The organism is uncultured Jannaschia sp. (assembly GCF_947494055.1).
Lineage (GTDB): Bacteria > Pseudomonadota > Alphaproteobacteria > Rhodobacterales > Rhodobacteraceae > Jannaschia.
Genome location: NZ_CANLTR010000002.1, coordinates 1 through 225,329, shown reverse-complemented (window position 1 = coordinate 225,329; position 225,329 = coordinate 1). Strand labels below are relative to the sequence as shown.

At 68.0% G+C, this 225,329-nt stretch carries 216 protein-coding genes, 2 tRNA genes and 1 pseudogene (1 of these 219 running past the window's edge); 141 read left to right on the top strand and 78 right to left on the bottom strand.

Annotated elements, in window-relative coordinates; genetic code table 11:
• From Q1A87_RS03085 to Q1A87_RS03070, 4 genes are all read left to right on the top strand, one after another.
• On the top strand, positions 1-584 hold the 3' end of the coding sequence (locus Q1A87_RS03085) for a capsule biosynthesis protein (RefSeq protein WP_299646925.1). 1,000 nt of this gene lie to the left of the window's left edge; only the last 584 of its 1,584 coding nucleotides appear in the window; the start codon falls outside the window, past its left edge; its stop codon occupies positions 582-584.
• 312 nt (positions 585-896) lie between these two features.
• Positions 897-2,387: a phosphomannomutase/phosphoglucomutase gene (locus tag Q1A87_RS03080; protein ID WP_299646923.1), complete on the top strand. Its 1,491-nt coding sequence runs from the start codon at positions 897-899 to the stop codon at positions 2,385-2,387.
• Between the two features lie 3 nt (positions 2,388-2,390).
• Positions 2,391-3,749, top strand: coding sequence for a mechanosensitive ion channel family protein (locus Q1A87_RS03075; protein WP_299646921.1), 1,359 nt, complete (start codon positions 2,391-2,393; stop codon positions 3,747-3,749).
• Positions 3,746-4,525, top strand: a complete 780-nt coding sequence (locus Q1A87_RS03070; protein ID WP_299646919.1) for a DUF3445 domain-containing protein — start codon at positions 3,746-3,748, stop codon at positions 4,523-4,525. Before Q1A87_RS03075 ends, Q1A87_RS03070 begins: the two co-directional genes overlap by 4 nt.
• Positions 4,526-4,529: 4 nt before the next feature.
• Here Q1A87_RS03070 and Q1A87_RS03065 read toward each other — a convergent pair whose 3' ends face one another.
• The 7 genes from Q1A87_RS03065 to rpmF form a co-directional block, all read right to left on the bottom strand.
• Complete coding sequence (locus Q1A87_RS03065) at positions 4,530-5,609, bottom strand: 2'-deoxycytidine 5'-triphosphate deaminase (RefSeq protein ID WP_299646917.1); 1,080 nt, start codon at positions 5,607-5,609, stop codon at positions 4,530-4,532.
• A gap of 54 nt (positions 5,610-5,663) precedes the next feature.
• Positions 5,664-5,740 (bottom strand) — tRNA-Pro (locus Q1A87_RS03060).
• Positions 5,741-5,787: 47 nt separating this feature from the next.
• The gene (locus Q1A87_RS03055; protein ID WP_299646915.1) at positions 5,788-6,888 is read right to left on the bottom strand and encodes a MerR family transcriptional regulator; all 1,101 of its coding nucleotides are present in this window, start codon (positions 6,886-6,888) and stop codon (positions 5,788-5,790) included.
• Positions 6,889-6,890: 2 nt separating this feature from the next.
• Complete coding sequence (gene ihfA, locus Q1A87_RS03050; protein WP_299646913.1) at positions 6,891-7,202, bottom strand: integration host factor subunit alpha; 312 nt, start codon at positions 7,200-7,202, stop codon at positions 6,891-6,893.
• A gap of 133 nt (positions 7,203-7,335) precedes the next feature.
• Positions 7,336-8,307, bottom strand: a complete 972-nt coding sequence (locus Q1A87_RS03045) for a beta-ketoacyl-ACP synthase III (RefSeq protein ID WP_299646911.1) — start codon at positions 8,305-8,307, stop codon at positions 7,336-7,338.
• Entirely contained in the window at positions 8,304-9,377 is a 1,074-nt protein-coding gene (gene plsX / locus Q1A87_RS03040; protein WP_299646909.1) for a phosphate acyltransferase PlsX, read from the bottom strand. Before plsX ends, Q1A87_RS03045 begins: the two co-directional genes overlap by 4 nt.
• Positions 9,378-9,416: 39 nt before the next feature.
• Entirely contained in the window at positions 9,417-9,620 is a 204-nt protein-coding gene (gene rpmF, locus Q1A87_RS03035; RefSeq protein ID WP_299646907.1) for a 50S ribosomal protein L32, read from the bottom strand.
• 284 nt (positions 9,621-9,904) lie between these two features.
• On the opposite strand from rpmF, the gene Q1A87_RS03030 reads away from it, so the two are divergent.
• Complete coding sequence (locus tag Q1A87_RS03030) at positions 9,905-10,048, top strand: hypothetical protein (RefSeq protein ID WP_299646905.1); 144 nt, start codon at positions 9,905-9,907, stop codon at positions 10,046-10,048.
• Between the two features lie 15 nt (positions 10,049-10,063).
• On the opposite strand, the gene Q1A87_RS03025 is transcribed toward Q1A87_RS03030, so the two are convergent.
• Positions 10,064-10,606 carry a DUF177 domain-containing protein gene (locus Q1A87_RS03025; RefSeq protein WP_299646903.1) on the bottom strand — a complete coding sequence of 181 codons (543 nt, stop codon included), beginning with the start codon at positions 10,604-10,606 and terminating at the stop codon, positions 10,064-10,066.
• A gap of 132 nt (positions 10,607-10,738) precedes the next feature.
• Here Q1A87_RS03025 and Q1A87_RS03020 point away from each other — a divergent pair, with 132 nt between their 5' ends.
• Positions 10,739-11,194 carry an outer membrane protein assembly factor BamE gene (locus Q1A87_RS03020; RefSeq protein WP_299646901.1) on the top strand — a complete coding sequence of 152 codons (456 nt, stop codon included), beginning with the start codon at positions 10,739-10,741 and terminating at the stop codon, positions 11,192-11,194.
• Complete coding sequence (locus Q1A87_RS03015) at positions 11,191-11,679, top strand: cupin domain-containing protein (protein WP_299646899.1); 489 nt, start codon at positions 11,191-11,193, stop codon at positions 11,677-11,679. Before Q1A87_RS03020 ends, Q1A87_RS03015 begins: the two co-directional genes overlap by 4 nt.
• Here Q1A87_RS03015 and msrB read toward each other — a convergent pair.
• The gene (gene msrB / locus Q1A87_RS03010; RefSeq protein WP_299646897.1) at positions 11,676-12,077 is read right to left on the bottom strand and encodes a peptide-methionine (R)-S-oxide reductase MsrB; all 402 of its coding nucleotides are present in this window, start codon (positions 12,075-12,077) and stop codon (positions 11,676-11,678) included. The two genes, Q1A87_RS03015 and msrB, sit on opposite strands and share 4 nt — an antisense overlap.
• Before the next feature lie 66 nt (positions 12,078-12,143).
• Between msrB and Q1A87_RS03005 the strand changes: the two genes are divergently transcribed.
• Positions 12,144-12,839 carry a GNAT family N-acetyltransferase gene (locus Q1A87_RS03005; RefSeq protein WP_299646895.1) on the top strand — a complete coding sequence of 232 codons (696 nt, stop codon included), beginning with the start codon at positions 12,144-12,146 and terminating at the stop codon, positions 12,837-12,839.
• 36 nt (positions 12,840-12,875) lie between these two features.
• Positions 12,876-14,690 (top strand): ATP-binding cassette domain-containing protein, encoded by a 1,815-nt coding sequence (locus tag Q1A87_RS03000; RefSeq protein WP_299646893.1) that lies wholly within the window; start codon positions 12,876-12,878, stop codon positions 14,688-14,690.
• A gap of 70 nt (positions 14,691-14,760) precedes the next feature.
• Here the strand turns inward: Q1A87_RS03000 and Q1A87_RS02995 are convergent, their stop codons facing one another.
• The 3 genes from Q1A87_RS02995 to parE form a co-directional block, all read right to left on the bottom strand.
• A complete protein-coding gene (locus Q1A87_RS02995; RefSeq protein WP_299646891.1) occupies positions 14,761-15,435 on the bottom strand; it encodes a hypothetical protein in 675 nt (224 codons plus the stop codon).
• A 237-nt stretch (positions 15,436-15,672) separates the two neighbouring features.
• Positions 15,673-16,506, bottom strand: coding sequence for a DUF1194 domain-containing protein (locus Q1A87_RS02990; RefSeq protein ID WP_299646889.1), 834 nt, complete (start codon positions 16,504-16,506; stop codon positions 15,673-15,675).
• Positions 16,507-17,730: 1,224 nt separating this feature from the next.
• A complete protein-coding gene (gene parE / locus Q1A87_RS02985; RefSeq protein ID WP_299646887.1) occupies positions 17,731-19,704 on the bottom strand; it encodes a DNA topoisomerase IV subunit B in 1,974 nt (657 codons plus the stop codon).
• A 200-nt stretch (positions 19,705-19,904) separates the two neighbouring features.
• Here parE and galE point away from each other — a divergent pair, with 200 nt between their 5' ends.
• Both galE and Q1A87_RS02975 read left to right on the top strand, forming a co-directional pair.
• On the top strand, positions 19,905-20,921 hold the full coding sequence (gene galE, locus Q1A87_RS02980) for a UDP-glucose 4-epimerase GalE (RefSeq protein ID WP_299646885.1): 1,017 nt from the start codon (positions 19,905-19,907) through the stop codon (positions 20,919-20,921).
• Between the two features lie 222 nt (positions 20,922-21,143).
• The gene (locus Q1A87_RS02975; protein WP_299646883.1) at positions 21,144-23,771 is read left to right on the top strand and encodes an ATP-binding protein; all 2,628 of its coding nucleotides are present in this window, start codon (positions 21,144-21,146) and stop codon (positions 23,769-23,771) included.
• 1 nt (position 23,772) lies between these two features.
• On the opposite strand, the gene Q1A87_RS02970 is transcribed toward Q1A87_RS02975, so the two are convergent.
• Positions 23,773-24,354: a gamma-glutamyl kinase gene (locus Q1A87_RS02970; protein WP_299646881.1), complete on the bottom strand. Its 582-nt coding sequence runs from the start codon at positions 24,352-24,354 to the stop codon at positions 23,773-23,775.
• Positions 24,355-24,525: 171 nt separating this feature from the next.
• On the opposite strand from Q1A87_RS02970, the gene recA reads away from it, so the two are divergent.
• Both recA and alaS read left to right on the top strand, forming a co-directional pair.
• Positions 24,526-25,596: a recombinase RecA gene (recA, locus tag Q1A87_RS02965; RefSeq protein ID WP_299646879.1), complete on the top strand. Its 1,071-nt coding sequence runs from the start codon at positions 24,526-24,528 to the stop codon at positions 25,594-25,596.
• A 137-nt stretch (positions 25,597-25,733) separates the two neighbouring features.
• Complete coding sequence (gene alaS, locus Q1A87_RS02960) at positions 25,734-28,382, top strand: alanine--tRNA ligase (RefSeq protein ID WP_299646877.1); 2,649 nt, start codon at positions 25,734-25,736, stop codon at positions 28,380-28,382.
• 11 nt (positions 28,383-28,393) lie between these two features.
• Here alaS and Q1A87_RS02955 read toward each other — a convergent pair whose 3' ends face one another.
• From Q1A87_RS02955 to Q1A87_RS02930, 6 genes are all read right to left on the bottom strand, one after another.
• Positions 28,394-28,723: a multidrug efflux SMR transporter gene (locus Q1A87_RS02955; protein WP_299646875.1), complete on the bottom strand. Its 330-nt coding sequence runs from the start codon at positions 28,721-28,723 to the stop codon at positions 28,394-28,396.
• A 1-nt stretch (position 28,724) separates the two neighbouring features.
• Positions 28,725-29,369 carry a YitT family protein gene (locus Q1A87_RS02950; RefSeq protein ID WP_299646873.1) on the bottom strand — a complete coding sequence of 215 codons (645 nt, stop codon included), beginning with the start codon at positions 29,367-29,369 and terminating at the stop codon, positions 28,725-28,727.
• Positions 29,370-29,414: 45 nt separating this feature from the next.
• On the bottom strand, positions 29,415-30,623 hold the full coding sequence (locus Q1A87_RS02945) for an NADP-dependent isocitrate dehydrogenase (RefSeq protein WP_299646871.1): 1,209 nt from the start codon (positions 30,621-30,623) through the stop codon (positions 29,415-29,417).
• Between the two features lie 409 nt (positions 30,624-31,032).
• Positions 31,033-31,611, bottom strand: a complete 579-nt coding sequence (locus Q1A87_RS02940; protein ID WP_363322938.1) for an HD domain-containing protein — start codon at positions 31,609-31,611, stop codon at positions 31,033-31,035.
• Positions 31,604-31,873 carry a hypothetical protein gene (locus Q1A87_RS02935; protein ID WP_299646869.1) on the bottom strand — a complete coding sequence of 90 codons (270 nt, stop codon included), beginning with the start codon at positions 31,871-31,873 and terminating at the stop codon, positions 31,604-31,606. The genes Q1A87_RS02940 and Q1A87_RS02935 overlap by 8 nt, the downstream gene beginning before the upstream one ends.
• Before the next feature lie 7 nt (positions 31,874-31,880).
• Positions 31,881-32,534 carry an alpha/beta hydrolase gene (locus Q1A87_RS02930; RefSeq protein WP_299646867.1) on the bottom strand — a complete coding sequence of 218 codons (654 nt, stop codon included), beginning with the start codon at positions 32,532-32,534 and terminating at the stop codon, positions 31,881-31,883.
• Positions 32,535-32,661: 127 nt separating this feature from the next.
• Between Q1A87_RS02930 and Q1A87_RS02925 the strand changes: the two genes are divergently transcribed.
• The 10 genes from Q1A87_RS02925 to Q1A87_RS02880 all read left to right on the top strand — a co-directional run bounded on the left by Q1A87_RS02925 (position 32,662) and on the right by Q1A87_RS02880 (position 42,983).
• Positions 32,662-33,120: an Rrf2 family transcriptional regulator gene (locus tag Q1A87_RS02925; RefSeq protein WP_299646865.1), complete on the top strand. Its 459-nt coding sequence runs from the start codon at positions 32,662-32,664 to the stop codon at positions 33,118-33,120.
• A gap of 58 nt (positions 33,121-33,178) precedes the next feature.
• A complete protein-coding gene (locus Q1A87_RS02920; RefSeq protein WP_299646863.1) occupies positions 33,179-34,213 on the top strand; it encodes a cysteine desulfurase family protein in 1,035 nt (344 codons plus the stop codon).
• Positions 34,213-35,730 (top strand): Fe-S cluster assembly protein SufB, encoded by a 1,518-nt coding sequence (gene sufB / locus Q1A87_RS02915; protein WP_299646861.1) that lies wholly within the window; start codon positions 34,213-34,215, stop codon positions 35,728-35,730. The genes Q1A87_RS02920 and sufB overlap by 1 nt, the downstream gene beginning before the upstream one ends.
• A gap of 29 nt (positions 35,731-35,759) precedes the next feature.
• The gene (locus tag Q1A87_RS02910) at positions 35,760-36,080 is read left to right on the top strand and encodes a heavy metal-binding domain-containing protein (protein ID WP_299647110.1); all 321 of its coding nucleotides are present in this window, start codon (positions 35,760-35,762) and stop codon (positions 36,078-36,080) included.
• A 34-nt stretch (positions 36,081-36,114) separates the two neighbouring features.
• The gene (sufC, locus tag Q1A87_RS02905) at positions 36,115-36,870 is read left to right on the top strand and encodes a Fe-S cluster assembly ATPase SufC (RefSeq protein ID WP_299646859.1); all 756 of its coding nucleotides are present in this window, start codon (positions 36,115-36,117) and stop codon (positions 36,868-36,870) included.
• Positions 36,867-38,123, top strand: coding sequence for a Fe-S cluster assembly protein SufD (sufD, locus tag Q1A87_RS02900; protein WP_299646857.1), 1,257 nt, complete (start codon positions 36,867-36,869; stop codon positions 38,121-38,123). Before sufC ends, sufD begins: the two co-directional genes overlap by 4 nt.
• A gap of 1 nt (position 38,124) precedes the next feature.
• A complete protein-coding gene (locus tag Q1A87_RS02895; RefSeq protein ID WP_299646855.1) occupies positions 38,125-38,676 on the top strand; it encodes a YIP1 family protein in 552 nt (183 codons plus the stop codon).
• Complete coding sequence (locus Q1A87_RS02890) at positions 38,676-39,896, top strand: cysteine desulfurase (protein ID WP_299646853.1); 1,221 nt, start codon at positions 38,676-38,678, stop codon at positions 39,894-39,896. The genes Q1A87_RS02895 and Q1A87_RS02890 overlap by 1 nt, the downstream gene beginning before the upstream one ends.
• An 87-nt stretch (positions 39,897-39,983) precedes the next feature.
• Complete coding sequence (locus tag Q1A87_RS02885; RefSeq protein WP_299646852.1) at positions 39,984-42,710, top strand: glutamine-synthetase adenylyltransferase; 2,727 nt, start codon at positions 39,984-39,986, stop codon at positions 42,708-42,710.
• 9 nt (positions 42,711-42,719) lie between these two features.
• The gene (locus Q1A87_RS02880; RefSeq protein WP_299646850.1) at positions 42,720-42,983 is read left to right on the top strand and encodes a hypothetical protein; all 264 of its coding nucleotides are present in this window, start codon (positions 42,720-42,722) and stop codon (positions 42,981-42,983) included.
• A gap of 1 nt (position 42,984) precedes the next feature.
• On the opposite strand, the gene Q1A87_RS02875 is transcribed toward Q1A87_RS02880, so the two are convergent.
• The gene (locus tag Q1A87_RS02875; RefSeq protein ID WP_299646848.1) at positions 42,985-43,986 is read right to left on the bottom strand and encodes a GlxA family transcriptional regulator; all 1,002 of its coding nucleotides are present in this window, start codon (positions 43,984-43,986) and stop codon (positions 42,985-42,987) included.
• A 143-nt stretch (positions 43,987-44,129) separates the two neighbouring features.
• Between Q1A87_RS02875 and Q1A87_RS02870 the strand changes: the two genes are divergently transcribed.
• Entirely contained in the window at positions 44,130-45,503 is a 1,374-nt protein-coding gene (locus tag Q1A87_RS02870) for a class II 3-deoxy-7-phosphoheptulonate synthase (RefSeq protein ID WP_299646846.1), read from the top strand.
• Positions 45,504-45,632: 129 nt separating this feature from the next.
• Here Q1A87_RS02870 and Q1A87_RS02865 read toward each other — a convergent pair whose 3' ends face one another.
• Positions 45,633-46,313 carry a PAS domain-containing protein gene (locus Q1A87_RS02865; RefSeq protein ID WP_299646844.1) on the bottom strand — a complete coding sequence of 227 codons (681 nt, stop codon included), beginning with the start codon at positions 46,311-46,313 and terminating at the stop codon, positions 45,633-45,635.
• A 179-nt stretch (positions 46,314-46,492) separates the two neighbouring features.
• On the opposite strand from Q1A87_RS02865, the gene Q1A87_RS02860 reads away from it, so the two are divergent.
• Genes Q1A87_RS02860 through Q1A87_RS02850 form a run of 3 tightly spaced genes read left to right on the top strand, consistent with a single transcriptional unit; the run spans position 46,493 to position 48,574 of the window.
• Positions 46,493-47,350: a DUF1732 domain-containing protein gene (locus Q1A87_RS02860; RefSeq protein ID WP_299646842.1), complete on the top strand. Its 858-nt coding sequence runs from the start codon at positions 46,493-46,495 to the stop codon at positions 47,348-47,350.
• A gap of 1 nt (position 47,351) precedes the next feature.
• Complete coding sequence (gmk, locus tag Q1A87_RS02855; protein WP_299646841.1) at positions 47,352-48,059, top strand: guanylate kinase; 708 nt, start codon at positions 47,352-47,354, stop codon at positions 48,057-48,059.
• Positions 48,056-48,574, top strand: coding sequence for a gamma carbonic anhydrase family protein (locus tag Q1A87_RS02850; protein WP_299646839.1), 519 nt, complete (start codon positions 48,056-48,058; stop codon positions 48,572-48,574). Before gmk ends, Q1A87_RS02850 begins: the two co-directional genes overlap by 4 nt.
• 4 nt (positions 48,575-48,578) lie before the next feature.
• Here the strand turns inward: Q1A87_RS02850 and Q1A87_RS02845 are convergent, their stop codons facing one another.
• Positions 48,579-49,199, bottom strand: a complete 621-nt coding sequence (locus Q1A87_RS02845) for a histidine phosphotransferase family protein (protein WP_299646837.1) — start codon at positions 49,197-49,199, stop codon at positions 48,579-48,581.
• A gap of 26 nt (positions 49,200-49,225) precedes the next feature.
• On the opposite strand from Q1A87_RS02845, the gene Q1A87_RS02840 reads away from it, so the two are divergent.
• The 3 genes from Q1A87_RS02840 to Q1A87_RS02830 all read left to right on the top strand — a co-directional run bounded on the left by Q1A87_RS02840 (position 49,226) and on the right by Q1A87_RS02830 (position 51,088).
• The gene (locus Q1A87_RS02840; RefSeq protein WP_299646835.1) at positions 49,226-49,405 is read left to right on the top strand and encodes a DUF3553 domain-containing protein; all 180 of its coding nucleotides are present in this window, start codon (positions 49,226-49,228) and stop codon (positions 49,403-49,405) included.
• A 133-nt stretch (positions 49,406-49,538) separates the two neighbouring features.
• Positions 49,539-50,237: a GNAT family N-acyltransferase gene (locus Q1A87_RS02835; RefSeq protein ID WP_299646833.1), complete on the top strand. Its 699-nt coding sequence runs from the start codon at positions 49,539-49,541 to the stop codon at positions 50,235-50,237.
• On the top strand, positions 50,237-51,088 hold the full coding sequence (locus tag Q1A87_RS02830) for a lysophospholipid acyltransferase family protein (RefSeq protein WP_299647108.1): 852 nt from the start codon (positions 50,237-50,239) through the stop codon (positions 51,086-51,088). Before Q1A87_RS02835 ends, Q1A87_RS02830 begins: the two co-directional genes overlap by 1 nt.
• On the opposite strand, the gene Q1A87_RS02825 is transcribed toward Q1A87_RS02830, so the two are convergent.
• Entirely contained in the window at positions 51,056-51,667 is a 612-nt protein-coding gene (locus Q1A87_RS02825; protein ID WP_299646831.1) for a thiamine phosphate synthase, read from the bottom strand. The genes Q1A87_RS02830 and Q1A87_RS02825 overlap by 33 nt on opposite strands.
• Positions 51,668-51,861: 194 nt before the next feature.
• Between Q1A87_RS02825 and Q1A87_RS02820 the strand changes: the two genes are divergently transcribed.
• From Q1A87_RS02820 to Q1A87_RS02810, 3 genes are read left to right on the top strand one after another with little or no spacing between them, the layout of a single operon-like run.
• On the top strand, positions 51,862-52,608 hold the full coding sequence (locus Q1A87_RS02820) for an RNA methyltransferase (RefSeq protein WP_299647106.1): 747 nt from the start codon (positions 51,862-51,864) through the stop codon (positions 52,606-52,608).
• Between the two features lie 49 nt (positions 52,609-52,657).
• Complete coding sequence (gene ctaA, locus Q1A87_RS02815) at positions 52,658-53,788, top strand: heme A synthase (RefSeq protein ID WP_299646830.1); 1,131 nt, start codon at positions 52,658-52,660, stop codon at positions 53,786-53,788.
• Position 53,789: 1 nt separating this feature from the next.
• Positions 53,790-55,256 (top strand): carboxypeptidase M32, encoded by a 1,467-nt coding sequence (locus tag Q1A87_RS02810; RefSeq protein ID WP_299646828.1) that lies wholly within the window; start codon positions 53,790-53,792, stop codon positions 55,254-55,256.
• Between the two features lie 12 nt (positions 55,257-55,268).
• On the opposite strand, the gene Q1A87_RS02805 is transcribed toward Q1A87_RS02810, so the two are convergent.
• The 8 genes from Q1A87_RS02805 to Q1A87_RS02770 all read right to left on the bottom strand — a co-directional run bounded on the left by Q1A87_RS02805 (position 55,269) and on the right by Q1A87_RS02770 (position 66,501).
• Positions 55,269-56,177, bottom strand: a complete 909-nt coding sequence (locus tag Q1A87_RS02805) for a DmsC/YnfH family molybdoenzyme membrane anchor subunit (RefSeq protein ID WP_299646826.1) — start codon at positions 56,175-56,177, stop codon at positions 55,269-55,271.
• A complete protein-coding gene (locus Q1A87_RS02800; RefSeq protein WP_299646824.1) occupies positions 56,178-56,939 on the bottom strand; it encodes a 4Fe-4S dicluster domain-containing protein in 762 nt (253 codons plus the stop codon). It abuts the gene before it with no gap.
• A gap of 82 nt (positions 56,940-57,021) precedes the next feature.
• Positions 57,022-59,850 carry a molybdopterin oxidoreductase family protein gene (locus tag Q1A87_RS02795; protein WP_299646822.1) on the bottom strand — a complete coding sequence of 943 codons (2,829 nt, stop codon included), beginning with the start codon at positions 59,848-59,850 and terminating at the stop codon, positions 57,022-57,024.
• Positions 59,847-60,833, bottom strand: coding sequence for a phosphate acetyltransferase (gene pta / locus Q1A87_RS02790; protein WP_299646820.1), 987 nt, complete (start codon positions 60,831-60,833; stop codon positions 59,847-59,849). The genes Q1A87_RS02795 and pta overlap by 4 nt, the downstream gene beginning before the upstream one ends.
• Before the next feature lie 31 nt (positions 60,834-60,864).
• Positions 60,865-62,643 (bottom strand): sulfoacetaldehyde acetyltransferase, encoded by a 1,779-nt coding sequence (gene xsc, locus Q1A87_RS02785; RefSeq protein ID WP_299646818.1) that lies wholly within the window; start codon positions 62,641-62,643, stop codon positions 60,865-60,867.
• Positions 62,644-62,782: 139 nt separating this feature from the next.
• The gene (locus Q1A87_RS02780; protein ID WP_299646816.1) at positions 62,783-64,255 is read right to left on the bottom strand and encodes a PLP-dependent aminotransferase family protein; all 1,473 of its coding nucleotides are present in this window, start codon (positions 64,253-64,255) and stop codon (positions 62,783-62,785) included.
• A 45-nt stretch (positions 64,256-64,300) separates the two neighbouring features.
• The gene (locus Q1A87_RS02775; protein WP_299646814.1) at positions 64,301-64,948 is read right to left on the bottom strand and encodes a hypothetical protein; all 648 of its coding nucleotides are present in this window, start codon (positions 64,946-64,948) and stop codon (positions 64,301-64,303) included.
• Between the two features lie 161 nt (positions 64,949-65,109).
• Positions 65,110-66,501, bottom strand: a complete 1,392-nt coding sequence (locus tag Q1A87_RS02770) for an aminotransferase class III-fold pyridoxal phosphate-dependent enzyme (protein ID WP_299647104.1) — start codon at positions 66,499-66,501, stop codon at positions 65,110-65,112.
• Between the two features lie 242 nt (positions 66,502-66,743).
• On the opposite strand from Q1A87_RS02770, the gene Q1A87_RS02765 reads away from it, so the two are divergent.
• The 3 genes from Q1A87_RS02765 (at position 66,744) to Q1A87_RS02755 (ending at position 69,922) form a co-directional block, all read left to right on the top strand.
• A complete protein-coding gene (locus tag Q1A87_RS02765; RefSeq protein ID WP_299646812.1) occupies positions 66,744-67,757 on the top strand; it encodes an ABC transporter substrate-binding protein in 1,014 nt (337 codons plus the stop codon).
• A gap of 100 nt (positions 67,758-67,857) precedes the next feature.
• Positions 67,858-68,661 carry an ABC transporter ATP-binding protein gene (locus tag Q1A87_RS02760; RefSeq protein ID WP_299647102.1) on the top strand — a complete coding sequence of 268 codons (804 nt, stop codon included), beginning with the start codon at positions 67,858-67,860 and terminating at the stop codon, positions 68,659-68,661.
• A gap of 10 nt (positions 68,662-68,671) precedes the next feature.
• Positions 68,672-69,922 (top strand): ABC transporter permease subunit, encoded by a 1,251-nt coding sequence (locus Q1A87_RS02755; protein ID WP_299647100.1) that lies wholly within the window; start codon positions 68,672-68,674, stop codon positions 69,920-69,922.
• 6 nt (positions 69,923-69,928) lie between these two features.
• Here Q1A87_RS02755 and Q1A87_RS02750 read toward each other — a convergent pair whose 3' ends face one another.
• The 3 genes from Q1A87_RS02750 to cobA are packed head-to-tail and all read right to left on the bottom strand — an operon-like array spanning position 69,929 to position 73,289.
• Complete coding sequence (locus Q1A87_RS02750; protein ID WP_299646810.1) at positions 69,929-71,155, bottom strand: MFS transporter; 1,227 nt, start codon at positions 71,153-71,155, stop codon at positions 69,929-69,931.
• A gap of 9 nt (positions 71,156-71,164) precedes the next feature.
• Entirely contained in the window at positions 71,165-72,427 is a 1,263-nt protein-coding gene (locus Q1A87_RS02745; RefSeq protein ID WP_299646808.1) for a cobyrinate a,c-diamide synthase, read from the bottom strand.
• A 7-nt stretch (positions 72,428-72,434) separates the two neighbouring features.
• Positions 72,435-73,289, bottom strand: coding sequence for a uroporphyrinogen-III C-methyltransferase (gene cobA, locus Q1A87_RS02740; RefSeq protein ID WP_299646806.1), 855 nt, complete (start codon positions 73,287-73,289; stop codon positions 72,435-72,437).
• Positions 73,290-73,374: 85 nt separating this feature from the next.
• Here cobA and Q1A87_RS02735 point away from each other — a divergent pair, with 85 nt between their 5' ends.
• The 6 genes from Q1A87_RS02735 to Q1A87_RS02710 all read left to right on the top strand — a co-directional run bounded on the left by Q1A87_RS02735 (position 73,375) and on the right by Q1A87_RS02710 (position 78,488).
• Positions 73,375-74,406, top strand: coding sequence for a cobalt-precorrin-5B (C(1))-methyltransferase (locus Q1A87_RS02735; RefSeq protein WP_299646804.1), 1,032 nt, complete (start codon positions 73,375-73,377; stop codon positions 74,404-74,406).
• Entirely contained in the window at positions 74,396-75,109 is a 714-nt protein-coding gene (locus tag Q1A87_RS02730) for a precorrin-6A/cobalt-precorrin-6A reductase (RefSeq protein WP_299646801.1), read from the top strand. Before Q1A87_RS02735 ends, Q1A87_RS02730 begins: the two co-directional genes overlap by 11 nt.
• A complete protein-coding gene (locus Q1A87_RS02725) occupies positions 75,090-75,737 on the top strand; it encodes a DNA-3-methyladenine glycosylase 2 family protein (RefSeq protein WP_299646799.1) in 648 nt (215 codons plus the stop codon). Before Q1A87_RS02730 ends, Q1A87_RS02725 begins: the two co-directional genes overlap by 20 nt.
• On the top strand, positions 75,734-76,390 hold the full coding sequence (locus Q1A87_RS02720) for a prolyl oligopeptidase family serine peptidase (protein ID WP_299646797.1): 657 nt from the start codon (positions 75,734-75,736) through the stop codon (positions 76,388-76,390). The genes Q1A87_RS02725 and Q1A87_RS02720 overlap by 4 nt, the downstream gene beginning before the upstream one ends.
• 178 nt (positions 76,391-76,568) lie before the next feature.
• A complete protein-coding gene (locus Q1A87_RS02715; protein WP_299646795.1) occupies positions 76,569-77,186 on the top strand; it encodes an HNH endonuclease in 618 nt (205 codons plus the stop codon).
• 60 nt (positions 77,187-77,246) lie between these two features.
• A complete protein-coding gene (locus Q1A87_RS02710; RefSeq protein WP_299646794.1) occupies positions 77,247-78,488 on the top strand; it encodes a Gfo/Idh/MocA family oxidoreductase in 1,242 nt (413 codons plus the stop codon).
• A gap of 19 nt (positions 78,489-78,507) precedes the next feature.
• On the opposite strand, the gene Q1A87_RS02705 is transcribed toward Q1A87_RS02710, so the two are convergent.
• The 10 genes from Q1A87_RS02705 to mazG form a co-directional block, all read right to left on the bottom strand.
• Positions 78,508-79,755, bottom strand: a complete 1,248-nt coding sequence (locus Q1A87_RS02705) for a sodium:proton antiporter (RefSeq protein WP_299646793.1) — start codon at positions 79,753-79,755, stop codon at positions 78,508-78,510.
• A gap of 1 nt (position 79,756) precedes the next feature.
• Entirely contained in the window at positions 79,757-80,185 is a 429-nt protein-coding gene (locus Q1A87_RS02700) for a cupin domain-containing protein (protein ID WP_299646792.1), read from the bottom strand.
• Complete coding sequence (locus Q1A87_RS02695; RefSeq protein ID WP_299646791.1) at positions 80,182-81,078, bottom strand: DMT family transporter; 897 nt, start codon at positions 81,076-81,078, stop codon at positions 80,182-80,184. Before Q1A87_RS02695 ends, Q1A87_RS02700 begins: the two co-directional genes overlap by 4 nt.
• Positions 81,075-82,376: an ATP-binding protein gene (locus Q1A87_RS02690; protein ID WP_299646790.1), complete on the bottom strand. Its 1,302-nt coding sequence runs from the start codon at positions 82,374-82,376 to the stop codon at positions 81,075-81,077. The genes Q1A87_RS02695 and Q1A87_RS02690 overlap by 4 nt, the downstream gene beginning before the upstream one ends.
• A gap of 87 nt (positions 82,377-82,463) precedes the next feature.
• Entirely contained in the window at positions 82,464-83,741 is a 1,278-nt protein-coding gene (gene eno / locus Q1A87_RS02685; protein ID WP_299646789.1) for a phosphopyruvate hydratase, read from the bottom strand.
• Between the two features lie 126 nt (positions 83,742-83,867).
• A complete protein-coding gene (locus tag Q1A87_RS02680; RefSeq protein WP_299646788.1) occupies positions 83,868-84,290 on the bottom strand; it encodes a Fur family transcriptional regulator in 423 nt (140 codons plus the stop codon).
• Positions 84,291-84,325: 35 nt separating this feature from the next.
• Positions 84,326-85,714, bottom strand: a complete 1,389-nt coding sequence (locus Q1A87_RS02675; RefSeq protein WP_299646787.1) for a protein adenylyltransferase SelO — start codon at positions 85,712-85,714, stop codon at positions 84,326-84,328.
• Between the two features lie 108 nt (positions 85,715-85,822).
• A complete protein-coding gene (locus Q1A87_RS02670) occupies positions 85,823-86,755 on the bottom strand; it encodes a nucleoside hydrolase (protein ID WP_299646786.1) in 933 nt (310 codons plus the stop codon).
• Positions 86,756-86,830: 75 nt separating this feature from the next.
• Positions 86,831-87,847 carry a Fe(3+) ABC transporter substrate-binding protein gene (locus Q1A87_RS02665; protein ID WP_299646785.1) on the bottom strand — a complete coding sequence of 339 codons (1,017 nt, stop codon included), beginning with the start codon at positions 87,845-87,847 and terminating at the stop codon, positions 86,831-86,833.
• A 52-nt stretch (positions 87,848-87,899) separates the two neighbouring features.
• Entirely contained in the window at positions 87,900-88,733 is an 834-nt protein-coding gene (mazG, locus tag Q1A87_RS02660) for a nucleoside triphosphate pyrophosphohydrolase (RefSeq protein ID WP_299646784.1), read from the bottom strand.
• A gap of 55 nt (positions 88,734-88,788) precedes the next feature.
• Here mazG and Q1A87_RS02655 point away from each other — a divergent pair, with 55 nt between their 5' ends.
• The 26 genes from Q1A87_RS02655 (at position 88,789) to xylA (ending at position 119,054) form a co-directional block, all read left to right on the top strand.
• Positions 88,789-89,949 carry a M20 aminoacylase family protein gene (locus tag Q1A87_RS02655; protein WP_299646783.1) on the top strand — a complete coding sequence of 387 codons (1,161 nt, stop codon included), beginning with the start codon at positions 88,789-88,791 and terminating at the stop codon, positions 89,947-89,949.
• Positions 89,950-90,024: 75 nt separating this feature from the next.
• The gene (locus Q1A87_RS02650) at positions 90,025-90,846 is read left to right on the top strand and encodes an alpha/beta hydrolase (RefSeq protein WP_299646782.1); all 822 of its coding nucleotides are present in this window, start codon (positions 90,025-90,027) and stop codon (positions 90,844-90,846) included.
• Positions 90,847-90,913: 67 nt separating this feature from the next.
• Complete coding sequence (locus Q1A87_RS02645) at positions 90,914-92,299, top strand: deoxyribodipyrimidine photo-lyase (RefSeq protein ID WP_299646781.1); 1,386 nt, start codon at positions 90,914-90,916, stop codon at positions 92,297-92,299.
• A gap of 76 nt (positions 92,300-92,375) precedes the next feature.
• Positions 92,376-93,587 carry a cyclopropane-fatty-acyl-phospholipid synthase family protein gene (locus tag Q1A87_RS02640; protein ID WP_299646780.1) on the top strand — a complete coding sequence of 404 codons (1,212 nt, stop codon included), beginning with the start codon at positions 92,376-92,378 and terminating at the stop codon, positions 93,585-93,587.
• Between the two features lie 313 nt (positions 93,588-93,900).
• Positions 93,901-95,013 (top strand): NUDIX domain-containing protein, encoded by a 1,113-nt coding sequence (locus tag Q1A87_RS02635; RefSeq protein WP_299646779.1) that lies wholly within the window; start codon positions 93,901-93,903, stop codon positions 95,011-95,013.
• A 51-nt stretch (positions 95,014-95,064) separates the two neighbouring features.
• Positions 95,065-96,093 carry a cysteine synthase A gene (locus Q1A87_RS02630; protein ID WP_299646778.1) on the top strand — a complete coding sequence of 343 codons (1,029 nt, stop codon included), beginning with the start codon at positions 95,065-95,067 and terminating at the stop codon, positions 96,091-96,093.
• Positions 96,090-98,432, top strand: coding sequence for a DUF3772 domain-containing protein (locus tag Q1A87_RS02625; RefSeq protein ID WP_299646777.1), 2,343 nt, complete (start codon positions 96,090-96,092; stop codon positions 98,430-98,432). The genes Q1A87_RS02630 and Q1A87_RS02625 overlap by 4 nt, the downstream gene beginning before the upstream one ends.
• Entirely contained in the window at positions 98,429-99,157 is a 729-nt protein-coding gene (locus Q1A87_RS02620; RefSeq protein ID WP_299646776.1) for an alanyl-tRNA editing protein, read from the top strand. The genes Q1A87_RS02625 and Q1A87_RS02620 overlap by 4 nt, the downstream gene beginning before the upstream one ends.
• A 141-nt stretch (positions 99,158-99,298) precedes the next feature.
• Positions 99,299-100,690 carry a HAMP domain-containing sensor histidine kinase gene (locus tag Q1A87_RS02615; protein ID WP_299646775.1) on the top strand — a complete coding sequence of 464 codons (1,392 nt, stop codon included), beginning with the start codon at positions 99,299-99,301 and terminating at the stop codon, positions 100,688-100,690.
• Between the two features lie 380 nt (positions 100,691-101,070).
• Positions 101,071-101,346: a hypothetical protein gene (locus tag Q1A87_RS02610; protein WP_299646774.1), complete on the top strand. Its 276-nt coding sequence runs from the start codon at positions 101,071-101,073 to the stop codon at positions 101,344-101,346.
• 3 nt (positions 101,347-101,349) lie between these two features.
• A complete protein-coding gene (locus tag Q1A87_RS02605; protein ID WP_299646773.1) occupies positions 101,350-101,715 on the top strand; it encodes a response regulator in 366 nt (121 codons plus the stop codon).
• Between the two features lie 4 nt (positions 101,716-101,719).
• Positions 101,720-103,672, top strand: coding sequence for a chemotaxis protein CheA (locus Q1A87_RS02600; RefSeq protein WP_299646772.1), 1,953 nt, complete (start codon positions 101,720-101,722; stop codon positions 103,670-103,672).
• Positions 103,673-103,689: 17 nt separating this feature from the next.
• Positions 103,690-104,172 carry a chemotaxis protein CheW gene (locus Q1A87_RS02595; protein ID WP_299646771.1) on the top strand — a complete coding sequence of 161 codons (483 nt, stop codon included), beginning with the start codon at positions 103,690-103,692 and terminating at the stop codon, positions 104,170-104,172.
• A gap of 25 nt (positions 104,173-104,197) precedes the next feature.
• Complete coding sequence (locus Q1A87_RS02590; RefSeq protein WP_299646769.1) at positions 104,198-106,384, top strand: methyl-accepting chemotaxis protein; 2,187 nt, start codon at positions 104,198-104,200, stop codon at positions 106,382-106,384.
• A gap of 3 nt (positions 106,385-106,387) precedes the next feature.
• Entirely contained in the window at positions 106,388-106,909 is a 522-nt protein-coding gene (locus Q1A87_RS02585) for a chemotaxis protein CheW (RefSeq protein ID WP_299646767.1), read from the top strand.
• A gap of 87 nt (positions 106,910-106,996) precedes the next feature.
• The gene (locus Q1A87_RS02580; protein WP_299646765.1) at positions 106,997-107,839 is read left to right on the top strand and encodes a CheR family methyltransferase; all 843 of its coding nucleotides are present in this window, start codon (positions 106,997-106,999) and stop codon (positions 107,837-107,839) included.
• A complete protein-coding gene (locus Q1A87_RS02575; protein ID WP_299646763.1) occupies positions 107,839-108,930 on the top strand; it encodes a chemotaxis response regulator protein-glutamate methylesterase in 1,092 nt (363 codons plus the stop codon). The genes Q1A87_RS02580 and Q1A87_RS02575 overlap by 1 nt, the downstream gene beginning before the upstream one ends.
• Before the next feature lie 205 nt (positions 108,931-109,135).
• Positions 109,136-110,155 (top strand): LacI family DNA-binding transcriptional regulator, encoded by a 1,020-nt coding sequence (locus Q1A87_RS02570; RefSeq protein WP_299646761.1) that lies wholly within the window; start codon positions 109,136-109,138, stop codon positions 110,153-110,155.
• Positions 110,156-110,289: 134 nt separating this feature from the next.
• Positions 110,290-111,549: an extracellular solute-binding protein gene (locus tag Q1A87_RS02565; protein ID WP_299646759.1), complete on the top strand. Its 1,260-nt coding sequence runs from the start codon at positions 110,290-110,292 to the stop codon at positions 111,547-111,549.
• Positions 111,550-111,607: 58 nt separating this feature from the next.
• A complete protein-coding gene (locus Q1A87_RS02560; RefSeq protein ID WP_299646757.1) occupies positions 111,608-112,540 on the top strand; it encodes a sugar ABC transporter permease in 933 nt (310 codons plus the stop codon).
• Complete coding sequence (locus Q1A87_RS02555) at positions 112,537-113,367, top strand: carbohydrate ABC transporter permease (protein WP_299646755.1); 831 nt, start codon at positions 112,537-112,539, stop codon at positions 113,365-113,367. The genes Q1A87_RS02560 and Q1A87_RS02555 overlap by 4 nt, the downstream gene beginning before the upstream one ends.
• A 4-nt stretch (positions 113,368-113,371) precedes the next feature.
• A complete protein-coding gene (locus tag Q1A87_RS02550) occupies positions 113,372-115,006 on the top strand; it encodes a glycoside hydrolase family 43 protein (RefSeq protein WP_299646753.1) in 1,635 nt (544 codons plus the stop codon).
• Positions 114,999-116,009, top strand: coding sequence for an ATP-binding cassette domain-containing protein (locus tag Q1A87_RS02545; protein WP_299646751.1), 1,011 nt, complete (start codon positions 114,999-115,001; stop codon positions 116,007-116,009). The genes Q1A87_RS02550 and Q1A87_RS02545 overlap by 8 nt, the downstream gene beginning before the upstream one ends.
• On the top strand, positions 116,006-117,082 hold the full coding sequence (locus Q1A87_RS02540) for a Gfo/Idh/MocA family oxidoreductase (RefSeq protein WP_299646749.1): 1,077 nt from the start codon (positions 116,006-116,008) through the stop codon (positions 117,080-117,082). The genes Q1A87_RS02545 and Q1A87_RS02540 overlap by 4 nt, the downstream gene beginning before the upstream one ends.
• The gene (locus Q1A87_RS02535) at positions 117,079-117,753 is read left to right on the top strand and encodes a ThuA domain-containing protein (protein WP_299646747.1); all 675 of its coding nucleotides are present in this window, start codon (positions 117,079-117,081) and stop codon (positions 117,751-117,753) included. Before Q1A87_RS02540 ends, Q1A87_RS02535 begins: the two co-directional genes overlap by 4 nt.
• Positions 117,750-119,054, top strand: a complete 1,305-nt coding sequence (xylA, locus tag Q1A87_RS02530) for a xylose isomerase (RefSeq protein WP_299646745.1) — start codon at positions 117,750-117,752, stop codon at positions 119,052-119,054. Before Q1A87_RS02535 ends, xylA begins: the two co-directional genes overlap by 4 nt.
• Here the strand turns inward: xylA and Q1A87_RS02525 are convergent.
• The 4 genes and pseudogenes from Q1A87_RS02525 to Q1A87_RS02510 form a co-directional block, all read right to left on the bottom strand.
• Positions 119,038-119,529 carry a response regulator gene (locus tag Q1A87_RS02525; RefSeq protein ID WP_299646743.1) on the bottom strand — a complete coding sequence of 164 codons (492 nt, stop codon included), beginning with the start codon at positions 119,527-119,529 and terminating at the stop codon, positions 119,038-119,040. The two genes, xylA and Q1A87_RS02525, sit on opposite strands and share 17 nt — an antisense overlap.
• A gap of 13 nt (positions 119,530-119,542) precedes the next feature.
• Positions 119,543-120,265, bottom strand: a complete 723-nt coding sequence (locus Q1A87_RS24140; RefSeq protein WP_363322940.1) for a sensor histidine kinase — start codon at positions 120,263-120,265, stop codon at positions 119,543-119,545.
• Positions 120,248-120,667: pseudogene (locus Q1A87_RS24135) on the bottom strand (PAS domain-containing protein); the annotation flags it as partial. The gene Q1A87_RS24140 and the pseudogene Q1A87_RS24135, both read right to left, overlap by 18 nt.
• A 122-nt stretch (positions 120,668-120,789) precedes the next feature.
• Positions 120,790-121,692: a MurR/RpiR family transcriptional regulator gene (locus Q1A87_RS02510; protein WP_299646741.1), complete on the bottom strand. Its 903-nt coding sequence runs from the start codon at positions 121,690-121,692 to the stop codon at positions 120,790-120,792.
• 99 nt (positions 121,693-121,791) lie between these two features.
• On the opposite strand from Q1A87_RS02510, the gene Q1A87_RS02505 reads away from it, so the two are divergent.
• The 8 genes from Q1A87_RS02505 to Q1A87_RS02470 all read left to right on the top strand — a co-directional run bounded on the left by Q1A87_RS02505 (position 121,792) and on the right by Q1A87_RS02470 (position 130,024).
• Positions 121,792-122,538 (top strand): N-formylglutamate amidohydrolase, encoded by a 747-nt coding sequence (locus tag Q1A87_RS02505; RefSeq protein WP_299646739.1) that lies wholly within the window; start codon positions 121,792-121,794, stop codon positions 122,536-122,538.
• Positions 122,535-123,080 (top strand): TRAP transporter small permease subunit, encoded by a 546-nt coding sequence (locus Q1A87_RS02500; protein WP_299646737.1) that lies wholly within the window; start codon positions 122,535-122,537, stop codon positions 123,078-123,080. The genes Q1A87_RS02505 and Q1A87_RS02500 overlap by 4 nt, the downstream gene beginning before the upstream one ends.
• Positions 123,070-124,398 (top strand): TRAP transporter large permease subunit, encoded by a 1,329-nt coding sequence (locus Q1A87_RS02495; protein ID WP_299646735.1) that lies wholly within the window; start codon positions 123,070-123,072, stop codon positions 124,396-124,398. The genes Q1A87_RS02500 and Q1A87_RS02495 overlap by 11 nt, the downstream gene beginning before the upstream one ends.
• Positions 124,399-124,467: 69 nt before the next feature.
• On the top strand, positions 124,468-125,505 hold the full coding sequence (locus Q1A87_RS02490; protein WP_299646733.1) for a TRAP transporter substrate-binding protein: 1,038 nt from the start codon (positions 124,468-124,470) through the stop codon (positions 125,503-125,505).
• A gap of 56 nt (positions 125,506-125,561) precedes the next feature.
• A complete protein-coding gene (locus tag Q1A87_RS02485; protein ID WP_299646731.1) occupies positions 125,562-126,926 on the top strand; it encodes a glutamine synthetase family protein in 1,365 nt (454 codons plus the stop codon).
• Positions 126,927-126,930: 4 nt separating this feature from the next.
• On the top strand, positions 126,931-128,307 hold the full coding sequence (locus tag Q1A87_RS02480) for an aldehyde dehydrogenase family protein (RefSeq protein ID WP_299646729.1): 1,377 nt from the start codon (positions 126,931-126,933) through the stop codon (positions 128,305-128,307).
• Complete coding sequence (locus Q1A87_RS02475) at positions 128,304-129,449, top strand: iron-containing alcohol dehydrogenase (RefSeq protein ID WP_299646727.1); 1,146 nt, start codon at positions 128,304-128,306, stop codon at positions 129,447-129,449. Before Q1A87_RS02480 ends, Q1A87_RS02475 begins: the two co-directional genes overlap by 4 nt.
• 56 nt (positions 129,450-129,505) lie before the next feature.
• Positions 129,506-130,024 carry a YetF domain-containing protein gene (locus tag Q1A87_RS02470; RefSeq protein ID WP_299646725.1) on the top strand — a complete coding sequence of 173 codons (519 nt, stop codon included), beginning with the start codon at positions 129,506-129,508 and terminating at the stop codon, positions 130,022-130,024.
• Between the two features lie 7 nt (positions 130,025-130,031).
• Here Q1A87_RS02470 and Q1A87_RS02465 read toward each other — a convergent pair whose 3' ends face one another.
• The 3 genes from Q1A87_RS02465 to Q1A87_RS02455 form a co-directional block, all read right to left on the bottom strand.
• The gene (locus Q1A87_RS02465) at positions 130,032-131,468 is read right to left on the bottom strand and encodes an MFS transporter (protein ID WP_299646724.1); all 1,437 of its coding nucleotides are present in this window, start codon (positions 131,466-131,468) and stop codon (positions 130,032-130,034) included.
• Positions 131,469-131,788: 320 nt separating this feature from the next.
• Positions 131,789-132,244: a BLUF domain-containing protein gene (locus Q1A87_RS02460; protein WP_299646722.1), complete on the bottom strand. Its 456-nt coding sequence runs from the start codon at positions 132,242-132,244 to the stop codon at positions 131,789-131,791.
• A gap of 29 nt (positions 132,245-132,273) precedes the next feature.
• On the bottom strand, positions 132,274-133,920 hold the full coding sequence (locus Q1A87_RS02455) for a bifunctional diguanylate cyclase/phosphodiesterase (protein WP_299646720.1): 1,647 nt from the start codon (positions 133,918-133,920) through the stop codon (positions 132,274-132,276).
• Between the two features lie 293 nt (positions 133,921-134,213).
• On the opposite strand from Q1A87_RS02455, the gene Q1A87_RS02450 reads away from it, so the two are divergent.
• On the top strand, positions 134,214-134,774 hold the full coding sequence (locus Q1A87_RS02450) for a cupin domain-containing protein (RefSeq protein ID WP_299646718.1): 561 nt from the start codon (positions 134,214-134,216) through the stop codon (positions 134,772-134,774).
• Here Q1A87_RS02450 and Q1A87_RS02445 read toward each other — a convergent pair.
• The 5 genes from Q1A87_RS02445 to Q1A87_RS02430 form a co-directional block, all read right to left on the bottom strand.
• Positions 134,771-136,120 (bottom strand): AarF/ABC1/UbiB kinase family protein, encoded by a 1,350-nt coding sequence (locus tag Q1A87_RS02445; RefSeq protein ID WP_299646716.1) that lies wholly within the window; start codon positions 136,118-136,120, stop codon positions 134,771-134,773. The two genes, Q1A87_RS02450 and Q1A87_RS02445, sit on opposite strands and share 4 nt — an antisense overlap.
• Before the next feature lie 224 nt (positions 136,121-136,344).
• Positions 136,345-136,629 (bottom strand): hypothetical protein, encoded by a 285-nt coding sequence (locus Q1A87_RS24130; RefSeq protein ID WP_363322939.1) that lies wholly within the window; start codon positions 136,627-136,629, stop codon positions 136,345-136,347.
• Between the two features lie 14 nt (positions 136,630-136,643).
• Positions 136,644-136,946, bottom strand: a complete 303-nt coding sequence (locus tag Q1A87_RS02440) for a hypothetical protein (protein ID WP_299646714.1) — start codon at positions 136,944-136,946, stop codon at positions 136,644-136,646.
• Positions 136,947-137,750: 804 nt separating this feature from the next.
• Positions 137,751-139,985: an NADP-dependent isocitrate dehydrogenase gene (locus Q1A87_RS02435; RefSeq protein WP_299646712.1), complete on the bottom strand. Its 2,235-nt coding sequence runs from the start codon at positions 139,983-139,985 to the stop codon at positions 137,751-137,753.
• 139 nt (positions 139,986-140,124) lie between these two features.
• The gene (locus Q1A87_RS02430) at positions 140,125-140,931 is read right to left on the bottom strand and encodes a DeoR/GlpR family DNA-binding transcription regulator (RefSeq protein WP_299646710.1); all 807 of its coding nucleotides are present in this window, start codon (positions 140,929-140,931) and stop codon (positions 140,125-140,127) included.
• A 210-nt stretch (positions 140,932-141,141) separates the two neighbouring features.
• Between Q1A87_RS02430 and glpD the strand changes: the two genes are divergently transcribed.
• From glpD to glpK, 9 genes are all read left to right on the top strand, one after another.
• Complete coding sequence (gene glpD, locus Q1A87_RS02425; protein WP_299646708.1) at positions 141,142-142,740, top strand: glycerol-3-phosphate dehydrogenase; 1,599 nt, start codon at positions 141,142-141,144, stop codon at positions 142,738-142,740.
• A 16-nt stretch (positions 142,741-142,756) separates the two neighbouring features.
• Positions 142,757-143,845 (top strand): ABC transporter ATP-binding protein, encoded by a 1,089-nt coding sequence (locus tag Q1A87_RS02420; protein WP_299646706.1) that lies wholly within the window; start codon positions 142,757-142,759, stop codon positions 143,843-143,845.
• 1 nt (position 143,846) lies between these two features.
• A complete protein-coding gene (locus tag Q1A87_RS02415) occupies positions 143,847-144,941 on the top strand; it encodes an ABC transporter ATP-binding protein (protein WP_299646704.1) in 1,095 nt (364 codons plus the stop codon).
• Positions 144,938-145,813: a sugar ABC transporter permease gene (locus Q1A87_RS02410; protein ID WP_299646702.1), complete on the top strand. Its 876-nt coding sequence runs from the start codon at positions 144,938-144,940 to the stop codon at positions 145,811-145,813. Before Q1A87_RS02415 ends, Q1A87_RS02410 begins: the two co-directional genes overlap by 4 nt.
• Positions 145,810-146,703 (top strand): carbohydrate ABC transporter permease, encoded by an 894-nt coding sequence (locus tag Q1A87_RS02405; protein ID WP_299646700.1) that lies wholly within the window; start codon positions 145,810-145,812, stop codon positions 146,701-146,703. Before Q1A87_RS02410 ends, Q1A87_RS02405 begins: the two co-directional genes overlap by 4 nt.
• On the top strand, positions 146,703-147,077 hold the full coding sequence (locus tag Q1A87_RS02400) for a hypothetical protein (protein ID WP_299646698.1): 375 nt from the start codon (positions 146,703-146,705) through the stop codon (positions 147,075-147,077). Before Q1A87_RS02405 ends, Q1A87_RS02400 begins: the two co-directional genes overlap by 1 nt.
• Complete coding sequence (locus Q1A87_RS02395) at positions 147,070-147,345, top strand: DUF2160 domain-containing protein (RefSeq protein WP_299646697.1); 276 nt, start codon at positions 147,070-147,072, stop codon at positions 147,343-147,345. Before Q1A87_RS02400 ends, Q1A87_RS02395 begins: the two co-directional genes overlap by 8 nt.
• A gap of 58 nt (positions 147,346-147,403) precedes the next feature.
• On the top strand, positions 147,404-149,119 hold the full coding sequence (locus tag Q1A87_RS02390; RefSeq protein WP_299646695.1) for an ABC transporter substrate-binding protein: 1,716 nt from the start codon (positions 147,404-147,406) through the stop codon (positions 149,117-149,119).
• Between the two features lie 64 nt (positions 149,120-149,183).
• Positions 149,184-150,674 (top strand): glycerol kinase GlpK, encoded by a 1,491-nt coding sequence (gene glpK / locus Q1A87_RS02385; protein WP_299646693.1) that lies wholly within the window; start codon positions 149,184-149,186, stop codon positions 150,672-150,674.
• 647 nt (positions 150,675-151,321) lie between these two features.
• Here glpK and fdhD read toward each other — a convergent pair.
• A complete protein-coding gene (fdhD, locus tag Q1A87_RS02380; protein ID WP_299646691.1) occupies positions 151,322-152,170 on the bottom strand; it encodes a formate dehydrogenase accessory sulfurtransferase FdhD in 849 nt (282 codons plus the stop codon).
• 120 nt (positions 152,171-152,290) lie between these two features.
• Between fdhD and Q1A87_RS02375 the strand changes: the two genes are divergently transcribed.
• Positions 152,291-154,582, top strand: coding sequence for an FdhF/YdeP family oxidoreductase (locus tag Q1A87_RS02375; protein WP_299646689.1), 2,292 nt, complete (start codon positions 152,291-152,293; stop codon positions 154,580-154,582).
• Between the two features lie 109 nt (positions 154,583-154,691).
• On the opposite strand, the gene Q1A87_RS02370 is transcribed toward Q1A87_RS02375, so the two are convergent.
• Together Q1A87_RS02370 and Q1A87_RS02365 are read right to left on the bottom strand one after the other, a co-directional pair.
• Positions 154,692-155,732 carry an alpha/beta hydrolase gene (locus Q1A87_RS02370; protein ID WP_299646687.1) on the bottom strand — a complete coding sequence of 347 codons (1,041 nt, stop codon included), beginning with the start codon at positions 155,730-155,732 and terminating at the stop codon, positions 154,692-154,694.
• A 55-nt stretch (positions 155,733-155,787) separates the two neighbouring features.
• Entirely contained in the window at positions 155,788-156,357 is a 570-nt protein-coding gene (locus Q1A87_RS02365) for a type 1 glutamine amidotransferase domain-containing protein (protein WP_299646685.1), read from the bottom strand.
• Between the two features lie 175 nt (positions 156,358-156,532).
• Here Q1A87_RS02365 and Q1A87_RS02360 point away from each other — a divergent pair, with 175 nt between their 5' ends.
• The 19 genes from Q1A87_RS02360 to Q1A87_RS02270 all read left to right on the top strand — a co-directional run bounded on the left by Q1A87_RS02360 (position 156,533) and on the right by Q1A87_RS02270 (position 179,506).
• Positions 156,533-156,733, top strand: coding sequence for a hypothetical protein (locus Q1A87_RS02360; protein WP_299646683.1), 201 nt, complete (start codon positions 156,533-156,535; stop codon positions 156,731-156,733).
• A gap of 157 nt (positions 156,734-156,890) precedes the next feature.
• A complete protein-coding gene (locus tag Q1A87_RS02355) occupies positions 156,891-158,483 on the top strand; it encodes an ABC transporter substrate-binding protein (RefSeq protein WP_299647096.1) in 1,593 nt (530 codons plus the stop codon).
• 63 nt (positions 158,484-158,546) lie between these two features.
• Positions 158,547-159,656, top strand: a complete 1,110-nt coding sequence (locus Q1A87_RS02350) for a Xaa-Pro peptidase family protein (protein ID WP_299646681.1) — start codon at positions 158,547-158,549, stop codon at positions 159,654-159,656.
• Positions 159,650-160,657 carry an ABC transporter permease subunit gene (locus Q1A87_RS02345; protein ID WP_299646679.1) on the top strand — a complete coding sequence of 336 codons (1,008 nt, stop codon included), beginning with the start codon at positions 159,650-159,652 and terminating at the stop codon, positions 160,655-160,657. Before Q1A87_RS02350 ends, Q1A87_RS02345 begins: the two co-directional genes overlap by 7 nt.
• Positions 160,657-161,562 carry an ABC transporter permease subunit gene (locus Q1A87_RS02340; protein WP_299646677.1) on the top strand — a complete coding sequence of 302 codons (906 nt, stop codon included), beginning with the start codon at positions 160,657-160,659 and terminating at the stop codon, positions 161,560-161,562. The genes Q1A87_RS02345 and Q1A87_RS02340 overlap by 1 nt, the downstream gene beginning before the upstream one ends.
• A 5-nt stretch (positions 161,563-161,567) precedes the next feature.
• Positions 161,568-162,545, top strand: a complete 978-nt coding sequence (locus tag Q1A87_RS02335; RefSeq protein ID WP_299646675.1) for an ABC transporter ATP-binding protein — start codon at positions 161,568-161,570, stop codon at positions 162,543-162,545.
• Positions 162,542-163,498 carry a dipeptide ABC transporter ATP-binding protein gene (locus Q1A87_RS02330; protein ID WP_299646673.1) on the top strand — a complete coding sequence of 319 codons (957 nt, stop codon included), beginning with the start codon at positions 162,542-162,544 and terminating at the stop codon, positions 163,496-163,498. The genes Q1A87_RS02335 and Q1A87_RS02330 overlap by 4 nt, the downstream gene beginning before the upstream one ends.
• Before the next feature lie 77 nt (positions 163,499-163,575).
• Positions 163,576-165,612, top strand: a complete 2,037-nt coding sequence (locus Q1A87_RS02325) for an NADH:flavin oxidoreductase (protein ID WP_299646671.1) — start codon at positions 163,576-163,578, stop codon at positions 165,610-165,612.
• 121 nt (positions 165,613-165,733) lie between these two features.
• On the top strand, positions 165,734-166,693 hold the full coding sequence (locus Q1A87_RS02320; protein ID WP_299646669.1) for a TAXI family TRAP transporter solute-binding subunit: 960 nt from the start codon (positions 165,734-165,736) through the stop codon (positions 166,691-166,693).
• Positions 166,694-166,764: 71 nt separating this feature from the next.
• A complete protein-coding gene (locus Q1A87_RS02315; protein ID WP_299646667.1) occupies positions 166,765-168,837 on the top strand; it encodes a TRAP transporter permease in 2,073 nt (690 codons plus the stop codon).
• Positions 168,838-168,851: 14 nt separating this feature from the next.
• Positions 168,852-169,208, top strand: coding sequence for a DUF1850 domain-containing protein (locus tag Q1A87_RS02310; protein ID WP_299647093.1), 357 nt, complete (start codon positions 168,852-168,854; stop codon positions 169,206-169,208).
• Positions 169,209-169,260: 52 nt separating this feature from the next.
• The gene (locus tag Q1A87_RS02305; RefSeq protein WP_299646665.1) at positions 169,261-169,947 is read left to right on the top strand and encodes a D-lyxose/D-mannose family sugar isomerase; all 687 of its coding nucleotides are present in this window, start codon (positions 169,261-169,263) and stop codon (positions 169,945-169,947) included.
• A gap of 147 nt (positions 169,948-170,094) precedes the next feature.
• Entirely contained in the window at positions 170,095-171,351 is a 1,257-nt protein-coding gene (locus Q1A87_RS02300; protein ID WP_299646663.1) for a VWA domain-containing protein, read from the top strand.
• A gap of 137 nt (positions 171,352-171,488) precedes the next feature.
• On the top strand, positions 171,489-173,549 hold the full coding sequence (locus Q1A87_RS02295) for an OmpA family protein (RefSeq protein ID WP_299646661.1): 2,061 nt from the start codon (positions 171,489-171,491) through the stop codon (positions 173,547-173,549).
• 113 nt (positions 173,550-173,662) lie between these two features.
• Positions 173,663-174,631: an XdhC family protein gene (locus Q1A87_RS02290; RefSeq protein WP_299646659.1), complete on the top strand. Its 969-nt coding sequence runs from the start codon at positions 173,663-173,665 to the stop codon at positions 174,629-174,631.
• The gene (locus Q1A87_RS02285; RefSeq protein WP_299646657.1) at positions 174,628-175,647 is read left to right on the top strand and encodes a molybdopterin-binding protein; all 1,020 of its coding nucleotides are present in this window, start codon (positions 174,628-174,630) and stop codon (positions 175,645-175,647) included. Before Q1A87_RS02290 ends, Q1A87_RS02285 begins: the two co-directional genes overlap by 4 nt.
• A 22-nt stretch (positions 175,648-175,669) precedes the next feature.
• The gene (locus Q1A87_RS02280) at positions 175,670-176,155 is read left to right on the top strand and encodes a (2Fe-2S)-binding protein (protein ID WP_299646655.1); all 486 of its coding nucleotides are present in this window, start codon (positions 175,670-175,672) and stop codon (positions 176,153-176,155) included.
• Positions 176,156-176,247: 92 nt separating this feature from the next.
• On the top strand, positions 176,248-178,701 hold the full coding sequence (locus tag Q1A87_RS02275; protein WP_299646653.1) for a xanthine dehydrogenase family protein molybdopterin-binding subunit: 2,454 nt from the start codon (positions 176,248-176,250) through the stop codon (positions 178,699-178,701).
• A 10-nt stretch (positions 178,702-178,711) separates the two neighbouring features.
• Positions 178,712-179,506, top strand: coding sequence for a xanthine dehydrogenase family protein subunit M (locus tag Q1A87_RS02270; protein ID WP_299646651.1), 795 nt, complete (start codon positions 178,712-178,714; stop codon positions 179,504-179,506).
• Between the two features lie 125 nt (positions 179,507-179,631).
• Here the strand turns inward: Q1A87_RS02270 and Q1A87_RS02265 are convergent, their stop codons facing one another.
• Positions 179,632-180,750, bottom strand: coding sequence for a class I SAM-dependent RNA methyltransferase (locus tag Q1A87_RS02265; protein ID WP_299646649.1), 1,119 nt, complete (start codon positions 180,748-180,750; stop codon positions 179,632-179,634).
• On the bottom strand, positions 180,740-181,768 hold the full coding sequence (locus Q1A87_RS02260) for a ribose-phosphate pyrophosphokinase (RefSeq protein WP_299646647.1): 1,029 nt from the start codon (positions 181,766-181,768) through the stop codon (positions 180,740-180,742). The genes Q1A87_RS02265 and Q1A87_RS02260 overlap by 11 nt, the downstream gene beginning before the upstream one ends.
• A 157-nt stretch (positions 181,769-181,925) precedes the next feature.
• Here Q1A87_RS02260 and Q1A87_RS02255 point away from each other — a divergent pair, with 157 nt between their 5' ends.
• The 3 genes from Q1A87_RS02255 (at position 181,926) to Q1A87_RS02245 (ending at position 184,007) form a co-directional block, all read left to right on the top strand.
• The gene (locus tag Q1A87_RS02255; protein ID WP_299646645.1) at positions 181,926-182,516 is read left to right on the top strand and encodes a 2-hydroxychromene-2-carboxylate isomerase; all 591 of its coding nucleotides are present in this window, start codon (positions 181,926-181,928) and stop codon (positions 182,514-182,516) included.
• Complete coding sequence (locus tag Q1A87_RS02250) at positions 182,513-183,244, top strand: alpha/beta fold hydrolase (protein ID WP_299646643.1); 732 nt, start codon at positions 182,513-182,515, stop codon at positions 183,242-183,244. The genes Q1A87_RS02255 and Q1A87_RS02250 overlap by 4 nt, the downstream gene beginning before the upstream one ends.
• A 292-nt stretch (positions 183,245-183,536) precedes the next feature.
• Positions 183,537-184,007: an MmcB family DNA repair protein gene (locus Q1A87_RS02245; protein WP_299646641.1), complete on the top strand. Its 471-nt coding sequence runs from the start codon at positions 183,537-183,539 to the stop codon at positions 184,005-184,007.
• Here Q1A87_RS02245 and Q1A87_RS02240 read toward each other — a convergent pair.
• Positions 183,991-184,176 carry a DUF6324 family protein gene (locus tag Q1A87_RS02240; RefSeq protein WP_299646639.1) on the bottom strand — a complete coding sequence of 62 codons (186 nt, stop codon included), beginning with the start codon at positions 184,174-184,176 and terminating at the stop codon, positions 183,991-183,993. The two genes, Q1A87_RS02245 and Q1A87_RS02240, sit on opposite strands and share 17 nt — an antisense overlap.
• Positions 184,177-184,220: 44 nt before the next feature.
• Here Q1A87_RS02240 and Q1A87_RS02235 point away from each other — a divergent pair, with 44 nt between their 5' ends.
• The 3 genes from Q1A87_RS02235 to Q1A87_RS02225 all read left to right on the top strand — a co-directional run bounded on the left by Q1A87_RS02235 (position 184,221) and on the right by Q1A87_RS02225 (position 186,476).
• Positions 184,221-184,709: a GNAT family N-acetyltransferase gene (locus Q1A87_RS02235; RefSeq protein WP_299646637.1), complete on the top strand. Its 489-nt coding sequence runs from the start codon at positions 184,221-184,223 to the stop codon at positions 184,707-184,709.
• A 63-nt stretch (positions 184,710-184,772) separates the two neighbouring features.
• A tRNA-His gene (locus Q1A87_RS02230) sits at positions 184,773-184,849 on the top strand.
• Between the two features lie 55 nt (positions 184,850-184,904).
• Complete coding sequence (locus Q1A87_RS02225; protein WP_299646635.1) at positions 184,905-186,476, top strand: alpha-amylase family glycosyl hydrolase; 1,572 nt, start codon at positions 184,905-184,907, stop codon at positions 186,474-186,476.
• A gap of 3 nt (positions 186,477-186,479) precedes the next feature.
• Here Q1A87_RS02225 and Q1A87_RS02220 read toward each other — a convergent pair whose 3' ends face one another.
• Positions 186,480-187,664 (bottom strand): MalY/PatB family protein, encoded by a 1,185-nt coding sequence (locus tag Q1A87_RS02220; protein ID WP_299646633.1) that lies wholly within the window; start codon positions 187,662-187,664, stop codon positions 186,480-186,482.
• A gap of 81 nt (positions 187,665-187,745) precedes the next feature.
• Between Q1A87_RS02220 and def (Q1A87_RS02215) the strand changes: the two genes are divergently transcribed.
• From def (Q1A87_RS02215) to Q1A87_RS02190, 6 genes are all read left to right on the top strand, one after another.
• Positions 187,746-188,270: a peptide deformylase gene (gene def / locus Q1A87_RS02215; RefSeq protein WP_299646631.1), complete on the top strand. Its 525-nt coding sequence runs from the start codon at positions 187,746-187,748 to the stop codon at positions 188,268-188,270.
• The gene (gene def / locus Q1A87_RS02210; protein ID WP_299646629.1) at positions 188,267-188,725 is read left to right on the top strand and encodes a peptide deformylase; all 459 of its coding nucleotides are present in this window, start codon (positions 188,267-188,269) and stop codon (positions 188,723-188,725) included. Before def (Q1A87_RS02215) ends, def (Q1A87_RS02210) begins: the two co-directional genes overlap by 4 nt.
• A gap of 52 nt (positions 188,726-188,777) precedes the next feature.
• Positions 188,778-189,269 carry a peptide deformylase gene (gene def / locus Q1A87_RS02205; protein WP_299646627.1) on the top strand — a complete coding sequence of 164 codons (492 nt, stop codon included), beginning with the start codon at positions 188,778-188,780 and terminating at the stop codon, positions 189,267-189,269.
• Positions 189,260-190,180 (top strand): methionyl-tRNA formyltransferase, encoded by a 921-nt coding sequence (fmt, locus tag Q1A87_RS02200; RefSeq protein ID WP_299646625.1) that lies wholly within the window; start codon positions 189,260-189,262, stop codon positions 190,178-190,180. Before def (Q1A87_RS02205) ends, fmt begins: the two co-directional genes overlap by 10 nt.
• Positions 190,181-190,233: 53 nt before the next feature.
• Complete coding sequence (gene ispH, locus Q1A87_RS02195) at positions 190,234-191,187, top strand: 4-hydroxy-3-methylbut-2-enyl diphosphate reductase (RefSeq protein WP_299646623.1); 954 nt, start codon at positions 190,234-190,236, stop codon at positions 191,185-191,187.
• A gap of 143 nt (positions 191,188-191,330) precedes the next feature.
• Positions 191,331-191,945 (top strand): LysE family translocator, encoded by a 615-nt coding sequence (locus Q1A87_RS02190; RefSeq protein WP_299646621.1) that lies wholly within the window; start codon positions 191,331-191,333, stop codon positions 191,943-191,945.
• Here Q1A87_RS02190 and urtE read toward each other — a convergent pair.
• The 5 genes from urtE to urtA form a co-directional block, all read right to left on the bottom strand.
• Positions 191,942-192,631, bottom strand: a complete 690-nt coding sequence (urtE, locus tag Q1A87_RS02185; RefSeq protein WP_299646619.1) for an urea ABC transporter ATP-binding subunit UrtE — start codon at positions 192,629-192,631, stop codon at positions 191,942-191,944. The genes Q1A87_RS02190 and urtE overlap by 4 nt on opposite strands.
• Positions 192,624-193,385 (bottom strand): urea ABC transporter ATP-binding protein UrtD, encoded by a 762-nt coding sequence (urtD, locus tag Q1A87_RS02180; protein ID WP_299646617.1) that lies wholly within the window; start codon positions 193,383-193,385, stop codon positions 192,624-192,626. The genes urtE and urtD overlap by 8 nt, the downstream gene beginning before the upstream one ends.
• Complete coding sequence (gene urtC / locus Q1A87_RS02175) at positions 193,382-194,650, bottom strand: urea ABC transporter permease subunit UrtC (protein ID WP_299646615.1); 1,269 nt, start codon at positions 194,648-194,650, stop codon at positions 193,382-193,384. Before urtC ends, urtD begins: the two co-directional genes overlap by 4 nt.
• A complete protein-coding gene (gene urtB, locus Q1A87_RS02170; RefSeq protein ID WP_299646613.1) occupies positions 194,647-196,584 on the bottom strand; it encodes an urea ABC transporter permease subunit UrtB in 1,938 nt (645 codons plus the stop codon). The genes urtC and urtB overlap by 4 nt, the downstream gene beginning before the upstream one ends.
• Positions 196,585-196,664: 80 nt before the next feature.
• Positions 196,665-197,942 carry an urea ABC transporter substrate-binding protein gene (urtA, locus tag Q1A87_RS02165; protein ID WP_299646611.1) on the bottom strand — a complete coding sequence of 426 codons (1,278 nt, stop codon included), beginning with the start codon at positions 197,940-197,942 and terminating at the stop codon, positions 196,665-196,667.
• A 244-nt stretch (positions 197,943-198,186) separates the two neighbouring features.
• On the opposite strand from urtA, the gene Q1A87_RS02160 reads away from it, so the two are divergent.
• Both Q1A87_RS02160 and rnhA read left to right on the top strand, forming a co-directional pair.
• Positions 198,187-198,642, top strand: a complete 456-nt coding sequence (locus Q1A87_RS02160) for a DUF3429 domain-containing protein (RefSeq protein ID WP_299646609.1) — start codon at positions 198,187-198,189, stop codon at positions 198,640-198,642.
• Positions 198,639-199,097, top strand: a complete 459-nt coding sequence (gene rnhA / locus Q1A87_RS02155; RefSeq protein WP_299647091.1) for a ribonuclease HI — start codon at positions 198,639-198,641, stop codon at positions 199,095-199,097. Before Q1A87_RS02160 ends, rnhA begins: the two co-directional genes overlap by 4 nt.
• A gap of 19 nt (positions 199,098-199,116) precedes the next feature.
• Here the strand turns inward: rnhA and Q1A87_RS02150 are convergent, their stop codons facing one another.
• Positions 199,117-199,686, bottom strand: coding sequence for an NYN domain-containing protein (locus Q1A87_RS02150; protein WP_299646607.1), 570 nt, complete (start codon positions 199,684-199,686; stop codon positions 199,117-199,119).
• A 107-nt stretch (positions 199,687-199,793) separates the two neighbouring features.
• On the opposite strand from Q1A87_RS02150, the gene folK reads away from it, so the two are divergent.
• The 12 genes from folK (at position 199,794) to Q1A87_RS02090 (ending at position 209,127) form a co-directional block, all read left to right on the top strand.
• Positions 199,794-200,396, top strand: coding sequence for a 2-amino-4-hydroxy-6-hydroxymethyldihydropteridine diphosphokinase (folK, locus tag Q1A87_RS02145; RefSeq protein ID WP_299646605.1), 603 nt, complete (start codon positions 199,794-199,796; stop codon positions 200,394-200,396).
• A gap of 35 nt (positions 200,397-200,431) precedes the next feature.
• A complete protein-coding gene (rpoZ, locus tag Q1A87_RS02140) occupies positions 200,432-200,785 on the top strand; it encodes a DNA-directed RNA polymerase subunit omega (RefSeq protein ID WP_299646603.1) in 354 nt (117 codons plus the stop codon).
• Positions 200,786-200,804: 19 nt separating this feature from the next.
• Positions 200,805-202,958 carry a bifunctional (p)ppGpp synthetase/guanosine-3',5'-bis(diphosphate) 3'-pyrophosphohydrolase gene (locus Q1A87_RS02135; protein ID WP_299646601.1) on the top strand — a complete coding sequence of 718 codons (2,154 nt, stop codon included), beginning with the start codon at positions 200,805-200,807 and terminating at the stop codon, positions 202,956-202,958.
• A 20-nt stretch (positions 202,959-202,978) separates the two neighbouring features.
• A complete protein-coding gene (locus Q1A87_RS02130) occupies positions 202,979-203,650 on the top strand; it encodes a DUF2062 domain-containing protein (RefSeq protein WP_299646599.1) in 672 nt (223 codons plus the stop codon).
• Complete coding sequence (locus Q1A87_RS02125) at positions 203,643-204,392, top strand: pyridoxine 5'-phosphate synthase (RefSeq protein ID WP_299646597.1); 750 nt, start codon at positions 203,643-203,645, stop codon at positions 204,390-204,392. The genes Q1A87_RS02130 and Q1A87_RS02125 overlap by 8 nt, the downstream gene beginning before the upstream one ends.
• Positions 204,389-204,802 carry a holo-ACP synthase gene (gene acpS / locus Q1A87_RS02120; RefSeq protein ID WP_299646595.1) on the top strand — a complete coding sequence of 138 codons (414 nt, stop codon included), beginning with the start codon at positions 204,389-204,391 and terminating at the stop codon, positions 204,800-204,802. Before Q1A87_RS02125 ends, acpS begins: the two co-directional genes overlap by 4 nt.
• A 69-nt stretch (positions 204,803-204,871) precedes the next feature.
• Positions 204,872-205,663 carry a signal peptidase I gene (gene lepB / locus Q1A87_RS02115; protein WP_299646593.1) on the top strand — a complete coding sequence of 264 codons (792 nt, stop codon included), beginning with the start codon at positions 204,872-204,874 and terminating at the stop codon, positions 205,661-205,663.
• Entirely contained in the window at positions 205,660-206,343 is a 684-nt protein-coding gene (rnc, locus tag Q1A87_RS02110) for a ribonuclease III (protein ID WP_299646591.1), read from the top strand. Before lepB ends, rnc begins: the two co-directional genes overlap by 4 nt.
• A complete protein-coding gene (gene era / locus Q1A87_RS02105) occupies positions 206,336-207,247 on the top strand; it encodes a GTPase Era (protein ID WP_299646589.1) in 912 nt (303 codons plus the stop codon). The genes rnc and era overlap by 8 nt, the downstream gene beginning before the upstream one ends.
• Before the next feature lie 18 nt (positions 207,248-207,265).
• Positions 207,266-207,595: a DUF1491 family protein gene (locus Q1A87_RS02100; RefSeq protein ID WP_299646587.1), complete on the top strand. Its 330-nt coding sequence runs from the start codon at positions 207,266-207,268 to the stop codon at positions 207,593-207,595.
• On the top strand, positions 207,595-208,317 hold the full coding sequence (recO, locus tag Q1A87_RS02095) for a DNA repair protein RecO (RefSeq protein WP_299647089.1): 723 nt from the start codon (positions 207,595-207,597) through the stop codon (positions 208,315-208,317). The genes Q1A87_RS02100 and recO overlap by 1 nt, the downstream gene beginning before the upstream one ends.
• Before the next feature lie 51 nt (positions 208,318-208,368).
• Positions 208,369-209,127 (top strand): sulfite exporter TauE/SafE family protein, encoded by a 759-nt coding sequence (locus Q1A87_RS02090; RefSeq protein ID WP_299646585.1) that lies wholly within the window; start codon positions 208,369-208,371, stop codon positions 209,125-209,127.
• Positions 209,128-209,132: 5 nt separating this feature from the next.
• Here the strand turns inward: Q1A87_RS02090 and Q1A87_RS02085 are convergent, their stop codons facing one another.
• Entirely contained in the window at positions 209,133-209,657 is a 525-nt protein-coding gene (locus Q1A87_RS02085) for a DUF3859 domain-containing protein (protein ID WP_299646583.1), read from the bottom strand.
• Positions 209,642-211,237 carry a phosphoenolpyruvate carboxykinase gene (locus Q1A87_RS02080; protein WP_299646581.1) on the bottom strand — a complete coding sequence of 532 codons (1,596 nt, stop codon included), beginning with the start codon at positions 211,235-211,237 and terminating at the stop codon, positions 209,642-209,644. The genes Q1A87_RS02085 and Q1A87_RS02080 overlap by 16 nt, the downstream gene beginning before the upstream one ends.
• A gap of 310 nt (positions 211,238-211,547) precedes the next feature.
• Here Q1A87_RS02080 and Q1A87_RS02075 point away from each other — a divergent pair, with 310 nt between their 5' ends.
• From Q1A87_RS02075 to Q1A87_RS02050, 6 genes are all read left to right on the top strand, one after another.
• Entirely contained in the window at positions 211,548-212,249 is a 702-nt protein-coding gene (locus tag Q1A87_RS02075; RefSeq protein WP_299646579.1) for a response regulator transcription factor, read from the top strand.
• 10 nt (positions 212,250-212,259) lie between these two features.
• Complete coding sequence (locus tag Q1A87_RS02070) at positions 212,260-213,999, top strand: sensor histidine kinase (RefSeq protein ID WP_299646578.1); 1,740 nt, start codon at positions 212,260-212,262, stop codon at positions 213,997-213,999.
• 11 nt (positions 214,000-214,010) lie between these two features.
• Entirely contained in the window at positions 214,011-214,475 is a 465-nt protein-coding gene (locus Q1A87_RS02065; RefSeq protein ID WP_299646576.1) for a serine kinase, read from the top strand.
• A 67-nt stretch (positions 214,476-214,542) separates the two neighbouring features.
• Entirely contained in the window at positions 214,543-215,463 is a 921-nt protein-coding gene (gene rapZ / locus Q1A87_RS02060; protein ID WP_299646574.1) for an RNase adapter RapZ, read from the top strand.
• On the top strand, positions 215,460-215,852 hold the full coding sequence (locus Q1A87_RS02055; RefSeq protein ID WP_299646572.1) for a PTS fructose transporter subunit IIA: 393 nt from the start codon (positions 215,460-215,462) through the stop codon (positions 215,850-215,852). The genes rapZ and Q1A87_RS02055 overlap by 4 nt, the downstream gene beginning before the upstream one ends.
• 26 nt (positions 215,853-215,878) lie before the next feature.
• Positions 215,879-216,148 (top strand): HPr family phosphocarrier protein, encoded by a 270-nt coding sequence (locus Q1A87_RS02050; protein WP_299646570.1) that lies wholly within the window; start codon positions 215,879-215,881, stop codon positions 216,146-216,148.
• Positions 216,149-216,152: 4 nt separating this feature from the next.
• Here Q1A87_RS02050 and Q1A87_RS02045 read toward each other — a convergent pair whose 3' ends face one another.
• Positions 216,153-217,028, bottom strand: a complete 876-nt coding sequence (locus Q1A87_RS02045) for a 3-hydroxybutyryl-CoA dehydrogenase (RefSeq protein WP_299646568.1) — start codon at positions 217,026-217,028, stop codon at positions 216,153-216,155.
• Positions 217,029-217,185: 157 nt separating this feature from the next.
• On the opposite strand from Q1A87_RS02045, the gene Q1A87_RS02040 reads away from it, so the two are divergent.
• Positions 217,186-218,004: a DUF6473 family protein gene (locus tag Q1A87_RS02040; RefSeq protein ID WP_299646566.1), complete on the top strand. Its 819-nt coding sequence runs from the start codon at positions 217,186-217,188 to the stop codon at positions 218,002-218,004.
• Positions 218,005-218,060: 56 nt separating this feature from the next.
• Here Q1A87_RS02040 and Q1A87_RS02035 read toward each other — a convergent pair whose 3' ends face one another.
• The 6 genes from Q1A87_RS02035 to Q1A87_RS02010 all read right to left on the bottom strand — a co-directional run bounded on the left by Q1A87_RS02035 (position 218,061) and on the right by Q1A87_RS02010 (position 222,094).
• Entirely contained in the window at positions 218,061-218,987 is a 927-nt protein-coding gene (locus Q1A87_RS02035) for an electron transfer flavoprotein subunit alpha/FixB family protein (protein ID WP_299646564.1), read from the bottom strand.
• Positions 218,987-219,745 carry an electron transfer flavoprotein subunit beta/FixA family protein gene (locus Q1A87_RS02030; protein WP_299646562.1) on the bottom strand — a complete coding sequence of 253 codons (759 nt, stop codon included), beginning with the start codon at positions 219,743-219,745 and terminating at the stop codon, positions 218,987-218,989. Before Q1A87_RS02030 ends, Q1A87_RS02035 begins: the two co-directional genes overlap by 1 nt.
• 130 nt (positions 219,746-219,875) lie before the next feature.
• Positions 219,876-220,448, bottom strand: coding sequence for a cob(I)yrinic acid a,c-diamide adenosyltransferase (locus Q1A87_RS02025; protein WP_299646559.1), 573 nt, complete (start codon positions 220,446-220,448; stop codon positions 219,876-219,878).
• Positions 220,449-220,450: 2 nt separating this feature from the next.
• Positions 220,451-220,654 carry a twin transmembrane helix small protein gene (locus Q1A87_RS02020; RefSeq protein WP_299646557.1) on the bottom strand — a complete coding sequence of 68 codons (204 nt, stop codon included), beginning with the start codon at positions 220,652-220,654 and terminating at the stop codon, positions 220,451-220,453.
• Between the two features lie 46 nt (positions 220,655-220,700).
• Positions 220,701-221,522, bottom strand: a complete 822-nt coding sequence (locus tag Q1A87_RS02015; protein ID WP_299646555.1) for an SDR family NAD(P)-dependent oxidoreductase — start codon at positions 221,520-221,522, stop codon at positions 220,701-220,703.
• A gap of 23 nt (positions 221,523-221,545) precedes the next feature.
• Positions 221,546-222,094, bottom strand: coding sequence for an SH3 domain-containing protein (locus tag Q1A87_RS02010; RefSeq protein WP_299646553.1), 549 nt, complete (start codon positions 222,092-222,094; stop codon positions 221,546-221,548).
• Between the two features lie 211 nt (positions 222,095-222,305).
• On the opposite strand from Q1A87_RS02010, the gene Q1A87_RS02005 reads away from it, so the two are divergent.
• Together Q1A87_RS02005 and Q1A87_RS02000 are read left to right on the top strand one after the other, a co-directional pair.
• A complete protein-coding gene (locus Q1A87_RS02005) occupies positions 222,306-224,615 on the top strand; it encodes a DNA topoisomerase IV subunit A (RefSeq protein ID WP_299646551.1) in 2,310 nt (769 codons plus the stop codon).
• Positions 224,612-225,154, top strand: coding sequence for a hypothetical protein (locus Q1A87_RS02000; protein WP_299646549.1), 543 nt, complete (start codon positions 224,612-224,614; stop codon positions 225,152-225,154). Before Q1A87_RS02005 ends, Q1A87_RS02000 begins: the two co-directional genes overlap by 4 nt.
• Positions 225,155-225,329: the final 175 nt, after the last annotated feature.

Below are 225,329 nucleotides of genomic sequence, written 5' to 3'. Positions count from 1 at the left end.
TGGCGGGGGCCGAGGCGAGCTACACCAATGCCGACGGCCGGATGCGCGACAGCCAGAGGCGGGTCGTGGAGCTTCAGGAACGGCTGGGGGTCGTCTCCGCCGATGCCGAAGTCTCCAACAGCTACGCGCAGATCGGCGCGCTTGAGACCGAGTTGCGCAACGAGCGGATGCGGCTCGACCGTCTGCGTCTGAACGACCGCCCGAACCCGACGCGGGTCGCGGTGATCGAGGCCAACATCGCGCGGCTCCAGCGGGAAATTGATACGGTTCGCGAAAACCTGACATCGGATGGCGTCGAGGATGCGAGCCTGGCGCGCGCCACGGCGGAGCTACAGGTCGCGCAACAGGATCTCGTCACGCGGCAACTGATGCTGCAGCAATCCGCGCAGCAGCTCGAGACGGCCCGGATCGAGGCGAACCGGCAGGTTCGCTATCTCTCGACCCCGGTGCCGCCGCTTGCCCCCGACGAGCCGACCTATCCGCGCGCCTTCGAGAACACGATCCTCGCGTTTCTCGTCTTCGCAGGCATCTATCTCATGGTCTCCCTCACCGCTGCCATCCTCCGCGAGCAGGTTTCGGGGTGAGGCGCGCCCGGGGGGGCGTTTGGTGGACGGCCCTCAGCGCCGAACGGGTCGAACGCGAGTTCGGCCCCGGCCCGCAGGGAGGCGCGCCCGAGGGGCGGTTCTCAAGGTAGGAGGGGCGAAAGGGCTATTCGGAAACGTACCGGTGGCGTGTTTCGCCTTCGAGGGAAAGCGCGTGCGGTCCCGGCTTGCAGGTAAGCGTCTGGCAGGCTCCTCAATGACGTCTTTCGAACCCGCCAGCGACCGTCGTGCTTTGCAAAGCGCCGCGTGAAAGCTAGTTGGGGTGCGACAAGTCACCCACCCCGAGGACCTTTCATGAAGCCGATCGCCGACGTCACCCCGAATACCTGGGAATTCCTGCGCGACCCGATGATCGCGCCGACCGGCTTCCGCGAATACGACGCGCGCTGGAAGTATCCCGAGGGGATCAACCTGCCGGGTGTCACCGCGCTCGGGCTCGGGCTCGGCACGCAGATGCAGATGCGCGGGATCGAACCCCGGATCGCGGTCGGCAACGATTACCGGGATTACTCGCTCGCCATCAAGAACGCGCTGATGCTGGGCCTCGTGCAGGCCGGCATCCACGTGCAGGATATCGGGCCGGCGATCACGCCGATGGCCTATTTCTCCCAGTTCCATCTCGACGCGCCCGCCGTCGCGATGGTGACGGCCAGCCACAACCCGAACGGCTGGACCGGCGTGAAAATGGGGTTCGAGCGGCCGCTGACCCATGGTCCCGACGAGATGGCGGAACTGCGCGACATCGTGCTCGAGGGCCGGGGCGAGACGCGCGACGGCGGCAAGTGGGAGCGCGTGGACGGCGTGATGGAGGCCTATCTCGACGACCTGACCGGCGACTTCAAGATGTCCCGCAAGCTCAAGATCGTCTGCGCGACCGGCAACGGGACGGCTGCGGCCTACGCGCCCGAGGTGCTGCGCCGGATCGGGGTCGAGGTCGTCGATAGCCATAACCGGCTCGACTACACGTTCCCGAACTACAATCCGAACCCCGAGGCGATGGAGATGCTGCACGACATGTCGGCCTCCGTGAAGGCCTCGGGCGCGGACCTCGCGCTTGGCTTCGACGGAGACGGCGACCGCTGCGGCGTGGTGGACGACGAGGGCGAGGAGATCTTCGCCGACATCACCGGCGTCATAATGGCGCGCGATCTCTCCAGCTTGCATGAGAACGCGACTTTCGTGGCCGACGTGAAATCCACCGGCCTCTTCGCCTCCGATCCGGTGCTGCAGGCCAACGGCGCCAAGGCCGATTACTGGAAGACCGGGCACAGCCACATGAAGCGCCGCGTCCACCAGATCGGCGCGCTGGCGGGGTTCGAGAAGTCGGGCCACTACTTCCTGGCCGAGCCGATCGGGCGCGGCTACGACGACGGGATGCGGGTCGCGGTGGAGATCTGCAAGCTGCTCGACCGCAATCCCGACAAGTCGATGAGCGACCTGCGCAAGGACCTGCCCAAGGTCTGGAACACCCCGACGCTGAGCCCCTTCTGCGCCGACGAGGAGAAGTACGACACGCTCCAGCGGATCGTCGACCGGCTCGCGCCGATGAAGGGCGAGGGGTCGCTCGGCGGTCGCAAGATCGTCGACGTCATCACGGTGAACGGCGCGCGCGTGATGCTCGAGAACGGCGGCTGGGGCCTCGTGCGGGCCTCGTCGAACACGCCGAATCTCGTCGTCGTCTGCGAGAGCCCCGAATCGCAGGAGGAGCTGCGCGCGATCTTCGAGGATCTGGATGCGATCATCCGCGAGGAGCCGAATGTCGGCGACTACGACCAGACCTTCTGAGGCATGCGTGCCCGGCTCGCCGCCCTCCTGATCCTCTGCGCCGTCCCCGCCTTCGCACAGGAGGAGGGGACGGCGACGCCGACGCAGCCTTCGGGCGAGATCGAGACGACGCAGGCCGCGGGCGACGACGCGGCGATCCGGAGCCGCATCCGGTCGATCGTCGCCGAACTCGACGGCTTCGAGACGGTCGATGTCGTCGTCCGGGAGGGGATCGTCACGTTCACGGGCGAGGTCCTGGACGCCAGTCAGGTTCCACGCCTCGACGAGATCGCGGCGCGGGTCGACGGCGTCGTCGCGATCCAGAACGACGTGGTCGAGGACACCGATGTGGGCCGCCGGATCGACCCGGTGCTCAACCGGTTCCGCGACCGGCTGGCGCAGGTCGTGGGCTACCTGCCGCTCCTCGTGATCGCGCTCGTCGCGGGCGGGCTCGTGACGGCGGCGGGATTCGCGCTCGCCCGGTGGAACCGACCCTGGGTCCGGCTTGCGCCCAACGCCTTCATCGCGGAGATCTACCGCACCATCCTGCGCCTCGCCTTCGTCGTGATCGGCGTGGTCGTCGCGCTCGACATACTGAACGCGACCGCGCTCCTGTCCACGCTGCTCGGCGCGGCAGGGATCGTGGGGCTCGCCGTCGGCTTCGCGGTGCGCGATACGGTGGAGAACTTCATCGCCTCGGTCATGCTCTCGCTGCGCCAGCCGTTCCAGCCGAACGACGTGGTCGACATCGAGGGCTCGCTCGGGACCGTGATCCGGCTAACGAGCCGCGCGACGATCCTGCTCGACCCGGACGGCAACCATGTGCGCCTGCCGAATGCGGTCATCTTCAAGGCGAAGATCATCAACTATACCCGCAACCACGAGCGTCGCTTCGGCTTCGCGCTCGGCATCGACCCGAACGACGACCTGGCCGAGGCCAAGCGGATCGGCGCGGAGACACTGGCCGCGCTCGACTTCGTGCTGGACGATCCGCCGCCGCAGGTCTGGGTGGCGGAGGCAGGGGACAGCACGGTGACGATGGAGTTCTACGGCTGGCTCGATCAGCGGGCGACGGCGTTCAACGCGGCCCGTGGCGAGGCGCTACGGGTGGTGATGGGCGCGCTCACCCGGGCCGGGATCGGCCTGCCGGAGCCGAGCTACCGCCTCAGCATCGCGGACGGCGGGCTGCCTGTCCTCGACTTGCCGGACCGCGCGAACAGGCCGGAGGCGCTGGTCGCCACGGAGGCCGGGCCCGCGGCGGATCCCGCGCCGCCGGTCCCCGAAGACGTCACCGCCGACACGACGATCTCGCGCATGGTTCTCGAGGAGCGCCGGAAGGAGCCGCTCGGCGACCTGCTGCGCCACGGGGCGCCGCCGGAATGACCGGCTCGTTCCGGCCGGCCGAGATCACGCAGGACCTGCTGCCGCACACGCCGTGGGACGATCCCGCCCTGTCGCGGATGCCGGGGATGCGGCCGGTCGCGGGCCCCTGGATCGTCGTCGACGAGGCCTATGCGGCGCAGATGGCGGAGCGCGAACGGCTGATGGTGGCGAGACCGGACGCGATCTTCGCCGAGACACCCGGCGCAGGCCCGGCGATGGAGGAATTGCGGCGCATCGTCCTCGCCTCGCTTCCCGATGGCTTCGCGCGTGCGGGCGGGACCGTGACCTGCCCCGACGGACGGCAGGTCTCGGAGGAGGGACCTCCGTTCGCGGTGCTGAATGCGCTCCTGCAGGAGGACCTGCTGCTGCTCGACCGGCGGGGCGACGAACACGTCCTGATCGCCGGGCTGCTCTGCTTTCCCGCGCACTGGACGCTGGCGCAGAAGATCGGGCGACCGCTCGGGCGCATCCACCGCCCGATCCCGGTCTACGACGACGCGCTGGCCCTGCGGGTGCAACGCCTTTTCGACCGGGCGCCGCCGGGGCGGGCGATGTGGCGCGCAAACGTCCTGCCGCACGACGACGCGGTGCTGCACCGGCCGCGGCTGGAAGGCGACCCGCGGCCCCATTCACGACCGCCGCGCTACATCCGGTCGGAACGGCAGACGATCCTGCGGCTACCGGAGACGGGCGCAGTGCTGTTCGCGGTTCATACCTGGATTGTGCCCGTCGAACGGCTGACGGAGGATCAGCGGGCGCGGTGTCCGGTGCTCTGACGCATCAGGGCGCAGCGAAGTGCTTCGAGAGCTTCAGCCCCTGACCCTGATAGTTCGAGGCGATCTCCTGTCCGTAGAGCTGTGTCGGCACTTCCGACATCGCCTCGTAGACCAGCCGGCCGACGCTCTGTCCGTCCTCCAACACGAAGGGCGCCTCGTGGCAGCGCACCTCGAGGACACCGCGCGCGGGCGTGCCGTGGCCGAAGCCCGGATCGAAGAAGCCCGCGTAATGCACGCGGAACTCGCCGACCATCGCGAGGTACGGGGCCATCTCGGCGGCGTAGGCGGGCGGAATCGTCACCGCCTCGCGCGAGACGAGGATGTAGAACGCGCCGGGATCGAGGACGATCCGACGTCGATCCGTACGGACGGCCTCCCAGAATTCGGCGGGCCGGTAATGGCCGAGCCGGTCGAGGTCGATCAGCCCGGTATGCGGCTTCGCGCGCCAGCCGACGATCGCCGCGTCGCCCGACGACAGGTCGACCGAGAAACCCAGCCCGTCGTCGATCACCGGCGCACCGTCGACCAGCGACGTCGTGCGGTGCAGGTCGCGCAGCGCCGCGTCGCCCAGAACCGCGTTGCCCGAACGGAAGCGGATCTGGTTGAGTCGCATGCCCGGCCGGACGAGGATGGAGAAGCTGCGCGGGCAGATCTCGGCGTAGAGCGGGCCGTCGTAGCCGGGCGCGATCCGGTCGAATTCGGTGCCGCCATCGGTGACGGTGCGGGTCAGGAGATCGAGCCGGCCGGTCGATGACTTCGCGTTGGCGACAGCCGAGAGATCGCCGGGCAGGGCGAGCCGTTCCTGCAGCGGGACGAGATAGACGCAGCCCTTCTCCAGAACCGCCCCGGGCGTCAGGTCGACTTCGTGCATCCCGAACTCGGTCAGCCGGTCGGCCACGCTGCGTCCCGTTCCCGGCAGGAAGGAGGCACGGACCCGGTAGGCGCGGTCGCCGAGCCGGAGGTCGAGGCTGGCCGGCTGGACCTGCCCTTCGGCGCAGGGAGGGGCGTCGATCACGCCGGCGGCGAGGAGGCGTTCGATCTGCTGGCAGGCGAGAACGCCGGGGGCGAACTGCAAATCCGTCATGGGCTCCCCCTTACGCGAAACGCCCCGCCCCGGCAGGGGAGAGGCGTTGCGATTTGGTCGGGCTAGCAGGACTCGAACCTGCGACCTTCCGTCCCCCAGACGGACGCGCTACCAGGCTGCGCCATAGCCCGACTGCGGGCCTTCTTACGGCTTTCGGCCATGTGCGCAAGCCGAAAGGTCAGTGGTCCGCCCCCGCGTCAAGCTCGGCCTCGACCTCCTCGATGAGGCCCCGGAGCTTGCGCACGATACGGCGCAGCGCCCGCCGGTTCACGGGCGTCAGCTGGATCGTCTGAATGGCCGCCGGTCGAGACGTTCCGAAGCTCGGAGCGGCCTCGACCACAGCATCCTCGACAACGGGCTCGGAAGGGAAGAGCTCCTCGAACTCCGGCTCGGGCGCTGCGACATCCGTCACCGGTTCCGCCGTCTCCGGTTCGATCGGCTCGGGGATCGTGAAGGCCGCCGCCGACTCGACGGGCTCGTCTTCGGAGTTCGGCATCGGCTCGGCGTCATCGTCGTCGAAGGACGGCGCGTCGGCCTCCTCGTCGCCGATTCCCCCGAGATCGATCGAGTCGTCGTCCGTCGAAAGCTCCGGTTCGTCTACCAATTCGGGAAACTCCTCGGGCTGGATCGCGTCCGTCTCCGGCTCGACCGGTTCGGTCGGATTGGGTCCGGCGGGATCGGGCAGATCGTCGGACCGCGTCTTCGGCGGGTCGGGCTGGTCCGGCATCTCACTCGGTTCCGGGACGGGCCTGTCGGCGGGCTGCGGCGGAATTGCGGTCTCGTCGTCATCGGGCACGTCCGGTTGCGACGGGCTCGGGTCGGACGGCGAGGGCAGATCCTCGGGCAGCTCCGGCTCGGCGGGGGCGTCGCGGCGTATGGTGTCGCCCGCGGCCCCCTCTCGGGCGCGATCGAACGACACGACGCGCGACGCTTCCATCCGGTCGTCGTCGCTGCGGATCACGCGACGCGGCCGGGGCGGCGGGTCCGCCCGGTCGAGCGACGGTGAATGCGCCATGACGGCGTCGATCCCCTCGGCGTCGATCTTCTGCACGACCCCGCGGATCGGCAGCCCCTCGTCGTGCAGCAGGACCTTGATGCCGCCGAGAAGGCGCATGTCCTCCGGCCGGTAGTAGCGCCGGCCGCCCGCGCCCTTGACCGGCTCGATCTGGGCGAACTTCGACTCCCAGAAGCGCAGGACATGCGTGGGCACGCCGAGCCAGTCCGCCACCTCGCGGATCGTGCGGAACGCACCTTCGGACTTTTCGGGAGCGCGCGCCAAGCTCAACCTTTCCGTGACGCGTTGCCGGCGACGACGCGATCCTTCATCAGGTGCGACGGCCGGAAGGTCAGGACGCGGCGCGGGGGGATCGGCGCTTCCTCCCCGGTCTTGGGATTGCGCCCGACGCGGGCATTCTTGTCGCGCGTCGAGAAGGTCCCGAAGCCGGAGATCTTAACCTGCTCACCGGCGACCAGCGCGTCGGAGATATTCTCGAGCACCGAACTCACGAGCGCGCTGCTCTCGTTACGGCTCAGACCCACGTTGCGGAACACCGCCTCGCTCAAATCCATTCGCGTCAATGTCTTGTCACTCATCCCCAAGCCCCTCGCACACGGAAACACATCCTGGTCCGATTGTGGCCCGGTCGTAAATCATAGTCAACGCCAGCCACTTGCAGGAGGAACTTCATGCACGGATTCGCGCCGGTCCCTGCCGCGCGCCGCCGGATCACCAGCGCAGCGCCACGGCCCCCCAGGCGAGCCCGCCGCCGATGGCTTCGGTGACGACCAGGTCGCCCCGGCGAAGCTGCTCGCGCTCGACCGCGACCGACAGGGCCAGGGGGATCGAGGCGGCCGAGGTGTTGCCGTGATCGGCCACCGTGACGACGACCTTTTCCATCGGCAGGCCGAGCTTCTGCGCGGTTCGGGTGATGATGCGGATGTTCGCCTGGTGCGGCACGACCCGGTCGATCTCCGCCGCCGTCAGGCCGGCCTTGGCGAGCACGTCCGTCGTCGTCTGCGCCAGCTTGTCGACGGCGTGGCGGAACACTTCCTTGCCGGCCATCATCAGGTGGCCCGTCGTCTGCGAGGCGGAGACGCCGCCGGAGACCTGCAGGATCTCGCGATAGCGACCGTCGCTGTGCAGGTCGGTCGCGAGGATGCCGCGATCCGCGTTGGTTCCGTCGCCGGTCGCGCGCTCCAGCAGGACCGCGCCGGCGCCGTCGCCGAAGAGGACGCAGGTGCTGCGGTCCTCCCAGTTCATGATCCGGCTGAACGTCTCCGCGCCGATGACGAGGACGCGTTCGGCCTGACCTGACTTGATCAGCGAATCGGCATTGGCGAGAGCGTAGACGAACCCCGCGCAGACGGCCTGCACGTCGAAGGCGAAGCCGCGGGTCATGCCAAGGCCGGCCTGCACGATCGTCGCGGTGGCGGGAAAGGTCAGGTCCGGCGTGGAGGTCGCGACGATCACGGCATCGACGGCATCGGCCTCGATGCCGGCCCCGGCAAGCGCCGCGCGCGCCGCACGGATCGCGAGGTCCGAGGTGAGCTGTCCCTCCGCCGCGAAATGCCGCCGCTCGATGCCGCTACGCGAGACGATCCACTCGTCGGAGGTGTCGAGGAAGCTCTCGAACCAGCTGTTCGGCACGACGCGGTCGGGCAGGTAGTGGCCGACACCCCGGATCACGGAACGGATCATCCCTGCGTCTCCGTGGTCAACGCGAGCCCCGCGACACGGGCCTTGATCCGTTCGCTGAAATTCGACTTCGACAATTCCCAGGCGAGCCCGATCGCCGCCGCAACCCCCGTCTCGTCGGCGGCGCCGTGCGATTTCACCACGGTGCCGTTGAGTCCGAGGAACACGCCGCCATTCACCCGGCGCGGATCGATCCGGGTCGAGAGACGCTTGAGCGAGGCCATCGCGAGAACGGCGGCGACCTTCGACAGCGCGGTCGCGCCGAACGCCTCGCCCAGCATGTCGCGCACGAAGCGCGCGGTGCCCTCGCCGGTCTTCAGCGCCACGTTTCCGGTGAAGCCGTCGGTGACGATGACGTCGACGCGGTCACCGGGAATGTCGCTCCCCTCGACGAAGCCGACATAGTCGAACCCCGCCTTCGCCGCGACCTGTTCGATACGGTCGTGCGCATCCTTCAGTTCGGTCCGGCCCTTGTGCTCCTCGGTGCCGACGTTCAGCAGTCCGAGCCGGGGGCGCTCCAGTCCGAGACCGTTGCGCGCGTACGACATTCCCATGAGCGCGTATTGCACCAGATCGTCCGCATCCGCGCGGATGTCGGCGCCCACATCGAGCATGACGTTGAAGCCCGACGGGTTGCGCGACGGCCAGAGGATCGCGATCGCAGGGCGGTTGATCCCCGGCAGCTTGCGCAAGCGCATCATGCTGACGGCCATCAGCGCGCCGGTATTGCCGCAACTCACGCAGACCGTCGCCTCGCCCGAGCGGACGGCATCCACGGCCGACCACATCGAGGTGGACTTGCCCGTCCGCATCACCTGACTGGGCTTGTCGCTCATCGCGACGACATCCGTCGCGTGGCGAACGGTGCAGTGATCCGACAGGCCGCGGCGCCGGGCGATCAGCGCGTCGAGCACACGCCCGTCCCCGTGGACGATGAAGCGGATCGCAGGGTTCGTCTTCACCGCGCGCGCGAGCCCAGCGACGACGGCCTCGGGCCCGTGATCGCCGCCCATCGCGTCGATGGACAGCACGCCCGACGCTTCGGGTCCGGGGTCCGGGGCCTCATCCGACATGACGATCCCCCCTTGTCGTCGCGTGGCGGATCGTCAGGATCAGGCGGCGTCGTCGTCCAGATCGACGGTATCGGCGGCAATCACTTCCCGGTCGGCATAGTGGCCGCAGGCACCGCAAACATGGTGCGGGCGCTTCAACTCGCCACAATTCGGGCATTCGGCCGGATTGCCGGGCTTGAGGGAATCGTGCGAGCGGCGGTTGTTGCGGCGCGACGGGGTGACCTTGTTCTGCGGGACAGCCATGGAGCAACCTCGAGGTCTGTTGGGACCGCGTCGGGCACGGTCCGGTGTCGTTAAAATCTCGGTGGTCCCCTAGTGACATTCGATCCGAGGGTCCAGCGGTTTCCGCCCCGAAGCGGAAAGGACCGCGCATGTCGCAGAGTTGCCGCGTCGATGCAAGCCCGTGCACCCGCCTGCGACGCTCATGCCGGATTGCAGCCCATCCCCTGCGCGGATGCACAGGACTTCCCGAAGGTTCGTGTCTATCTCCGCCTCATCGCACGATCCATTCATTCAAGGAATTCACCATGTGCCTCAAGACACTTTCCGCCAGCGCTCTGCTTTTCGTCGCGGCCACCGTTGCCGTCGTGAACGCGCAGACGGCGCCGAACCATCACCTCGCGCCGGATCGTCTGGCCGAGGTCGAAGCGATGATGTCCCGCGCGGAGTGAGCTTCGCGCCCGCGCTCAATCCTTGCCTTCGAGCTTGTCCTTCAGCGCGGCAAGCCCTGCGAAGGGCTTGATGGTCTCATCGTCGATGGGGTCGGCGCCCGGCGGCGTCGCGCTGAGAGCGAGACCATCCGCCGAGGGCGCGCGCGGGAAGGCCGGGATCGCCAGCGCCAGCGCCTCCTCGAGCACCTCGCCCAGATCTATGATCGCGGGCAGGGGCTCGAGGCTGTCATCCTCCGGCATTTCCGCCTCGTCGCCCGTCGGTGCCTGGTAGTCCGGGGAATAGCGCCGCTGCACCGGTTCGTCGATCCGGGTCGTGACGGGATCGGTCGTCACCCGGCAGGGCTGGATGATCGTCGCGCCGAGCGCGGCGTCGAGCGTCCAGTCGCGATCGGGGCCCGGCCGGACCTCGCCTTCGAGACGGACCTTCCGCAACGCATCGACGCCGAGCCGGTCGGCAAGCTCCTCGAGCTGCCCCGCATCGGGGACGAGGCGCACATGCGTGGGCTTTCGTTGCGGCAGGTCGGCCGGGCGGAGGGGATGGGACAGGACGGGTTTCATCTCTATCGGGCCCTTCGGTTCGGGTCGCGGTCCGGAACGGGCCCGGACTTGATGGCGCCGGCGCCGGCAGATAAGCCATAAGGCGAAAGGGACCACCCGTGCAACGGGGCCCGATCGCGGAAGGGACAGCCGATGACGACGATTGCGAAACGCTTCCTGATCGCCGTGCTCTGCCTCGGCCTCGCCGCCTGCGCCGCGACCTATCGCAATCACGGCTACGTCCCCGAGCCCGAAGCGCTGGCCGCGCTCGACATCGGGGTGGACACGCGGGAGAGCGTGGAGGAGGCCGTCGGCCGCCCCGCGACCAGCGGCGTGGAGCGGACCGATGCCTGGTATTACGTGCAGAGCCGGGTGCGGAACTACGGGCCGTTCCCGTCGCGCACGATCGAACGGCAGTTGGTCGCCCTCTCCTTCGCCGAGAACGGGAGGCTCGCGAACATCGAACGGTTCGGGCTGGAGCGCGGACGCGTGGTCCCGCTGTCGCGCCGCGTCACCGCGAGCTCGATCCGCGACTTCGGCCTCATTCAGCAGCTCCTCAGGAATTTCGGCCGCATCAATGTCGGCGAGACGCTGGCGGACGGCGTGTGACGAAGGTGCCCGGCCACCTCTCCGCGGACGCGATCGCGGCGATGGCGGGGCTCGCCAAGACCCACTTCCTGAACGGCCGCGCGCGGCGGGTGAACAAGTCGCTGGGCGACGCGACCGGGCTCAAGGGCATCGGCGTGCATCTCGTCGAGATCGCGCCCGGCGACCTCTCGACCGAGCACCACGTCCATCATTTCGAGGACGAATGCGTCTATGTTCTCGAAGGCCGGGGAACGGCGCATGTCGGGGAAGCGACGACCGAGATCGGTCCTGGCGACTTCCTCGGACACCCGAAGGGCGGTCTGGCGCACTCGATCGAGAATACCGGCACCGACCCCCTGCGTTGTCTGGTGATCGGCGAACGGCGCGCGCATGACGTGGGCGACTACCCTCGTCTCGGCAAGCGGGTCTACCGCAACGCCGGCCTGCCCTGGAACCTCGTCGACCTAGCCGATGTCGAGACCCCTGAGGCCGGCGCGAAGCGCTAGTCCGCGGGCTCGAAGTCCAGCGCCACCCCGTTGATGCAGTAACGCAGGCCGGTCGGCTGCGGCCCGTCCGGGAAGACGTGGCCCAGATGCCCCTCGCAGCGGGCGCAATGAACCTCGGTGCGCTTCATGAACCACGAATTGTCGACGCTCTCCTCGACCTTTTCGCCGTCGAGCCCGTCGACGGGCTGATAGAAGCTGGGCCAGCCGGTGCCGCTGTCGAACTTCGTCGCCTGATCGAAGACCGGGTTGCCGCAGCCCTTGCAGACATAGGTGCCCGGTCCCTTCGGAAAGTCCTCGTGCGTGCCGGCCCGCTCGGTGCCGTGCTTGCGGAGCACCTTGTAGGCTTCGGGATCAAGCTGTTCCTTCCATTCGGCGTCGGACTTCTCGACCTTCTCCATGACACGCTCCTTCTCGTGGACACCGCCGGAATGCGGTGCGACGCTGTAGATAGGGGTTTGCCCGGCATGGCCAAGGGGATGACGCGACGCATGGACGTGACGGTGGGGCGGTTGCGCGCCCGGCTGGTGGGGGTGGCGGAGGCCGGCACCGGTTTCGCCCTCCGGGCCCGCACCTTCCGGGGCGGAGCGACCGACCTGGACGGGCATGACCGGGACGCGCAGCATCTTCTCGTGGAGGACGGGGGCGTAACCTGCGGCTATGCCAGGATCGCGCTGCAACGCGACGGCACCGCCGCCGACGGCTATGCCGGGGGGCGCTACGACCTCGCCACCTTCGCCCGCGTCTTTCCGAGGGCGGTCGAAGTCGGTCGGATCTGCCTCGCGCCGGAGCGTGACGACCCGCAAGTGCTGCGCCTCATGCTCGCGATGCTGGCGCGGCTGGTCGGGGCCGAGAGGGCGCAGGTGCTCCACGGCTGCGCCTCCTTGTCCATGGGCGGGTGCGGTTCGCTCGCGCTGACCGACCGCATCGCCCCCGAAGCGTGGCGGCCGCGCCCCCGCGCGGCGGAGACGGCACCGCTCACCGCCCTCTCCGGGCCGATGCCACCGCTCCTGCGCATGTGGCTCGCCCTCGGGGCCTCGGTCTCGGACCATGCCGTCTTCGACCGGGATCTGGGGACGCTGCACGTCCATACCGCGCTTCCTGTCGCGGCGATCCCGCGGAACCGGGCGCAGCGCCTCGCGGGCTTGCTCTCTGACGCCTGATTGACGCCACCGGGTCCGACGGATAGCCCGCGCGACATGGCGCGCGCACCCCTTCTCCAGCTTTCCGACATCTCCCTGACCTTCGGCGGCGCTCCCGTCTTCGACGACCTGTCGCTGGTCGTGCAGCCGGGAGATCGCGTGGCACTGGTCGGTCGCAATGGATCGGGTAAATCCACGCTGATGAAGGTGATGGCCGGCCTGGTCGAGGCCGATCGCGGGCTGCGGACGCTCTCGCCCGGCACGTCGGTCGGCTACATGGAGCAGGAGCCGAGCCTCGACGGATTCGCGACGCTGGGCGATTACGCGGCCTCCGGGCTCGACGCGGCGGAGGCCTGGCGGGTCGAGGCGGCGGCCGAGGGGCTGAAGCTCCAGCTCGACGCGTCGCCGCAGGCGGCCTCGGGCGGGGAGCGACGGCGCGCGGCGCTGGCGAAGCTGCTGGCCGAGGCGCCGGAGCTGATGCTGCTCGACGAGCCGACCAACCATCTCGACATCGACGCGATCGCATGGCTGGAGGCCGAGCTGAAATCGACCCGCGCGGCCTATGTCCTGATCTCCCACGACCGGGCCTTCCTGCGCGCCCTGACGCGGGCGACGCTCTGGATCGACCGAGGCGCGGTGCGGCGGCAGGAAAAGGGCTTCGACGCCTTCGAGGCCTGGCGCGACAAGGTCTGGGAGGAAGAGGATCAGGCGCGCCACAAGCTCGACCGCAAAATCAAGGCGGAGGCGCGTTGGGCCGTCGAGGGGATCAGCGCCCGGCGCAAGCGCAACCAGGGCCGCGTGCGCGCGCTGGCCGACCTGCGCGCCGAACGGGCCGGGCAGGTGCGCCGCGCCGGCACCGCCGCGCTGGAGCTCGATGCGGGGCAGGCGAGCGGCAAGCGGGTAATCGAGGCGTCGGAGCTCTCCAAGGCCTTCGGCGATCGGGTGATCGTCCGGGACTTCGACCTGCGGGTGATGCGCGGCGACCGCGTGGCCTTCGTAGGCCCGAACGGGGTCGGCAAGACGACGCTTCTGAAGATGCTGCTGGGCGAGGTCGCGCCGGATGCGGGATCGGTGAAGCTCGGCACCAATCTCGAGGTCGCGGTGTTCGATCAGGCGCGCGCGAAGCTCGATCCCGAGGCGACCCTGTGGGATTCGCTCACGCTCGATCCGCTGCTCGGCGTGTCGGGGGCGTCCGACCAGGTGATGGTGCGCGGCACGCCGCGGCACGTGGCGGGGTATCTCAAGGATTTCCTGTTCGACGACAAGCAGTTCAAGGCGCCGGTGAAATCGCTTTCGGGGGGTGAGAAGGCGCGGCTTCTGCTTGCGCGGATCATGGCGTTGCCGTCGAACCTGCTGGTTCTGGACGAGCCGACGAACGACCTCGACGTGGAAACTCTCGATCTTCTTCAGGATGTTATCGGAGAGTACGACGGCACTGTGCTGTTGGTGAGCCACGACCGGGACTTCCTCGATCTGGTCGCGACGCAGACGGTGGCGATGGAGGGGGAGGGGCGGGCGCAGGTCTATCCGGGCGGCTGGTCGGATTACGTCGCGCAGCGGCCCGAGCGGGGGGAGGGCCTGGTCGGGGCGCCGGCGGGAAAACCGGCGGCGAAGGCGAAGCCCGGGGCGCCGAAGGCGGAGGGGCTGAGCTATACCGAGCGGCACCGGCTGGATCTTTTGCCAAGCGAGATCAGTCGGTTGGAGGCGGAGATCGGGAAGCTGGAGGGGCTGCTCGCCGATCCCGAACTCTATTCCCGCGAGCCGGTGAAGTTCCGCAAGGCCACCGATGCGCTGACCGAACGGCAGGCGAAACTCGCGGCCGTGGAGGAGGAGTGGCTGACGCTCGAGGAGCGGGCCGAAGCGGCGACCTGAGCGGTGTTACCGGCGTGTCACGGCTGTGTTACGGCTGTGGCACTACAGGATTGCAAGACCGCGTTTGCGTTCAGGCGCAGATGCCGTCGAGGTCGTCGGCCCAGGGAATGAGCACCGGGCGCGGGAAGTTCGCCGGCGGGGCGACGGGCAGGGCCTCCGACAGGAGCGCGTGCAGTCGCCCGGTCCGCGCGCCCGACGGGTCGAGCGTGGCGCAGCAGAGATATTCCTCCACGAGGCTCGCCTGCTCCTCGTAGCCGCGTTCGAGGAAGGGCGTCGGCGCGTCGGCGTCGAACAGGTAGGGATCGTCGATCTCGATCTGCTCGAAGAATGCGCGGGCGGGGTGGTAGCCGGTGACGGCGCGGGCCTGCCATTGCCAGACATGGGTCATCTCGTGGGCGAAGAACATCGCCGTGGCGAGGTCGAGATGGTCGCCCAGAGGTGCCGCGTAATCCGGCAGGCTCCAGCGCGGCGCGGTCCAGAGACGCTGGAAGAGGACGATGCCGGCGGTGCTGGCGACGATGCGGCCCTCGATCGGCGGGGCGATCTTCTCGCGGCAGGCGATGCGGGGGCGGGCGTCGTAGGTGATCGGGAAGAGGCCGACGACCGGGCTGCGCGTGATCCGGACGTCCTCGGTCGCGAGGTCCGGCAGGAGCGGCGCGACGAGATCGGCCTCCGCCTGCGTGAGGCCGCGCGTGCAGGCCGGGAGGGCGAGGAGGAGGGCGGCGAGGAGAGCGGGGGCGCGCATGGGGGGCAGCCTTGGCGAAGGGAGCGATCGAGTCACGCGACGACCGTATCGCCGTCGGGCGGGACCGCAATCTACGGATACGGGGGAGGGCGTGGCGCGCGTGGCCTGATCCGGTGAGGGCAGCCCCCGCCCTTGGGGGCGGTCGGGGACTGCCCGTCCTGCGGCCGGGCGGTCGTGACCAGACCTGATGCACGACGTCTCCCGAGGTGGTCTGCCCTGTCTCCGGTGCTGCGGACGTCAGTTCGCGGCCACCTCGCGGGGCGGGGGCGTGCCGGCAATCTCGAGGATGAGCTTGCGCTTCACGGCCTCGGCGAAGGCGGCGCGGGTCTCGGCGGCGACGACGAAGGCGCCGGGGCCGCCGATGATGATCTCGCCGTAGGTCTCCGCGAGGTTGTCGTTTCCGCCCCAGCCGCGCTCGGACACGACGGCGAGCGCGTTGATGGTGACGCCGGCGGCCAGCACCTCCTGCCGGGCGGCCTCGATGCCGGGGCCGGAGAAGTTGCGCGGGGAATCGCCGGAGAAGTCGATGACCCGCCGCCAGCCGTCGATCCGGTTCGTCTCGATCAGGTCGAGGCCGCGGAGCAGCGCCGCGCCGATGGCGTTGCGCCCGACCGCGCGGCGGGGCGGGCCGTCGAGGGCGGCGGCGAAGCGGGCGGCGTCCTCGGCGGTGGCGATTTCCATCCAGTCGACGACGACGTCCTGCGTCTCGGCCCATTCGACATAGGTGACGGCGATGGAGCCGTAGGCGGTGTCGGCGATGGCGGCGAGCACCGCCGGGTCCTGCATGGCCTCGGCGTAGCCCTGCCGCTGGAAGGCGATCTCGGAGGAGGTGATCGAGCCCGAGGCGTCGGCGAGGAGGACGAGTTCGAGATCGGTGTCCTGCGCGGCGGCCGGGGTCGCGAGCGCCAGGAAAACGATCCAGTGGATCGTTTTCAGCGAGCGACGGGCGAAGCCCCGGAGGGCGAGCGCCAGGAAAACGATCCAGTGGATCGTTTTCAGCGAGCGACGGGCGAAGCCCCGGGTGGCGGCTCCGGGCGAGCGGTCGGCGGTTAAGGGCGTATGGCGTCGCATCGGGGACCCTTCGGCTGGCGGGGTTCCCCCGACCCTACGGTGCGGGAGCGGGGGGCGCGCAAGGTAAAGGGGCGCCGGGGCGGGACACGGTGCCGTGATCGGCGCGGGGTTCGGCAGGGCGGCGCGAAGGGCGGCAGTTTCGGGTTGGGCGGGCGTCCGTGATGTGGGGCGGGGTGGTCGTTCGTGATGCGGAGAGGGCAGGCCCCGGCCGCGGGTGGGGGCGAAGCCCCCGCCCATGGGGACGGCCGGGGGCTGCCCAGCTTGCGGCTGGGTAAATACCACCGAATCTAATACTGAATAAACAAGTCAAAATCTCGGATGGAACGAAGGTTAGCACCTTTATTTCTGTCGTAGTCTTAAGAAGTTACGAAGTAGGTCTGATCCTACGCCATGACGTTGTTTCGAGTTCGATTTGGATTGGCGAAGCTATATGTTTACGTCGCAGATAAAAATCTAGGAAGTATAGGCCCAAACAACGTCGCAAATATCAAAGCTACAGTGAGGATTATCAATATCCAGTTTTGCAACCGTGTATCTTTGTGCCGTCGTTGCGCGATTTCATAGTCACTGAGTATCAACAGAGCTTTAGGTCCCATCTCTATCCGTCCTGAGTTCTCGACGAGTGCTTCGTCATGTTTCAAGCTATCAATAACCTTATAGAAATATCGCTGATAAACGGGGGCATCTTTGCGTATATAGAAATTTCGACCATGTATGCGCTCTAACAATCCAAACATGCTAACTCCGTCATGACTGAGTTCATCGTCTGAAAGGAGAACATCCACGACTTCTTGTAGTATTTTCTGCCGCTCCCTCGAGAACTTGATGAATCTCGAGGAAACCTTCGCTTTAACTCTTCTTAAAATATATTGTCGTTCGGTATATCGGCTGAACAAGCCATATCGTATACTTTTCCAACCCGTAAAAGTCGCTGTGATAAATCCAAGCTTGTGTAGAACAGTGACATTTGCGCTCGTTACGTAATCGAGGTGGCAGCTTGCTGGTAAGGTGTATCCATCGTCGCCTCGCTGAAATCCTGTTACGTATCCTCTGTTGAGGTTCTCGACTAGTAAATCGGTGCCGCTATCAAAGTCTTTTACTAGAAGCGAAAGGTAATCCACATCTTTACTTGAGTCAGATAATTGATAGGACCTTGGCGGCTTTCGCTTTAAAATCTTCGTTATAAGCTTCTTCTTTCTAGAGGGACTAGGGTTATCTAGCCATTTAAACATCCAGTTCCCCCGCAAACTTTGCGTTCTCCGAAATATACTGAAACCGCATCTCCGGCTTCTTGCCCATCAGGCGTTCCACGAGGTCGCCGGTCTCGCCGGGGAGGTCCTCGTCGATGGAGACGCGGATGAGCTTGCGGGAGGCGGGGTCCATCGTCGTCTCCCTGAGGTCCTTGGCGTCCATCTCGCCCAGGCCCTTGAAGCGGGAGACGTCGATCTTGCCGCCGTTCTTTCCCTTGCCGCCCAGACCCTTCTTCAGCCAGGCGTCGCGCTCGGCCTCGTCGAGGCAGTAGACGCGGTTCGCCCCCTGCGTTAGCCGGAACAGCGGCGGGCAGGCGAGGTAGAGGTGGCCGCTGTCGATCATCGGGCGCATCTGGGTGAAGAAGAACGTCATCAGGAGCGCGGCGATATGCGCGCCGTCCACGTCCGCGTCGGTCATGATGATGACCTTGTCGTAGCGCAGATCCTCGATGTCGAAGCGCGAGCCCAGCCCGACGCCCAGCGCCTGCGTCAGGTCGGAGATCTCCGCGTTGGAGCCGAGCTTCGAGGAGGCGGCGCCCAGCACGTTCAGGATCTTGCCGCGCAGGGGGAGGAGGGCCTGGGTCTTGCGGTCGCGCGCCATCTTGGCGGAGCCGCCGGCCGAGTCGCCCTCCACGATGAAGAGCTCGGTGCCCGCGCGGGCCTGCGCCGTGCAGTCCACGAGCTTGCCGGGCAGGCGGAGCTTCTTGGTGGCGGATTTGCGCGCCGTCTCCTTCTCCTGCCGGCGGCGCAGACGCTCCTCCGCGCGCAGGACGAGGAAGTCGAGGATGGCGCCCGCGGCCTTGGTGTCGGAGGCCAGCCAGTTGTCGAACCGGTCGCGGATCGCCGTCTCGACCAGCCGGGCAGCCTCCGTGGTGGCGAGGCGGTCCTTGGTCTGGCCGACGAATTCGGGCTCGGCGATGAAGCAGGAGACGAGCGCGGCGCCCCCCGTCGTCAGGTCGTCGCGGGTGATCTGCGCGGCCTTGCGGTTGTTGGCGAGCTCGCCGTAGGCCTTCACGCCCTTCAGGATCGCGGCCCAGAACCCCTGCTCGTGGGTGCCGCCCTCGGGCGTGGGAACGGTGTTGCAGTAGCTTTGCAGGAAGCCGTCGCGGGAGGGCGTCCAATTGATCGCCCACTCGACCTTGCCGGGCATGCCGAACCGCTCCCGGAAGTCGACGGTGCCGGCGAAGGGCGCGTCGGCATAGGTCGCGGCGTCGCCCAGCGTCTCGGCGAGGTAGTCGGCGAGGCCGCCGGGGAAGTGGAACGTGGCCTTGGTCGGCGTCTCGCCGTCGTCGATCGCGGAAGTCCAGCGGATCTCCACGCCGGAGAATAGGTAGGCCTTGGAGCGGATCGAGCGGAACAGGCGGGCGGGCTTCAGGCGGTGGGCGCCGAAGATGTCGGGGTCGGCGTGGAAGGTGGTGGTCGTGCCCCGCCGGTTGGGGGCCGCGCCGACCTTGGCGACGGGACCGAGGGGGACGCCGCGGGAGAAGCGCTGCTCCCAGAGTTGCCGGTCGCGGGCGACCTGCACGACCATCGAATCGGAGAGCGCGTTGACCACGGAGGCGCCGACGCCGTGCAGGCCGCCCGAGGTCTGGTAGGCCTTGCCGGAGAACTTGCCGCCGGCGTGGAGCGTGCAGAGGATCACCTCGAGCGCGGACTTGCCCGGAAACTTCGGGTGCGGGTCGACCGGGATGCCGCGGCCGTTGTCGCGGATCGTGCAGGACCCGTCGGCATGCAGCTCCACCTCGATCCGGTTGGCGTGGCCCGCGACCGCCTCGTCCATCGAGTTGTCGAGCACCTCGGCCACCATGTGATGCAGCGCCCGCTCGTCGGTGCCGCCGATATACATGCCGGGGCGCTTGCGGACGGGCTCCAGCCCCTCCAGCACCTCGATGGAGGAGGCGTCGTAGCTGCGGTCCGGCTCGGCGCCGTCGAGAAGGTCGTCGGGCATGTGCTGCTCTATCTTGTGGGGTTTCGCTCAAGGTAGGCGATATGCGGGCCTTGCGAAAGGCCGGGGATGTCGGATCGCCCGCGCGGGAACGCCGGGACGGCCTTCGACGGGCAGGTCGACCGAACCGCGTTCCACGGGGTTTCCGCAGCCCGGCGGAGGGGCTAGACGCGGGGCGCCGACACCAGATCCGGAGCATCGTCATGCCGCATATCCTCCTCACCGGCGGCGCCGGATATATCGGGTCGCATACCTATGTGGCGCTGGTCGAGGCCGGGTTCGGGGTGACGATCCTCGACGACTTCTCGAACTCCGACGCGAGCGTCGTCGACCGGCTGTCGCGGCTCACCGGGGCGGATGTCGACGTCGTGGAGGGGACGGTGCTCGACCGCGCGCTGCTGACGCGGCTCTTCGCGGAGAAGGCCATCGACGGCGTGGTGCATTTCGCCGCGAAGAAGGCCGTGGGCGAGAGCGTGGCGCGGCCGCTCGATTACTTCGAGACGAATATCGGCGGGCTGACGACCCTGACGCAGGCGATGCGTGCGGCGGAGGTCTGGCGCCTCGTCTTCTCCTCGACGGCGACGGTCTACGGCGAGCCGGAGGTCTTCCCGCTCACCGAGGACATGCCGCTGTCGCACACCTCGCCCTACGCCTTCACCAAGGTCACCTGCGAGCGCATCCTCGAACAGGCGGCACGGGCCGATCCGTGGGTGCTCGGCGTGCTGCGCTACTTCAACCCGGTGGGGGCGCATGGCTCGGCGTTGATCGGGGAGGACCCGCGCGGCGTGCCGGAGAACCTGATGCCCTACGTGGCCAAGGTCGCGACGGGCGAGATGTCCGAACTGCGCGTGTTCGGCGACGATTACGACACGCCGGACGGAACCTGCCTGCGCGACTACATCCACGTGATGGACCTCGCGGACGCCCATGTGAAGTCGTTGCAGGCCCTGCTGGACGGCCGCGCCCACCGCCTGAATATCGGGACGGGCAATCCGGTCTCCGTGCTCGAGTTGCACGGCGCCTACCAGGACGTCGTCGGGCGCGAGCTGCCCTACCGCATCGCCCCGCGGCGTGCGGGCGACGTGCCGAAGCTCTACGCCGATCCGAGCCGGGCCCGGTCCGAGCTCGGCTTCGAGGCGCAGCGCGACCTCGAGGAAATGTGCCGTTCGAGCTGGAACTGGGTGCAGGCCCGGATGACGGGCTGGACCTTCAATTCCTGACCGATCTGCCGGTCATTTCCTGATCGATCTGCCGGTGGAGCGTTGCCGATGCGGCGTCGGGGCCGAGCTCGGGCGGTTAGGTCGCAGGAATCATTTCGAGCGTACGTTATAGGACATTCACGGATTATTAATGCTGCATTAACGAATCTTGCCGATAAATTTACCGGATCGATTGCCGGCCAGGCCAATCACGTACGGCGAAAGAGGTGGACCTTGGGCGACTTGGCACAAACTCTCAACCGACTGCGGACCGGGTCCGCGATCTTCCTTCTCGCCGCGCTCGCCGCGGTCGTGGCGTCCTTCGTCGTCGAGTTCGATGTCTCCCGCGCGCTCCTTCTGGCGGTCGCCGGAGCGTCGGCGGCGATCCTCGTCGGGCTGCAGATCGCGACCCTGGTGGATGCCCGCCTGGAACGTCGTCGCCTGCAGACCGTAATGGCCTTGCTCGATCACGACACCGTGCCGGGCCTCTGCACCGACGAGGCGGGCGCGATCATCGCGCAGAACACCGCCGCGACCGACCGCCTCGGTGCGCGGAAGGCTGCGACGATGTCCGTCATGCTCGAGCCCCTCTTCGCCAATCCGGACGCCGTCGTGCATCGTCTCCGTGCCGCCGCGCGGGGATACGGCTCCGCGCGGGAGGATGTCGTGACGCGGCGGGGCCATGTGCGCGTGGCCGTCCATCGCGTCCCGGGCGGGCTGCTCTGGCGGATCGAGGACCTGGTGGACCAGCCATCGCGCGGCGCCGACGGGAACGGTCTGCCGATGCTGACCGTCGGGCCGTCCGGCACCATCCTCTCCATGAACGACGTCCTGGAGGAGAAGGCGGGGCATCGTGCCCAGCGGGTGCGGGATCTGTTCGAAAAGGTGCCCCTGCAGAGCGGCAGGTTGAACCGGCTCTTGACGACGGACGGGCCGCAGCCGGTCCGCGTGGTCCTGTCGGAACCGGCGAACGGCCGGTCGGAGGTCTTCGTGATGCCGGCGGGCGAGTACAAGAACGGCCGTGTCGAGCTCGATTCCCTGCCCGTGGCCCTGCTGAGGCTCGACCCCGAAGGCCGCGTTCTGTTCGCCAACCGGCTCGCGCGCGACCTGCTGCCGGCGACGGCGTCCCCCGGCGAGGTCCGCCTCGCCGCGATGGTCGAGGGGCTGGGCCGCAGCGTGCGCGGATGGGTCAGCGAAGCCGCGGCCGGCCGCGGTCTCTACCGGGCCGAGGTTGTGCGGGTGACCGGCGCCGAGACGGAGACCTACCTGCAGATCACGCTCAGTCGTCCCGTCGATGACGGCGAGGGCGGGCTGCTCGCCGTCCTGAACGACGCGACCGAGCTGAAGACGCTCGAGGCGCAATTCGTGCAAAGCCAGAAGATGCAGGCCATCGGTCAGCTCGCCGGCGGCGTGGCGCACGATTTCAACAATCTGCTTACCGCGATCTCGGGCCATTGCGACCTGCTGCTTCTGCGCCACGACGAGGGCGACGAGGATTTCGCCGACCTCAAGCAGATCAACCAGAACGCCAATCGCGCCGCGGCGCTGGTGGGGCAGTTGCTGGCCTTCTCGCGCAAGCAGAAGCTGCAGATGCAGCCCGTCGACCTGCGCGATACGCTGGCGGATCTGGCGCATCTGCTGAACCGTCTGGTGGGCGACAACGTCCGGCTGACGCTGCAACACGATCCGGGGCTCATTCCCGTGCGTGGCGACCGTCGCCAGCTCGAGCAGGTGCTGATGAACCTGGTCGTCAACGCACGGGACGCGATGCCCGAGGGCGGCGAGATCCGGATCGAGACCGAATGCCGCTTCCTCAACCAGCCGTTGACGCGCGATCGCGTGACGATGCCGCCGGGCCAGTACGTGGTCATCAACGTGACCGACGAAGGCCGGGGCATCTCGAAGGACAACCTCGCCCGGATCTTCGAGCCGTTCTTCACCACCAAGCGGCCGGGCGAGGGGACCGGGCTGGGGCTGTCGATGGCCTACGGTATAATCAAGCAATCGGGTGGCTACATCTTCGCCGATTCCGAGCTCGACGTCGGGACGCGGTTCAGCCTCTATTTCCCGGTGATGCCCGACGACGACAAGATGGCCGTGCTGGACGACGAGCCTGTCGAACGGATGGACACGCCCGCCATCCCGACGCCCTACAGGCTGGAACAACCGGCCAATACGGTCGTCGAGCCGTCGATGCGTGACAGGCCGGATGACCGGAAAGAGACCACGCCGTCCGTCGTTACAGCGCCGAGCGATGCGTTGCCGTGCCGCGGACGGCACGAGGGCGACACGCGGAATCGCCCCGAGGTGTCCCGTTCGGTTGCGTCCGGCGACGGGGATGCATCGTCCGGCCGGAACGACGACCGCGTCGAGCCCGCCCCCGTGAAGGTGGCGGACGGCTCGCCCGCCGTGGCGGCGAAGACCGATGCGACCCGCGCGCAAGACCCGTCCGGCGGAGCGACCGGCTCGGCCGGGGCCGCGACCGGCGCCGCCGGTGGCGATCGCGCCCGCCCGGTCGTGCTTCTGGTCGAGGACGAGGCACCGGTCCGCGCCTTCGCGTCGCGCGCGCTCCGTCTCCGGGGCTACGACGTCGTCGAGGCGGAGAACGCGGAATCCGCGCTCGCGCAGTTGTCGGATCCCTCGCTCGTCGTCGACCTGTTCGTGACCGACGTGATGATGCCGGGGCTCGACGGGCCGAGTTGGGTGCGCAAGGCGCTGAAGGATCGTCCGACGGTGCGGACCGTGTTCATCTCGGGCTACACGCAGGACGCGCTGTCGGAGACCAGCACGCCCGTCCCGAACGCGACGTTCCTGCCGAAACCCTTCTCGCTGAACGACCTGACCCGCACCGTCGAACGCGCGCTTCAGTAGGTCAGGGGGCCGCGCGCTTCCAGAGGGCGAAATCCTCCGCCCGCTCGATCCGCAGACGCGCCTCCAGATCCGCCGGGAGCGAGACGTCGCCTGGGGGCGAGACGTTGGCGCGCGGCAACGTCACCTCGGTCCCCAGGCGTTCGGCGAGGAACGCGGTGGCGGGGCCCAGATCGTCGTGCCGGAACAGGTGCTCCACGCCACCGGCAAGCATCACGGCTTGCGACCCGACCCGGGCGAAGGCGGGGGGCTCGGGGGTGAGATACGCCTCCACGAAATGCGTGAACTGCATCCCGGCGGTCGAGTTCGCATGGCCCCGCAACGCCGGTCGGCTCCGGTAGCGGAACCAGCTGCCCAGCCAGTCCACCGGCTCGCGAATGACGGCCATCTTCTCCATCGGACGTTGTCCGCCGCGCTCGAAGAACGGGCGCAATTCGCGGTCGTACTTGCGGACCCCGCAATGCTTGAGGCCCGGCGGATTCACGATCGCGGCGTCGGCGTGCGACGCCAGAGCGGCCTCGAGCGCCGTCGACCCCGTCTTCGGCACGGCGAGGAGGACGATGCGGGCGTCCCAGAAGATCAGCACTTTCCCGATCCTTCGTTTGCGTACGGCTCCCTGATCGCCCGGATTAAGGAAGAATTAAATGATTACTTGAATGTGTTCCCCAAACGTTCCATATCCGGGACAAGCAGAACGATACGTGAACGAAACCCCGATTGCCGCGACTGCGGCAGCATGCAACAAGGGCGTGATACTATGGGAATGGCGAACCTTATCGACATGGCTGACAAACGCGGCGCGGACAAGCAGAAGGCGCTCGACAGCGCGCTCGCCCAGATCGAGCGTCAGTTCGGCAAGGGCTCGATCATGAAGCTCGGGGGCGACAACGTCCTCAAGGACATCGAGTCGACCTCGACGGGCTCGCTCGGCCTCGACATCGCGCTCGGCATCGGCGGCCTGCCGAAAGGGCGCGTGATCGAGATTTACGGGCCGGAATCCTCGGGCAAGACGACGCTGACCCTTCATGTCGTCGCCGAGGAGCAGAAGAAGGGCGGCGTCTGCGCCTTTGTCGACGCCGAACACGCGCTCGACCCGCAATACGCGCGCAAGCTCGGCGTCGACCTCGACGAGCTCCTGATCTCGCAGCCCGATACCGGTGAGCAGGCGCTCGAGATCGTCGATACGCTCGTGCGGTCCGGTGCGGTCAGCCTCGTGGTCGTGGACTCGGTCGCGGCGCTGACGCCCAAATCGGAGCTCGAGGGCGACATGGGCGACAGCTCCGTGGGCGTCCATGCGCGCCTGATGAGCCAGGCCATGCGTAAGCTGACGGGCTCGATCTCGCGGTCGAACTGCATGGTGATCTTCATCAACCAGATCCGGATGAAGATCGGCGTCATGTTCGGCTCGCCGGAGACGACGACGGGCGGCAACGCGCTGAAGTTCTATTCCTCCGTCCGCCTCGACATCCGCCGGATCGGCGCCATCAAGGATCGCGACGAGGTCGTGGGCAACACCACGCGGGTGAAGGTCGTCAAGAACAAGGTCGCGCCGCCGTTCAAGCAGGTCGAGTTCGACATCATGTACGGCGAGGGCATCTCCAAGATGGGCGAGTTGCTCGACCTCGGCGTGAAGGCCGGCGTGGTCGACAAGTCCGGCGCCTGGTTCAGCTACGGCGACGAGCGGATCGGGCAGGGGCGCGAGAACTCCAAGACCTTCCTGCGCGAGAATCCGTCCGTCGCGCTCGAGATCGAGGACAAGATCCGCGCGGCCCACGGACTCGACTTCCAGATGGGGGCCGGCGACAAGGACGAGATCTTCGACGAGTGATGCCCCGCCCGGGGCCGGTCGAGACGAGATGACGGAACGGGGTCGCGAGCAGGGCGGCCCCGTTTTCGTTGGGTGGCTGGACGGGCCGACACGCCGGGGCTAGGACGGCGCGGACCCGCCGCGCGAGGAGGAACGACATGCCCAGCCTTAACGATATCCGCTCGACCTTCCTCGGCCACTTCGCGCGCAACGGACACGCGGTCGTGGACAGCTCTCCGCTCGTGCCGCACAACGACCCGACGCTGATGTTCACCAATTCGGGCATGGTGCAGTTCAAGAACGTCTTCACCGGCGTCGAGAGCCGAAATTACGTCCGCGCGACGACATCGCAGAAATGCGTCCGCGCCGGTGGCAAGCACAACGACCTCGACAATGTGGGCTACACCGCGCGCCACCACACCTTCTTCGAGATGCTGGGCAATTTCAGCTTCGGCGACTACTTCAAGTCCGAAGCGATCCCCTTCGCCTGGGACCTTCTGACCCGGGATTTCGGGATCGATCCCAACCGGCTTCTGGTCACGATCTACCACACCGACGACGAGGCGGCGGCACTGTGGAAGAAGGTCGCGAACCTGCCGGACGAGCGGATCATCCGCATCGCCAGCGACGACAATTTCTGGCGGATGGGCCCGACCGGCCCCTGCGGCCCCTGCAGCGAGATCTTCTACGACCACGGGGACCATATTCCCGGCGGCCCGCCGGGCAGCCCGGACGAGGACGGCGACCGGTTCATCGAGATCTGGAACCTCGTCTTCATGCAGAACGAGCAGCTGCCCGACGGCTCGATGCGGCCGCTCGACATGCAGTCGATCGACACCGGCATGGGGCTCGAGCGGATCGGCGCGCTTCTGCAGGGAAAGCACGACAATTACGACACCGACCTGATGCGCGCGCTCATCGAGGCCAGCGCGCACGCGACCTCGACGGACGCGGACGGACCGGAGAACGTGCATCACCGGGTGATCGCCGACCACCTGCGCTCCACCTCCTTCCTGATCGCGGACGGCGTGATGCCCTCGAACGAAGGTCGTGGCTACGTGCTGCGCCGGATCATGCGCCGCGCCATGCGGCACGCGCATCAGGCCGGTGCGCAGGATCCGGTGATGCACCGGCTGGTCCCGGCGCTGGTGCAGCAGATGGGGCAGCACTATCCCGAACTTGTCCGCGCGAAGGCGTTGATCGAGGAGACGCTGCGCGGCGAGGAGGATCGGTTCCGCGCCACGCTCGACCGCGGGCTGCGTCTGCTCGAGGACGAGGTCGGCCGCCTGTCCGCGGGCGGCACGCTCGGGGGGGAGGCCGCGTTCAAGCTTTACGACACCTACGGCTTCCCGCTCGACCTGACGCAGGACGCGCTCCGCGAGAAGGGCCTGGGCGTGGACGTGGCCGGGTTCGACGCGGCGATGGCCGAGCAGAAGGCCCGGGCCCGCGCGGCCTGGTCCGGTTCGGGCGAGCAGGCGGATGCGGCGATCTGGTTCGATCTGGCGGAGCGGCACGGCACCACGGAGTTCCTGGGTTACGACACCGAGACGGCAGAGGGGCAGATCCTCGCGCTCGTCCGCGACGGGTCGGAGATCGACGCAGCGGAAGCCGGCGAGACCATCGCGATCGTCGTCAACCAGACTCCGTTCTACGCGGAGGCGGGCGGTCAGGTCGGCGATACCGGGATCGTGCGGACGCAGACGGGGCGCGCGCGCGTGACGGATACGCGCAAGTCGGCGGGCATCTACATGCATCTGGCCGAGGTCGAGGAGGGGCAGATTGCGCGGGACCAACCGGCCGAGCTTGTCGTCGATCACGACCGCCGCTCGGCGATCCGCGCGAACCATTCGGCGACGCATCTGCTGCACGAGGCGTTGCGCGGCGCCCTCGGCGAGCACGTCGCGCAGCGCGGCTCGCTCAACGCGCCGGACCGGCTGCGCTTCGACTTCAGCCACGGGCAGGCGGTCTCGCTCGAGGAGCTCACGCGGGTCGAGGCAGAGGTGAACGCCTTCATCCGGCAGAATGCCGAGGTCTCGACCCGGATCATGGCGCCCGACGACGCCCGCGCGCTCGGTGCGCAGGCGCTCTTCGGCGAGAAGTACGGCGACGAGGTGCGCGTCGTCTCGATGGGCGCGAAGGACGGGACCGGGCGGGGTGCCGACAAGCGGACCTACTCGATCGAGCTTTGCGGCGGCACGCATGTCGGCCGGACCGGCGAGATCGGCGCCTTCGTCACGCTGGGCGATCAGGCGTCGAGCGCGGGCGTGCGGCGGATCGAGGCGCTGACCGGGCAGGCGGCTATGGACTACCTGCGGGCGCAGGATCACCGGGTGGCAGAGCTTGCCAATCTGTTCAAGTCGCAGCCCGAGGAGGTCGGTACCCGCGTCCGGGCGCTGATGGACGAGCGCCGGGCGCTGCAGAACGAGGTGGCGCAGCTTCGCCGCGAGAAGGCGATGGGCGCGGGGGCCGAAGCGCAGGACATCAACGGGATGAAGGCCGTGATGCAGGTGATCTCCGGCGTGTCGGGCAAGGATCTCGGGCCGATGATCGATGCGCAGAAGGCCTCGCTCGGCAGCGGCATCGTCGTGCTGATCGCCGATACGGGGGCGAAGCCCGCGGTCGCCGCCGGTGTCACGAAGGATCTCGCGGGCCGGGTCTCGGCCGTCGATCTCGTGAAGGCCGCGGTGGAAGCCCTCGGCGGACGAGGGGGCGGTGGACGGCCGGAGATGGCGCAGGGCGGCGGGGCCGACATCTCGCAGGCCGATGCAGCGCTCGACGCGGCGCGCGGGGTGATCGCCGCCGCCTGACCGGGCGGGGCCTAGTGCCCCGTCGTGTCGGAGAAGAGCTGCATCACGACGATTCCGGCGATGATCATGACCAAACCTAGGATCGCGGCGGGATCGAGCCGCTGGCCGAAGGCGAGCCAGCCGATCGCCGCGATCAGCACGATGCCGAGGCCGGACCATATCGCGTAGGCGATCCCGACGGGGATCGTCCTGAGCACCAGCGACAGCAGGAACAGTGACACGACGAAGCAGGTCAGCGTGACCAGCGAGGGGCCGAGCCGGGTGAACCCGGCGGAGGCCTTCAGCGCGGAGGTTCCGACGGTTTCGAAGGCGATGGCGAGGATCAGCAGCACCCAGTTCATGTCAGCGTCCGATGTAGCGGTCGCGGCGATGGTTCACCGCGATGATGAGGTTCACGATCACCGCGCCCAGAAGCGAGACGAGGACGAGGAACGGATCGAGGATCAGGAACGCCGCGGCGAAGAGCACCGCGTCGAAGCCGAGCTGGACCCAGCCCGCCCGGATCGCGAACCGCTCCTGCATGCAGAGCGCGAGGATGCCGATTCCGCCGAGCGAGGCGCCGTGCCGGAAGATGACGATGAGGCCCATCCCCGTCACCGCGCCGGCCAGCGCCGAAGCCACCCAGGGATCGAGTCGGCCGAACGTGACGAAGGACGGCAGCAGCGCGGCGAAGACCGACAGGAGCGAGACCGCGATGACCGTCTTCACGATGAAGCGGGGCCCCATCCGCTGCCAGCCGAGGATGTAGAACGGCAGGTTGAGCACGAAGAACCACACGCCGAACGGCCAGCCCGACACGTAGCTCGCGAGAATGCCGAGCCCGGCGGTCTGTCCGGTCACGAGCCCTGCCGAGGTGAGGAGCAGCACGCCGAGCGCGCAGAGCGCGGTGCCGAGCAGAAACGCCTGCGCATCCTCCAGCGGCGTATGCGCGACGGGCGCGGGGCGATGCGGTTCGCGGTTGTCTCTGAGCGTCGCAGAATTGGCCATACCGGAGGGGGCAGATCCGCCCGGCGGCGGACCTGCCTGTTCGTCCTACAGCGCCGCCTGAAGGTTCGCGTCGATCTTTTCGAGGAACCCCATCGTCGTCAGCCATGCCTGATCGGGCCCGACGAGCAGCGCGAGGTCCTTGGTCATGTGCCCGCTCTCGACCGTCTGCACGATGACGCTCTCCAGCGTCTCCGCGAAGTTGCGCAGCGCGTCGTTGTCGTCGAGCTTGGCGCGGTGCTTGAGCGCGCCGGTCCAGGCGAAGATCGAGGCGATGGAATTGGTCGAGGTCTCCTTGCCGGCCTGATGCTGGCGGTAATGCCGCGTGACGGTGCCGTGCGCGGCCTCCGCCTCGACGATCCTGCCGTCCGGCGTCATCAGTTGCGAGGTCATCAGCCCAAGCGAGCCGAAGCCTTGTGCCACGGTGTCGGACTGCACGTCGCCGTCGTAGTTCTTGCACGCCCAGACATAGCCGCCCGACCACTTGAGCGAGGACGCGACCATGTCGTCGATCAGGCGGTGCTCGTACCAGATCCTCTTCGCGTCGAACTGGTCCTTGAACTCGGCCTCGAAGACTTCCTGGAAGATATCCTTGAAGCGCCCGTCATAGGCCTTCAGGATCGTGTTCTTCGTGGACAGGTACAGCGGCCAGCCGCGGTTGAGCGCGTAGTTCATCGATGCGCGGGCGAAGTCGCGGATCGAATCGTCGAGATTGTACATTGCCATCGTCACGCCGGCGGAGGGCGCGTCGAAGACCTCGCGCTCGATCTCCTGCCCGTCCTCGCCCACGAACTGGAGGGTCAGCTTTCCCTTGCCCGGAAACAGGAAATCGGTGGCGCGATACTGGTCGCCGTAGGCGTGACGGCCGACGACGATCGGCTTGGTCCAGCCGGGGACGAGACGCGGGACGTTGCGGCAGATGATGGGCTCGCGGAAGATGACGCCGCCGAGGATGTTGCGGATCGTGCCGTTGGGCGAGCGATACATGCGCTTCAGCCCGAACTCCTCCACCCGCGCCTCGTCCGGCGTGATCGTGGCGCATTTGACGCCGACGCCGACCTCCTTGATCTTGTTGGCCGCGTCGACGGTGATCTGGTCATCGGTCTCGTCACGCGCCTCCATGCCGAGGTCGTAGTAGAGCAGGTCGATGTCCAGGTAGGGCAGGATCAGCTTGTCCTTGATGAACTGCCAGATGATGCGGGTCATCTCGTCGCCGTCGAGCTCGACGACGGGGTTCTCGACCTTGATCTTGGACATGGGGCCTCCGGGAATGCGCCAACTTGCCCGAAGGTCGTAGCGCATCGTCCGGGTGGGGGCCAGCGACGGGACGGTATCCGGCCCGACCGTTTCGGCGGGACGGCAGGTCCGATCTATCGTCGATCCGCCTTACGGGACGACGGTCGACCCGGGAGGCTGCACGCGGCCCGAAGCCTTCGCCGCGAAGGGGCCCGACCGCGTTGACGGTCGGGCCGGCCGCCGATCAGTCGTGGAACCAAAAACCCGGCGGCATCTCGATGGATGCACGGCGTCGAAAGCCGTCATCCTGTTCGTTCGGGCGCATCGCCCGTATCGTCGGAAAAGACAGGCAACGGCCCTGTTTCCCGTCGATCTTGGGCGAAGCCACGATGCCGAGGCCCCGGAGTTTCAGTCGGTCGGGAAAAATCTTTCAGCTGGCGAAGAAAGCCGCGATCCTGCGCGACAACCAGTCCCAGAGATCGGGCGCGCCGCGTGCGATCTTCGGTCCGATCCGGTCGCGGATCCCCGTCTCGGTCACGCCGTAATCCCGCCATGAGCCACCACCGGTGACGAGGTTGAGATTCGGCGGCTGGAACCGGTCGAGCGCCTTGGCGAACCGGGCCTCCGGCGTCTCGGCGGCCTCGAACTCGTCCCAGAGCGCCCGGAAGGCGGTGGCCTGCGATGCGGGAAGGAGGCCGAAGATACGATCCGCCGCCGCCCGTTCGGCGCGATCCTGCGTTGCCGTGTCCTCGGCGCCGGGCGCAAAGATCGGTGTGTCGCCCGCGTCGATCTCGACGAGGTCGTGCAGGAGCAGCATGCGGATGACGCGGTCGATCGAGACGCCTTCGGGCGCGTGCGGCGCCAGCGTCATTGCGAAAAGCGCGAGGTGCCAGGAATGCTCGGCCGCGTTCTCGAACCGAGTCCCGTCGACGATGCGGGTGGCGCGCGTCACGGAGGACAGGCGACCGGCTTCCATCAGGAACGCCATGCGGTCGTCGAGATCAGCCACCTTCGGGCCCGGCCGGGCGGATGGCGTCGCGGTCACGCGCCTCGTTCGCCGCGAACTGGTCCATCCGCGCGGCCAGCATCCGGTCGGCCCGCAGGGCGGTGCGCTGGACCAGCAGCGACGTGACGAAGGCGTCCCGCAATGTCTGCGAGGAATCGCCGAGGATCTGCGACAGGAGCGCGACGACCTCTTCGTCTCCCGTCCGCTCGATATGGGCAACGACCCGCGCGGCGAGCTTGTCGGCCAGATCCTCGGTGATGCTCACGGACGTCTCATCGCGTCGTCTCGGTCATCCGCCGGGCGACATAGCTCTTCACCGACGCGATCATCGGGTCCATGTAGGGGTCCTCGAAGAAATGGCCGGCCCCCTCCATCTCCTCGTGGGTGATGGTGATGCCCTTCTGCTCGTGCAGCTTGCCCACCAGCGCGACGGTATCGGCGGGCGGCGCGACGCGGTCGCTCGATCCGTTGATGATGAGGCCCGAGGACGGGCAGGGGGCGAGGAAGCTGAAATCGTAGCGATCGGGCTGCGGCGAGACCGAGATGAACCCGGTGATCTCCGGCCGCCGCATGAGAAGCTGCATGCCGATCCAGGCCCCGAAAGAGAAGCCCGCGACCCAGCAGTGCTTGGCGTTGGGGTTGAGCGCCTGCAGGTAGTCGAGCGCGGAGGCCGCGTCGGAGAGCTCGCCGATCCCCTGGTCGAATTCGCCCTGGCTGCGGCCCACGCCGCGGAAGTTGAAGCGCAGGACGGTGAAGCCGAGCTCCTGAAACGCGTAATGAAGGTTGTAGACCACGCGATTGTTCATCGTGCCGCCGAACTGCGGGTGCGGGTGCAGCACGATGGCGATCGGCGCGTCCTTGACCTTCTGCGGGTGGTAGCGGCCCTCGAGACGACCCTCGGGGCCGGGGAAGATCACTTCGGGCATGCGCGCTCCTGTCGCTTCGGTCGGTTGACGCGGAACGGGGCCGGACGATAATGCCCTCCGACCGATTTCCGTGGTGGCACGAGGTAAGCCTTGCGCGCCGAGGCGTCAATGAAGTGAGGGGACGTCGATGAAGCTGAGCACCAAGGGCCGATACGCGATGGTGGCGCTGGTCGACCTGGCCCAGCGGACTCCGGGGGCGACGGCGTCGCTGTCGGAGATCTCGAAGCGTCAGGATATTTCGCTGACCTATCTCGAACAGCTCTTCGTGAAGCTCAGGCGCGCTGGTCTGGTCGAGTCGATCCGCGGCCCGGGCGGCGGCTATCGGCTGGCCCGTCCTTCCGCCGAGATCCGCGTCTCGGACGTGCTGGAGGCGGTGGACGAGACGGTGAGCGCGTTGCACACCGGCGCGGGCGCTTCGGGCGGGTTGTCGGGCAGCCGGGCGCAGTCGATGACGAATCGGTTGTGGGAATCGCTCTCGGCGCATGTCTACGTGTTCCTCCACCAGACGCGCCTGTCGGACGTCGTCGGCAACGATCTGGTCCCCTGTCCGGCGGTGCCCTCACTCTTCCAGGTCGTCGACGAATAGCGGTACGCCGGGCTCCGCCCGGACCCGGAGTATTTTCACCAAGAAGAAGGGCGGGCGGATGGCCGAGCGGGTCTATCTGGACTGGAACGCGACGGCGCCACTACGTCCCGAGGCGCGCGACGCGATGATCGCGGCGATGGACGTGGTGGGCAATCCCTCCTCCGTCCATGGCGAGGGCCGGAAAGCGAAAGCCATCGTCGAGCGCGCCCGGGCGCAGGTCGCCGCGGCGATGGGCGCGGACGGATCGGACGTCGTCTTCCTGTCCGGCGCGACCGAGGCCGCGGCGCTCGCCATGGCCGGGCGGGGCCTCGCGACCGCGCCGGTCGAACACGAGGCGGTGGCGGCCTGGGGGGACGGCACGCTGCCCGTCGGGCGGGACGGGCATGTGACGGTGAACGACTTGGCCGGAAGTGCCCTGCAGGCCGCCAATTCGGAGACCGGGGTGATCCAGCAGCTGCCGTCCGGTCTCGCGGTCAGCGACATGACGCAGGCCTTCGGCAAGGTCCCGGTCGCGTTCGACTGGTCCGGCGTCGAAATGGCGCTGATTTCGGCCCACAAGCTGGGTGGACCGAAAGGGGTTGGCGCGCTGGTGCTGCGGCGCGGTCTGGACGTGACGGCACGGGTCCGGGGCGGCGGGCAGGAGATGGGACGGCGGTCCGGAACCGAGAACGTGCCCGCCATCGCCGGGTTCGGCGCCGTGGCGCAGGCGGCTATTCACGATCTGGAGGCGGGTGCGTGGGACCGGGTTGCGCAACTTAGAACTTTTCTAGAAACAAGTCTTGTGGGCCCCGGCGCCCCGACTACCTTGGTGGGGAAGGAAGCCACTCGCCTGCCGAACACGTCCTGCCTGATCACGCCGGGATGGAAGGGCGAGACGCAGGTGATGGCGCTCGATCTGGCGGGGTTCGCGGTCAGTGCGGGCTCGGCCTGCTCCAGTGGCAAGGTGCGCGAGAGCGCGGTGCTGCGGGCGATGGGATACGGTCCGGGCGAGGCAGATTGCGCGATCCGCGTGAGCCTCGGTCCAGACACGACGGAAGAACAGGTGACGCGGTTCGTCGAGGCGTTCCGGCGGTTGCGAGACAGGAGACGGTGATGACGGTACTGGACGAGATGCGAGTGAAGGAAGGCGTCGACGCCGAGACGGTCGAGCGGGTGAAGTCCCTCTCGGGCACCTACAAGCACGGCTGGAACACCGAGATCGAGACGGACTACGCGCCGAAGGGCCTGTCCGAGGACATCGTGCGGCTGATCTCCGAGAAGAACGAAGAGCCGGAGTGGATGCTCGACTGGCGGCTCGAGGGCTATCGCCGCTGGGTGGGCATGAAGGAGCCCAAATGGGCGATGGTCCAGTACCCGGAAATCGACTTCCAGGACCAGTACTACTACGCGCGTCCGAGTTCGATGCTCGAGAAGCCGAAATCGCTCGACGACGTCGACCCGAAGCTGCTCGAGACCTACAAGAAGCTGGGCATCCCGCTGAAGGAGCAGGCGATCCTCGCGGGCGTCGAGCCGGCGCCGGGCGAGGAGAACCGCAAGGTGGCCGTCGATGCGGTGTTCGATTCCGTCTCCGTGGGCACGACCTTCCAGAAGGAGCTCGCGAAGGCCGGCGTGATCTTCTGCTCGATCTCCGAGGCGGTGCGCGAGCATCCGGAGCTCGTGAAGAAGTATCTCGGCTCCGTCGTTCCGCAATCGGACAATTACTACGCGACGCTCAATTCCGCGGTCTTCTCCGACGGGTCCTTCGTCTACATTCCGAAGGGCGTCCGCTGCCCGATGGAGCTGTCGACGTATTTCCGCATCAATGCCGAGAATACCGGGCAGTTCGAGCGCACGCTCATCATCGCGGAGGAGGAGAGCTACGTCTCCTACCTCGAAGGTTGCACGGCACCGCAGCGCGACGTCGCGCAGCTTCATGCGGCAGTGGTGGAGATCGTCGTACTCGACGATGCCGAGGTGAAGTACTCTACGGTGCAGAACTGGTATCCGGGCGACGAGAACGGCCGCGGCGGCATCTACAACTTCGTCACCAAGCGTGCCGATTGCCGGGGCGACCGGTCGAAGGTCATGTGGACGCAGGTCGAGACCGGCTCCGCCGTAACGTGGAAGTACCCCTCCTGCATCCTGCGTGGGGATGAGAGTCAGGGCGAGTTCTATTCGATCGCCATCGCAAACAACTTCCAGCAGGCCGATACCGGGACCAAGATGATCCATCTGGGCAAGAACACCCGCTCGCGGATCGTCTCCAAGGGGATCAGCGCGGGCAAGGCGCAGAACACCTATCGCGGTCTCGTCTCGATGCATCCGAAAGCCAAGAACTCGCGCAACTACACGCAGTGCGACAGCCTTCTGATCGGATCGGAATGCGGTGCGCATACGGTGCCTTATATCGAGGTGCGCAACAATTCCTCCCGCGTGGAGCACGAGGCGACGACGTCCAAAGTGGATGACGACCAGATGTTCTATTGCCGCTCCCGCGGTATGGACGAGGAGGAGGCGGTAGCGCTCGTCGTCAACGGCTTCTGCAAGGAAGTGCTGCAGGCGCTGCCGATGGAATTCGCGATGGAGGCGCAGCAGCTCGTCGCGATCTCGCTGGAAGGTTCGGTCGGATGAGCATCTGGGGCAGCAAGCACGAGACCGGGGTGATCTCCACGACCACGCCGTCCCTCGAGGGACGTCGGATCACCGCCTACCACGGCATCGTCGTGGGCGAGGCGATTCTCGGGGCGAACGTGTTCCGCGACATGTTCGCGGGCATCACGGACATCCTCGGTGGCCGGTCCGGCTCCTACGAGAAGTCGCTGCGCGAGGCCCGTGCCATCGCCGTCGGCGAGATGGAGGCACAGGCCGCCGAGTTGGGTGGCAACGCCGTGGTCGGCGTCGACCTCGATTACGAGGTGGTCGGCAAGGACAGCGGCATGCTGATGGTCTCCGCCTCCGGGACCGCGGTCACCACGGAATGAACGTCGCGCCGTAAGGCGCTTGAAGGAATACGGTATGCTTGAGATCAGAAACCTGCACGTGAAGCTCGAAGAGGAGGACAAGCAGATCCTCCGCGGTGTCGACCTGACGGTCGAGGCGGGCAAGGTGCATGCGATCATGGGCCCGAACGGATCGGGCAAGTCAACGTTGAGCTATGTCCTGTCGGGCCGCGACGGCTACGAGGTGACGGACGGCACGGCCACGCTCGGGGGCGAGGACATCCTCGCCATGGAGCCGGAGGAGCGTGCCGCGGCGGGTCTCTTCCTCGCGTTCCAGTATCCCGTGGAGATTCCGGGCGTCGGCAACATGACGTTCCTGCGCACCGCCGTGAACGCGCAACGCAAGGCGCGCGGTCAGGAAGAGGTTTCGGCCGGCGATTTCCTCAAGCTCATCCGCGAGAAGGCGAAGGCGCTGAAGATCGACGCCGACATGCTGAAGCGGCCCGTGAATGTGGGCTTCTCGGGTGGCGAGAAGAAGCGCAACGAGATCCTGCAGATGGCGATGCTCGAGCCGAAGATGTGCATTCTCGACGAGACCGATTCCGGCCTCGACGTGGACGCGATGAAGCTCGTGGCCGAGGGCGTGAACGCCCTCCGCGACGAAGGGCGCGGTTTCCTCGTCATCACGCATTACCAGCGGCTTTTGAATCACATCCGGCCGGACGTCGTGCACATCATGTCCGAAGGCCGGATCGTGCAGACCGGCGGCCCCGAGCTCGCTCTCGAGGTCGAGGAGAACGGCTACGGCAACATCCTCGAGGGGGCGGCTTGATGGCGGCGGACCCGAAGCAGCAGGCGACCGACGAACGTCTGGCCGCGCTGACGCTGCCGGAGGGCGGCGGCTGGCTCGGTGCGGCGCGCAAGGATGCGCTCGGCCGGTTGCAGGCCGTGCGGCTTCCCGGCCGGCGTGACGAATACTGGCGCTACACCAACCCGACGCCGCTGGTGCAGACTGCGCCCGCCCTCGACGTGCCGGATCAGGTCGAGGATCCGTTCGCGGGACTGGATACGCTCGTCGTCACGATCGACGGTGACGACATCTCGGTTCCCGACACCGTGCCGGACGGGCTGGAGATCGGGACCCTGCGCAACGCGGCCGGGGCCGACATTCACTGGGCGAAGGACGTCTACGGACGCCGGGAGGCGGCGGGGTCCCGTCCGGTCTCGCGTCCGCTGGCCATGCTGAATTCGGCCTTCGCGACGAACGGGCTCGTGATCCGCGCGACGGGGCAGGTGACGCAACCGATCCATATCCGCACGACCGGTGGCACCGACCCGATCCTGCACCATGTCGTGAAGGTCGAGTCCGGCGCGTCGGTGACGCTCCTCGAGAGCGGTGTCGCAGGCGCGCGGTCCAACATCGTGACCGAGATCGAGGTCGCCGATACCGGCACCTTCCACCACATCCGCGTCGACGGTCCCGTCCGCGCGCGGCACGTGAACACGCATCTCTTCGCCCGGCTGGGGACGGAGAGCACATTCAAGTCCTTCACGCTCTCGGCGCATGGCGCGCTCACGCGCAACGAGGCGGTGATCGAGCTGACCGGCGACGATGCGGTGAGCCACATCGCCGGCGCGGCCTTCGGGCAGGGCGATTTCCATCACGACGACACGGTGTTCGTGACCCACGACGCGGAGAATTGCGAGAGCCGTCAGGTCTACAAGAAGGTCCTGCGCGACGGCGCGGTCGGCGTGTTCCAGGGCAAGATCCTCGTCAAGGAGGGCGCGCAGAAGACCGACGGCTACCAGATCAGCCAGTCGCTGCTTCTCGACGACGACAGCGTGTTCCTCGCCAAGCCGGAGCTCGAGATCTACGCCGACGACGTGGCCTGCTCGCACGGCTCGACCACCGGCGCGATCGACGAGACGGCGCTGTTCTACCTCCGCTCGCGCGGCGTGCCGGAGCGGGACGCGACGAACCTCCTCGTCCTGAGCTTCCTCGCCGAGGCGGTCGAAGAGATCGAGGACGAAGGTCTGCGCGCGCATGTCTCCGAGCGGCTGGCCGATTGGCTGTCCCGCGACTGAGATGTCGGTCACGCGCGACATCCCGCGGGCGTGGCTCCGCCCGCGGGCGGTAATGGCCGAGCGCCTGGCGCATAATCCGAGCGAGCGCGTGGCGTTCGTCTATCTGGCGGCGGGGTCCGTGCTGGGCTTCGTCGCGCAGCTTCCCGCCCTCGTGCGGCGGGCGCAGACCCCCGACCCGACCTTCGAGGCGGCGCTTCTCTCCGAGAGTGCGCGGGTCGGCGTGGACATCCCCGCCGATCTCGCGGACGCCAAGTTCGAGGCGCTGGTCTCGGGCGCGGTCATGGGCTGGATCTTCATCGTGCCGATCGCGCTCTACATCCTGGCCTTCGTCTCGCATCTGATCGCGCGGATCGCCGGCGGGCGCGGGACCGGGCTCGACGCCCGCGTCGCGCTGTTCTGGGCCTTTCTCGTCGTCGCGCCGGCCCTGCTCCTCCTCGGCCTGACCACCGGCTTTGTCGGTCCGGGTGCGGCACAATCACTCGTGGGCTTCGTCACGCTCGGCGGGTTCGTCTGGGTCTGGCTCAATTCCCTTTACGTCGCGGAGACCCTCTGATGTTCGATGTCGACGCCGTACGCGCACAATTCCCGATCCTGTCCCGTGAGGTGAACGGCAAGCCGCTCACCTATCTCGACAACGGCGCCTCGGCCCAGAAACCGCAGGTCGTGCTCGACATGATCCAGCGCGCCTACGGCGAGGATTACGCCAACGTCCATCGCGGGCTGCACACGCTGTCCACGATCTCGACGGAGAATTACGAGAAGGTGCGCGGCACCGTCGCGCGCTTCCTCGGCGCCCCGTCCGAGGAGCATATCGTCTTCACCTCGGGCACGACCGAGGGGATCAACCTCGTCAGCTACGGCTGGGCCGCGCCGCGAATGCAGGCGGGCGACGAGATCGTGCTCTCGATCATGGAGCACCACGCCAACATCGTGCCCTGGCACTTCCTTCGCGAGCGGCTGGGCGTGAAGCTCGTCTGGGTCGACACCGCCCCCGACGGCTCGCTCGATCCGCAGGCGGTGCTCGACGCGATGACCGAGCGCACGAAGCTCGTTGCGATCACCCATCTGTCGAACGTGCTCGGCACGATCGTCGACGTGCGTTCGATCTGCGATGGCGCGCGCGAGCGGGGCGTACCGGTCCTCGTCGACGGCTCGCAGGGGGCGGTGCATCTGCCCGTGAACGTGGCCGAGATCGGCTGCGACTTCTACGCGATCACCGGCCACAAGCTCTACGGGCCGAGCGCGTCGGGCGCGATCTACATCCGGCCCGAGCGGATGGCCGAGATGGTGCCCTTCATGGGCGGCGGCGACATGATCCGCGAGGTCACGCGCGACACGGTGTCCTACAACGATCCGCCGATGAAGTTCGAGGCCGGCACGCCCGGCATCGTCCAGACCATCGGCCTGGGCGCGGCGCTGGAATGGATGATGGATCTGGGCGTCGTGAACATCGCGGCGCACGAGGCTCGGCTGCGGGACTACGCGCAGGACCGGCTCACGGGGCTCAATTGGCTCAACGTGCAGGGGAACGCGCCGGGCAAGGCCGCGATCTTCAGCTTCACGCTCGATGGCGCGGCGCATGCGCATGACATCTCCACCGTGCTCGACAAGAAGGGCGTGGCGGTCCGGGCCGGACATCATTGCGCCGAGCCGCTGATGCGCCATCTCGGCGTGAGCGCGACCTGCCGGGCGAGCTTCGCGGCCTACAACACCGAGGCCGAGGTCGACACGCTCGTGGACGCTCTGGAGTTGTGCCACGACCTCTTCGCCTGACGCGCGGCGACGACACGATGGCGCGATCTGTCCGCAGGTCGCGCATGCCGCTTGACGGGACCGGCGGCACTTGACCTGACTTGCGCCATGTTCCGCAGCCGCATCACGCGCGTTCCCATTCCCTTCGACACCGACGCGGGTGCGACGGCGGTCGCGACCCTTACCCCGCCGGCCGATCTGGCCGAGCTCGTTCGCGGGGTCGCGGGTTGCAGTCCGTTCCTCGCGCGCACGATGGAGCGCGAGGCCACATGGCTCGCCGAATGCTGGGAGACCGAGCCCGAGCGGACCTTCGCGGACCTGCTCGCCGGCATCGACGCGATCGAGGGCGAGCCGAAGGCTCCGTTGCGACAGGCGAAGCGCCGGGCGGCGCTCCTCGTCGGGCTCTGCGAGATCGCGGGCATATGGGAGGTGATGGAGGCGGCGGCACAGTGGACGCGCTTCGCCGATGCCGCGCTGGCCAAATCCCTCGAATATGCCGTCGGCCGGCTCGCACGCGGTCCCGTGGAGGGGGACGGCGGGCTGGTGGCCCTCGCGATGGGCAAGATGGGCGCGGAGGAGCTCAACTATTCCAGCGACATCGACCTCGTCCTTCTCTTCGACGAAAGCCGCTACGATCCGTCCGATTACGCCGAGGCGCGGGCGATCCTGCTGAAGGCCGCCCGGCGGGCGATGGCCCTGATGTCCGACATCACGTCGGACGGCTACGTGTTCCGGACCGACCTGCGCCTGCGCCCCGATCCGGGCTCGACGCCCATCGTCCTGTCGATGGAGGCGGCGGAGCGGTACTACGAGGCGATGGGCCGGACCTGGGAGCGCGCCGCCTGGATCAAGGCGCGGGCCTGCGCCGGCGCGGTCGCGGCGGGGGAGGGGTTTCTCGAGCGGCTCATTCCCTTCGTCTGGCGGCGCCATCTCGACTACGCCGTGGTCGAGGAGACGCAACAGATGCGGGAGCGCATCCGCGAACACAGGGGGCTGGCCGGCCCCATCCAGATTCGGGGCCACGACCTGAAGCTCGGGCGCGGCGGCATTCGCGAGATCGAGTTCCTGACCCAGACGCAGCAGATCATCGCCGGGGGTCGCGACCCGACGCTGCGGGTGCGCGGCACGCTGGAGGGCCTCGACCGACTCGTCAATTCGGGCTGGGTGGCTGCCGGGGACCGCGACGTGCTCGCGCGCGCCTACCGCGATCTGCGGATCGTCGAGCATCGCGTTCAGATGGTGCAGGACGCGCAGACGCATTGCCTGCCGAAGGAGGCTGCGGGGCTCGACCGCATCGCCCGGTTCATGGGGCAGGGGGATACGGACGCATTCGTCACCGGATTGCGGGAGACGCTGGACGCCGTCGACGCCATCACCGCGCCGTCCTTCGCGCCGCCGCCCCGCGCCTCCGGCGACGCGACGATTCCGGACGCCGATACGGTGACGGATCGCTGGATGTCCTATCCCGCGCTGCGATCGGCGCGGGCGCGCGGCATCTTCGAACGTTTGCGGCCCGGGCTCCTTTCCGAGCTCGCCCGCGCCGCACGGCCCGAGGAGGCGCTCGCCGCCTTCGACGGCTTTCTGCAAGGCTTGCCTGCCGGCGTGCAGGTCTTCTCGCTCTTCGAGGCGAACCCCAAGCTTGTCTCGCTCATCGCCGACATCTGCGCCACGGCGCCCGACCTTGCGCGCCACCTGTCGCAGCAGGCGGGCGTGCTTGACGCGGTGATCGACGGCTCCTTCTTCTCGCCCCTCCCGAAGGTCTGGGAGGTGCCGGCGATCGACGAGGAGTTCGAGACCGGGTTGTCGGCGCTCCGCCTCTGGCACCGGGAGGCGCATTTTCGCATCGGCGTCCATTTCCTGCGCGGCCTCGTCGACGCGCGCGCGGCGGGCGACGCCTACGCGGCGCTGGCGGAGGCGACGCTGGGCGCGGCCTGGGCCCAGGCGGAGCGGGAGACGGCGCGGCGCTACGGACACGTGCCGGGATTGCGGCTTGCCGGGCTCGGCATGGGCTCGCTCGGTGTGGGCCGGCTGACGGCGCGCTCCGATCTCGATCTGGTCGTGCTGCACGACGGCGCGGAGCCGGGCGCGATGTCGGAGGGCCGTCGCGCGCTGGGCGCCTCGCAATGGGCGGCGAAGTTCACGCAGGTCCTGATCACCGCGCTCTCCGCGCCGATGGGGCCGGGCCGGCTCTACGAGGTCGACATGCGCCTGCGTCCGTCCGGGCGACAGGGACCGGTCGCGACGCCCCTGTCGGGTTTCGCGCGCTATCAGGCGGAGGAGGCCTGGGTCTGGGAGCAGATGGCCCTGACCCGCGCCCGGCCGGTGGTGGGCGATGCGACCCTCCGTGCGGCGGCCGAAGCGGCGCGGGTCGATGTGCTTCGCACGAGCCGGTTCGACAACGACGCCGTGCTCGACGCCCTGCGCGAGATGCGCCTGCGCCTGATCGCGGCGGGCCGGACCGGAACGGGGCTGGCAGTCAAGTCGGGCCCGGGGCGGATGCAGGATATCGAGCTCGTGGCGCAGACGCATGCCCTGATGGCCGGCGCACCGGCGCGCGGCGTCGCCGACCAGATGGCGGTCGCGGGGTGGCTGACCGAAGCGGAGCGCGCGGAGCTTCTGAGCGCGCATCGCTTCATGGCGGGCGTGCAGCAGGCGATCCGGCTCCTGACCGAGGTCGACCCGCCGGACAGGCTCGGCGCCGGCGGTGCGGCCTTCCTGGCGCAGGTCATGGATCTGCCCTCCGCCGATGCGGTCAAGGCGGCCTGCGACGCGGTCGCGGCGACCGCGGCGCGGGTGATCGCGCAGGCGCTGGACCGGGCCGCGACGGGGGGCTAGGGCAAAGCGATGGCGAATGCATCACAACCGGCGCAGGACGATCCCAAGGGGCTGATCTCGGAGGCCTACCGAATCGACGGGATCGGTCTGTCCGAGTGCCGGTCGATCTTCCTCGACTGGGCGCTGTCCTACGCCGGCGACCCGGCGGAGGCGGTGCCGCGTCTCCTCGCCGGTCGCCCGCCGCACCCGATGACCGAGGTCCTGCGCGAGGCGCTCGACCGGCCGGCGCGCACGGGCCGGCGCGGCGGACGGGCCGGACGGCGTCCCGATTGAATCAGGCATGAGTGCCCCGCTCCCGGTAGGGGGTGGAGCCGTAATGCGCCCGGTAGCATTTCGAGAAATGCGACGGCGAGGTGAAGCCGCAGGCCAACGCCACGTTGATGATCGACATGTCGGTCTGCATCAGCAGGTTGCGCGCCTTCGCGAGCCGCAGTTCCATGTAGTAGCGCTTCGGGCTGCGGTCGAGATAGCGGCGGAACAGCCGCTCGAGCTGCCGCGTGGACATTCCGACCTCGGCGGCGAGCGTCGCGGGGCTGACCGGATCCTCGATCGCCTGCTCCATCTCGCGGATCACCTTCGACAGGCGCGGATGGCGCACCCCGATCCGGGTCGGGATCGACAGGCGCTGCGTGTCCTGGTCGGTGCGGATCGCGGAATAGATGAGCTGGTCGGCCACGAGCGCGGCGAGGTCCTCGCCGTAATCCCGCGCGATCAGGTGCAGCATCAGGTCGATCGACGCGGTCCCGCCGGCGGTGGTGATCCGCTTTCCGTCGACGGTGAAGATCGCCTTCGTCAGCTCGATCTCGGGATATTCCTCGCTGAAGCCGTCGTGGTTCTCCCAATGGATCGTCGCGCGCTTGCCGTCGAGCAGACCGCTCGCGGCGAGGCTCCAGGCCGCTGTGCAGAGGCCGCCGAGGGTGATTCCCTTGCGCGCCTCCCGACGCAGCCAGTTGCGCAGCCGCGGCGTCGTCGCCTGCGCGATCTCCGTGCCGCCGACGACGAGCACCGTGTCGTCGCGCCCGACCTCGCCCAGACCGCCGTCGAGCTGGACCGTCGTGCCGGCCGAACAGCTCACCGTCTCGCCGCCTTCGCCGATGAGGGACCAGGAGTAGAGCTTCACCTCCGACATCCGGTTCGCGAGTCGAAGCGCGTCGAGCGCGCTGGCGAAACACATCAGGGTGAACCGGTCCAGAAGGACGAAGACGTAATGGCGCGGCTTGTCGGGCATCGCGACGCGGATCGCGCGGGGCGGTTCGGGAAGGGCCTTGTCGATCATCGGCGGACTCCGGGCGGCGTCCGGAGGCGGGTCGCGGAGGCCGTGTTTCGGGAAAGCGCAATCGGCGATCCGGTTCAAGGGCTGTCGCAGCATTTGCGACAGGCCGCCGAATAGGCTAGGCGCATGGCCGTCGAGAGGGAAGGATGACGGACATGGCGTGGACGAAGTCGGATTGGCGCGCGAAGCCGCGGGTGCAGATGCCGGATTACCCGGACGAGGCCGCGCTGAAGGCGGCGGAGGCCCGGCTGTCGCGCTACCCGCTCCTCGTTTTCGGGGGCGAGGCAACGTCGCTCAAGCAGGAGCTCGCGCAGGCCGGGCGCGGCGAGGCGTTCCTGCTGCAGGGTGGCGATTGCGCCGAGAGCTTCGCGGAATTCTCCTCCGACAACATCCGCGACACCTTCAAGGTCATGCTGCAGATGGCGATGGTCCTGACCTTCGGGGCCAAGGTCCCGGTGGTGAAGGTCGGCCGCATGGCGGGCCAGTTCGCCAAGCCGCGCAGCGCCCCGACCGAGGCGCGCGACGGCATCGAGCTGCCCTCCTACCGTGGCGACATCGTCAACGAGCTGGCCTTCACGCCCGAGGCGCGAATCCCCGATCCGACCAAGATGCTCGAGGCCTACACGCAGGCGGCGGCGACGCTGAACCTGCTGCGCGCCTTCTCCAAGGGCGGCTTCGCCGATGTCCACAAGGTTCATCAATGGACGCTGGGCTTCACCGAAGGCCAGCGGGTGCAGCAATACAAGGACATGGCGTCGAAGCTGCAGGACACGCTCGACTTCATGACGGCCGCCGGGCTCACCGCCGACAACAATGCCGAGCTGCACACGGTCGATTTCTACACCTCCCACGAGGCGCTGCTCCTGGAATACGAGGAGGCGCTCTGCCGGCAGGACTCCCTGACCGGCCGGTGGCTCGCCGGGTCGGGCCACATGCTCTGGATCGGCGACCGAACGCGGCAGCCGGACGGCGCGCATGTCGAGTTCTGTCGCGGGGTGATGAACCCGATCGGTCTGAAATGCGGGCCGACCACGACCGAGGACGATCTGAAACGTCTGATCGAGACGCTGAACCCCGAGAACGAGATGGGCCGCCTGACGCTCATCGCGCGGTTCGGGGCGGGCAAGGTCGGCGACCACCTGCCGCGCCTGATCCGAACGGTCCAGCGAATGGGCGCGAACGTGGTCTGGACCTGCGACGCGATGCATGGAAACACGATCAAGTCGTCCTCGGGCTACAAGACCCGGCCCTTCGACAGCGTGCTGCGCGAGGTGCAGGAGTTCTTCGCGATCCACCGGTCCGAGGGCACCGTGCCGGGCGGCGTGCATTTCGAGATGACCGGGCAGGACGTGACCGAATGCACCGGGGGCGTGCGCGCGGTGACGGACGAGGATCTCTCCGACCGCTACCACACCGCCTGCGACCCGCGCCTCAACGCCTCGCAATCGCTGGAGCTCGCGTTCCTCGTGGCCGAGGAATTGTCGGGCCTTCGCACCGAGCGTCGGCGCGCGGCGTCTTGATCCGGCCGAAGCGGTTCGCCGGGTCCCGGCGGACCGCTTCCGCGGCGGACGTGCCGCTCCGCGCCTTCGTGAGCTCGACTGGACGCTCGCGCGATTGCGTCCCGGGCTTGTCCGGCCCGGACCCGTCCATCACTTGACGATGCGGAGCCAGGGCACGGAGGAAGGACGCGTCATCGAGGCGTCTGCCTCCGCGGGGGTCATCTCCACGGGCAGATCGCTTTCCGGTCCCGTGTAGATCGCCGGGGCCGTCCGTTCCTGCGCCGCATGCAGCGGCACCATGGTGGCGTTGGTGATGCCGAACCGGCGGGGCGGGTCGGTGACGACGCGGTCGGTCACCAGCACGCTGAGCGCCTTCGTCGGGGCGCCCACGCTGTCGAGCAGCGGCAGGACCAGCATCCGGCCCGTCAGCAGGCGCCCGGCCGGACCCTCCGACAGAAGGTCCATCTCCAGCGAGGCCGGCGTCTCGAAGACCTGGGTCACGAGCTCCACCGCCCGGTCACGATCGCGGAGGTCGAAGAAGGCGCGCACCGGCAGGCCGCGCACGTCCATGCCCATCAGATCGTTCATCACGTGGCCGCCGAGACGCGCGCGGATCGCGCCGTTATGCACCCGGTCGAGGATCATCGCATGGCCGAGGATGTGGCGCATGGCGCGCGGGTCGAGCGCGGCACGACGCGGCAGGTCCGCCCCTTCGCGCAGGGAGTTCCAGTACCGCATCGCCTCGTCGAGGATGGGCGAGCTGCGCATGGTGCGAAGGCCTCCGGCGCCGCGCCCCGTCATTCCGTCCATCGTCCCGTCGAACCTTGCCATGCCAGCCATCCATCGTTTCGGGACCACGCCCGCCGGTTCACCCGGAACGGTTCGCGGTCGATCACCCATCACCCACGGACGGTCTAACGCAATATATCGAAAATTGTCTCGGACTTCCTTACCAAGAGGTTAACGTCAGGCGGCTTGCCGGGGTCGAACTGGACCGCTAGGCGAAGACCATGATGTCGATGACGGGATATGCCGCGCTCGACCGGGACGGTCGCCGGTGGGAAATGCGCTCCGTCAACGCGCGTTGCCTCGACATTCGCCTGCGCCTGCCCGAGCTTCCGGGGCTTGAGCCCGCCGCCCGGGCCGCCGTCGCGGCGGTGGTGGCGCGCGGCAACGTCACGCTGTCGCTCCGCCTCGGGGGCGGGGGGACTGCGTCGCGTCCGCGTCTCGATCCGGCGGCGCTGGAGGCGGTCCTCGCGACGCTCGCCCAGATCCGCGCCGCGTCGGAAGCGCGCGACTACACGCTGGCGCCCGACCGCCCGAGCGACATCCTGGCTCTGGGCGGCTTGACGGAGCGTGATCCGGACCACGACCTGACGCCGGAGATGGCCATGGCCGACCTCGCGGATCTGACGGCGGCCTTCGCCGCCGATCGGGCCCGGGAGGGGGCGGGCCTGCTCGAGCTGCTCACCGGCCTTCTGGACGAGATCGAGGCCTTGACCACCCGCGCGGCTGACCTTGCGGAGGCCCGGCGCGACCATATCGAAGCCGGCTTCCATGCCGCGCTTGCCCGCCTGCGCGACGCCGATCTCGACGGGGCCCGCTTCGCGCATGAGGTTGCCGCGCTCGCCGTGAAGGCTGACGTCACCGAGGAGCTCGACCGGCTGCGCCTGCACGTCGCCGCCGGGCGGGACCTGCTCGCCGTCGAGGCGCCGATCGGACGGCGGCTAGATTTCCTCGCGCAGGAGTTCAACCGCGAGGCCAATACGCTCTGCGCCAAGGCGAACATGCCCGGGATGACGTCGATCGGGCTGGCGCTGAAGACCATAATCGACCGCCTGCGCGAGCAGGTCCAGAACGTGGAGTGACATGACGACCGTTTCCGACCCGACCGCCGATCCTATAGCAAAGGCCGCGGAGGCGACCCCGGAGCCCCAGCGGCGCGGCCTTGCCATCATCCTCTCGAGCCCCTCGGGTGCGGGCAAGTCCACGATGGCGCGCCGTCTGATGGCCTGGGACCCGACGCTCAGCTTCTCGGTCTCGGCGACCACCCGGGAGCCCCGACCGGGTGAGGTGGACGGACGGGAATACCACTTCATCGACCGCATCACCTTCGGCCAATGGGTTCTCGACGGCGAGATGCTGGAACATGCGGAGGTGTTCGACCACCATTACGGCTCCCCGCGCGCGCCGGTAGAGGCGGCGCTGGCCACCGGCCGCGACGTGATCTTCGACATCGACTGGCAGGGCGGCCAGCAGGTGCGAAATTCCGCGATCGGCAAGGACGTGATCTCGATCTTCATCCTGCCACCTTCCATAGCCGAACTCGAGCGCCGACTTTGCGAACGGGGGCAGGACGCGCCCGAGACGATCGCCCGCCGCATGGCCAAGTCCGAGGCGGAGATCAGCCACTGGGCGGAATACGATTACGTCCTCGTGAACGACGACGCGGAGGCCTGCGAAGCGCGGCTCAGGACGATTCTGACCGCCGAGCGGCTGCGTCGCGACCGCCAGCCCTGGCTGTCGGCCTTCGCGCGCGGTCTGAACGACGAATTCCGGGTAAGGGAACGGACGTGATCTACGAACTGGACGGCGTGAGGCCGGAATTCGACGGCTCCGCATGGGTGGCCCCCGACGCGCAGGTGGTGGGGGCGGTGACGCTCGCCGTCGAGACTAGCGTCTGGTTCGGCGCCGTCCTGCGCGGCGACAACGAGCGCATCACGGTCGGGCTCCGCTCGAACGTGCAGGACCATTGCGTCCTCCACACCGACATGGGCTACCCCCTGACCATCGGCGCGGATTGCACGATCGGCCACAAGGCCATGCTGCACGGCTGCACCATCGGCGACGGCTCGCTCGTCGGCATGGGCGCGACGATCCTGAACGGGGCCGTGATCGGCCGCGGTTGCCTGATCGGGGCGGGGGCGCTGGTGACCGAGGGGAAGGAGATCCCCGACGGCTCGCTCGTCCTCGGCGCGCCGGGCAAGGTCGTGCGCGCGCTCGATGCGGCGGGACGCGAGGCGCTGCTCGGCTCCGCCGCGGGCTACGTCGCGAACGCGGCACGGTTCCGCGCCGGGCTGCGCGAGGTTTGAGGGATCAGACGATCACGCTCAGATGCGTGTCGTCGGCCCGTACCGAGACCGGCCGCCGCAACCGCAGCGATTCGCGGGCGAGGATGGCGAACTGCACCTCCGAGCCCTTGAGATCCGCCGGCAGCTCGCTCTTGCCGAGGCTTTCCCAGAGCGGCGCGTCGATCCGCAGGCGCTTGGCGGTCACGTGGATCACCCAGGACGCCTCGTTGCGCGAGACCTCGACGGACGCACCCCAGGGCGTTGCCACCTCGACGCAGTTCAGCGCGAGGCAGGCCAGCCGCATCTCGGAGCGTGGATGATCGCCCTCGTCGTGCCAGAGCACCTTCGTGCGCGTCTCCGCGTACATCGCGTTGAGCGCCTCGCGCATCTCCCGTGCCGGAACGACCCCGTCGCCGGCGCCGGCCCCGAAGGTCAGCCGGAAGAACCGGATGCGCGCCTTTGCGGACTCGACGGAGGCGCGGATCAGCGCCATCTCCTCGCCGCCCGCCCCTGCGCCCGACATCTCCAGCAGTTCGAGCCCGTTGCCGATGGCGCCGATGGGGCTCACCAGATCGTGGCAGAGGCGCGAGCCGAGCAGCGCGATGAGGTCCGGTTCGTCCGCGTCGTTGGTCGTGCTATGTTTCAAACTATTCCTCATTTAGAGCCCTCCGCATGATCGACATGACATCCTTCCTCGAACCCGGCATGCTCGTCCGCAATCCCGATGCCGCCGATTGGGGGCTCGGGCAGGTGCAATCGGTGATTGGACCGCGCGTCACTGTCAACTTCGAGCATGCAGGCAAACAGGTGATCGATGGGCGGCGCGTCACGCTGGTTCCGGATTTCGGTTAATTGTCCGTTTGTTTCTCGTCGCATGTCGCAAGTTAACGAAGCGTTACGGCTTATCGACCCTCGGCGGATTTCCGTACGGTTCCGCGCAGGGCCGCTTCTTGCGCGAAGGGGACGGCCGGCCTAGGCAGCGGCCATGCCGCCGGACCTCATCCCGACCCTGACGCGCGATCCCGAGGAAGTTGCCGCCGCGCATGCCCTGCGCCGGGTCTGCTTCGTCGACGAACTCGGCGCGAAGGCCGAGGCAGACACGTTCGACGCCACGGCCGACCATCTCATCCTGCGCGATCGAACCCGTCCGCAGATCGGGGTCGTCGCGACGCTGCGGATCTCGGATGGCATCGGCTACACCGCGCGGGAGTTCGACCTCTCGCGGTTGCGGGATACCGGCCGCACCCTCGCCGAGGCCGGACGCGCCTGCGTGCACCGCGACTACCGCGACGGGTTGGCGGGTCTGCTGCTGTTCAGCGAACTGTTGCGGCAGATGCGGGCGCGGGGCGTTGCCTATCTCGTCGGCACGGCCTCATTCGCGGGCGCCGACCCCGAACGCCACATGCCCGCGCTGCGGCGCCTGCGGGCGGAGGCGCCCGCGCCTCGCGTCATCGCACCCTTCGCGCGTGGCCCGGGCGCCATCGCGATCCGGGGTGAAGCGCCGCGAGGGGCGATGCGGCAGGTGCCATCGCTCATCAAGACCTATCTTCGCGCCGGCGCCCGGGTGGGCGAGGGGGCCTATGTGGATCGGGCGTTCAACACTGTCGATGTCTGCATGGTCCTCGAGCCGCATCTGGCCCGCCTGCCGGGCGGGCTGCGCGGGGTCGAGGCGTCCGCGCGGTGATCTGGGACGACGCGCCGCAACCGTCGCCGCGGACGCTCGGCGCGCGCGACTGGCTGCGCATCCTCCGCCGCGGCGTGCCGCTGGCGCTGCTGCTGCTGGGCGGGCTCCTCCTGATGCTGCTCCTGCGCCTGATCGAGCGGCCACTTCACGGGCTGCACCGTCCGGTCACGCCCTACATCACCCGGGGCGTCTGTCGCGGCGCCTTCTCGATCCTCGGCATGGGGCGGGAGGTGCGCGGGCCGGTGATGGAGGGGGTCGGCGCGGCGGTGGCGAACCACGTCTCCTGGCTCGACATCTTCGCGCTGAACGCCTCGAAGCGGATCTACTTCGTCTCCAAGGCCGAGGTGTCCGCCTGGCCGTTCATCGGCTGGCTCGCCCGCGCGACCGGCACCGTCTTCATCCGCCGCGATCCGCGCGAGGCGGATGCGCAGCGGAAGGTGTTCGAGGCGCGGCTCCGCGCCGGGCAGCGGCTCATGTTCTTCCCCGAGGGAACCAGCACCGATGGCCGCCGCGTCCTGCCGTTCAAGACGACGCTATTTGCCGCGTTCTTCTCCCCCGGCCTGCCGGCGATGCAGGTGCAGCCGGTCACGCTGGCCTACCACCCGCCTCCGGGAGCGCCGGGGACGTTCTACGGATGGTGGGGTGACCAGGATTTCGGCCCTCATCTGCTGCAGGTGCTGGCCTGTCCGCGCCACGGGCAAGTCGAGGTCATCTATCACCCCCCCCTCGCCGTCGCCGATCAACACGACCGCAAGTCGCTCGCCCGCGCGGCAGAGGCGGCGGTGCGGGACGGGCTGCTTGCGGCGGGGCGGTCGGCCTCAGGCGCGGAAGAAGGCCGTCAGCTCGGCTAGGCGCGCGGCCGGGTCGTCGGCCGACCAGACCTCTTCGCCCAGGGCGATGAAGTCCGTCACGCCGGCCAGCGCCTCGACCATGTCGGGGGTGAGCGCGCCTTCGGCCACGACCGGCAGCTCGATCATCTCCGACCACCACGCGAAAAGTTCGGGCTCCGCCCGCTCGCCGGTGCCAAGCGTCGTCGCGCCGACCGGTCCGAACGAGACGTAATCGGCCCCAGCCTCGCCCGCGTTCATCCCCTCGTGCCGCGAGACACCGCAGAATGCGCCGAGGATCGGGTCCGGCCCCCAGTCGGCGCGCAGCTTCCGGATCGGGCGGGGGTCGGTCAGATGCACGCCGTCGAGGCCCAGCTTCTCGACAAGCGCCACGTGATCGGTGACGACGAGCGGCACGTCGAAGCGATGCGCCACATCCCGGCAGAGATCGGCGGCGCGGGTCACGCGATCCTCGTCGCGGGAGGCGAGGTCGAGGCGCAGGCAGGCGATCCCCGTCCGGTCGAGCAGACGCGCGAGACGGTCCCCGAAGCCCGCGTCGATCTCGGGCGGGGTCACGAGGTAGATCTGCGGCATGTCTGTCATCGGGCGTCCTTTCGCCGTCCGAGTAGCGAGAGGCGGCTGGACCCGCAAGCCGGGCGAATGTTGCACCGCCCGGACGCGCGCTGTAGGCCGCGCGGCATGCGGGCACGGGTTGACGAACGGCGAAGCCCGGTTGACGGAAGGTTGAGCCGGTGAACGAAGAATTAGTAACCTCACTTGACGAATTCGGCCCCGCGATGGCCGCCGCGACGCTCACGCCCCCCGCCTTCGTCCTCGTCCGTCCGCAGATGGGCGAGAATATCGGCGCCTCCGCCCGCGCCATGCTCAATTTCGGTCTCACGCACCTGCGCGTCGTCGCGCCGCGCGACGGCTGGCCCAACGAACGGGCGGTGGCGCTCGCCTCCGGGGCGGGGCGGGTGCTCGACCAGGTGCGGTTGTCGGAGACGACGGCGGACGCGGTTGGCGACTGCACGATGGTCTTCGCGACCACGGCCCGCGACCGCGACCTGACCAAGCCGGTCTATTCGCCCGAGGCCGCCATGGCCGAGGCCCGCGCGCGCGGCCTGCGCGGCGAGCGCGTGGCGATCCTGTTCGGCCCCGAACGGACCGGGCTCGAGAACGACGACGTGGCCCGGGCCGATGCGATCGTGAGCGTTCCGACGAACCCGGCCTTCGCCTCGCTCAACCTCGCGCAATGCGTGCTCGTGATGGGCTACGAATGGCGTCGCGCGACCGACGCGCCCGCCCCGGTGGAGGTCGCGATGGCGGGCACCCAATGGGCCAGCCACGCCGAGCGCGACGCGCTGGTGGCGCATTACGAGGAGCGGTTGGCGGCGGCCGGATTCTTCTTTCCGGAAGGCAAGGCCGCCGCGATGAAGGTGAACCTGCGCAACCTCTGGTCGCGGTTGCCGCTGACCCGCGCGGACGTGCAGATCTTTCACGGCATGATGCGGCAGATGGTGCGCTGGAAAGAACGCGGCTGAACCCATAGCTGCGGCTTGCGGCGAGCGGGTCGGAACGACGGAGGCGGACATGGCGAAACGTGCGATATTCCAGGAACTCGACACGGCGGAGCGTCCCGTCGCGAGGACCGGCGGGATCGACGCGGCGCGGCGCGGCTCCCGGGCCGCGGTGCGGATCTGGCTTGTCGTGCTCTTCGTGCTCGTCGTGGCGATGATCACCGTGGGCGGGCTGACCCGGCTCACCGATTCCGGCCTGTCGATCACCGAATGGCGCCCCGTCACCGGCGCGCTGCCGCCGATGAGCGCGGCGGCGTGGGAGGCGGAGTTCGAGCTCTACCGGCAGATCCCGGAATACGAGCTCCAGAACGTCGGCATGTCGCTTGCCGAGTTCAAGTCGATCTACTGGTGGGAATGGGGTCACCGGCAGCTCGGCCGGGTGATCGGGCTGGTCTGGCTGCTGGGCTTCGCCGGGCTGCTCGTAACGCGGAAGATGCCGCCGGGCTGGACCGGCCGGCTCGCCGGGCTAGGCGTGCTCGGCGGGCTACAGGGCGCGATCGGTTGGTGGATGGTGTCGAGCGGGCTTGGCGGGACGATGACCGACGTGGCGTCCTACCGGCTGGCCACGCATCTGGGTCTGGCCTTCGCGATCCTGTCACTGATCGCGTGGTACGCCTTGTCGATGTCGCGGCCGGAGGCGGCGCTGCTCCAGGCGCGGCGGCTGGCGGAGCCGCGGCTGATGCGGGCGGGGACATGGTTGATCGGGCTGATCTTCCTGCAGGTTCTGATCGGCGCCCTCGTCGCGGGGCTCGACGCGGGGCGGAACTACACCGACTGGCCGCTGATGGCGGGGGAGTTCCTGCCGCCCGCGATGTGGGAGATCGCGCCCTGGTGGCGCAACCTGTTCGAGAACGACGGGACCGTGCAGTTCTTCCACCGCCTGACCGGCTACGCCGTGCTCGCCGCCACGATCTACGTCTGGTGGCGGGCGCGCCGCTCGGCGAACCGCAAGACGCGCGTGGCCTTCTCGGGCGTCATGCACATGGCGATCGTGCAGATGCTGCTCGGCATCGTCACCGTCCTCTACGGCGCGCCGTGGCACATCGCGATCCTGCACCAGTTCGGCGCGGTGATCCTGATCTGCCTCGCGGTCCGCGCCCGTCACCGGGCAAAATATTCCCTGCCGCAATCCGTGAGGAGCTGACATGCCGGCCTACGACGATCTGATGGCGTTCCAGCGCACGACGCAGGCCCTGGACGAGGTGGCCGGGCGAACCGGATGGGACCAGGAGACCTTCATGCCGCGCGGAGCCGCGCCCCAACGCGCCGAGGAGATGGCCGCGCTGGAAGAAGTGCTGCATGCGCGCCGCACCGATCCCCGCCTGGGCGACTGGCTCGGGGAGGCGCATGCGCCCGACGCGGTGGCCGACGCCAACCTGCGCGAAATCCGGCGGGTCTACGCACGCAGCCGCAAGGTGCCCGCCCGGCTCGCGGCCGAGCTCGCCCGCGTCACCTCGCTGGCGCAGGGGCAATGGGCGACGGCGCGGGCACACGACGACGCGGCGGCGTTCCTGCCGGTGCTGGCGGAGGTGGTGCGGCTCCGGCGCGAGGAAGGGCAGGCGCTGGCCGAGGGGGGCGATCCCTACGACGCGCTGATGCAGGATTACGAGCCGGGCGGGTCGTCCGACGCGATGGCCGCCATGTTCGACGCGATGCGCCCCCGGCTCGTCGCGCTGCTCGCGCGGGCGCTCGACGCGGAACCCGCGCCGCATGTCTCCGGCACCTTTCCGAAGGACGCGCAGCTCGCCCTCGCCGCCGAGATCGCCGGGGCTTACGGCTACGATTTCCAGCGCGGGCGGCTCGACCTCGCCGTGCATCCCTTCTCCTCGGGCTCCGGGCTCGACGTGCGGATCACGACGCGGGTGGACGAGGCCGATCCGTTCAACTGCCTGTACTCGACCATCCACGAGGTCGGCCACGCCGCCTACGAGCAGGACGTCGATCCGGCCTACCTGCTGACGCCCATCGGCAAGGGCGCGAGCATGGGCGTCCACGAGAGCCAGTCTCGCAGCTACGAGAACCAGATGGGCCGCTCGGAGGCCTATTGCGGCTGGCTCTACGGGCGGATGCGCGATGCGTTCGGCGATCTGGGGGTCGGCTCGGAGCGGGACTTCTACCATGCGGTGAACGGGGTGCGCTCGGGTTACATCCGAACGGAGGCGGACGAGCTGCACTACAATCTCCACATCATGCTGCGCTTCGATCTGGAGCGGGCGCTGATGCGGGGCGAACTCGAGGTCGCCGAACTGGAGGCCGCGTGGAACGACCGCTTCGCCGAGGATTTCGGCGTTGCCGTCGATCGGCCCTCCAACGGGTTCATGCAGGACGTGCATTGGTCGGTCGGCCTGATGGGCTATTTCCCGACCTATTCGTTGGGCAACCTCTACGCGGGATGCCTGATGGCGGCGGCGCGGCGCGACGTGGCGGGGATCGACGACGCGCTGGCGTCGGGCGATCCGTCCCCGGCGACCGGATGGATGCGCGAGCACCTGCAGCGCTACGGGTCTCTGCGGATGCCGGCGAAGACCGTCGCGCACGCCACGGGCGAGGCGCCGTCGGCGGAGCCGCTGCTCGCCTATCTCGAGGCCAAGTTCGCCGACCTCTACCCCTGATCCGGGCGGCGGTCAGGCCGGCGTCCGCTCCGACGAATTGGCGGTGATGTTGCCGTGCGCCCCGTAATAGAGGCCGACGACATGCTCGGCTTCGGCGAAGAACAGCCATCGCTGCACGGCCATGCCGGCTAGATAGCTCAGGACGGCGACCGCGCCGGTGACGTGATGGGCGCCGAGGAGGAGGAGAACGAGGAGCGGCAGGACGACCATCAGGCCCATCGCGATCACGCGGAGCTTGACGGCGTGGCGGCGGCCGATCTGATAGACCATCTCCCGCGTCAGGTAGTTCTCGCCGGTATGCGGCTTCTCCCAGAGCTTCACGCGGCCCTCGAGCCGCGTGGCCGTCTCGAGCGTGGAGCCGACCTCGCCGAAGCGCCGGTCGCCCTTCCACCAGTGCCAGAGGACCACGACGCCCAGCAGCGCGAGCAATAGGATGGCGACGGTTCCGTTGCCCGATAAAAGCGCACCGCCCGCGAGCGAGGCGGTCAGGAACAGGACGGGCGTGGCCCACTGGTTCCAGCGCGGCACGGCGCGCAGCTGCGTGTAGATCATCGAGGTCGTGTAGACGGTGAAGAGCGACAGCGCCGCGCCGAGCCAGCCGAGTGGGGCGATGGTCGTGGCGAGGAAGACCTGCGCCGCGGCGTAGAGCCCCATCAAGACGAGCGACGCCACCGCCGCCAAGGCCTCCCGCGAGAGCCAGGAGGAGCGCCACTGGCTGTAGCTGCGCCAGGCGTTCTTGCGGTTCTTCAGGTGGAAGACCGAGGAGAGAAGGCCGATGACGGTGAGCCCGAAGGCGATGAGGTAGAAGACCAAGGCGATCCAGCCCTCGACGACCGGCAACCCCAGGCCAAGAAAGATCAGCAGGCCGAACCCCGCGCCCGAGAGGGTGGAGAAGATGATGACGCTCGGCGCGGGATGCATTCAGAGCCGCTCCAGCGCGCCGTCGAGCCATTTCAGGAACCCCTGCGGCTCCTCCGCGACGGGGGCCAGCCAAGGCGCGAGGATGTCCTCGTCTCCCGTCATTTCAGGCGCTTGCAGTCGGTCCTTGAGACGCGGCGGGAGGTACTGGTTCACCGGTTTCGTGTTCTGCTCGGGCATGAGGTCGACCCCGCCGCGTTCGGCCACGAGGCGGCTCACGTCGCTGTCCGGGTCGCCCAGGTCGCCGAAATGGCGTGCGCCGGAGGGGCAGGTGCGCACGCAGGCGGGCTGGCGGTCAGCCTCGGGCAGGTTTTCGTTGTAGATCCGATCCACGCAGAGGGTGCATTTCTTCATGATGCCCGCGGCCATGTCGACCTCCCGCGCGCCATAGGGACAGGCCCAGGCGCAGAGGCCGCAGCCCATGCAGGCATCCTCGTTGACGAGCACGATCCCGTCCTCCGCCCGCTTGTAGCTCGCCCCCGTCGGGCAGACCGTGACGCAGGGCGCGTCCTCGCAATGCAGGCAGGATTTCGGGAAGTGGATCGTCTGCGAAGCCCCATGCTCCGGCTCGACCTGATAGGAATGGATGCGGTTCAGGAAGGTGCCGGAGGCGTCGCCGTAGGCGTCCTGATCCGAGAGTGGCGCGCCGTAATGCTGCGTGTTCCAGCCCTTGCAGGCTATGACGCAGGCATGGCAGCCGACGCAGGTGTCGAGGTCGATGACGAGGCCGAGCTTTTTCTCGGTCCTCTCGGGCAGGGCGGTCATGGAAGGGCCTCCCTCGCGTCGCGCCGCCGCCGCGTTGCGTGAGTGGCGACGGCGGAACGAGTATTTGAGCCAAGAAGAAGGCTCATTTGACTTCCCAGCGGAGTTCGCCGGGTCCCTGGCCCACGGGCGAGGCCTGCGGCGCGAGACCGGGCTTCGAGGCGTGGTCGGCGGGGGGCGCGGTCTTCTCGACGCGTACCTTGAGGTCGAACCACGCGGCCTGCCCGGTGATCGGGTCGGAGTTCGACCAGCGCATCCCGTCCTTCCTCGGCGGCAGAAGCTCGTGGATCAGGTGGTTGAGGAGGAACCCCTTCTCCGTCTCCGGCGCGTTGTCGTGCAGCGCCCAGGCGCCCTTGCGCTTGCCGATCGCGTTCCAGGTCCAGATCGTCCGGTGGTTGAGCGCCGGCATGTGCGCGACCGGCACCGTGATCGCGCCGTGCGGCGAGACGATCCGGGCCCAATCGCCGTCCGCGAAGCCTTCGGCCTCCCAGATTTCGGTGGGCAGGTACATCGGGTTGCGGCCGTGGATCTGGCGCAGCCAGGCGTTCTGCGTGCCCCAGGAATGGTACATCGCCATCGGACGCTGCGTGAGTGCGTGGACGTCGTATTCCCCGCCGCCGTCCTGACCGTCCGACGGGTCCCACCAGATCGGCAGGGGGTCCATCGTCGCCCGCATCCGGTCGCGCAGATGATCGGGCGGCTGCAGATCGCCCACGCCTTCGGCGGCGAGCTGGAACCGTCGCAACGGCTCGCACCACAGCGTAAAAATATAGGGGGAAGGCTTGTCGAAGAGCCCGATCTCCACCGCCCAGTCCTGATAGGCCTTGTTCCAGGGCTTCATGAACTGCCCTTCGTCGGGAACATGCGCGAGGCAGAAGCCGCCGTTCTCGATGTAGCGGTCGAGCTGCGCGGGGTTGGGCGCGCCGCGTCCCGTCTCCGTCCCGTCGCCGCGCCAGCCCATCAGCGGCCCGATGCCCGGCCTGCGCTCGTGATTCACCATGTAGTCCGCGAAGTCGGCGAACTTCGGGGTACCGTCGTCCTTGACCATGCCGGGCAAGCCGAGTTGCGACCCGAGCTGGAGCATCGCGGTCTGGAAGCTGCGCACGTCGCGGTCGGGTTCGACGACCGGCCAGCGGATCGCGTCGGCCGCCGCCTCCGCCTCGGAGATCGGGCGGTCGAGGAGGGAAATGCAGTCGTGCCGCTCGAGATAGGTCGTGTCGGGCAGGATCAGGTCGGCATAGGCCACCGTCTCCGAGGAGTAGGTATCGGCATAGATGATGTGCGGGATGACGTAGTCGCCATTCTCGTCGGTGTCCGCCAGCATCTCCATCGTGCCGCGCGTGTTCATCGACGAGTTCCACGCCATGTTCGCCATGTAGAGAAGCAGCGTGTCGATGCGGTAGGGGTCGCCCGCATGGGCGTTCGAGATCACCATGTGCATCAGCCCGTGAGCCGATAACGGGTTCTCCCAGGTGAAGGCCTTGTCGATGCGGGCAGGTGTGCCATCCGCGCGCAGGGCGAGGTCCTCCGGTCCGTGGACGAAGCCCAGATGCGGACCGTTCAGCGGCGCGTTCGGCTGGTGGTGCCGGTGCGGCTTCGGATGCGCGGTGGCGGGCTTGGGGTAGGGCGGCTTGAAGCGGAACCCCCCCGGCGTCTCGACGCTGCCGATGAGGATTTGCAGCATGTGCAGCGCGCGGCAGGTCTGGAACCCGTTGGCGTGGGCGGAGATGCCGCGCATGGCGTGGAAGCTGACGGGGCGGCCCTTCATCGTCGCGTGCCGGCGACCGCGGAAATCGGTCCAGGGGATGTCGAGCTCGATCGCCTCCTCGAAGGCGACCCGGGCGATCTCGGTGGCGAGCGCCCGGATGCGGCCGGCGGAGATGCCGACGCGGCCGGCCACGGCCTCTGGGGCGTATTGCGCGTCGAGATACTTGTCGATCATGTGCTGGAAGACTGTGCGATGGACGATTCCATCCCGCTCCCATTTCCCGGCGAGGTCGGGATTCACCGTCTCGGCGTCGAAGCAGCGGGCGCGCTGTTCGTCGCGGCACCAGACGAGCTTGTGGCCGTCATCGTCGAGCAGCGCGAGCCCGTTGCTCGGCGAGGCGGGGTCGGCGTCGATCAGCACCGGCGCATCGGTGTAGTCGCGCAGGTATTCGAGGTCGATCCGGCCAGCTTTCAGCAGGCAGTGCACGAGCGACAGGATCAGCAGGCCATCGGTGCCCGGCGTGATCCCGTACCATTCGTCGGCCACCGCGTTGTAGCCGGAGCGGACCGGGTTGACGCCCACGACCTTGGCGCCGCGCTTCTTGAGCTTGCCGATCCCCATCTTGAGCGGGTTGCTGTCGTGATCCTCGGCTACGCCGAACAGGATGAAGAGGCGCGTGCGGTCCCAGTCTGGCTGCCCGAACTCCCAGAAGGCGCCACCGATCGTGTAGATGCCGCCCGCCGCCATGTTGACCGAACAGAAGCCCCCGTGCGCGGCGTAGTTCGGCGTGCCGAAGGCCTGCGCCCACCAGGAGGTGAAGCTCTGCGACTGGTCGCGGCCGGTGAAGAAGGCGAGCTTCGACGGGTCGGTCTCGCGGATCGGGCGTAGCCAGCCCTCGGCGATGTCGAACGCTTCCTCCCAGCTGATCTCCTCGAACTCGCCGGAGCCGCGCGGCCCGGTGCGCTTCATCGGCGCGCGCAGGCGGGAGGGCGCGTTGTGCTGCATGATCCCGGCCGAGCCCTTGGCGCAGAGGACGCCGCGGTTGACCGGGTGGTCGCGGTTGCCCTCGATATAGGCGACCTTATCGCCCTCGGCCGTGTGGTTGATGTGCACATCGATGCCGCAGCGGCAGGCGCACATGTAGCAGGTCGTCTTCCGGATCTCGTCGGAGACCTTGGGCGAGAGGTTCAGCTTAGGCTGGTTCATGTCGTCTCCGCCTTTTGCAAAGCGTCGATCTGCGCGGAGGTGACCGCGATCATGTCGAGGATGTCGCCCGTGCTGCACCCGCGCGACAGGTCGTTGGCGGGCTTGGCCAGGCCCTGCAGGATGGGGCCGATGGCCGTCGCGCCGCCGATCCGCTGGGCGATCTTGTAGGCGATGTTGCCGGCGTCGAGATCCGGGAAGACGAGCACGTCCGCGTGACCGGCGACCGGGCTGCCCGGCGCCTTGGAGGCACCGACGTCTGCGTCGAAGGCGGCGTCGAACTGCAGCTCTCCATCGACGGCGAAGGGGGCGTCCGCAAGATGCTTGAGCGCCTCCGTGACCTTCGTAACTCGCCGGTGATGCGCGCTGCCCCTGGTCGAGAAGCTCAGAAGCGCGACGCGCGGGTCGATGCCGAGAAGTGCCCGGGCGGAGGCGGCAGCCTGGCGCGCGATGGCGGCGAGTTCCTCGGCGTCGGGCTCGATGACGATGGCGCAATCCGAGAAGATCATCGCCCCGCCGGGACGGGTCGGATGCGTCTCCGGCAGGACCATCAGGAAAAAGCTGGAGACGAGCGGCACACCCGGGGCGGTGCCGATCACCTGCAGCGCGATGCGGACCGTGTCGGAGGTCGTATGGACCGCGCCGCCGATCGTGTTGTCGGCCCGGCCCGTCCGGACCATGAGGGCGGCGTGGACCAACGGGTCGCGCACCGCCTTCGCCGCGTCCTCCTGCGTCGGGTGTCGCTGCGCGCGCGCTTCCAGATAGGCCTCGATCATCGCGTCGGTCTCGGCCGTCGCCGGGTCGCGGAGCGTCACGCCTCGGGGTAGCTTGGTCCCCTCGGGCGCGAGCACCGTGACTTCGGCGATCCCCTCGTGGACCGCTCGTGCCGCCGCCTCGACCACGCGGGCGTCGGTGCCTTCGGAAAGGACGACGTGGTGGCGGGCGGCGCGCGCCCGTTCGCGCAGGGTGTCGAGCGGTGAGGTCATCGGACCGGTCCGGATATGGCGGCGCCGGGGATCACTCCGCGGCGACGTTCATGTCGTCCTTCGACACGCCGGCGACGCGAACGGGCTTCTTCATCGCGTCGCGGCGGAAGGGCTCGCCCAGCTCCTGGTTCAGCATGACCTCGATCAGCGTGGTCGTGTCGTTCTCCATCTGGTCGCGGATCGCCTCGTTCAGCGCGGCGGTCAGCTCCTCCATCGTGCGGACCTGCACGCCCTTCAGGCCGCAGGCCTGCGCGATGCCGGCATAGCTCACCCTAGTGTCGAGCTCGGTGCCGACGAAATTGTCGTCGAACCAGAGCGTCGAGTTCCGCTTCTCCGCGCCCCACTGGTAGTTGCGGAACACGATCTGCGTGATCGGGGGCCATTCGTCGCGACCAATCGCCGTCAGCTCGGTCACGGCGATGCCGAAGGCGCCGTCGCCCGCAAAACCTACGACCGGCACGTCTGGCCGCCCGATCTTGGCGCCGACGATCGCCGGCAGGCCGTAGCCGCAGGGGCCGAAGAGGCCGGGGGCGAGATATTTCCGCCCCTCGTCGAAATCCGGGTAGGCGTTGCCGATGGCGCAGTTGTTGCCGATATCGGACGAGATGATCGCCTCGCGCGGCAGCGCCGCCTGGATCGCGCGCCACGCCATGCGGGGGCTCATCCAGTCGGGCTTCGCCTCGCGGGCGCGCTGGTTCCAGGTCGTGCCCTCGTCGTCGTCCTCGTGATCCATCGAGGAAAGCTGCTGCTTCCAGGCCGATTTCGTCTGCGCGATACGATCCTTGCGTTGCTCGCGTCCGGCATCGCCGGCGTTGTCGGAGAGGCTCTCGAGAATGCCGCTCGCGACCTTGGCGGCGTCGCCGACGATGCCGACGGAGACCTTCTTGGTCAGGCCGATCCGGTCGGGGTTGATGTCAACCTGGATGATCCGCGCCTCGGCGGGCCAGTATTCCATGCCGTAGCCGGGCAGGGTGGAGAACGGATTGAGCCGCGTCCCGAGGCAGAGCACGACGTCGGCCTCCTTGATGAGCTCCATCGCGGCCTTCGAGCCGTTGTAGCCCAGCGGGCCGGCGAAGAGCGGATGCGAGCCCGGGAAGGCGTCGTTGTGCTGGTAGCCGACGCAGACCGGCGCATCGAGCCGTTCGGCGAGCTGCATCGAGGCGGCGATCCCGCCTTCGGACAGCACCACGCCGGCACCGTTCAGGATGACCGGGTTCTTCGCCGTCGAAAGCAGCTCGGCGGCGCGGCGGATCGAGTTCTCACCGCCCGGGGAAACCTCGAACTCCACGGGGTCGGGAATGTCGAGATCGACCTCCTGGGTCCAGAAGTCGCGGGGAATGTTGATCTGCGCCGGACCGGAGAGGCGCTTGGCCTTGGCGATCACGCGGGTCAGGACCTCCGCCACGCGGGTCGGGTCGCGGACCTCCTCCTGGTAGGCCACCATGTCCTCGAACAGCTTCATCTGCTCGACTTCCTGAAAGCCGCCCTGACCGATGGTCTTGTTCGCCGCCTGCGGCGTCACGAGAAGGAGCGGGGTATGGTTCCAGTAAGCCGTTTTTACGGCGGTGACGAAGTTGGTGATGCCCGGGCCGTTCTGGGCGATCATCATGCTCATCTCGCCCGTCGCACGAGTGTAGCCGTCGGCCATCATGCCTGCCGATCCCTCGTGCGCGCAGTCCCAGAAGGTGATCCCGGCGGCCGGAAATATGTCGGAAATCGGCATCATGGCCGAGCCGATGATGCCGAAGGCGTGACGGATACCATGCCTTTGCAGGACCTTCACGAAGGCTTCTTCGGTCGTCATTTTCATGGCCAATTCCCCCGGAGCGATCCTAGCGACATCGAGACGCGAAGTCTCAATTCGTTTCATGTTGCTTCCAGATTAGGCAGGCGGTCAAGGGCGGGATAGGTCCAGACCGAACCGCGGCCTATGGCCAAATCGGTCCGGCTCATCCGGTCTCCGCCAACTGCGCGCCGGTTTCTGCGATCCGCGCGATCCCTTCTGGAATGTCTGCGGCGGCGATCGAGGAATAGGCGAGGCGGTAATGCGTCTCCGGATCGCGCCCGGGGCCGAAGAACGGGCCCGCAGGCTCGATCAGCACGTCGCAATCCCTGAGGGCCTGCGCGAGCGCCGAGGACGCCACGCCCTCCGGCGCGCGCATCCAGATCGAGGAGCCGCCGAACGTGCCCGTCCCGGCGATCTGCAAGCCATGCGCGGTTATCGCGCGTTCCGCCACCGAACGTCGCTCGCGGAAGGCGCGGGCCAGTCGGTGCACCTGCGCGTCGAGATGCCCGCCGGCGAGGAAGAAGGCGGTCGCCCTCTGCAGATGTCCCGGCACGTGCCGCATGGTGAGCCAGCGAAGCGCGCGGAGTTCCCGGATCAGCGGCTCGGGCGCGACGACGTAGCCCAGGCGCAGGCCGGGAAAGAGCGACTTGGCGAAGCTGCCGATATAGGCGACCCGCCCGCCTCGGTCGAGCGACTTGAGCGCCGGGGCGGGCGCACCGTGAAAGGCGAGTTCCGGCTCGTAATCGTCCTCCACGACGAGGAAGTCGTCGCGCTCGGCGCGAGCCAGCAGCGCCCGCCGGCGTGCGACGGGCATGGTCGCCGAGGTCGGACATTGGTGCGACGGGGTGACGAAGACGACGTCGGCCTCCCTCGGAATGGCGTCGGGCGGCAGGCCGTGATCGTCCACCGGAATCTCTGCGGTCAGGCAACGTGACCGCTCCAGGATCCCGCGCAGGGCCGGATAGCAGGGCCGCTCCATCACCGCGGTCCGGCGCTGGGTCAGCAGGACCTGCGTCAGGGTCCAGAGCGCGTTCTGCGCCCCCATCGTGATCAGCACCTCGGACGGATCGGCGGCGATCCCCCTTCGTGGCAGGATGTGACGGATGATCTGGTCGACGAGGAACGGGTCGTCGCGGCCGTAGCTGTCCTCGGTCAGCGTCCGGAACTCGCGCGTGCCGAGCGCCTGCAGCGCGCATTTGCGCCAGTTCTGGTGGTCGAAGAGCCGCGCGTCGGTCTGGCCGTAGATGAACGGGTAGCGGTAGCGGCGCCAATCCTCGGGCCGGGCGATGATCTGGCTCGCCGGAAAGCGTTGGCCGATCGCGCGCGACCAGTCCACCCGGCTTTCGGACCGCGCGGGCGTCGGCATCGGCGCCGGCTCCGGCGCGCTTTCGGAGACGAAATAGCCCGACCGCCCGCGTGCCGTCAGGTAGTCGCTGGCCACGAGGTCGGTATAGGCCAGCGTCACCGTGATGCGGCTGATCCCGAGATGCCGGGCCAGGCCGCGCGAGGAGGGCATCCGGTCGCCGGGACGGAAGCGTCCGGACAGGACGCCGTTCGTGACGATCTCCTGCAACTGCCGCTGCAGCGTGCCGCGATGGGCGGGGTCGAGGATGAACTGTTCGACGGCGACGACCATGACTGGTCCTATAGCGCCGGAGAACTGGACGGAGAAGCCCTCGGGTTACGGCATCGACCACCCGATAGGCTCGCTCAAAGAGTCGATTTCGAGCATCGTCGTCGAATTGCCGCGGACGTAACGGACGTTGCTGTAGCTGGATTGCCGCGGGTTTTTCGCGACCCGCTGCGACAGCGTGACTTCGAATCGCGCGCCGTCACGGGTATAGATGCCGGACGCCGTGCCGGTCCCCTCGGCCGGGGCGGGGAGCGGGGAGACGGGGACGAAGCCCGTGCGGGCCAGCGCGGAGAGAACCGCCGGATGCAGGTCGGATGCCAGCAGCCCGACGCGTCCCACCCTGCAGCCGAGAAGCCGCGTGTCCCATCTGTCCCTGTTACCGGTCGTCGGCCGCGCGACACCGGATGGAATGCGGATGTCCGCGGTCTTCGTTCGAAATCTTGCGCCGGGGTTCTGACGGAACGGTGCGTTGTAGGAAAAGCCTTGCGCATCGAACGCCTCGGACGCGGTCCGCCAACTGCGCTGCCGGTTGAGGCACCCGTCCTCGAAAGCCGCGAGCACCGGACCCGTTCGTGCGTCCCGCCGTGGCGCGTCCGGCCCCGATGCGACGCAGGCGGTCATCGCCAGGATCGCGCCGATCCGGATGGCGCGGCCGATGAGCCTCGGCAGGTCGAAGGTCTGCGGTCGAATGGGCATGTCGCGTCCTCGTTCTGCTTGCGGTCCGAGATGACCGGGTCGCGGGCGCCCTAGACGTCGATTCTTGCGGAAGTCTTTAAGCGTGCCGCCGGACGCGACCGGGCGGCGAATTGGATCATTCGCCTCGGGCCGGACGGCGGACCGTTCGACCCGAGCGATGCTCAGCGACCGAAGACGCGTCCGAGGGCCCCGTCGACGGCCGCGAGGATGGCGTCGATGTCGTCCTTCGTGGCGATCAGCGCGGGGCTGAAGCAGAGCGTGTTGTTGCGGCCCGGCACGGACCGGTTGGTCGCACCGATGATGACGCCCTGTTCCATGCAATCGGCGACGACGGCCTGCACCATCTTCTCGGGCGCCGGCTCCTTCGTCGTCCGGTCGGAGACGAGTTCGGCGCCGAGGAACAGCCCCTTGCCGCGCGCCTCGCCGATCACGTCGTGCCGGTCGGCGAGCGCGCGGAGTTCGTCGAGCATGTAGTCGCCCATCTTCGTCGTGTTCTCGAGCAGACCCTCGCGCTCGATGATGTCCATGTTGGCCAGAGCCGCCGCCGGGCCGGCCGTGCAGCCCCCGAAGGTGGAGATGTCGCGGAAGTAGTGCAGGTGGTCGTCGGGCGCGTCCTTGAACATCTCGAAGACCCGCTCGGAGGTGACGCAGCAGGAGATCGCCGCGTAGCCCGAGGCCACGCCCTTCGCCATCGTCACGAAATCGGGGCGGATGCCGTAATGCTGGTAGCCGAACCAGGTGCCCGTCCGCCCGACGCCGCAGACCACCTCGTCGATATGAAGCAGGATGTCGTACTTTTCGCAGATCTCCTGCACCCGCGGCCAGTAGCCCTCGGGCGGCACGATCACGCCGCCGCCCGCCGTGACCGGCTCGAGGCAGAGCGCGCCCACCGTGTCGGGCCCCTCGCGCAGGATCACCTCCTCGATGGCGTCGGCGGCGCGGCGGCCGTAATCGGCCGCGTCCTGCCAGCCCTGCTCGTGGGCACGGTACTGGAGGCAATGCGGCACGGCGACGAAGCCGGGCACGAACGGCCCGTACTGGGCGTTGCGCTCCTCCTGACCGCCCGCCGAGAGGTTGGCGATCGTGGTGCCGTGGTAGTCGCGCTCGCGGTATAGGATCTTGGATTTTCGCCCGCCGTGGTGGCGCGCCGAGATCTGGCGAACCATCTTGAAGGCCTTCTCGTTCGCCTCGGATCCCGAATTGGCGTAATAGACGCGCTTCAGCCCCGGCATCGTCGCGATCAGCCGCTCGGCGAAGCGGGACCCGGGGATCGAGCCCGCCGATTGCGCGAAGTAGTTCATCCGCACGAGCTGGTCGCGCACCGCGTCCGCGATCTCTTCCCGTCCGTAGCCGACATTGACCGTCCAGACCCCGCCCGACACGCCGTCGAGATGCTCCTTCCCGCGCTGGTCCCAGACCCGCATGCCCTTGCCCTCGACGATGATTCGCGGATCGTTCGTCTCCAGCGGCTTGTGCGGCAGCAGGTGGTGCCAGACATGGGCCCGGTCGGCTTCGACGATATTGGTCAGGTCGTTCAGCGAATGGTCCACAATTCGAACTCCTCGGCAAATGCGTGCGGCGAGATTAAGCGTCCCGAGAAGCAAAGCGCCAGTTATGCCGCGCCGGTTAGGGCCAGAAGACGCGCGAATTTGAGGCCAGCCGAGCCCTGTGCTTGCCCCGCGCGCAAGCCCGCCTCTACGCTTTCGCTTGCCGCGCAAGGACAGGAATGGTCCGGTGCGGCGACAGGGGGCCGCAAGACGCTCCCGTCTGCAAGCAACCAACCGGGAGAAGCCACATGACGTTCAGATCCACCCTGCTCGGGACCGTCGCCGCCCTGACGGCGATGTCCGGCGCGCAGGTCGCACAGGCCCAGATGGACCAGATCACGGTCGCCTATTTCATGGACTGGCCGCTGCCGTTCCTCGTCTCGAAGAACGACGGCACCTACGAGGAGGAACTCGGCGTCTCGATCAACTGGGTCGCCTTCGATACCGGCACCGCGATGTCTGCGGCGATGGCTTCGGGCGACGTGCAGATCGCCGTGAGCCAAGGCGTACCGCCCTTCGTCGTGGCGACGTCCGCCGGGCAGGATCTGAAGGCCGTGGACGTGGCCGTCAGCTATTCCGACAACGACAATTGCGTCGTGGCGAGCAACCTCGAGATCGACAAGACCAACACGGCGGATCTCGAGGGCAAGCGGGTCGCCGTGCCGATCGGGACGGCCGCGCATTACGGCTTCCTAGCGCAGATGCAGCATTTCGGCGTCGACGTCTCGACGATGGAGATCGTCGACATGGCCCCGCCCGAAGGCGCGGCCGCCTTCGCGCAGGGCGCGCTCGACATGGTCTGCGGCTATGGCGGGTCGCTCGACACGATGAAGGAATACGGCAACGTCCTGCTCACCGGCGACGAGAAGGAGGAAGTGGGCATTCTCGTCTTCGACGTGACCTCCGCGCCGGCCCAGTTCGTGGCGGAAGCGCCCGACCTCCTCGCCGACTTCCTGCGGGTGACGGCCGAGGTCAACGAACGCTGGAACTCGGGCGAGGAGGCGCAGGCCGAGATGCTGCCGATCATGGCGCAGGAGGCGGGCCTGACCGAGGAGGCCGCGATGCAACAGGCCGAGACGTTCCGCTTTCCCACCGTCGAGGAGCAGCTCGGCGAGCGCTGGCTCGGTGGCGGTGCGCAGGACTTCATGCAGGGCGTGGCCGGCGTCTTCACGGAGGCCGGTTCGATCCCCTCGTCGCTCGAGACCTACGAGGATACGGTCGATACCGGTCCGCTCCAGCGGGCGCAGGACGGCTCGTCCTGATCCGAATGTGACTGCGCCGGGACGGTTGCCGCCGTCCCGGCCCGGCGCGACCGCGGCGGGGCTCGACCTCGACGCACACGACCTGATGGGGGAAGACCGGATGAATGGATTGTCCATCGAGGGCGTCTCGATGCGCTTCGACCTGCCCGCCGGGGGGCACGTGCAGGCGTTGCAGGACGTATCGCTCGAACTGGCCGACGGGGAGCTTCTGTCCGTGCTCGGCCCCTCGGGCTGCGGCAAGACCACGCTTCTCAACATCGTCGCGGGCTTTCTCGCGCCGACCGACGGGCGCATCGTGCTGCACGGCAATCGCGTCACCGGCCCCTCGGCCGAGCGCGGGATGGTGTTCCAGCAGGGCGCGCTCTTCGAGTGGATGTCGGTGCGCGCCAACGTCGAGTTCGGTCCCCGGATGAAGGGCATGCCGGCGAAGGAGCGGCGGGACAGCGCCGACCACCTCCTCGACATCACCGGCCTCGGTGCCTTCAAGGAGAAGGCGATCTACGAGCTGTCGGGCGGCATGCAGCAGCGCGTGGCCCTTGCCCGCTGCCTTGCCAACGACCCGGACGTGATCCTGATGGACGAGCCGCTCGGCGCGCTCGACGCGCTCACCCGGGAGAAGATGCAGGGCCTCGTGCTCAAGCTCTGGAAGGAGACCGGCAAGACCATCATCCTCATCACCCATTCCGTCGAGGAGGCGCTGCTTCTGGGTGAGCGACTCCTCGTCATGGCCCCGCGGCCCGGGCGCATCCACCGCGAGTACCGGTTGCCCTTCGCCGAGGCCGGGGTGAACCAGGATCTGCGGCAGGTGAAGAAGATGCCCGACTTCGCAATCAAGCGGGAGGAGATCCTGTCGATGATCTGGGAGATGGAGGAAGAGATCATGGGCCGGACGGAGAACGCCTGACATGACCGGGATCATCCTCCTCGCCATCTACGTCGCGCTGTTCGTGGGCTCGATGCTGGCCGTCGGTTTGGCGATGCGCGGGCGGGAGCAGCACGACTTCACCGCGCTCAAGACCGTGACCTTCGGCGACGAGAGCGCGGTGCGGCCGAACCGCGTCGCCTCGATCATCTCGGTCGTCGTGATCTTCCTGCTCTGGGCCGCGTTCACCGGCTCGAGCCTGTCGCCGCTCCACGTGCCCGGACCCTTCCTGGGCGAGACACGCTTCACCTATACCGCTGAAAACCCGGCGGGGGAGACCGACGACGCGGAGGTCGCGCTCGTCGTCCACGAGCAAGGCGCCGCCGCGGAGGCGCCCGAGATCGCGGAGGGCGACGGTTTCGCGCTGAACGACGCGGCGCAGATCGTGGCCTACCGGACGGAGCTTTTGCGCGTGACCGGCAATGACGGCGAGGGCGCGCAGGTCGTCGCCGTGAACGGCCAGCCGATCGAGGCCGGCGGGACCGTCGCGATCGAGGGCGGCAGCGTCGGCCTCAGCCCGCGCGGCTCGCTCACCGTGACGCCCGACCGCGGCCTGCAGATGGAACCGATCTGGCTGCCCTCGCCGGAACGGGTCTGGGACGCGCTGACCACGATCGCGGTCGAGGGCTACCAGAACGTGCCGCTGCTGGAGCATCTGGGCTTCTCGCTCTTCCGCGTTCTCGTGGGCTTCCTGCTCGGCTCGCTCGTCGGCATTCCGCTCGGCTACGCGATGGGACTCTCGGGCTGGTTCCGCGGCTGGTTCGACCCGATCGTCGAGTTCATGCGCCCCGTGCCGCCGCTCGCGCTCATCCCGCTCGTCATCATCTGGTTCGGTATCTGGGAAAGCGGCAAGATCGTGCTGCTGTTCCTCGCCGCGCTCTGGATCATGGCGATCTCCGCGCGGTCGGGCGTGTCGGGGGTCAGCATTACCAAGGTCCACGCCGCCTATTCGCTCGGCGCCTCGAAATGGCAGATCCTGCGCCATGTCATCATCCCGAACTCGCTGCCCGAGATCTTCACCGGCGCACGGGTCGCGATGGGGGTCTGCTGGGGCACGGTCGTCGCGGCCGAGCTCGTCGCCGCGCAGAAGGGCGCGGGCATGATGATCATCGCGGCGTCCAAGTTCCAGCGCACCGACATCGTCATCATGGGCATCATCCTGATCGGCCTGATCGGCTTCGGCATCGACATCCTGATGCGCAAGGCGGAGAACTGGCTGGTGCCGTGGAAGGGCCGGGGCTGAGCGGCGTCAGGCCGGCCGGAGCATCCGGAGCCAGATCAGCGCGCCGCCGGCGAGGGCGAGGAACGGCACCATCGCGACATTCACCGCCGTCCAGCCCGACACCGCATCGGCCGCGGAGCCCATCAACCCGCCCGAGGACAGCGACGCGATGGTGACGAGGCCGAAGACCATCGCGTCGTTCAGGCCCTGCACGGCCCCGCGCTCGTTGGGCGCATGGTTCGCCGTCAGCATCGCCGTCGCGCCGATGAACCCGAAGTTCCAGCCAAGCCCGAGGAGGACGAGCGCGCCGTAGAAGTTCGCGAGCGCCGTGCCCGAAAGCGCGACGAGCCCCGCCCCGGCCAAAAGCAGCAGTCCGGCGGAGACGACCCTCGTGGTCCCGAACCGCGCGATGAGATGGCCGGTGAAGAAGCTCGGCAGGTACATCGCCACGACATGCGCCGAGACGATATCCGCCGCCGTCCCCGTGCCAAAGCCGCAGCCGACGACGGCGAGCGGGGTCGAGGTCATCACGAGGTTCATCAGCGCGTAGGCGACCATCGCGCAGAGGATCGAGACGAGGATGGCGGGCGATCGCAACAATTCGCCCCGCGTCCGGCCGCGCGGCGCGTCGTGAGCCGGCTTCTCGGGGGTCGGGATGTCGAGGAGAAAGAAGAGCCAGAGCCCCGCGAGGTTCAGCAGCACGATCGTCAGGTAGGTCGTCACGAAGGGCAGGGCCGCCGCCTCCGCCGTCGCCTTGACGAGTTGCGGCCCGAGCAGCGCCGAGAGCAGCCCGCCCGCCATCACGTAGCTGATCGCCTTGGGTCGGAACGTCTCGGACGCGGTGTCGGTCGCGGCGAAGCGGTAGAAGCCCAGCGTCGACATGAAGATGCCCGTCAGGTAGGCCCCCGCGAGGAAGACGAGGAAGCTGCCGAGCCAGAGCCCCGTCGCCGCCAGCGCCGCCCCGGCAGCCCCCGACAGCGCGCCGAGCACGAAGCCGAAGCGCCGCCCGCGCGCCTGCATCAGCGGGCTGATCCAGGGGGCGGTGGTCATCGAGCCGAAGACGATGAGGCTGATCGGCAGGGTCGCGAGGAGCGGCGTCGGGGCCAGCGTCATGCCGGCGAGCCCGCCCATGATGAAGTTCATCGGCAGCTGCGCGCCGAGAATGGCCTGCGCCGCGACGAGCACGACCACGTTGCGCCGGGCGCGCGTGTCGTCGGTCCGGTCGTCGGCGGGCAATGCGGTCGCGAGGGTCATGCGCCGTGCCTACGCGTGCCCTCGCACCGGGTCCAGCGGTGCGATCAGATGCGCGAAGCCCCCCGTTGCGGGGCCCGCCCGCAGCCCGTCCGGAGGCAGGACATTCCCCTCGGCATCCTCGACCGCCCAGAGCGGTTCCCCGTCGGCGCGCAGCGTGGTGGCGTAATGAAACTCGTGGCCCGCCCAGTCGCCCGCGAAAGCGCCGTGCTTCCCATGGAGCCACCGGTAGCCCAGATGGAGGCGCCGCGCGGCGAAGGATGTCTCGAGCCGCAGGAGCCCCGCCATCGCATGCCGCCTTCCGTCCGCGTCGATCATCCCGTCGCCCATCACCATGTAGCCGCCGCATTCGCCATGCACCGCGCGTCCCGCGAGCGAGGCGAGGAACCGCGTGTTGCCGGCGAGACGCCCGGCATGGAGTTCGGGGTAGCCGCCGGGCAGGTAGACCAGATCGGCCTCCGGCGCAGCCTCGTCGGCGAGCGGCGAGAAGGTCCGGATCTCCGCGCCCGCCGCGTGCCAGCCGTCAAGCAGCTGCGGGTACGCGAAGGCGAACACTGCGTCATGCGCGACCGCGAGGCGCTGCGCGGGCGGCGGGACCGGCCGGCGCGTCGCGGCGGGCAAAGGGGCGGCAAGGGATGTGAGCGCCTCGAGGTCAATATGTTCGGCCATCACCCGGGCGGCATGGGACAGGAACGCGTCGATCTCCGGATGCTCGCCGGCCTGCACCAGCCCCAGATGCCGCGAGGGCAGGGCGAGTGCGGGATCACGCGGCACGGCGCCCAGCACCGGCAGCGGACAGGCGGCCCGCAGCATCGCCGCGTGGCGCGCGCTGCCGACCCGGTTCAGGATCACCCCGACCACGCGGACCTCCGGGTCGAACCCGGCGAACCCCGACACCAGAGGCGCGACCGATTGCGCCATCCGCGCCGCGTCCACCACGAGCACGACCGGCAATGTCAGCATTCGAGCGAGGTCCGCCACTGCGCCCCGCCCGTCGGGCGGCGCGCCGTCGAAGAGGCCCATCGCGCCTTCGATCAGCAGGAGTCCCGGTCCGGCGGCCAGCCCCGCAATCATTCTCGGAGGCATGGCCCATGCGTCGAGATTGGGGCAGGGTGCGCCGCTCGCCGCCTCGTGGAACCTCGGATCGATATAATCCGGGCCGGATTTGGCGCCGCGCACGGCGACGCCCCGGTCGCGCAACGCCCGCAGCAATCCCAACGTCACCGTTGTCTTGCCACTACCGGAACTCGGCGCGGCGAGGATCAGGCCGGGCATGGGGGCGTCAGCCCGTCTCGGCCGGGCGACGGAGGTCGAGCGGGTCGAGATCGCGCGGCGGCTCGCCCCGCGCCTGTGCCTGCCAGTCGAGCACCTGCCGCAGCATCACGGCCGCCCCGACGCAGATGATCGCCGGCGGCTCCAGCCCGGCGGCGGCGATGTCCTCCGCCGCGGTCGCGAGCGTCGTCTCGATCGTGCGCTGGCCGTCGAGCGTCGCCGTCGTGGTCACCGCCACCGGCTCCGCGGGCGACCGCCCCGCCGCGATCAGCTTCGCCGCGATGGTCGCGATATGCTTGATGCCCATGTAGATGACGATGACCTGGCTGCCCTGCGCGATCCCGGCCCAGTCGAGCGCGGCCGGCGCTTCGCCCAGCCGGTCGTGGCCGGTCACGAAGGTCACGGACTGGTTCACGTCGCGATGCGTCACCGGGATGCCGGCATAGGCCAGCCCCGCGATGCCGGCGGTGATACCCGGCACGATGCGGATCGGGACGCCGTGCTGCACCAGCGTCTGCGCCTCCTCGCCGCCGCGGCCGAACACGAACGGGTCGCCGCCTTTCAGACGCAGGACGCGCTGCCCGGCGCGGGCGAGTTCGACCAGCCGGAGCGAGATGTCGCGCTGCTTCGCGGACGGCTTGCCGCCGCGCTTGCCGGCATAGACCCGCTCGGCCTGCGGCGCCCAGTCAAGGAGTCCCTCGTGCACCAATGCGTCGTAGACGATCACGTCCGCCTGCCGCATCGCGTTCAAAGCGTGCAGGGTCAGAAGCCCCGGATCGCCCGGCCCCGCACCGCAGAGCCAGACCCAGCCGGGCTTCAGCTCGGGCCAGGCGTGATCGGGAAGGTCGGGCGCACGCGGGTCCATGAACCTTCTATGCCGCGCGGACGCGTCCGAGGAAAGACGCTGCCCGACCATTGGCGGCACGGGGGCGGCATGCGAGATATCATGCATGACCTCTGTGCCCGACAGACCCCTCCGCCGCGGCTGGACCACCGGCGCCTGCGCCACGGCTGCCTGCCGTGCGGCGCTGGAGGGGCTGTGGGGCGGGGCGGTGCCCGACCGGGTGACGATCACGCTGCCGAAGGGCGAGACGCCCACCTTCGACGTGGTGAGCGCGCGGCACGGTGACGGCTGGGTCGAAGCCGGCGTTATCAAGGATGCGGGCGACGACCCGGACGTGACGCATGGCGCGGAGATCCGCGTGCGCGTCGCGGCCTCAGCCGGCGGCGTCGTGTTCCACGCGGGCGAAGGGGTCGGTTGCGTCACCAAGCCCGGCCTGCCGATCCCCGTGGGCGAGCCGGCGATCAACCCGGTCCCCCGCGCGATGCTCGACGAGGTCGTGGCGGAACTCGCCGCGAGCCACGGCCGCGCGCCGGATGTGGAGATCACGATCTCCGTTCCCGGCGGCGCCGTGCTGGCGCGGAAGACCTGGAACCCCCGTCTCGGGATCGAGGGCGGTCTCTCGATCCTGGGCACGACCGGAATCGTCCGGCCCTTCAGCTGCGCCGCCTGGATCGCCTCGATCCATCGCGGGATCGACGTCGCTGTGGCCTCCGGCCTCACCCATGTCGCGGGTTGCACCGGGGCCACGTCGGAGCAGGTGGTGCAAAAGCTGCACGACCTGCCGGACGGGGCGATGCTCGACATGGGGGATTTCGCGGGGGGGATGCTGAAGTATCTCCGCCGCCACCCGGTCGCCCGCGTCACGGTCGGGGGCGGGATCGGCAAAATGACGAAGCTCGCGCAGGGGGCGATGGATCTGCATTCCGCGCGCAGCCGGGTCGATCTCGCGATGCTCTCGAATTGGGCCGGAGCCGACCTGACCGGTTGCAACACCGCGCTGGAGGCGGCGACGCGCGAGCCCGCATTGGCCGGACTCGTGGCGCGGGAGGCCCGCCTGCGTGTCCGCGGCATGATCGAGGCGGAGGTCGACGTCGTGGTGATCGACCGTGCGGGCGCCGTGCTGGCGCATGCGCGCTAGGGTCCTGATCCTTGCCGGAACGGCCGAGGCGCGGGGGGTCTGCGCGGCCGTCCGGGACCGCGACGTTCTGGCGTCCCTCGCGGGGACGACCGCCGAGCCGGCATCGCTCGGCCTGCCCACGCGCAGAGGCGGGTTCGGCGGGGAGACGGGTTTCCGTGCGGCGCTCGAGGATGCCGCGGCGGTCCTCGACGCGACGCATCCCTTCGCCAGCGCGATCACGGCTCGGGCCGTGCGCGTCTGTCGCGAGCTCCGCCGGCCCTACCTGCGACTCACCCGTCCCCCCTGGGCGTTCCGTCCGGGCTGGCGAGCCGCTTCGTCCGCGGCGGATGTCCCCGCGCGGCTGTCGCCCGACGCGCGCGTCTTCCTCACGACGGGGCCGGGATCGCTAGATGCCTTTGCGGGCCGGGGGCTCACGCTCTTCTGCCGCCGGATCGACCCCGCGCCCGACCGAAGCGACGTGACTTGGATCGTCGGGCGTCCGCCCTTCGCATACGCGGTGGAGGTCGCGCTGTTCCGTGACCTGCGGATCACCGATCTCGTGACCAAGAATGCGGGCGGGCCTGCGGCGAAGCTCGACGCGGCGGAGGCTCTCGGGTTAGCCGTCCACGTGATCGACAGGCCGCCGTGTGCCGGCGGGGAGGAGACCCATGACATCGACCGTGCCATCGCCTTCGTCCGGACCCATGCCGCGCCCCGTCCATAAAGCCGGCCGGATCATCGAGATCGACGACGACGTGGCCGAGGGCGCGGCTTGGCTCGCCGCGCGCGACCCGCGCTTCGCCGACGCGCTCGAACGGGTCGGGCCGTTGCCGCTGCGCCGGCGTGCGGACGGGTTCCGGGCGCTGATGGGCGCGATCGTGAGCCAGCAGGTGAGCGTCGCCGCCGCTTCCGCCATCCTCGCACGCTGCGAGGCGGCGGGGCTCGACGATCCGGCGAACGTGCTCACCGCGGACGACGAGACGCTGCGCGCCTGCGGCCTGTCGCGCCAGAAGATCCGCTACCTCCGCGCGCTGGCGGCCCACGGCATCGACTACGAAGCGCTGCGCGAAGGCCATACCGACGAGGTGGTGGCCGTGCTGACGGAGGTGCCGGGGATCGGCCGCTGGACGGCGGAGATCTACGCGATGTTCTCGCTCGGCCACGCCGATGTGTTCGCACCGAACGACCTCGCCTTGCAGGAAGGCGCGCGGATGCTCCTGGGGCTCGAGGAACGCCCGAAGGAGAAGGCGATGCGCGCGATCGCCGAGGCGTGGTCGCCTTGGCGTGCGGTTGCGGCCCGGTTGCTCTGGGCCTACTACGCCGCCGAGAAGAAGCGGGAGGGCATCCGGTGAGCTTGAACCACGAACGCCGGGGGCCCGACGCGCCGAAGCGGCTTGTCATCTTCCTGCATGGCTACGGCGCCAACGCGGCCGACCTGATCGGACTGGCCGAACCGCTGATGCCGCACTTGCCAGAGACCGCCTTCGCCGCACCCGACGCGCCGGAGGAGTTGCCCGGCATGCCGGGCGGGTTCCAGTGGTTTCCGATTCCCTGGATCGACGGCTCCACCGAGGAGGCGGCGATGGCGGGGATGGACCGTGCCGTCGACGACCTGAACGCCTGGCTCGACGAGGTGATGGCGGAGGAGGGCGTGACGCCGGCCGAGACCATCCTCTTCGGCTTCAGCCAGGGCACGATGATGACGCTGCACGTCGCGCCCCGGCGGGCGGAGTCCTTCGCCGGACTCGTCTGCTTCTCGGGTCGGCTGCTCAAGCCCGAGTTCCTGGCCGACGAGGCGGTGACCAAGCCGCCGGTCCTGCTCGTCCACGGAGATGCCGATGAGGTCGTCCCGGTGGAATCGCTGCCGCAAGCGGCCGAGGCGCTGGAAGCGGCCGGGTTCGAGCGGGTCTATGCGCATGTGATGAAGGGCACCGGCCACGGGATCGCGCCCGATGGGCTACAGGTCGCGCTGGCCTTCATGCGGGACGTGTTCGGCATCGCCTGACGGACTGGCCGAGCTTGCCACGCCGATATGCGGATGTCGGAAAAACGTCAGGAATCTGTGCGATCAGACCCCCGGATCTGGGCCCTTGTCAGCACGCGTTCGCTAGATATAGTCCCATCCGAGAGGGCCGCGCGCCCGGGGGCCGGGCGGGCCGCTCTCCGATCAGGGAAGCGACCGGATGAGCCTCTTGACCGTTACCGACACGAGCGCATCCGCGCCTGATTTCCGCAGCGAATTCGTCCGCGACCCCGCCGGGCTCCGTCATTTTCCCGCGCTCGTCCTCAACGCCGATTACCGCCCGCTCAGCTACTACCCGCTATCGCTCTGGCCGTGGCAGGATGCGGTGAAGGCCGCCTTTCTCGACAGGGTGACGATCGTGAGCGAATACGAGGAGGTCGTCCGCTCCCCGTCGATCGAGATCCGCATTCCCTCGGTCGTCGTCCTCAAGGACTACATCCGCCCGCAGAAGGAGGCGGCGTTCACGCGCTTCAACCTGTTCCTGCGCGACGAGTTCCGGTGCCAGTATTGCGGCGCCAGGGGCGACCTGACCTTCGACCACGTCGTACCCCGCGCGCGCGGCGGCATCACCAGCTGGACCAACGTCGTCGCGGCCTGCGGGCGCTGCAACCTGAAGAAGGGATCGCGGTCGCTCAAGCAGGTGGGGTTCACGCTGCGCCGCGCGCCGCGTCGGCCGGGGCCGGGGGAGTTGATGAATCTCGGGCGCAAGTTCCCGCCCAACCATTTGCACGAGAGCTGGATGGACTTCCTCTACTGGGATGCCGAACTGGAGGCGTAAGGTCGCGGGAACAGGCGGGCCGTCAACCGGTTTCCCTCGCAACATGCGAGGAGACGCGAGATGTCCAGATCCGACCTGTCCCGCCGGGGCTTCCTTCATTCCACCGCCGTCGGCCTCGGCGCGCTCGGACTGAGCGCCGGAGCGGCCGGCGCGCAGACGGGATCGGGCGGCACGCCACCGGGGCCTGACCTGCCGGTGGCGCCGACGGGGCGGCCGCAACCCGCGTTGAACGGCCCGAACCCGCGGCCGACCCCGCCCGGCGAGCGCGTGGGCTGGGCGGTCTGCGGGCTGGGCCATTTCGCGCAGAACTACGTCCTGCCGCATGTGAAGGAGGGCGTGGACAGCCGGCTGTCGGGGCTCATCTCCGGGACCCCGGAGAAGCTCGCGGCGGTGGGCGACGCCTACGGGGTGCCGGAGGCGGCGCGGTTCGACTACGACATGGCAGGGCTGGCGGAGGCGGACGACATCGACGTCGTCTACGTCGTCACCCCGAACGCGATCCACGAGGAGAACGTCGTGCGTGCGGCCGAGGCAGGCAAGCACGTCTTCTGCGAGAAGCCGATGGCGACCTCGCCCGCCGCCGGGCAGCGGATGATCGACGCCTGCGCCGCCAACGGCGTGAAGCTCGGCATCGCCTACCGCGCGCATTTCGAGCCGCACAATGTCGAGGCGAAGCGGATGATCGACGCGGGCGAGCTGGGCCGGATTGAGTTCGTCTCCTCGGACCATCACCGGCCGCTCGACCCGGAGGCGACGCAGGACATCTGGCGGATGCGGAAGGACCTGGCGGGCGGCGGCTCGCTGCCCGATATCGGCATCTATGCGCTGAACGGGCTGATCTGGTTCATGGACGAGGTGCCGAACCGCATGATCGCGCAGACCCACGCGCCGCAATACGACGACGACCGCTTCGCCGAGGTGGAGGCGATCTGCAACGTGCTGCTCGAGTTTCCCTCCGGTCGGCGCGGGCAGATTTCCTCGGGCTACATCGCCGACAAGAAGCGCATCGACATCTGGGGCGCGGACGGCGTTGCCGTGCTGGACCCGGCAACGAGCTACATGGGCAACCGTCTGACGGTCTCGACCACGGACGGAACCGAGCAGGTGGCCGTCGACGGCCCCGACGAGCGCCAGTTCTGGGCCGAGATCGATCATTTCAGCCGCCATGTCCGCGACGGGGCGGAGTTGCGGATCACGCCCGAGATGGGGTTGCGCGACCTGCGGCTGATCGAGGCGATCTATGCCTCGGCCGAGCGGGGCGCCTGGGTGGAAGTCGGCCCCGACGGTGCGATGACCGGATGAGATGCGGGTCCGGGGCCGTTCAGACCATCGTCGGCGCGGCCCCGACCCGCGTGGCGAGGCGGCCGACGGTGAGCCCCTGCACGATGATCGAGAACAGAACGACGAAGTAGGTGCAGGTCAGCATCAGCGGCTTCCATTCCATGTCCGGCAACGACAGGACGAGGGCGACGGAGATGCCGCCCTTGAGCCCGCCCCAGGTCATGATCCGCGTGATCCCGTCCTCGAACCCGGTGAAGGGCTTGAGGACGACGACCGGCACGACGACGGCGACGAAGCGCGCCAGCAGATGCAGGGCGATGGCGGCGAGACCTGCGACGACGTAGCTGGCCTCGAAGGCCACGGCGAAGACCTCGACCCCGATGAGCAGGAACAGCACGGCGTTCAGGATCTCGTCGATCAGCGTCCAGAACGTGTCGACATGCGCGCGCGTCTCCTCCGACATGCCGTATTTCGTGCCGACATCGCCGATCAGCAGTCCGGCGACCACCGCCATGATCGGCGCCGAGACGTGGAGCCAGACGGCGAGCTGGTAGCCGCCGAAGGCCAGCGCCAGCGTGATCAGCACCTCGAGCGGCGGATCGTCGATGCGCCGCATGATCCGGTAGGTCAGCCACCCGAGCGCCGCCCCGAGCGCCGCGCCGCCGAACGCTTCCCGCACGAAGAGTTCCGCCGCGCCGCCGAGCCCCTCGCCATGCGCGTCGCCGGTGGGAAATGCGATGCCGACGAGGACAAGGAACACGACGTAGCCCACCCCGTCGTTGAACAGGCTTTCGCCCGCGATCTTGGTCTCCAGCGTGCGGGGCAGGGAGGCCTTGCGCAGCACGCCCAGCACGGCGACCGGGTCGGTGGGCGAGATCAGCGCCCCGAAGACGAGCGCCACGAGAAGCGGCGTGCCGGTGATCCAGGCGAAGCCCAGCCCCGCGATCGCCGTCGACAGACCCACGCCGAGCGTCGCCATCAGCAGCACGAGCAGCCATTCGCGCTTCAGGTCGGCCACCTTGACGTGCAGTGCGCCGGCGAAGAGCAGCAGGCCGAGCATGCCTTCCAGCAGCGCCTCGTCGAACTCGATGCCCCGGACGCCGCCCCGGATCTCGTCGGCGAGGCCAAGCGCGGGCAGGAAGGCGTCGACGACCATCAGCCCGAAGCTCGCGGCCAGCGCGACGATCAGGATGCCGATGGCGGAGGGCAGCTTGAGGAACAGGTAGTTCACCGCGCCGAACGCGCCCGCCAGAACGACGAGGAGGGACGCGATGTGCAGGATGTTCATGTCAGTCCTCGTCGTCGGGAATGTCAAAGCCGGGCGGGGCAAGCTCGAACCCGTCGAATGTGAAGCCCGGTGTCACGGTGCAGCCGACCAAGGTCCAGTCGCCCAGCCCATGCGCGGCCTGCCACCGGCCGGGCGGGACGACGCCCTGCATCGCGTGCGCAAGAGGATCGGGGCCGAGGGTCAGGCTGTGGACGGGTCCGGTCTCGCCCTCGGCGATGCGCAGGGCGAGCGGCGCGCCGGCCTGCCAGAACCAGATCTCGGTCGCGTCGATCCGGTGCCAGTGGCTGCGCTCTCCGGCGCGGAGCAGGAAATGGATCGCCGTGCCTAACGGACGGCCGCCGGCGGGCGCGCCCGCCCAGGTCTGGCGGTACCAGCCCCCTTCCGGGTGCGGCGCGAGGTCGAGCGCGGCGATGATGTCATCCGCCTTCAAGCCGCCCCCCGTTCGCGCCAGAGGATGTAGAGCCCGGTCGCGATCGTCACGCCGATGCCCGTCATCGCCATCGGATTTGAGAAATCGCCGAACATCGCCAAGCCGATGATCGCCGCCATCGGGATCTCGAGATATTGCATCGGCGCGACGGTCGAGGCCGGCGCGTAGCGCAGCGACCACGTCATCATCAGATGCGCCAGCGTCCCGAGAAGCCCCATCGTCAGCAAGAGCGGACCATGCCCGGCGACCGGTGCGAGGTCGAACAGGCCTGTTCGCGGCACGAATGCGTAGAGGAGGGCGAAGCCCGCGATCGCCATCGTTCCCGAAGCGGCCTGCATCGCCAGCGGGTCCGCCTCCCGCGCGACGCGGCGGGTGACGAGCATGAAGGCGGCGAAGACGAAGGCCACGCCCAGCGGGTAGAGGGCCGGCCAGCCGACCGCCGCGAAGCTGGGTTGCACGACCAGGAGCGTGCCCGAGAAGCCGATGGCGCAAGCCGTGAGCCGTCGGGGACCGACTTCCTCCCCGAGCAGGAAATGACCGAGGAGAAGCAGGATGAAGGGCATCACGAAGGCGATGGCGATGGCATCGGCCAGCGGCAGCCAGATCAGGCCCGTCACCATCAGCCAGATCCCCACGATCTGCAGCAGCGTGCGGGCCGCGGTCAGGGTCCAGCCGAGCCGCGACATCCGCCAGCTCTGCCCGGTCGCGTAGACCAGCGGGGCGAGCAGGACCGCCTGAACGAGAAACCGGATCGCGACGAGCTGCAGAACGGGAAAGTCCGCCGTCAGCAACTTCGACACCGCGTCCGACAGGGGGGCGAGCGCGCAGAAGCCGAGCATGAGCGCGACGCCCAGGGACGGGCGGTCGATCCACGGCGCCGTCCGGTCGGTCACGCCGTCGGCAACCGCAACCGGGCTACGGTCCCGTGGCCGAGCTTGCTCTCGATCTCGAAGGTGCCGCCGGAGCGGTTCGCGAAATCCATCACCATGGCGAGGCCGAGTCCCGACCCCTCGCCCGGTGCCTTGGTCGTGACGAAGGGTTCGGTCGCGCGAGCGAGGACCGACGGCGCCATCCCCGGTCCGTCATCGGTGACGACGAGCAGGATCCAGGGTGCGGTGTCGGATGGCGCGGAGGGGGAGCTGATTGACTCCGCCGTCAGGGCGATGGTCCCGCCATGCACGCTCATCGCGTCGCGCGCGTTGACCACGAGGTTCAGCATGGCGGCCTCGCATTGCGACGGGTCCGTATGGATCCACAGCGGCCCGTTCGCCTCGATCACGAGGGTGACGTTGGCCGGCAACACGCGCCGCGCGAAGTTGCCGAACTCTTCGAGGAAGGGCGCGAGGTCCAGAAGCCGCGTGTCGCTCGGCGCGCGCCGGCTGGCGTCGAGGAGGCGCCCGACGAGCCGGCCGCCCCGCTCGGTCGCCGCTCCGATCTCGCGCAGGAGTGGCGCGCGCTCGGAATCGGGCACCTCCCCCAAGAGGTCGATATTGCCGCGCATGACGGTCAGCAGGTTGTTGAAGTCATGCGCGATCCCGCTGGTCAGTCGCCCGACCGCCTCGCCCTTCTGGGCATGGGCGAGCTCCTCGGTGCGCGCCGAGAGCCGGGCACGCGTCCTGGCCGTGTTCAGCACCATCGCCCCGAAATAGACCGTCACCAGAAGGCTCGATGCGTGCAGGAAGATCAGCTCGGAAGAAGTCATCCCCTTGCTGTAGCCGATACCCGCGACCGTCAACTGACCGCCGAGACCGACGATGATCACGCCGATCCGCGCCGCGTCCTGCGACCGCGTGTCGTGGCCGATGCAATTCAGCGCCTGGCCGAAGACGAGCAGACCCGCCGACCACGCCGCGGAATCCGTCGGCCAGAACGCGTTGACGACGGCGAAGGCACCGAAGGCGAGGATGGTGACGCCGTGATGCGCCAGGAGTCCGATCAGCATCTGGTTGGTCACGCGGGCCGCCCGGTGAACCTTCGCCACGTGCCGGACATAGGTGAGGTCGGAGAAGAAATAGATCGGGGCGATCAGCGCGACCCAGGGCGATCCGTCGAAATAGAGCATCAGCAGCACGCCGATCCCGATCAAGCCGAGTCGCAGCGGCCGGCCAGCCGCCTGCTCCTGCTCGACGGCCAGGAAATCCGCCACCCGACGGCGGAACTGCCGATCCTTCAGGGTGGGTGCGTGCAGCATGCGGCGGCTCCGATCAACCGAAGGTTACCATGCGCCCTACGCTACGCAAGGGTGGCGTCCCGAGCCGAGTAGCGCGCCGGACCGCGCTCACGAGCGCAGGATCGAACGACCGGCATAGCGAGCCGTCGTGCCAAGCGACTCCTCGATGCGGATGAGCTGATTGTACTTCGCCAACCGGTCGGAGCGCGCCAGCGAGCCGGTCTTGATCTGACCGCAATTCGTGGCCACCGCCAGGTCGGCGATGGTCGCGTCCTCGGTCTCGCCCGAGCGGTGCGACATCACGCAGGTCATGCGGTTGCGATGAGCGAGGTCGACGGCCTCCAGCGTCTCCGAGAGGGTGCCAATCTGGTTGACCTTCACGAGAAGCGAGTTCGCGGCACCGCGCTCGATCCCGTCGGCGAGGCGCGCGGGGTTGGTGACGAACAGGTCGTCGCCCACGAGCTGCACCCGGTCGCCGAGCGCCTCGGTCAGCGCGACCCAGCCGTCCCAGTCGTCCTCCGACATTCCGTCCTCGATCGACAGGATCGGGTAGTCCCGCACCAGCGCGGCAAGGTAGTCCACGTTCTCGTCCGAGGAGAGCGTCTTGCCTTCGCCCGCGAGGTGGTAGGCGCCGTCGTGGAAGTATTCCGTCGCCGCGCAATCGAGCGCCAGCATCACGTCGTCGCCCGGCGCGTATCCCGCCTTCTCGACGGCCCGCAGGATGAAGTCGAGCGCATCGCGGGTGGAGGAGAGGTCGGGCGCGAAGCCACCCTCATCGCCGATGCCTGTGGACAGGCCCGCGGCGGAAAGCTCGCCCTTCAGCGTGTGGAAGATCTCCGATCCCATCCGCACGGCCTCGGCCACGGTCTCGGCCGCGACCGGCATGATCATGAATTCCTGGATGTCGATCGGGTTGTCCGCGTGCTCGCCACCGTTGACGATGTTCATCATCGGCACCGGCAGCGTCCGCGCCGAGGTGCCCCCAATGTAGCGGTAGAGAGGCAGAGCGCTCGCCTGCGCCGCGGCCTTGGCCACCGCCATCGAGACGCCGAGGATGGCGTTCGCGCCGAGCCGGCCCTTGTTGTCGCTTCCGTCCGCCTCGATCATCGCGGCGTCGATCGCTTCCTGCTCGGTGGCATCGAACCCCTCGATCAGTTCGCGGATCTCGCCGTTCACCGCCTCCACCGCGCCAAGCACGCCCTTGCCCTTGTAACGGGACTTGTCGCCATCGCGCCGCTCCACCGCCTCGTAGGCGCCCGTCGAGGCGCCCGAGGGCACGGCGGCCCGCCCGAGCGTGCCGTCCTCGAGCGTCACGTCGACCTCCACCGTCGGGTTGCCGCGGCTGTCGAGGATTTCGCGGGCATGGATGTCGGTGATCGTGAACATGATGGGGCTCCGGACTGCTGACGTCCGAGCCTTATCCGTCGCCGGCGAACTTGGAAAGCCGCAGCCGGCATCCGTTGCATCCGGCCGTCATGGTCCCGCGCCTTCGCGTCCGGAGCCCGACCCTTGTCAGTCGCCGTGCTTCCGGCGGATGCCGAACAGTTCGAGCCGGTGCCCCTTCAGGTCGTAGCCCAGCCGGCGGGCGATCCGCTCCTGCAGCGCCTCGATCTCGGGGTCGACGAACTCGATGACCTCGCCGGTCTGCAGGTCGATGAGATGGTCGTGGTGATCGCGCTCCGCATCCTCGTAGCGGGCGCGGCCATCCCCGAATTCGCGCCGTTCCAGCAGGCCCGATTCCTCGAACAGCTTGACCGTGCGATAGACGGTGGCGACCGAGATGTTGGGGTCGCGCGCCATCGCCCGCGCATGGATCGTCTCGACATCGGGATGGTCGTCGGACGCGTCGAGCACCTGCGCGACGGTGCGGCGCTGCCCGGTAAGGCGCAGGTTCTGCGCTTCGCAGCGGTCGAGGAGGGAGGGAAGCGCAGTCATGGGCCTGTCCTAGCCGGCGCCGCCCTGCCGGACAATCATGTCCCGCAGAACGTCCGCGTCACCCGCTCCGCGCCCGTCGCCGGCCGGCGATAGGGCGCATTCGCCTCGGTCTCGCTCCAGGGGTCGGCGAGCACCGCGTTCAAGGCATGGAACGGAGCATGATCGCCGCGATAGGCCGCGGCGATCGCTTCCTCCACGCGGTGATTGCGCGGGATGACGGCCGGGTTGGCACGAAGCATACTGGACGGGTCGGGGTTGCTCGACTGCCATTCGCTGAACCATTCGTCGAAGCGTCCGGCAGCCACGAACTGATCCCGCGCTCTGTCGGGCGCCGTGGCGAGCGCGCGGAAGGTGTTGGTGAAATCCGCCTGCCCTTCGCGCATGATATCGAGAAGCCGCATGGCGAGTTCCATGTCGTCCAGGCCGATCTTGGCGGCCATGACCTCCGTCCAGGCCTTCTGATAGAGATCCCGGAACCCTTCCAGAACCTCGGTCGCCTCCGCCACGGCCGCCTCGCGTTCGCCCATCAGCGGCAGGAGGGCCGTGGCCAGTTGGGCGAGGTTCCACAGCGCGATGTCGGGCTGCTTAGACCACGCGTAGCGGCCGAACTGGTCGATGGAGGAGAAGACCGTGTCGGGATGGTAGGCCTCCATGAAGGCGCAGGGCCCGTAATCGATCGTCTCGCCCGAGATGGTCATGTTGTCGGTGTTCATGACCCCGTGCACGAAGCCGAGCCCCATCCAGCGCGCGACGAGGCTGGCCTGCTTCGCCATCACGTGTCGCAACAGCCCCACAGGCCCCTGCGCCCCGGGCGCGTGGCGCGCGATGGCATGGTCGAGCAGGGCTTGCAGTCCCTCCGTGTCCTCGCGCGCGGCGAAGATCTGGAACGTACCCACGCGGATATGGCTCGACGCGACACGGGTCAGCACGCCGCCGGGCAGACGGCCCTCCTGACGCAGCACTTCCTCCCCCGTCGTCAAGGCGGCGAGCGCCCGCGTCGTCGGCAGGCCCAGCGCGTGCATCGCCTCGCTGACGACGTATTCCCGGATCACCGGCCCCAGCGCCGAACGTCCGTCGCCCATCCGCGAATACGGCGTGGGCCCGGAGCCCTTGAGTTGCAGATCGAACCGGCGCCCCGCATGGACGTGCTCGCCCAGGAGGATTGCACGGCCATCGCCGAGCTGCGGCGACCAGCCGCCGAACTGGTGCCCGGCATAGAGCTGCGCCAGCGGGTCCGCGCCCTCGGGCACGCGATTGCCGGCGAAGACGTCGCTTGCGTCCCGCAGGGTTTCGGGGTCGAGCCCGAGCTCGCGGGCCAACGCTTCGTTCAGTGCGACCCAACTCGGAGACGCGACCGGAGTCGGGTTCATCTTCGTGTAGAACCGGTCGGGCAGGCGGGCATAGGAATTGTCGAAGGCGAACATGAAGGCCCCCTTTCTGGTCGAAGAGCCAACGCCGCGCAGCGCCGATGGTTCGGTTCCGTCTTTGCTTCCGAAATATCCCGGAGAGCGCGAGAGGCTGGCCTCTCGCTGCTACAACCGCGACAGACGCTCCGTCAGCAGGCGGAAGAAGCCATCCGCATCGACGTCCCCGATGAAGAGCGCGTTGGCCGCCCGGTCGGTCACGCCCCACCAATCGGCGACGCTCATGCCGCGGGTGAGGGGCGAGTCCACCTCGATCTCGACATTGACCTCGCGCCCGGTGAAGAGATCGGGGCGCAACAGCCAGGCGATTACAAGCGGGTCGTGCAGCGGTGCCCCCTCGGAGCCGTACTTGGCCTTGTCGAACCGTTCGAAGAAGCCGGTCCAGCCCGCCACGACCTCGCCCACGCGGCCCGCTTCGCGGAAGGCGGCATTGCGGGCACGCGTGGTCAGCGCCCTGTGCGTGACGTCGAGTGGCAGGACGGTGATCGGCGCGCCGCAGGCGAAGACGGCGCGCGCGGCTTCGGGATCGACATAGATGTTGAACTCGGCGGCGGGGGTGATGTTGCCGACCTCGAAATAGGCGCCGCCCATCAGGACGATCCGTTCGATCCGCCCGGCGATGTCGGGTGCGCGTTCGAGCGCGGTCGCGATGTTGGTGAGCGGGCCGAGGGGGCAGAGCGTGACTGTCCCGGCCGCCTCCCGGCGCAGCGTCTCGACGATGAATTCGACCGCATGTCCTTCGGCGAGCGGCATCGTCGGGTCCGGCAGATCAGCGCCGTCGAGGCCGGTCTTGCCGTGGACATGCTCGGCCGTCACCAGATCGCGCGCCATCGGTCGGTCGCAGCCGGCATGTACCGGCAGATCGGTCCGCCCGGCGAGTTCGCAGACGATGCGCGCGTTCCGGGCGGTCAGTTCCAGCGGAACGTTCCCCGCCACGGCGGTGAGGCCCAGAACCTCGAGTTCCGGGGAGGCGAGCGCGAGGAGGATGGCGACCGCGTCGTCCTGCCCCGGGTCGGTGTCAATGATGATCTTCCTGGCCATGGCCGAGGAAGACCGTCCGATGTCGGGAATGTCCAGCCCCGCCCGGCGCGGGTCCGCGCGGGGCTGGAGGATGGCTCAGCTACCGGCGTCGAAATCCACTTCCTCGACGAGCTTCAGCGCCTCGGCCCGGTGGCTCGCGATGTCGGTGAGCGGCGTGTCGTCGGGGTCCAGCTCGCCCCAGCTCTGCACCAGTTCCGAAGGCTCCGCCTCGGGCGCGACGGGATATTCGTTCACGACCTCGGCGTAGATCATCTGCGCTTCGGGCGAGGTGAGGTATTCCATGAACTCGAGCGCGACCTCGCGGTTCGGCGCGCCTTTCGTCATCGCCACGCCGGAGACGTTAACATGCGTCCCGCTGCCGTCCTCGAAGGTCGGGAAAGCGATCCGGACCGCATTGGCCCAGGCCTCCTGTTCCGGATCCTGCAGCATCGCGCCCATGTAATAGGTGTTGCCGATCGAGATGTCGCATTCGCCGGCCCAGATCGACTTCACCTGCGCCCGGTCGTTGCCCTCCGGCGCCTTGGCGAGGTTGGATTTGACGCCTTCCAGCCAGTCGCGCGTGGCCTCGACCCCGTCGTGCTCGATCAGCGCGGAAATCAGGCCGATCGTGTAGTCGTGCGTCCCCGACCGGGTACAGATGCGGCCCTGCCATTTCGGGTCGGCGAGGTCTTCGTAAGTCGTGACCTCGCCGTCGGCGACACGCTCCTTGCTGGCATAGACGATGCGGGCGCGGGTCGTGACGCCGTACCAGTGGCCGTCGGCATCGCGCATGGCCTCCGGCACGTGTTGCGTCAGGTATTCGCTCTCGACGGCTTGCGTCACGCCGGCGGCCTTGGCCTCCGACAGGCGGGAGATGTCGACGGTGAAGATGAGGTCGGCCGGCGAGCGTTCGCCCTCGGCCACCAGGCGTTCCGTGATGCCTTGGTCGATATAGACGACGTTGGCCGTGTGGCCGCTCGCCGCCTCGAACCCGTCGACGAGCGGCTGAATCAGCTCGGGCTGACGGTAGGAATAGACATTGACTTCGCCGGCCAGCACCGGGGCGGCGCAGGCGATCGCGGTGCCGGACAATATTAGCGCACGTAGCGGCATGAAGACCTCCTTGTTCGGTTCGTCCGACCTATTCCCGACCGAAGCAGTCAGGTCAATCCCGATTCTTTTGATCGGCTTTTTCCCGGTTCTTTGCCGCATCCCAGAGGGCATCCATCTCCGCAAGGTCGGACTCCGACGGCGATCGGCCGCGTTCGGCCAGCGCGTCCTCGATGAACTCGAACCGGCGGGTGAACTTGGCGTTGGCGGCCCTGAGGGCGCCTTCGGGATCGACGCCCAGGTGGCGGGCGAGGTTCGCCACGACGAAGAGAAGGTCGCCAATCTCCTCGGTCACCGCCTCGGGCGTCAGCCGGTCGCGTGCTTCGACAAGCTCCGCCGCCTCCTCCTGAAGCTTGGCCAGCACCGCATCCGTAGCCGGCCAGTCGAAGCCCACGCGCGCGGCACGGTTCTGCAGCTTCACGGCCCGAAGCAGCGCGGGCATGCCGAGTGCCACGCCGTCGAGGGTCCGGCCCGCCCGCTCCCGCGCCTTGACCGCTTCCCAATCCGCGACCTGATCCGCGGCCGACTTGTCGCGCGAGGCATCGCCCCAGATATGCGGGTGCCGATCCACCATCTTCTGCGCCACGCGCTCCGCCACGGACTGAAAGTCGAAGCGCCCCGCCTCGGCACCCATCCGCGCGTGGTAGACGACCTGAAGCAGGAGATCGCCCAGCTCGCCCTCGAGCTCGTCCCAGGCCTCGCGCTCGATCGCGTCGGCGACCTCGTAGGCCTCCTCGATCGTGTAGGGCGCGATGGAGGCGAAGTCCTGCTCGATGTCCCAAGGGCAGCCGCGTTCGGGGTCGCGCAGCCGGTCCATGATCGCCAGCAGGCGGGGCAGTCCCCCGCCGGGCTCGGTGCAGATGCGGTCGCGTTCCGTCTCGTCGGCCATTCACATTCCCCTTTCGCGGGTGTTCTCTACCGGTGCCCCAGAAGGAGAGAAAGCCATGCCCGTCCTCAATTCCATTGCCGCGATGGCGCCCGAGATGACGGAATGGCGGCGCTGGCTGCACCGGAACCCGGAATTGCTCTTCGACCTGCCGAAGACCTCGCGCTTCGTCGCCGACAAACTGCGCGCCTTCGGAGTGGACGAGGTCCACGAGGGCATCGCCACTTCCGGCATCGTGGCGATCATCGAAGGGCAGGGGGACGGCCCGACCATCGGGCTGCGGGCCGACATGGATGCGCTGCCGATCCGGGAGACCTCCGGCGTGGAGCATGCAAGCGAGACCGACGGGAAGATGCATGCCTGCGGACATGACGGGCACACGACGATGCTGCTCGGCGCGGCGAAGTACCTGGCCGAGACGCGCAACTTCCGCGGCCGCGTCGCGCTGATCTTCCAGCCGGCGGAGGAAGGCGGCGGCGGGGGCGAGGTCATGGTGCAGGACGGGGTGATGGACCGCTTCGGCATCACCCAGGTCTACGGCATCCACAACACGCCGAACTTCGAGGAGGGCGCGTTCTTCACCGCGCCGGGGCCGCTGATGGCCGCGGTCGACACGTTCCATATCGACATCACCGGCAAGGGCGGCCATGGGGCGATGCCGCACGACACACGCGATCCGATCACCGCGGCGCTGGGCATCGGCCAGGCGATCCAGACCGTCGTCAGCCGCAACCATCGCGCCATCGACGACCTCGTCGTGTCGATCACGCAGATCCACACCGGGTCCGCCGACAACATCATCCCCGGCACCGCCTTCATGGGCGGAACGGTCCGCACCTTCGATCCAACGGTACAGGACATGGTGGAACGACGCCTTGGGGAAATCGTCGCAGGGCAGGCGGCGGCCTACGGGGTCGAGGCGACCTGCCGCTACGAGCGGGGCTATCCGGCCACGGTCAACGATGCCGACAAGGCCCGCTTCGCCGCCGAGGTCGCGGCCGGCGTGGTCGGCACGGACCACGTGTCGGCGGACGCCGACCGCGAGATGGGGGCGGAAGATTTCAGCTATATGCTGAACGCGCGGCCCGGCGCCTACCTGTTCCTCGGCACCGGGCCGGGACCGGTGCTCCACCACGCCGATTACGATTTCAACGATCGCGTCGCCCCCATCGGCGCCAGTTTCTTCGCGCGCATGGTCGAGACCGCGCAGCCGCTCTGACGCGGCCCGTGAAAAGGAACAGATGACGGCCCGCGGTCGTTCAGCCGGACATTTTCGAGAGGGAAGGGCCCGGCCATGACCAGCATCGTTGCGAACGACGGCACGAAACTGCACGTGAAGGATTGGGGGACCGGGCGACCTGTCGTCCTCGTCCACGGCTGGCCGCTCAACGCCGACAGCTGGGAGTATCAGGCCCGCCCGATCGCCGAGGCCGGCTACCGCGTCGTCGCCTACGACAGGCGCGGGTTCGGTCGCTCCGACCAGCCGTTCCAAGGCTACGATTACGACACGCTGGCCGACGATCTGAAGGCGGTGATGGAGGGCCTGGCGCTGAACGACGCGGCGCTGTTCGGGTTCTCGATGGGCGGCGGCGAGGTGGCGCGCTACATGAGCCGCCATTCCGGCGCGGGGGTGCGGCAGGCCGGGCTCATCTCTTCCGTCGCGCCCTACATGTTCAAGGCGCCGGACAATCCTGATGGCGTCGACGCCTCGGTCTTTCAGAAAATGAAGGATGGGATCAAGGCCGACCGCCCGGGCTTCCTGCAGGACTTCTTCAAGCAGTTCTACGGCACCGGCCTGTTGTCGCATCCCGTCTCCGACGGCATCCTGCACTGGTCCTGGGCGATGGCGATGATGGCGAGCCCGAAGGCCACGCTCGATTGCATCGACGCTTTCGGGAAGACCGACTTCCGGCCAGACATGGCCGCCTTCACGATGCCCACGCTGGTCGTGCACGGCACCGGCGACGCGACCGTGCCGATCGACACGTCTGGCCGGGCGGCGGCCAAGGCCATCGCGCAGGCGGAGCTGAAGGAATACGACGGCGCGCCGCACGGCCTGACGATCACGAACGCGGAGCAACTCACGCAGGACATGCTGGCCTTCCTGAACGATTGAAGTCCGTTCCGCGCCTGAGCCCGGATGCCGCGTTTGCGCTTCCGCCGCCCGTGCTAGCTTCGCCTCCATGACACCGATTCTCTACTGGATGCGCCGCGACCTGCGGCTGACCGACAATCCTGCCCTGACACAGGCCGCCGAGACCGGGCGACCTGTCATTCCCGTCTTCATTCACGACGAGGTGGTCGCGGATTGGGGCGCGGCACCCTTCTGGCGCATCGGCCTCGGACTCGAGGCGATGGCCGGACGGCTGGAGGAGATCGGGGCGCGACTGATCCTGCGTCGCGGGCGCGCACTGGACGTGCTGCGCGACTTGATCGAGGAAACCGGGGCGGACACCATCTGTTGGAACCGCCTCTACGTCGCCGACGAGCGCGCACGGGATACGGAGATCAAGGCCGCGCTCGAGGCGGACGGGATCGCGGCGCTGTCGCATCAGGCGCACGTCCTGTTCGAGCCTTGGACCGTGGAGACCAAGACCGGCGGCTACTACAAGGTCTACACCCCCTACTGGAAGAACGTCCGAGACCGGACGCTCGCGCCACCGCTCGCGCCGGTCGAGATCCTGACGGCGCCAGAGACCTGGCCCGCTTCGGACGACCTGTCGGACTGGGACATGGGCGCCGCGATGAACCGGGGCGCGGCGATCGTCGCCAAGCATGTTCATGTTGGCGAGCTGGCCGCGCGGGACAGGCTCGTCACCTTCGTCGAGGAGAAGATGGGCCGCTACGTCGCCGGACGCGACGACCTCGCCGTCGACGGCACGAGCGGGCTGTCGGAGAACCTGACCTACGGCGAGATCAGCGCACGGGAATGCTGGTTCGCCGGTCAGAAGGCGCTGCACGAGGGCGAGGGGCAGGCCGAGACCTTCCTGCAGGAACTGGCCTGGCGCGACTTCGCCCATCACCTTGCCTATCACACGCCCCAACTGACGAAATCGAACTGGCGGCCGGAATTCGACGCGTTCCCGTGGGAATGGGAGACGGAGAAGGTCGAGGCCTGGCGGCGCGGCGTCACCGGGGTGGAGGTCGTGGATGCGGCGATGCGCGAACTCTTCGTGACCGGGCGCATGCACAACCGCGCGCGCATGATCACAGGGTCCTACCTGACGAAACATCTGATGACGCATTGGCGGCTGGGCTGCGACTGGTTCGCAGACACGCTGATCGACTGGGACCCGGCCTCGAACGCGCTGGGCTGGCAATGGGTCGCGGGGTCCGGCCCGGATGCGAGCCCGTTCTTCCGTATCTTCAATCCCGAGACGCAGGCCCAGAAGTTCGACCGCCGTCGCCGCTACCGTGACCGGTGGTTGAAGACCGAGGACTTCCATGCCGCCATTCCTCGGAGCTGGAACATGTCCCCGGACGACCCCTATCCCGACACGCCGATCGTCGGTCTGGGCGAGGGGCGCGAGCGGGCGCTCGAGGCCTACAGGTCACGCGACGCGGCCTGAACGCGAGCCCCCAAGCGTTCGGGACTTGCCGGATCGCACGAGCAGTGATGTTGTGCCGCCAGCATATGGGGGACATATGGACGCCTTGGCCACGACCGACGGCCAGCCGAACCTGCCGCGCTACTTCCGGCGGGCCTTCAGGATGGCGCAGGCCGCCCGGTCCGGCCGGATCGACGTCGTCCTGCCCGACGGGCGGCGCTTCCGGCACGCCGGAGATGCACCGGGCCCGTCCGCCGAGATCCGCCTGCACCGGGACGACGTGTTCGTCCGTCTCGTGCGCGAGGGCGACAACGGTTTCATGGAAAGCTACATGGACGGCTCTTGGACGACGCCCGATCTGCAAGCCGTCTTCGATTACATCAACAAGGAGGGGGACGTGCTGATCCGGCAATTCCCCGGCCTCCGGCTCTTCCACGCGTTCGAGAAGGTGCGCCACTGGTTCCACCGCAACACGAAGGGGCAGGCGCGGCGCAACATCTCCCGGCACTACGACCTCGGCAACGCGTTCTACGCGACATGGCTCGACGGGACGATGACCTATTCCTCGGCCATCTTCGAGACCGGGCAGGAAAGCCTCGATGCGGCGCAGACCGCGAAGTACCGGTCCATCGTCGATCGCATGGGCGTGCGCGCCGGGGATCATGTGCTCGAGATCGGCTGCGGCTGGGGCGGGTTCGCGGAATACGCGGCCGGCGAGCGTGGCCTGCGCGTCACCGGGCTGACGCTCAGCCGCGAACAGTTGAAATACGCGGAGGAACGCATCGCGCGGGCGGGCCTCGCCGATCGCGTGACCTTCAAGCTGCAGGATTACCGCGACGAGGAGGGCAGCTACGACGGGATCGCCTCCATCGAGATGTTCGAGGCCGTGGGCCGCGCCTACTGGCCGGTCTATTTCGACGTCCTGCGCGAACGGTTGCGCCCCGGTGGGGCGGCGGCGTTGCAGATCATCACCGTGCCCGACGAACGCTGGGCGATCTACACGCGCTCGGTGGACTTCATCCAGAAGTACATCTTCCCCGGCGGCATGCTGCCCGCGCCGATGAAGCTGACCGAAGAAGTCGCGCGGGCGGGATTGCAGGAGGGCGGCTCGATCAGCCTGGCGCGGAGCTATTCGATTACGCTGCGCCGGTGGTACGAGACCTTCAATGCGAGCTGGGACGAGATCGCCGCTCAGGGCTTCGACGAGCGCTTCCGCCGGATGTGGAACCTTTACCTCGCGGGCTGCGCGGGGGCGTTCGAATACGGCATGTGCGACGTCATCCAGATGACCGTGCGAAGACCTGCCTGATGCCGGCGCCGGCTAAGGTCGTCGCGAATCCGACCGGGTGGAGCGTCTTGCCGGACGAGGCGTGGGCCGTCTTCCTTTCTAGGGTGCCTGCCGTAGCGATTGTCCTGTCGGTTCGCGGCTTCCTTCCGCATTCCCTTGGCCCGACGATCATGGATTCGCTGAAGTGGGCATATGCCGAGCTCGGACGGGCATTTTCGGCATGCAGGAACCCATTTTGGCGGGGCATAGTGGCGATCTCTGGATTGCCGATGCCGGGCATTTTCTTCAACCGTGACGCGGTCGTCGGGGTGGGGCCTGCCGGGCGGGTGATGCGGTGAGCCGGTACTTTCTGTTCGGAACGCTGATGCACGACGCGCTTCTGACCGACGTCGTCGGTCGCGTCGTGGCGTGTGAGCCGGGCACGCTCGCGGGATGGCATGTCGAGCGCGCGGCGGCCGGAGACTGGCCCGTCCTCGTGCAGGGGGGACAGGCGGTGGGCCGTCTGACCGAGCCGCTGGACGCGGAGGCGCGGACCCGGCTCGACTGGTACGAGAGCGCGTTCGGATACCTGCCCGAAGCGGTCGAGGTCGCGGGGCCCGACGGTCCGGCTCCGGCGCTCGTCTACCGCGCGCCGGGTGGTGGCGGGTCCGGCGAGGGGTGGTCGCTTGCGGACTGGGTCGCGGCGCACGGCGCACGGACCCGGCTTGCCGCCGCGGAGGTGATGCGGGGCCTCGGCGTCGTGCGGGCCGACGAGATCGCCGCCCGGCGCGGCATGATCCAGGCCCGCGCACAGGGGATCCTGACGGCACGGCACCACCGGCGGCGGGTCACGGTCGGGCAGGAGTTGACGGCCTCCGCCGTCGACGTGGCGGAGGTGCGCTATCCCTACGAGGGCTTCCACCGGGTCGAGGAATGGGTGATCGACCATCCCCGTTTCGACGGCACGCGGTCCGGCACGATCCGGCGTGCCATCAGCCACGTCACCGATGCCGTGACGGTGCTGCCCTACGATCCCGTCCGCGATCGCGTGCTTCTGGTCGAGCAGATCCGCATGGGCGCGCTGGCCAAGGGCGACCCGCTGCCATGGATGCTCGAGCCGGTGGCCGGGCTCATCGACGCGGGCGAGACGCCGGTGACCGCGGCGCTGCGCGAGATGGCGGAGGAGGCCGGGGTCGCGGCCGCGGCCGGGGACCTGCATTTCGTCGGACGGTACTACCCGAGTCCCGGCGGGCTGGCGCAGGTTCTGCATTCCTATGTCGCCCTCGCCGATCTGCCCGACGGGTCCGGCGGGCTGCACGGACTCGCCGCGGAGAGCGAGGATATCCGGGCGCATCTCGTGCCCGCGGATGACCTGATCGCGATGGTCGATACCGGCGAGGCGGCGAACGCGCCGCTGATCATCGCCGCCCTCTGGCTGGCGCTCAATCGGGATCGCCTGCGCAGTTGAAGCGGCATCGCGCGACGTCTAGATCGAGCGAACCAAGCCGGAGGCTCCAACGTGCAAATCTACGACAATCTCGCCGAAGTCATCGGCAACACGCCCCTGATCCGGCTCAACCGCATCTCCGAGGCCACGGGCTGCGAGATTCTGGGCAAGGCGGAGTTCCTCAATCCCGGCCAGTCGGTGAAGGACCGCGCCGCGCTTTACATCATCCGCGACGCGGTTGCCTCGGGTCGCCTGAAGCCCGGCGGCACGATCGTCGAGGGCACGGCCGGCAATACCGGGATCGGCCTGTCGCTCGTGGGCGCGTCGATGGGCTTCAAGTCGGTGATCGTCATTCCCGACAGCCAGAGCCGGGAGAAGAAGGACATGCTCCGCCTCGCCGGCGCCACGCTGGTCGAGGTGCCGCCCGCGCCCTACAAGAACCCGAACAATTATGTCCGCTATGCCCGCAGGCTGGCCGAGAGGCTCGCCGAGACGGAGCCGAACGGCGCGATCTTCGCCGACCAGTTCGACAACACCGCGAACCGGCAGGCGCATGTCGATGGGACGGCGCCCGAGATCTGGGCGCAGACTGAGGGGCGGGTCGACGGATTCATCTGCGCGGCCGGCACGGGCGGAACCGTCTCTGGCGTCGCCGCCGCGCTGCAGCCGAAGGGCGTGAAGGTCGGGCTCGCCGACCCGATGGCTTCGGCGCTCTACGAGTTCTATGCCCATGGTGAGCTCCGCTCCGAAGGCAACTCGATCAGCGAGGGGATCGGGCAGGGGCGCGTCACCGGCAACCTCGAGGGCTTCGAGCCGGACTTCGTCTGTCAGGTTACCGACGAGGAGAGCCTGCCACTGATCTTCGACCTTCTGGAGCATGAGGGCCTGTGCATGGGCGGGTCCACGGCGATCAACATGGGTGGCGCGGTGAAGATGGCCGAACACATGGGACCGGGCCACACGATCGTGACGATCCTTTGCGATTACGGCTCGCGCTACCAGTCCAAGCTCTGGAACCCGGCCTTCCTGCGCGAGAAGGGTCTGCCGATCCCGAACTGGCTGGACGGGTCGGACCGCGAGGTGCCGTCGGTCTTCGAATGAGGCTGCTGCTCGTCCTGCTGGCGGCGCTGTCGCTCGCACTGGTCACCCCGCTCCGCGCGCAGGAACCGAGCCTCGATTCAGAGGCCTATGCGTCCTGGGTAGAAGCCCGCGATCGTGCCGACGAGATCGCGAACGTCCCCGATGCCTCGATCGGCACCCTGAGCGCGCTGCGCGAGACGCTCGTCGAGTGGCGCAACCGGTTCGAGGCGGAGCTCGACGTGAATGCCGGCCGCATCTCGACGCTGCGCGCCCAGATCGAGACGCTCGGACCCGCACCGGAAGAGGGCGCGAGCGAGCCCGCCGGCATCGCCGCCGAGCGCGCCGAGCTCGATGGGCGGCTCGAGGTGCTGCTTGCCCCGGTGCAGGAGGCGCAGGCGGGCTTCACCGAGGCGTCCGGTCTCATCACCGAGACCGATCGCCGGATCGAGGCAGCGCGAGCGGCGGAGCTTCTGTCCAAGTCGCCGGTGCCGCTCAATCCCGCGAACTGGCTTCCCGCGGTCGAGGCGATGTCGGCCTGGACGCTGGCGCTGGGAGACGAGCTCGCCGCGCCGTTCGTCACGCCGGAGGCGCGTGCGGTCTGGATGGCCCGCGGAGCGGAGCTGGGGGCGATGTTCTTCGTCGCGGTGATCCTGCTGTGGCGCTCCGGCGTCTGGCTCGGCCATCTCCGCGCGCGGTTCGCCACGACCGAGGCCGAGAGCGCGACGACGCGCATCCTCCTCCTTGCCATTTCGCTGGCACGGGTGGTCCTGCCGGTGATTGGCCTCGTCGTCGTGATGCAGATGCTGAAGATGATGGGGGCGCGGGGGGAACGTGTCGGCGTAGCCGGGACGCTGATCCCGGCGATGGGGCTGATCATCCTGCTGTCGCGCTGGCTCGCGCATCAGTCACTGCCGGCCCGGGCCGATCTCCCGACCTTCGTCCCGGTCGCACCGCCCCGCCGGGCGGAGGCGCGGCTGCATTTCCTGACGCTCGGGTTCCTGATGGCGCTGACGCTCGCGGGCGAGGTACTGGCACCGACCTCGGTCGACCCCGAGCTTGGCCGCTCGATCTCGCATTTCGCGTTGCTCGCCGTGGCCGGGTTCAACGTGTTTCGGCTCGGGCAGCTTCTGCTCTCGGAGGGCCGAAGCAGGCCGAACGAGGCTGCCGACGAGGAAACGCAGGAAGGTTTCTGGAGCCCGCTCCTGCGCAATGTCGGACGGGCCCTCATGGTCGTGGGCCTGCTGGCGCCGGCGGTCGCGGCATTCGGCTACATCAACCTCGGCCTCGCGATCCTCTGGCCGTCGGTGATCTCGCTCGCCCTCGTGCTGCTCATCGGCACGCTGCAGAACTTCGTCTTCGACGCCTTTGCCGCGATCCGCCGGCGGCCCGACGCGGGGCGGGACCAGCTTCTGCCGACGCTGATCGGCTTCGCGCTCTGGCTCGCTTCGCTGCCGGCCTTCGCGCTGATCTGGGGCGTGCGGTTGTCCACGCTGGGCGAATGGTGGGCCACGTTCCTCCGAGGCTTCTCCCTCGGCGATACGCGGATCTCGCCGACGAACTTCCTCACCTTCGCCCTGATCTTCGTACTGGGCTACCTGATCGTGGGCCTCGTGAAGAACGTGCTGCGGACCTCCGTCCTGCCGAAGACGCAGCTCGACGTGGGCGGGACCAACGCCATCCTTTCAGGAACGAGCTATGTCGGCATCACGCTTGCCGCGCTAATCGGTTTCGCCGCCGCCGGGATCGACCTCTCGGCCCTCGCCTTCGTCGCCGGCGCGCTGTCCATCGGGATCGGTTTCGGTCTGCAGACGATCGTGCAGAACTTCGTCTCGGGGATCATCCTGCTCATCGAGCGTCCGATCAAGATCGGCGACTGGGTTCAGGCCGGGGCGACGGAAGGCTTTGTGCGCGAGATTTCCGTCCGCTCGACCCGGATCGAGACCTTTGATCGGCAGGACGTGATCGTTCCGAATGCCGACCTGATCGCGGGCGTGGTGACGAACTATACCCTGAACAACGCCTCCGGCCGGGTCGTGTTGCATGTCGGCGTGGCCTACGGAACGGACACGGAATGGGTGCAATCGGTGCTGCAGGAGGTGGCCGAGTCGCATCCGATGGTCATCCTGAACCCGCCGCCGCTCATCACCTTCGACGCGTTCGGCGCCGACAGCCTGAACTTCACCATCCGCGTCGTCGTCCGCGACATCCTCTTCAAGCCGATCGTCACCTCCGAGCTCAACCACGCCATCGCCGCGCGTTTCCGGGCGGACGGCATAGAGATTCCCTTCGCGCAGCGCGACATCTGGCTGCGGAACCCGGAGGCGCTGCATTCGCGACCGACAGGAGATCAGACCGAATGACCGAACCGCTCTTCCGAGAGGATGCGTACCTGGCATCCGCCCCGGGTCGCGTCCGGCGCATCACGCCCGAGGGCGGCATCGTGCTGGACCGGACGATCTTCTATCCGAAGGGCGGCGGTCAGCCGGGCGACAGCGGGCGGCTCGAATGGGACGGCGGCGTCTGTACCATCGCCGGCACCGTGAAGGGCCCCGCCGATGATCCGGATGCGATCGTGCTCGTTCCGGACAGCGAGGGGGTCTTGCCCCCCGACGGCGCCGAGGTCGAGACCCGGCTCGACTGGGACCGGCGCCATCGGCACATGCGCATGCACACGGCGCTGCACCTGCTATCCGTCGTCGTGCCGCTGCCGGTGACGGGCGGGCAAATCGGTTCCGAGAAGTCGCGCCTCGATTTCGACATGCCCGAAGTGATCCACGACCGGAACTTCATTCAGGCGCGGCTGGGACAGCTTGTCGACGGTGACCATCCGATCGGGGTGGAGTGGATCGGCGAGGCCGAACTCGATGCCGATCCGGGACTGGTGAAGACGCTGTCCGTTCGCCCGCCCCGCGGGGCGGGACGCATCCGGCTGATCCGGATCGGAACCGGCAAGGCGGCCGTCGACCTGCAGCCTTGCGGCGGCACGCATGTCCGCGCCACCGCCGAGATCGGTCGCGTCATCGTCGGCAAGATCGAGAACAAGGGCAAGGCGAACCGTCGGATCGCGATCACCCTCGACGATTGACGGGATCTTCGTGATTTCGCAAATGTCGAGGTTCGCGATGCGGCAGATTGTCCGTTCGATGCGACTTACTGAAGATGCTTTACGCCGTCTTAACACGAGGCGGCAAAAGCTCCGCCTGTATCCGGTAACGAGGCGGCGCGTATGGCGAGGGGTTGGAAGGTGGCGCTTTCGGGGTGCCTCGTCGCGACGCTGTGCGGTGGGGCGATCTGGACCATCGAACATTTCGTTGACCGCGCCGTCATTCGCGAGGCTGCCCGGCGATCCACCGAATGGGCAGAATACGCCACGACCCGGCTTCCGCGGATCGCCGAACTCGCGCAGGGCGCGATGCCCACGGACGCCGAACAGCGGGTCATCGAGGAGATCGGCGATCTCGGTGGCATGGTCGACTACCGCGTTTTCAGTCCGGACGGACACCTGCAATTCGCGTCAACCGATCCATTCAGGCGCGCGGATCCCGGGACGCGGAACCCGGACGCGGCCCGCGTGGTCGCGACCCGGCAGCCTTTCACCGTCGTGGAGGCCGGTCAGGCCCGCCCCGAACGTCCCGACCTCTACAGCGAGACATACCTGCCGGTCCTCGACGGCTCGGGCAAAATCGTCGCGATCGCGCAGACCTATCTCGATCAGACGGAACATTCGGCGCAGGTTCGGGCGGATTATTGTCTGTTCGGCGTCGTCATCCTCGCGCTCTTGGCATCGGCGTTGATCTTGATGTCCGCCGCGGTCCGCGCGCTGCTTCGCAGTCTCCGATATCGGGACCAGGCGCTGAACACCGAACGAACCAGCGTCGAGACGGCGGATCGGGCCAAGGTGGATTTCCTGGCGACGATCGTTCACGAGTTGAGAACACCGATGAACGGGATTGTGGGGGCCGTGCAGCTTCTGGACATGGCGAATGCCAGCGACGCGGACGTCGAACTGCTCGATATTCTGCGAACCAGCGCGGACACGCAGATGTCCCTCATCGAAGAGCTCACGACCTTCAGCGAGCTCGATGCCGGTGTGTTCCGATTGCGCCCGGAACCGGTTGCGTTCGCATCCTTCCTTCGGTCTGCCGTCGGAATGGGCGCGCTCGCCGCGGCCGACAAGGGCCTCGCCTTCGACGTCACGATGGCCGAGGACGACACGATGATGATCGTCGATCCGCGCCGGATGCGGCAGGTGGTCTCGAACCTCGTGGGGAACGCGGTCAAGTTCACCGAGGCGGGCGGCGTCTACGTCAAGGCCGGGCTCCAACGTCTCGGGGATGGGCGGGGATCGCTCCGGCTTGAGGTGACCGATACCGGTCCGGGTATCCCGGCGGATCAGCACGCACGCATTTTCGGTCGGTTCACGCAGCTCGAAGGCCCGGCCGGCGGAACGGCGAGCGGCATCGGTCTTGGTCTCGCGATCGTGGACGCGATCGTCGACGCCATGGGGGGGCAGGTCGCGGTGCAGAGCGTCCCGCGGAACGGCTCGACCTTTACCGTGACGGTGCCCGTCGTGGTGCAGGCGGCGGACGGCTTGCCGGACGCAAAGGAAGCCGTCTGACGTTGCCTGCGATGTCGTGGCATGCCCGCCTGACGACTACTGACTTCAAACCCTGTTCCGGGCCACCTATTCAGCCAGGGCTCGACTGCATTCAGAGCCGTCCTGTCCGGCCTGACCCGAGGAACGTCGCAATCGGATCTGCCTTGGCTCAAGGACGTTCCGCGCATCCTTTCCCGCACGCGGATCCTGCCTTCATCGAGGCTAGGTGACCCTCCGGAGCGGGGGCTCGGGGCACTTGCCGGCGTCATGTTTTGCGGATCGAGGCCGGCCCGCGGCTTTCCTCCGGCGGTCGGCCGGTTCGTCCATCTTTTCGGCCGGAGATTCACGTTTCATTTCCACATCTATGGAAAAGGTCCCCACGAAATTCCGAGGACCCGGTCATGCCCGAGACAAACACGATATCTCCCACGACGATCTCCATACCGGCCGACCTCTCCGTCTCCAAAGCTGCCGAAATGCACGCGCAACTCGTTGCAGCTCTGGACGCGGCCGAGCCGGCCAGCCGGGTCGAGGTCGAGCTCGATGACGGCGTGCCGACGCCGCTCGCCCTCCAACTCGTCGTCAGCACCACGCGCAGCTTCCCGACGGGCTGCCTCGGCCTCGGCCCGCGCGCCGCTGCCGCCCTCACTTCCCTCGAAACGCCTGAAGAGGACTGAACCATGTCGAAGACCATCCTGAGCGTCGACGATTCCAAGAGCATCCGCGACATGATCGGATTCACGATGACGCCGCGGGGCTACAACGTCATCGGTGCCGAGGACGGCGTGGAAGGCCTGTCGGCCCTCGCCTCGAACGACGTCAACCTCGTCGTCTGCGACCTGAACATGCCGAACATGAACGGGATCGAGATGATCCGGAAGGTGCGGGAGAACAGCGCGTATCACGGCCTCCCCATCGTGATGCTGACGACCGAGGCCCAGAAGGAGAAGATGAAGGAAGCGAAGGATGCCGGCGCGACCGGCTGGATCGTGAAGCCGTTCGACGAGGACAAGCTCGTCTCCGTCGTCTCCAAGCTGATCGGGTGATGCTGTGACCAGTCCGGCCGATTCCTTCATTCAGGAAGCCACCGACATTCTGGAAGGTCTCGAGGCGATACTGCTCGAACTCGAGGCCGAACCGGATTCCGCATCGACGGTAGACGCCGTTTTCCGCGCCTTGCACACCCTCAAGGGGTCGGGCGCGATGTTCGGCTTCGACGCGCTCGCGCGGTTCACCCACCATTTCGAGAATGCCTACGACCAGATCCGCGAGGGCCAGGCGCAGGTCACGCCCGAACTGATCCAGCTCTCGCTGGCGTCGCGCGATCATATCGAACGGATGATCGCCGCCGGTCCGGGCGCCGAGGACGACCCGGCCTCGGCCGCGCTCGTGACGGAGATCGAGAAGCTGGCGGGCGACGCGTCGCCTGCCGACGCGAGCGATCCCGTGGTTCAGAAGACGTCGCAGCAGCGCTTCGTCATCCGGCTCGTCCCCGATGCGCTCGCCCTGCGCAACGGAACTCGCCTCGACCTCCTTCTCGACGAATTGTGCGAACTGGGCGATGCCGTCGTGACCTGCCACGACGACCGGGTGCCCTCGCTTCGCGAGATAGACCCGACAGTCTGCCACCTGTGGTGGACGATAGAACTGGACACGTCGAAGGGACGCGACGCGATCGACGAGGTGTTCATCTTCGCCAGCGATTGCGAGATCGAGATCGAAGACTCGACGTCGGATGCCGCCCCGCAAGTCACCCCGGTACAGGAGGCCCCGGAGAAGAAGGCCCCGCCCCAGACGAAGCCGGCAGCGAAGCAAGAGGATAAACCCGCCGCCCAGAAATCGGACTCGGTCCGGGTCCAGTCGCAACGCCTCGACGAACTGATGGACCAGCTCGGCGAGCTCGTCATCGCGCAGGCGCGTCTCAACCGCATCGCGGGCGATCTGGGCGACGCCGCGCTTGCCGGGACGGCTGAGGAAATCGAGAACCTGGTATCCGGACTGCGCGACTCCATCCTGTCGATCCGCATGCTGCCGATCGAGCCGGTCTTTACCAAGTTCCGGCGCGTCGTCCGCGATCTTTCGACCGAACTCGGGAAAGCCGTGACGCTCAAGGCGCGCGGCGGCGAGACCGAGGTCGACAAGAACGTCATCGACAGCCTGACCGAGCCGCTCGTCCACATCATCCGCAATTCGATCGATCACGGCATCGAGCTTCCGGAAGCGCGCCGTGCTGCCGGAAAACCCGAACAGGCCCGGGTCGATCTGCATGCGCGGCAATCGGGCGGCAAGGTCCTGATCTCGATCGCCGATGATGGAGCCGGGCTCGACGCCGAGGCGATCCGCGAGCGCGCCGTCGAGCGCGGCCTGATCGCGCCCGAGGCCGAATTGTCCGAAGAGCAGCTTTACGGCCTGATCTTCGAGCCGGGGTTCTCGACCGCGAAGACCTTGTCGAGCGTATCGGGGCGGGGCGTCGGGATGGACGCCGTGCGTCGTGTGATCGAGGATCTGCAGGGGACCGTCGAGGTGCGCTCGCAGAAGGGTGTCGGCACCGAGGTCACGCTTTGCCTGCCGCTGACGCTCGCCATCATCGACGGTCTTCTGGTCAAGGTCGGCGAAGAATCCTTCGTGGTGCCGCTGTCCTCCGTCGAGGAATGCGTCGAGCTGCCCCCGTCCGACGACGTGCGGGCGAGCGGACGGTCGATCCTGCGCATCCGCGACGAGCTCGTGCCGTTCCTGAGCCTCGACCGGCTCTTCGGTTTCGAGCGCTTGGACTCCGACGACCGCCGTGTCGTGATCACCAGCATCGAGGGACGCCGGATGGGCCTCGTCGTCGATCAGGTGATCGGTCAGTACCAGACCGTCATCAAGCCGCTGTCGATCTATCACCGGAACATCGAGGGTCTGGCCGGATCCACCATCCTCGGCGACGGATCGGTCGCCCTGATCCTCGACGCGGCCGCGGTCGTGCGGCGCGCGATCAGCACGCAACGGGTGGCGGCATGAGCGCGGAGGGACTTTCCATGGCCGATGACCGGCATGACAACGCAAGCGAGGAAATGATCCTCACCTTTACCCTCGACGGCGAGATTTTCGCGATCGCGGTGTCGCACGTCAACGAGATCCTCGATCCCCTCCCGGTGACGCAGGCGCCCTGCGCCGATCCGTTCGCGCCTGGCCTGATCAACGTGCGGGGCGCGATCGTCCCGCTCGTGGATCTGCGCCAGAGACTGGGCATGCCGCCGGTCGTCGTCGGGGAAAGCAGCCGGGTTCTGGTTCTCGACCTCACGGTCGGGGGCGAAGCCACCAAGGTCGCGATGCTGGCCGACGATGTCGACGATATTGCCGACATCTCTTCCGCGGAGCTCGAACCGGTGCCCGAACTCGGGGTGCGGTGGCCCGTCAGTCTCATCCGTGGCGTCACCAAGAAGGACGGCGTCCTCGTCATCGTGCTCGACGCCGAAGCTGCTTTCGCGCCGACGTCGTCACAGTCGCAAAAGAACTGAAAGGTTAGGTACCATGGGACTGAGCTTGAGGAACAAACTGATCGTGACGTTTGCGGTCTTGGTCACGCTGATCGGCGCGACGAGTTACATCGGCTTCAAAGAAGCCCGAGGGATCAACGATGATCTCCAAGCTATAACCGAGACTTACGCAGTGGTTCAGGAGCGCGCGGCTGAGCTCAAGTCCGAGACGGCCGAGGCCATGGCAATGATCCGGGGCTATCTTCTGGCGGAGAACACCGAGGAAGCCCAGCAATTCGCCGAAAGGGTCGATGAGCAACTCGCCAAGATGACTCTTTCCGACGAGGCACTCGAGGCGATACTTGCGCGCCCCGATCCCAACCTCGACGAGGTTCGGAGCATCATGGAAGAGTTCGACGTCGATTGGACCAGGTTCGTCGAAGTCGAGTCCACGATCAGGGATCTGGGTCTCACCAATTCGTTCAATCAGGGCCGGGATCTCAGCAATGACGCATTAAAGCCGGGTTATAGCGCCGTGCTGACCTCGCTCGATGCGCTGATCGAGCCTCTGCGCGATATTATCGCTGCCTCTGCGTCACCCGCCAGCGACGTTGTGGATCTGGAAGCGACGCTCGACGCCGGGATGGATAACGTCCGGGCGATACATGCGGCGCATTACCAGATGATCATCACCGACAGACCCGACGTCCGTGCAGAACAGGGCAATATAATCGAGGCGGAGGTCGAATTCTTCGACGACGCTCTCGCCCGGGCTTACACGATTGCCGGAACAAGCCGCTTTGCTCCCGCCGTTCAGGAGATCGATTCCGTGTGGCAGGCGTATCGCGAGGCCGCCGGAAACTTCGTAGCGATCGTAAGCGAGAGCACCAACCAGCGCGCCGCGACCCTGATGGAGAACGAACTCGAGCCGTTGTATCGTGCCATGGCCGCCGAGAGCGACGCGATGACGGCGGAGGCTGCCGATATCATGGCGCGTGCTGATGCGGAGGCAGACCAGACCTTCGCCAACGCGCGGCTGGCCCTGCTGATCGCCGGGGGTGTCGCAGTTCTTATCGGCATCACCGCGGCCATCTGGCTTTCCACGACGATCAGCCGGGGTTTGGGCCGGGCTGTCGAGGTGGCCAAAGAGGTCGCGCGTGGCAACCTCCATGTCGATGCAAAGACGAAGCGCCGGGACGAGATCGGAACGCTGCTGAACGCGATGGACGGCATGGTCGTCGATCTCAAGGCGATGAGCCATTCGGCCGAGCGTATTGCGAAGGGCGACCTTCGTGCCGACGTGACGCCGCGCTCGGAGGAGGACCGTCTGGGTCTGGCGCTGCGCGACATGACGCTGAAGCTGCGCGAGGTGATCTCGAACGCGAGCGCCAGCGCGGCGCATGTGGCCCAGGGGGCCTCGAGCATGTCGGCGACCGCCGAGCAGCTCTCCAGCGGCTCGACCCAGCAGGCCTCGGCGGCGCAGGAAGCCTCCGCCTCGATCGAGGAGATGACCGCCAACATCCGCCAGAACGCCGACAATGCCAGCCAGACCGAGAAGATCGCCAGCCAGTCCGCTGACGATGCCCGCAAGTCCGGGGATTCGGTCGCCAACGCGGTCCGCGCGATGAAGACCATCGCCGACAAGATCAACATCATCCAGGAGATCGCCCGCCAGACCGACCTGCTCGCACTCAATGCCGCGGTCGAGGCCGCCCGCGCCGGCAGCCACGGCAAGGGCTTCGCGGTCGTGGCCTCCGAGGTGCGCAAGCTTGCCGAGCGCTCCCAGCAGGCGGCGGCCGAGATCAGCCAGCTCTCGGCGGAGACGGTCGACGTCTCGGGCGAGGCCGGCCGGATGCTGGAGACGCTGGTGCCGAACATCCAGCGCACGGCCGATCTGGTGGCCGAGATCTCGGCCTCGACGCGGGAGCAGAACGTGGGCGCCGAGCAGATCAACCAGGCGATCCGCGAGCTCGATCAGGTGATCCAGCAGAACGCCAACACCGCCGAGACCGCGGCGGCGACGAGCCAGCAGCTGGCCAGCCAGTCGCAGCAACTCAGCGGCGTGATCTCCTACTTCGAGATCGAGGCCGCCGCGGCCAACGCGCCGGCCGCCCCCGCGAGGACGCCGCGGGTGGCCGCGGCCCACGCCAAGCCGAAGGCCGCCCCCGACCGCGACGACCGCGACGTCGAGGCCTTCGAACTCGACCTCTCCGACGACGTCTCCGACGCCGACTTCCAGCGCTACGCAGGGTGAGCCATGACAGACGATAGCCCGACCGACCTGCATTCGGACGAGGAGGAGGATACCTCCTCCACCTACCTGACCTTCGATCTCGGAACCCAGACCCTCGGCGTCGAGGTCAGCAACGTCCGCGAGATCCTCGACATGCAGAAGATCACGCCGCTGCCGAACGCCCCCCTCGAAGTGCAGGGCGTGGTCGACGTCCGCGGTTCCAGCATCCCGGTGATCGACCTGAAGGCCCGGCTCGGCATTCCCGCGATCGAGGGTGGCGAGGATGCCCGGATCGTGGTCATCGAGGTTGCTGAAGGCGACGCGCGCAAGCCCCTCGGCATCCTCGCCGATCGGGTCCGCGACGTCGACCAGATCTCCGCCGAGGATATCGAACCTTGCCCCAGCGTCGGCGACGGCCAGTGGGACAGCCGGGTCCTGCAGGGGATCAGCCGATCGGGATCCGATCTGATCGTCCTGATCCGGCTCGATCAGCTCTTCGGCCATGCTGGCCCGATGGACCTGTCCGGAGCCTTCCAGCACGTCTGAGCGGGACCGGCACGCGCGACGACGCGCGTGCCGGCCCATTCCATTCAATCGTCCCGCCCCCCGGGCCGTCTAGGCAGAATGAGTGACATGACCCAACCACAGACCGCACCGTTGCTCCGTCCCGATGACATCCGGCACCTTGTCGGCCTGGCGAGAACCGTTACCGGAATCAACCTCGACGAGACGCGGACCGATTTCCTGACCGGACGTCTCGGCCGGCGCCTTGCCGCCAACGGGCTGACGAATTACGCGGAATATTGTCGTCTTCTGAAATCCGACATGGTGGAGCGCGTGGCGTTCGGCGAAGCGCTGACCACGCACACGACCAGCTTCTTCCGCGAGAAGGCACAGTACGACTGGCTTCTGGAGGAGGGGCTCGCGGAACTGCAGGGCAGCGACCGGGCGGGCGGGCGCGAGATGGTCTTCTGGAGCGCCGCATGCTCGACGGGCCAGGAAGGCTATTCGGCGCTGATGACCGCGCATGTGGCGCGCGACAATGGCCTGCGCGCCATCGAGCCGCGCCTGATCGGCACCGACCTGTCGCGGCCGGTCGTCCATCGCGCGTCGCAGGCGGTCTATTCCCGCGCCGAGACGGACGGCATCCCGTCCGAACTGCGCCCGCGCTTCCTGCTGTCCTCCAAGAAGGCTGCCGACATCTATCGCATCGTGCCGGACCTGCGGACGCGGTCGACCTGGCGCACCGCAAACCTCGCCACCGGTCAGGGCCTCGACGGGATCGCCGCGGACGTCGTCTTTCTGCGGAACGTCCTCATCTACTTCGACGCGGAGATCCGCCAGCGCGTCATCGACAACGTCTATCGGCGCCTGCGCACCGGCGGCATCCTGATGACCGGCCATACCGAAGCTTCCCACGCCCGCCGGGAGGGGCTCGAACTGGTCCGGCCTTCCATCTACCGGAAGGTCGCGTGATGGCCGCGAATCGGAAGCGCGTCCTGATCGTCGACGACAGCGCCGTCGTGCGGCAGACCATCAGCGAGATCGTCTCCGCCCATCCGCAACTCGAGGTGATGGCCACGGCCAACGATCCGTTCCAGGCCGCCGAGCGGCTGAAGCGCGAATGGCCGGACGTGATCGTGCTCGATGTCGAGATGCCGCGCATGGACGGGATCACCTTCCTGCGCCGGCTGATGGCCCAGAAGCCGGTGCCGGTGGTGATCTGCTCCACGCTCGTCGGGGAGGGCAGCAAGACCTATCTTGCCGCCCTCGAGGCGGGTGCGGTGGATCTCATCGAGAAGCCGAACATCTCGACCCGGAAGTTTCTGGAAGAATCGTCGATCCGCCTGCAGGACGCCGTTCTGGGCGCCGCACATGCCCGTGTCACCCGACGCGAGAGTGTCGCTCCGCCGACGAAGCACTCCGCCGATGTCATGCTCGCCCCGGCCGGGCATCGTGCGATGGCGCAGACGACGAACAAGGTGGTCGCGATCGGCGCCTCCACCGGCGGCACCGAGGCATTGCGTGTCGTGCTTCAGTCGCTGCCCCACAACGCCCCGCCGATCGTGATCGTGCAGCACATGCCCGAAGCCTTCACCAAGGGCTTCGCGAAGCGACTCGACGAACTCTGCCAGATCACGGTGAAGGAGGCGGTCTCGGGCGATAGCGTCCTGCCGGGCCAGGCCCTGATCGCGCCGGGGGCAAAGCACATGATGCTGATCCGCAGCGGCGCGAATTACCGGGTCGAAGTGAAGGACGGGCCCCTCGTCAACCGTCATCGGCCGTCGGTCGACGTGCTGTTCCGTTCCGTCGCACGCGTGGCGGGCGCCAATGCCGTCGGCGTCATCATGACCGGAATGGGAGACGACGGTGCCCGCGGCCTTCGTGAAATGCGTGATGTCGGTGCCCGGACCGTCGGACAGAACGAGGCGACGTGCGTGGTCTACGGGATGCCGGCGGAAGCGATGAAGGCTGGTGGCGTCGAGCAGGAGGTCGACCTCAACATGATCGGACGGCTTGTCCAGCGTCTGGGTCAGCAAGAAGGGGAGCGGCCGCAGCGCGTGTGAATGTTCGATGTAAGCGCACGGGTTCGTCGGTTTCGGTTCTCCGGATCGACGCCCGTGGCCCGGATGGCTGACTGGCTTCGTCTAACGATGCGGGCATTCGCGACACCGTCGTTGCCCGGCCGAAAGGAACGTTGCACGCAACGGGTTCGAAACCCCGAAATCTTCGCTATCAGCGTCTCCGACGAAGTGGCGGAGATATACAACGATGCGACCGACGATACATGACGTTGCCCGCGTGGCGGGCGTCAGCCTTTCGACGGTCGACAGGGTTCTGAACGGACGGCATTCCGTTCGCGCGGCGACGCGGGATCGGGTCGAGACGGCGATGCGATCCCTCGGCTATGTCCGCAACGCGGCGGCCGCGAACCTGTCCCGGCGCCGCATCCTTCGTTTCCTGTTCCTGCTGCCCGGCGGCGCCAACAGCTTCATGCGCAACCTCGAAGCGGAAGTCCTGACCTATTCCCGGCTGCTTGTGGCCGACGGGGTGGAAGTCGAGGTCCGGACCCTTCCTCCGTTCGACGCGGCCGCGCTCGACGACGCGCTCGCGGCGATCGAACCGGGCACCTGTGACGGGGTCGCCCTGGTGGCGGTCGATTCTCCCGGCGTGCGGGCGGCGGTCCGACGATTGCGGGATCGGAACCTGCCCGTGGTGACGCTCATCTCGGATCTGACACCGGAATTGCGCGCTCATTTCGTCGGGATCAACAACGTTCGGGCCGGCCGGACGGCGGGCCGGCTTCTCGGGCGTTTCTGCGGCGGAACGACCGGCCGGATCGCCGTCATGGCGGGGTCGATGGTCCTGCAGGACCACGCGGAGCGGGATCGCGGCTTTCGGGAGGTCCTTCGGGCGAATTTTCCCGCCCTGACCCCCATGGACCCGATCGAGGCGTTCGACGATGCGGCCATTGCGGAACGTACCCTGACGGCATTGCTCGAGCAGACTGCCGATGTCGTCGGTATCTACTCTATCGGGGCCGGCAACCGCGGTCTCGTCTCGGCGCTGGACCGCCGGGGCGGGCGGCCTCCGGTGGTCGTCCACGAACTGACCGAGAATTCCCGCGGATGGCTGCTGGCCGGGAAGATCGATGCCGTCATCCGCCAGGATCCCGCCCGCGAAGCCCGATCGGCGCTTCGTACGCTCGTCGCGTTGTCGAACGGCAAGGCGTTCCACAAGGACGAAAACCGCGTCGGGATCGAGATCTTCCTGCAGGACAATCTGCCCTGAAAGGCACGTCGATCGCGCTCTGTGCGCTTGCGGAACGAAGGTTTCGTGACCGCCCCTCTTTCCATCCCGGTAAAATGAGGTACGTTAGTCAAAACGCGGCGTGACGCGATACGCCGCTTAAGGGAGAAATAACGATGAAGTTTTACGCAACGAGCGCACTTGCCCTGATTCTCGGTGCCGGGACGGCTTCGGCACAGCAGACGGAGGTGAACATTCTCCGCGTGCAGCCGGGCGACGAGGAGCAGGCGTTCTACGCCGAGGTCGAGGCGGCCTACGAGGCCGAGCACCCCGATATCGACGTGGTCTTCGAGTACATCGCCAACGAGGCCTACAAGTCGAAGCTGCCGACGCTGCTGCAATCGGATGCCCGCCCCGACGTGTTCTATTCCTGGGGCGGCGAGACGCTGCGCGAGCAGGCCGAGGCCGGATTCCTGCGGTCTATCGGCGATGTCGTTCCCGAGGACGTGCTCGCCACCTTCCCGCAGGCCGCGCTCGAGGCCTACACGGTTGACGGAGAACTCTACGGACTGCCGCTCTACGCGACCGAGGTCGTGTTCTGGGTCAACACCGACCTGACCGAACAGGCCGGGGTGGACCACACCGCGATCGAGACCTGGGACGATCTCCTGCAGGCGGTTCAGACGCTGAAGGATGCCGGCGTCACGCCGATCATCGCCGGCGGTCAGGACAAGTGGCCCGTGCATTTCTACTGGAGCTACCTGGCCCTGCGCGAGGGTGGCCCGGATGTCGTGACCGCAGCCATGGAAGGTGGTGACACCACGTTCGAGAGCGAACCGTTCGTCGCTGCCGGCGAGGATATGGCGGAACTCGTCGCGCTCGAGCCGTTCCAGCCGGGCGTGATGGGCACGACCTACGAGACCGCGTCCGGCATGTTCGCGGACGGCCAGGGCGCGTTCCACCTGATGGGCGATTGGGACTACCTGCCGATGCGCGGGCGCGCGACCGACGGCGTGGGCCTGTCGGACGACCAGCTCGCGATCATGCGCTTTCCGACGATCTCCGATCCTGTGACCGAGGGTGGCGACGGTGCGACGCTCGGCGGGATCAACGGCTGGGCCGTCTCGGCCGATGCCTCGGACGAGGCAGTGGACTTCCTGACCTTCCTGCTCAACCAGGACAACCAGGAAACCGTTGCCGAGCGCGGGATTTTCATTCCGATCGTCGAGGGCGCCGACTCGGCGCTGAGCAACCCCTTCTTCCAGCAGGTTGCCAGCGACATCCAGAACTCCGACTACCACCAGGTCTTCCTCGACCAGTATCTGGGGGCCTCCGTCGGCGCCACGGTGAACGACGTCTCGGCCGATCTGATCGCTGGCGCCACGACGCCGGAGGAAGCGGCGGCGCGGGTGCGGGAAGCCTGGGACTTCCGCTGATCTGGACCTGGCGCGCCCCGCGCGGGGCGCGCCACCACTCCCCGAGGGACCAATCACGATGACCGACATGACGTTGCCGCCGGATCACCGGCCGGCGCTTGGCGAACGCCTGCGCCGGGCCGCGTCGAACGGCCGGCTGAGTGCGGCGCTGATCCTGCTGCCGCCGGCGCTCATCCTGTTCACGCTCTTTGTCATCCTGCCGCTCGGGGAGTCGGGGGTCTACGCCTTCTACGACTGGAACGGCTACGGCGCGCCGGAGGATTTCGTCGGCCTGCGCAACTTCGAGCAGATGTTCGGCCATTCCGTCTTTTCCGTCGCCGTCGCCAACACGGTGAAGATCGTCGCCGTCTCGCTTCTGGTGCAGATGCCGCTGGCGCTTCTGCTCGCACTTCTGATCTACCGTCAGACGCCGACCAATGCCGTGTTCCGGCTCATCTTCTTCGTGCCCTATATCATGGCCGAGGTCGCCGCCGGCCTGATCTGGAGCTTCGTCTTCGACGGCAATTACGGCGTCACCGCCTCCATCGCCACCTCGCTCGGGATCGAGCAATTCTTCGTCCTGGCGGACCGTGAGCTCGCCTTCTACGCGGTGATGGTCGTGATCGTCTGGAAGTATTTCGGGTTCCACATGATGATCTACATCGCCGCGCTACAGGGCGTGCCCGAGGACCAGATCGAAGCCGCGCGGATCGAGGGGGCCTCCCGCACCCAGATCGTGCGTCACGTGCAGGTTCCGCATATCCGGCCGGCCATCGCGGTCAGCGCCTTCTTCGCGATCATCGGCGCGCTGCAGGTCTTCGACGTCATCATCCCGCTGACCAATGGCGGCCCGTCGAACCAGACCCAGACCATCGTTACCTACCTCTACGAGTTCGGGCTGACCCGCCTCAGGATCGGCTTCGGTAGTGCTGTCGGCGTCGTCCTCTTCGTCGTCGCGGTGCTGGTGGCGGTCTTCTACCAGCGCATCTTCATGCGGAAGGGTACGGCATGATCGGTCCCCATGTCTGGCGCAACGTCGCGCGGCTGACGCTCCTGATCGTGGTGGCGAGCTTCGTGCTCGCCCCGCTCTGGGCGACCGTGATGGGCGGCTTCAAGACCAACGCGGAAATCCGCACCTCGGCCTTCGCGGCGCCCGAGGCGTGGAACCTCGAATTCTACGGCGCCATCCTCGGCGATGCCGCGTTCTGGCGCTATCTCGGCAACTCGCTCCTGATCTCGTCGGCGGCGGTCCTGCTGACGCTCGTGGTGGGCTCGGCCGCGGCCTACGTCTTCGCGCAGATCCGCTTCTTCGGGTCGGGGTTCCTGTTCTCCTACCTGCTTCTGGGGCTGATGTTCCCCTTCGCCACCGCGATCCTGCCGCTCTTCATCAAGGTGCGGGACATGGGGCTTCTGGACACCTACTGGGCGGTGATCCTGCCACAGACGGCGTTCGGCCTCAGCCTCGCCATCCTGCTGTTCCGCACCTTCTTCGCCCAGCTTCCGAAGGAGCTGTTCGAGGCCGCCTATATCGACGGCTGCGGCTACGTGCGTTTCTTCTGGCGCTTCACGCTGCCACTCTCGACGCCGATCCTCGCGACCGTCGGCGTGTTCGTCTTCGTGCAGAGCTGGAACAACTTCCTGCTGCCGCTCGTGGTCCTGAACTCGCGGGAGGTATTCACTTGGCCGCTGGGGATGATGCAGTACCGCGGCGAATACGTGACCCAGTGGAACCAGACGCTCGCCTTCGTGACGCTGTCGCTGATCCCGGCGGTCGTCTTCTTCCTCGCTGCCCAGAAATACATCGTCGCCGGCCTGACGGGCGGCGCCGTGAAAGGCTGACTCCATGAAGATCGAGAACCCAATCCTGCCGGGCTTCAACCCGGATCCCTCCATCGTGCGGGTGGACGAGGACTACTACATCGCGACCTCCACCTTCGAATGGTATCCGGGTGTGCAGATCCATCATTCGCGCGACCTGAAGCACTGGGCGCTCGTGACCCGGCCGCTCGACCGCGCGGCGCAGCTCGACATGCGGGGCGACCCGGATTCCGGCGGCGTCTGGGCGCCGTGCCTCAGCCATGCGGACGGGCTCTTCTGGTTGATCTACAGCGACGTGAAGCGGCGCGACGGGGCCTGGAAGGACAGCCACAACTACCTCGTCACCGCGCCCGCGATCGAAGGGCCCTGGTCCGATCCGGTCCATCTCAACTCTTCGGGCTTCGATCCGTCGCTCTTCCATGACGCGGACGGGCGCAAGTGGCTGCTGAACATGATCTGGAACCACAATCGTCAGGGCGGGAACCGGTTCGGCGGGATCGTGATGCAGGAATATTCGGTGCAGGAGGGGCGCTTGGTCGGCGAGATCCACAACATCTACCGCGGCACCGACCACAAGCTCGTCGAGGGACCGCATCTCTACCGGCGCGACGGGTTCTACTACCTGCTCACCGCCGAAGGGGGCACGGGCTACGACCACGCGGTGACGATGGCGCGGTCGCGCGATCTGTTCGGGCCCTACGAGACGGTCCCGGCGAAGCACGTCCTGACCTCGAAGGACACCGATCCCGATCACCTGCTTCAGCGCGCGGGCCATGCCGACATCGTCGAGACGCAGAATGGCGAGCACTTCATGGTGCATCTCTGCTCGCGGCCGCTGCCGGAGACGCGACGTGCGGTGACCGGCGCAGGCATCCACGCCGACGACGTGCGTCGCTCCCCGATGGGGCGGGAGACCGCGATCCAGCGCCTGGTCTGGGAGGAGGGGGCGTTCCCGCGCCTCGCGCAGGGCGGCGTCGCGCCCGCTGCCGAGATCGACGGGCCCGACCTGCCGGAGGCGCCGGTCGACCCCATCCCCGCGCGCCGCACCTTCGCCGGCGGCCTGCCGCCCGAGTTCCAGTGGCTGCGCAACCCCGATCGCGACCGGCTGTTCGAGGTCACGGACGGCGTGCTGCGCCTCTACGGGCGGGAAAGTCCCGGCTCGCAATTCGAGCATGCGCTCGTCGCGCGCCGGCAGGACGCGCTGGCCTATTCCGCCGAGACGGAGATCAACGTGACGCCCGGCGACTACCAGCATTTCGCCGGCCTGATCGCCTGGTACGGGCGCAACAAGTTCCACTACCTCGCCGTCACCGCCGACGAGGCGGGCGGGCGCGTGCTCACGATCTATTCCTGCGCCGCCGACTGGCCGGATGCACGGATCGCCTATCCGATCGAGCCGATCTCGCTGCCAAAGGAAGGCACGCTCCGCCTCGGCTGCGACGTGGACGGGGCCGGACTTCGCTTCCGCTACGCGCTGCCGGACGGCGACTGGCAGGATACGGGCGTCGTGCTCGACCAGTCCGCGATCTCGGACGAGGCGGGGAACGGGCCGGGCAACAATTTCACCGGCGCCTTCGTTGGCATGTGCGCCCACGACACGTCCGGGCGCGGCCGGACCGCCGATTTCCTGTCCTTCACCTACGAGGTCCGGCATGGCTGAAGTCCGCCTTGAGAACATCACCAAGGCCTTCGGGCACGTCACGGTCATTCCCGACCTGTCGCTCACCGTGCCTGACAAGTCCTTCACCGTGCTCGTCGGCCCCTCGGGCTGCGGCAAGTCCACACTCTTGCGCTTGATCGCGGGGCTCGAGCAGCCGACCCATGGGACGATCCGGATCGGCGACGCGGACGTGACGCGGGACGAGCCGTCAAAGCGCGGTATCTCGATGGTGTTCCAGTCCTACGCGCTCTACCCGCACATGAGCGTGGCGCGGAACATCGATTTCGGCCTGCGCCTGACGAAGATGCCCGCGGCGGAACGCGAGGCACGGCTGGCCGAGGCGGCGCGCGTTCTGGCGCTGGAGGAATATCTGGACCGCAAGCCCTCCGAATTGTCGGGCGGGCAGCGCCAGCGCGTGGCGATCGGCCGTTCCATCGTGCGCAATCCGAAGGTGTTCCTCTTCGACGAGCCGCTGTCGAACCTCGACGCGGCGCTCCGGACGCAGATGCGGGTGGAGCTGGCCGAACTGCACCAGTCGATCGACTCGACGATGATCTACGTCACTCACGACCAGGTCGAGGCGATGACGCTCGCCGACCAGATCGTGGTGATGAACCGCGGCCGGATCGAGCAGATCGGCTCGCCGATGGACCTCTACGACACGCCCGCCTCCGTCTTCGTTGCAGCCTTCATCGGCTCGCCGAAGATGAACCTCGTGTCCGGCCGCGCGCTCGGACGGCCGGAGATCGCCACGATCGGCATTCGCCCCGAGGATCTGGAGGTGGCAGAGTCCGGCGGTCTGGAGGCGACCACGCGGGTCGTCGAGCGGCTGGGGTCCGACACGATCGCCTATGTCCGGGTGGACGAGGTCGGCGACCTGACGGTCCGGTTGCCGGGACATATGCGCCTGTCGGGGGGCGAGCGGCTGCGGCTGCATGCCGATCCCGCGCGGCAACATCATTTCGACGCGGACGGTCGGCGGATCGAGAGGGTCACGGCATGAGCGATATCGGCATCGGCCTCATCGGCTGCGGCGTCATCAGCGGCATCTATCTCGAGAACATCGCCCGCCTGCCGGGTCTCGCGCTTCGCGCCGTCGCCGACGCGAAACCCGAGGCGGCGGAGGCGGCCGCGGCGGGGCAGGGCGTGCCCGCGCTCCCGGTCGAGGCACTGCTGGCGCGGGACGACATCGACATCGTGCTCAACCTGACGATCCCGGCCGCGCACGCGCCGGTCGGACGGCAGGTGCTCGAGGCCGGCAAGCATCTCTATCTCGAGAAGCCCCTGTCGGCGACGATCGCGGAGGCGCGGGGGCTGGCGGACCTCGCTGCGGAACGCGGCCTGCGGATCGGCTGCGCGCCCGACACGTTCCTCGGCGGTGGCCACCAGACCGCCCGTGCCCTGCTCGACGGCGGGCGGATCGGAACGCCCATCGGCGGCACGGCGACGATGATGGTGGCGGGCCACGAGCGTTGGCATCCGAACCCGGACTTCTACTACAGCGATCCCGGCGGCGGCGCTTTGATGGATATGGGGCCGTACTACCTGACCGCGCTCATCAACCTGCTCGGTCCCGTGCGCGAGGTCGCGGCGCTCTCGTCTCGGCCGCGCGACGAACGCCGCATCGCGACCGGTGAACGGGCCGGGGAAACCGTCCCGGTCGAGGTCGACACGCATGTCCTCGGTGTTCTCGCTTTCGAAAGCGGCGCCCTCGTGCAGATCGCGATGAGCTTCGACGTCATCGGTCACTGGCATAGCCCGCTGGAGATCTACGGCACCGACGGCTCCATGCGCCTGCCCGATCCGAACCGCTTCGACGGCGAGGTCGAGCTGACGGAGGGCGACCCCGTCGCCGCCGCGGATCGCGCCTACGGCGAGGGCAACTGGCGCGGGCTCGGCCTCGCCGACATGGCCGCGGCGATCCGGGAGGATCGGCCTCACCGGGCAAGCGGTGCGCTGGCGTTGCACGTCCTGGAGGTCATCGACGCCCTGCACCGCGCGGCCGACACGAAGAGAACCATCACCATCGAGAGCGAATGCGACCGACCGCAGCCGCTGGAAACGGAGCTGACATGAGCGATGCACGCGCACTGATCTTCTGGGGCGGCTGGGAGGGGCACGAGCCCGAGGCCTGCGCCCGGGTCGTGGCCGACCTGCTTCGGGACGAAGGCATGGAGGTCACCTCCATCGAAGGGGCCGGCGCCCTGGGCACCGAGGATCTGGAGCGCTTTTCCCTGATCGTGCCGATGGTCACGCAGGTCGCCTCCGACAAGGACGACATCGACCGGCTCTGCGCAGCCATCCGCGGCGGCGTGGGCCTCGGCGGTTTCCACGGCGGGATGGGAGACGCGTTCCGGGACTCGCCGGCCTACCAGTTCATGGTCGGCGGCCAATGGGTCGCCCATCCCGGCGACATCATCGACTACCGCGTCGACGTCACCCGCCCCGACCACCCGATCACCGACGGGATCGAGAGCTTCGACTACCGCTCCGAACAGTATTTCCTGCATGTCGATCCGGGCCTCGAGACGTTCGCCACCACGACCTTCTCTGGCGAGCACGCCCCCGAGACTTCCGGCACCGTGATGCCCGTCGTCTGGACCCGCCAATATGGCCAGGGCCGGGTCTTCTATTCCGCCCTGGGCCACAAGGCGGACGAGCTCGCGCATCCGGCGGCGCGCGAGATCCTGCGCCGTGGCCTACTCTGGGCCGCCAAATCTTCCGAAGCCGAACGAGGACCGCAATGAGCAGCTACTTCTCCGAGATCGAACCTCTCAAATACGACCCCGACGCGGAGGGCCTGTCGTTCCGGCACTACGACCCGGAGCGGCAGGTCGCGGGCAAGCGGCTGGAAGACCAGCTGCGCTTCGCGGTTGCCTATTGGCACAGCCTCGTCTGGGACGGCTCGGACCCGTTCGGCGGCGGCACGTTCCAGCGCCCCTGGTTCCCGCACGACACGATGGAGCAGGCCAAGGCCAAGGCGGATGCCGCGTTCGAGATGTTCCGCATCCTGCGCGCGCCGTTCTTCGCCTTCCACGACCATGACGTGCGGCCCGAGGGCGACAGCCTGCAGGAGAACCACCGCCGCCTGAACGAGATCGCCGACGTCTTCGAGGTCAAGATGGCGGAGACCGGCACGCGGCTCCTCTGGGGCACGGCCAACCTCTTCACCCACCGCCGCTTCATGTCGGGGGGCGCGACCAACCCCGACCCGGACGTCTTCGCCTGGTCGGCCTCCTCCGTGCGGGCCTGCCTGGAGGTGACGCATCGCCTGGGCGGCGAGAACTACGTGCTCTGGGGCGGCCGCGAGGGCTACGAGACGCTTCTGAACACCGACCTCAACCGGGAACTCGAGCAGATGGGCCGGTTCCTCTCGATGGTGGTCGAGCACAAGCACAAGATCGGCTTCGAGGGACAGATCCTGATCGAGCCGAAGCCGCAGGAGCCGACCAAGCACCAGTACGACTACGACGTTGCGACGGTTTACGGCTTCCTCAAGCGGTTCGGCCTCGAGAACGAGGTCAGGCTCAACATCGAGCAGGGCCATGCCATCCTCGCCGGTCACAGCTTCGAGCACGAGATCGCGCTGGCGCAGACGCTCGGCGTGTTCGGGTCCATCGACATGAACCGCAACGACTACCAGTCCGGATGGGACACCGATCAGTTCCCCAACAACGTCCCCGAGGTGGCGCTGGCCTATTACGAGATCCTGCGCGGCGGCGGGTTCGGCCGGGGCGGGACGAACTTCGATTCCAAGCTGCGCCGGCAATCGCTGGCCCCCGAGGACCTGATCGCGGCCCATGCCGGCGCGATGGATGTCTGCGCCCAAGGACTCGAGGCGGCCGCGCGGATGATCGCGGACGACGCCCTCGAAGGACCGCGCCGGGACCGCTACGCCGGCTGGGAAACCGAAACGGCCCGCGGCATGCTCGCGCCTGATGCGAGCCTCGCCGACATCGCGGACCGGGCCGAGGCATCCGGGATCGATCCGCAGCCGCGTTCGGGCCGGCAGGAGATCCTGGAGAACATCGTCAATCGGTACGTCTGACGTACTGGGGCGCGGCGGGCCTGCGATAGCCCAGCCGCGCCTTGAGCTCCGGCCGCATGTAAAAGCCGTTCGGCGCGTTCACGAGCGGCGGCGGCGCCTTGATCCCGCCGTGCAGGAACGCGAGCACCGCCTCGACCACGCCGGTCGAGAAGGGTTTGGGAACGACGGCATCGCCTCGTTCGATCTCCGGCAGCAGCATCCGCGGATTGGCGGTCACGAAGACGATCAGCGCTTCGGGCCAGGTCGCGCGGATGTAGTCGGCCGCGTCGAGTCCGGAGGACCCTTCGGCGAGGTGCAGATCGACGAATGCCACGTCCACCTCGAGATCGGTATCGAGCGCGCGCAGCGCGCGCACACTCGGGGCATCCGCCACCATTCGGTGCCCTTCCGTCTCGATCATCAATTCAAGGTCCATCACGATGAGGGCTTCGTCCTCGACCACGACGATCCGCAGGCCCGCATGATCCTGCATCATCGGAATACCGCCCTTATTCAGCCGGCTCTGAACGAAACCGGGTTCTGCTCGTGGTCCCATGTTCGGAACTAGTCCATTCCGTCGTACCGTCGAGTTGACGCGACAGACGTCCGACCAGAACGAGCCCCAACGACCGGCTGTCGGTCCCGGGATCGAAGCCCGGACCGTCATCGCCGAGCTCGACCACGACCGCATCCCCCTCGCGCCGAGCGGCGACCGTCAGGCGACCGGATCGGCCACCCGTGAAGGCGTGCTTGACCGCGTTGGTCAGAAGCTCGTTCAGCGCGAGGCCGAGCGCGGTGGCCTTCGTTGCCTCGATATCCACCGCCTCGATGCGGTCCACGACCTCGATGTCGGTCCGTCCCGCGATCGCGAGCACGTCGGCGACCAGACCTTGGAGGAAACCGCCGACGTCGAACCGGCGGATGTCCGGGCTCTGGTGCAGCGTCCGGTGGACGGTGGCGAGCGCGTCGATGCGCTCGAGCATCGTGCCGAGCGTGCGGACGAGCCGCGGGTCGTCGATCGCGTTCGCCTGCAACCGAAGGAGGGAGCCGATCATCGTAAGGTTGTTCTTTACCCGGTGATCGACCTCGTGGAGTAGGATCGTCTTCTCCTCCAGTGCCCGCTCGTTGGTGGCGAGCGCGTCCTTCAGCTGCCGCGTCCGCGCCTCGACCTCGGCCTCGAACAGCGCCTTCTGATGGGCGACCTTCTCCTGCGCCTCGACCCGGTCGGTCACGTCGATCTGGGAGGCGAAGAAGAACTGCACCGCGCCGTCGTCGCCGTGGACCGGCCCGACGAAGAGGGCGTTCCAGAACGCCGTGCCGTCCTTGCGGTAGTTCAGCAGGTCGATCTGGATCGCCTCCTCCCGCGCGATGGCCTCACGCAGTTCGTTCAGCCTTTCCGGGTCGGTGCGGGGTCCCTAGAGGAAGCGGCAATTGCGGCCGAGGACCTCCTCGCGTGCATAGCCGGTCAGCTTCAGAAAAGCGTCGTTGGCGAAGACGATCGGATTGTCGTGCTGGCGTGGATCGGAGACGAGCATCGGCATCCGGGTCGACCGCACGGCCGCCGCGAACGGATCGCCGCGCCCCTGCGCATGAGGCACGTCGCCGGTCTGGTGCCAGTCATCGTCTACCGCCATTTTCCGAAACACCCTGCTTGTTCCGGCGCATCTCTATCCGTGTCCGCTATCGCGCCGCAACGTGCCGTGGGGCAGCGCTCCGCCGATCGAGCGGGATGGTAAAGCCGCCCTTTTCCCGAACGTCACCGCGGCCGGAACATCGGCGTCGCGCCCGCGAGTCCCTCGAGCGCGTCGAGCCGGGCGGCGCTCGGCCCCGGGGCGAGGCGCTGCACCTCGGCGACCAGCGCCTCCGCGAGGAGGAGGAGCGCCACGGTCGAATCCCAACTCGACTGCGCCTCGACCGAGGCCCGCAGCGTCTGCGCGGCGTGCCGTTCCACGGGCGATCCCCAGATGTCGGTCAGCAGCATGATCCGCGTCCCTCGTCCTGCGGCATGGCGGGCCAGCGTCTCGATCTCGCGGTCGTAGCGGCGGATGTCGAAGAGGACGAGCGTGCTGGCACCCCCCATGTCGAGCACGGCTTGCGGCCAGAGCGCGGGCGCGGGCTCGAGCAGCCGCACATCGGCGCGGATCAGGCGCAGGTGGTCGGCCAGATACTGCGCCAGCGAGCGGGTGATCCGTCCGCCGGCGAGGTGGACCGCACGTCCCGGCGCCGCGAGGTCTTGGGCGATGGCGTCGAAGGCCGCGAGGTCGAGCCGCCGGAGTGTCCGGTCGATGTTGCGCGCCGCGCCCTGCGCGAACCGGGTGACCACATGGGCCCCGTGCCCGGCCTCGGGCGCAGCCTCGAGCTTTGCGAGCGGCTGCTGCATCCGTGCGGCAAGGTCGGCCCGGATCGCGTCCTGCAGGGCAGGGAAGCCGTCGAAGCCGAGCTTGCGCGCGAGCCGGATCACCGTCGGTGTAGAGACCGCGGCGATTTCCGCGACGCGGGTTATGGATTGCAGGCCTGAGAGAAGCGAATCCTCCGTCAGCACCTCGGAGAGCTTGCGCTCCGCCGCGGTCAGGTCGCCACGACGCTCTTCGAGGAGGTCGCGCACGAGCGGCCGGTCGGTCTGCGTTCCGGCAGGCGGCTCGGTGGGGCGGTCGGTCACGGCTCTCCTCCCTCGCGGCAGGGCGTCCGGTGGGATCTTGACACGCCCGACGGCCCTGTAATGATGACTACAGAACAGGGACGAAGCGGGCAACGCACGATGAGGGACGAATGGACCGCCTTCGAGGTGATCCGACCGGATGGTGCTGGCCCGGTCGTGCTGGTCTGCGAGCACGCCTCGGCCCGTATCCCGTCCGAACTCCGCGATCTCGGCCTCTCGGAGGCTTCGCGGCATTCGCATGCGGCCTGGGACATCGGCGCGCGGGATGTCGTCCTGGCGATGTCGGCGGCTCTCGACGCGCCGCTCGTCGCCGGGACGATCTCGCGGCTCGTCTACGACTGCAATCGCCCCGAGACCGCGCCCGACGCGATCCCCGCCCTGAGCGAGCGCCATGCGGTGCCGGGCAACGAAGGGCTCGACGCCGGGGCCCGGCGTGACCGCTGCGTCCGTATCCACGACCCGTTCCACGCCGCGCTCGACGCGCTCCTCGACGGGCGCACCGACCGGCCGGCCCTGGTGACCGTGCATTCCTTCACGCCCGTGTTCCACGGGCGGCGGCGGGAGGTGCAGCTGGGCTTCCTGTCGCATTCCGACGACCGCTTCGCCCGCGCCGCGCTGGCCGAGGCCGGGACGCGCCACCGCGCCTCGCTGAACGCGCCCTACGGGCCGGGCGACGGCGTGACCTACACGCTGGCGCGGCACGGCGAGGCGCGGGGCCTGCCCACGCTGATGATCGAGATCCGCAACGACCTGATCGACCGGCCGGAGACGGCGGCGCAGATGGGCTCGCACCTCGCGACCGTTCTGCGCCGGGCCCTCGCCGCGCTCGGCGAGGCAGCGGCATGATCCGGGCCCTCCGGGCCTATGTCGCGGTGGTGGACCGCGTCAATCTCGGGCTCGGGCGGGTGATGATGTGGGGGATTTTCGCGCTGATGGGCGTACTCCTCTGGTCCACGGCGTCGAAGGCGATGGGCACGCCCTCGCTCTGGACGCTGGAGACGGCGCAGTTCGTGATGATGGGGTACTTCATGCTGGGCGGGCCCTACGCGCTTCTGATCGGGGCGAACGTGCGGATGGACCTGTTCTACGGCGAGCTCTCGCCCCGGCGGAAGGCTGTGACCGATTGCGTCACGGTGGTGTTCCTGCTCGTTTATCTCGGCATCCTGATGTGGGGCGGAGTCGAGTCCACGATCTACGCCTTCCAGTACGGCGGCGAGCGGAGCCCGTCGGCCTGGCGGCCCTATATGTGGCCGATCAAGGTGGTGATGTGCACGGGCATCGGGCTGATGCTGCTGCAAGCCTTGAGCGAGCTCGCAAAGGACGTGCTGTTTCTGACGACGGGCACGCCCGACCGCACCGCGACCGAGGGGCCGGCCGATGCCCTATGAGCTGATCGCCGGGCTGATGTTCGCGAGCATGATGCTGCTCCTCTTCACCGGGCAGCGGGTGTTCGGGGCGATCGGCTTCGTCGCGGTGGTGGCGGCGGTCCTGCTGTGGGGTGACCGGGGCGGCTATGACATCGGCTTCGCGGCGGCGATCAAGGTCATGCGGTGGTATCCGCTTCTGACGCTGCCGATGTTCGTGTTCATGGGCTACGTGCTCTCGGAATCGAAGATCGCCGACGATCTCTACCGGATGTTCCACGTCTGGATGGGCGGCATTTCCGGCGGGCTCGCCATCGGGACGATCGGGCTGATGGTGCTGGTCTCGGCGATGAACGGGCTGTCGGTCGCGGGCATGGCGATCGGGGCGACCATCGCGTTGCCGGAGCTGCTGAAGCGGAACTACGACAAGTTGATGGTGACGGGGGTGATCCAGGCCGGCTCCTCCCTCGGCATCCTCGTGCCGCCCTCGGTCGTGCTCGTCCTCTACGCGATGATCGCGCGGCAACCGGTGGGGCAGCTCTGGCTCGCCGGAGCGGTGCCGGGGCTGATGATGGCAGGGCTGTTCGTCGTCTACATCTGGGTCCGCTGCCGGCTGAACCCGTCGCTCGGCCCGGTCCTCGACGAAGGTGAACGGGCGGCGATCCCGATGTCGGAGAAGCTGCGCCTCCTGCGTGCCGGGCTGCTGCCGGTGGGGATCTTCGCGGTGATGATGGTGCCCTTCGTCAACGGCTGGACCTCGCTGGTGGAAAGCTCGGCCATCGGCGCGCTCGCGGCCCTCGTGGCGGCGCTGGCGAAACGGCGGATGACCTGGCCCGTCTTCGAGACCTGCCTGCGCCAGACGCTCGGCATCACCTGCATGTTCATGTGGATCATCCTCGCCGCGCTGGCCTTCGGGGCGGTGTTCGACGGCTTGGGCGCGGTGAAGGCGATCGAGGACCTGTTCACCGACAAGTGGGGCCTGTCCCCCTGGGTCATCCTGATCCTGATGCAGCTCAGCTTCCTCGCCATGGGCACGTTCCTCGACGACACGGCGATGCTGGTGATCGTCGCGCCGCTTTACGTGCCGCTGGTAGGGGAGCTGGGCTTCGACCTGGTCTGGTACGGCGTGCTCTACACGATCACCTGCCAGATCGCCTACATGACGCCGCCTTTCGGCTACAACCTGTTCCTGATGCGCGCGATGGCCCCGCCCGAGATCGGCATCCGCGACATCTACCGCTCCATCGTGCCCTTCGTCTTCGTGATGATCCTGGCGCTGGCCCTGGTGATGATCTTTCCGCAGATCGCGCTCTGGCTGCCGGACCAAGTCTACGGTGGATGAGGCACACGTTCCAATAACCAGCGGTCGGACGAACCGGCCCGTTCCAACCAACCGACAGGAGAGACGACCATGACCTCAAGACGCAAGTTCCTCCGCGGCGCCGCACTCGCCGCGCCCGCGACCCTCGCCACCCCTGCGCTCGTGCGCGCGCAGGAGACGATCCAGTGGCGGTTCCAGACCTATGCCGGCGCCGCGCTCGGCGAACAGGTGACGAAGCCCGTCATCGACTACATCAATGCGAACGCCAACGGCGAGCTGCAGGTGGAGCTGTTCTACGCCGATCAGATCGTGCCGACGGGCGAGCTCTTCCAGGCGCTCCAGCGCGGCACGCTCGACGGGGTGCATTCCGACGACGACTCGATGGCCTCGCCCACGCCGACGCGACAGTTCGGCGGCTACTTCCCGTTCGCCACGAAGCACATCCTCGACGTGCCGGTGCTGTTCAACCAGTACGGGCTTGCCGATATCTGGCGCGAGGAATACGCCAAGGTCGGTGTCGCCTGGCTCTCGGCGGCGGGGCAGGATCCCTGCAACTTCAACACCACGCGCGAGATCACCAGCGTCTCGGACCTCGATGGGCTCAAGCTCTACACCTTCCCGACGGCGGGGCGCTTCCTGTCGCAGTTCGGCGTCGTGCCGGTGAACATTCCCTACGAGGACGCCGAGGTCGCGGTGCAGACGGGGGAGCTCGACGGCATGGCCTGGTCGGGCATCACCGAGGACTACACCGTCGGCTGGGCCGACGTGACCGACTACTTCCTGACGAACAACATCTCCGGCGCCTGGATCGGGTCGTTTTTCGTGAACCAGGAACGCTGGGAGGAGTTGCCGGAGCATCTGAAATCGGTCGTCATGGCCGGGATCGAGGCGGGCCACACCTACCGCAACCAGTGGTACTGGGGCGGCGAGGCGCGGCTGCGCGCGCAGGGCGACAAGCTGGAACTGCGCTCCGTGCCGGCCGAGGAATGGATGCAAGTCGAGGAGGCCGCCCGGACCTTCTGGGACGAGATTGCGCAGGAAGGCGAGGTCGAGCAGCGCATCGTCTCGATCTTCCGCGACTACAACCAGGTCATCAACCAGGCCGGCGCGCCCTACACCAACGGCTGACGACAGGGGGCGGCCCCGCAACGGGCCGCCCCACCGCAATCTCGAAGGAGCATTCCATGCCCGGCACCCTGACCCTCGACGGCCTCCGCAAGCTGGCCAAATCCGGGGAGATCGACACCGTCCTCGTCGCCCTCGTCGACATGCAGGGGCGGCTCATGGGGAAGCGCTTCCACGTCGACGACTTCCTCGAACATGGCGTGGAGGAGAGCCATTGCTGCAACTACCTCCTTGCCACCGACCTGATTATGGCCACGCCCGAGGGCTATGCCGCGACGAGCTGGCGGCAGGGCTACGGAGACTACGCGCTGGTCCCCGATCTCGACACGCTGCGACCGATGCCGTGGCTGCCGGGCACCGCGCTCGTCCTCTGCGACGTGCTCGACCACCACGATCATTCGCCGATCGCCCATTCGCCACGGCAGATCCTGAAGGCGCAGATCGCCCGGCTGGCGGAGATGGGCTACGCGGCGACGATGGCGACCGAGCTCGAATTCTTCCTCTTCGAGGGCGATTACCGCAGCCTGCAGAAGGACGGCTACCGCAACCTCGTCCCGCTCAACGGCTTCAACGAGGATTACAACCTCTTCCAGACCACCAAGGAGGAGCCGATCCTGCGGCCGCTCCGCAATCACCTGCGAGCCGCCGGCATCCCGGTCGAGACGACCAAGGGCGAGGCGGAGATGGGCCAGCAGGAGCTCAACATCCGCCACGCCCCCGCGCTCGACTGCGCCGACAACCACACGATCGCCAAGCAGGCCATCAAGGAGAGCGCCTGGGCGGCAGGCTGTTCGGCCTCGTTTCTGCCGAAATGGGCCTCCGACAAGGTCGGCTCGGCCGGTCACGTCCACATGTCGCTGACGAAGGACCGCGCGCCCGCCTTCTACGAGGAGGGGGCGGAGTACGGCATGTCGCCGCTGATGCGGCACTTCATGGCGGGCGTGCTGGAACACGCGCCCGAGATCACGTATTTCCTCGCGCCCTACGTCAACAGCTACAAGCGCTTCGCGCCGGGCACCTTCGCGCCCACGCGCACCGTCTGGTCGGTGGACAACCGCACCGCCGGGTTCCGCCTCTGCGGGGCAGGTACTAAAGGCGTGCGAGTCGAGTGCCGGGTGCCGGGCTCGGACGTGAACCCCTATCTCGCGCAGGCCGCGCTTCTGGCCGCGGGCATCGCGGGGATCGAGGCGGAGCTGCCGCTGCCCGACCCGTCGGAGGGCGACGCCTACGAGACCAAGGGCGTGGCCGAGATCCCGCGCACGCTGCGCGACGCGACCGAGACGCTCCGGCAGTCGAAGATGCTGCGGGCCGCGATGGGCGACGCGGTGGTGGACCACTACACCCGCGCCGCCGAATGGGAGCAGGAGGAGTTCGACCGCGCCGTCACTGACTGGGAGATCGCGCGCGGCTTCGAGCAGGCGTGAGGGAATGACAATGCTGCAATGTATCTCGCCGGTCGACGGATCGGTCTATGCCGAACGTCCCGCGATGGACTTCGATGCGGCCCGGTCGGCCGTGGACGAAACGCGGCGCGCGCAGGCAAAGTGGGCCGCGCGTCCCCTCGACGAGCGCGTCCGCCTCGTCCTTGCGGGGATCGAGGCGGTCGGCGCGATGAACGACGAGATCGTGCCGGAGCTCGCTTGGCAGATGGGCCGCCCGGTCCGCTACGGCGGCGAGTTCGCGGGCTTCGCCGAGCGCGGCCGCTACATGGCCGACATCGCCGCCACCGCGCTGGCCGATATCGAGGTCGGCTCGGACAACAAGTTCCACCGCTACATCCGCCGGCTGCCTTGGGGCGTCGTCTTCGTCGTCGCGCCCTGGAACTACCCCTACATGACCGCGATCAACACGGTCGCGCCCGCCCTCATCGCGGGCAACGCGGTGGTGCTCAAGCACGCGACGCAAACACTCTTGGCTGGCGAGCGGATGGCGCGGGCCTTCCATTCGGCGGGCATTCCGGATGCGGTGTTCCAAAACGTCTTCCTCGACCACGACACGACCGACGCGCTGCTGCGCGCACGAACCTTCGACGCGGTGAACTTCACCGGCTCCGTCGCGGGCGGTCAGGCGATGGAGCGCGCGGCGGCCGGCACATTCGTTCCCGTTGCGACCGAGCTCGGCGGCAAGGATCCGGGCTACGTCATGGAGGACGCGGACGTCGCCGCGGCCGTGGACACGCTGATGGACGGGGCGATGTTCAATTCCGGGCAATGCTGCTGCGGGATCGAGCGCATCTATGTCCACGACCGGCATTACGACGCGTTCGTCGAGCGCGCCGTGGCCTGGGCGCAGGCGCAGGTGCTGGGCAACCCGCTCGACCGGGAGACGACCATCGGGCCGATGGCCCATGCCCGCTTCGCAGCGCATGTCCGCGCACAGACCGAGGCGGCCGTCGCGGCGGGCGCGACCGCGCATCTCGAGACCGACCCGGCCGACGACGGCGGCGCATATCTCGGGCCGCAGGTCCTGACGGATGTGACGCACGACATGGACGTGATGCGGGAGGAGAGCTTCGGCCCCGTGGTCGGCATCATGCGCGTGGAAGACGACGACGAGGCGGTGCGCCTGATGAACGACTCGCGCTACGGCCTGACTGCGAGCCTCTGGTCGGCGGACGAGGTGCGCGCAGCCGCGCTCAGCGATCGGATCGAGACCGGAACCGTGTTCCTGAACCGCGCCGACTATCTCGACCCCGGCCTGTGCTGGACGGGCTGCAAGGATACCGGGCGGGGCGGTGGGCTCTCGGTGATCGGCTACCACAACCTCACCCGCCCGAAATCCTACCATCTGAAGGTCTCGCCATGACGCTTGCCGGCCGCTGGTCCTATCCCAACGCCATCCGCTTCGGTGCCGGCCGGATCGCGGAACTGCCGCAGGCCTGTATCGAGGCGGGGATGCAACGCCCGCTCCTGGTGACCGACCGGGGGCTGGCGAAACTCGAGGTGACGGCGCGGGCGCTGACCATTCTCGAGGAGGCAGGATTCGCCCCGGCGATCTTCGCCAAGGTCGATCCGAACCCCAACGAGGTGAACCTCGCCGCCGGCGTCGCAGCTTACCGCGCGGGCGAGCATGACGGGGTGATCGCCTTCGGCGGCGGCTCGGGCCTTGACCTCGGCAAGATGGTCGCGTTCATGGCGGGTCAGATCCGCCCGGTTTGGGATTTCGAGGACGTGGCCGATTGGTGGACGCGCGCCGATGCCGATGCCATCGCGCCCATCATCGCCGTGCCGACGACGGCGGGTACCGGATCGGAGGTCGGCCGGGCCAGTGTCATCACGAACGCGCAGACTCACGAGAAGAAGATCATCTTCCACCCGAAGGTCCTGCCGACCATCGTGCTGGCCGACCCGGAACTGACGGTGGGGATGCCGCCGCACATCACCGCGGGCACCGGCCTCGACGCGTTCGCGCATTGCGTCGAGGCGTTCTCCTCGCCGCATTATCATCCGATGAGCCAAGGCATCGCGCTGGAGGGAATGCGGCTGGTGATCGAGAATCTGCCCCGAGCCTATGCCGAACCGGACGATCTCGAGGCGCGCACGCACATGATGTCGGCGGCCTCGATGGGCGCGGTCGCGTTCCAGAAGGGGCTCGGCGCCATCCATGCGCTGAGCCATCCGATCGGAGCCGTGTTCAACACCCATCACGGCACCACCAACGCCATCTGCATGCCCGCCGTGCTGGACTTCAACGCCGATGCCATCCGCGACCGCTTCGACCGCGCCGCCCCCTATCTCGGCATCGAGGGCGGGTTCGACGGGTTCCGCGCCTTCGTGGACGGGTTCAACGACGGCTTCGGCGTGCCCAAGCGCCTGCGCGATCTCGGCGCGGATCCCGCGCGGATCGACGAACTCGTGCCGATGGCGCTGCGCGACCCGTCCTGCGGCGGCAACCCGGTCGAGCTGACCGCGGACGGACTGCGCGACCTGTTCGAACGGGTGATCTGACGGGCTGGGCGAAACAATCCCGGCGAGCGGGTCGTTGAACGCGAACGGAGGCGCCCATGAACTGGTCCGAGATGTTCTTTCAAAGCTGGAGCGGGATCGTGCGAACGCTCATCGTGGGCACGCTCGCTTACGTGTTCCTCGTCTTCTCGCTCCGGGTCTCGGGCAAGCGCACGCTCGCCAAGCTCAACGCCTTCGACCTCGTCATCACGGTCGCCTTCGGCTCGACGCTTGCCTCGATCCTGCTGAGCGAGAGCGTCGCGCTGGCCGAAGGGGCGACCGCGCTCGTCCTCCTCATCGTGCTGCAATACGCGGTGACGACCTTGTCGGTGCGCTCCGAACGCTTCGCGCATGCTGTCCGGTCCGAGCCGACGCTACTGCTTCGCGACGGCGCGCCGCTCCACGACGCGATGCGCCGTGCCCGCGTCACGAAGGCGGAGCTCGAGACGGTGGTGCGCACCGAGGGGCAGAGGGGCCTGAAGGACATCGCGGCGGTGATTCTCGAATCTGACGGCTCCTTCTCGGTCATCGACGGCGAGCAGAAGAAGCAGAACCCGCATGCCGACGCGGGCACATGAGGATGCCTCAGCCCTCCTCGGTCATCTGCATCGGCGCGAAGAACGGCGTCGCGACGATGGTGAGCGCCACGAGACAGGCATAGGCGATCGCGCCGAGCATCGCCGCGCGGTAGGCTGCCTGATCGCCCTGCGCCGCGTCGCCCAGGATCGTGAAGAACAGGCCACCCATGATGGCGACGCCGAAGGCGATGCCGACCTGACGGATCGCCTGTACCGCGCCCGAGGCGGACCCGGTTTCGTTGTCGCCCGCGGCGGCCAGCGCGATCTGGTAGAGCGGCGAGACGATGTTGCCGAGGCCGAGGCCGCCGAGGAAGAACCACGGCGCCATGCGCAGCCAGGAGATCTCGGCACCCATGCCCATGACGGCCCAGCCCTGTCCGACGAAGCCCGCCGCGAAGAGGAGCCCGCCGCCCACGACGCGCCCGCGCATCCACCGCGACCCGAACCATCCGGTCGTGGCCGAGGCAACCAGCACGCCAAGCGGGAACGGCGTCGTCGTCAGGCCCGATTGCAGCGGCGAGAGCCCGTAGCCCGATTGCAGGTAGAGCGCGATCGTGAAGAAATAGGCCGGCGCCGCCGAGAACAGGACCGCGCTGAGCAATCCGCCGGTCAGGAACGGGCCGGATCGTGCGAGCCGCATCGGCAGGAGCTGCGGCCGATCGCGCGCTTCCTGCCGTCGTTGCCAGTGCAGGAATCCCCAGCCGAGCGGAATGGCCGCGAGGATCGGCGCGATCATCCAAGCCTGCCAGCCGAGCGCGGGCGCCTCGATCAGTGGAACCAGCACCGCGAGCATCGCCAGCCCCGCCAGAAGGATGCCGATCCCGTCGGTGCCGAGGCGCGCATCCCCCTCCGCGCGTGGCACGAAGAGGAACGCGCCGACCAGCGCCGCGATTCCGAGGGGGATGTTGACGAGGAAGATCGGCCGCCAGGTCAGCCCGAACAGATCGGCCCCGATCAGGAGCCCGCCGACGATCGGCCCGGTGACGGAGGCGAGCCCCGCCGTGAGCGCGAAGAGACCGAAGGCCGCGCCCCGCTGCTCGGGCGGGAACAGGCGCGGCACCAGCGCGAGCGTCTGCGGCGTCATGATCGCGGCCCCCATGCCCTGCACCACCCGTGCGCCGACCAGCGTGCCGACGCTAGGCGCGAGTCCGCAGACGAGGGAGGCCACCGTGAAGATCACGATCCCGGCCACGAACATCCTCCGGCGCCCGTAGAGGTCGCCCATCCGCCCGGCCGGCAGCAAGAGCAGCGCGAAGGAGAAGGTGTAGCCCGCCACGATCCATTCGATGAGGTTCGGGGGCGCCGAGAGTTCCTCCTGCATCGAGGGCAGGGCGACATTCACGATGGTGATGTCGATCAGGTTCATGAAGTTCGCCAGCAGCAGCACGGCCGCAGCGGCCCATTTGCGTCGCGAGGCGGGATCGGGGGAAGAGGCTCGGGGCATGGCGGGTCCGTGTCGGGTACGGACCGCAACCTAAATGTCCAGACGGCAACGTCGATGGCTGGCGTCGTGTCTCCGGAGTTTAAGCGCCTGCGGGCTCCGCATGATACGAGCCGGCCCACCTCTCCGGGTCGCACGAGCGGGCATCGCACATGCGGGTGGACAGGCGTTGGCGCGAGTCGCGCCGGTGATTTGACGAACGCCAGGTCCACGCACGGACCCGGTAGCGCGGGGTGTCGTGACTGGCCGCGGAGAGGCGCCGTCGCCGGCAACAGGCAGCGGCGCCCGAAGCGCGTCGAATGGCAGGGTACACCTCGGCGGGATCAGGCCGCCTTCGCGGTAACCTCGTTTTTCAGCGTGAGCAGGAGAAGCATCTTGAAGATCTCATCGCCGTCGAGGCGCGAGATGTCGAAATCCGTCACCTTGGTCTGCACTTCGTAGGTGGCGCGAAGGCTGTGCGACCCGACGAACCCCATCGACCAGTCCGCGAAGCTGCGTTCGTCGATCGGCGTGATGTCGAGCAGGGTCACGTCATGGTGCCGTTCGTCGAGCTGGATGCGCTCGAAGGTTTCCTCCACCGCGTCCTTCGGACCTTCGAGGACCTGCCCGAACACGCCGTCGTTGAAGATCAGCGCGCCGGTGACGCCGGCGCGGCCATTGTTGACCTGCGACGTCTCGAGGATCTGATCGATCTCCCAGATCATCTCGCAGTCAGGCCGGGAAATGCGATTGCGGCTGAAATACACGAGCCGCAGGAGGTCGGGTTGCAGGATCGTCATTTCGTCATCCTTTTAGTCGAGGTAGAGAATCAGCGCTCGCGCGTCGACGACGCGGCGAGATAGGTGGCGATGTCCGCGGCCGGGATCGGGCGGCTCAACAGATAGCCCTGGGCGGCCGAGCAGCCCTGTCCGCGGATCCGGTCGAGCTGTTCCTCCGTCTCGACGCCTTCCGCGATCACGGTCATGCCCATCGACGCGCCCAGGCCGGCCACAGCCGTGACGATGTGGTGGGCGTTCTCGTCCGCAAAGGGCTCGCGCACGAAGGACTGGTCGATCTTGACCTTGTTGAAGGGATATTTCCGCAAGTAGTTGAGCGAGGAATATCCCGTTCCGAAATCGTCGAGCGACAGCCTGACGCCGAGATCGCGCAGCGCGTGCATGCGTTCGATCACCAGGTCGTCGTTGGTGAGCAGGACCGATTCCGTCAGTTCGAGCTCGAGGCGCGTCGGCGGCAGCCCCGACGCCGTCAGCGCCGCCCGGACGCTTTCCACGAAGCCTTCCGCTTCGAACTGCACCGGCGAGACGTTGACCGCGACGGTGATGCCGGCGGGCCAGGTCATGGCCATGCGGCAGGCCTCCTCGAGGACCCAGGCGCCGATCTTCAGGATCTCGCGCGTCTCCTCCGCGATCGGGATGAAGGCGGCCGGCGAGACGAGGCCGCGCACCGGGTGGCGCCAGCGGATCAGCGCCTCGAAGCCGGAAACCGAGTCCGTGCCGAAATCGAACTGCGCCTGATAGGCCAGCTCGAATTGATCGAGCAGCAGCGCCTTGCGCAGCTCGGTCTCCAGCAGCCGGCGCTCGTTCAGCGCGGCGAGCATGCCTTCCTCGAACCAGCTGAAGCGGCCACGACCGGCATTCTTGCTCTGGTAGAGCGCCACGTCCGCCCGGCGCAGCAGGTCCGCCACGTCGGTCTCGCCCGGTTGCAGGATGGCGAGGCCGACGCTCGTCCCGACCGAGACCTGATGGCCGTGCACGACGAAGGGGCGCGAGATGACGTCGATGATCCGCGTCGCGAGGGATTCGACGAGTTCGGGCCTGCAATTCGCGAACAGGATCGTGAATTCGTCGCCGCCCATCCTGAGCACGACGTCCGAGGGCCGGATCGAGCCCGACAACCGCTTGGCCACCTTCCGCAGGAGTTCGTCCCCGGCGGCATGCCCGAGGGAATCGTTCACGCGCTTGAACCGGTCCAGATCGAGGCAGGCTGCGACATGCGCGGTGTCCGGCATGCTGCCGCGTTCGAGCATGGCGCCGAAGGCGGGGATCAGGGCGGCCCGGTTGGGCAGGCCGGTCAGCTCGTCCAGGGTGAAGGCGCTGCGGATATCGGCGCTGGCGCCGGTGGCGACCAGACCGACGAAGCCGTTCGGTCCCGTGAATGTCCAGGCGACGGAATGCTCCCGGCCGTCCGCGTCCGTGAGGGTCGAGGCGAAGCCGGCTTGGACGGGGCCGGCCCCGGGCAACGCCGTGCCGGGGGCCACGTCGCGGAGGGCGCGCCCCGCCGGGTCGTCGCCACCACCCAGGCCGAGCAGGGCGCAGAATTTCGGGTCGGCAAAGATCACGCGACCGGACGTGTCCACGTTCACCAGAGCGAACGACGCCTCGAAGGCGCGCGCCGGTCCGGAGGATGGTGCACCGGCCGAACGCTTCGTGGGCAATGTCTTAGATAGATCCAGCATTCGCGGGTGTCCTTGGGTCAAACGTCCGCGAAAGGTTCTACGTCGAGGTGTTAAAGGAATCCTCCGCGAAATGCGGCCGAAACGCGGCACGTCGGCCATTCTTTCCTAAACCTCTAGGAGAGTTGTGCGCGTCGGATGCTGCGCCGGGGTCGTGACGGGACGACGGGCCCTCGACGGTGGTTGATACGGAAATATGTCTGCGCGGCGGCAGGTCTCTTCGCGGCGGGTTCCCGTGTCGAACGGAATGAAAGAGGCGCCGCGGGATGGGATCCCGGAGCATGGGAGAGGCTGGAATGACCCAAGGAAATGCGATGGCGAATGTCGCTCCCATGGCGGAGATCACGATACGCGAACTCCGCTTCGCCGATGATGGGACCGTTCCGAACAATCCAGACCTGTCCGTGGTCCTGATGCGCGGCGCACTTGGGAACGGGGCCGCCCCCCGAGCGGTGACGGCGCTTCTGGAGGCGAACGGGTGGGGCGGCAGCTGGGTCTGGCAGGTCTTTCCCTACCATCACTATCACCCGAACGCGCACGAGGTTCTGGCCGTCGCGACCGGCGAGGCTAGGCTGATGCTCGGTGGGCCAGCGGGCGAGGAGGTGCCCGTCGCGGCCGGGGACGTCATCGTCATTCCGCCGGGGATCGGGCATTGCCAAATCACGGCGAGCGGAGACTTCCAGATCTGCGGCGCCTATCCGCCCGGTCAGGAGGAGTACGATACCGTCCGGGCCGAAGCGCCCCATGACGGCGCGGTGCGCGACCGGATCGCCGCCGTCCCCCGACCCGGAACGGACCCGATCTACGGTCGGGACGGGCCGCTTCCGAAGGCGTGGGGCGCGATACCCGAAGGCTAGTTCGGACCGGTGCGCCCGAGATGCGCTTCGACCAGCTCTCGCACGGGAACGCGCGCGCGCAGGCGGGCGGCCAGCAGGTACATGCCGGCAATCTTCCGCTGGACATGCAGCGCATCCATCGGGAGCGGCGGCGGAACGAGCCCGTCCTCGGCCAGAGCGAGCGCCTCGGCCTGCATCCGGCGCGGCAGGTCCAGCGCCGCGATGTCGAGCGGTTCGTTCCGGCGCAGTTCGGCGCAGGCGATTTCGGCCATGGCGACGAGGCGGTTCGCATGGGCAGGGGACGTGTCCGGACCGATCACGCCGACCTCCGCCGCCAGCGCACGCAGCGTCGCCGGATCCCCGTCGAGCGCCGCGGTAAGGAGGCGGCGGTGCAGGTCGGCCACCTCCGGCGTGATCCGCCGGGTCGCGCCGAAATCGAGCAGCACGATCCGCCCGCCCTCCGCGTCCCATCGGTAGTTCGCGAAATTCGGATCGGTCTGCATCCAGCCGAAATCGAAGAGCTCGCGGAGCGTCAGTTCGATCAGGTTCCGCGCCACCCGGTCGCGGATCGCCTGCGACGCGTGCTCCACGGTCTCGATCGGATCGCCCGGCATGAACGACATCGACAGGACCGAGCGGGTCGACCATTCCCCCACGAAGTCCGGCACGGCGAAGCGGTCGTCCCCCCCGAGCAAACCGCCGAACCGGGCAAGATGGGCACCTTCGGCTGCGTAGTCCGTCTCGGCGTGAAGCTGCGCGCGCGCTTCGGCAAGATAGGGCGCGAGGTCGAAGCCGCGGGGCAGGAGGCCAGACATCCGCATCAACGCGCCGACATTCGCCACGTCGCTGTCGATGCTGTCCGCGACGCCGGGATACTGGACCTTGATCGCGAGCGTCGGTCCGCCCTTCAGCACCGCCCGGTGAACCTGTCCGATGGAGGCGGCGGCGATCGGGTGGACGTCGAAGCGCGCAAAGGCGCCGAGCCAGCCTGGGGGCCATTCGCGGTCGAGCACGCGGCGGAGCTGTGCCGGCGGCATCGCCTCCGCCCCCGCCCGCAGGCGCGCCATGATCGCGGCCAGCTCCGGTGGCAGCACTTCGCCCGCATCCATCGACAGGAGTTGGCCCAGCTTCATCGCCGCGCCGCGCATATCGGCGAGCTGGTCGGTCACGCGGCGAACGTTGCCGGGCGTAAGCACCAGGTCGCGCAGATGCGGCCGGCGCCCGCGGCCGAGTTCCGCCAGCCCGCCGGCCGCGACACGGCCGGCCACGCCCGCGCCGGTGGAGCCGAGCCGGGCGAGCCGGGCGAGCCGGCTTGAGGGCACCGGAAGGCCAGGGGCGCGCGTCGCGTTTAGTTCGTCGTCGTTCACGTTTGTCTCGTTGGTCGCCTGTCGTCGAAAGAAATAGCCCGGCCTTGCCGCACGGGACGCGACGCGGCGAAATGCCTCGCCGCCGGGACGAACCGCATCTCCAGCCGGGTCTTCATCCGCGCGATCCTGTCCCGTTCGCAAGACCCCGGAGAAGGTGGGATGCGGAGGCTCTACGGCGTTCCCAATACCCTGAGGACCTTGTCGCGCGTCGGGGGCAATGTGGGTCAAGAGGCGCCTGCGGGCGCTGCGGATTTCACTGGTGATCGCCGGGCCCTGGGTGGCCTTGCCCGCCTAGGAACGGCGCGTCCGGGGGGCGATGACATACACGTCGATTGTATCCGGCACCGTCTCGATGGGCAACATCGGTTGCTTGACCAGCCGATCGAGGTGACGGTGATGCGGTCGAGGATCACCTCTTCGTAAATCCCCCAGCTCAGCCCCTGCACGATCCCGCCCTTGGTCTGGATGCAGATACCATCGGGGTACACCGCGGCCCCGCTGTCGGTCACGGCGACCACACGACTCACCTTGATGCGCCTGCTCTCGGGCTCGAGCCCGACGCCGAAGGGAGATAGGTTGCTATGCTCTTGAAGCGCACGGAGGCGAAGCTGCCGCCGCCATTCAGGGGCAGGGAACCCGACGACCAGCCGAACTCGCGCGCCGCTCGTTCGATCACGGCGATGGCCCGCGGGTCGTGGAGATGGCGCGGGCGGAACGCGATTGAGCCAGCCCAGGCTAGGATCACCAACTCGTCTATGACGCCCTCGCGCTCGACGACGTTGCCGAACGCTCCGAGCGCGCGCAGGGCGGAGATGTGGAGCGGCATGTCGTTGACGAAATGTCAGAGGATGCGCTCGTTCGGGATCGTGTAGCGCGGCATTGCGTTCCGGTCGTTCAGGCCGGCGGGACGATGCGAAGGTCCGGATACTTGATTGCGACCGCGTCGCCCAGCATCGTCACGGGCAGTTTGTCCCCCGCGCCGCCGGATCGGGTGGAATGGGCGCAGCTCCACAAGTCGTAGGCTCAGCGCGTGATGCGCCGGTCCGCGTTCAGGGTCGCCACCACGTCTGTTGTCACAGAGAATCCAAAGGGCTTCGAACTGAGGAGTTGTTCGCACATCGAACTCAATCGGATCGGTCTGCCGGGATAGGCCCGCACAATCAGCGCCGCGTCGGCGGCTGCGTCGTCCCCGCTGTCATGGCCGTAGCAGCACGGACTGGGTCGATGCGAGATCCGAACCTGCGCCGGGGGCAAGCCGAGCATCTCCGCGATGGCCGCACGGTCTGGATAGACGCCCTGCGTATCCAATTTGACGTCGAGCCAGTCCCCTCCATCCACGCGACGGCGCAGGACGGTTCGATGGCGCCTTGCATCGTTTAGGAGTGGTCAAGGGTTTGCGACTTCGTCGTCGCCCGTCAGCCTCTTCAAAGACGCCATCGCCATCGTGGCCAACATGCGGATATTGGAGCGCAAACTACGTCTTTTCGTCGAACAGACGCATTCGACGAGCGACATCATCGACAACGATCCAATCTGCCGACGCGGAGGCAGACGCGCCGCTCAGTGCCGATTGGGCGCCATTCGTCTCGATTGACGCCCGCAAGCCGCGAACCGTTCGGCAATCAACTGCTCAGGCGTCGGCGATACGCGCGATTACGTCGTTGAAGGTGGACGAGGGGCGCATCACCGCCGCGGTCTTGTCGGCGTCGGTGTGATAATAGCCGCCGAGGTCGATGGCCTGCCCACGGCCGGCACGAAGCTCCGAAAGGATGGTATCCTCCTTCTCCGCGAGCGCCTCGGCAATCGGGGCGAACCGCTGCGCAAGCTCCGGGTCGTCCGCCTGTGCGGCGAGCGCTTCGGCCCAGTAGCGGGCGAAGTAATAGTGGCTATCGCGGTTGTCCGGCTGACCGACCTTGCGGCCCGGCGAGCGGTCGTCGTCAAGGATGCCCTGCGTCGCGACGTCGACGGCGTTGCCCAGCACGCGCGCCTTCGCGTTACCCGTCGTCTCCGAAAGAAGCCGCAGACTTTCCCCAAGAGCGCAGAACTCGCCGAGGGAGTCCCAGCGAAGGTGGTTCTGCTCCAGAAGCTGCTGGACGTGCTTGGGCGCGGAGCCGCCCGCCCCGGTCTCGAAGAGGCCGCCCCCGTTCATCAGCTTGACCACGGAGAGCATCTTGGCCGAGGTGCCGAGCTCGAGGATCGGGAACAGGTCGGTAAGGTAGTCGCGCAGCACGTTGCCGCTGACCGCGATGTGGTTTTTGCCCGCGCGGATCGTCTCCAACGCGGCGCGGGTAGCAGGGCCGGGCGCCATGATACGGAACTTGTCGGAGACGCCCGCCGCGTCGAGCAGGGGCTTCACCAGCGAGATCAGCTGCGCGTCGTGGGCCCGCGTCTCGTCGAGCCAGAAAACCGCCTCGCAGTTCTCCGCCGCCTGTCGCTCGATGGCGAGCTTCACCCAATCCTCGATCGGCGCCTTCTTGGTATTGGCCGAACGCCAGATGTCGCCCGCCTCCACGCGATGCTCGTGCAGGACGTCGCCGTTGGCCGCAACCACGCGCATCGTGCCGTCCGCGGGAACCTCGAACGTCGTCGGGTGGGAGCCGTATTCCTCCGCCTTCTGCGCCATCAGGCCCACATTCTGCACCGTGCCGGCCGTCGCCGGATCGAGCGCGCCGGTCTCCTTGAAGTAGTCGATCGCCTCCCGGTAGATCGCCGCGTAGGAACTGTCGGGGATGACGCAGTTGGCATCGGCCGGTTCGCCGTCCGGACCCCAGCCCTTACCGCCAGCGCGGATCAACGCCGGCATCGAGGCGTCGATGATGACGTCGGACGGAACGTGAAGGTTGGTGATCCCGCGGTCGGAATCGACCATGTAGAGCGGCGGCCGGTCGGCCAGGACGGCGTCGATCTCGGAGCGGATCGCGGCGCCGTCCGCCATGTCGTCCACGCGCGCGAAGAGGGCGCCGAGGCCAGAATTGGGATCGGCGCCCGCGGCTTCGAACGCAGGCCCGTGCGCCTCGAAGACGGGCTTGAGGTATTCGCGGACCGCATGACCGAAGAGGATCGGGTCGGAGACCTTCATCATCGTCGCCTTGAGGTGGAGCGAGAAGAGCGTGCCCTCGTCCTTCGTCGCCGCGATCTGTTCGGCGAGGAAGCGGTCCAGCGCACGGGCCGACATGAAGGTCGCGTCGACCACGGTGCCTTCCGGGAAGGACACGCCCTCCTTCATGACCTGCGTGCCCTTCGCCGTCTCGAGCTCGATCCGCGCGGGGCCGGCCTGCGCCGCAGTGACGATGACCGAGGTCTCGTTGGAACGGAAGTCGCCCTCCGACATGGTGGAAACGCGCGTGCGGCTGTCGGCGGACCATTCGCCCATCGAGTGCGGGTTGGCCATCGCGTATCGCTTGACGGCCACGGCGGCGCGCCGATCGGAGTTCCCCTCCCGCAGGACGGGGTTCACGGCCGAACCCTTGATCGCGTCGTAGCGGGCACGGACGTCGCGCTCCGCGTCAGTCTGCGGATCGTTCGGATAGTCCGGCAGGTCGTAGTTCTGCGCCTGCAACTCGCGGATCGCGGCGGTGAGCTGCGGCGCGGAGGCGGAGATGTTCGGGAGCTTGATGACGTTCGCATCCGGCGTCTTCACGAGATCACCTAACACCGCGAGGTCGTCCGATTGCCGCCGGTCCTCGCTCAGCGCTTCCGGGAATGCGGCGAGGATACGGCCGGCGAGCGAGATGTCGCGCGTGCCGACCGCGATGCCGGCGGACGCGGCGAAGGATTGGATGATCGGCAGGAGCGAGGCGGAGGCGATCTGCGGCGCCTCGTCGACCTTGGTGTAGATGATGTCGGGCGTGCTCTGCGCGGTCATGGTCCGGTCCTCCTGCTTTGCCAACCGTCTGACCGGAGGCGCGGCCGGGGTCAACGAGGAACGGCCCGGAACTGCCTCGCCCGCCGCCCCGACGGCGGCTAAAGCTGGGGATGACAAAGATCGTAAGGCAGTGCTCGCCTCAGTCGCGGTCCGCTCGAAGGTTCGATGCCTCCACGTCCTTCGCTTGCGCACCAGTGACCACGCGTGTGTGCCAGTCGCGGCAGCGCGACTCCAGTTCGTCGGGCGGGGGACGGTCGGTGAAGAAGGCATCGATTTCCGCGAGCCCGGCGATACGGGCCGGGGCGGATCGCTGGAACTTGGAATGGTCGGCAACGAGGAACCGGCGCCGCGACTGCTGCAGGATCGCCTGGCTCACCCCGACCTCCTGAAGGTCGTAGTCCAGGATGTCACCGTCCGCATCCAGCGCCGAACAACCGATCACGCCGATATCGACCTTGAACTGCCGGATCGTGGAGATCGCCACGTCGCCCACCAGCCCGCCGTCGGAGCGCCGCAGCACGCCACCGGTCACGATGACGCGGAACGCGGCGTTCTGGCCGAGGATGTTGGCGACGTTCATGTTGTTCGTGACGACGAGCAGGTTCTCGTGGTCGAGCAGTTCGGTCGCGACGGCCTCGGTGCTAGTGCCGATATTGAGGAAGACGGAACAGTCGTTCGGGATCTCCGCCGCGCAGGCCCGCGCGATCGCGGCCTTCGCCTCAGGGTTCAGCTCGCGGCGATCCTCGTAGCCGATATTGATCACCCGCGAGGGCAGGACCGCGCCGCCATGCACGCGCTCGAGCTTCCCGGCCTCGGCGAGTTCGGAGAGGTCTCGGCGGATCGTCTGCAACGCGACCCCGAAATGCGCGGCCAGACCGTCGACCGTAACCATCCTGTCGCGCCGGGCGATCTCGATGATTTCGGGCTGGCGGAACGATTGCGACATGGGCAGTCCCTCCCGGCGCGAAAATGCGCGGATCGGTTCGTTCCTGTCAATCGACAAAGCTCGACGTCTTTCGACAGGCAAAACGACATGCGACCGGTCTCCGAAATGGCCCTCTTCGTTCGCAAAAGAACGAAAACGCGCACAAACCCCTTTCGTTATCGCGCGGCTGGCGCTATCACGATTGCGAGCGCATCGGGCGGGGAGGGCCGCGTGTTCGACAACGGGGACATCCAGGATCTCGTCATCGTCGGCGGCGGCATCAACGGCTGCGGCATCGCCCGCGATGCGGCCGGCCGGGGGCTGACGGTCACGCTGGCCGAGATGAACGACCTCGCCTCGGCCACGTCCTCGGCCTCGACCAAGCTGTTCCACGGCGGGCTGCGCTATCTCGAGTATTTCGAGGTGCGACTGGTGCGGGAGGCGTTGATCGAGCGGGAGACGCTCCTGCGCGCGATGCCGCACATCTCCTGGCCGATGCGGTTCGTGCTGCCCTACCATAAGGACATGCGGTTCGAGGGGGAAACGCCGACCTCGCGTATTCTCAATGCGGTGATGCCCTGGACGAAGGGCCGGCGCCCGGCCTGGATCATCCGGCTCGGCCTGTTTCTCTACGACAACCTGGGCGGCCGGAAGATTCTGCCCGGGACGGAGACGATCCGCCTGCGCGGCACGCCGGAAGGGGCGCCGTTGAAGGATCGGTTCGAGACGGCCTACGAATACAGCGATTGCTGGATCGAAGACTCCCGTCTGGTCGTGCTCAACGCCCGCGATGCGGAAGCGCGGGGCGCCACCATCCTGACGCGGACGAAGGTGACGGAGGCACGTCGGGACGGCGACCTATGGGTCGTCAAGCTCGTGGACCGGGAAAGCGAGGAAACGCGGGAGATCCGGGCCCGGATGCTGGTAAATGCCGGCGGGCCCTGGGTCGGCGACGTCATCCGGACCAAGGTCCGCTCGAACAGCCGCGAGGGCGTGCGCCTCGTGCGCGGGTCGCATATCGTCACCCGCAGGCTCTTCGACCACGACAAGTGCTATTTCTTCCAAGGAACGGACGGCCGGATCATGTTCGCGATCCCCTACGAGGAGGAGTTCACCCTGATCGGAACCACCGACCAGGAGCACGAGGATCCGGACGTGAAGCCGGTCTGCACGCCCGAGGAACGGCACTACATGCTCGACTTCGTCAACGCCTACCTGAAGCGGGACGTGACCGAGGCGGATGTGGTGTGGTCCTATTCCGGGGTGCGGCCGCTCTACGACGACGGCGCGCAATCCGCTTCGGCCGCGACGCGGGATTACACGTTGCGGGTCGATTCCGAAGGCGGCGCGCCGCTTCTGAACGTGTTCGGGGGCAAGATCACGACCTATCGTCGTCTGGCGGAAAGCGCGTTGGAGAAGATCGGCGCGCATCTCGATGTGGTGAAGGGTCAATGGACGGCGGGTGTGCCCCTGCCGGGCGGAGATTTCGGCGTGGACGAGGTCGGCGAACTGGTCGCGCGGCTGAAGGCCGAGCATCCATTTCTCGACGATTACGCCTGTCGCCGGATGATCCGGGCCTACGGGACCGGGGCCTGGGACATGCTGGACGGCGCGAAAGGCGCGGCGGATCTTGGCGAGCCGTTCGGCGCGACGTTGACGGCGCGCGAGGTCGAGTGGCTGATGTTACGGGAATGGGCGCGCACGGCGGAAGACGTCGTGTGGCGCCGGTCGAAGCTGGGATTGCGCCTGACGGACGTGCAGATCGAGCGGCTGGACGCGTGGATGAGCGAAGCCCGGGCGCGGATCTCCCGCCAGTCGGCGGCCGAGTAGCGGGAGGAGGACCGAGATGACCCTGATTCTCGACGGCGTGTCCAAGGTGGTGGGCGGGCAGACACATATCCACTCGACGGATCTGACGCTGGAGAAAGGCACGATGAACGTGCTCCTCGGTCCGACGCTCGCGGGGAAGACCTCGCTGATGCGCCTGATGGCCGGGCTCGACGCGCCGACGACGGGACGCATCCTGTGGAACGGCGAGGACGTGACGGGGCAGCGGGTGCAGGATCGGCGCGTCGCGATGGTCTACCAGCAGTTCATCAACTACCCGTCGATGAGCGTGCGCGACAACATCGCCTCGCCGATGAAGCTGATGGGCGTGGATCGCGCCGAGATTGATCGGCGGGTCAGAGAAGTGGCCGAGATGATGCGCCTTACGCCGATGCTCGACCGTCGGCCGCTGGAGTTGTCGGGCGGGCAGCAACAGCGCTGCGCGTTGGCCCGTGCGTTGGTGAAGAATGCGGGGCTCGTGTTGCTCGACGAGCCGCTCGCGAACCTCGACTACAAGCTGCGCGAGGAGCTGCGCGCCGAGATCCCGCGCATCTTCGAGGAATCGGGCGCTATCTTCGTCTACGCCACGACCGAGCCGGAGGAGGCGCTGCTTCTGGGCGGCAACACGGCGACGCTCTGGCAAGGTCGCGTGACGCAGTTCGGGGCGACGCCCACCGTCTACCGCCGCCCGGTCGATGCCACGACTGCGCGGGTCTTCTCGGACCCGCCGATGAACTTTCTGAGGGTGCGCAAGACGGGCGGGACCCTGTCCTTCGGCGAGGGACAATCCTCGCTCGTTCCGGACGCGGCGTCGGAGCTGACCGACGGCGATTACCTCGCCGGGTTCCGGCCGAACCACGTCGTGCTCGACCGTCCGGTTGAGGGCGCGATGACCTTTCGCACGAAGCTCGCAGTAACCGAGATCACCGGGTCGGAGACCTTCGTCCATCTCGACCATCACGGCGAGCGCTGGGTCGGGCTCGTCCACGGCATCCGCGTCCTGAAACCCGGACAGGAACTGGTGATCCATCTCGACCCGGCGCATGTCTACGTCTTCACCGAGGACGGCGCCCTCGTCTCGCCCGCATCCTACGCGGAGGCCGCCTGACATGGCGAAGATCACGCTCGACAACCTCGCGCATTCCTACCTGCCGCAGCCGAAGGGCGAGGACGACTACGCCCTGAAGGAACTCAATCACGACTGGAACGACGGCGAGGCCTACGCGCTCCTCGGTGCGTCGGGCTGCGGAAAGTCCACGCTTCTCAATATCATCTCGGGGCTTCTTCACCCGAGCCAGGGGCGCATCCTCTTCGACGGCCACGACGTGACCCACGCGCCGACGGCGGAGCGCAACATTGCGCAGGTGTTCCAGTTTCCGGTCGTCTACGACACGATGAGCGTGCGCGACAATCTGGCCTTCCCCCTGCGCAACCGCGGCCGGGACGAGACCTACGTCGCCGAGCGGGTGCAGGAGATCGCCCGGATGATCGGCATGGAGGCGGAGCTCGACCGCAAGGCGCGGGGGCTCACGGCGGACGCCAAACAGAAGATCTCGCTCGGCCGCGGCATGGTGCGCAAGGACGTCAACGCGCTCCTCTTCGACGAGCCGCTCACCGTGATCGACCCGCACATGAAGTGGGAGCTGCGCACCCAACTCAAGCAGCTGCACCAGGATTTCGGCCACACGATGATCTACGTCACCCACGACCAGACCGAGGCGCTCACCTTCGCCGACAAGGTGGTCGTAATGTACGACGGACGCGTGGTGCAGATCGGCACGCCGCAGGAGTTGTTCGAGCGTCCGGCGCATACCTTCGTGGGCTACTTCATCGGCTCCCCGGGCATGAACCTGTTCGACGCGGAGGTATACGGACGGACCGCGCGCATCGCCGGGGCCGAGGTCGACCTCGGCGCGGTCCACGAGACCGGCCGGGGCCGGGTGCAGGTCGGTGTGCGGCCCGAATTCGTCGCGCTGCGTGCGGACGGGCCGGGCGTGCCGGCGCGGGTGAGCCGCGTCGAGGATGTCGGCCGTCACAAGATCGTCCGGCTCGACGTCGGTGGAACTTCGAGCAGCGCCATCCTGCCGGAGCATGAAACCGTTCCGGCCGGGGCCGACCGTATCGTGTTCGACCCGGCCGTGATCAATGTCTACGAGAACGACTGGCGCGTGCCGCCGGTGCGCCGGGGCAGGGAGGCCGCGTGATGAAGACCGTCAACCAGAAGGCCTGGTTCCTCGTCCTGCCGGTGCTGGTACTGGTGGCCTTCTCGGCCGTCATCCCGCTGATGACCGTCGTGAACTATTCGGTGCAGGACACGTTCGGCAACAACGTCTTCTTCTGGGCCGGACTCGACTGGTTCCGCGACATGCTCGCCTCCGACCGGATGTGGAACGCGCTCGTCCGGCAACTCGTCTTTTCGGCGATCATCCTCGCGATCGAGGTGCCACTCGGCATCTTCGTCGCGCTCAACATGCCCAAGAGCGGGGTCTGGGCGTCGTTCTGCCTGGTGCTGATGTCGCTGCCGCTTCTCATTCCGTGGAACGTGGTCGGCACGATCTGGCAGATCTTCGGGCGGGTCGATATCGGCCTGCTGGGCTACACGCTCGACGCGATCGGCATCGACTACAACTACACGCAGGGCTTCATCGCGGCCTGGGCGACCGTGATCGTGATGGATGTCTGGCACTGGACGTCGCTTGTGGCGCTTCTGGCCTATGCCGGGCTCCGCTCAATCCCCGACGCCTATTACCAGGCCGCCAAGATCGACCAGGCGTCGCGGTGGAAGGTGTTCCGCTACATCGAGCTGCCGAAGATGTCGGGCGTGCTGATGATCGCCATCCTGCTGCGGTTCATGGACAGCTTCATGATCTATACCGAGCCGTTCGTGGTTACCGGCGGGGGGCCGGGAAACGCGACGACGTTCCTGTCGATTGACCTCGTGAAGATGGCCCTCGGCCAGTTCGACCTCGGTCCCGCGGCAGCCTTCTCGCTGATGTATTTCCTCGTGATCCTGCTCGTTTCGTGGGTGTTCTACACCGTGATGACCAACCTCGACAAAAGGGACGGCGTCCGATGACCGATACGACCGCCTCCGCCCCCGGCGCCGCCTCGATCCCCGGCCGCGTCACCGCGGACCGCACCGGGAGCCGCACGCGCCGGCGCTTCCGGCCGAACGGGTCGGCCGTGGTGATGGGGCTTTACCTCCTGTTCCTGATGCTGCCGATCTACTGGCTGCTGAACATGAGCCTGAAGACCAACACCGAGATCCTCTCGACCTTCTCGCTCTGGCCGCGGAACCTGACCTTCGCGAATTACGAGACGATCCTGAGCGACGCGTCCTGGTACATGGGCTACGTCAACTCGCTCATCTACGTGGTGATGAACACGGCGATCAGCCTCGCCGTCGCGCTGCCCGCGGCCTACGCCTTCTCGCGGTATTCGTTCATCGGCGACAAGCACCTGTTCTTCTGGCTTCTGACGAACCGCATGGCGCCGCCGGCCGTGTTCGCGCTGCCGTTCTTCCAGCTCTATTCGGCGGTCGGGCTCTTCGACACGCATATCGCCGTGGCGCTGGCGCATTGCCTCTTCAACGTGCCGCTGGCGGTCTGGATTCTCGAAGGTTTCATGCGGGGCGTGCCGCGGGAAATCGACGAGACGGCCTATATCGACGGCTATTCCTTCCCGCGCTTCTTCGTGCGGATCTTCATGCCGCTCATCGCGTCTGGCATCGGCGTCGCCGCGTTCTTCTGCTTCATGTTCTCTTGGGTGGAGCTGCTGCTGTCGCGGACGCTGACGAGCGTGAACGCCAAGCCGATCGCCGCCACGATGACCCGCACCGTGGGCGCGGCGGGGGTGGATTGGGGCGTCCTGGCCGCGGCGGGCGTGCTCACCATCATTCCGGGCGCGCTCGTGATTTGGTTCGTCCGCAACTACATCGCCAAGGGCTTCGCCCTGGGGAGGGTGTGATGAGCGAATTCTTTGCTGCGATGTTTGGCGGTCTTATCGTCGCAGGACTCCAACTCGGATATCAATGGTGGAACACCGACAGGCCTAAAAAGCGCTTGGAGGATCGCCAGAAAGAGATGTTACGAAGGATGTTGACGCCTAAAAACATGCCTCCTACGCAATCGGGGCGCCGAGCTGAATGGAGGACCTTCGAGACCTTAAAGCATGTCATCGGGGCGAACGATGAAGATACTAAGCGCCTGCTCATCGAGGTTGGAGCTCGAGGTAAGAATAAAACCGGCCACTTATGGGCATTGGAAAGCAACAAACCACTTCATCGCTCCACTCAGGATGAGGACAGCGATGAAGTAGAGTACGAGCCGCGCCATGCTTAATTGGATGGCCTGGACCTGGCCCACGGCGGCCTTCTTCGTCACGATCGCGGCGCTCCTGGTGGTCTTCACGATCCTCGCGATCCGGCGACCCGAGACGCCCCGGCAGGGCGTGCTTCGGATCGAGACGACGCGGGGCGACCGGCTCTTCATCACGCTTCTCGGATCGGCTTTCATCAACCTGTTCTGGCTCGGCCTCGAACTCGGGCCTCAGCCCTGGGCGATGGCCGTCTGCCTCGTCTACGCCGCGGCGGTGTTCCGCTGGGTGTAGCCCGACCTGCGGACGAGGAGAGCCGCAGCACAACCAAAGGTTCCAAAGGGAGGACACCATGAACCGATTACTCACTTCCACCGCCGCCGTGGCGCTCGCGCTCGTCGCGCCGCCGGCCTTCGCCGACATGGAGGCCGCGCAGCAATTCCTCGACGCCGAGATCGGCGACGTCTCGACCCTGACCCGCGAGGAGCAGGAAGCCGAGATGCAATGGTTCATCGACGCCGCCGCGGACTTCCAGGGGATGGACATCAACGTCGTCTCCGAGACGATCACCACGCACGAATACGAGGCGCAGGTGCTGGCCCCGGCCTTCTCGGCTATCACCGGGATCAACGTCACCCACGACCTGATCGGCGAGGGCGACGTCGTCGAGCGCCTGCAGGTGCAGATGCAGTCGGGCCAGAACGTCTACGACGCCTTCGTCAACGACAGCGACCTGATCGGCACCCATTGGCGCTACGGTCAGGCGCGCAACCTGACCGAGTGGATGGCGGGCGAGGGCGCCGACGTCACCTCGCCGACCCTCGACCTCGACGATTTCATCGGCACGCAGTTCACGACCGGCCCGGACGGAAACCTCTACCAGCTGCCCGACCAGCAATTCGCGAACCTGTACTGGTTCCGCTACGACTGGTTCAACGACGAGCAGACCAAGTCCGACTTCCAGGATGAATACGGCTACGAGCTCGGCGTGCCGGTGAACTGGGCCGCCTACGAGGATATCGCCGAGTTCTTCACGGGCCGCGACATGTCCTACATCGAGGGCGAGCCGACTTCGGTCTGGGGCAACATGGATTACGGCAAGAAGGACCCGTCGCTCGGCTGGCGCTACACCGACGCCTGGATGTCGATGGCCGGCATGGGCGACAAGGGCGAGCCGAACGGCCTGCCGGTCGACGAATGGGGCATCCGCGTCAACGAGAACTCGCAACCGGTGGGTGCCTGCATGGCACGCGGCGGGGCGACGAACTCGCCGGCGGCGGTCTACGCCGTCAACAAGGCGATCGAGTGGCTGCAGAACTATTCGCCGCCGCAGGCCGCGGGCATGACCTTCTCCGAAGCCGGCCCGGTGCCGGGGCAGGGCGACATCGCGCAGCAGATGTTCATGTACACCACCTTCGTGGCGCCGCTCGTCGACAGCGAGGCGGTCATGAACGAGGACGGCACGCCCAAGTGGCGCCTCGCCCCCTCGCCGCACGGCGTCTACTGGGAGGAGGGAATGAAGGTCGGCTACCAGGACGTCGGCTCCTGGACGATCCTCGACTCCACGCCCGACGACCGCGCCAAGGCCGCCTGGCTCTACGCGCAGTTCGTGACCTCCAAGACGGTGGACGTGAAGAAGTCGGACGTGGGTCTTACCTTCATCCGCGAGAGCACGATCGACTCGGATCACTTCACCGAGCGGGCGCCGAACCTCGGCGGCCTGGTCGAGTTCTACCGCTCGCCGGCGCGGACGCAGTGGTCGCCGACGGGGACGAACGTGCCTGACTACCCGAAGCTCGCGCAGCTCTGGTGGCAGAACATCGGTGACGCGATGTCCGGCGCCAAGACCTCGCAGGAGGCGCTCGACCAGCTCTGCGCCGACATGGAGGACGTGATGTCCCGCCTCGAGCGGGCCGGCGTGCAGGGCGACCTGGGTCCGGTCCTCAACGAGGAGCAGGACCCGCAGGTCTGGCTCGACGAAGCCGGCGCGCCGAAGCCGGCCCTCGAGAACGAGGACGAGGAACCGCAGACCGTCTCCTACGACGAGCTGATCCAGTCCTGGCAGTGACGCCACCGGCCGGGGCCTTCGGGCCCCGGCCATCCGAGACCTTTCCACGTACGGGGCCGATCCCATGACGCACGTTCTGGCCATCGACCAGGGCACCACCTCCTCGCGGGCCATCGTCTTCGACGGCGAGATGAAGATCGCCGCACTGGCGCAGGAGGAGTTCCCCCAGCATTTCCCGCGGAGCGGCTGGGTCGAGCACGACCCCGCCGACCTCTGGTCCACCACCGCCGCCACCTGTCGCGCGGCGATCGAGCGGGCGAACATCCGGCCGGCCGACATCGCCGCCATCGGCATCACCAATCAGCGCGAGACGACGCTGATCTGGGACCGCAGGACGGGCCGCCCGATCCACAACGCCATCGTCTGGCAGGACCGTCGGACCGCCGGGCTCTGCGCCGAGTTACGCGAAGCGGGTCACGAAGAGGCCGTCACCGACATCACCGGCTTGCTGATCGACCCCTATTTCTGCGGCACCAAGATCCGCTGGCTTCTGGACAATGTCGACGGCGCCCGTGGGCGGGCCGAGGCAGGCGAACTGGCCTTCGGCACGGTGGATTCCTGGCTGATCTGGAACCTCACCGGCGGCGCCGTCCACGCGACGGACGCGACCAATGCGAGCCGCACCCTCCTTTACGACATCCGTGCAGGCCGCTGGTCGGCGGAGATGTGCGAGATGCTGGGCGTCCCGACCTCGCTCCTGCCCGAGGTTCGCGACACCGACGCGCAGTTCGGCACGACCCGCCCCGACCTCTTCGGCCGCGAGATCCCGATCATCGGCGTCGCCGGCGACCAGCAGGCCGCGACGATCGGGCAGGCCTGCTTCCGCCCCGGCATGGTCAAGTCGACCTACGGCACGGGTTGCTTCGCGCTCCTCAACACCGGGACGGAGCCGGTCCGGTCGCAGAACCGGCTGCTCACCACGATCGCCTACCAGTTCGACGGCCAGCCGACCTACGCGCTCGAAGGGTCGATCTTCGTGGCCGGCGCGGTCGTGCAATGGCTGCGCGACGGGCTCGGGCTGATCCGCGCGGCGGAAGAGACACAGGACCTCGCCGCACGTGCCGACCCGTCGCAGGACGTCGTCCTGGTTCCCGCGTTCACCGGCCTCGGCGCGCCGTACTGGCGCCCGGATTGCCGCGGCGCGATCTTCGGGCTGACCCGCGCCACCGGCCCGGCCGAGTTCGCCCGTGCCGCGCTGGAGAGCGTCGGCTACCAGACACGCGATCTGCTCGAGGCGATGCGTGCCGACTGGACACCGGAGGCGGACACCGCGCTGCGCGTCGACGGCGGCCTAAGTGCATCGGACTGGGCGCTGCAATTCCTCGCCGACATCCTCGACGCCCGCGTCGACCGGCCCGCCATCCTCGAGACGACCGCGCTCGGTGCGGGCTGGCTCGCCGGGCGTGGCGCGGACGTCTACCCGGAGCTCGACACTTTCGCCGGGTCCTGGTCCCTGGACCGGCAATTCACGCCGCAGATGCCGCCCGAGACCCGCGACCGGAAGCTGGCCGCGTGGAACGCCGCAATTCGAGCGGTCATTGGCACTGGAGAGTAATCTTCGTGCGCGAGCATTGTCGTTGCTACGCGTCCTGTGACGATGCACTCCAAGCGCCGGCCCGCCGGCGCCTTACCTTGCGCGAACCGGCTCGGTCGTGCTCCTGAGCCGATTGAGTCGCTAGCGCCCTGAACGAACGGGGACACGTCCAGCGCAGCGGCTTGGAGGCGCGCCTCCATCTTGCGGCGGATGCGGCCCTGACGCCTGCGGGGCCATTGCGACCGTTCTCGTTCGACAGAGGCATGCAGACCAGATCGAAGTTGTAGATTGTGCCGGGCAGGACCACGCCGGCGCGAGTAGCTTGGGCCGCGACGATCCTGTTGTCGAGATCGGCAGGACTGGCTTGTCCAGTCGTAATAGCCAAGCGGGTTGACCGCACCGACGACGACAGAGGCGCAGGTTGAGGCGCCCGGCTCGTCGTCGTGTTTCATGGCGTCGTCAAGTAGTTGGCCTGCGACGAAGCCCTGAGGCTGCGCATCGTTCTGGCGATCCAATCCGATCTGGCGATGAACTGGACGTCACCGCCGACGAGCGATCCGGGACGACAACAGCACCCGGGCTGACCCCCATTGAGCAAGACCCACCGTCGAGACCCTGATGCGCCAGTCAACCTGCACCGCTCAGCCCGGTACTGACTCAAGCACCCTTCAGTCTGCGAGCGGCCCGATGAGCGACGCCAATGCGCCGTCCGGACGCGCCGAGGCGATCACCGGCAGCCCGGCTTCGGCGGCGCGGTCGAGCGCCAGCGAGGTCGGCGCCGACATCGCGACGAGCGCGCCCAGATCGGCGCGCGCGGCCTTCTCGACCAGCTCGAATGACAGCCGAGACGTGACGAGCGCGAACAGGTCCGGAAAGGCGAACCCGGAAAGCATGCCGGCGCCGATCGCCTTGTCGAGCGCGTTGTGGCGGCCGACATCCTCGCGCATCAGGACGATCTCGCCCGATGGGTCGCAGAGCGCGGCCGCATGGGTGGCCGACGTGCGGCGCGCGAGATCCTGCAGAGTGCGGATGTGGTCGAGAGCCGCTCCGATGGCAGAGGGCGCGATGCGCATCGGGCGGGAGATCCGCGGCAAGGGAGCGGCGAGCGCTTCGAGGTTCTCCAAACCGCATAGGCCGCAGGCCGTCTCCGTGACCCGCGTTCGGGCACGCGCGAGGACGCGGGCCGTGGCGGTCGCATCGACACGCATCCGCACGATCCAGCCAAGCGAATGCCGGTGCCGGTCGATACCCGCCACCTGGTCCGCCCGGTCGATCAGGCCCTCTGCGCGCGCGAAGCCCACGGCGAATTCGTCGAGCGCGTCCGGCGTCGCCATCATCACTGCGATGCCGATACCGTTCACTTCGATCGATACGGGAACCTCCACGGCGACGTCGCGAACCTGATCGCGCGGATCGTCCTCCATCGAGATCCGGGTGAACCGAACGCGGCGCGTCAGGTCGGCGCCGTGGTCCGTGACGCGCTCGTCGAGCCCGGCTGTCACGCTCTGGTCTTTCACGGCGATCCCCCGCGGCTTGCAGAAAGTTCTGGCTTGGTATTCCGTCGAAACTACGTCACGCGAGCCGGACGTCCAGCTCCGTCCGACATTGACGAGGATCTTGAACGAGGGGACAGCGCAATGGCCGATACCGACAGACACGATCCGACGGAGCACGACGAGAACACGCCGGAATACGAGAACGCCGCCGGTGGATGGGGCTCGCTCGAGGGCATCACGCGGATCTTCGGCAAGGAATGGGACAGCGGGGACGCGGCCCGCACGCTGGCGCGTCAGAACAAGCCGGAAGGCGTGATGTGCACCTCCTGCGCGTGGGCGAAGCCGGCCAATCCGCATGCCTTCGAGTTCTGCGAGAACGGTGCCAAGGCGACGCTGCATGAATTGACCTCGCATCGGGCCGGCCCCGATTTCTTCGCGGCGCACACGTTGTCCGAGCTGCGGGACCGTCCGGATTACGAGCTCGAGCGCGAGGGGCGTCTGACCCACCCGATGCGCTACGATGCCACGCAGGATCGCTACGTGCGCGTCGAATGGGAGGAAGCCTTCGCCGCGATCGGCGCGGCGCTGAAGCGGCTCGACCCGAAATCGACGGTCTTCTACTCGTCCGGCCATGCCTCGCTCGAGGCGTCCTATCTCTACCAGCTCTTCGCGCGGCTCTACGGTCACAACAACCTGCCGCAGAGCTCGAACATGTGTCACGAGACGACGAGCGTGGGCCTCGACGAGCTGATCGGTTCGCCGGTCGGAACCTGCGTGCTCGAAGACTTCGACGAATGCGACGCGATCTTCTTCTTCGGACAGAACACCGGCTCGAACTCGCCGCGCTTCCTGCACCCGCTCAAGGCGGCGGTCGACCGGGGCTGCAAGATCGTGACCTTCAACCCGGTGCGCGAGAAGGGGCTGATCGAGTTCGTCGACCCGCAGAACCCGCTACAGATGACGGTGGGCAAGCCAACCAAGATCTCCACGCATTACTTCCAGGTCCGCCCGGGCGGCGACATCGCGGCGCTGGCCGGAATGATCCGCGTCGTCCTCGAGGCCGAGGATGCGGCGCCGCACGAGGTGCTCGACCACGACTTCATTAGCACCCACACGACCGGCTTCGACGAGATGGTCGCAGCCGTCCGGGCGATGCAATGGTCCGAGATCGAGCGGGCCTCGGGCCTGACGCAAGAGATGCTGCGGACCGCGGCGGACGTCTACCTGAACGCGCGCAAGGTGATCGGCATCTACGGCATGGGCCTGACCCAGCATGTCCACGGCTGGCAGAACCTCGGGATGCTGGTGAACTTCCTGATGCTGCGCGGCAATATCGGGCGGCCGGGCACGGGGATCTCCCCGGTGCGCGGGCATTCGAACGTGCAGGGGCAGCGGACCGTGGGCATCGCCGAGAAGCCCAAGCTCGTGCCCCTCGACAAGATGGAGAAGATGTTCGGTTTCACCGCCCCGCGCGACGAAGGACTGAACGCCGTGCATGCCTGCGAGGGGATGCTCGACGGTCGGGTGAAGGCGATGATCCTGCTCGGCGGCAACCTCGTGCGCGCACTCCCGGACCGGGAACGGATGGAGGCGGCCTGGCCCGATCTCGACCTGTCGGTCTGCATCGCCACGAAGCTGAACCGCACACACCTCTGCCCGGGAAAGGAGACCTACCTGCTTCCCTGCCTCGGGCGTCTCGAGGAAGATTTGCAGGCGACGGGGCCGCAGGCCGTCACCATCGAATGCTCGCTCAGCCACATCTACGGATCGATCGGCAAGGCCCGCGCGCCCGAGGGCGATCTGAAATCCGAGATTGACATCGTGGCGGGCTTGGCCGCTGCGACGCTGGAGCCCAACCCGAAGGTCGATTGGGCCGGCTGGACCGGTGATTACGCCCGCATCCGCGACTTGATCGAGGAGAGCTATCCGGACGATTTCCGCGACTTTAACGCCCGCATGTTCGAGCCGGGCGGCTTCTATCGCGGTAATTCCGCACGCGACCGGACGTGGCAGACGGAGAGCGGGAAAGCGGGATTCACCGCGCCGACGGTGATTTCGGCCCTGGGTGATATGGGGGGCGGCGACGTGATGACGCTCGTCACGCTGCGGTCGAACGACCAATTCAACACGACGATCTACGGCTTCTCCGACCGGTTGCGGGGCCTCGAAGGCTCGCGCGACATCGTTCTGGTCAACCGGGAGGAGATGGCCCGGCTCGGTCTCTCCAAGGGGCAGATTGTGACGCTCGTCTCGACCTACGACGACGACATAGATCGGCGCGTCAGGGGGCTGACGGTCACGCCCTACGATCTGCCCGACGGATGCGTGGCGGGTTACTATCCGGAGCTGAACCCGCTCGTGCCGCTCGCCTACCACGAGACCAAGTCACAGACGCCGGCCTATAAGGGCGCGCCGGTGCGGATCGAAGCCTGAGAGATGCTGTCGCGCTCCGGTCGCTGTCAAGCGGTCGGGGCGCGCCTGCGGAACGCAGAACGCCCGGCTTCAAGCCGGGCGTTCTGTCTTCGATAGGGACGCGGGCCCTTTACTCGGCGGATAGGTGATCCCGAAGGAACCCGGCCGTCTGCTCGATCGCAGCTTCCGTCGCGGGAGTCTTGGCCAGCGGGTTCAGCATCATGAAGTCATGCATGGTGAACTCGTAACGCGCCTGCTCGGTCGGTACGCCCGCCCGGACAAGCTTCGCCGCGAAGGCCTCGCCCTCGTCGCGCAGCACGTCGTTCGCATCGGTAATGACCAGCGCGGGCGGCAGGTCGGCCAGTTCGTCCTCGCTGTAGTTCAGCGGCGAGATCATCGGGTCCGACGCATCGGCGTCTTCCGGCAGGTAGGCGTTCCAGAACCATTCCATCGACGCCTTGCTGAGCCACGGGCCGTCGGCGAAGAGCTCGTAGGACTCGCTCGTCAGGTTCGCCGTGGTGACGGGATAGAGCATCGCGACCGCGTCGAGTTCCGGGCCTTCCTCCTTCGCCATCTGCGCCACGACGGCCACCATCTGACCGCCGACGGAATCGCCGGCCAGTGCCAGCCGCTCCGGGTCGATCCCGTACTCGCCGGCATTCTCGGCGACATGCTGGAGCACCGCGAAATCCTGCTCGAGCTGGACGGGATGCTTCTGCTCGGGGGCAGGGGCGTAATCGACGAACACCATCGCCGCGCCCGACTGGTCGGCGAGCTCGCGGATCAGCCGTTCGTGCGTGGTGAAGTTGCCGAGGATCCAGCCGCCGCCGTGGAAGTAGACCACGCCGGGCAGCGTCTCGCCCTCCGTGCCGTCGGGACGGACGACATGGACCGTGACGCTGCCCGTCGGGCCGATGTCGAGCGTCATTTCCTCGACCGAGGCGGCGGGCATCTCGACGTCCGCGCCGGTCTGCGTGTCGATGAGGACCTGCCGCGCCTCCTCCGGTGGCAGCGTGTTGATCGGCGGGGCGTCGGCGATGCTGTCGATGAAGGCTTGCGTATCGGGCGACAGCACGACCTCCCCCTCGGGCAACGTGTGCTGCTCGGCCGTCGCGGTCAGCGGCAGGGCCAGCGTAAGGCCGGCGAGCGTGGCGTAAATCGGGTTCGTCATGAAAAGGCTCTCTTGTCTAGGTTTGGCCGGAAAGGACCGGCGAAAGGGTGAGCGTTCAGGCGCTCAGGCTTTGCGCCTCGTGGCGACCTTCGGCGAACTCCTCGACGATCTTGTCGCAGAACGCCGGCAGGTCGTTCGGATTGCGGCTGGTGACGAGGCCGTGGTCGACGACCACCTCCGCGTCCGTCCAGGTGCCGCCGGCATTGCGGATATCCGTCTGCAGCGACGGATAGGAGGTGAGCTTGCGGTCGCTCAGCACGTCCGCCTCGACCAGCGTCCAGGGCCCGTGACAGATCGCGCCGACGGGTTTCGACTGCTCGAAGAAGGCGCGCACGAAGGACACGATGTCCGCATCGGCCCGCAGCTTGTCGGCACCGACCGTGCCGCCGGGAATGACGAGCCCATCGAATTCGTCGGCGGAGACCTCGCCGACCGTCTTGTCGATCTGGTATTCGCCGCCCGGATCGAGGTCACCGTTCACCGTCCTGGCGGTACCGCCTTCCAGACTGACGACGGTCACGGTGCCGCCGGCGGCCTCCACGGCCTCCTTCGGCTTGACGAATTCCGGCTCCTCCGTGCCGCGCGGCGCGACGAGGATCGCGATCTTCTTTCCATCGAGTTGCATGTCGAGCTCCATCGGCTGGTTAAGGAATGCACGTTCCAGACCAGCCGAACACGATCCGCCGACCGATGTTCCTTCACATCCGGTCGACGAGACGGGCGTGGGACACGGTATCTCCGCGGCACGGTCGCGCCGCGTCGGAAGGGTGCCGGTCGCCTGATACCGGATCGCCGCCGGCATGGCTTCGCGCTTCGACGTCGAGGCCGCGTGCAAGCTCGAATGGCCCAGTTTCATTCGCGCGATCGGCGTGCCGGGCCCATTTCGGGCGGACGAATACGCGTCCATGCCGGCCGAGCGCAGCGAGACGTTCGCACTTGCGAAACCCCCGGAGCGATTGCCAGTCCCCGGCAGCTGGACGATCGCGGCGACCGCAAAGTGACGTCCCGTGCCGCCTCTCGAACTCCGGGCGAGGCTCGCGTAAAGAACGGTGGCGGTCCGGCGCCTGAGGGTTCAGGATCGCCGGAGCGGCAGCAAGTCCGCCCTTCGCGACCGGTCTTCGCGCCGGTCGGCGGAACGTCCAACTGGGAGAATGCATGATGCCAATGAAACGTGATATCGCGACCGCGGTGCTGCTTGCGACGCTCGGCGCGTCCGCGGCAAGCGCGCAATCGCTCGTCTATTGCTCGGAAGGCTCGCCCGAAGGATTCGACCCCGCGCTCTATACCGCGGGCACGACCTTCGACGCCTCCAGCCACCCGCTCTACGACAAGCTCGTCGAGTTCAAGACCGGCACCACCGAGGTCGTGCCCGGCCTCGCCGAGAGCTGGGAAGTCTCGGACGACGGCATGACGGTCACCTTCAAGCTGCGCGAGGGCGTGCAGTTCCACTCGAACGACCAGTTCACGCCGACCCGTGACCTGAACGCCGACGACGTGATCTTCAGCTTCGACCGTCAGGGCAATTCCGAGAACCCCTACAACTCCGTCTCCGGCGGCACGTTCGAGTATTACGAGAGCATGTCGATGCCCGACCTCGTCGAGAGCATCGAGAAGGTCGACGACTACACCGTCCGCTTCAATCTCACGCGGCCCGAAGCGCCCTTCATCGCCAACATGGCGATGGATTTCGCGTCCATCCTGTCGAAGGAATATGCCGACGCGATGATGGAGGCCGGCACGCCCGAGATGCTGAACCAGCAGCCCGTCGGCACCGGCCCGTTCACCTTCCAGGCCTACCAGAAGGACGCGGTGATCCGTTACCTGCGCAACGAGGATTACTGGGGCGACCCGGCCAAGGTCGAGGCGCTGATCTTCGCGATCACGCCCGACGCTTCCGTGCGCTACCAGAAGGTGCAGGCCGGCGAGTGCCACATCATGGCCTATCCGAACCCCGCCGACGTGCAGGCGATGAAGGATGCCGAGGACATCGTCGTGATGGAGCAGGAGGGGCTCAACGTCGGCTACCTCGCCTACAACACGAACATGGAGCCGTTCGACAATCCGAACGTCCGCAAGGCCCTCAACATGGCCATCGACAAGGACGCCATCATCGACGTGGTGTTCCAGGGCTCGGGCGAGGTCGCCAAGAACCCGATTCCGCCGACCATGTGGTCCTACAACGACGCGGTCGAGGATGACGAATACGACCCCGAGGCCGCCCGCGCGATGCTCGAGGAGGAGGGCGTCACCGACCTGTCGATGAAGGTCTGGGCGATGCCGGTGCAGCGTCCGTACAACCCGAACGCCCGCCGCATGGCCGAGCTGCTCCAGGAGGATTTCGCACAGGTCGGCGTCGACGTCGAGATCGTGTCCTACGAGTGGGGGGAATATCTCGAGCGCTCCAAGGCGGAGGACCGTGACGGCGCCGTCTTGCTCGGCTGGACCGGCGACAACGGCGACCCGGACAACTTCCTCGCCGTGCTTCTGGGCTGCGACGCGGTCGGCAACTCGAACCGCGCGAACTGGTGCCACGAGCCCTTCGACGAGGTCATCCAGGAAGCCAAGACGAAGTCCACGCAGGAGGAGCGCACGCCGCTCTACGAGGAGGCGCAGGTCATCTTCAAGGAGCAGGCGCCTTGGGCCACGATCGCGCATTCGGTCGTGTTCATGACGATGCGCCCCGAAGTGGAGGGCTACGTCGTCCACCCGCTCGGCGGCCACATCTTCAACCAGGTCGGCCTGTCCGAGTAATTGTACCCTATCCGCCGGCGGCGCTTCGTGCGTCGCCGGCGGACCCATTCCGCGAGCACCCCGATGCCGGATACCCTGTCTGACCGTCTCGAACCCTACGCGCAGATCGCCCGGACCCTGGGCGTCGACGCGGTCGCGCTCGTGCCCGGCCCGAACTTCGCCCGCGTCGTGCCGCATCCCTTCTCGAGCCACGAACGCCCTTTCCTGATCGTCGTCCCCGCCGGGGCCGCCCCGGCGGCCGTTGTCCCGAACCTCGAGCTCGGCTCCTGGAACGCGATCGGGTTCGAGGGTGCCGTGTTCGACTGGCGCGATCAGGACGGCTACGTCGCGGCGTTCGACGCGCTCCTGTCGCATCTGCGGATCGCCTCGCTCGCCGTCGAGGGGCAGGTGATGCGCGTCTTCGTGCACCACGCGCTCCTCCGGGCGCAGCCGGACCTGCGGATCGTCGATGCCGAGGCCGAGATTTCCGGGCTCCGCACCGTCAAGACCGCCGGCGAACTCGACGCGCTCCGCGCCGCGATCGACGTGTCCGAACGCGCGCTGGCGCGGACGCTCGAAGGCATAAGGGCGGGACAGAGCGAGGCGGAGATCGAACGGTCGCTCGTCTCCAACCTCTTCGCGGAAGGGGCCGAGGCGCTGGCCTTCGGCCCGATCGTCGCGGCGGGCGACAATTCGGCCCGCCCCCACGCGAAGGCGCGGGCGGATTACGCGATCGCGCCCGGCGACGCGCTCCTCTTCGATTTCGGCGCGCGCGTAAGCGGCTTCGCGGCCGACATCACCCGCACCGTGTTCTTCGGCCATGCAAGCGACGAGGCGCGGGAAGTCTACGACACCGTGCTTCGCGCCAATCGGCGTGGCTTCGAGGTCACGCGCGCCGGCATCACCGCGCACGAGATCGACGACGCGGTGACCGGTGTGCTCGAAGCCTCGCCCTTCGCCGATCGCATTCGCACCAAGACCGGCCACGGCCTCGGCCGCGAGGTGCACGAGGCGCCCTACATTATGCGCGGCAACCACGCGGCACTCGACGCGGGCACCGTCTTCACCAACGAGCCCGGCCTCTACGCGCCCGGCCGGTTCGGCGTGCGGATCGAGGACGACGTGCTGGTCACCGAGGACGGCTGCGTGTCGCTCACCCAATTCCCGAAGGAGCTGACGGTGCTGCCATGCTGAACTACATCCTCGCCCGCATCCTGACCTTCGTGCCGACCTTCATCGGCGTCACGCTCATCTCCTTCGGTTTCATCCGCGCGCTGCCCGGCGATCCGATCGTCGTCATGGCGGGCGAGCGCGGCCTGACCGAAGAGCGCTATGCCGAGCTTTCGGCGCAATACGGCTTCGATCAGCCGATCTGGATACAGTTCTGGGACTACCTGACCGGCGTGCTGCGGGGCGATCTGGGCCAGTCCTTCGTCACCAAGCGACCCGTATGGGACGAGTTCTTCGCGCTGTTCCCGGCGACGCTGGAGCTGTCGATCTGCGCGATGATCTTCGCGGTCGTCCTTGGTCTGCCTGCGGGCGTCATCGCGGCGGTGAACCGGGGCAAGTTCTTCGACCGGGCGCTGATGTCGACCGCGCTGGTGGGCTACTCGATGCCGATTTTCTGGTGGGCGCTGCTCCTCATCATCGTCTTCTCGGGCATCCTGCAATGGACGCCGGTTTCGGGCCGGATCGACCTGCTTTACTTCTTCCCCGACCCGACGGGCTTCATGCTGATCGACAGCCTCGCATCCGGCCAGTCCGGTGCGTTCCTCTCCGCGGTGCGTCACCTGCTGCTGCCGACGATCGTGCTGGGTACCATTCCGCTCGCCGTGATCGCGCGGCAGACGCGGTCGGCCATGCTCGAAGTGCTGGGCGAGGACTACATCCGCACCGCCCGCGCCAAGGGCCTCGCGCCCGGCCGGATCAACGGCATCCACGCGCTGCGCAACGCGCTGATCCCCGTCATCACCGTGATCGGCCTGTCGGTCGGCACGCTCCTCGCCGGCGCGATCCTGACCGAGACGATCTTCTCCTGGCCCGGCATCGGCAAGTGGATGGTCGATTCCATCTTCCGGCGGGACTATCCTGTTGTGCAGGGCGGGTTGCTCCTCATCGCCGTGATGGTGATGCTGGTGAACCTGACCGTCGACATGCTCTACGGCGTCATCAACCCCAAGATCAGGAAGCGCTGATGGACGAGGCCCTTTCCGCCGAAGCCGCGATGGTCGAGGAACGCCCCGGCCGCCTGCGTGAGTTCTGGTTCTACTTCCGGGAGAACCGGGGCGCTGTGATCGGCCTGTCGATCTTCGCCGTCTTCGCATTCCTCGCGCTGTTCGGCCCCTGGATCGCGCCGCACGACCCGACCGCGCAGTTCCGCAGCGCGACGCTCCAGCCGCCCGTCTGGCAAGCCGGCGGGGAATGGCGCTTCTTCCTCGGGACCGACCCGCTCGGCCGCGACTTGCTCTCGCGTCTGATCGTCGGCGCGCGGTTCTCCTTCTTCGTCGGTGTCGTCGTCGTCGCCATCGCGGCCACGGGCGGCATCCTCATGGGCCTCGTGGCCGGGTTTGCGCCACGCTGGCTCGACGCGATCATCATGCGGATCATGGACATCATCCTGGCCTTCCCGTCGCTCCTCCTCGCGCTGGTGCTGGTCGCGGTGCTGGGGCCGTCGCTCCTGAACGCGATGATCGCCATCGCCATCGTGCTCCAGCCGCATTACGTCCGCCTCACCCGCGCAAGCGTCATGTCCGAGCGTCAGAAGGACTACGTCACCTCGGCCAGGGTGGTCGGCGCCGGTTACTTCCGGCTGATGTTCGTGACCGTCCTGCCGAATTGCCTTGCGCCGATCATCGTGCAGGCCGCGCTCTCCTTCTCGACCGCGATCCTCGACGCCGCCGCGCTCGGCTTCCTCGGCATGGGGGCGCAGCCGCCGACGCCGGAATGGGGCACGATGCTGGCCGAGGCGCGCGAGTTCATCCTGCGCGCCTGGTGGGTCGTGACCTTCCCCGGCCTCGCCATCCTCGTCACCGTGCTGGCGATCAACCTGATGGGCGACGGGCTGCGCGACGCGCTCGACCCCAAGCTGAAACGGAGCTGACCGTCATGTCGCTACTCCGCATCCGCAATCTCAGCGTCGACTTCGCCACGGCCTCGGGCAAGTTCCGTGCCGTCGATTCCGTCGATCAGGACGTCGATGCCGGCGAGATCCTCGCCGTCGTCGGGGAGAGCGGCTCCGGCAAGTCCGTCTCCATGCTGGCGCTGATGGGCCTGCTTCCCTGGACGGCGACGGTGACGGCCGACGAGATGACGTTCGACGGCCAGGACCTGCTGCGGATCGGGGCCAGGGCGCGCCGGCGGATCATCGGCAACGACCTCGCGATGATCTTCCAGGAGCCGATGTCGTCGCTCAACCCCTGCTTCCCCGTCGGCTGGCAGATCAAGGAGGCCCTGCGCTTCCACCTCGGCCTCGGCCGGCGCGCGCGGCACGCCCGCGCGATCGAGCTCTTCGAGCAGGTCGGCATCCCCGACCCCGAGCGTCGCCTCTCGGCCTTCCCGCACCAGCTTTCCGGAGGCATGAACCAGCGCGTGATGATCGCCATGGCGATCGCCTGCCGGCCGAAGCTCTTGATCGCGGACGAGCCGACGACCGCGCTCGACGTGACGATCCAGGCGCAGATCCTCGACCTGCTGGCCGGATTGAGGAAGGACACGGGAATGGGCCTCGTCCTCATCACGCACGACATGGGCGTGGTGGCGGAGACGGCGGAACGGGTGAGCGTGCAATATGCCGGCCAGAAGGTCGAGGAGCAGCCGGTCGTGCCGCTCTTCGACAGCCCGCACCACCCCTATACGGCCGCGCTCCTCGACGCGCTGCCCGAGCGGGCGACGGAACGGCGGCTGCCGACCATCCCCGGCGTCGTGCCGGGGCAGTTCGACCGCCCGAAGGGATGTCTCTTCTCGCCGCGCTGCAAGTTCGCCGACGCCAGGTGCCGGGCGGAGCCGCCGCCGCCCCTCGGCCCCGATCTGGGCTACGCGCGTTGCTTCTACCCACGCAACACCGACCAGAGGATCGCCTCGTGAACGCCCCCGTCATGACCGCCCGCGCGCTCGAACGCCATTACGAGGTCCGCGGCGGGTTCCTGCGGCAGAGCCGGACGCTTCGTGCCCTCGGCGGGGTCGATTTCGACCTCTATGCCGGCAAGACCCTCGCCGTCGTGGGCGAAAGCGGCTGCGGCAAGTCCACGCTCGCCCGCGTCGTCACGATGATCGAGGCGCCGACAGCGGGCCGGCTGACGCTCGACGGCAAGGATGTCCGGCCGGAGGATTGGGCGAGCTTGCGCGCCTCGGTCCAGATCGTCTTCCAGGACCCCTACGGCTCGCTCAACCCGCGACAACGGGTGGGCCAGATCCTGATGGAGCCGCTCGTCATCAACCGCCCGAAGATGTCGAAGGCCAAGCGCGAGGAGAAGGCGCGCGAGATGCTGCGCCTCGTCGGCTTGCGTCCCGAGCATTTCGACCGCTACCCGCACATGTTCTCCGGCGGGCAGCGCCAGCGGATCGCGGTGGCCCGCGCGCTGATGCTCGACCCGAAGGTTCTGGTGCTGGACGAGCCGGTCTCCGCGCTCGACCTGTCGATCCAGTCGGCGATCCTGAACCTCCTCGTCGACCTGCAGGAGCGGCTGGATCTGGCCTACCTCTTCATCAGCCACGACCTGAGCGTCGTCCGCCACGTCGCCGACGACGTGATCGTCATGTATCTCGGCCGCGCGGTCGAGCGGGGGACGAAGGACGCGGTGTTCGGCGCGCCGAAGCATCCCTACGCCAAGGCGCTTCTCTCGGCGACGCCGAAGGCCGATCCGCGGGGCCAGAAGGAGCGCATCCAGCTACAGGGGGAGCTGCCGTCGCCGCTCGCCATCCCGGACGGATGCCCGTTCGCGCCGCGTTGCTGGAAGACGCAGGAGAAGTGCCGGCAGGTCCGCCCGGAACTCGACGACAGCGATCATCCCGCAGCCTGTTTCTTCCCGGAGAACTGATCGCGGCCGGGATCGTGGCGCACGTCGCTTGACAGGGCGGCGCGGACGGAAAAGCGTCGGCCGACCGAGGAGGCCCGATGTCCGACGATCCCCTGCTGCAACCCTACCGGCTGAAGCATCTGACGCTGAAGAACCGGCTCATGCTGACGAGCCATGAACCGGCCTATGCCGAGGACGGGATGCCGAAGGAGCGCTACCGCGCCTATCACGCCGAACGCGCGCGGGGCGGGGTCGCGCTGACCATGACGGCGGGCTCGGCCTCCGTGTCCCGCGACAGCCCGCCGGCCTTCAACAACATCCTCGCCTGGAAGGACGAGGTCGTGGGCTGGATGCGCGCGCTCGCCGACGAATGCCACGACCACGGCTGCGCGGTGATGATCCAGCTCACCCATCTGGGCCGCCGAACGCGGTACGACGCGGGCGACTGGCTGCCCTCGGTCGCCGCCGGCGCCTACCGGGAGCCTGCGCACCGTGCCGTCCCGAAGGTCGTCGAGGCGTGGGACATCGCGCGGATCATCCGCGACTACGCTGACGCCGCCGAGCGGATGCAGGCGGCCGGGCTCGACGGAATCGAGCTCGAATCCTACGGCCATTTCATGGACCAGTTCTGGTCGCCCGCGCTCAACGACCTGGGCGCGCCGTGGGGCGGCGACCTCGACGCCCGGATGCATTTCGCGATGGAAACGCTGCGCGCCGTGCGCGACCGGGTCGGGCCGGATTTCATCGTCGGCATCCGCTATGCCGGGGACGAGGCGATGCCGGGCGGCGTCACCAAGGCGGAGGGGCTTGAGATCTCGCGCCGCCTGACCGAGAGCGGGCTCGTCGATTTCCTCAACGTCATCCGCGGCCATATCGACACCGACGCCGCACTGACCGACGTGATCCCGGTGCAGGGCATGCGCAGCGCGCCGCATCTCGATTTCGCGGGCGAGATCCGCGCGGCTACCGGCCTGCCGACCTTCCACGCCGCGCGCATCCAGGACGTCGCCACCGCCCGCCACGCCGTCGCCACAGGCAAGCTCGACATGGTGGGCATGACCCGCGCCCACATTGCCGAGCCCCACATAATCGGGAAGATCCTGCGCGGGGAGGAGGACCGCATCCGCCCCTGCGTCGGCGCGAATTATTGTCTGGACCGCATCTATCAGGGCGGCGCGGCGCTCTGCATCCACAACCCGTCGACCGGGCGCGAACTGGAGCAGCCGCAGGAGATCGCGCCGGCGGAGGCGGCGCGCCGCGTGGTGATCGTCGGCGCCGGTCCCGGCGGGCTCGAAGCCGCGCGCGTCGCGGCGCTGCGCGGGCACGAGGTGATCGTCCACGAGGCCGCGAACGATCCGGGCGGTCAAGTGCGTCTGACCGCGCAGACCCCGCGCCGGTCGGAGATGATGTCGCTCGTCGACTGGCGTGTCGCCGAATGCGAGCGACTGGGCGTGACGTTCCGCTACAACAGCTTCGCCGAGGGCGAAGAGGTGCGGGCCGACGCGCCCGATGTCGTGATCGTCGCGACCGGCGGCCTGCCGCATACGGAGCTTCTGGCGGAGGGCAACGACCGCGTCGTGTCGAGCTGGGACATAATCTCGGGCGACGTGCGGCCCGGCGCGAACGTGCTGATCTGGGACGAGGCGGGCGATCAGGCGGGGCTACAGGCGGCCGAGCGGATCGCGGAGACGGGCGGAGCGGTCGAGATCGTCACCCGTGACCGCACCTTCGCCCCCGAGGTGATGGGCATGTCGCTCACGCCGGCCATGCGGCAGCTGCAGAAGCACGACGTGACCTTCACGGTCACCTGGAAGCTCGACGCGGTCGCACCGGAGGGCAACGCGCTCCGCGCGACGCTGGGCTCCGATTACGGCGGGGTCACGCGCACGCGTCAGGTGGATCAGGTCGTGGTGAACGGCGGCACGCGGCCCTTCGACGAGGTCTATTTCGACCTGCGGGACGGGTCCAGCAACCTGGGCGAGGTCGATCACAACGCGCTCATCGCTGGCATGCCGCAGCGGATCGCCCGCAATCCCGCCGGCGCCTACCAACTCTTCCGCATCGGCGACGCGGTCTCTCCGCGCAACACCCATGCCGCGATCTACGACGCGCTCCGGCTCCTGCGAACGGTCTGAGCGTCGCCACGGAAGCCAGAAACCCCTTGCGGAGCGGGCCCATCTGCGGAGAACATGCCGCCACATATCCGCGCGACCGGAGGCCGGGCCCGTCCCGGGGTCGCGTCACAGGGAGGACATCATGGGTATTCTGAAAGCCGCGCTGCGCGGCTCCGTCATCGCATCGGCCGTCGCCGCCGCGCCGCTCACGGCGGGCGCGCAGGAATTCATCAACGTCCTGACGGGCGGCACCTCGGGCGTGTACTACCCGATGGGCGTCGGCCTGTCGGACATCTACGGCAACGGGATCGAGGGCGCGCGCACGCAGGTGCAGTCCACCAAGGCCTCCGTCGAGAACCTGAACCTGCTGCAGCAGGGCCGGGGCGAGATCGCCTTCTCGCTCGGCGACAGCGTCGCGCTGGCGTGGGAGGGCGACGCGGATGCGGGCTTCCCCGAGAAGCTCGACCAGCTGCGCGGGATCGCGGGCATCTACTCGAACTACATCCAGCTCGTCGCGCTGGAGGAGAGCGGGGCGGCGACGCTCTCGGATCTCGCCGGCATGGGCGTCTCGGTGGGCGCGCCGGCCTCGGGCACGGAGCTCAACGCGCGCGCGATCCTCGAGGCGGCGGGCATGTCCTACGACGATCTCGGCAAGGTCGAGTACCTGCCCTTCGCCGAGTCGGTCGAGCTGATGAAGAACCGCCAGCTCGACGCGACGCTGCAATCGGCGGGGCTCGGCGTGGCCTCGATCCGCGACCTGTCCTCCTCCGTGCCGATCACCGTGGTGGAGATCCCCGCCGATATCGCCGAGAGCCTCGGCGCGCCCTACCAGGCGGCGACGATTCCCGCCGGCACCTATGACGGGCAGGAGGCGGACGTGGCCACGGTGTCGATCCCGAACTTCCTCGTCACCCATGCCGACGTCTCCGACGAGACGGCCTACCAGATGACGAAGCTGTTGTTCGAGAACCTGGAAACGCTCGCATCCTCGCATCAGGCCGCGACGCAGATCTCGATCGACGCGGCGCTCGACGGCATGCCGATCCCGCTGCATCCGGGCGCGGAGCGCTACTACCGCGAGCAGGGCCTCCTCCAGGAGTGATCTGACCGCTACAAGTCAGGACGCCGCGCATCCGTGCGGCGTCCGTTCCGTCTTCGTCCCGGACCCGAGCCATGACCGATGCCGCCGCTCCGCCGGTGCCACAGGAATCCCACGGCGTAAGCTTTCCCGAAGGCTTCGTCGGCCGCGCGCTCTTCTGGGTCGCGGTCCTGTTCTCGGTGTTCCAGATCGCGACCGCCGGTCACCTCATCGACATGCCGAGCCAGATCGTCCGCGCGGTCCACGTGGGCTTCCTGATGTTCCTCACCTTTCCGCTCGTCGCCTACGCGAAGGGCGGGGGCGCGCTCCGCCCGCTCGCCTGGGCGTTCGCGCTCGCGGGGGTCGCGGTCGCGGCCTACCAATGGGTCGAGTACAACGACCTGATCCTGCGCGCCGGCCGGCCGCTGACGACCGACATCGTGATGGGGGTCGTGGCCCTCGTCACCGTCTTCGCGGCCGCCTACGCGATGATGGGGATCGCGCTGCCGATCATCTCGGGCGTATTCCTCGGCTATTGCCTGTTCGGGCAATACCTGCCGTTCCCGCTGCAGCACCGCGGCTACGCCTTCGAGCAGGTCATCGACCACATGACCTACGGGACCGAGGGCATCTACGGCATCCCGATCTACGTCTCCTCGACCTACATCTTCCTGTTCATCCTGTTCGGTTCGTTCCTCGAGCGGGCCGGGATGATCAAGCTCTTCACCGACGTCTCGATGGGCCTCTTCGGTCACCGGCAGGGGGGCGCGGCCAAGGTCTCGGTCGTCTCGTCGGGCCTGATGGGCACCATCTCCGGCTCGGGCGTGGCCAACGTCGTCACGACGGGGCAGTTCACGATCCCGCTGATGAAGCGCTTCGGCTACCGAGCCGAATTCGCGGGGGGCGTCGAATCCACCGCCTCGATGGGTGGACAGATCATGCCCCCGGTCATGGGCGCGGTCGCCTTTATCATGGCCGAGACGCTGGACGTTCCTTACGTCGAGGTCGTAAAGGCCGCGCTCGTCCCGGCGATCCTGTACTTCGCCTCGGCCTTCTGGATCGTGCATCTCGAGGCCGGACGCCACGGCCTGAGGGGATTACCGGCGGCCGATCTGCCCTCGCCGCTGCGGGCGCTGAAGGACGGCTGGATGCTGCTTCTGCCGCTCGGCGTCCTCGTCTACCTCCTGTTCGGCGGCTACACGCCGCTCTTCGCGGGGACCGTTGGCCTCGGCCTGACTGTCCTGTTGATTCTCGGCGGCTCGATCGTCCTCGGGCTGCCGTCCCGCGCCGTCCGCGGCGTGTTCTGGATCGCGCTCGGCCTCGTCGCGGCGGCGTTCCTCGAATACGGGACATGGCTGCTCGTGATCGCGGTCGCGGTGCTGATCGCCATCTGCGCCGTCTCGCACGGCGGGCGGGAGACGCTGGCCCTCTGCCGCGACAGCCTCGCCGAGGGCGCGCGCACCGCGCTGCCGGTGGGTGTCGCCTGCGCGCTCGTCGGCGTCATCATCGGGACGATGACCCTGACCGGGGCGGCCAACACGTTCGGGCAGTTCATCGTCGCCATCGGGCAGGACAACCTGTTCCTCTCGCTCGTCCTTACGATGATCACCTGCATCTTCCTCGGCATGGGGATTCCGACGATCCCGAACTACATCATCACCTCCTCGATCGCGGGGCCGGCGCTGCTGCAGCTCGGCGTGCCGCTGATCGTCAGCCACATGTTCGTCTTCTATTTCGGCATCCTCGCCGACCTCACCCCGCCCGTGGCGCTCGCCTGCTTCGCCGCCGCCCCGATCGCCAGGGCCAGCGGGCTGCGCATCTCGATGGAGGCCATCAAGGTCGCCGCCGCCGGCTTCGTGATCCCCTTCATGGCGGTCTACACCCCCGTCCTGATGCTGCAGCCCGGCGGCCCGCTGGCCGACGCGATCGGGTTCTGGCCGGCCGTGGCCTACGTGATCGCCAAGACCGCGCTCTCCATCGCGCTCTGGGGACTGGCGGTGATCGGATGGCTCGGCACGCGGCTCGGCTGGCCCGTCCGCGCGCTCGCGATGGTCGCGGCGTTCACGCTCATCGCGTCGCTGCCGCTGACCGACGAGATCGGTTTCGCGCTGGCCGCCCTGACCGGGGGCCTGATCTGGTTCCGCAACCGTGCGGTCGCCCCGGCGTGAGCAGCGCCTGCCTGATGCTGGGCGCGACGCTCCTCCACCTCGCCGCGCCGGACTTCACGCTCCGCTGGACCCATTCGGTCGAGCGGACGGAATGGGTCGAGCGCTGGACCATCGCGGGCGATCACCTCACGCTGCGGAGCGCGGCGGTTCGCGGCTCGGGCGCGGGGATGGAGCCGGGGCCGGACGCGGTCCTGCGGGACGGCTGGTGGGTCAGCCCGGGCGGGCTCGACGTGCCGGCGCTGCATCTCGCGGCGTCCGGTGCGACCACGGGGGGCTGGACCCTCTGCGCCGACGGGACCTGTCGTGAACTCGGCGCCGCGCCCGGCGGGCCGCTGCGTATCGCGCCTTGCGGAGCGTCAGCCATCGATTGAGCCCGGCCGGCCCCCGAAGTAGGGATCGGAGGCAGCCACGGGGAGACCGCATATGAAACGTTCCGACATCAACCGCATCATGGCCCAGGCCGCCGAGATGATCGCGGCGAACGGCTTCGCCCTGCCGCCCTTCGCGCATTGGTCCCCCGAGGAGTTCGCCGCCCGCAAGGACGCGGCGCGGCACGTGATCGACGCGCGCTGCGGCTGGGACATCACCGATTTCGGCGCCGGCCGCTACGACGAGATGGGGCTGTTCCTCTTCACCCTGCGCAACGGCCTCCTCGCGGACCTGCAGAAGGGCGGCGGCATGTGTTACGCCGAAAAGCTCCTCATCTCCGCCGAGAACCAGCTGAGTCCGATGCACACGCATCTCCTCAAGGCCGAGGACATCATCAACCGCGGCGGCGCGACGCTGGCGGTGGAACTCTACGGCTCCGATGAGGCCGGCCGCTTCGACGAGGGCGCGGGCGGCACCGTCTGGTGCGACGGCATCCGCCGCGACTACGCGCCCGGAGACCGGCTGCACCTCGCGCCGGGCGAGAGCGTCACGCTGCGTCCCGGCGACTGGCACGCGTTCTGGGGCGAGGGCGGGGACGTGCTGATCGGCGAGGTCTCGACGGTGAACGACGACGAGACCGACAACATCTACCGTGACCCGATCGGCCGTTTCTCCGAGATCGAGGAAGACGTTGCACCGACCCATCTTCTCGTCAGCGACTACGCGACCTGGCTCACCTGAGGCGGGACCCTTCCGCCAGGGGGGATCGGACTCCGCCCTCGAAGCAACCGGGGCCATCAGGTCGCGCATCCTGCCGGCAAGCGATCAGGGTGGCGTCGCCGCGCCGGCGCACCTAGCGTCGTGGCGTGAGCGCGCGGAGGCAGGCGAATGGAACACGGAGCACTCGACCTTCCCGACGACCCGCGCCTCGCCGGCAACATCGCCCATTTCGCGGCGGCGCTGCGCCGGGCCGGGCTGCCGGCCGGGCCGGACCGCCTGATCCTCGCCACGCGCGCTGTGGCCGCGGCGGGCTTCACCGACCGCGCCGACTTCTACCATGCGCTCGAAGCCGTCTTCGTGCGCCGGCCCGAACACCGCGCGACCTTCGCGCAGATGTTCCGCCTCTACTGGCGCGACCCGCGCTTCCTCGAACACATGATGGCCCTGCTCACCCCGACCATGCGCGGCGTGCAGGAGGCGCGCGCGCCGCGTCCGGCCGAGAAGCGGGCGGCCGAGGCGTTGCTCGATCAGGCACCGCCCGTAGAGCAGGGCGAGACCTCCGAGGCGCCCGTCCTCGAAATCGACGCAACGGCGACGGCGAGCGGGCGCGAACGGTTGCGGACGCTCGACTTCGAGCAGATGTCGACCGCCGAGATGGCGACGGCGAAACGGATGCTCGCGACGCTGCGCCTGCCAATGCCGCCGATTCCGTCGCGCCGAAACGCCCCCGCCGGTACGGGCCGGGTCGACCGGCGAGCCACGCTGCGGGCCGCGTTGCGGTCCGGCGAGCTATACGAACTTCGTCGCGCAACGCCCCGTATTCGCTGGCCGAACCTCGTTGCCCTCTGCGATATCTCCGGTTCGATGTCGTCCTATTCCCGCGTGCTCCTGCACTTCCTGCACGCCGTCTCCAACCGTCAGGGAGAGGGTTGGGCACAGGTCCATGCCTTCACCTTCGGCACGCGCCTGACCAACGTCACGCGCCACCTCGCCACGCGCGACGTCGACGCCGCCCTCGCCGCCGCCGGGGCCGAAGCGCAGGATTGGGAGGGCGGCACGCGGATCGGCGAGGCGCTCCATGCCTTCAACCGCGACTGGTCCCGACGGGTGACGGGCGCGGGGGCCGTCGTGCTGCTCGTCACGGACGGGCTCGATCGTGGCGATCCGGATTTGCTCGCGCGCGCCGCCGAGCGCCTGCACCTGAGTGCGCGCCGCGTGATCTGGCTGAACCCGCTGCTGCGCTTCGAAGGATTCGCGCCCCGCGCCACGGGCATTCGTGCCCTGCTGCCGCATGTCGACACGCTGCGCGCGGGTCATTCGATCGCGGCGCTCGAAGGACTGGCCGACGCGTTGTCCCGCCCGGACGATCCAGGCGCGATGCAGCGGATGCGACGTCACGGAAAGTCGGGGATCTCAGATCGTTAACCAATGGCGGGCGGTCATTGGCCGACGTCGGCCTGTTATCGCATAACAGCCCCGTGATTTGGAACTGCGCCCGGTGGATGGGGTTGGAAGTGACCGCGACCGCTCGACCGATCGCACAGGATTCCGTAGGAGGCATCATGGCCCGGACCAAGCATACAGAGGCGCGTGCACACGCGCCGTTCCGCAAGGCGACCGCTCTGGCCGCAAGCGTCTCGTTGCTCGTACCCGGGTTCGTTCCACCCGCCTTTGCCCAGGACAATGCCGAGATAATCGCCGCCTGCGAGGCGGAGTTCGCGGGCCGGCCGAACCGGCTCGAGCGTTGCCTGACGAGGCAGGGCGTGAACGAGGGTGCGGCGCCGGAGGCGCCCGCTGTCGATGCGGAGGCCGCGGGCGACGCGGAAAGCACCGAGGGCAATGGCCGGAAGGCCAAAGGCGATCGGGCCGAGCGGGCCAACCGCGCCGCGGAAGCGGAGGTTCCAGCAGAGGCCGACGCTGAGCTCGAAGCCGACCCCGAAGCCGACGGAACCGCCGAACCGGCCTCCCCGACGGAACCCGAGGTCGCCGAAGAGCCGCGCGCGCCGGCCGACGCCACGGAGCCTGCCATGGCGGACGGCCAAGCGACCGAGGCCCCGAGCGAGGAGGAAGCGGCCGGGACCCGCCGCGCGCGTGACGCGGATCGATCTGCCAAATCTGGAGAGCGGGACGGCGATGGCGGCACCGAGGAGGAGCGCGTGCGCCGTCGGCTCGAGGCCGAGGGTCAGGACGGGAACGCTACCGAGTCGCCGCGTGCCGAGGCGGATGCGGCGTCAGGCGATACCGATGCGGCCGCGGACGAAGGCGGCAGAAGGAACGCGGAGCCCGAGGCCGAAGCGGCGGGATCCGGTGGTGACCGCACACGGCAGGAGCGCGAGCAGCGGCGGCAGGCGAACGAAGGTGGCGAAACTGACGTGGAGCCCGAAGCCGAAGCGGCCGAGTCCGACGGCGATCGCACGGGGCGGACTCGCGAGGAGCGGCGGCAGGCGAACGAGGGCGGACGGCGCGGCGAGAAAGACAGCGCCATCGCCGAGGACGTTGCCTCCAGGCCCGAGCCCGAACTGAACGAGCGGCAGCGCCGGGCCCGCGATCAGGCCTCGCAGGCGCTCGAGCAACTCCAGGGCAATGGCGGTTCGGCCGCGGCGGCCATCGCGGGCGAGGAATCCGAAGCCGAGGTCGAGGAGGAGACGATCGCCGAGGGCGATGTGCGTACCTCGTCCGAGGATTTCGAGACCGAGGCCGTGGTCAGCGAGAACGACGACGATGACGACGACGACGACGGGGGCCTGTCCGGCGGTGCGAAGCTCGCGCTCGGCGCGCTCGGGGCGCTGGCGGTCGGGACGGTCCTCGCCAATCGCAGCCGCGTCGTCTCCAATTCCGGCGACCGCGTTGTCGTGCAGCAGGACGACGGCGCGCTGCAGGTCTTCAAGGACGACGACGCGCTGTTGCGGCAGAGCGGCGACGACGTGCGGACCGAGCGGTTCGACGACGGCTCCACCCGCACCACGGTCACGCGACCGAACGGCAGCCGGATCGTGACGATCCGCGACGCCTCGCTGCGCGTACTGCGCCGCGACCGGATCGACCCGGACGGCACCCGCTACACGCTGATCGACGACACCGAAGCGGTGGAGCCGGTCGACGTCGCGACGCTGCCGGAGCCGATCGTCTCTTCGCGCTCGGGTCAGAGCGGCGATCCGCTGCGGGACGCGCTCGAGCGCGAGGCGGGGACCGAACGGCGCTTCAGTCTGGCGCAGGTTCGCAGCATTCCCGAGGTCCGGGCGCTCGCTCCGGCTTACGAGGTGAACACGGTGACCTTCGCGTCGGGCTCCGCCGCGATCTCGCCGGAACAGGCCGCGAACCTGACGAGTCTGGCCCGCGAGGTGCTGGGCACGATCCGGGAGAACCCGAAGGAGGTGTTCCTCATCGAGGGGCATACCGACGCCGTGGGCGACGCGGCCTACAACCTCGCTCTGTCCGACCGCCGGGCGGAGACGCTGGCGCTCGCGCTCAACGAGTATTTCGACGTCCCCGTCGAGAACATGGTCGTCCAGGGCTACGGCGAGGAGTTCCTGAAGGTGCCGACAGAGAATGCGGAGCAGGAGAACCGTCGGGCCACCGTCCGACAGATCACCGGCCTGCTGAGAACCGCCGCGGCGAATTGAGCCGCGACGTGCAAGGAAATTAAAGGCCGGTCCCGGGAAGGGGTGGGTCATTACGAAGTGCTTGTTCAAGGCGCGACCCTTCGCCATTCTGCCGGCGGAGGGTCCATTTTTTTATGCAGGCAACCGATGATGCGCCGCGCGCCGCGCTCGACTGGCATCGCGCCGGCAAGGGGGCGGTCCTCGCCACCGTGATCGAGACCTGGGGCAGCGCGCCGCGCCCCCGGGGCTCGCAACTCGCCGTGTCGGGCGAGGCGGAGATCGCGGGCTCCGTCTCGGGCGGCTGCGTCGAGGGCGCGGTGGTGGCCGAGGCGCTCGAGGCGATGGAGGATCGGCGGCACCGGGTCCTGGAATACGGGGTGTCCGACGACGAGGCCTTCGCGGTCGGCCTCGCCTGCGGGGGGCGCATCCGCGTGCTGGTCGAGCCGGTGGGCGGGACGCTGCCCGAGGATTTGCTGGCGGATCTGGTGGACCGGCGCGCGCGGGGTGAGGCGGTCGGACAAGCGGTGGATGTCGAGAACGGGGCAGCCTCTCTCGTTCCGGCCGATGCCGTAGCCAAGCGGCTTCGCGCGGATCGCAGCGATTTCGAGCCGGACGGGCGCACCTTCGTGACCCTGCACGCGCCGCCGTTGCGCCTGATCGTCGTGGGCGGGGTGCATGTCGCGCAGATGCTTGTCCCGATGGCGCGGCTTGCCGGGTACGCCGCGACGGTGATCGACCCGCGCGAGGCCTTCGCGTCGCCGGCACGGTTCCCGGACACCGCGCTGACGCATGACTGGCCGGACGCGGCGATGACGGCGCTCGCCCCCGACGCGCGGACGGCGGTGGTGTTGCTGACGCACGATCCGAAGCTCGACGACCCCGCGCTGATGGTCGCGCTCGGCTCGCCCGCCTTCTACATCGGCGCGCTCGGCTCGACGCGGACGCATGCGAAGCGGGTTGCGCGGTTGGAGGAGGCCGGGATCGACGCGGACCGGATCGCACGGATCGACGCGCCGATCGGGCTCGACATCGGATCCCGCACGCCGGGCGAGATCGCGGTGGCGATCCTCGCGGCGATGACGCAGGCGCTGCGCCGTCCATGAGGTTCGGCCCGGTACCGCTCGGCGAGGCGGAAGGCGCGATCCTCGCCCATTCGGTCGCCACGCCCGAGGGGCGGATTCGCAAGGGAAGCCGCCTCGACGCAGACATCGTGGCGCGGCTGCGCGCGGCGGGGCGGGACAGCGTGATCGTTGCGCGGCCGGACCCCGGCGACGTGACCGAGAACGACGTGGCAGAAATGGTCGGCCGCGCGCTGCTCGCCCCGGGGCTCGAACTTCGCCCGCCGTTCACGGGGCGCGCCAATATTCACGCGACGGGTACGGGCGTTCTGGAAGTGTCGCGCGCGAAGATCGACGCGGCCAACGCGATCACGCCGGACGTGACCGTGGCGACGCTGCCGGAATGGCAGCGCGTGGCGGCGGGAACGATGGTCGCGACGGTGAAGATCATCCCCTATGCCACGGACGGCGCGGTACTTTCGGGTCGGCTCGACGCCTTGACCGGCGCGTTGCGCCTGCATCCGCCGGTGATCGGGCGGGCGGAGTTGATCGTGACGGTTCTGGAGGGCGCGCCGGACGGGACGCGGGCGGTTCTGGACCGGCTCGACCGGCTGGGCGTGGCCTGCGAAGTCACCCAAGTACCGCACCGGCGGGACGCGATCCGGGCGGCGCTCGCGGCAGGGGACGCGCCGTTGCGCCTGATCCTGACGGCTTCGGCCACCTCGGATGTCGAAGATGTCGGGCCCGGCGCGCTGGTCGATGCCGGGGGGCGCCTCACGCGGTTCGGGATGCCGGTCGATCCGGGGAACCTGCTTTTCCTCGGCACGCTCGGGTCCGACCGGGTGCTGGGCCTGCCGGGCTGTGCCCGGTCGCCGAAGCTCAACGGCGCGGACTGGGTGCTGGAACGCCTGGTCTGCGGGATCGAGCTTACGGGCGAGGACATCGCGCGGATGGGGGTCGGCGGGCTGCTGGGCGAGATCCCGACCCGGCCGCAACCGCGGGAGCCGCGGCGGCGCGACCAAAATCGCAGTTCCCCGCCTGCCGGACCTGTGGTTGAGTGACCGCAAACGAGGGAGACGACGCATGACCAAAGTCACGATGACCGTAAACGGCAAGTCCCGCAGCGCCGAGGCCGAGGGCCGGACGCTGCTGGTCGACTGGCTGCGCGAGGGGTTGCGCCTGACGGGGACGCATGTCGGCTGCGACACGACGCAATGCGGGGCCTGCATCGTGCACCTGAACGGCGAGCCGGTGAAGGCGTGCAGCGTGCTGGCGCAGGAGGTCGACGGCGCCGAGGTCACGACGATCGAGGGGGTCGCCGGGGCGGACGGTACGCTCAGTACGGTGCAGCAGGCGTTCCAGGATTATCACGGCCTGCAATGCGGCTTCTGCACGCCGGGCATGGTGATGGCGGCGACGTCGCTTCTGAAGGAGAACCCGCGGCCGAGCGAGGCGGAGGTGCGCCACTACCTCGAGGGCAACATCTGCCGCTGCACCGGCTACCACAACATCGTCAAGGCGGTGATGGCGGCCTCGGGTCAGGACGTGCCGGCCGTCGCGGCCGAGTAGGGGATCGGCACGCGTCGGGGAGGGCGCGCGCCGCAACGGAACACGAGCCGGAGCGGGGTCGCGGACCTCCCGGCATCAAGGGAGGACGAGACATGCCGAAGGATACCGGAATAGGCGCGAGCCCGAAGCGGCGCGAGGACGTGCGCTTCCTGACCGGGAAGGGCCGCTACACCGACGACATCAACCTCATGGGGCAGGCGCATGTCGTGTTCCTGCGCTCGGACGTGGCGCACGGGCGGATCACGTCGATCGACACGAGCGCGGCCGAGGCGATGGAGGGCGTGATCCGGGTCTTCACCGGCAAGGATTTCGCCGAAGTCGGCGGCATCCCCTGCGGCTGGCAGATCACGTCCATCGACGGCTCGGTCATGCAGGAGCCGAAGCATCCGGTCCTGGCCGACGGAAAGGTGCGCCACGTGGGCGACCCGATCGCCGCCGTCGTCGCGGAGACGCGCGATCAGGCGAAGGATGCCTGCGAGGCGATCGAGGTCGACATCGAGTCGCTGCCCGCGGTGATCGACATGAAGGCCGCGGTGAAGCCCGACGCGCCGAAGGTGCACGACGATTTGACGAGCAACCTCTGCTACGACTGGGGCTTCGTGCAGGAGAACAAGGACGCGGTGGATCGCGCGATCTCGGAGGCGGCCCATGTCACCACGCTGGAACTGGTCAACAACCGGCTGATCGCCAACCCGATGGAGCCGCGCGTGGCCGTCGGCGACTACACGTCCCACGACGACCACTCGACGCTCTACACGACGTCGCAGAACCCGCACGTGATCCGCCTGCTGATGGGGGCCTTCGTCCTCGGCATTCCCGAGCACAAGCTGCGGGTCGTGGCGCCCGACGTGGGCGGCGGCTTCGGCACCAAGATCTTCCACTACGCGGAGGAGGCGTTCTGCACTTTCGCGGCGAAGGCGCTGGAACGCCCCGTGAAATGGACCTCATCCCGCTCCGAGGCCTTCATGTCGGACGCGCACGGGCGCGACCACGTCACCAAGATCGAGCTCGCCCTGGATGCCGAGCACAACTTCACCGCGCTCCGGACCGAGACCTACGCCAACATGGGCGCCTATCTCTCGACCTTCGCGCCCTCGGTGCCGACCTGGCTGCACGGCACGCTGATGGCCGGCAACTACAAGACGCCGCTGATCTACGTGAACGTGAAGGCGGTCTTCACCAACACCGTGCCGGTGGATGCTTATCGCGGGGCCGGACGGCCCGAGGCGACGTTCCAGCTGGAGCGGGTCGTGGACAAGGCGGCCCGCGAACTGGGCGTCGATCCGGTGGAGCTGCGCCGGAAGAACTTCATCACCGAGTTCCCCTACGCGACGCCCGTTGCCGTCGAATACGATACCGGCGATTACAACGCGACGATGGACAAGCTGCTGGAGCTCATCGACCGCGACGGCTTCCCCGCGCGGCGGGCGGAGAGCGAGGCGCGGGGCAAGCTGCGCGGGCTCGGGATCAATTCCTACATCGAGGCCTGCGGCATCGCGCCCAGCCACCTCGTCGGGCAGCTCGGGGCGCGGGCCGGCCTCTACGAGAGCGCGACGGTGCGGGTGAACGCGACCGGCGGCCTCGTGGTGATGACCGGCAGCCACAGCCACGGGCAGGGGCACGAGACCTCCTTCCCGCAGGTCGTGGCGGACATGATCGGCATTCCCGAGGATCAGATCGAGATCGTCCACGGCGACACGGCCAACACGCCGATGGGCATGGGCACCTACGGTTCCCGCTCGCTGGCGGTCGGCGGCTCGGCCATCTACCGCGCGACCGAGAAGATCATCGCCAAGGCCAAGAAGATCGCCGCGCACCTCATGGAGGCCTCCGATCAGGATATCGAGCTGAAGGACGGCCGCTTCACCGTCGCCGGGACCGACAAGTCGGTCGCCTGGGGCGATGTGACGCTCGCCGCCTACGTGCCGCACAACTACCCGTTGGAGGAGATCGAGCCGGGCCTGGAGGAGACGGCGTTCTACGACCCGAACAACTTCACCTATCCCTCGGGTGCCTATGCCTGCGAGGTGGAGGTCGACCCCGAGACCGGGAAGGTCGAGGTGCTGGCCTTCGCCGCGGCCGACGATTTCGGGAACGTCGTGAACCCGATGATCGTCGAAGGTCAAGTGCACGGCGGCTTGGCGCAGGGAATCGGGCAGGCGCTCCTCGAGAATTGTGCCTACGACGCCGACGGGCAGCTGCTTTCGGCCAGCTACATGGACTACGCCATGCCCCGGGCGCACGACTTCCCGATGTTCACGGTGGACAGCTCCTGCCAGACGCCTTGCACCCACAATCCGCTGGGCGTGAAGGGTTGCGGCGAGGCGGGGGCGATCGGCTCGCCGCCTTCCGTCGTCAACGCGGTGATCGACGCGCTGGCCTCGGGCGGCCATGAGGTGGGTCATATCGACATGCCGCTGACGCCGCCGCGGGTCTGGCACGCCATGCATGGCGGAACACCGAACCAGGGCGCCGCGCAACCGGCGGCGCATAGCGAAGAGACGACGCACGACCGGTCCGTGGCCGGCGCCGCGACGAACGTCTGAGGAGAGAGCGATGTACGATTTCGAACTGGTCCGGCCCACGAACCTGCAGGAGGCGATCGAGGCGCTTCAGGCCGAGGACGCGCAGGCGCTCGGCGGCGGGCAGACGCTCTTGCCGACGATGAAGGCGCGGCTGGCGATGGCAGACCGGCTGGTCGCGTTGTCGGGGATCGCGGAGATCAAGGGGATCTGCACCGACGATAACGGGCGGATCTGCATCGGTGGCGGGACCACTCACGCCGCCGTGCAGAGCGGTTGCGCCGAGACCTTCCCGGCGCTGGCGTCGCTCGCCGGACGGATCGGCGATCCGGCGGTACGCAATCGCGGCACGATCGGCGGCTCGCTCGCCAACAACGACCCCTCGGCCTGCTACCCGGCCGCGGCGTTGGCCTGCAACGCGACGATCGTCACCCAGAACCGGGAAATCCCGGCGGACGAATACTTCCTCGGCATGTTCACGACCGCGCTCGAGGAGGGGGAGATCGTCACCGAGGTGAAGTTCCCGGTACCCCAGGCCGCGCATTACGAGAAGTTCATCCAGCCCGCCTCCCGCTTCCCGCTCGTCGCGGTCTTCGTCGCCAGGTATGCCGACGGCGTGCGCGTCGCCGTGACCGGCGCCTCGTCCGACGGCGTGTTCCGGTGGGGCGAGGCGGAAGCGGCGCTGTCCGCGGACTTCTCGGAAGATGCGGCAAGGGGGCTGACCGCGCCCGATGCGGGCGGCATGATCTCGGACCTGCACGGCGACGGCGCCTACCGCGCGCATCTCGTGAAGGTCATGTGCGCGCGGGCGGTGAAGGCCTGCCTCTGACGAGACGGTCAGGGACGGCTGACCGGGGCATTCACGCTCGGCAGGCGTCCCTCATTCATCGACAATCGTGTCGGCCGATCGATCCCACAGTCTGGACACGTCCGGCTTCGCGTCGAGACGGACGTTCAGGACGCGGGCAGGGGGCCGGTCTGCCAGAGACGGACCTTCAGGCCCCCGTGCGGCACCGGCGGTCCCGGTGGTGCGAAGGGAAGCTCCATCGCGCCGGCGAGACCCGCTTCCGTGGTCACGATTCCCACCCGCCAGCCGCCGAAGCGCGTCCGCAGGGAACGGCCCAACGCCGCGTAGAGCGGATAGAGCGCCTTGCGGTCGCCGATCCGCCCGCCGTAGGGCGGGTTCGCGATGACGAGGCCGGGTGCCCCGGGGGGCGGTTCGATCTCGCTCACGGCCGCCTTACGGAAGGAGACGAGCTCGCCGATCCCGGCACGCTCGGCATTGGCCCGCGCGGCGGCGAAGGCCCCGGCATCGCGGTCGGAGCCGTAAAAGGCAAGGTCGGGCTGGGGCCGAACCCCCTGCTCGCGCATCGCGGTCCAGGTATCGACATCGAAGCGCGCGAGCCGCTCGAAGGCGAAGAGTCGTCCCCGTCCGGGCCGCAGCCCCGCGGCGATCTCGGCCGCCTCGATCACGAAGCTGCCGGAGCCGCACATCGGGTCCAGCACCGGCTCCGCCCCGCGATAGCCGCAGGCGCGCAGGAACATCGCCGCCATCGTCTCCCGCATCGGGGCCTTGCCGACTGCGACCTTGTGGCCGCGCTTGTGGAGGCTCTTCCCCGACGTATCAACGCTGAGCTCGACGAGGTTGTCGTCGATCCGTGCCCGAACCGTCACGCCGCCGGGCCCGATCGGCGCGCCGAGTTCTTCGGCGATGGCCGTCTCGATCCGCTGTTGCGCCGCGCCGGCATGGTAGATCTTGGACTTCCGGTTCGTCGCGACCTCGACCGCGACGGGAATGTCGGGGCGCAGCGTGTCGGCCCAGGGAAACTTGCGCGCCCGCTTGTCGAGTTGCGCCAGATGGAAGGCCCGGAACGCGCCGATCCCCGCCAGCACCCGCACGGCCCCGCGCAACGTCAGGTTCGCCCGCCACACCTCCGCCCATCCGCCGCGGATCGTCACGCCGCCCGGGACGACCGCCACGCCGTCGAAACCCGCCTCCGACGCCTCGTCCGCCAGGACGGGCTCGAGGCCGGGCGGGCAGACGAGGAAGATCCCCGTCGGTTCAGGCGTCAATGTTGAGGCCGGGATAGAGCGGTTCGTAGATCGGCTCGAGCGTCGCGGTGTCGAAGAGCGACGAGACCGACGTGCCGTTCCAGATGTTGAGGATCGCCTGCGTCAGCATCGGCGCGGTCGGCACGATGCGGATGTTGGCGCAGCTTTTGACGTCCTCCGTCGGCTCGATCGAGTCGGTGATGACGAGGCTCTTCAGCTGCGACGCAGTGATCCGCCCGACGGCCGGACCGGACAGGACGCCATGCGTGATGTAGGCGTGCACCTCCTTCGCGCCGGCCTCCACCAGGACGTCCGCCGCCTTGCAGAGCGTGCCGGCCGTGTCGCAGATGTCGTCCACGATGATGACCGTCTTGCCGGCCACCTCGCCGATCACCGTCATTTCCGAGATCTCGCCCGCACGCTCGCGTCGCTTGTCGACGATGGAGAGCGGCGCGTTGATCCGCTGCGCGAGTTCGCGCGCGCGGGCCACGCCGCCCACGTCCGGGCTGACGATCGCCAGATCGTCCATGCTGCCGCGAAAATGGTGCATGATGTCGAGCGCGAAGATCGGCGACGCGTAGAGGTTGTCGACGGGAATATCGAAGAAGCCCTGGATCTGCGCGGCATGCAGATCCATCGTCAGCACCCGCTCGATCCCGGAATTGGCGATCAGGTTGGCCACCAGCTTGGCGGAGATCGGCGTGCGCGCCTTGGTCCGCCGGTCCTGCCGGGCATAGCCGAAATAGGGGATCACGGCGGTGATGCGCGCCGCCGAGGAGCGCCGCAGCGCGTCCGAGATGATGAGGAGCTCCATCAGGTTGTCGTTCGCCGGGTTCGAGGTGGACTGGACGATGAACATGTCCTCGCCGCGCACGTTCTCGAACACCTCGACGAAGATTTCCTGGTCGTTGAAGCGCTCCACCCGCGCTTCGACGAGGCCGGTCCGCACGCCCCTGTGCATCGACAGGCGCCGCATGATGGCCCGGGCGAGAGGACGGTTCGCGTTGCCGGAGATGACCTTCGGGTCGGGACTTGGCATGCACGCACCTCTCGAATCACCGCGGGTCTCGCTCGCGCATCGCCTAGCACCCGCCGGGTCGGGGGCAAAGCGTGCCGCGGCGCGTGGCGCGCGCATCGTTGCGCCCGGGTGACCGTGCGCCTACCGTCCGCGGCGACGCGCAGTCCCGGAGGATGCCATGCAGATCGACTATTACCTCGCCACCACGTCGCCCTATACCTACCTCGCCGCCACGCGGCCGGCGGAGATCGCGCGGAAGCACGGCGCCGAAATCGTCTACAAGCCGCTCAACACCTTCGACCTCTTCGGGCGTACCGGCGGCCAGCCTCCGAAGGACCGCCACGAGAGCCGGCAGGCCTATCGCCTGATCGAGATGCGCCGGCAGGCGGAGAAGGCAGGCAAGCCGCTGAACCTGCATCCCGCCCACTGGCCGACGAACCCCGCTCCGTCCTCTTACGCGATCATCGCCGCGCAGGCCGAGGGCGGCGGCGACCTTGCCGCGCTGGTGGCCGGTCTGACGCGGGCCTGCTGGGCCGAGGAGCGTGACGTGGCCGAGGACGCGGTCATTGCCGATTGTCTCGAGGCGGCGGGCTTCGACCGCGGCCTCGTCAATCGCGGCATGATGGCGGGAGCGGAGACCTATGCCCGCAATCTGGAGGACGCGGTCGCCGCCGGCGTGTTCGGCGTGCCGTTCTTCGTCGCGGGCGAGGAGAAGTTCTGGGGTCAGGACCGGCTGGACGATCTCGACCGCTATCTTTCCCAGGTGTGAGGACCATCCTCGCGCTGCATTGCATGCTCGCGTCGGGGGCGGCCTGGCGCGGGGTCCAGGGGGCGATGCCCGAAACCCGGCTCGTCTGCCCCGATCTGCCCGGGCACGGCCACGCCGCCCCCTGGGATGCCGCGCGCCCCTTCATGGATCAGGCCGTCGAGATCGCCTGGGCTGCCGTGCCGCCCGGCGCCTTCGATCTGATCGGCCACAGCTACGGCGGCTGCGTCGCGCTGCGCCTACTGGCGGAGGCGCCCGACCGCATCCGCAGCCTCACGCTGGTCGAGCCGGTGATGTTCGCCGCGGCCGAGCCTGCCTTGCAGGCGGCGAACCGGACGGAGATGGCGCCGGTCGACGCCGCAATGGAAGCCGGCGACCGCGACGCCGCCGCGCGGGCCTTCACCGGACGTTGGGGCGACGGCTCGGCGTGGGATGCGCTGCCGGACCGGCGGCGGGCCTATATCCGCAACCGCATTCACCTGATCGCGGCAAGCGCGCCCGGCATCGTCGCGGACGTCCACACAATCCTTTCACGCCTGCCGGCCGATCCGCCGCCGGTCACGATCGTGACTCGCCGCGATCCGCCGGCCGTCGTCGCCGGGGTCGCCGCGGGGCTGCGCGCCCGCCTGCCGGGGGCGCGGATCGTCGAAGCCGGCGCAGGGCACATGATCCCGGTGGAGGCGCCGGAAGCACTCGCGGAGCAACTGCGCGCTGCCATCGCCGGGACCTGAAAACGAAGCGAGCCCGACCCCTTTCGGGATCGGGCTCGTGGTGAACCGTGGCAACCGTCGGGCATGTATTCCCGAGGACCTGTATATACAGGTGGGCGCCGGGTAACACGGCCAGGACCGCGACAGAGCCAGCTCCCTCGGAATTGCTTAAGGCCACCGGAATTATGCCGTGGTGACGAGAAGCACAGAAACACCGAGAGGGAAGCTAGGTTGCGGATGCCGCCCCTGCAAGGGGTCTTCGGCCGACGCCTCCGTCTGGACACCGGTTCACGCTTCGTTCACAACCGCGCCCATGTTCGTTCCGGACCCGCCCCCCGCCTGTGAACCGCAACCCGGCCAGCTTCTCGCGCGGGGCGTCTGCCGCCATCTGCGCGAACACGACTTCGCGTGCCTCGAGGAGTTCTCGCCCGAACGCGGCCGGCGCCTCGACGTCATGGCGCTCGGGCCGAAGGGCGAGTTCTGGATCGTGGAGTGCAAGTCGAGCCGTGCCGACTTCACCTCCGACCTGAAATGGACGGGCTACCTTGAATGGGGCGACCGGTATTTCTGGGCCGTCGACGCGGAATTTCCCGCCGAGATCCTGCCGGCCGAGACGGGTCTGATCGTGGCCGACGCCTTCGACGCGGAGATCGTGCGGATGCCGGAGGCCGCGCCCCTCGCGCCCGCGCGCCGCAAAAAGCTGACGCTCAAGTTCGCGCGCTGCGCCGCCGGGCGGATGCAGGGCCTGCGCGACCCGATGTGGGGCTCTACCGCGAGCCTTTGACCATCATCGCGGCGGCACGGATCTCCTCGGCGATCTCGAGCGCCTCGTCCGGCTCGAAATCCATCGGGATCTCGGCCCCGTGGCTCTCGACGAAGATGCGCACCATGCCCTGATCGGTCGGCCCGATCTGCAGGTTCGCCTCGGCGTCGGATTGGTTGTTGATGCCCATGCCGCCCCTCTAGACTTCGCACAGGCACCACGCAAGATGGCCCGATGACGCTCGACGACTGCACGTTCCGCGATCTGGAACCCGGCGATGCGGGCTGGGTCGCGATGCGGCACGGTGCGCTCTACTGGGCGGACGAGGGCTACGACATCGCCTTCGAGGGGCTGGTGCTGGCCGTCCTGGCCGAGTTCATCGCGAGCCGCGGTCCACGGGATCGCGCCTGGATCGCCGTCGACGCGGCGGGCACGCGCCAGGGCTGCGTGTTCTGCGTCTGGCCGGACGCGGAAGTGGCCAAGCTGCGCATGTTCCTCGTCGAGCCGGCGATGCGCGGCACGGGGCTTGCCCGGCGGATGCTGGAGGCGTTGATCGAACACGCCCGCGCGAACGGCGCCCGGAAGGTCGTCCTCTGGACGCATGAGAGCCACCGGGCCGCCGGCCGCCTCTACGCCCGCAGCGGCTTCGATCTCGTGGGCAGGGTTCCGGTCGTGGCCTATGGTCAGCCCACGGTCGAGCAGACCTGGGAGTTGACGCTCTGACGTCTCCGGAAGCCCTTCGCGCCCTTGCACCCCGGAGGCTGTTTCGCTAGAGCGCGTTCGAGTGCCGGCGTAGCTCAGTTGGTTAGAGCGCCTGATTGTGGATCAGGAGGTCCCCCGTTCGAGCCGGGGCGCTGGTACCATCCTCCATCCCCCCTGCGGAACCGATCCGCGACCATCCCCGAGGGAGGCCGAGCCATGTCCGACGCCAGCACCACCGAATGGTGGAAGACGGGGGTCATCTACCAGATCTACCCGCGCTCCTTCATGGACAGCGACGGCGACGGAATCGGCGATCTTGCGGGGATCGAGTCGCGGCTCGACCATCTCGTCGCACTCGGCGTGGACGCGATCTGGATCTCGCCCTTCTATCCGTCTCCGATGGCCGATTTCGGCTACGACGTCTCGGACTACACCGGTGTCGATCCGCTGTTCGGGACGATGGAGGATTTCGAGCGTCTGCTGACCGCGATCCATGCGCGCGGGCTGAAGCTCCTCCTCGACTTCGTGCCCTGCCACAGCTCCGACCGGCACCCCTGGTTCCTCGAAAGCCGGTCCTCCCGCGACAATCCGAAGCGGGACTGGTATGTCTGGCGCGACCCGCAGCCCGATGGCGGCCCGCCGACGAACTGGATCGCCGAGTTCGGCGGCTCGACCTGGGAATGGGACGCGGGGACCGGGCAATACTACCTCCATTCCTTCCTGCCCGAGCAGCCGACCATCAACTGGCGCAACCCCGAGGCCCGCGCCGCCATGCTAAATGCGATGCAGTTCTGGTTCGACCGGGGCGTGGACGGCTTCCGCGTCGACGCGGTGGACCACGCCGCGCCGAACCCCGAGCGGGGCGACAACCCGGTCAATCCGGACTGGACCGGGGCCGAGGGCCATACGATGAGCCTCGTGGCCGCGCATTCCCGCCATCAGCCTGAGGTCTTCGACGTCGTCCGCGACATGCGCAAGCTTGCCCGGACCTATCCCGAGGAGAAGCTCCTCGTCGGCGAGGCCTACGGCGAGATCCACGAGTTCATCGAGTATTACGGCGCCGAGCTCGACGGCTTCCAGCTGCCGTTCAACTTCCTGCTCATCAAGATCGAGTGGAACCCGATGATCGTCGCGGGCCTCGTCGACGCCTACGAGGCCGCGCTGCCCGAAGGGGCCTGGCCGAACTGGGTGCTGGGCAATCACGACCGCGCCCGCATCGCCACCCGCGCCGGCCCCGATCAGGCGGCGGTGGCGGCGACGCTGCTGCTGACGCTGCGCGGAACGCCGACGATCTACCAGGGCGACGAGCTTGGCATGGAGAACGTGGAGATTCCCGCCGACCGTGTCGTCGATCCCTGGGAGCTCAACATGCCGGGCGAGGGGCTTGGCCGCGACCCCGAGCGTGCGCCGATCGCCTGGGAGGCGGGACCGGGCGGCGGCTTCACGACGGGGGAGCCTTGGCTGCCGATGGACACGCGTTCGGGCATGAACGTCGCCGCGCAGGAGGACGATCCGGCCTCGATGCTGAACCTCCACCGCCGTCTCCTGCGGCTGCGACGGGCGGAAGTGGCGCTGACGCTGGGCGATTACCGCACGATCTCGGTGGACGACGCGGTTTTCTGCTACGAGCGGAAGCAGGGCGACAGCCGGATCGGCGTGGCGCTGAACTTCAGCGACATGACCCGGCCGACGGATCTGGCGGGCGAGACGCTGTTCTCGACCACCGGCGACGACGAACGGACGGGCGATCTTGCCCCGAACGAGGGTCGCGTCGTCCGGCTCGCCTGAGCGCTATTGCAGGTCGGCGAAGGCCGCCTGCATCCGCTCCACCGCCGCCTCGACCCGCGCGCGGGGCGTGGCAATGTTGAAGCGCAGGAAGCTCTCGCCGCCCTGACCGAAGGTCGGGCCATGATTGGCGGCGATCCGGGCATCCCGCTCCACCCGGCGCGTGAACTCCTCGCGCGACATGCCGGTGCCGTCGAAATCGACCCAGCTCAGATAGGTCGCCTCGAGCGGCACGGACTTCAGGCCCGGGATCGCGTCGATCCCCGCGTCGAAGACCCGCCGGTTGCCGTCGAGATAATCCATCAGCCGATCCACCCAGGCCGCGCCCTCCGGCGAGTAGGCCGCCGTCGCCATGAACAGGCCGAAGGAATTGGGCGACAGGCCCAGCGCCATCATCCGCTTGGCGAAGGCCGCGCGCAGTCCCTCGTCGTGGATGATGACGTTGCCGGTATGCGCGCCCGCGATGCTGAATGTCTTGGTGGTGGACGTCATCATCACCAGCCGGTCGGCGATGCCGTCGATCCGTGCCATCGGGATATGCGTCTGGCCGGGATAGACGAGGTCGTGATGGATCTCGTCGGATACCAGGATCAGGTCGTGGCGCCGCGCGAAGGCCGCGTAGCCCTCGAGCTCCTCCCGCGTCCAGACGCGCCCGTTCGGATTGTGCGGCGAGCAGAGTACCATCATCTTCGCGCCCGCCTCCGCGACCACCGCGTCCCAAGCGTCGAAATCGGGCGCGTACCGCGAGCCGTCATAGGCCAGCTCGCATTCCACCACGCGCCGGTCGTTGGCGCGGATGACCTTGGCGAAGGCGTGGTAGACCGGCGTGAACAGCACGACGCCGTCGCCCGGCGCCGTCCACGTATCGACGCAAAGCGCGGTGCCGTTGACGAGGCCATGCGTCGTCAGGATCGCCTCCGCCTCGACCTCCCAGCCGTGCCGTTCCCGCATCCACCAGCGGATCGCGTCGTGGTAAGCGCGGTCGTCGCCGAAATAGCCGAAGATGCCGTGGTCGGCCTGACGCCGGACGGCCGCGCGGATGCAGGCGGGCGGGCGAAAATCCATGTCCGCCACCCACATCGCCAGCCCGTCCTCGGGCGAGACGCCGTAGATCGATTCCATCATGTCCCACTTGACGCAATGCGTGTCGCGGCGGTCGATGATCTCGTCGAAATCGGGCTGGATGGTCATGGAAATCTCCTTGTTGGCCCGCACCTCTAAGGCCAAAGGCGGCGGTTGCAAGGCGAAGGGTGTGCCACTAGATCGGGCGCGATGAAGCGCCCTATCCTGATCCATCCCGACCCGCGCCTGAAGCAGGTCGCCGCGCAAGTCGACGACCTGTCGGACGCGCGGCGCGCGCTGGCGCGCGACATGCTCGAGACGATGTACGACGCGCCGGGCATCGGCCTCGCCGCGCCGCAGGTCGGCGTGATGGAGCGGCTGATCGTGCTCGACTGCGTCAAGGAAGAGGGCGAGACGCCGCGTCCCCTCGTCATGTTCAACCCCCGGATCCTGGCCGCGAGCGAGGAGACGGGGACCTACGAGGAAGGTTGCCTGTCGATCCCGGACCAGTACGCCGACGTCACCCGCCCGAGCGAGGTCGAGGTGCGCTGGATCGACCAGACCGGCGCCGAGCGGACCGAAGGCTTCGACGGGCTCTGGGCGATCTGCGTGCAGCACGAGCTCGACCACCTCGAGGGCAAGCTCTTCATCGACTACCTCAAGCCGATGCGCCGGCAGATGATCACCCGCCGGATGCAAAAGCTGAAGCGCGAACGGGCGCGCGAGGCGGGATGATCCTGCCGATCGTCCAGCATCCGGACCCGATTCTGCGCGTCGTCTGCCGACCGGTGACGGGGGATGTGACCGCGCTCGCACGCGACATGCTCGACACGATGTACGCCGCCCCCGGGCGGGGCCTCGCCGGGCCGCAGGTCGGCGTGACCGAGCGTCTCTTCGTGCTCGACGCGACCTGGAAGGACGGGCTGCCCGATCCGCGGGTTTTCGTGAACCCGGAGATCGTGGCACGCGACGGCCGGCAGGTGAACGAGGAGGGATGCCTCTCGATCCCCGAGACGCCCCGCCGCGTGGCCCGCCCGGCGGAGATCACGCTCGCCTTCGATGGCGCCTCGGGGCGGCGGGAGGAGCGGTTCGCGGGGTCCGCCGCCGCCTGCATCTGCCACGAGATGGATCATCTCGACGGTGTCCTGATCCTCGACCATCCGGAAGCGGAGCCCGCCGATCCGGCCTGAGGGGCACGATTGCCGCTGGACCCGGACGCGGAGACGCGGCACGAAAGCCCCGATGACGCACCGCCCCTTCCTGCGCTGGCCCGATCCGCGCCTCCGCATGCCCGCCGAACCGGTCGAGGCCGTCGACGACGCGGTCCGGGCGATTTGGGACGAGATGGTGCAGGCGATGCAGGCTATGCCCGGCGTGGGACTGGCCGCACCGCAGCTCGGCATCATGCGCCGGCTGGCCGTGGTCGATGCCGGCGACGGGCAGGGGGTCACCCGTCTCGCCAATCCACGCATCCTGCACGCAAGCGCCACGCTGCGCGACCACGAGGAGGCGTCGCCGAACCTCCCCGGCGTCTCCGCCCGCGTGTCGCGCCCGCGCGCCGTCACCGTGGCCTTCCTCGACGAGACGGGCGCCGAACGGGAGGCGGAGTTCGTGATGCTTCGCGCGACCTCGGTGCAGCACCAGATCGATCATCTCGACGGGCGGATGTACTTCCACCGCCTGTCCAAGGTGAAGCGTGACATGCTCCTCAGGAGGGCCGCCAAATGCGCCTGATTTTCATGGGAACCCCGGATTTCGCGGTGCCCGTCCTCGATGCGATGCACGAATCCGGCCATCACGTCCTCGCCGCCTATTCGCAGCCGCCGCGACCGGCAGGCCGGGGCAAGCAGGACCGGCGCAGTCCCGTCCATGCCCGTGCCGAGGCGCTCGGCGTCGAGGTGCGGACGCCAACCTCGTTCAAAGGCGAGGCCGCGCAGGACTTCGCCGCGCTCGACGCCGATCTCGCGATCGTCGTGGCCTACGGACTGATCCTGCCGCAGGCCGTGCTCGACGCGCCGCGCCACGGCTGCCTCAACGTCCATGCCTCGCTCCTGCCGCGCTGGCGCGGCGCGGCGCCGATTCACCGCGCGGTGATGGCAGGCGACGATCGCACCGGCATCTGCATCATGGCGATGGAGGCGGGGCTCGATACCGGGCCGGTCCTGCTGCGCGAGGCGACGGATATCGCGCCGACCGACACGACGGGCGACCTGCACGACCGCCTCTCCGCGATGGGCGCCCGGCTGGCGGTGCAGGCGGTGGACCGCATCGCGCGCCTCTCCCCCGTCGCGCAGCCGGAAGACGGGGTGACCTACGCCGCCAAGATCGACAAGTCCGAGGCGGAGGCCGACTTCGCCTGGGACGCGGTGACGCTGGCGCGGCAGATCAACGGCCTCTCGCCGTTCCCCGGCGCCTGGGTCGCGCGTGACGGCGCGCGGCTGAAGCTCCTGCGCGCGATGCTGCTCCCCGAGGTCGAGACTTCGGCCGCGCCGGGCACGCTGCTCGACGCGGATGGCCTCGTCGTCGCCACCGGGTCCGGCGCGGTCGAACTGCTCGAGGTGCAGCAGGCCGGGCGCGGTCCGGTGAGCGGCGTGGCGTTCCGCAACGGCGCACGGCTCGGTCCCGGCGATCCGCTGGCGGGCTGACGGGCTGGACCCCGGCGCCCCGCGATCCTAGGTGGGGACCAAGGAGCGATGCCATGACCGAACCGAGACCCCCGCTGACCCTCCACCTCGCCGCCCCCCGCGGGTTCTGCGCGGGCGTGGACCGGGCCATCAAGATCGTCGAGATGGCGCTCGAGAAATGGGGCGCCCCGGTCTACGTACGCCACGAGATCGTCCACAACCGCTACGTCGTCGACGGGCTGCGCGCGAAGGGCGCGGTGTTCGTGGAGGAGCTCGACGAATGCCCGCCCGACCGGCCGGTGATCTTCTCCGCCCACGGTGTGCCCAAGGCCGTGCCTGCCGAGGCCGCCGCGCGGGACATGGTCTGGGTCGACGCGACCTGCCCGCTGGTCTCCAAGGTCCATATCGAAGCCGCGCGGCACCACGAGAACGGGTTGCAGATGGTGATGATCGGCCATGCCGGCCATCCCGAGACGATCGGCACGATGGGGCAGCTTCCGCCGGGCGAGGTTCTCCTGGTCGAGACGGCCGAGGACGTGGCGCGGCTGGAGCCGCGCGATCCCGACCGGCTGGCCTTCATCACGCAGACGACGCTCTCCGTCGACGACACCGCCGACATCGTGGCCGCGCTCAAGGCGCGGTTCCCGGCGATCATCGGTCCGCACAAGGAGGACATCTGCTACGCCACCACCAACCGTCAGGAGGCGGTGAAGGCGATGGCGCCGGATTGCGACGCGATCCTCGTGGTCGGCGCGCCGAACTCCTCGAACTCGAAGCGCCTGGTCGAGGTCGGCGCGAAGGCCGGGTGCCGCTACGCCCAGCTCGTGCAGCGAGCGGCCGAGATCGACTGGCGCGCGCTGGAGGGCATCCGCTCCGTCGGCATCACCGCGGGGGCGAGCGCGCCGGACGTCCTGATCGAGGAGGTCGTCGCCGCTTTCCGCGACCGCTTCGACGTGACCGTGAACCCGGTCGTGACGGCGGAGGAGAACGTGGAGTTCAAGGTGCCGCGGGTGCTGCGCTCGGCCTAAAGCGGGCGGCGCGGACGGGATATGTCAAGCGCGTGGATTAATTTCTCGGCAACCTTCGATAGGTTGACGGAAGGTTCTGTCAATCTTCCGGATGGCGGGATCGCCGGCTTGCAGGAACGACGCCCGGCGGCCAATCTGGCGGCATGATCACGCTCCAGTTCCTCCTCACCGCGTTCGTCGTCGTTCTCGCGCCCGGAACCGGGGTCGTCTATACGCTTGCGACGGGGCTCGGCCGCGGGCGACGGGCGGCGCTGGCCGCCGCGCTCGGCTGCACCTTCGGGATCGTTCCGGCGCTCCTCGCGGCCGCGCTCGGGCTTGCGGCGGTCCTGCACGCCTCGGCGCTCCTCTTCACGACGATCAAGATCGCGGGCGTGGCGTACCTGCTCTGGATGGCCTGGGGCGCGCTCCGGCAGACCGGCGCGCTCGCGGTCCGGGCAGATCGCGGCACGGGCTCGCTCTTCCGCGTCGCGTGGCGCGGAACGCTTCTCAACGTGCTGAACCCGAAGCTGTCGATCTTCTTTCTCGCGCTGCTGCCGCCATTCCTGTCGGGCGCGCCGGAGCGGGCGGCGCTGGAGATGGCGGCGCTCGGCGGCGTGTTCATGGCGCTGACCTTCGTCGTCTTCGCGATCTACGGTCTGTTTGCCGGGACGTTCCGGAACCGGGTGCTGGGATCAGCGCGGGCGATGTCCTGGCTCAACCGCAGCTTCGCGGCGATCTTCGCTTTGCTGGCCGGGCGATTGGCGATGGAACGAGCCTAGACCGAGACGTCGGCCAGCACCGCCTCGCGCGACGCGGTCGCGCGGGCCTCGCTGCGCAGGATGGCGCCGCGGCGAAGCGCGACGATATGGTCGGCGAGGCTCCAGGCGAAGTCGAAGCGCTGTTCCACGAGCACGATCGCCATTTCACCCGCCTTGCGCAGGCCGGCGATGACACGGCCGATCTGGTCGATGATGTTGGGCTGGATGCCCTCCGTCGGCTCGTCGAGGAGCAGGACCTTGGGTCGGGTCACGAGCGCGCGGGCGATGGCGAGCTGCTGCTGCTGTCCGCCCGAGAGGTCGCCGCCGCGCCGGCCGCGCATCTCGTGCAGAACCGGGAAAAGCTCGAACACGCTTTCCGGCACGCGGCGCGCGTCGCGGGGCAGGCAGGCGAAGCCCGTCTCGAGGTTCTCGGCCACGGTGAGGGTGGGGAAGATTTCGCGCCCCTGCGGGACGTAGGCGATGCCTGCCTGCGCGCGCGCCTTCGCGCCGGGGGGCAGGGGACGGCCGTCGAGCGTGACGGTGCCCTCCATCGGATGCCGTCCGGCGATCGCCTTCAGGAGCGAGGTCTTGCCGGTCCCGTTCAGGCCCATGACGCAGGTCACGCGCCCGCGTTCGGCGGTCAGGTCGATACCGTGGAGGATCTGGCTGCCGCCGTAGGACAGGGTGATGTCTCGCGCCTCAAGCATCGGCGGCCTCGGCACTTTCGGGGCGGCCGAGATAGACGTCGATGACGCGCGGATCGGCGCAGACATGGTCGAGCGAGCCCTCGGCCAGCGACCGCCCCTCGTGCAGCACGGTAACGCGGCAGTTCAGGCGACGGACGAACTCCATGTCGTGCTCGATGACGACGACGGCGTGGGTCTTCGCGGCCTCCACCAGCATCTCGGTCGTGCGTTCGCGCTCGGCGGAGGTCATGCCGGCCGCGGGCTCGTCGACGAGCAGGAGGCGCGGCTCCTGCGCGAGCAGCATGCCGATCTCGAGCCATTGCTTCTGGCCGTGACTGAGGATGCCGGCCTTCGTCGCGAGCTGTCCGCCGAGGCCCACCCGCGCCGCCATCTCCGTCACGCCCGCCTCTGTGTCGGGGCGGCGAAGCAGGACGGTCAGCGGGTTGCGAGCGGCGCGGAGCGCCATGGCGAGGTTCTCGTCGACGCTCTGGTCCTCGAACACGGTGGGCTTCTGGAACTTGCGGCCGATGCCGGCCCGGGCGATCTGCGCCTCGGACATCCGGGTGAGGTCGCGCGAGAGCTCGCCGTAGCGGATCGTGCCCGTATCGGGCCGGGTCTTGCCGGTCACGAGGTCCATGAAGGTAGTCTTGCCGGCACCGTTCGGGCCGATGATCGCGCGCAGCTCCGGCTCGTTGATCGAGAAGCTGAGATTGTCGATGGCGCGGAAGCCGTCGAAGGTCTTCGACACGCCGGAGACTTCGAGAAGCGCGCTCATGCCTGCTCCTCCTCGGCGCGGAGTGCGCCCTGGTCGGGGCCGAGATCGCCGGTCCGGCGACGCGCTCGATGCTCCGTCCACAGGTCGACGAGACCGCCCAGCCCCTTCGGCGCGTAGAGCGTGACCAGCACGAAGCTGAGGCCGAGGAGGACGAGCCACCAGTCGGTCCAGCGGATCGTGTAGATGCCGAGGTTGACGTTCGGCGCGCCGCCGCCGGTAAACCAGCTCGAGGCGAGCGAGACCACGGCCGCGCCGATCACCGCGCCGTAGAGCCGCCCGCGGCCGCCGATGGCGACCCAGACGGCAAGGTAGATCGAGGCGATCGGCGCGATCTCGGCCGGGTTCACGATGCCGGCCTGGGGATAGTAGAGCGCGCCGGCGATGCCGCAGACCATCGCGGTGACGGTGAAGATGGCGAGCTTGTAATGCTCGACCTCGTAGCCGAGGAACCGCACCCGCGCCTCGTCGTCGCGGATGCCGCGCAGGACCGAGCCGAAGCGACCGGCGACGAGCCAGACGGCGGCGAGATAGGCGAGCCCGAGCGCCACGGCCGAGGCCCAGAGGAACCACAGCGACAGCGTCGATTGCGGCACGGATTCGAGGCCGGGCACGTTCTGGAGACCCGACAGGCCGTTATTGCCCCGGAGTCCGCTGTCGTTCTGGAACAGCCAGAGCGACAAAGCGAGCGTGCCGGCCTGGGTCAGGATCGAGAGGTAGACGCCGGCCACCCGGCTGCGGAAGGCGAGCCAGCCGAAGACGAGCGCGATCACGCCGGGCACGAGGATCGCGGCCGCGAGTTGCGCAGGGAGGGAGCCGGCGAGCGTCCAGATCCACGGGATGTCGGACGCGCCGACGACGCCGAAGATCTGCGAGCCGATCGCCTCCTGAAGCTGCAGGTCGGTCGCGGGCAGGGGGCCGCGCGCCAGGGTGGATTGCACGATGGCCTCGGTGCGGTCCCACATCAGCCACATGCCGATCGCGTAGCCGCCGATGCCGAAGAATGCGAAATGGCCGAGCGACAGGATGCCCGTGTAGCCCCAGACGAGATCCATCGCGAGCGCGGCGAGGCACAGGCAGAGCGTCTTGCCCAGCGTCTTGACGAAGGAGGTCGAGATCAGGCCCGACTGCGCCATCAGCGTCGCGCCGAGGGTGACCAGCGCGAGGATCGCGAGGAAGATCAGGACGTCGGTACGCAGGATCAGCGGACGGCGGCGCGACGCCTCGGCCGGGCTCGCGTACTTATGCCAGGAAGATGCCATGCTCATTGGGCGAACCGTCCCTTCTGGGCGACGATGCCGCGCGGGCGGAACTGGATGAAGAGGATGATGAAGAGGATCATGTAGGTCTGCGCCGCGAGCGTGTTCGACGGGTTCAGCCATTCGATCCCCTTCTGCAGCCCGCCGATCAGGCCCGCGCCCGCGAGCGTGCCGAAGACGGAGCCGACGCCGCCGACGACGACGGTCATGAAGCTCTGCACGATGTAGCCCGCGCCCATCTCGGACGTGACCTGCGCGAAGAGGCCGATGGCGACGCCGGCGATGCCCGCGATGCCGGAGCCGAGCGCGAAGGTGACCATGCCGACGCGGTCCGGGTCGATGCCGAGGCTCGCCGCCATGCCGGGATTCTGGGTGACGGCGCGGACCTCGAGACCGAGGCGGGTGCGGCGCAGGATCCACACGAGCAGCGCGAGGAAGAGTGCGGCGAGGATGAAGATGGCGATGCGGATGTAGCTGATGCCGACGACGTCGTTCAGCGTCCAGGCGCCGGCGAGCCAGTCGGGGGAGGTCAGCGGGACGGCCTGCGTGCCGAAGATGTTCTTGAAGATCTGCTGGAGTGCGACGGAGATGCCGAAGGTCGCGAGCAGCGTCTCGAGCGGCCGGTGGGCGAGGTGGCGGATCACGAGGCGTTCGAGCACGACGCCCGCGGCGGCGGCGACCGCGAAGGCGAGCGGCAGGGCGATGACGAGCGAGGCGGTGTAGTCGGGCACGACGCGCTGCACGACGTAGCCGGTATAGGCGCCGATCATGATGAACTCGCCATGCGCCATGTTGATGACGCCCATGACGCCGAAGGTGATGGCGAGGCCGATGGCCGCGAGGAAGTAGATCGAAGCGAGGCTCAGCGCGTCGAGGCCGAGATCGGCGACCTGCGCGCGGGCGACGCGGGCATCCACCTCCGCGAGGGCGGCGCGGGCGGCATCGGTGATGGCCGGGTCGGGCTCGTCGTAGATTTCGGTGATCGGATTGGCCGCGATGAGTTCGGCGACGGCGCCCTCGGGGGGACGTGGGGGCGCGTCGCCGGCCCGGGCCAGCGCATCGTAGGCGGCCCAGCGGGCGGCCTCGGTGTCGAGTGTCGCGACGGGCCGGCCCGCGATCTCGCCGTCGGCGATGGCGGCGATCAGCGCGGCGTCGCGATCGCCGCGGCCGACGCGGTCGGGCACGATCTCCGCGCGGGCGAGGACGGCGAGCGCCTGGGCCTCGGTGAAATCCTCACCGGTTTCGAGGCGGCGGGCGACATTGGCGCCTTCGGGCGCGCCGCCCACGACGGTTTCGGTCGTGAGCACGGCGTTGAGGGCGGCGCGGGCCTCCAGCGAGACCTGGTCGGACATCCAGTCGATCGCGGCGAGGCGGATCGCCGGGTCGGTGCCGAAGCGGATGGAGATCAGCCGGTCGAGCGCTTCCTTGCGGTTACGGAGCGCGCGGTTCTCCTCGGTCTCGATCGAGGCGCGGAGGGGGGCCAGCAGATCGGGTGTCGGGTTGCGCGACAGCGCGTCGAGCGCGGCGCGGCGGCGGTCCGGGTCCGGATCGTTGAGCTGAAAGGTGACGAGCGTGGTGGCGATGAGCTTGCGGACGCCGGCATTGGGTTTCAGTTCGCTGGCCTCGCGGCGACCCGCGGTACCGGCGTCGGTGCCGTCCTCGACGGAGCGCAGGGCATAGGCGTCGCCGTTGCGGTCGCCGTAGAAGAACAGCCCGTCCGCGTCGCGCTGCACGATCCCCTTGTCCGCCCAGGCTTCGAGGAACGGCAAGATGCCGGGCAGGCCGGACGCGGCGAGGTCGTCGAGGACAGGCTGGATCGTGCGGCGGGACGGCTTGGCGATATCGTCAGCATGAGACTGCAGGAGCGTCTGTACCGCGCCTTCCTGCGCCTGGGCGGGCAGGGCGAGGCAGAGGCCGAGCAGAAGCGCGCGTAGCAGGGTCATGGCCGGGTCCGATGGATAAGCTGAACATACGGGCGCCGGTCCGAGGGGAGGACCCGGACCGGCGCCTCAGGCTGCGCGGATCAGTAGTTCGATTCGATCTGCACGCAGGTCTCGGTCTCGGTGTTGTACATGCCGCATTCGAGTTCCTGCCAGTCGGCCTCGAGAACGGCGCTGTCGGGCAGGTAGTCGGTCCAGGCGTCGCCGGGGACCGGATCGGTCTCCGAGACGATGTCGAACTGACCGTCGGTGCGGATCTCTCCGATCAGGACGGGCTTGGAAAGGTGATGGTTGGTGCCCATCACCGCGGTGCCGCCGGTCAGGTTCGGAAATTCCTGGCCCCACATCGCCTCGCGCACGGCGTCGACATCTGTGGTGCCGGCCTCTTCGACGGCATTCACCCACATGTTGAAGCCGATGTAATGCGCCTCCATCGGGTCGTTGGTCACGCGGCTCTCGTCGCCGATGAACGCGTGCCAGCCGGCGATGAACTCCTCGTTCTCGGCCGTGTCGGCCGACATGAAATAGTTCCAGGCGGCGAGGTGCCCTTCGAGGTTCGACGTGTCGAGGCCGGACAGCTCCTCCTCGCCCACCGAGAAGGCGACGACCGGGATGTCCGCCGCGCTCACGTCGGCGGCGGCAAGCTCCTTGTAGAAACCGATATTCGCGTCGCCGTTGATCGTGGAGATCACGCCGACCTGACGGCCGTCCTCGGACATCTCCACGACGTCGCCGACGATCGTGGCCCAGTCGGAATGGCCGAACGGCGTGTAGTTCACGAAGATATCCTCGTCGGCGATGCCGTTGTCCTTCAGATAGGCTTCGAGGATCTGGTTCGTCGTGCGGGGATAGACGTAGTCGGTGCCGAGCAGGGCGAACCTCTCAACGCCGAGCTCCTCGAGGAAGTAGTCGACGGCCGGGATCGCCTGCTGGTTCGGCGCGGCGCCCGTGTAGAAGACGTTCTTCGAGCTCTCCTCGCCCTCGTACTGAACGGGGTAGAACATCAGGCCGTTCAGCTCCTCGAGCACGGGCAGGACCGACTTGCGGCTCACGGAGGTCCAGGCGCCGAAGATCACGTCGACCTCGTCCACGGTGAGAAGCTCGCGCGCGCGCTCGGCGAAGAGGGGCCAGTCCGAGGCCGGATCGACCACCACCGCCTCGAGGTCGCAGCCGAGAAGGCCGCCCGCCTCGTTCTGCTGGGACACGAGCATTTCCATCGTGTCCTTGAGCGTCGTCTCCGAGATTGCCATCGTGCCGGAGAGCGAATGCAGGACGCCCACCTTGATCGGGCAGTCCTGCTCTTGGGCCAGGGCCGGAAGCGCCGTGGATGCCAGAATTGCGGTCAGAATGACTTTCTTCATCTCAATCCCCCATATCGGTTTTTCGAGACACTGGGCCGCCTGCGATCCGGCACGCCACAAGCGACCATCACCCGCCACGAGCCTCTGCAACGGTTTGCCTAAACAACGTGCAACCGAGGGGTCTCCTGCCACCGAAACGCGCGGCGGCAGAGCGTCCTTCCGTTCGCGTCGGACTGAACGGATGCGGCCACACGTCCGGCTTGCAGGTCTTTCGCCCCGACGATGCGCGTGGCATGTCGCCTGCATGTTCTGGTCGCGCATTCCCCCCGCCCCGCTTGCCCTCGGTCTGGCCGGGCTGCTGCCCTTCCTCTGGGGCGCATTAACGATGTGGTCAGACGGCGCTGCCGCCCTGACGCTTTCCACCGTCGGACCGCGCTTCGTCGGGCCCTATATCGGGCTGTTCTACGGCGCGGTGATCCTGTCCTTCATGTCGGGCGTCCTGTGGGGGTTCGCGACGAAAGCCGAAGGCACGATGGCGGCGAGCGGTTACGCGCTGTCGGTCCTGCCGGCGCTCTGGGCGTTCTTCACCACGGGCGGCGGTCCGACCGGCGCGGCGGTGGCGCTGATTGCCGGATTCGTGGGGCTGCTGGGACTCGATTGGCTGTTCTGGCGTCACGGGCTCGCCCCGCCCTGGTGGATGGCGTTGCGGGTGCTTCTGACGGCGGGGGTGGTGCTCTGCCTGCTGCCGGTGGCGTTCTGATGCAACTTGTCGCCTATACGGACGGGGCCTGTTCGGGCAATCCGGGGCCGGGCGGCTGGGGCGCGCTGCTCGTCGCGTCGAAGGACGGCGCGGTCGTGAAGGAGCGCGAGCTCAAGGGCGGCGCGCCGGAGACGACGAACAACCGGATGGAGCTTCTTGCCGCGATCAGCGCGCTCGAGGCGCTCGAGCGGCCGTCGAAGCTCACCATCGTCACCGACAGCGCTTACGTGAAAGGCGGGATCACAGCCTGGCTGCACGGCTGGAAACGAAACGGCTGGAAGACGGCGACCCGAAAGCCGGTGAAGAACGACGACCTGTGGCGCCGGCTCGATACGGCGCAGGCGCGGCACGATGTCGAGTGGGAATGGGTGAAGGGCCATGCCGGCCATCCGGAGAACGAACGCGCGGATGCGCTTGCCCGCGCGGGCATGGCGCCGTTCAAGCCGAAGCGCTAGACTACGCGGGACCGGACGGTCAGGCCTGCGCGCTCTCGGCGGCGGGCGTCGTCTCGGCGCCGCGGGGCGGACGGCCGATCACGTCGCGGAGCTCGTCGAGCTCGATGAAGTTGTCGGCTTGCCGGCGCAGGTCGTCGGAGATCATCGATGGCTGGCTGCGCAGCGTCGAGCAGACCGAGACGCGCACGCCCTTGCGCTGCAATGCGGCGACGAGGGGGCGGAAATCACCGTCGCCGGAAAACAGGACGATATGGTCGACATGCTCGGCCGTGTCGAGCGCGTCGACCGTGAGCTCGATATCCATGTTGCCCTTGATCTTCCGGCGTCCCTGACTGTCGGTGAATTCCTTCGCGGGCTTTGTGACCATGGTGAAGCCGTTGTATTGCAACCAGTCGACGAGCGGACGGATCGGTGAATAATCCTCCGTCTCCATCAGCGACGTGTAGTAGAATGCGCGCAGCAGCTTTCCCCGCCGGACGAATTCCTGCCGCAGAAGCCGGTAATCGATGTCGAAGGAAAGCGCCTTCGCGGCAGCGTAGAGATTCGCGCCGTCAATAAAGAGCGCAAGTCGCTCATCCCGATAAAACATTCTGCCATCCTTTTGGGGGTGAACCGCCATCCGACCGTAATAAGTCTGGATTTGTGTCGGGGTTTCCCTTTCTCAGCATATAGATATTCGAATTAGCGCAAGAGGCAATGGCAACCAGCGAATCGTACCCCTATCTTGTGGCGCTTGGCGCGAACTTGAGCAATGCCGTTGCCTTCAATGCCCGTTTGGTCGTTGCAGCGGCACACGAGGTCCCGGGCCGCGTCGCCTGCATGTCCCGACTCTATCGTACGCCCGCCTTTCCGAAAGGAGCGGGCCCCGATTTTGTGAATGCGGTGCTCGCGACCCATTGTCCCTTGTCGCCAGCGGCAATGCTGCGATCGCTGCATGCGATCGAGGCACGACACGGGCGGAGGCGGGACCGGCGCTGGGCCGCGCGCAGCCTCGACCTCGACCTGCTCGGGCGGGGCGCGATCGTGCGGCCGGACCCGCCCGGGGTCGCCCGCTGGATCGAACTCGACCCCGATCGACAGACGCGGGAGGCGCCGGACGAACTGATCCTGCCGCATCCGAGGGTGCAGGACAGGGCCTTCGTCCTCGTTCCGCTGGCCGAGGTCGCGCCGCGATGGCGTCATCCGTTGACCGGGCGGACGGTCGTTCGGATGCTGGCCGACATGCCCGCCGCGCAGCGACGGGAAATACGGCGCATTGGCGCGGTGGGCGGGGTTGTCAATAGGAAAATCGACGGCTAGATACGCCTCTCTGACTCTCGAGATGAGGTGCGCCCATGGCACGCGTGACGGTTGAAGACTGCGTCGACAAGGTTCCCAACCGGTTCGAACTGGTGATGCTCGCCGCGCACCGCGCCCGCGAGATCGCGACCGGCAGCCCGCTTTCCGTGGATCGCGACAACGACAAGAATGCGGTCGTCGCCCTGCGCGAGATCGCCGAGGAGACGCAGAATGCCGAGGATCTGCGCGAGCGGCTGATCGAGGCCAACCAGACCCAGATCGAGGTCGACGAGCCGGAAGAGGATTCGATGTCCCTGCTGATGGGGGTCGAGAAGGATGCGCCGGCACAGGACGACATGTCCGAGGAGAAACTGCTTCGTGCGCTGATGGAGGCGCAGGGCCAGCCCTGAGGCGGGAGGCGGGCGTGTCATGATCGAGGTCGAGGACCTGATCGCGCTGGTGCGCGCCTACAATCCCCGGACAGATGCGAACCTGATCCGTCAGGCCTATGCCTACGGCGCTGCGATGCATGCCGGTCAGGTACGCCGATCCGGCGAGCCCTATTTCACGCATCCCGTCGAGGTGGCGAGCCTCCTCACCGAGCAGCGTCTCGACGACGCGACGATCGTCACCGCGCTCCTGCACGACACGATCGAGGATACGCGCTCGACCTACGGGGAGGTCGAGGCGCGGTTCGGCCACGAGATCGCCGAGATGGTCGATGGCGTCACCAAGCTCACCAATCTCGAACTGACGTCTTCGGAGACCAAGCAGGCGGAGAACTTCCGCAAGCTGTTCATGGCGATGTCGAAGGATCTTCGCGTGATCCTCGTCAAGCTGACCGACCGCCTGCATAACATGCGCACGATCCGGCACATGGCCCCGCACAAACAGGGGCAGAAGGCGCACGAGACGATGGAGATCTATGCGCCGTTGGCCGGGCGGATGGGGATGCAGTGGATGCGCGAGGAGCTCGAGGATCTGAGCTTCGCCGTCCTGAATCCCGAGGCGCGCAACTCGATCCTGCGGCGCTTCGCGACCTTGCAGCGCGAGTCGGGCGACGTGATCCGCCGCATCACCAACGACATCGAGATCGAGCTGAACCGGACACGGATTGAGGCCAGCGTGATGGGACGCGCCAAACGCCCCTTCAGCATCTGGCGGAAGATGGAGGAGAAGGAGATCGGTTTCTCGCGGCTTTCCGACGTCTACGGCTTCCGGATCGTCGTGGGGCAGGACTCCGATTGCTACCGTGCGCTCGGCGTCATTCACCAGCGCTGGCGCAGCGTGCCGGGCCGGTTCAAGGATTACATCAGTCAGCCCAAGTCGAACGGCTACCGTTCCATCCACACGACCGTCTCGGGCCGGGACGGCAAGCGGGTCGAGGTTCAAATCCGCACGCGGGAGATGCACGAGGTGGCGGAGCGGGGCGTGGCCGCGCACTGGTCCTACCGCGACGGGGTGCGCTCCGAGAACCGCTTCGCCGTCGATCCCGCCGAATGGTTGCGGATGATGACCGAGCGCTTCGAGGAAGCCTCGGACCATGCGGAGTTCATGGAGGCGGTGAAGCTCGAGATGTACACCGATCAGGTGTTCTGCTTCACGCCGAAGGGCGACGTCATCAAGCTGCCCAAGGGCGCGACGCCCATCGACTTCGCCTATGCCATCCACACGCGGATCGGCCACCGGACCGTCGCGGCCAAGGTCGACGGGATGCGGGTGCCGCTCTGGACACGGCTGCGGAACGGTCAGTCGGTCGAGATCGTGACGGCGGAGGCGCAGACCCCGCAGGACAGCTGGATCGACATCGCGACGACGGGACGCGCCAAGTCGGCGATCCGCCGCGCGTTGAAGGCCGAACGCCGTTCGGGGCATATCCGGCTCGGTCGGGAACTGGCGCGGGCGGCCTTCGCGCAGGTCGGCAAGCGGGCAACGGACAAGGCGCTCAGGACGGCGGCGGCATCGCTCGGATTGAGTAGCGACGAGGATCTCCTCGCCGCGATCGGCGCCTCCGAGATCAGCGCACGCGTCGTCGTCGCGAACCTCTATCCCGAACTCGCGCAGGCGCCGCCTTCGCCCGACGTGTCGCCGGAAGAGGCGATCGTGGGCCTCGACCCGAAGGCCCATTTCGACAGGGCCCCGTGTTGCCAGCCGGTGCCGGGCGAGCGCATCGTCGGCATTACGAACAAGGGCTACGGCGTCACCGTGCACGCGATCGACTGCCCCCGCATGGTCGAGTTCGACGACCAGCCCGACCGATGGATCGACCTGCAATGGCAGCCGGGCCATCACGCGCCGCGCAACGCGGTCACGCTGGAGATGACGATCTCCAATGCGCCGGGGGTGCTGGGTCGCATCTGTCTGCTGATCGCGGAGCAGAACGCCAATATCGCCGATTTGCGCTTCGTCGACCGAAAGCCTGATTTCTTCCGTCTCCTGATTGACGTGGAGGTCCGCGACCGGGAACATCTGCATGGCGTCATCATGGCTGCCGATACCGACAGCGACGTGGCACAGGTTCGCCGTCACCGGGAGGACGGACCGCGCCGCGCGCCCGCCCGCCCGGAGCCCGCGACGGCCTGACCTCACCCGGGGAGACCACGTTGTTCAAACGTCGAGATAGGTTGCCGTTCGCGCAGGTCGTCTGGCAGGCGATCTGGCCGAAGGGCGGCTGGCGGCGGTCCGCGATCTACGTGACGCATCGGTTACATCGGCTGCCCGACACGCCGCGCAAGATCAGCCGGGGCATCATGGTCGGGGTCTTCGTCACATTCACACCGTTCTACGGGCTGCACTTCTTCGTGGCTGCAGCGCTGGCGATGCTTTTCCGCGGCAACGTCATGGCGGCGCTTCTGGGCACGTTCTTCGGCAATCCGCTGACCTACGTGCCGATCGCCGTCGTATCGCTCAATCTCGGACATTTCATGCTGGGCACCCGGATGAACCCCGAGGTGGACGAGGGCATCTTCGCGCGGTTCTTCGGGGCCGGGGAGGACCTGCTCTGGAACAGCTGGTACGCGCTTACGGGGACGCCGGTGGACTGGACGGCGACGCATCTGTTCTACGACACGGTGTTCCTGCCGTGGCTCGTGGGCGGTCTCGTGCCGGGTATCTTCACGGGCATCGCGGCCTACACGATCTGCCTGCCGCTGATCGAGGCGTATCAGCGGCGGCGACGGGGCGCGCTGAAGAAGAAGCTCGACGACATCCGGCGCAAGGCGGCCGAACGTGCGGCGGAGAAGGCCGCGCCAGCGGAGGGAGACACGAATGGATAGGCTCAGGCTCGGCATCAACGTCGACCACGTCGCCACGATCCGCAACGCGCGGGGCGGCGACAACCCCGACCCGGTCCGGGCCGCGCTTGCGGCGGAGGCGGCGGGCGCGGACGGGATCACCGCGCATCTGCGCGAGGATCGGCGCCATATCCGCGACGCCGACATGGCCGCGATCCGCGAGGCGGTCTCCATTCCGCTGAACTTCGAGATGGCCGCGACCGACGAGATGGCGCGGATCGCGCGCGCGACGCGGCCCCACGCCGTCTGTCTCGTGCCCGAGAAGCGGGAGGAGCGGACGACGGAAGGGGGGCTCAAAGTCGCGGGCGACGCGAACCGGCTGACGGATTATGTCGCGCCCCTGGCGGAGATGGGAGCGCGCGTTTCGCTCTTCGTGGCGCCCGACCCGCGGCAGATCGAGGCGGCGGCGCGTGTCGGCGCGGCGGTCGTCGAGCTGCACACCGGCACCTATTGCGATGCCGTTGCCGCAGGCGAGCTTCAGGTAGCGGCGGACGAGCTGACGCGCTTGACCGAAGCCGCGCGTCTGGCGGCGGAGGCGGGGCTCGAGGTCCATGCCGGTCACGGGATCACCTACGATTCCGTCGGGCCGCTGGCCGCGATCCCGCAGATCGTCGAGCTCAACATCGGGCATTTCCTGATCGGCGAGGCTGTGTTCCGTGGCCTCGACGGTGCGATCGTAGAGATGCGGCGGCGGATGGACCTGGCGCGGGACGTGGTGGCGTGATCCTCGGCATCGGCACGGATCTCGCGAATATCGAGCGCGTCCAGGGCGTGCTCGACCGCTTCGGCGACCGGTTCCGGGACCGCGTCTTCACCGGTCGCGAGCAGCGCAAGGCGGCGAGCCGCAAGGGTGGCGAGTTGGGGGAGGCCGCGACCTACGCGAAGCGCTGGGCCGCCAAGGAGGCCTGCTCCAAGGCGCTCGGCACGGGCCTCAGGATGGGGATCGCCTGGAAGGACATGGCCGTCACCAACCTCCATACCGGGCAGCCTGTCATGACCGTCACCGGCTGGGCGGCCGAGCGGCTGGAGCGGATGACGCCGGACGGGCACGAAGCGGTGATCCATGTCTCGCTCACAGACGATCACCCCTGGGCGCAGGCCTTCGTCGTGATCGAGGCCCGTCCCTTCGCCTGATCCGGAGCAGTTGACAGCATCGGGGGCAAGGGGCAGGGGAGGCGCGATCTGGCATCGGGGACGACAGGAATGGTGGCGAAGGCGGAAAAGAAGGAAGGCCTGATCGAGACCGTCAAGACGATCGTCTGGGCGCTCGTCATCGCGGGCGTGTTCCGGACGCTCTTCTTCCAGCCGTTCTGGATCCCGTCGGGCTCAATGAAGGATACGCTGCTGATCGGCGACTTTCTGTTCGTCAACAAGATGGCCTACGGCTATTCGCAGTATTCCTGCCCCTTCTCGATGTGCACCTTCATCGACGGCCGCTGGTTCGGGGGCGAGCCCGAGCGGGGCGACGTGATCGTGTTCCGGCATCCGGTGAACGGAACCGACTTCATCAAGCGACTGATTGCTGTACCCGGCGATACGGTTCAGATGCGCGACGGACGCCTCTACCTCAACGGCGAGCCGGTCCCGACCGAGGAGGTCGAGCCCTTCGTCGAGATCAAGGCACCCCAGGGGCCGCAACGGCTTACGCCCCGCTGCGCGAACGAGCCGGTCGCCCCGGGCGGCGAATGCGTCAAGGCGCGGTTCGCCGAGCGCCTTCCCGGCGAGGAGGAGGCACATTCGATCCTCGACATCGGTCGTACCGGCACCGACGACACGCCGGTCTTCACGGTCCCCGAGGGCGAGTACTTCTTCATGGGCGACAACCGGGACAATTCCCGCGACAGCCGCGTCCCGCGCTCGATCGGGGGCGTCGGTTTCGTGCCCTACGAGAACCTGATCGGCCGGGCGGACCGGGTCGTCTTCTCCTCGGCCGGGGCACAGATGTTCTATTTCTGGACATGGCGTCTGGATCGCTTCTTCGAGGAGATCGTTTGAAGCCGGGGCGCGAGCTGGCCGCGTTCCAGGCGCGGCTCGGCCACGATTTCGCGCGGCCGGACGTTCTCCTGCGCGCGGTGACGCATTCTTCCCTGGGCACCGAGACCCGGCCGGACAACCAGCGGCTCGAATTCCTGGGCGACCGCGTGCTCGGACTGGTCATCGCCGAGGCGGTGATGCGGAACGACGAACGCGCGGAGGAGGGGCAGCTCGCCCCGCGGTTCAACGCGCTCGTCCGAAAGGAAACCTGTGCCGAGGTCGCGCGGGAGATCGATCTCGGCGCCGTCCTGAAGCTCGGCAAGTCGGAGCAGATGACGGGCGGGCGGCGCAAGATGGCGCTGCTCGGCGACGCGATGGAGGCGCTGATCGCGGCCGTCTATCTGGATGGCGGGCTGGAGGTGGCGCGCGGCGTGATCCTGCGGCTCTGGGGCGACCGGATCTCGTCCGTCGCGCCCGATGCGCGCGATGCCAAGACGACGCTGCAGGAATGGGCACAGGGCCGCGGCATGCCGCCGCCCACCTACGAGGTGGTCGAACGCTCCGGCCCGGACCACGCCCCGGTCTTTCGGATCGTGGCGCGGCTCGGGAATGGCCGCGAGGGTCGTGGCGAGGCGACGTCCAAGCGCGCGGCGGAACAGGCTGCGGCCACGGCTCTTCTGCGGGAGGTGACAGGTGAGTGAAGTGACGCGATCCGGCTTCGTTGCGCTGATCGGAGAGCCGAACGCGGGCAAGTCCACGCTGCTGAACCGCATGGTCGGAGCCAAGGTCTCGATCGTGACCCACAAGGTCCAGACGACGCGCGCCCGCATCCGCGGCGTCGCGATGGAAGGGGCGTCGCAGATCGTCTTCGTCGACACGCCGGGATTGTTCCGACCGAAGCGCCGGCTCGACCGTGCGATGGTCGCCGCGGCCTGGACCGGAGTGGCGGATGCCGATGTCGTCGTCCTCCTCATCGAGGCGCATCGCGGGCTGACCGATGGGGTCGAGGCGATCCTGACCTCGCTCGAGGACAGGCGCTTGCCTGGCCAGCCGATCCTGCTGGCCATAAACAAGATCGACCGGGTGCCGGCCGACAGGCTCCTGAAGCTGACCGAGACGATGAACGCCCGCTTCCCCTTCGACGCGACGTTCATGATCTCCGCCGAGAAGGATCGCGGCGTCGGCGACCTCCGGGCCGATCTCGCCGCGCGCTTGCCCGAGCATCCCTGGCTCTATCCCGAGGATCAGATCGCCGACCTGCCGGTGCGGATGATCGCCGCCGAGATCACCCGCGAGAAGCTGACCCTGCGTCTGCATCAGGAACTACCCTACCAGCTCACCGTCGAGACCGAGAACTGGGAGCAGCGCGAGGACGGCTCCGCGCGGATCGATCAGGTGATCTACGTCATGCGGGACGGCCACAAGGGTATCGTCCTGGGCCGCAAGGGGGAGACGGCGAAGGCGGTCGGGCAGGCCGCGCGTGCCGAACTCGAGACGTTCCTCGGGCACCGCGTACACCTGTTCTTACAGGTAAAGGTCCGCCCGAACTGGCTCGAGGAGAGCGAGCGCTTCGACGCGATCGGTCTCGACTTCCGCGATGGGTGACGCAGTCGGGAGGCGTGCGTGAGCCGGCTCAAGGCGTCGATCTGGGTGTCCGCCTACCGCAAGCGGCTGGAGCTTCTGAACATCGCCTGCTTCGTCGTCCGCCACGGCGACGACGATGGCGGGGCGGTTCTCGTCAAGCTCAACACGCTCGACGGTCAGGCACGTCTCTACCAGCGCAGCTTCGACCTGATGACAGGCGACCGGGCCTGGGTCGTGCTGATCGAGGGGGCGGAAGCCGAATGCGACGCGGCGATCTCCCGGCAGGCCAAATTCGATCCCGATCTCTGGGTGCTAGAGGTGGAGGATCGAGCGGGCCGGCACCTGCTCGACGCGGAGGGGTTCGCGTGATCGAATGGCGCGACGAAGGCATCGTCCTCGCCGCGCGGTCCCACGGCGAGACATCGGTGATCCTCGAACTCTTCACCCGTGCGCACGGGCGGCATCTGGGCGTCGTGCATGGCGGCGTGTCGCGACGGAAGGCACCGATGCTGCAGCCGGGCAACCAGCTCGACGCGATGTGGCGAGCGCGTCTGGAAGGGCATCTGGGGACCTGGAGCGTGGAACTGCGTCGCAGTCGGGCAGGGGCGGTCCTGTCCGATCCGCTGCGGCTGTCGGCGCTCAGCGCGGTCTGCGCGCTCTGCACCTTCGCCTTGCCCGAGCGTGAGGAGATGCCGGACTTCCAGCCGCGCACGGAATCGCTCTGCGACGCGATCGTCACGGGAGAGGGTTGGCTCAACGATTACGTCTTCTGGGAGGCGGCGCTGCTCGACGTGACGGGATTCCGACTGCATCTGGGGCGCTGCGCGGTGACCGGTGCAACGGACGATCTCGTCTACGTCTCACCACGCAGCGGTCAGGCGGTGAGCCGGCAGGGGGCGGGCGCCTGGGCGGACCGGTTGCTGCCGATGCCCGAAATGCTCGTCGGCGCGGATCCCGACCTCGACCGGGTTCGCGCGGCACTCGAAGTGACGGGCCACTTCCTCGAGAAGCGGATGGCGCCGTCCCTGGGCGACCGGCCGATCCCGGCGGCGCGGCGGCGCCTCCTGTCGGAGCTCGGCGCCGCGCGTTGAGTGCGAAGGTCGGGGCTGGCCCCTCCTGCGGCGGCGGCCTATGCGGTCGGAATGGACACGCTCACCCCGCTAACCTGGACCCTGTCGCTCGCGATCGCGACGTTCGGAGGCATCGTCAAGGGGCTGGTGGGCTTCGCGCTGCCGCTCGTGATGCTTTCGGGGTTGTCGAGCTTCCTCGATCCCTGGCTCTCGCTTGCCGGCATTCTCGTCTCGGTCCTCCTGACCAATGTCTGGCAGATCGGCCGGCAGGGACCCGGCGAAGCGCTCGACGCGGCCCGGAGCCACTGGCGATACCTGCTGATCGTGATGGTGGCGATCTTCGGCGCGGCGCAGCTCGTGACGGCGATCCCGCAGGACGCGTTCTACTTCATCCTCGGCATTCCGGTCGTCATGCTGTCACTGTTGCAACTCACCGGATTTCGAATGTCGATTCCGCCGGAGCGACGGACGATGGCGGAATGGACGATCGGTCTCGTCTCCGGACTGCTCGGCGGACTGGCCGGGACCTGGGGGCCGACGACGGTGCTGTACCTGATGGCGATCGACACGCCGAAAGCGCGGCAGATGGTCGTGCAGGGCGTCATCTACGGCGCCGGTTCGGTCATGCTGGTCCTGGCGCATCTGCGCTCCGGCATTCTGAACGGCGAGACGGTGTGGTTCTCGGCGTCGCTGCTGCCGGCCGCGCTCATCGGAATGGGGATCGGCTTCAAGCTGCAGGACCGGATGGATCAGGCGCTGTTTCGCAAGGTGACCCTGATCGTGCTGATCGTGGCCGGGCTGAATCTGATCCGGAAGGGTTTTGCTGGCTAGGACGTTCAGGACAAGAACTGAAAGCAGGCCCGCTCCACTTCGTTGCGACCGTCGGTCTTCGTCACCTCGAAGGGGACGGTGACGACCGGCTGTCCGTCGACCTCGATGGCGAAGGTCCAGATGCCGGGAACCTTCTCGTAGGCTTCCTCGAAGGTGAAGAGATTGAGGCTTGCGTCGTTCGCGGCCAGCACGTCGTCCCATTCCTCGCGAACGACCGCCGCTGCGCCCATCGGGGGATGCGTGACCACGACCGTGACGTCGCGGAGGCTCACGCCCGGTTCGAGTTCGGTGCGGAAGCCGAAGCTGAGGCCGTCCATCGTCGGGACGGTTCGGGAGAGGAGGTCGAAGCCGAGGGACTCGTCGATGAGCCGTATATGCCCGGCCTCGGTCCGGGGCGCCGGGACGAGTTCTCCGCTGCTTTCCCGCGGACAGATGATGCCCGCCTCGACGAGCCGGACATCCGCCGCTACGCCGCCGGGCGATGCTGCGACGACGAGCGACAGGATCGCCGGGATCAGCCGATGGCGCATGCCTTCACGTCCTCGTCGATGTGATCGACGTACTTTTCGAAGTTCTCGGCGAACATGTCCACCAGCTTGGCGGCCTGGGCATCGTAGGCGTCTTTGTCCGCCCAGGTGCGACGCGGGTCGAGCAACTCGTCGGATACGCCTTCGCAGCGCACGGGAACCTCGAACCCGAAATTGGGGTCGCGGCGGAACTGGCCCGACGCGAGCGACCCGTTCAGCGCGGCCGCGAGGAGCGCGCGGGTGGCCTGGATCGGCATTCGGCTTCCTGTGCCGAAGGCCCCGCCGGTCCAACCGGTATTGACGAGCCAGCAATCCGAGCCGTGTTCGGCAATCTTGTCCCTCAGAAGGTTGCCGTAGATCTCGGGCCGGCGCGGCATGAAGGGCGCCCCGAAGCAGGTCGAGAAGGTCGGTTCCGGCTCTGTCACGCCGCGTTCGGTGCCGGCCACCTTGGACGTGAAGCCCGACAGGAAGTGGTACATCGCCTGCGCGGGTGTCAGCCGGGAGATCGGGGGCAGGACGCCGAAAGCATCGCAGACCAGCATGACCACGTTCTTCGGATGGCCGCCGAGCCCGGTCTCGCTGGTATTCGAAATATAGTCGAGCGGGTAGGCCGCGCGCATGTTCGGTGTGAGGCTGATGTCGTCGTAATCGAGCGCGAGCGTATCGGGATCGAAGACCATGTTCTCGATCACGGTGCCGAACCTGGTCGTCGTGGCGAAGATCTCGGGCTCGGCCTCGGGCGAGAGGTTGATCGTCTTGGCGTAGCAGCCGCCCTCGAAGTTGAAGACGCCGCGGTCCGACCAGCCATGCTCGTCGTCGCCGAGGAGCATCCGGTCGGGCGCGGCGGAGAGCGTGGTCTTGCCGGTGCCGGAAAGGCCGAAGAAGACTGCGGAATCGGCCGGGTCGTCGGGGGCGTGGTTGGCAGAGCAGTGCATCGGCATCACGCCGCGTTCCGGCAGAATGTAATTCAGGAGCGTGAAGACCGACTTCTTGTTCTCGCCGGCATACTCGCTGCCGGCGATCAGGATCTCCTTGGCGTCCAGATTGAGCGCGATCACCACCTCCGACTGGCAGCCGTGGCGTTCCGGATCGGCCCTGAAGGACGTGCAGTTGATGATCGTGTATTCCGGCTCGAACTTCGCGAGCTCGGCGCTGTCGGGACGGCGCAGCATGTGACGGATGAAGAGACTGTGCCAGGCCAGCTCCGTCACCACGCGGACGTCGAGGCGATGCGACGGGTCGGCGCCAGCGAAGAGATCCTGCACGAAGTAGTCCCGCCCCTTCATGTGCGCGAGCATATCGGCGCGCAGCACGTCGTAGGCGTCCGGCGTCATCGGGCGGTTCGCATCCCACCAGATCGAGTCTTCGGTCGCGGCACTGCGCACGACGTGCTTGTCGTTGGGCGACCGGCCGGTGAACTTCCCGGTCGAGACGAGGAGCGCGCCCCCGAGACCCAGCGTGCCTTCACCGCGGGCCAGCGATTCCTGAATGATCGCCGGTTCGAGGAGATTGTAGTAGACGCGACCGAGCCCATCGATGCCCTGGCGTTCGAGTGTCCGCTCCGGGTTTACACGTTCGGTCATTGTCTGGCTCCTCCACCATAGGGTCAGGACGACAACTTCCGCCCCCTCGACGGAATTTTCGACCTGTCGCAGAGATGTAACATGGCGGCCGGAGGGGGGAAGGCCTCGTTAGCGCCACCATCCCGCCGTGTTAGCGAAAACTTGTGCCGGGTCGCGGACAATGACTTAACCCGACAGTAATTGCACACGGGCCACAGTCCGCCCTGCGAATCACTTGGTTCGCGAATTGAGTTGAATACGCCGGTGGTTTTCGCGGACCTTGCGACAAAACACCGGCAGTAGAATTGACAGGCAACCAGAGGACGATGGCATGTCGCGGATCGCGCTCGTCGACGACGACAGGAATATCCTGACGTCCGTTTCCATGACTCTCGAGGCGGAAGGCTTCGAGGTCGAGACCTACAACGACGGTCAGAGCGCGCTCGACGCCTTCGGCAAGCAGCTTCCCGATCTGGGCGTGTTCGACATCAAGATGCCGCGCATGGACGGGATGGACCTGCTGCAGCGGCTGCGGCAGCGATCCTCTGTCCCGGTCATCTTCCTGACCTCGAAGGACGACGAGATCGACGAGGTCCTCGGCCTGCGCATGGGGGCCGACGACTACGTCCGCAAACCCTTCAGCCAGCGGCTCCTCGTCGAGCGCATCCGGGCGATCCTTCGCCGGCAGGAAGCGATCGCCTCTGACGAGACCGACACGCCCGAGGACACGCAGGTCATGGTCCGCGGCGAGCTGTCGATGGACCCCCTGCGCCACGCTGTGAAGTGGAAGGGCCGCGACGTCACGCTGACCGTGACGGAGTTCCTGCTCCTGCAGGCGCTGGCGCAGCGCCCGGGCTTCGTGAAGTCCCGCGACCAGCTCATGGACGTCGCCTACGACGATCAGGTCTATGTCGACGACCGGACCATCGACAGCCACATCAAGCGCCTGCGCAAGAAGATGCGCGCCGCCGACCCCGAATTCACCGCGATCGAAACGCTCTACGGCATCGGCTACCGCTACAACGAGGAATAGGCTCCGCAAGATGGCCTCCGCGACCGATCTCGAGATCGAGGCCGATACGTCCGGCCGTGGCAGGTTTCGACGCCACCGCAATGCTGCGCGTGGGTTTCCTTCCGGGTCGCAATCCGCGACATCGGCCTTCGACGGTGAGCCCGACGGCGCGCGCGACGGACGGGGCCTGTTCTCGCTCGACCGGTCGCCGATCGCGCGGAAGATCATCTTCTTCAACCTGCTCGCCATGCTCACGCTGGTGGGCGGCGTGCTGTTTCTCAACCCGTCGCGTGACAGCCTGATCGTGCAGCGCGAGCAGGGGCTCGTGACCGAAGCACTGCTGCTCGCGGAGGTTATCGAGGCTTCGTTACCGGAAGATGCGCCGCTCGGCCTCGCTTCGGACGACGGGAGGGACGTGCGCGCGGTGCTCGACGGAATCGAGATGCCGCCTGGCGTCACCGTGCACGTCTTCGACACGCGCGGGGGCATGGTCGCAACGGATATCGGCGACGCGCAACCGACCGCCGTGTCGGGTTTGAACGCGACGCCGCAGAAGACGACGGTCATCACCTCCGCGCTGAACCGGCTGTGGGAACTCGTCTCGGCGCTCTTCGATCCGGACGAAGGCCTTGCGCCCGATCCAGAGGCAATGGCCCGGGATCTCGTGGCCGAGGCCCGACCGGGGGAAACGATCATCCGCGGCTACAATGGGGCCGAGGGCCGGCTCTTCACGGTCGTCACGCCGATCATGTTCGGGGGCTCGCAGACGGGCACGATCTCGGTGACGACGCGTGCGGGCGAGATCGACGCGCTGGTCCGTGTGGAGCGCGAGCAGCTGCTGCAGATGTTCGTCATCGCGCTTCTCGTGTCGATCGGTCTGAGCCTGGTTCTCGCCTCGACGATCGCCAACCCTCTCTCCGACCTCTCGGCGGCGGCCGAGCTCGGTCGCGACCGCCACGCCCGCAAGATGTCGCCGCAGCGTGTCCGCATCCCGGACCTGACTGCACGGCCCGACGAGATCGGACGGCTTTCGGGGGCGCTTCGCGGCATGGTCGGCGCGCTCTACGACCGGATCGACCTGAACGAGCAATTCGCGGCCGACGTCGCGCACGAGATCAAGAACCCGCTCGCTTCGCTTCGGTCCGCCGTGGGCACGATGCGCTTGGCGAAGACGGACGAGCAGCGGCACCGGCTGCTCGAGGTGATCGAGCACGACGTGCGGCGGCTCGATCGCCTCGTTTCCGACATCTCGAACGCGTCGCGGCTGGACAGCGAACTGGTGAAGGAGGAGGAGGAATCCTTCGACCTGGTGAAGATGATCACCAATCTCGGCATCTACCATGCGCAGGAGGCCGACGCGCAGGGGATCGACTTCATCACCGACCTGCCGCGGGAGCCGGTCGTCATCATGGGCCTCGAGGCACGTGTCGCGCAGGTCTTCGTGAACCTCATCACCAACGCGCTGTCCTTCTGCGAGGCGGGCGACGCGGTCCGCGTGTGGATGCGGCGACGCGACAATCGCGTCCTCGTCGTCGTCGAGGATACCGGGCCCGGAATCCCGGAAGCCGCATTGACCAAGGTCTTCAACCGCTTCTATTCCGAGCGCCCCGTGCAGCAGTTCGGCAACCATTCCGGCCTCGGCCTCGCCATCTCCAAACAGATCGTCGAGGCGCATGGCGGCGTGATCTGGGCCGAGAACATCCGCCCGACCGATATGGACATCACCTCCGAACCGCTGGGGGCGCGCTTCGTCGTCGGCCTTCCGGTCTGACGGGCGATCGGGTGGCCGCCGAAGATGCGATCGACGGCGACGCGCTCTTCCGCCTGCACCGGACGCATACGGATCGCGGGACGATTCACGGAACCGCGATCGCGTTGAACGGGCGCGGTCTGCTCGTCCTGGGTGGCGCCGGCGCGGGCAAGACGGGACTCGCCGCACAGCTCATCATGATGGGGGCCAAGCTCGTCTCCGACGATGTAGTTGTCGTGACGCGGACCGGTGCGAGCCTGACCGGGGCGCGTCCGGAGCACGCACCGTCCTGCATGGAGCTGCGTGGTCTGGGAATCGTGACGGTACCGGACGAGGGGGCGACCGCGCTCAAGGCGGTTCTGCATCTCGGGGCATCGGCGGCGCGGTTGCCGGACGCAGAGATCGTATGCCTGCTGGGTTGTTCGCTGCCCCTTCTGCGTCACCCGGCCCGTCACGATACCGCGGCGAAGGTCGCGCTCTGGCTCACCGCGACGTGAGCATCCGTCCGGGCCGTCTTCCGGAAAGCCTTCGGAAACATATCTATGGCATAGCCAGATCATCGCCATGACCCATTCCACAAACTCCATCGACCTTATCCTCGTGACCGGGCCCTCCGGGGCCGGGCGCTCGACGGCGATCCATGCGCTGGAGGATGCCGGGTTCGAGGTCATCGACAATTTACCGCTTTCGCTGACCGCGCGCCTGCTCGAGACGGGGACGGACCGGCCGCTGGCCCTCGGCATCGATGTCCGAAACCGCGACTTCAGCGTGGACGCGTTGCTGTCGCTCGCAGCTCGGCTGCGCACGCGACCCGACTTCGCGGTCCGCCTGCTCTATCTCGATTGCGCGCCGGACACCCTCGTCGCACGGTTCTCCTCCACGCGTCGCCGTCATCCGCTGGCGCCGTTCGAGGATGTCGAAACGGGTGTGGCACGTGAGATCTCGATACTTGCGGATGTGCCCGATCATGCAGACGTCGTCATCGACACGACTGCCCTGACCGTGCACGACTTGAAGGCCGAGGTGCTGCGTTGGTTCGGCGAGGACGACCGCCGACTGGCGATTTCAGTGCAATCGTTCAGCTACAAGCGCGGCGTGCCGCGCGGTCTCGACATCGTGATGGACGTGCGGTTCCTGTCGAACCCGCACTGGGTCGCGGATCTCAGACAGGGGACCGGTCAGGATGGACAGGTCCGCGATCACGTCGTGGCCGATCCGCGGTTTGCGGATTTCTACGACCGCACGCGTGGCTTGATCCTGTCGCTCCTGCCGGCCTATCGCGACGAGGGGCGGGCCCATCTGGGCATCGGGTTCGGCTGCACCGGGGGGCGGCACCGCTCGGTTGCCGTCACGGAAATGCTCTGCGAAACCCTTGCCGAGCAAGGGTGGCAGGTATCTAAACGACATCGGGAATTGGACCGCCGCGGCAACGGGGCGGTCGACAAGGGTCCGGGGACACGGGACCACGGGGTATCCGCCGCATGATCGGCATCGTCATCGTCGCCCATGGCGGGCTCGCAGAGGAATACCGGCTTGCCGTCGAGCATGTCATGGGGCCGCAGGAGGGGTTCCGCGCGATCTCGGTCGCTGCTTCCTGCGATCGTGACGGCAAGGCGGCCGAGATCTGCGCCGCGGCCGACAGCGTCGATTCGGGCGACGGCGTGATCGTGGTGACGGATCTCTACGGAGGCTCACCCTCGAACCTCGCCAAATGCGCCTGCCGGCCCCAGGATCGAGTAATCTTCTACGGCGCGAACCTTCCGGCGCTGATCAAGCTGACGCGTAGTCGGTCGAAGCCCCTGGCCGAGGCGGTGGCCTTGGCGAAAGCGGCCGGAACGCGGTATATGGACGTGGCACAGGGACCGGCCGCCTGAGAGCGGGTTGACCGCTCGGGGGGATGATGGCCACACGACAACTCGAAATCGTGAACGAGAAGGGGCTTCACGCGCGTGCCTCGGCGAAGTTCGTCGAGACGGTGGAGCGCTTCGATGCACGGGCGTGGATCCGGCGCGACGGGATGGAAGCGACCGGCGACTCGATCATGGGGCTCCTGATGCTCGCCGCCTCCCGCGGCGACAGGATCGAGGTCGAGACGTCCGGCGCCGAGGCGGAACCCTTGATGGACGCGCTGGCGGCCTTGGTCGCCGATTTCTTCGGCGAGGGAATGTAGGCGTTCAGCGCGTCGGCTCGGGTGTCTCGCCGCGATAATCGTAGAAGCCCCGTTGCGTCTTGCGGCCGAGCCAACCCGCTTCGACGTATTTTGTCAGGAGCGGGCAGGGGCGGTACTTCGTATCGGCCAGCCCGTCGTGGAGCACGTTCATGATCGCCAGACAGGTGTCGAGCCCGATGAAATCGGCGAGCTCCAGCGGCCCCATCGGGTGATTGGTCCCGAGCTTCATCGCCTGGTCGATCGAGTTCACGTTCCCCACGCCCTCGTAGAGCGTGTAGACCGCCTCGTTGATCATCGGCATCAGGATGCGGTTGACGATGAACGCCGGGAAGTCCTCCGCCGTCGCCGCCGTCTTGCCGAGGCGCTCGACGACGCCGTGGCAGGCCGCGTAGGTCGCTTCGTCGGTAGCGATCCCGCGGATGAGCTCGACAAGCTGCATGACGGGAACCGGGTTCATGAAGTGGAACCCCATGAAGCGCTCCGGCCGGTCGGTGCGGCTGGCCAGTCGGGTGATCGAGATCGAGGAGGTGTTCGAGGTCAGGATCGTCCGTTCGCCCAGGGCGGGAAGCAGTTCGGCGAAGATCGCATGCTTGACGTCCTCCCGCTCCGTCGCGGCCTCGATGACGAGGTCGGTCGCGCCGAGATCGGTGAGCGTCAGCGTCGTCCGGATGCGCCCCATCGCGGCGTCCCGATGTTCGGCGGAGATCTTCTCCCGCGAGACCTGTCGATCGAGGTTGCGGCGGATCAGCCCGACGGCGTCGTCGAGCGCCTCCTGCCGTACGTCGTTCAGGAGGACGTCGTAGCCCGCCAGCGCGCAGACATGCGCAATCCCGTTGCCCATCTGTCCCGCGCCGACGATGCCGATGCTTTCGATGTCCATGTCCCGCCCCCGTCTTCTCGCGCGGACCATAGCAGCGACGGCCGGGGGGGCAAGCGCCCGGCCATTGCGCCAATTGTCGGTGAATCCAACGTTCAACCGAACGGTAATCGGGTGGTGCGACAGTGTTGGCCAGACCTCGAATCACGTGTGGATCGGCATGACCTACGAAGGACGCGTTACCGAACTCGACTATCACCCATGCCGCTACGGCAGCTCGCGCACGATCTTTCGGGGGCCGGCCGTTCGGCTCGACACGCCCTATACGGTCGTCGTAGGCAGCTCGGAGATCTACGGACGCTACGTCGCGGACCCGTTGACCGATCGACTGGCCGAACGGACGGGGCGGCAAGTGGTCAATCTGGGCGTGCAGAACGCGGGGATCGACGCGTTCTACCAGGATGACGACATCATGCAGGTCATCGAGGGTGCCGAGACCGTCGTGCTGCAGGCGATGGGCGCGGCGAACATGTCGAACCGCTTCTACACCGTGCACCGCCGGCGCAACGACCGCTTCCTGAAGCGGTCGGTGGCGATGGACAACCTCTACCCGGATGTCGACTTCAGCGAGTTCTCCTTCACGCGGCACATGCTTCTGAGGCTCCGCGAGCTTTCGGCGGAGAAGTTCGAGCTCGTGAGGCAAGAGCTCGCGACCGCCTGGATCGCGCGGATGCGATCCCTCATCGAACGGGTTCCGGGGCGTCGCATCCTGCTGTCGATCGAGGATCGCCGGGATCAGGGATTGGGGGTCGAGCCGCACTTCGTGACGCCCGACATGCTGCACACGCTGTCGGAAACCCTGGACGGAATCGTCCGCTGCGACGTCACGCAGGACTTCCTCGAGATCGACACGACGGAGATGGTCTATCCCGAACTCGAGGAGGACGTGGCCCGCCAGTGCCTGTCGCCGGCCGCGCATGCGCGCATCGCCGAGGCCGTGGCGGAGGTCATACGAAATCCGCGGGGCCTCACGCTCTGACCCACGAAAGAGGCGCGGCGAACCTTCACGCCGCGCCCCGCCTTCCCAATTGACGTCTAAAGCTTCTCGATCAACTCCGGGACGATTTCGAACAGATCGCCGGCGAGGCTGTAATCGGCGACCTGGAAGATCGGTGCTTCCTCGTCCTTGTTGATGGCGACGATGATCTTCGAGTCCTTCATTCCCGCGAGGTGCTGGATCGCGCCGGAGATGCCGAGCGCGACGTAGAGCTCGGGGGCCACCACCTTGCCGGTCTGCCCGACCTGCCAGTCGTTCGGCGCGTAGCCCGAGTCGACAGCCGCGCGGGAGGCGCCGACGGCCGCGCCGAGCTTGTCGGCCAGTTGCTCGACGATCCTGAAGTTCTGCTCCGAGCCGATGCCGCGTCCGCCGGAGACGACGCGGGCCGCCGAGGTGAGCTCGGGCCGGTCGCTCGCCGCCACCTTGTCCTCGATCCATTCCGACAGGTCCGGATTCTCGGCCGCCGCGATCGTCTCGACCGGAGCCGGGCCGCCGTCGCCCGCGGCATCGAAGGTCGTGGTTCGCACCGTCATCACCTTGACCGCGTCCGAGGACTTGACCGTCTGCACCGCATTGCCCGCGTAGATCGACCGTTCGAACGTGTCCGCGTCGATAACGGCCGACACGTCCGAAAGGATCATCACGTCGAGCAGCGCGGCGATCCGCGGCATGACGTTCTTCGCGTCGGTGGTGGAGGGCGCGACGATGTGACTGTAATCGCCGGCCATCGAGACGACGAGCGCCGCCGTCGGCTCGGCAAGCCGGTGGCCAAGAGATGGGTCCTCTGCCACAAGCACCTTCGCCACGCCCTCGAGCTTCGACGCCGCCTCGCCCGCAGCGGCCGCCTGCGCGCCCGCGCAGAGCACGGTCACATCGCCGAGCTGCCTTGCGGCCGTCAATGCCTTCGCCGTGGCGTCGAGGTTGAGCTCGCCGTTCGAGACCTCGCCGATCAGAAGAACCGCCATCACACCGCTCCCGCTTCCTTGAGTTTCGCCACCAGCTCGTCCACGTCCTTGACCACTTCCCCAGCCTTGCGCACCGGCGGCTCGGTCGTCTTGACGACCTCCAGCCGCGGCGTGACGTCGACGCCGAAATCGGCCGGGCTGTTCTCCTCGAGCGGCTTCTTCTTGGCCTTCATAATGTTCGGGAGCGAGGCGTAGCGCGGCTCGTTCAGGCGCAGATCCACCGTCACGATGGCCGGCATCTTTACGCGGATCGTCTGCAACCCGCCATCGACCTCGCGCGTGACCACGGCATGCTCGCCCTCGATCTTGACCTCAGAGGCGAAGGTCGCCTGGCTCCAGCCCAGAAGCGCCGCCAGCATCTGACCCGTCGCGTTCATGTCGTTGTCGATCGCCTGCTTGCCGGCGAGGACGAGGCCAGGTTGCTCCGTCTCGATCACGGCCTGAAGGATCTTCGCCACCGCCAAGGGCTCGATGTCCTGATGCACGTCGTCGGTCGCCACCACGAGGATCGCCCGGTCGGCCCCCATCGCGAGCGCGGTGCGCAGCGTCTCCTGGCTCTGCTTCACCCCGATCGACACGGCCACGACCTCTTCGGCCACGCCGGCTTCCTTCAGGCGGATCGCCTCCTCGACGGCAATCTCGTCGAACGGGTTCATCGACATCTTCACGTTGGCAAGATCGACGCCCGACCCGTCGGCCTTCACGCGGACCTTCACGTTGTAGTCGATCACCCGTTTCACGGGCACCAGGATCTTCATGGCGATCACCTCCTGCAAGACAGCTTCGCCGGCCGTTTACCGAATGCGCGCAGGCCCCGACAGGCCGAAAACGACGCGGCAGAGCCTCGTGACGCACCGTACGCGCGCGAACGGCGCCGCCGGATGCGGGTCAGCGGTTCGCGCCCGGCACCCACAGGACATCCGCGCGGCCGTCGTCGTTGGCGATCCGCGAGGCCACGAAGAACCAGTCCGAGAGCCGGTTGAGATAGGTCACCGCGGCGGCGTTCACGTCCTCCTGACCCGCCAGCGCCATCGCCAGCCGCTCGGCGCGCCGGGTCACCGTGCGGCACAGATGGAGATGCGCGGCCAACGCGCTGCCGCCGGGCAGCACGAAGCTGCGAAGCGGCTCGAGCGCGTCGTTCATCGCGTCGATCTCCGCTTCCAGCCGATCGACTTGTCCTTGCGTCATCCGAAGCGGGGGATATTCGGCCTCCGCGTCCCGCGCCATGCCCGGCCGGCACATGTCGGCCCCCAGATCGAACAGGTCGTTCTGGATGCGGGCCAGCCGATCGTCCAGCTCCCCCTCCGCATGGAGTCGGGCCAGCCCGATCGTGGCGTTCGCCTCGTCCACCGTGCCGTAGGCCTCGACCCGGGCGGAGGTCTTCGGCACGCGCGTCCCGTCGCCGAGCGCGGTGGTGCCGGCATCGCCGGTGCGTGTGTAGATCTTGCTCAGGACGACCATGCTCAGCTCCCCGATCTCAGCCAGACGAACCCGATAAGCAGCACGACCGCCGCGAACTGCGCGTAGATGCGCCAGCGCATCAGGCGGTTCGCGTGCTTCCGGTTGAACTCGCCACCCTTCGCGAACCCGCCGATCCCGGTCAGCAGGATCACGAGGACGAGCAGGCAGGCGCCGGCCACGATGTAGAAGAGGGGGTCGTCGCGCATGTCGCATCCTTCTTTCGCGTCTGGCCTCCGCAGGTAGGACGGCGCGTCAGGATTTCGAGACGAGTGCGTCCATCGCGCGCGTGGGCAGGGCGCGCTTCATCAGCATGGCGAGCGTGGAGGGCACCGTCACGCGGTAGCGCGCACGGGGGCGCGGGCTTTCGACCGCGTGGATCAGCGCCCGGGTCACCGCGCGCGGCGGCAACTCGAACCGCGCCGTGTTGTCCCGGTAGAGCCGGTGCATCAGCGCCTCGTAATCCGCGCGGCGCGGCGAGGCGCGCCAGTCGATCCAGCGCTCGAACTGTTCCCGCGCGTTGGCGCGGAACCGGGAGGTGACGGGGCCGGGCTCGATCAGCGCGACGTGCAGCCCGGTGCCGCGCATCTCCATCCGGAGCGTGTCGGTCAGACCTTCGAGCGCGAACTTCGTCGCGTTGTAGGCGCCCCGCCACGGCGCGGCGGCGTAGCCCAGGACGGAGGAGTTCTGCACGATCCGGCCCGCTCCCTGCGCTCGCATGGCCGGGATGACCTGCCGCGTCAGCTCGTGCCAGCCGAAGACGTTGGCCTCGAAGATCGCGCGGAGCGCGTCGGTCGGCATGTCCTCGACGAGACCCGGGATCGCGTAGGCGCCGTTGTTGAAGAGCGCGTCGAGCCGGCCGCCGGTGAGAGGCCATATTTCGTCCAGTGCGGCCGCGATGGTGGACGGATCCTCGTAGTCGATCCGGGGGGCGATGAATCCCTGGTCGCGAAGCCTGTCGCAGTCCTTCGCCTTTCGGCAGGCGGCGAACACCGTCCAGCCGCGCGCGCCGAGCGTGGTGGCCGCGTCGAGGCCGATGCCGCTCGAACAGCCGGTGATGAGGATGGACCGCGTCACCGGCTTCGGGGGCCCCTCCGGGATCAGGCGGGCTGCAGGAACCGCGCGGACATGAACCCCGTGCGCCCCGTCTCGACGTCGCGGATTTCCCGCCAGCCATCGACGGTCTCGCCGATCGCCTCGGCCAGTGTTCCCTCGGCGAGGCTGTCGATCACGCCGTAGGCGGTGGAGGGCCCGCCGCGCATGTTGACCCGCGAGCCGGTGACCCGGAACAGGTCGCCTTCCGGCTCGGCTGCGGCCGCCACGGGATCGGCCGCGTCCGCGTTCGATCTGGCCAGACGGACCAGGGTCGGTTCGCCGATGCGCCGTGCCTTGGCTGCGTCCGGAGCCGGCGTGGCCGCGGCGATCGCGGCGGCGTCGGGCACGACCGTCGCAGTCACGGCGGCACGCGTCACGGCCGCCTGGCCCGTCTGCGGGGTCGACAGGATCACGGGCCGGTCGTATCCGGGCCCGGACTGCATCGTCATCGCCGGTCGGGCGGGCGCGGTTTCGCCGGTCTGCTCCAGTGGCTGGCCCCAGACCACGAAGCCGGCATAGATCGCGATGCAAAGGGTCAGGGTCATCTTCAGCATGCGGGGCCGGCCTTCCGGAATGATGCGATCTCGAATGGTGATCCAACCGCGTGGCACGGCGGAGGTTCCTCGGATGCGCCCCCGAAGGTTAACATCGCCGGCCCGCGCGCTCTAGCACGAAGCCGTTAAGGAACCGTTCGGAGACCGGGCGACGTCTTCACCCGGCGGGGCGGCTTGTGCCGTGAGGACTGGCCCGCTAGACGCAGCGCCCATGGACGAGCCGACCGACCCCCCCGCCGAGGCCGTGATCTCCGAGCCGCTCCGCCGGGCCATCGGCGACCGCTATCTGACCTACGCCCTCTCGACCATCATGAACCGCGCGCTGCCGGATGCGCGGGACGGTCTGAAGCCGGTGCATCGCCGCATCCTCTACGCCATGCGGGAGCTTCGCCTGTCCTCGAACGGCGGCTTCCGGAAGTCGGCCAAGATCTCCGGCGACGTGATGGGCAACTACCACCCGCACGGCGACGCCGCGATCTACGACGCGATGGCGCGGCTCGCACAGGACTTCAATGTCCGCTATCCGCTCGTGGACGGGCAGGGGAACTTCGGCAACATCGACGGCGACAACCCCGCCGCCGCCCGCTACACCGAGGCGCGGATGACGGCGCTGGCCGAGGCGCTGCTCGACGGGCTCGACGAGGACGCGGTCGACTTCCGCGACAATTACGACGGCACGCTGCGGGAGCCGGTGGTCCTGCCCGCCGCCGTGCCGAATCTGCTCGCCAACGGCGCCGCGGGGATCGCGGTCGGGATGGCGACCAACATCCCGCCGCACAATCTCGACGAGCTGATCGCGGCCTGCCTGCATCTCATCAAGTCGCCGAACGCGCGCGACGAGACCCTGCTCGAGCACGTGCCCGGGCCGGACTTTCCAACGGGCGGCCTCATCGTCGAGCCCCGGGAGAGCATCCTCGAAGCCTACCGCACGGGACGCGGCGCCTTCCGCTTGCGGGCGCGCCATCATGTCGAGGAACTTGGGAAGGGGCAGTGGCAGATCGTCGTCACCGAGATCCCCTACCAGGTCCAGAAGGGCAAGCTGATCGAGAAACTGGCCGAGCTCGTGACGACCAAGCGCGTCCCGATCCTCGCCGATATCCGCGACGAGAGCGCCGACGACATCCGCATCGTGCTCGAGCCGAAGTCGCGCAACGTCGATCCGGACGTGTTGATGAACACGCTCTACCGGCTGTCGGAGCTGGAGACGCGGTTCGCGCTCAACATGAACGTGCTGATCGACGGGCTGACGCCGCGGGTCTGCTCGCTGCGCGAGGTCCTGCAGGCCTTCCTCGACCACCGGCGCCAGGTTCTCCTGCGCCGGTCCCGTCACCGGATGCAGAGGATCGACCACCGGCTCGAGGTGCTGGAGGGCTTCATCCTCGCCTTCCTGAACCTCGACCGGGTCATCGACATCATCCGCTACGACGACGCTCCGAAGGCCGCACTGATGCACGAGCCCTGGGGCGAGGGTTACGTGCGGGCGCGGGACGAGGGCGATTACCGTTCGCCCCTGCCGACCGACCGCGACCAGACGCTGACCGAGGTGCAGGCCGAGGCGATCCTGAACATGCGCCTCCGCGCCCTGCGCCGCCTCGAGGAGATGGCGCTGCTGCGCGAGCGTGACGCGCTGATGGCGGAACGCGCCGGTCTCGAGGACCTGCTGGCGCAGGAGGGGCTGCAATGGAAGGCCATCGCCGACGAGCTCCGCGCGCAGCGCAAGCTCTTCGGCAAGGCCACCGAGCTCGGCCGCCGGCGCAGCGACTTCGCCGACGCGGTCGAGGTGGAGGACGTGCCGCTCGAGGCGATGATCGAGCGCGAGCCGATCACCGTCGTCTGCTCGCGCATGGGCTGGATCCGGGCGCTGTCGGGGCATCAGCCGCTCGACCGCGAGCTCAAGTTCAAGGACGGCGACGGTCCCGCCTTCAAGTTCCACGCCGAGACGACCGACAGGCTCATCGTCTGGGGCAGCGACGGCCGCGCCTTCACCATTCAGGCCTCCGCGCTGCCCGGCGGGCGGGGGATGGGCGAGCCGCTGCGCCTGATGATCGACCTGCCCAACGAGACCGCTATCGTCGACATCCTGATCCACCAGCCCGGCCGCAAGCTGCTGCTGGCCTCGAACCGCGGCGACGGCTTCGTCGTGCCGGAGGCGGAGATGGTCGCGATGCGCCGCGCCGGCAAGCAGGTGCTGACCGTGAAGGCCGGCGACGCGGCGTTGCGCCCGATCGTGGCCGAGGGCGATCACGTCGCCTGTATCGGCGACAACCGCAAGATGCTGGTCTTCCCCTTGACCGAGCTTCCCGAGATGCTGCGCGGCAAGGGCGTGCGGCTTCAGAAGTTCAAGGACGGGGGTCTGTCGGACGTGACCGTCCTGACGCTGGCCGACGGACTCAGATGGGCCGATCCGGCCGGGCGCATCCGCTACGAGCCGGACCTGGCCGAATGGCTGGGACAGCGGGCCCAGTCCGGCCGCATGGCGCCCCGAGGGTTCCCCCGCGACAACCGGTTCGCTCCGGCATGAGTGACGCGCTGACCCGGCGGGCCTTCGGGGGGCTGTCGCTCGCCGGGCTCTCGGCCTGCGCCGTGCCTGACCCGCTCGGGGTGGACCTGCCGGAAATGGGAAGTTTCCAGCTCGCCGACACGGTCGTCGTTCCCGAGACCGCGAAGAAGATCCCGCCCTCCCGGAACGCGACCGACGCGGAGCTCAAGCGTGCCATGACCTCCGAGATCGAGCGCCGGTTCGGCCGCTACGCGGGCGGAAAGGACTTCATCATCGCGGTCGCCATCGACGGCTATGCGCTCGCCCCGCCGGGCATCCCCGTCCTGCTGACGCCGAAATCGATCCTCGTCGTCACCGCCAATCTCTGGACCGCAGAACCGCAGGAGAAGATCGGCGGTCCGCACCAGATCACGACCTTCGAGGGGGCCAATTCGCTGCTCCTCGGGTCGGGCCTCGTGAAGGACGCCGAGGCGCAGCTCACGACCCTGGCGCGCAACATGGCGAGCAAGATCCAGAGTTGGATGCTGCGCCGCCCGGAATGGTTCGACCTGCCCGCCTGATCGCCCGCCGCATGCCCTTGCCAAGCCGGGTCCATGGGGCTAGACGGCGCCCGATGCAATTCAGGGGGTCCGTGGGGCCCCCTTACAAGTCAGGGGCCCATCATGGCGAAGGCAAAGTTCGAACGCACGAAACCGCACGTGAACATCGGGACGATCGGTCACGTGGATCACGGCA

What these genes read in the sequence shown, in the direction of transcription:
- Q1A87_RS03080 (WP_299646923.1), top strand. Translation starts at nt 897, where the DNA reads ATGAAGCCGATCGCCGACGTCACCCCGAATACCTGGGAATTCCTGCGC.
- Q1A87_RS03075 (WP_299646921.1), top strand. Translation starts at nt 2,391, where the DNA reads ATGCGTGCCCGGCTCGCCGCCCTCCTGATCCTCTGCGCCGTCCCCGCC.
- Q1A87_RS03070 (WP_299646919.1), top strand. Translation starts at nt 3,746, where the DNA reads ATGACCGGCTCGTTCCGGCCGGCCGAGATCACGCAGGACCTGCTGCCG.
- Q1A87_RS03065 (WP_299646917.1), bottom strand. Translation starts at nt 5,609, where the DNA reads ATGACGGATTTGCAGTTCGCCCCCGGCGTTCTCGCCTGCCAGCAGATC.
- ihfA (WP_299646913.1), bottom strand. Translation starts at nt 7,202, where the DNA reads ATGAGTGACAAGACATTGACGCGAATGGATTTGAGCGAGGCGGTGTTC.
- Q1A87_RS03045 (WP_299646911.1), bottom strand. Translation starts at nt 8,307, where the DNA reads ATGATCCGTTCCGTGATCCGGGGTGTCGGCCACTACCTGCCCGACCGC.
- plsX (WP_299646909.1), bottom strand. Translation starts at nt 9,377, where the DNA reads ATGTCGGATGAGGCCCCGGACCCCGGACCCGAAGCGTCGGGCGTGCTG.
- rpmF (WP_299646907.1), bottom strand. Translation starts at nt 9,620, where the DNA reads ATGGCTGTCCCGCAGAACAAGGTCACCCCGTCGCGCCGCAACAACCGC.
- Q1A87_RS03030 (WP_299646905.1), top strand. Translation starts at nt 9,905, where the DNA reads ATGTGCCTCAAGACACTTTCCGCCAGCGCTCTGCTTTTCGTCGCGGCC.
- Q1A87_RS03025 (WP_299646903.1), bottom strand. Translation starts at nt 10,606, where the DNA reads ATGAAACCCGTCCTGTCCCATCCCCTCCGCCCGGCCGACCTGCCGCAA.
- Q1A87_RS03020 (WP_299646901.1), top strand. Translation starts at nt 10,739, where the DNA reads ATGACGACGATTGCGAAACGCTTCCTGATCGCCGTGCTCTGCCTCGGC.
- msrB (WP_299646897.1), bottom strand. Translation starts at nt 12,077, where the DNA reads ATGGAGAAGGTCGAGAAGTCCGACGCCGAATGGAAGGAACAGCTTGAT.
- Q1A87_RS03005 (WP_299646895.1), top strand. Translation starts at nt 12,144, where the DNA reads ATGGCCAAGGGGATGACGCGACGCATGGACGTGACGGTGGGGCGGTTG.
- Q1A87_RS03000 (WP_299646893.1), top strand. Translation starts at nt 12,876, where the DNA reads ATGGCGCGCGCACCCCTTCTCCAGCTTTCCGACATCTCCCTGACCTTC.
- Q1A87_RS02995 (WP_299646891.1), bottom strand. Translation starts at nt 15,435, where the DNA reads ATGCGCGCCCCCGCTCTCCTCGCCGCCCTCCTCCTCGCCCTCCCGGCC.
- Q1A87_RS02990 (WP_299646889.1), bottom strand. Translation starts at nt 16,506, where the DNA reads ATGCGACGCCATACGCCCTTAACCGCCGACCGCTCGCCCGGAGCCGCC.
- parE (WP_299646887.1), bottom strand. Translation starts at nt 19,704, where the DNA reads ATGCCCGACGACCTTCTCGACGGCGCCGAGCCGGACCGCAGCTACGAC.
- galE (WP_299646885.1), top strand. Translation starts at nt 19,905, where the DNA reads ATGCCGCATATCCTCCTCACCGGCGGCGCCGGATATATCGGGTCGCAT.
- recA (WP_299646879.1), top strand. Translation starts at nt 24,526, where the DNA reads ATGGGAATGGCGAACCTTATCGACATGGCTGACAAACGCGGCGCGGAC.
- alaS (WP_299646877.1), top strand. Translation starts at nt 25,734, where the DNA reads ATGCCCAGCCTTAACGATATCCGCTCGACCTTCCTCGGCCACTTCGCG.
- Q1A87_RS02955 (WP_299646875.1), bottom strand. Translation starts at nt 28,723, where the DNA reads ATGAACTGGGTGCTGCTGATCCTCGCCATCGCCTTCGAAACCGTCGGA.
- Q1A87_RS02950 (WP_299646873.1), bottom strand. Translation starts at nt 29,369, where the DNA reads ATGGCCAATTCTGCGACGCTCAGAGACAACCGCGAACCGCATCGCCCC.
- Q1A87_RS02945 (WP_299646871.1), bottom strand. Translation starts at nt 30,623, where the DNA reads ATGTCCAAGATCAAGGTCGAGAACCCCGTCGTCGAGCTCGACGGCGAC.
- Q1A87_RS02930 (WP_299646867.1), bottom strand. Translation starts at nt 32,534, where the DNA reads ATGCCCGAAGTGATCTTCCCCGGCCCCGAGGGTCGTCTCGAGGGCCGC.
- Q1A87_RS02925 (WP_299646865.1), top strand. Translation starts at nt 32,662, where the DNA reads ATGAAGCTGAGCACCAAGGGCCGATACGCGATGGTGGCGCTGGTCGAC.
- Q1A87_RS02920 (WP_299646863.1), top strand. Translation starts at nt 33,179, where the DNA reads ATGGCCGAGCGGGTCTATCTGGACTGGAACGCGACGGCGCCACTACGT.
- sufB (WP_299646861.1), top strand. Translation starts at nt 34,213, where the DNA reads ATGACGGTACTGGACGAGATGCGAGTGAAGGAAGGCGTCGACGCCGAG.
- sufC (WP_299646859.1), top strand. Translation starts at nt 36,115, where the DNA reads ATGCTTGAGATCAGAAACCTGCACGTGAAGCTCGAAGAGGAGGACAAG.
- Q1A87_RS02895 (WP_299646855.1), top strand. Translation starts at nt 38,125, where the DNA reads ATGTCGGTCACGCGCGACATCCCGCGGGCGTGGCTCCGCCCGCGGGCG.
- Q1A87_RS02890 (WP_299646853.1), top strand. Translation starts at nt 38,676, where the DNA reads ATGTTCGATGTCGACGCCGTACGCGCACAATTCCCGATCCTGTCCCGT.
- Q1A87_RS02885 (WP_299646852.1), top strand. Translation starts at nt 39,984, where the DNA reads ATGTTCCGCAGCCGCATCACGCGCGTTCCCATTCCCTTCGACACCGAC.
- Q1A87_RS02880 (WP_299646850.1), top strand. Translation starts at nt 42,720, where the DNA reads ATGGCGAATGCATCACAACCGGCGCAGGACGATCCCAAGGGGCTGATC.
- Q1A87_RS02875 (WP_299646848.1), bottom strand. Translation starts at nt 43,986, where the DNA reads ATGATCGACAAGGCCCTTCCCGAACCGCCCCGCGCGATCCGCGTCGCG.
- Q1A87_RS02870 (WP_299646846.1), top strand. Translation starts at nt 44,130, where the DNA reads ATGACGGACATGGCGTGGACGAAGTCGGATTGGCGCGCGAAGCCGCGG.
- Q1A87_RS02865 (WP_299646844.1), bottom strand. Translation starts at nt 46,313, where the DNA reads ATGGCAAGGTTCGACGGGACGATGGACGGAATGACGGGGCGCGGCGCC.
- Q1A87_RS02860 (WP_299646842.1), top strand. Translation starts at nt 46,493, where the DNA reads ATGATGTCGATGACGGGATATGCCGCGCTCGACCGGGACGGTCGCCGG.
- gmk (WP_299646841.1), top strand. Translation starts at nt 47,352, where the DNA reads ATGACGACCGTTTCCGACCCGACCGCCGATCCTATAGCAAAGGCCGCG.
- Q1A87_RS02840 (WP_299646835.1), top strand. Translation starts at nt 49,226, where the DNA reads ATGATCGACATGACATCCTTCCTCGAACCCGGCATGCTCGTCCGCAAT.
- Q1A87_RS02835 (WP_299646833.1), top strand. Translation starts at nt 49,539, where the DNA reads ATGCCGCCGGACCTCATCCCGACCCTGACGCGCGATCCCGAGGAAGTT.
- Q1A87_RS02825 (WP_299646831.1), bottom strand. Translation starts at nt 51,667, where the DNA reads ATGACAGACATGCCGCAGATCTACCTCGTGACCCCGCCCGAGATCGAC.
- Q1A87_RS02820 (WP_299647106.1), top strand. Translation starts at nt 51,862, where the DNA reads ATGGCCGCCGCGACGCTCACGCCCCCCGCCTTCGTCCTCGTCCGTCCG.
- ctaA (WP_299646830.1), top strand. Translation starts at nt 52,658, where the DNA reads ATGGCGAAACGTGCGATATTCCAGGAACTCGACACGGCGGAGCGTCCC.
- Q1A87_RS02810 (WP_299646828.1), top strand. Translation starts at nt 53,790, where the DNA reads ATGCCGGCCTACGACGATCTGATGGCGTTCCAGCGCACGACGCAGGCC.
- Q1A87_RS02805 (WP_299646826.1), bottom strand. Translation starts at nt 56,177, where the DNA reads ATGCATCCCGCGCCGAGCGTCATCATCTTCTCCACCCTCTCGGGCGCG.
- Q1A87_RS02800 (WP_299646824.1), bottom strand. Translation starts at nt 56,939, where the DNA reads ATGACCGCCCTGCCCGAGAGGACCGAGAAAAAGCTCGGCCTCGTCATC.
- Q1A87_RS02795 (WP_299646822.1), bottom strand. Translation starts at nt 59,850, where the DNA reads ATGAACCAGCCTAAGCTGAACCTCTCGCCCAAGGTCTCCGACGAGATC.
- pta (WP_299646820.1), bottom strand. Translation starts at nt 60,833, where the DNA reads ATGACCTCACCGCTCGACACCCTGCGCGAACGGGCGCGCGCCGCCCGC.
- xsc (WP_299646818.1), bottom strand. Translation starts at nt 62,643, where the DNA reads ATGAAAATGACGACCGAAGAAGCCTTCGTGAAGGTCCTGCAAAGGCAT.
- Q1A87_RS02780 (WP_299646816.1), bottom strand. Translation starts at nt 64,255, where the DNA reads ATGGTCGTCGCCGTCGAACAGTTCATCCTCGACCCCGCCCATCGCGGC.
- Q1A87_RS02775 (WP_299646814.1), bottom strand. Translation starts at nt 64,948, where the DNA reads ATGCCCATTCGACCGCAGACCTTCGACCTGCCGAGGCTCATCGGCCGC.
- Q1A87_RS02765 (WP_299646812.1), top strand. Translation starts at nt 66,744, where the DNA reads ATGACGTTCAGATCCACCCTGCTCGGGACCGTCGCCGCCCTGACGGCG.
- Q1A87_RS02760 (WP_299647102.1), top strand. Translation starts at nt 67,858, where the DNA reads ATGAATGGATTGTCCATCGAGGGCGTCTCGATGCGCTTCGACCTGCCC.
- Q1A87_RS02750 (WP_299646810.1), bottom strand. Translation starts at nt 71,155, where the DNA reads ATGACCCTCGCGACCGCATTGCCCGCCGACGACCGGACCGACGACACG.
- Q1A87_RS02745 (WP_299646808.1), bottom strand. Translation starts at nt 72,427, where the DNA reads ATGCCCGGCCTGATCCTCGCCGCGCCGAGTTCCGGTAGTGGCAAGACA.
- cobA (WP_299646806.1), bottom strand. Translation starts at nt 73,289, where the DNA reads ATGGACCCGCGTGCGCCCGACCTTCCCGATCACGCCTGGCCCGAGCTG.
- Q1A87_RS02735 (WP_299646804.1), top strand. Translation starts at nt 73,375, where the DNA reads ATGACCTCTGTGCCCGACAGACCCCTCCGCCGCGGCTGGACCACCGGC.
- Q1A87_RS02730 (WP_299646801.1), top strand. Translation starts at nt 74,396, where the DNA reads ATGCGCGCTAGGGTCCTGATCCTTGCCGGAACGGCCGAGGCGCGGGGG.
- Q1A87_RS02725 (WP_299646799.1), top strand. Translation starts at nt 75,090, where the DNA reads ATGCCGCGCCCCGTCCATAAAGCCGGCCGGATCATCGAGATCGACGAC.
- Q1A87_RS02715 (WP_299646795.1), top strand. Translation starts at nt 76,569, where the DNA reads ATGAGCCTCTTGACCGTTACCGACACGAGCGCATCCGCGCCTGATTTC.
- Q1A87_RS02710 (WP_299646794.1), top strand. Translation starts at nt 77,247, where the DNA reads ATGTCCAGATCCGACCTGTCCCGCCGGGGCTTCCTTCATTCCACCGCC.
- Q1A87_RS02705 (WP_299646793.1), bottom strand. Translation starts at nt 79,755, where the DNA reads ATGAACATCCTGCACATCGCGTCCCTCCTCGTCGTTCTGGCGGGCGCG.
- Q1A87_RS02690 (WP_299646790.1), bottom strand. Translation starts at nt 82,376, where the DNA reads ATGCTGCACGCACCCACCCTGAAGGATCGGCAGTTCCGCCGTCGGGTG.
- eno (WP_299646789.1), bottom strand. Translation starts at nt 83,741, where the DNA reads ATGTTCACGATCACCGACATCCATGCCCGCGAAATCCTCGACAGCCGC.
- Q1A87_RS02680 (WP_299646788.1), bottom strand. Translation starts at nt 84,290, where the DNA reads ATGACTGCGCTTCCCTCCCTCCTCGACCGCTGCGAAGCGCAGAACCTG.
- Q1A87_RS02675 (WP_299646787.1), bottom strand. Translation starts at nt 85,714, where the DNA reads ATGTTCGCCTTCGACAATTCCTATGCCCGCCTGCCCGACCGGTTCTAC.
- Q1A87_RS02670 (WP_299646786.1), bottom strand. Translation starts at nt 86,755, where the DNA reads ATGGCCAGGAAGATCATCATTGACACCGACCCGGGGCAGGACGACGCG.
- Q1A87_RS02665 (WP_299646785.1), bottom strand. Translation starts at nt 87,847, where the DNA reads ATGCCGCTACGTGCGCTAATATTGTCCGGCACCGCGATCGCCTGCGCC.
- mazG (WP_299646784.1), bottom strand. Translation starts at nt 88,733, where the DNA reads ATGGCCGACGAGACGGAACGCGACCGCATCTGCACCGAGCCCGGCGGG.
- Q1A87_RS02655 (WP_299646783.1), top strand. Translation starts at nt 88,789, where the DNA reads ATGCCCGTCCTCAATTCCATTGCCGCGATGGCGCCCGAGATGACGGAA.
- Q1A87_RS02650 (WP_299646782.1), top strand. Translation starts at nt 90,025, where the DNA reads ATGACCAGCATCGTTGCGAACGACGGCACGAAACTGCACGTGAAGGAT.
- Q1A87_RS02645 (WP_299646781.1), top strand. Translation starts at nt 90,914, where the DNA reads ATGACACCGATTCTCTACTGGATGCGCCGCGACCTGCGGCTGACCGAC.
- Q1A87_RS02640 (WP_299646780.1), top strand. Translation starts at nt 92,376, where the DNA reads ATGGACGCCTTGGCCACGACCGACGGCCAGCCGAACCTGCCGCGCTAC.
- Q1A87_RS02625 (WP_299646777.1), top strand. Translation starts at nt 96,090, where the DNA reads ATGAGGCTGCTGCTCGTCCTGCTGGCGGCGCTGTCGCTCGCACTGGTC.
- Q1A87_RS02620 (WP_299646776.1), top strand. Translation starts at nt 98,429, where the DNA reads ATGACCGAACCGCTCTTCCGAGAGGATGCGTACCTGGCATCCGCCCCG.
- Q1A87_RS02615 (WP_299646775.1), top strand. Translation starts at nt 99,299, where the DNA reads ATGGCGAGGGGTTGGAAGGTGGCGCTTTCGGGGTGCCTCGTCGCGACG.
- Q1A87_RS02610 (WP_299646774.1), top strand. Translation starts at nt 101,071, where the DNA reads ATGCCCGAGACAAACACGATATCTCCCACGACGATCTCCATACCGGCC.
- Q1A87_RS02605 (WP_299646773.1), top strand. Translation starts at nt 101,350, where the DNA reads ATGTCGAAGACCATCCTGAGCGTCGACGATTCCAAGAGCATCCGCGAC.
- Q1A87_RS02595 (WP_299646771.1), top strand. Translation starts at nt 103,690, where the DNA reads ATGGCCGATGACCGGCATGACAACGCAAGCGAGGAAATGATCCTCACC.
- Q1A87_RS02585 (WP_299646767.1), top strand. Translation starts at nt 106,388, where the DNA reads ATGACAGACGATAGCCCGACCGACCTGCATTCGGACGAGGAGGAGGAT.
- Q1A87_RS02580 (WP_299646765.1), top strand. Translation starts at nt 106,997, where the DNA reads ATGACCCAACCACAGACCGCACCGTTGCTCCGTCCCGATGACATCCGG.
- Q1A87_RS02575 (WP_299646763.1), top strand. Translation starts at nt 107,839, where the DNA reads ATGGCCGCGAATCGGAAGCGCGTCCTGATCGTCGACGACAGCGCCGTC.
- Q1A87_RS02570 (WP_299646761.1), top strand. Translation starts at nt 109,136, where the DNA reads ATGCGACCGACGATACATGACGTTGCCCGCGTGGCGGGCGTCAGCCTT.
- Q1A87_RS02565 (WP_299646759.1), top strand. Translation starts at nt 110,290, where the DNA reads ATGAAGTTTTACGCAACGAGCGCACTTGCCCTGATTCTCGGTGCCGGG.
- Q1A87_RS02560 (WP_299646757.1), top strand. Translation starts at nt 111,608, where the DNA reads ATGACCGACATGACGTTGCCGCCGGATCACCGGCCGGCGCTTGGCGAA.
- Q1A87_RS02555 (WP_299646755.1), top strand. Translation starts at nt 112,537, where the DNA reads ATGATCGGTCCCCATGTCTGGCGCAACGTCGCGCGGCTGACGCTCCTG.
- Q1A87_RS02550 (WP_299646753.1), top strand. Translation starts at nt 113,372, where the DNA reads ATGAAGATCGAGAACCCAATCCTGCCGGGCTTCAACCCGGATCCCTCC.
- Q1A87_RS02545 (WP_299646751.1), top strand. Translation starts at nt 114,999, where the DNA reads ATGGCTGAAGTCCGCCTTGAGAACATCACCAAGGCCTTCGGGCACGTC.
- Q1A87_RS02540 (WP_299646749.1), top strand. Translation starts at nt 116,006, where the DNA reads ATGAGCGATATCGGCATCGGCCTCATCGGCTGCGGCGTCATCAGCGGC.
- Q1A87_RS02535 (WP_299646747.1), top strand. Translation starts at nt 117,079, where the DNA reads ATGAGCGATGCACGCGCACTGATCTTCTGGGGCGGCTGGGAGGGGCAC.
- xylA (WP_299646745.1), top strand. Translation starts at nt 117,750, where the DNA reads ATGAGCAGCTACTTCTCCGAGATCGAACCTCTCAAATACGACCCCGAC.
- Q1A87_RS02525 (WP_299646743.1), bottom strand. Translation starts at nt 119,529, where the DNA reads ATGATGCAGGATCATGCGGGCCTGCGGATCGTCGTGGTCGAGGACGAA.
- Q1A87_RS02505 (WP_299646739.1), top strand. Translation starts at nt 121,792, where the DNA reads ATGAGGGACGAATGGACCGCCTTCGAGGTGATCCGACCGGATGGTGCT.
- Q1A87_RS02500 (WP_299646737.1), top strand. Translation starts at nt 122,535, where the DNA reads ATGATCCGGGCCCTCCGGGCCTATGTCGCGGTGGTGGACCGCGTCAAT.
- Q1A87_RS02495 (WP_299646735.1), top strand. Translation starts at nt 123,070, where the DNA reads ATGCCCTATGAGCTGATCGCCGGGCTGATGTTCGCGAGCATGATGCTG.
- Q1A87_RS02490 (WP_299646733.1), top strand. Translation starts at nt 124,468, where the DNA reads ATGACCTCAAGACGCAAGTTCCTCCGCGGCGCCGCACTCGCCGCGCCC.
- Q1A87_RS02485 (WP_299646731.1), top strand. Translation starts at nt 125,562, where the DNA reads ATGCCCGGCACCCTGACCCTCGACGGCCTCCGCAAGCTGGCCAAATCC.
- Q1A87_RS02480 (WP_299646729.1), top strand. Translation starts at nt 126,931, where the DNA reads ATGACAATGCTGCAATGTATCTCGCCGGTCGACGGATCGGTCTATGCC.
- Q1A87_RS02475 (WP_299646727.1), top strand. Translation starts at nt 128,304, where the DNA reads ATGACGCTTGCCGGCCGCTGGTCCTATCCCAACGCCATCCGCTTCGGT.
- Q1A87_RS02470 (WP_299646725.1), top strand. Translation starts at nt 129,506, where the DNA reads ATGAACTGGTCCGAGATGTTCTTTCAAAGCTGGAGCGGGATCGTGCGA.
- Q1A87_RS02465 (WP_299646724.1), bottom strand. Translation starts at nt 131,468, where the DNA reads ATGCCCCGAGCCTCTTCCCCCGATCCCGCCTCGCGACGCAAATGGGCC.
- Q1A87_RS02460 (WP_299646722.1), bottom strand. Translation starts at nt 132,244, where the DNA reads ATGACGATCCTGCAACCCGACCTCCTGCGGCTCGTGTATTTCAGCCGC.
- Q1A87_RS02455 (WP_299646720.1), bottom strand. Translation starts at nt 133,920, where the DNA reads ATGCTGGATCTATCTAAGACATTGCCCACGAAGCGTTCGGCCGGTGCA.
- Q1A87_RS02450 (WP_299646718.1), top strand. Translation starts at nt 134,214, where the DNA reads ATGACCCAAGGAAATGCGATGGCGAATGTCGCTCCCATGGCGGAGATC.
- Q1A87_RS02440 (WP_299646714.1), bottom strand. Translation starts at nt 136,946, where the DNA reads ATGCCGCTCCACATCTCCGCCCTGCGCGCGCTCGGAGCGTTCGGCAAC.
- Q1A87_RS02435 (WP_299646712.1), bottom strand. Translation starts at nt 139,985, where the DNA reads ATGACCGCGCAGAGCACGCCCGACATCATCTACACCAAGGTCGACGAG.
- Q1A87_RS02430 (WP_299646710.1), bottom strand. Translation starts at nt 140,931, where the DNA reads ATGTCGCAATCGTTCCGCCAGCCCGAAATCATCGAGATCGCCCGGCGC.
- Q1A87_RS02420 (WP_299646706.1), top strand. Translation starts at nt 142,757, where the DNA reads ATGACCCTGATTCTCGACGGCGTGTCCAAGGTGGTGGGCGGGCAGACA.
- Q1A87_RS02415 (WP_299646704.1), top strand. Translation starts at nt 143,847, where the DNA reads ATGGCGAAGATCACGCTCGACAACCTCGCGCATTCCTACCTGCCGCAG.
- Q1A87_RS02405 (WP_299646700.1), top strand. Translation starts at nt 145,810, where the DNA reads ATGACCGATACGACCGCCTCCGCCCCCGGCGCCGCCTCGATCCCCGGC.
- Q1A87_RS02400 (WP_299646698.1), top strand. Translation starts at nt 146,703, where the DNA reads ATGAGCGAATTCTTTGCTGCGATGTTTGGCGGTCTTATCGTCGCAGGA.
- Q1A87_RS02395 (WP_299646697.1), top strand. Translation starts at nt 147,070, where the DNA reads ATGCTTAATTGGATGGCCTGGACCTGGCCCACGGCGGCCTTCTTCGTC.
- Q1A87_RS02390 (WP_299646695.1), top strand. Translation starts at nt 147,404, where the DNA reads ATGAACCGATTACTCACTTCCACCGCCGCCGTGGCGCTCGCGCTCGTC.
- glpK (WP_299646693.1), top strand. Translation starts at nt 149,184, where the DNA reads ATGACGCACGTTCTGGCCATCGACCAGGGCACCACCTCCTCGCGGGCC.
- Q1A87_RS02375 (WP_299646689.1), top strand. Translation starts at nt 152,291, where the DNA reads ATGGCCGATACCGACAGACACGATCCGACGGAGCACGACGAGAACACG.
- Q1A87_RS02370 (WP_299646687.1), bottom strand. Translation starts at nt 155,732, where the DNA reads ATGACGAACCCGATTTACGCCACGCTCGCCGGCCTTACGCTGGCCCTG.
- Q1A87_RS02365 (WP_299646685.1), bottom strand. Translation starts at nt 156,357, where the DNA reads ATGCAACTCGATGGAAAGAAGATCGCGATCCTCGTCGCGCCGCGCGGC.
- Q1A87_RS02360 (WP_299646683.1), top strand. Translation starts at nt 156,533, where the DNA reads ATGGCTTCGCGCTTCGACGTCGAGGCCGCGTGCAAGCTCGAATGGCCC.
- Q1A87_RS02355 (WP_299647096.1), top strand. Translation starts at nt 156,891, where the DNA reads ATGCCAATGAAACGTGATATCGCGACCGCGGTGCTGCTTGCGACGCTC.
- Q1A87_RS02350 (WP_299646681.1), top strand. Translation starts at nt 158,547, where the DNA reads ATGCCGGATACCCTGTCTGACCGTCTCGAACCCTACGCGCAGATCGCC.
- Q1A87_RS02345 (WP_299646679.1), top strand. Translation starts at nt 159,650, where the DNA reads ATGCTGAACTACATCCTCGCCCGCATCCTGACCTTCGTGCCGACCTTC.
- Q1A87_RS02340 (WP_299646677.1), top strand. Translation starts at nt 160,657, where the DNA reads ATGGACGAGGCCCTTTCCGCCGAAGCCGCGATGGTCGAGGAACGCCCC.
- Q1A87_RS02335 (WP_299646675.1), top strand. Translation starts at nt 161,568, where the DNA reads ATGTCGCTACTCCGCATCCGCAATCTCAGCGTCGACTTCGCCACGGCC.
- Q1A87_RS02325 (WP_299646671.1), top strand. Translation starts at nt 163,576, where the DNA reads ATGTCCGACGATCCCCTGCTGCAACCCTACCGGCTGAAGCATCTGACG.
- Q1A87_RS02320 (WP_299646669.1), top strand. Translation starts at nt 165,734, where the DNA reads ATGGGTATTCTGAAAGCCGCGCTGCGCGGCTCCGTCATCGCATCGGCC.
- Q1A87_RS02315 (WP_299646667.1), top strand. Translation starts at nt 166,765, where the DNA reads ATGACCGATGCCGCCGCTCCGCCGGTGCCACAGGAATCCCACGGCGTA.
- Q1A87_RS02310 (WP_299647093.1), top strand. Translation starts at nt 168,852, where the DNA reads ATGCTGGGCGCGACGCTCCTCCACCTCGCCGCGCCGGACTTCACGCTC.
- Q1A87_RS02305 (WP_299646665.1), top strand. Translation starts at nt 169,261, where the DNA reads ATGAAACGTTCCGACATCAACCGCATCATGGCCCAGGCCGCCGAGATG.
- Q1A87_RS02300 (WP_299646663.1), top strand. Translation starts at nt 170,095, where the DNA reads ATGGAACACGGAGCACTCGACCTTCCCGACGACCCGCGCCTCGCCGGC.
- Q1A87_RS02295 (WP_299646661.1), top strand. Translation starts at nt 171,489, where the DNA reads ATGGCCCGGACCAAGCATACAGAGGCGCGTGCACACGCGCCGTTCCGC.
- Q1A87_RS02290 (WP_299646659.1), top strand. Translation starts at nt 173,663, where the DNA reads ATGCAGGCAACCGATGATGCGCCGCGCGCCGCGCTCGACTGGCATCGC.
- Q1A87_RS02285 (WP_299646657.1), top strand. Translation starts at nt 174,628, where the DNA reads ATGAGGTTCGGCCCGGTACCGCTCGGCGAGGCGGAAGGCGCGATCCTC.
- Q1A87_RS02280 (WP_299646655.1), top strand. Translation starts at nt 175,670, where the DNA reads ATGACCAAAGTCACGATGACCGTAAACGGCAAGTCCCGCAGCGCCGAG.
- Q1A87_RS02275 (WP_299646653.1), top strand. Translation starts at nt 176,248, where the DNA reads ATGCCGAAGGATACCGGAATAGGCGCGAGCCCGAAGCGGCGCGAGGAC.
- Q1A87_RS02270 (WP_299646651.1), top strand. Translation starts at nt 178,712, where the DNA reads ATGTACGATTTCGAACTGGTCCGGCCCACGAACCTGCAGGAGGCGATC.
- Q1A87_RS02260 (WP_299646647.1), bottom strand. Translation starts at nt 181,768, where the DNA reads ATGCCAAGTCCCGACCCGAAGGTCATCTCCGGCAACGCGAACCGTCCT.
- Q1A87_RS02255 (WP_299646645.1), top strand. Translation starts at nt 181,926, where the DNA reads ATGCAGATCGACTATTACCTCGCCACCACGTCGCCCTATACCTACCTC.
- Q1A87_RS02245 (WP_299646641.1), top strand. Translation starts at nt 183,537, where the DNA reads ATGTTCGTTCCGGACCCGCCCCCCGCCTGTGAACCGCAACCCGGCCAG.
- Q1A87_RS02240 (WP_299646639.1), bottom strand. Translation starts at nt 184,176, where the DNA reads ATGGGCATCAACAACCAATCCGACGCCGAGGCGAACCTGCAGATCGGG.
- Q1A87_RS02235 (WP_299646637.1), top strand. Translation starts at nt 184,221, where the DNA reads ATGACGCTCGACGACTGCACGTTCCGCGATCTGGAACCCGGCGATGCG.
- Q1A87_RS02225 (WP_299646635.1), top strand. Translation starts at nt 184,905, where the DNA reads ATGTCCGACGCCAGCACCACCGAATGGTGGAAGACGGGGGTCATCTAC.
- Q1A87_RS02220 (WP_299646633.1), bottom strand. Translation starts at nt 187,664, where the DNA reads ATGACCATCCAGCCCGATTTCGACGAGATCATCGACCGCCGCGACACG.
- def (WP_299646631.1), top strand. Translation starts at nt 187,746, where the DNA reads ATGAAGCGCCCTATCCTGATCCATCCCGACCCGCGCCTGAAGCAGGTC.
- def (WP_299646629.1), top strand. Translation starts at nt 188,267, where the DNA reads ATGATCCTGCCGATCGTCCAGCATCCGGACCCGATTCTGCGCGTCGTC.
- def (WP_299646627.1), top strand. Translation starts at nt 188,778, where the DNA reads ATGACGCACCGCCCCTTCCTGCGCTGGCCCGATCCGCGCCTCCGCATG.
- fmt (WP_299646625.1), top strand. Translation starts at nt 189,260, where the DNA reads ATGCGCCTGATTTTCATGGGAACCCCGGATTTCGCGGTGCCCGTCCTC.
- ispH (WP_299646623.1), top strand. Translation starts at nt 190,234, where the DNA reads ATGACCGAACCGAGACCCCCGCTGACCCTCCACCTCGCCGCCCCCCGC.
- Q1A87_RS02190 (WP_299646621.1), top strand. Translation starts at nt 191,331, where the DNA reads ATGATCACGCTCCAGTTCCTCCTCACCGCGTTCGTCGTCGTTCTCGCG.
- urtE (WP_299646619.1), bottom strand. Translation starts at nt 192,631, where the DNA reads ATGCTTGAGGCGCGAGACATCACCCTGTCCTACGGCGGCAGCCAGATC.
- urtD (WP_299646617.1), bottom strand. Translation starts at nt 193,385, where the DNA reads ATGAGCGCGCTTCTCGAAGTCTCCGGCGTGTCGAAGACCTTCGACGGC.
- urtC (WP_299646615.1), bottom strand. Translation starts at nt 194,650, where the DNA reads ATGAGCATGGCATCTTCCTGGCATAAGTACGCGAGCCCGGCCGAGGCG.
- urtB (WP_299646613.1), bottom strand. Translation starts at nt 196,584, where the DNA reads ATGACCCTGCTACGCGCGCTTCTGCTCGGCCTCTGCCTCGCCCTGCCC.
- urtA (WP_299646611.1), bottom strand. Translation starts at nt 197,942, where the DNA reads ATGAAGAAAGTCATTCTGACCGCAATTCTGGCATCCACGGCGCTTCCG.
- Q1A87_RS02160 (WP_299646609.1), top strand. Translation starts at nt 198,187, where the DNA reads ATGTTCTGGTCGCGCATTCCCCCCGCCCCGCTTGCCCTCGGTCTGGCC.
- Q1A87_RS02150 (WP_299646607.1), bottom strand. Translation starts at nt 199,686, where the DNA reads ATGTTTTATCGGGATGAGCGACTTGCGCTCTTTATTGACGGCGCGAAT.
- folK (WP_299646605.1), top strand. Translation starts at nt 199,794, where the DNA reads ATGGCAACCAGCGAATCGTACCCCTATCTTGTGGCGCTTGGCGCGAAC.
- rpoZ (WP_299646603.1), top strand. Translation starts at nt 200,432, where the DNA reads ATGGCACGCGTGACGGTTGAAGACTGCGTCGACAAGGTTCCCAACCGG.
- Q1A87_RS02135 (WP_299646601.1), top strand. Translation starts at nt 200,805, where the DNA reads ATGATCGAGGTCGAGGACCTGATCGCGCTGGTGCGCGCCTACAATCCC.
- Q1A87_RS02125 (WP_299646597.1), top strand. Translation starts at nt 203,643, where the DNA reads ATGGATAGGCTCAGGCTCGGCATCAACGTCGACCACGTCGCCACGATC.
- lepB (WP_299646593.1), top strand. Translation starts at nt 204,872, where the DNA reads ATGGTGGCGAAGGCGGAAAAGAAGGAAGGCCTGATCGAGACCGTCAAG.
- Q1A87_RS02090 (WP_299646585.1), top strand. Translation starts at nt 208,369, where the DNA reads ATGGACACGCTCACCCCGCTAACCTGGACCCTGTCGCTCGCGATCGCG.
- Q1A87_RS02085 (WP_299646583.1), bottom strand. Translation starts at nt 209,657, where the DNA reads ATGCGCCATCGGCTGATCCCGGCGATCCTGTCGCTCGTCGTCGCAGCA.
- Q1A87_RS02080 (WP_299646581.1), bottom strand. Translation starts at nt 211,237, where the DNA reads ATGACCGAACGTGTAAACCCGGAGCGGACACTCGAACGCCAGGGCATC.
- Q1A87_RS02075 (WP_299646579.1), top strand. Translation starts at nt 211,548, where the DNA reads ATGTCGCGGATCGCGCTCGTCGACGACGACAGGAATATCCTGACGTCC.
- Q1A87_RS02070 (WP_299646578.1), top strand. Translation starts at nt 212,260, where the DNA reads ATGGCCTCCGCGACCGATCTCGAGATCGAGGCCGATACGTCCGGCCGT.
- rapZ (WP_299646574.1), top strand. Translation starts at nt 214,543, where the DNA reads ATGACCCATTCCACAAACTCCATCGACCTTATCCTCGTGACCGGGCCC.
- Q1A87_RS02055 (WP_299646572.1), top strand. Translation starts at nt 215,460, where the DNA reads ATGATCGGCATCGTCATCGTCGCCCATGGCGGGCTCGCAGAGGAATAC.
- Q1A87_RS02050 (WP_299646570.1), top strand. Translation starts at nt 215,879, where the DNA reads ATGGCCACACGACAACTCGAAATCGTGAACGAGAAGGGGCTTCACGCG.
- Q1A87_RS02045 (WP_299646568.1), bottom strand. Translation starts at nt 217,028, where the DNA reads ATGGACATCGAAAGCATCGGCATCGTCGGCGCGGGACAGATGGGCAAC.
- Q1A87_RS02040 (WP_299646566.1), top strand. Translation starts at nt 217,186, where the DNA reads ATGACCTACGAAGGACGCGTTACCGAACTCGACTATCACCCATGCCGC.
- Q1A87_RS02035 (WP_299646564.1), bottom strand. Translation starts at nt 218,987, where the DNA reads ATGGCGGTTCTTCTGATCGGCGAGGTCTCGAACGGCGAGCTCAACCTC.
- Q1A87_RS02030 (WP_299646562.1), bottom strand. Translation starts at nt 219,745, where the DNA reads ATGAAGATCCTGGTGCCCGTGAAACGGGTGATCGACTACAACGTGAAG.
- Q1A87_RS02025 (WP_299646559.1), bottom strand. Translation starts at nt 220,448, where the DNA reads ATGGTCGTCCTGAGCAAGATCTACACACGCACCGGCGATGCCGGCACC.
- Q1A87_RS02020 (WP_299646557.1), bottom strand. Translation starts at nt 220,654, where the DNA reads ATGCGCGACGACCCCCTCTTCTACATCGTGGCCGGCGCCTGCCTGCTC.
- Q1A87_RS02010 (WP_299646553.1), bottom strand. Translation starts at nt 222,094, where the DNA reads ATGCTGAAGATGACCCTGACCCTTTGCATCGCGATCTATGCCGGCTTC.
- Q1A87_RS02005 (WP_299646551.1), top strand. Translation starts at nt 222,306, where the DNA reads ATGGACGAGCCGACCGACCCCCCCGCCGAGGCCGTGATCTCCGAGCCG.
- Q1A87_RS02000 (WP_299646549.1), top strand. Translation starts at nt 224,612, where the DNA reads ATGAGTGACGCGCTGACCCGGCGGGCCTTCGGGGGGCTGTCGCTCGCC.